The 222,030-nt window shown below is 64.0% G+C and carries 221 protein-coding genes, 1 tRNA gene and 2 pseudogenes (1 of these 224 only partly in view); 85 read left to right on the top strand and 139 right to left on the bottom strand.

Features of this window, described 5'->3' with window-relative positions; genetic code table 11:
* Positions 1-150: 150 nt before the first annotated feature.
* The 13 genes from ACVJ5M_RS10410 to ACVJ5M_RS10350 form a co-directional block, all read right to left on the bottom strand.
* Entirely contained in the window at positions 151-681 is a 531-nt protein-coding gene (locus ACVJ5M_RS10410; RefSeq protein ID WP_028150077.1) for a DUF1269 domain-containing protein, read from the bottom strand.
* 261 nt (positions 682-942) lie between these two features.
* Positions 943-1,932 (bottom strand): dihydroxyacetone kinase subunit DhaK, encoded by a 990-nt coding sequence (gene dhaK, locus ACVJ5M_RS10405; RefSeq protein WP_063981221.1) that lies wholly within the window; start codon positions 1,930-1,932, stop codon positions 943-945.
* Positions 1,933-1,971: 39 nt separating this feature from the next.
* Positions 1,972-2,397, bottom strand: a complete 426-nt coding sequence (locus ACVJ5M_RS10400; RefSeq protein ID WP_063981220.1) for a hypothetical protein — start codon at positions 2,395-2,397, stop codon at positions 1,972-1,974.
* Positions 2,394-3,992 (bottom strand): phosphoenolpyruvate--protein phosphotransferase, encoded by a 1,599-nt coding sequence (gene ptsP, locus ACVJ5M_RS10395; protein ID WP_063981219.1) that lies wholly within the window; start codon positions 3,990-3,992, stop codon positions 2,394-2,396. The genes ACVJ5M_RS10400 and ptsP overlap by 4 nt, the downstream gene beginning before the upstream one ends.
* 5 nt (positions 3,993-3,997) lie before the next feature.
* Positions 3,998-4,312: an HPr family phosphocarrier protein gene (locus ACVJ5M_RS10390; RefSeq protein WP_063981218.1), complete on the bottom strand. Its 315-nt coding sequence runs from the start codon at positions 4,310-4,312 to the stop codon at positions 3,998-4,000.
* Positions 4,305-4,706 carry a dihydroxyacetone kinase phosphoryl donor subunit DhaM gene (gene dhaM, locus ACVJ5M_RS10385; protein WP_028150082.1) on the bottom strand — a complete coding sequence of 134 codons (402 nt, stop codon included), beginning with the start codon at positions 4,704-4,706 and terminating at the stop codon, positions 4,305-4,307. Before dhaM ends, ACVJ5M_RS10390 begins: the two co-directional genes overlap by 8 nt.
* Positions 4,703-5,317 (bottom strand): dihydroxyacetone kinase subunit DhaL, encoded by a 615-nt coding sequence (gene dhaL / locus ACVJ5M_RS10380; RefSeq protein WP_063981217.1) that lies wholly within the window; start codon positions 5,315-5,317, stop codon positions 4,703-4,705. The genes dhaM and dhaL overlap by 4 nt, the downstream gene beginning before the upstream one ends.
* Entirely contained in the window at positions 5,314-6,321 is a 1,008-nt protein-coding gene (locus tag ACVJ5M_RS10375) for an ABC transporter ATP-binding protein (protein ID WP_063981216.1), read from the bottom strand. Before ACVJ5M_RS10375 ends, dhaL begins: the two co-directional genes overlap by 4 nt.
* The gene (locus ACVJ5M_RS10370) at positions 6,314-7,411 is read right to left on the bottom strand and encodes an ABC transporter ATP-binding protein (protein ID WP_354099869.1); all 1,098 of its coding nucleotides are present in this window, start codon (positions 7,409-7,411) and stop codon (positions 6,314-6,316) included. Before ACVJ5M_RS10370 ends, ACVJ5M_RS10375 begins: the two co-directional genes overlap by 8 nt.
* A gap of 6 nt (positions 7,412-7,417) precedes the next feature.
* Positions 7,418-7,630 carry a hypothetical protein gene (locus ACVJ5M_RS10365; protein ID WP_063981214.1) on the bottom strand — a complete coding sequence of 71 codons (213 nt, stop codon included), beginning with the start codon at positions 7,628-7,630 and terminating at the stop codon, positions 7,418-7,420.
* The gene (locus tag ACVJ5M_RS10360) at positions 7,627-8,580 is read right to left on the bottom strand and encodes a carbohydrate ABC transporter permease (RefSeq protein WP_028150087.1); all 954 of its coding nucleotides are present in this window, start codon (positions 8,578-8,580) and stop codon (positions 7,627-7,629) included. Before ACVJ5M_RS10360 ends, ACVJ5M_RS10365 begins: the two co-directional genes overlap by 4 nt.
* Positions 8,577-9,536, bottom strand: coding sequence for a carbohydrate ABC transporter permease (locus ACVJ5M_RS10355; protein ID WP_014492573.1), 960 nt, complete (start codon positions 9,534-9,536; stop codon positions 8,577-8,579). The genes ACVJ5M_RS10360 and ACVJ5M_RS10355 overlap by 4 nt, the downstream gene beginning before the upstream one ends.
* 103 nt (positions 9,537-9,639) lie before the next feature.
* A complete protein-coding gene (locus ACVJ5M_RS10350) occupies positions 9,640-10,986 on the bottom strand; it encodes an ABC transporter substrate-binding protein (protein WP_063981213.1) in 1,347 nt (448 codons plus the stop codon).
* Positions 10,987-11,235: 249 nt separating this feature from the next.
* Between ACVJ5M_RS10350 and ACVJ5M_RS10345 the strand changes: the two genes are divergently transcribed.
* Positions 11,236-11,412 carry a hypothetical protein gene (locus tag ACVJ5M_RS10345; protein WP_354096131.1) on the top strand — a complete coding sequence of 59 codons (177 nt, stop codon included), beginning with the start codon at positions 11,236-11,238 and terminating at the stop codon, positions 11,410-11,412.
* On the opposite strand, the gene ACVJ5M_RS10340 is transcribed toward ACVJ5M_RS10345, so the two are convergent.
* Positions 11,409-13,979: an ATP-binding protein gene (locus ACVJ5M_RS10340; RefSeq protein WP_283017541.1), complete on the bottom strand. Its 2,571-nt coding sequence runs from the start codon at positions 13,977-13,979 to the stop codon at positions 11,409-11,411. The genes ACVJ5M_RS10345 and ACVJ5M_RS10340 overlap by 4 nt on opposite strands.
* 780 nt (positions 13,980-14,759) lie before the next feature.
* On the opposite strand from ACVJ5M_RS10340, the gene ACVJ5M_RS10335 reads away from it, so the two are divergent.
* Entirely contained in the window at positions 14,760-15,182 is a 423-nt protein-coding gene (locus ACVJ5M_RS10335; RefSeq protein ID WP_084795334.1) for a hypothetical protein, read from the top strand.
* A gap of 701 nt (positions 15,183-15,883) precedes the next feature.
* Here ACVJ5M_RS10335 and ACVJ5M_RS10330 read toward each other — a convergent pair.
* Entirely contained in the window at positions 15,884-16,099 is a 216-nt protein-coding gene (locus ACVJ5M_RS10330) for a hypothetical protein (protein WP_063981210.1), read from the bottom strand.
* A 191-nt stretch (positions 16,100-16,290) separates the two neighbouring features.
* Between ACVJ5M_RS10330 and ACVJ5M_RS10325 the strand changes: the two genes are divergently transcribed.
* The gene (locus ACVJ5M_RS10325) at positions 16,291-16,578 is read left to right on the top strand and encodes a PilZ domain-containing protein (protein ID WP_084794970.1); all 288 of its coding nucleotides are present in this window, start codon (positions 16,291-16,293) and stop codon (positions 16,576-16,578) included.
* 551 nt (positions 16,579-17,129) lie between these two features.
* Here ACVJ5M_RS10325 and ACVJ5M_RS10320 read toward each other — a convergent pair.
* Positions 17,130-17,507 carry a hypothetical protein gene (locus tag ACVJ5M_RS10320; RefSeq protein WP_063981209.1) on the bottom strand — a complete coding sequence of 126 codons (378 nt, stop codon included), beginning with the start codon at positions 17,505-17,507 and terminating at the stop codon, positions 17,130-17,132.
* Between the two features lie 374 nt (positions 17,508-17,881).
* Here ACVJ5M_RS10320 and ACVJ5M_RS10315 point away from each other — a divergent pair.
* Positions 17,882-19,685, top strand: a pseudogene (locus ACVJ5M_RS10315) (flavin-containing monooxygenase).
* A 222-nt stretch (positions 19,686-19,907) separates the two neighbouring features.
* Here ACVJ5M_RS10315 and ACVJ5M_RS10310 read toward each other — a convergent pair.
* The 5 genes from ACVJ5M_RS10310 to mnmA all read right to left on the bottom strand — a co-directional run bounded on the left by ACVJ5M_RS10310 (position 19,908) and on the right by mnmA (position 23,179).
* The gene (locus tag ACVJ5M_RS10310) at positions 19,908-20,225 is read right to left on the bottom strand and encodes a hypothetical protein (protein ID WP_063981207.1); all 318 of its coding nucleotides are present in this window, start codon (positions 20,223-20,225) and stop codon (positions 19,908-19,910) included.
* Between the two features lie 238 nt (positions 20,226-20,463).
* Positions 20,464-20,540 (bottom strand) — tRNA-Met (locus ACVJ5M_RS10305).
* A 244-nt stretch (positions 20,541-20,784) separates the two neighbouring features.
* Positions 20,785-21,150 carry a hypothetical protein gene (locus ACVJ5M_RS10300; RefSeq protein ID WP_063981206.1) on the bottom strand — a complete coding sequence of 122 codons (366 nt, stop codon included), beginning with the start codon at positions 21,148-21,150 and terminating at the stop codon, positions 20,785-20,787.
* 187 nt (positions 21,151-21,337) lie between these two features.
* The gene (locus ACVJ5M_RS10295; protein WP_063981205.1) at positions 21,338-21,976 is read right to left on the bottom strand and encodes a class I SAM-dependent methyltransferase; all 639 of its coding nucleotides are present in this window, start codon (positions 21,974-21,976) and stop codon (positions 21,338-21,340) included.
* 21 nt (positions 21,977-21,997) lie between these two features.
* On the bottom strand, positions 21,998-23,179 hold the full coding sequence (gene mnmA / locus ACVJ5M_RS10290) for a tRNA 2-thiouridine(34) synthase MnmA (protein ID WP_063981204.1): 1,182 nt from the start codon (positions 23,177-23,179) through the stop codon (positions 21,998-22,000).
* Between the two features lie 357 nt (positions 23,180-23,536).
* Between mnmA and ACVJ5M_RS10285 the strand changes: the two genes are divergently transcribed.
* The 9 genes from ACVJ5M_RS10285 to ACVJ5M_RS10245 all read left to right on the top strand — a co-directional run bounded on the left by ACVJ5M_RS10285 (position 23,537) and on the right by ACVJ5M_RS10245 (position 33,320).
* Positions 23,537-25,099, top strand: a complete 1,563-nt coding sequence (locus ACVJ5M_RS10285; RefSeq protein WP_063981203.1) for a flagellar hook-length control protein FliK — start codon at positions 23,537-23,539, stop codon at positions 25,097-25,099.
* A 13-nt stretch (positions 25,100-25,112) separates the two neighbouring features.
* Complete coding sequence (locus ACVJ5M_RS10280) at positions 25,113-25,820, top strand: flagellar hook assembly protein FlgD (RefSeq protein ID WP_063981202.1); 708 nt, start codon at positions 25,113-25,115, stop codon at positions 25,818-25,820.
* A gap of 372 nt (positions 25,821-26,192) precedes the next feature.
* Positions 26,193-26,468, top strand: coding sequence for a CtrA inhibitor SciP (sciP, locus tag ACVJ5M_RS10275; RefSeq protein WP_002714638.1), 276 nt, complete (start codon positions 26,193-26,195; stop codon positions 26,466-26,468).
* Between the two features lie 188 nt (positions 26,469-26,656).
* Positions 26,657-28,267 carry a flagellar basal-body MS-ring/collar protein FliF gene (gene fliF / locus ACVJ5M_RS10270; RefSeq protein WP_166080900.1) on the top strand — a complete coding sequence of 537 codons (1,611 nt, stop codon included), beginning with the start codon at positions 26,657-26,659 and terminating at the stop codon, positions 28,265-28,267.
* 17 nt (positions 28,268-28,284) lie between these two features.
* Positions 28,285-29,376, top strand: coding sequence for a flagellar motor switch protein FliG (gene fliG / locus ACVJ5M_RS10265; RefSeq protein ID WP_028153248.1), 1,092 nt, complete (start codon positions 28,285-28,287; stop codon positions 29,374-29,376).
* Positions 29,376-29,999: a FliH/SctL family protein gene (locus ACVJ5M_RS10260; protein ID WP_063981200.1), complete on the top strand. Its 624-nt coding sequence runs from the start codon at positions 29,376-29,378 to the stop codon at positions 29,997-29,999. The genes fliG and ACVJ5M_RS10260 overlap by 1 nt, the downstream gene beginning before the upstream one ends.
* A 3-nt stretch (positions 30,000-30,002) precedes the next feature.
* The gene (gene fliN / locus ACVJ5M_RS10255) at positions 30,003-30,353 is read left to right on the top strand and encodes a flagellar motor switch protein FliN (protein WP_018318401.1); all 351 of its coding nucleotides are present in this window, start codon (positions 30,003-30,005) and stop codon (positions 30,351-30,353) included.
* Between the two features lie 51 nt (positions 30,354-30,404).
* A complete protein-coding gene (gene flbD / locus ACVJ5M_RS10250; RefSeq protein ID WP_456679281.1) occupies positions 30,405-31,790 on the top strand; it encodes a sigma-54-dependent transcriptional regulator FlbD in 1,386 nt (461 codons plus the stop codon).
* Positions 31,791-32,171: 381 nt separating this feature from the next.
* Positions 32,172-33,320, top strand: a complete 1,149-nt coding sequence (locus ACVJ5M_RS10245) for a M20 family metallopeptidase (protein WP_063981199.1) — start codon at positions 32,172-32,174, stop codon at positions 33,318-33,320.
* Positions 33,321-33,489: 169 nt separating this feature from the next.
* Here ACVJ5M_RS10245 and ACVJ5M_RS10240 read toward each other — a convergent pair whose 3' ends face one another.
* The 20 genes and pseudogenes from ACVJ5M_RS10240 to ACVJ5M_RS10145 all read right to left on the bottom strand — a co-directional run bounded on the left by ACVJ5M_RS10240 (position 33,490) and on the right by ACVJ5M_RS10145 (position 52,266).
* Positions 33,490-33,645 carry a hypothetical protein gene (locus ACVJ5M_RS10240; RefSeq protein WP_028160973.1) on the bottom strand — a complete coding sequence of 52 codons (156 nt, stop codon included), beginning with the start codon at positions 33,643-33,645 and terminating at the stop codon, positions 33,490-33,492.
* 97 nt (positions 33,646-33,742) lie between these two features.
* Positions 33,743-34,324 carry a flavin reductase family protein gene (locus ACVJ5M_RS10235; RefSeq protein ID WP_063981198.1) on the bottom strand — a complete coding sequence of 194 codons (582 nt, stop codon included), beginning with the start codon at positions 34,322-34,324 and terminating at the stop codon, positions 33,743-33,745.
* A 32-nt stretch (positions 34,325-34,356) separates the two neighbouring features.
* Positions 34,357-35,193 (bottom strand): ATP-binding cassette domain-containing protein, encoded by an 837-nt coding sequence (locus ACVJ5M_RS10230; RefSeq protein ID WP_063981197.1) that lies wholly within the window; start codon positions 35,191-35,193, stop codon positions 34,357-34,359.
* Between the two features lie 7 nt (positions 35,194-35,200).
* On the bottom strand, positions 35,201-36,007 hold the full coding sequence (gene ssuC / locus ACVJ5M_RS10225) for an aliphatic sulfonate ABC transporter permease SsuC (RefSeq protein ID WP_063981196.1): 807 nt from the start codon (positions 36,005-36,007) through the stop codon (positions 35,201-35,203).
* Positions 36,004-37,170 (bottom strand): FMNH2-dependent alkanesulfonate monooxygenase, encoded by a 1,167-nt coding sequence (ssuD, locus tag ACVJ5M_RS10220; RefSeq protein WP_063986101.1) that lies wholly within the window; start codon positions 37,168-37,170, stop codon positions 36,004-36,006. The genes ssuC and ssuD overlap by 4 nt, the downstream gene beginning before the upstream one ends.
* Positions 37,171-37,178: 8 nt before the next feature.
* Positions 37,179-38,141, bottom strand: coding sequence for a sulfonate ABC transporter substrate-binding protein (locus ACVJ5M_RS10215; RefSeq protein WP_063981195.1), 963 nt, complete (start codon positions 38,139-38,141; stop codon positions 37,179-37,181).
* 38 nt (positions 38,142-38,179) lie between these two features.
* A complete protein-coding gene (locus ACVJ5M_RS10210; RefSeq protein WP_063981194.1) occupies positions 38,180-39,130 on the bottom strand; it encodes a sulfonate ABC transporter substrate-binding protein in 951 nt (316 codons plus the stop codon).
* A 377-nt stretch (positions 39,131-39,507) separates the two neighbouring features.
* On the bottom strand, positions 39,508-39,951 hold the full coding sequence (locus ACVJ5M_RS10205) for a hypothetical protein (protein WP_283017543.1): 444 nt from the start codon (positions 39,949-39,951) through the stop codon (positions 39,508-39,510).
* Positions 39,952-40,032: 81 nt separating this feature from the next.
* Positions 40,033-41,199: a cytochrome P450 gene (locus ACVJ5M_RS10200; protein WP_063981193.1), complete on the bottom strand. Its 1,167-nt coding sequence runs from the start codon at positions 41,197-41,199 to the stop codon at positions 40,033-40,035.
* A 220-nt stretch (positions 41,200-41,419) separates the two neighbouring features.
* On the bottom strand, positions 41,420-42,349 hold the full coding sequence (locus tag ACVJ5M_RS10195) for a hypothetical protein (protein ID WP_354099865.1): 930 nt from the start codon (positions 42,347-42,349) through the stop codon (positions 41,420-41,422).
* The gene (locus tag ACVJ5M_RS10190; RefSeq protein WP_354099864.1) at positions 42,309-42,659 is read right to left on the bottom strand and encodes a hypothetical protein; all 351 of its coding nucleotides are present in this window, start codon (positions 42,657-42,659) and stop codon (positions 42,309-42,311) included. Before ACVJ5M_RS10190 ends, ACVJ5M_RS10195 begins: the two co-directional genes overlap by 41 nt.
* A gap of 337 nt (positions 42,660-42,996) precedes the next feature.
* Positions 42,997-43,872, bottom strand: coding sequence for a L,D-transpeptidase (locus ACVJ5M_RS10185; protein ID WP_063981191.1), 876 nt, complete (start codon positions 43,870-43,872; stop codon positions 42,997-42,999).
* A 346-nt stretch (positions 43,873-44,218) separates the two neighbouring features.
* Positions 44,219-45,142 (bottom strand): dienelactone hydrolase family protein, encoded by a 924-nt coding sequence (locus ACVJ5M_RS10180; protein WP_354098294.1) that lies wholly within the window; start codon positions 45,140-45,142, stop codon positions 44,219-44,221.
* 149 nt (positions 45,143-45,291) lie between these two features.
* Positions 45,292-46,081 (bottom strand): annotated as a pseudogene (locus ACVJ5M_RS10175) (helix-turn-helix transcriptional regulator).
* Positions 46,082-46,350: 269 nt separating this feature from the next.
* Complete coding sequence (locus ACVJ5M_RS10170) at positions 46,351-47,556, bottom strand: LLM class flavin-dependent oxidoreductase (protein ID WP_354099863.1); 1,206 nt, start codon at positions 47,554-47,556, stop codon at positions 46,351-46,353.
* Positions 47,557-47,661: 105 nt separating this feature from the next.
* On the bottom strand, positions 47,662-48,909 hold the full coding sequence (locus ACVJ5M_RS10165; protein ID WP_283017545.1) for an acyltransferase family protein: 1,248 nt from the start codon (positions 48,907-48,909) through the stop codon (positions 47,662-47,664).
* A gap of 86 nt (positions 48,910-48,995) precedes the next feature.
* On the bottom strand, positions 48,996-50,135 hold the full coding sequence (locus ACVJ5M_RS10160) for an AraC family transcriptional regulator (protein WP_187387925.1): 1,140 nt from the start codon (positions 50,133-50,135) through the stop codon (positions 48,996-48,998).
* Between the two features lie 165 nt (positions 50,136-50,300).
* Entirely contained in the window at positions 50,301-50,963 is a 663-nt protein-coding gene (locus ACVJ5M_RS10155; RefSeq protein ID WP_354099861.1) for an SLC13 family permease, read from the bottom strand.
* A gap of 69 nt (positions 50,964-51,032) precedes the next feature.
* Positions 51,033-51,281 carry a hypothetical protein gene (locus ACVJ5M_RS10150; RefSeq protein WP_063981185.1) on the bottom strand — a complete coding sequence of 83 codons (249 nt, stop codon included), beginning with the start codon at positions 51,279-51,281 and terminating at the stop codon, positions 51,033-51,035.
* A 121-nt stretch (positions 51,282-51,402) separates the two neighbouring features.
* Positions 51,403-52,266 carry a transglutaminase family protein gene (locus tag ACVJ5M_RS10145; protein ID WP_063981184.1) on the bottom strand — a complete coding sequence of 288 codons (864 nt, stop codon included), beginning with the start codon at positions 52,264-52,266 and terminating at the stop codon, positions 51,403-51,405.
* Between the two features lie 329 nt (positions 52,267-52,595).
* On the opposite strand from ACVJ5M_RS10145, the gene napE reads away from it, so the two are divergent.
* The 6 genes from napE to ACVJ5M_RS10115 all read left to right on the top strand — a co-directional run bounded on the left by napE (position 52,596) and on the right by ACVJ5M_RS10115 (position 57,975).
* Entirely contained in the window at positions 52,596-52,781 is a 186-nt protein-coding gene (gene napE, locus ACVJ5M_RS10140) for a periplasmic nitrate reductase, NapE protein (protein WP_027532529.1), read from the top strand.
* A gap of 26 nt (positions 52,782-52,807) precedes the next feature.
* The gene (locus tag ACVJ5M_RS10135; RefSeq protein ID WP_063981182.1) at positions 52,808-53,122 is read left to right on the top strand and encodes a chaperone NapD; all 315 of its coding nucleotides are present in this window, start codon (positions 52,808-52,810) and stop codon (positions 53,120-53,122) included.
* A 17-nt stretch (positions 53,123-53,139) separates the two neighbouring features.
* Entirely contained in the window at positions 53,140-55,653 is a 2,514-nt protein-coding gene (napA, locus tag ACVJ5M_RS10130) for a nitrate reductase catalytic subunit NapA (RefSeq protein ID WP_063981181.1), read from the top strand.
* Positions 55,650-56,120, top strand: a complete 471-nt coding sequence (locus ACVJ5M_RS10125) for a nitrate reductase cytochrome c-type subunit (protein ID WP_028151035.1) — start codon at positions 55,650-55,652, stop codon at positions 56,118-56,120. The genes napA and ACVJ5M_RS10125 overlap by 4 nt, the downstream gene beginning before the upstream one ends.
* The gene (locus ACVJ5M_RS10120; RefSeq protein ID WP_063981180.1) at positions 56,117-56,770 is read left to right on the top strand and encodes a NapC/NirT family cytochrome c; all 654 of its coding nucleotides are present in this window, start codon (positions 56,117-56,119) and stop codon (positions 56,768-56,770) included. The genes ACVJ5M_RS10125 and ACVJ5M_RS10120 overlap by 4 nt, the downstream gene beginning before the upstream one ends.
* An 89-nt stretch (positions 56,771-56,859) precedes the next feature.
* A complete protein-coding gene (locus ACVJ5M_RS10115; RefSeq protein ID WP_063981179.1) occupies positions 56,860-57,975 on the top strand; it encodes an ATP-dependent DNA helicase in 1,116 nt (371 codons plus the stop codon).
* 239 nt (positions 57,976-58,214) lie between these two features.
* Here ACVJ5M_RS10115 and ACVJ5M_RS10110 read toward each other — a convergent pair whose 3' ends face one another.
* A complete protein-coding gene (locus ACVJ5M_RS10110) occupies positions 58,215-59,900 on the bottom strand; it encodes a caspase family protein (protein WP_283017547.1) in 1,686 nt (561 codons plus the stop codon).
* Between the two features lie 244 nt (positions 59,901-60,144).
* Between ACVJ5M_RS10110 and msrA the strand changes: the two genes are divergently transcribed.
* From msrA to ACVJ5M_RS10090, 4 genes are all read left to right on the top strand, one after another.
* Positions 60,145-60,849 (top strand): peptide-methionine (S)-S-oxide reductase MsrA, encoded by a 705-nt coding sequence (msrA, locus tag ACVJ5M_RS10105; protein WP_063981177.1) that lies wholly within the window; start codon positions 60,145-60,147, stop codon positions 60,847-60,849.
* A 45-nt stretch (positions 60,850-60,894) separates the two neighbouring features.
* On the top strand, positions 60,895-61,314 hold the full coding sequence (msrB, locus tag ACVJ5M_RS10100; RefSeq protein ID WP_063981176.1) for a peptide-methionine (R)-S-oxide reductase MsrB: 420 nt from the start codon (positions 60,895-60,897) through the stop codon (positions 61,312-61,314).
* A 107-nt stretch (positions 61,315-61,421) separates the two neighbouring features.
* Positions 61,422-61,586, top strand: coding sequence for a DUF3309 family protein (locus ACVJ5M_RS10095; protein ID WP_014492503.1), 165 nt, complete (start codon positions 61,422-61,424; stop codon positions 61,584-61,586).
* 213 nt (positions 61,587-61,799) lie between these two features.
* A complete protein-coding gene (locus ACVJ5M_RS10090; protein WP_063981175.1) occupies positions 61,800-62,093 on the top strand; it encodes a hypothetical protein in 294 nt (97 codons plus the stop codon).
* Between the two features lie 132 nt (positions 62,094-62,225).
* Here the strand turns inward: ACVJ5M_RS10090 and ACVJ5M_RS10085 are convergent, their stop codons facing one another.
* Both ACVJ5M_RS10085 and ACVJ5M_RS10080 read right to left on the bottom strand, forming a co-directional pair.
* The gene (locus ACVJ5M_RS10085) at positions 62,226-62,768 is read right to left on the bottom strand and encodes a DUF4112 domain-containing protein (RefSeq protein ID WP_084794968.1); all 543 of its coding nucleotides are present in this window, start codon (positions 62,766-62,768) and stop codon (positions 62,226-62,228) included.
* A gap of 67 nt (positions 62,769-62,835) precedes the next feature.
* Positions 62,836-63,255 (bottom strand): DUF5413 family protein, encoded by a 420-nt coding sequence (locus ACVJ5M_RS10080; protein WP_063981174.1) that lies wholly within the window; start codon positions 63,253-63,255, stop codon positions 62,836-62,838.
* Positions 63,256-63,425: 170 nt separating this feature from the next.
* Here ACVJ5M_RS10080 and ACVJ5M_RS10075 point away from each other — a divergent pair, with 170 nt between their 5' ends.
* From ACVJ5M_RS10075 to ACVJ5M_RS10065, 3 genes are all read left to right on the top strand, one after another.
* Entirely contained in the window at positions 63,426-63,650 is a 225-nt protein-coding gene (locus tag ACVJ5M_RS10075; protein ID WP_371498100.1) for a cysteine rich repeat-containing protein, read from the top strand.
* Positions 63,651-63,687: 37 nt separating this feature from the next.
* Positions 63,688-63,909, top strand: coding sequence for a hypothetical protein (locus ACVJ5M_RS10070; protein ID WP_283017548.1), 222 nt, complete (start codon positions 63,688-63,690; stop codon positions 63,907-63,909).
* Positions 63,910-64,165: 256 nt separating this feature from the next.
* Positions 64,166-64,432 (top strand): hypothetical protein, encoded by a 267-nt coding sequence (locus ACVJ5M_RS10065; RefSeq protein WP_028151045.1) that lies wholly within the window; start codon positions 64,166-64,168, stop codon positions 64,430-64,432.
* Between the two features lie 186 nt (positions 64,433-64,618).
* Here ACVJ5M_RS10065 and ACVJ5M_RS10060 read toward each other — a convergent pair whose 3' ends face one another.
* Positions 64,619-66,244 carry a hypothetical protein gene (locus tag ACVJ5M_RS10060; protein WP_283017549.1) on the bottom strand — a complete coding sequence of 542 codons (1,626 nt, stop codon included), beginning with the start codon at positions 66,242-66,244 and terminating at the stop codon, positions 64,619-64,621.
* 36 nt (positions 66,245-66,280) lie between these two features.
* The gene (locus ACVJ5M_RS10055; protein WP_354099860.1) at positions 66,281-67,573 is read right to left on the bottom strand and encodes an adenylosuccinate synthase; all 1,293 of its coding nucleotides are present in this window, start codon (positions 67,571-67,573) and stop codon (positions 66,281-66,283) included.
* Between the two features lie 366 nt (positions 67,574-67,939).
* On the opposite strand from ACVJ5M_RS10055, the gene ACVJ5M_RS10050 reads away from it, so the two are divergent.
* On the top strand, positions 67,940-68,872 hold the full coding sequence (locus tag ACVJ5M_RS10050) for a DMT family transporter (protein ID WP_063981169.1): 933 nt from the start codon (positions 67,940-67,942) through the stop codon (positions 68,870-68,872).
* Positions 68,873-69,050: 178 nt separating this feature from the next.
* Here the strand turns inward: ACVJ5M_RS10050 and ACVJ5M_RS10045 are convergent, their stop codons facing one another.
* Positions 69,051-69,440, bottom strand: coding sequence for a DUF1330 domain-containing protein (locus ACVJ5M_RS10045; RefSeq protein WP_187388043.1), 390 nt, complete (start codon positions 69,438-69,440; stop codon positions 69,051-69,053).
* A 105-nt stretch (positions 69,441-69,545) separates the two neighbouring features.
* Between ACVJ5M_RS10045 and ACVJ5M_RS10040 the strand changes: the two genes are divergently transcribed.
* Positions 69,546-70,481, top strand: a complete 936-nt coding sequence (locus ACVJ5M_RS10040) for a DMT family transporter (RefSeq protein WP_063981168.1) — start codon at positions 69,546-69,548, stop codon at positions 70,479-70,481.
* 90 nt (positions 70,482-70,571) lie between these two features.
* A complete protein-coding gene (locus ACVJ5M_RS10035; protein ID WP_063981167.1) occupies positions 70,572-71,549 on the top strand; it encodes a Bug family tripartite tricarboxylate transporter substrate binding protein in 978 nt (325 codons plus the stop codon).
* 215 nt (positions 71,550-71,764) lie between these two features.
* On the opposite strand, the gene ACVJ5M_RS10030 is transcribed toward ACVJ5M_RS10035, so the two are convergent.
* Positions 71,765-73,450 carry a methyl-accepting chemotaxis protein gene (locus ACVJ5M_RS10030; RefSeq protein WP_063981166.1) on the bottom strand — a complete coding sequence of 562 codons (1,686 nt, stop codon included), beginning with the start codon at positions 73,448-73,450 and terminating at the stop codon, positions 71,765-71,767.
* Between the two features lie 261 nt (positions 73,451-73,711).
* Between ACVJ5M_RS10030 and ACVJ5M_RS10025 the strand changes: the two genes are divergently transcribed.
* The 4 genes from ACVJ5M_RS10025 (at position 73,712) to ACVJ5M_RS10010 (ending at position 78,204) form a co-directional block, all read left to right on the top strand.
* The gene (locus ACVJ5M_RS10025) at positions 73,712-74,755 is read left to right on the top strand and encodes a C-terminal binding protein (RefSeq protein WP_028151051.1); all 1,044 of its coding nucleotides are present in this window, start codon (positions 73,712-73,714) and stop codon (positions 74,753-74,755) included.
* An 87-nt stretch (positions 74,756-74,842) separates the two neighbouring features.
* Positions 74,843-76,186, top strand: coding sequence for an ABC transporter substrate-binding protein (locus ACVJ5M_RS10020; protein ID WP_063981165.1), 1,344 nt, complete (start codon positions 74,843-74,845; stop codon positions 76,184-76,186).
* Positions 76,187-76,355: 169 nt separating this feature from the next.
* Positions 76,356-77,312: a carbohydrate ABC transporter permease gene (locus ACVJ5M_RS10015; RefSeq protein WP_063981164.1), complete on the top strand. Its 957-nt coding sequence runs from the start codon at positions 76,356-76,358 to the stop codon at positions 77,310-77,312.
* Entirely contained in the window at positions 77,305-78,204 is a 900-nt protein-coding gene (locus ACVJ5M_RS10010) for a carbohydrate ABC transporter permease (RefSeq protein WP_063981163.1), read from the top strand. Before ACVJ5M_RS10015 ends, ACVJ5M_RS10010 begins: the two co-directional genes overlap by 8 nt.
* Positions 78,205-78,210: 6 nt before the next feature.
* On the opposite strand, the gene ACVJ5M_RS10005 is transcribed toward ACVJ5M_RS10010, so the two are convergent.
* On the bottom strand, positions 78,211-79,104 hold the full coding sequence (locus ACVJ5M_RS10005; RefSeq protein ID WP_063986097.1) for a LysR family transcriptional regulator: 894 nt from the start codon (positions 79,102-79,104) through the stop codon (positions 78,211-78,213).
* Positions 79,105-79,245: 141 nt separating this feature from the next.
* Between ACVJ5M_RS10005 and ACVJ5M_RS10000 the strand changes: the two genes are divergently transcribed.
* The 4 genes from ACVJ5M_RS10000 to ACVJ5M_RS09985 all read left to right on the top strand — a co-directional run bounded on the left by ACVJ5M_RS10000 (position 79,246) and on the right by ACVJ5M_RS09985 (position 83,191).
* Entirely contained in the window at positions 79,246-80,217 is a 972-nt protein-coding gene (locus ACVJ5M_RS10000) for an MBL fold metallo-hydrolase (protein WP_063981162.1), read from the top strand.
* A 52-nt stretch (positions 80,218-80,269) separates the two neighbouring features.
* Entirely contained in the window at positions 80,270-81,277 is a 1,008-nt protein-coding gene (locus tag ACVJ5M_RS09995; RefSeq protein WP_283017551.1) for an alpha/beta fold hydrolase, read from the top strand.
* Positions 81,278-81,296: 19 nt separating this feature from the next.
* A complete protein-coding gene (locus ACVJ5M_RS09990) occupies positions 81,297-81,755 on the top strand; it encodes a DUF6130 family protein (protein ID WP_063981160.1) in 459 nt (152 codons plus the stop codon).
* A gap of 80 nt (positions 81,756-81,835) precedes the next feature.
* On the top strand, positions 81,836-83,191 hold the full coding sequence (locus tag ACVJ5M_RS09985) for an esterase-like activity of phytase family protein (protein ID WP_283017552.1): 1,356 nt from the start codon (positions 81,836-81,838) through the stop codon (positions 83,189-83,191).
* Between the two features lie 251 nt (positions 83,192-83,442).
* Here ACVJ5M_RS09985 and ACVJ5M_RS09980 read toward each other — a convergent pair whose 3' ends face one another.
* The 6 genes from ACVJ5M_RS09980 to ACVJ5M_RS09955 all read right to left on the bottom strand — a co-directional run bounded on the left by ACVJ5M_RS09980 (position 83,443) and on the right by ACVJ5M_RS09955 (position 88,937).
* Positions 83,443-84,270: a TonB family protein gene (locus ACVJ5M_RS09980; protein WP_063981158.1), complete on the bottom strand. Its 828-nt coding sequence runs from the start codon at positions 84,268-84,270 to the stop codon at positions 83,443-83,445.
* Positions 84,270-84,716 (bottom strand): TonB system transport protein ExbD, encoded by a 447-nt coding sequence (gene exbD, locus ACVJ5M_RS09975; protein WP_063981157.1) that lies wholly within the window; start codon positions 84,714-84,716, stop codon positions 84,270-84,272. Before exbD ends, ACVJ5M_RS09980 begins: the two co-directional genes overlap by 1 nt.
* Before the next feature lie 3 nt (positions 84,717-84,719).
* A complete protein-coding gene (gene exbB / locus ACVJ5M_RS09970; protein WP_063981156.1) occupies positions 84,720-85,496 on the bottom strand; it encodes a tonB-system energizer ExbB in 777 nt (258 codons plus the stop codon).
* Positions 85,497-85,523: 27 nt separating this feature from the next.
* Positions 85,524-86,039 carry a heme utilization cystosolic carrier protein HutX gene (gene hutX / locus ACVJ5M_RS09965; RefSeq protein WP_063981155.1) on the bottom strand — a complete coding sequence of 172 codons (516 nt, stop codon included), beginning with the start codon at positions 86,037-86,039 and terminating at the stop codon, positions 85,524-85,526.
* A gap of 30 nt (positions 86,040-86,069) precedes the next feature.
* Complete coding sequence (locus ACVJ5M_RS09960; RefSeq protein ID WP_063981154.1) at positions 86,070-86,405, bottom strand: antibiotic biosynthesis monooxygenase family protein; 336 nt, start codon at positions 86,403-86,405, stop codon at positions 86,070-86,072.
* A 135-nt stretch (positions 86,406-86,540) separates the two neighbouring features.
* Complete coding sequence (locus tag ACVJ5M_RS09955) at positions 86,541-88,937, bottom strand: TonB-dependent hemoglobin/transferrin/lactoferrin family receptor (protein WP_354098299.1); 2,397 nt, start codon at positions 88,935-88,937, stop codon at positions 86,541-86,543.
* A 249-nt stretch (positions 88,938-89,186) separates the two neighbouring features.
* On the opposite strand from ACVJ5M_RS09955, the gene ACVJ5M_RS09950 reads away from it, so the two are divergent.
* From ACVJ5M_RS09950 to ACVJ5M_RS09935, 4 genes are read left to right on the top strand one after another with little or no spacing between them, the layout of a single operon-like run.
* On the top strand, positions 89,187-89,393 hold the full coding sequence (locus ACVJ5M_RS09950) for a hemin uptake protein HemP (protein ID WP_063981151.1): 207 nt from the start codon (positions 89,187-89,189) through the stop codon (positions 89,391-89,393).
* A gap of 6 nt (positions 89,394-89,399) precedes the next feature.
* Positions 89,400-90,350, top strand: a complete 951-nt coding sequence (locus tag ACVJ5M_RS09945; protein WP_063981150.1) for a heme/hemin ABC transporter substrate-binding protein — start codon at positions 89,400-89,402, stop codon at positions 90,348-90,350.
* Positions 90,347-91,441, top strand: a complete 1,095-nt coding sequence (locus ACVJ5M_RS09940) for a FecCD family ABC transporter permease (protein ID WP_063981149.1) — start codon at positions 90,347-90,349, stop codon at positions 91,439-91,441. The genes ACVJ5M_RS09945 and ACVJ5M_RS09940 overlap by 4 nt, the downstream gene beginning before the upstream one ends.
* On the top strand, positions 91,438-92,253 hold the full coding sequence (locus ACVJ5M_RS09935; protein WP_063981148.1) for a heme ABC transporter ATP-binding protein: 816 nt from the start codon (positions 91,438-91,440) through the stop codon (positions 92,251-92,253). Before ACVJ5M_RS09940 ends, ACVJ5M_RS09935 begins: the two co-directional genes overlap by 4 nt.
* Positions 92,254-92,327: 74 nt before the next feature.
* On the opposite strand, the gene ACVJ5M_RS09930 is transcribed toward ACVJ5M_RS09935, so the two are convergent.
* Both ACVJ5M_RS09930 and ACVJ5M_RS09925 read right to left on the bottom strand, forming a co-directional pair.
* Complete coding sequence (locus tag ACVJ5M_RS09930; RefSeq protein WP_354099858.1) at positions 92,328-94,004, bottom strand: mucoidy inhibitor MuiA family protein; 1,677 nt, start codon at positions 94,002-94,004, stop codon at positions 92,328-92,330.
* 185 nt (positions 94,005-94,189) lie between these two features.
* Positions 94,190-94,810: a response regulator transcription factor gene (locus tag ACVJ5M_RS09925; RefSeq protein WP_063986095.1), complete on the bottom strand. Its 621-nt coding sequence runs from the start codon at positions 94,808-94,810 to the stop codon at positions 94,190-94,192.
* Positions 94,811-95,012: 202 nt separating this feature from the next.
* Between ACVJ5M_RS09925 and ACVJ5M_RS09920 the strand changes: the two genes are divergently transcribed.
* Positions 95,013-96,050 (top strand): AraC family transcriptional regulator, encoded by a 1,038-nt coding sequence (locus tag ACVJ5M_RS09920; protein ID WP_063981146.1) that lies wholly within the window; start codon positions 95,013-95,015, stop codon positions 96,048-96,050.
* A gap of 2 nt (positions 96,051-96,052) precedes the next feature.
* On the opposite strand, the gene ACVJ5M_RS09915 is transcribed toward ACVJ5M_RS09920, so the two are convergent.
* Positions 96,053-97,264: an NnrS family protein gene (locus ACVJ5M_RS09915; protein WP_063981145.1), complete on the bottom strand. Its 1,212-nt coding sequence runs from the start codon at positions 97,262-97,264 to the stop codon at positions 96,053-96,055.
* A 140-nt stretch (positions 97,265-97,404) separates the two neighbouring features.
* On the opposite strand from ACVJ5M_RS09915, the gene ACVJ5M_RS09910 reads away from it, so the two are divergent.
* Positions 97,405-98,115 (top strand): Crp/Fnr family transcriptional regulator, encoded by a 711-nt coding sequence (locus ACVJ5M_RS09910; RefSeq protein ID WP_039153608.1) that lies wholly within the window; start codon positions 97,405-97,407, stop codon positions 98,113-98,115.
* 86 nt (positions 98,116-98,201) lie between these two features.
* Here the strand turns inward: ACVJ5M_RS09910 and ACVJ5M_RS09905 are convergent, their stop codons facing one another.
* Both ACVJ5M_RS09905 and hemN read right to left on the bottom strand, forming a co-directional pair.
* Positions 98,202-98,399, bottom strand: a complete 198-nt coding sequence (locus ACVJ5M_RS09905) for a DUF1858 domain-containing protein (RefSeq protein ID WP_014492467.1) — start codon at positions 98,397-98,399, stop codon at positions 98,202-98,204.
* A gap of 341 nt (positions 98,400-98,740) precedes the next feature.
* On the bottom strand, positions 98,741-100,093 hold the full coding sequence (gene hemN, locus ACVJ5M_RS09900; RefSeq protein ID WP_063981144.1) for an oxygen-independent coproporphyrinogen III oxidase: 1,353 nt from the start codon (positions 100,091-100,093) through the stop codon (positions 98,741-98,743).
* A 159-nt stretch (positions 100,094-100,252) separates the two neighbouring features.
* Between hemN and ACVJ5M_RS09895 the strand changes: the two genes are divergently transcribed.
* The 3 genes from ACVJ5M_RS09895 to ACVJ5M_RS09885 all read left to right on the top strand — a co-directional run bounded on the left by ACVJ5M_RS09895 (position 100,253) and on the right by ACVJ5M_RS09885 (position 102,725).
* On the top strand, positions 100,253-100,459 hold the full coding sequence (locus ACVJ5M_RS09895) for a hypothetical protein (protein WP_063981143.1): 207 nt from the start codon (positions 100,253-100,255) through the stop codon (positions 100,457-100,459).
* Positions 100,460-100,696: 237 nt separating this feature from the next.
* The gene (gene nirK / locus ACVJ5M_RS09890; protein ID WP_063986094.1) at positions 100,697-101,794 is read left to right on the top strand and encodes a copper-containing nitrite reductase; all 1,098 of its coding nucleotides are present in this window, start codon (positions 100,697-100,699) and stop codon (positions 101,792-101,794) included.
* Between the two features lie 52 nt (positions 101,795-101,846).
* Positions 101,847-102,725: an SUMF1/EgtB/PvdO family nonheme iron enzyme gene (locus tag ACVJ5M_RS09885; RefSeq protein ID WP_063981142.1), complete on the top strand. Its 879-nt coding sequence runs from the start codon at positions 101,847-101,849 to the stop codon at positions 102,723-102,725.
* A gap of 98 nt (positions 102,726-102,823) precedes the next feature.
* Here ACVJ5M_RS09885 and ACVJ5M_RS09880 read toward each other — a convergent pair whose 3' ends face one another.
* The 3 genes from ACVJ5M_RS09880 to ACVJ5M_RS09870 are packed head-to-tail and all read right to left on the bottom strand — an operon-like array spanning position 102,824 to position 104,856.
* On the bottom strand, positions 102,824-103,459 hold the full coding sequence (locus tag ACVJ5M_RS09880) for a GNAT family N-acetyltransferase (protein ID WP_063981141.1): 636 nt from the start codon (positions 103,457-103,459) through the stop codon (positions 102,824-102,826).
* Positions 103,460-103,481: 22 nt separating this feature from the next.
* Positions 103,482-104,132 (bottom strand): 3-oxoacid CoA-transferase subunit B, encoded by a 651-nt coding sequence (locus ACVJ5M_RS09875; protein WP_011089829.1) that lies wholly within the window; start codon positions 104,130-104,132, stop codon positions 103,482-103,484.
* A gap of 16 nt (positions 104,133-104,148) precedes the next feature.
* Positions 104,149-104,856 (bottom strand): CoA transferase subunit A, encoded by a 708-nt coding sequence (locus ACVJ5M_RS09870; protein ID WP_028151658.1) that lies wholly within the window; start codon positions 104,854-104,856, stop codon positions 104,149-104,151.
* A 271-nt stretch (positions 104,857-105,127) separates the two neighbouring features.
* On the opposite strand from ACVJ5M_RS09870, the gene ACVJ5M_RS09865 reads away from it, so the two are divergent.
* From ACVJ5M_RS09865 to ACVJ5M_RS09845, 5 genes are all read left to right on the top strand, one after another.
* On the top strand, positions 105,128-107,017 hold the full coding sequence (locus ACVJ5M_RS09865) for an AsmA family protein (RefSeq protein WP_283018935.1): 1,890 nt from the start codon (positions 105,128-105,130) through the stop codon (positions 107,015-107,017).
* Between the two features lie 208 nt (positions 107,018-107,225).
* Positions 107,226-108,611 (top strand): ABC transporter substrate-binding protein, encoded by a 1,386-nt coding sequence (locus ACVJ5M_RS09860; protein WP_063981139.1) that lies wholly within the window; start codon positions 107,226-107,228, stop codon positions 108,609-108,611.
* 97 nt (positions 108,612-108,708) lie between these two features.
* The gene (locus ACVJ5M_RS09855; protein WP_063981138.1) at positions 108,709-109,581 is read left to right on the top strand and encodes a carbohydrate ABC transporter permease; all 873 of its coding nucleotides are present in this window, start codon (positions 108,709-108,711) and stop codon (positions 109,579-109,581) included.
* The gene (locus ACVJ5M_RS09850) at positions 109,578-110,444 is read left to right on the top strand and encodes a carbohydrate ABC transporter permease (protein WP_063981137.1); all 867 of its coding nucleotides are present in this window, start codon (positions 109,578-109,580) and stop codon (positions 110,442-110,444) included. Before ACVJ5M_RS09855 ends, ACVJ5M_RS09850 begins: the two co-directional genes overlap by 4 nt.
* 211 nt (positions 110,445-110,655) lie before the next feature.
* Positions 110,656-111,648: a hypothetical protein gene (locus ACVJ5M_RS09845; RefSeq protein WP_354099857.1), complete on the top strand. Its 993-nt coding sequence runs from the start codon at positions 110,656-110,658 to the stop codon at positions 111,646-111,648.
* On the opposite strand, the gene ACVJ5M_RS09840 is transcribed toward ACVJ5M_RS09845, so the two are convergent.
* The 6 genes from ACVJ5M_RS09840 to ACVJ5M_RS09815 all read right to left on the bottom strand — a co-directional run bounded on the left by ACVJ5M_RS09840 (position 111,649) and on the right by ACVJ5M_RS09815 (position 119,396).
* Entirely contained in the window at positions 111,649-112,146 is a 498-nt protein-coding gene (locus ACVJ5M_RS09840) for a DUF6622 family protein (RefSeq protein WP_063981135.1), read from the bottom strand. It lies immediately after the preceding gene.
* Between the two features lie 13 nt (positions 112,147-112,159).
* Positions 112,160-112,972 carry an ABC transporter permease gene (locus ACVJ5M_RS09835; RefSeq protein WP_063981134.1) on the bottom strand — a complete coding sequence of 271 codons (813 nt, stop codon included), beginning with the start codon at positions 112,970-112,972 and terminating at the stop codon, positions 112,160-112,162.
* A gap of 4 nt (positions 112,973-112,976) precedes the next feature.
* A complete protein-coding gene (locus ACVJ5M_RS09830) occupies positions 112,977-113,891 on the bottom strand; it encodes an ABC transporter permease (protein ID WP_063981133.1) in 915 nt (304 codons plus the stop codon).
* The gene (locus ACVJ5M_RS09825) at positions 113,888-115,045 is read right to left on the bottom strand and encodes an ABC transporter ATP-binding protein (protein ID WP_063981132.1); all 1,158 of its coding nucleotides are present in this window, start codon (positions 115,043-115,045) and stop codon (positions 113,888-113,890) included. The genes ACVJ5M_RS09830 and ACVJ5M_RS09825 overlap by 4 nt, the downstream gene beginning before the upstream one ends.
* 75 nt (positions 115,046-115,120) lie before the next feature.
* On the bottom strand, positions 115,121-116,581 hold the full coding sequence (locus tag ACVJ5M_RS09820) for a glycerol-3-phosphate dehydrogenase (protein WP_063981131.1): 1,461 nt from the start codon (positions 116,579-116,581) through the stop codon (positions 115,121-115,123).
* Positions 116,582-116,717: 136 nt separating this feature from the next.
* Positions 116,718-119,396: a sensor domain-containing protein gene (locus ACVJ5M_RS09815; protein ID WP_063981130.1), complete on the bottom strand. Its 2,679-nt coding sequence runs from the start codon at positions 119,394-119,396 to the stop codon at positions 116,718-116,720.
* A gap of 202 nt (positions 119,397-119,598) precedes the next feature.
* Between ACVJ5M_RS09815 and ACVJ5M_RS09810 the strand changes: the two genes are divergently transcribed.
* Positions 119,599-120,702, top strand: coding sequence for an NAD(P)/FAD-dependent oxidoreductase (locus tag ACVJ5M_RS09810; RefSeq protein ID WP_063981129.1), 1,104 nt, complete (start codon positions 119,599-119,601; stop codon positions 120,700-120,702).
* A gap of 141 nt (positions 120,703-120,843) precedes the next feature.
* Here the strand turns inward: ACVJ5M_RS09810 and ACVJ5M_RS09805 are convergent, their stop codons facing one another.
* Positions 120,844-121,026, bottom strand: coding sequence for a YdcH family protein (locus ACVJ5M_RS09805; RefSeq protein WP_008131172.1), 183 nt, complete (start codon positions 121,024-121,026; stop codon positions 120,844-120,846).
* Between the two features lie 329 nt (positions 121,027-121,355).
* Here ACVJ5M_RS09805 and ACVJ5M_RS09800 point away from each other — a divergent pair, with 329 nt between their 5' ends.
* The 3 genes from ACVJ5M_RS09800 to ACVJ5M_RS09790 all read left to right on the top strand — a co-directional run bounded on the left by ACVJ5M_RS09800 (position 121,356) and on the right by ACVJ5M_RS09790 (position 122,182).
* Positions 121,356-121,562: a YdcH family protein gene (locus tag ACVJ5M_RS09800; RefSeq protein ID WP_063986093.1), complete on the top strand. Its 207-nt coding sequence runs from the start codon at positions 121,356-121,358 to the stop codon at positions 121,560-121,562.
* A 128-nt stretch (positions 121,563-121,690) separates the two neighbouring features.
* Entirely contained in the window at positions 121,691-121,909 is a 219-nt protein-coding gene (locus ACVJ5M_RS09795) for a hypothetical protein (RefSeq protein ID WP_014492449.1), read from the top strand.
* Positions 121,910-121,930: 21 nt separating this feature from the next.
* The gene (locus ACVJ5M_RS09790; RefSeq protein WP_063981128.1) at positions 121,931-122,182 is read left to right on the top strand and encodes a hypothetical protein; all 252 of its coding nucleotides are present in this window, start codon (positions 121,931-121,933) and stop codon (positions 122,180-122,182) included.
* 62 nt (positions 122,183-122,244) lie between these two features.
* Here ACVJ5M_RS09790 and ACVJ5M_RS09785 read toward each other — a convergent pair whose 3' ends face one another.
* Entirely contained in the window at positions 122,245-122,958 is a 714-nt protein-coding gene (locus ACVJ5M_RS09785; RefSeq protein ID WP_084794966.1) for a GGDEF domain-containing protein, read from the bottom strand.
* Positions 122,959-123,099: 141 nt separating this feature from the next.
* Here ACVJ5M_RS09785 and purE point away from each other — a divergent pair, with 141 nt between their 5' ends.
* Together purE and ACVJ5M_RS09775 are read left to right on the top strand one after the other, a co-directional pair.
* Positions 123,100-123,588 (top strand): 5-(carboxyamino)imidazole ribonucleotide mutase, encoded by a 489-nt coding sequence (purE, locus tag ACVJ5M_RS09780; protein WP_063981126.1) that lies wholly within the window; start codon positions 123,100-123,102, stop codon positions 123,586-123,588.
* Positions 123,585-124,691 carry a 5-(carboxyamino)imidazole ribonucleotide synthase gene (locus tag ACVJ5M_RS09775; RefSeq protein ID WP_063981125.1) on the top strand — a complete coding sequence of 369 codons (1,107 nt, stop codon included), beginning with the start codon at positions 123,585-123,587 and terminating at the stop codon, positions 124,689-124,691. Before purE ends, ACVJ5M_RS09775 begins: the two co-directional genes overlap by 4 nt.
* A gap of 36 nt (positions 124,692-124,727) precedes the next feature.
* Here ACVJ5M_RS09775 and aqpZ read toward each other — a convergent pair whose 3' ends face one another.
* The gene (gene aqpZ / locus ACVJ5M_RS09770) at positions 124,728-125,450 is read right to left on the bottom strand and encodes an aquaporin Z (RefSeq protein WP_063981124.1); all 723 of its coding nucleotides are present in this window, start codon (positions 125,448-125,450) and stop codon (positions 124,728-124,730) included.
* A gap of 264 nt (positions 125,451-125,714) precedes the next feature.
* On the opposite strand from aqpZ, the gene rpsU reads away from it, so the two are divergent.
* Complete coding sequence (rpsU, locus tag ACVJ5M_RS09765) at positions 125,715-126,014, top strand: 30S ribosomal protein S21 (RefSeq protein WP_063981123.1); 300 nt, start codon at positions 125,715-125,717, stop codon at positions 126,012-126,014.
* A 144-nt stretch (positions 126,015-126,158) separates the two neighbouring features.
* Entirely contained in the window at positions 126,159-126,812 is a 654-nt protein-coding gene (locus ACVJ5M_RS09760; RefSeq protein ID WP_166080021.1) for a tetratricopeptide repeat protein, read from the top strand.
* 86 nt (positions 126,813-126,898) lie between these two features.
* Here ACVJ5M_RS09760 and ACVJ5M_RS09755 read toward each other — a convergent pair whose 3' ends face one another.
* The 11 genes from ACVJ5M_RS09755 to ACVJ5M_RS09705 all read right to left on the bottom strand — a co-directional run bounded on the left by ACVJ5M_RS09755 (position 126,899) and on the right by ACVJ5M_RS09705 (position 138,865).
* Entirely contained in the window at positions 126,899-127,858 is a 960-nt protein-coding gene (locus tag ACVJ5M_RS09755; RefSeq protein WP_063981121.1) for a hypothetical protein, read from the bottom strand.
* Positions 127,859-127,951: 93 nt separating this feature from the next.
* Entirely contained in the window at positions 127,952-128,236 is a 285-nt protein-coding gene (locus ACVJ5M_RS09750; RefSeq protein WP_063981120.1) for a cupin domain-containing protein, read from the bottom strand.
* Positions 128,237-128,249: 13 nt separating this feature from the next.
* Positions 128,250-129,347, bottom strand: a complete 1,098-nt coding sequence (locus tag ACVJ5M_RS09745; protein ID WP_063981119.1) for a calcium:proton antiporter — start codon at positions 129,345-129,347, stop codon at positions 128,250-128,252.
* A gap of 60 nt (positions 129,348-129,407) precedes the next feature.
* Positions 129,408-130,208 carry an alpha/beta hydrolase gene (locus ACVJ5M_RS09740; protein ID WP_135216416.1) on the bottom strand — a complete coding sequence of 267 codons (801 nt, stop codon included), beginning with the start codon at positions 130,206-130,208 and terminating at the stop codon, positions 129,408-129,410.
* A 21-nt stretch (positions 130,209-130,229) separates the two neighbouring features.
* Entirely contained in the window at positions 130,230-130,400 is a 171-nt protein-coding gene (locus ACVJ5M_RS09735) for a hypothetical protein (RefSeq protein WP_206779637.1), read from the bottom strand.
* Positions 130,401-130,420: 20 nt separating this feature from the next.
* Positions 130,421-131,818 carry an NAD(P)(+) transhydrogenase (Re/Si-specific) subunit beta gene (locus tag ACVJ5M_RS09730; protein ID WP_063981117.1) on the bottom strand — a complete coding sequence of 466 codons (1,398 nt, stop codon included), beginning with the start codon at positions 131,816-131,818 and terminating at the stop codon, positions 130,421-130,423.
* Positions 131,819-131,857: 39 nt separating this feature from the next.
* Positions 131,858-132,175, bottom strand: coding sequence for a proton-translocating transhydrogenase family protein (locus tag ACVJ5M_RS09725; RefSeq protein ID WP_063981116.1), 318 nt, complete (start codon positions 132,173-132,175; stop codon positions 131,858-131,860).
* Positions 132,176-132,185: 10 nt separating this feature from the next.
* Positions 132,186-133,313 (bottom strand): Re/Si-specific NAD(P)(+) transhydrogenase subunit alpha, encoded by a 1,128-nt coding sequence (locus ACVJ5M_RS09720; RefSeq protein ID WP_063981115.1) that lies wholly within the window; start codon positions 133,311-133,313, stop codon positions 132,186-132,188.
* 138 nt (positions 133,314-133,451) lie between these two features.
* Positions 133,452-133,604 carry an aa3-type cytochrome c oxidase subunit IV gene (locus tag ACVJ5M_RS09715; RefSeq protein WP_008136857.1) on the bottom strand — a complete coding sequence of 51 codons (153 nt, stop codon included), beginning with the start codon at positions 133,602-133,604 and terminating at the stop codon, positions 133,452-133,454.
* Positions 133,605-133,744: 140 nt separating this feature from the next.
* On the bottom strand, positions 133,745-136,732 hold the full coding sequence (locus tag ACVJ5M_RS09710) for a patatin-like phospholipase domain-containing protein (protein WP_063981114.1): 2,988 nt from the start codon (positions 136,730-136,732) through the stop codon (positions 133,745-133,747).
* 225 nt (positions 136,733-136,957) lie between these two features.
* Entirely contained in the window at positions 136,958-138,865 is a 1,908-nt protein-coding gene (locus ACVJ5M_RS09705; protein WP_063981113.1) for a M3 family oligoendopeptidase, read from the bottom strand.
* A gap of 127 nt (positions 138,866-138,992) precedes the next feature.
* Between ACVJ5M_RS09705 and ACVJ5M_RS09700 the strand changes: the two genes are divergently transcribed.
* The 3 genes from ACVJ5M_RS09700 (at position 138,993) to ACVJ5M_RS09690 (ending at position 144,941) form a co-directional block, all read left to right on the top strand.
* Positions 138,993-140,489, top strand: coding sequence for a sigma-54-dependent transcriptional regulator (locus ACVJ5M_RS09700; RefSeq protein ID WP_063981112.1), 1,497 nt, complete (start codon positions 138,993-138,995; stop codon positions 140,487-140,489).
* Between the two features lie 366 nt (positions 140,490-140,855).
* Positions 140,856-143,048: a L,D-transpeptidase family protein gene (locus ACVJ5M_RS09695; RefSeq protein ID WP_063981111.1), complete on the top strand. Its 2,193-nt coding sequence runs from the start codon at positions 140,856-140,858 to the stop codon at positions 143,046-143,048.
* A gap of 285 nt (positions 143,049-143,333) precedes the next feature.
* Positions 143,334-144,941, top strand: coding sequence for a DUF882 domain-containing protein (locus tag ACVJ5M_RS09690; protein WP_283017559.1), 1,608 nt, complete (start codon positions 143,334-143,336; stop codon positions 144,939-144,941).
* A 945-nt stretch (positions 144,942-145,886) separates the two neighbouring features.
* Here ACVJ5M_RS09690 and ACVJ5M_RS09685 read toward each other — a convergent pair.
* From ACVJ5M_RS09685 to ACVJ5M_RS09675, 3 genes are all read right to left on the bottom strand, one after another.
* A complete protein-coding gene (locus tag ACVJ5M_RS09685) occupies positions 145,887-146,312 on the bottom strand; it encodes a DUF1801 domain-containing protein (RefSeq protein WP_354098303.1) in 426 nt (141 codons plus the stop codon).
* A 152-nt stretch (positions 146,313-146,464) separates the two neighbouring features.
* Positions 146,465-146,737 (bottom strand): DUF2312 domain-containing protein, encoded by a 273-nt coding sequence (locus tag ACVJ5M_RS09680; protein ID WP_014492426.1) that lies wholly within the window; start codon positions 146,735-146,737, stop codon positions 146,465-146,467.
* 197 nt (positions 146,738-146,934) lie between these two features.
* A complete protein-coding gene (locus ACVJ5M_RS09675; protein WP_063981108.1) occupies positions 146,935-147,237 on the bottom strand; it encodes a DUF1244 domain-containing protein in 303 nt (100 codons plus the stop codon).
* A gap of 180 nt (positions 147,238-147,417) precedes the next feature.
* Here ACVJ5M_RS09675 and ACVJ5M_RS09670 point away from each other — a divergent pair, with 180 nt between their 5' ends.
* Together ACVJ5M_RS09670 and pyk are read left to right on the top strand one after the other, a co-directional pair.
* Complete coding sequence (locus ACVJ5M_RS09670; RefSeq protein WP_063981107.1) at positions 147,418-148,017, top strand: DUF1036 domain-containing protein; 600 nt, start codon at positions 147,418-147,420, stop codon at positions 148,015-148,017.
* Positions 148,014-149,450: a pyruvate kinase gene (gene pyk, locus ACVJ5M_RS09665; RefSeq protein WP_063981106.1), complete on the top strand. Its 1,437-nt coding sequence runs from the start codon at positions 148,014-148,016 to the stop codon at positions 149,448-149,450. Before ACVJ5M_RS09670 ends, pyk begins: the two co-directional genes overlap by 4 nt.
* 151 nt (positions 149,451-149,601) lie before the next feature.
* On the opposite strand, the gene ACVJ5M_RS09660 is transcribed toward pyk, so the two are convergent.
* Both ACVJ5M_RS09660 and ACVJ5M_RS09655 read right to left on the bottom strand, forming a co-directional pair.
* Positions 149,602-150,282, bottom strand: coding sequence for a TetR family transcriptional regulator (locus tag ACVJ5M_RS09660; protein ID WP_063981105.1), 681 nt, complete (start codon positions 150,280-150,282; stop codon positions 149,602-149,604).
* Positions 150,283-150,732: 450 nt separating this feature from the next.
* Positions 150,733-150,897 (bottom strand): Flp family type IVb pilin, encoded by a 165-nt coding sequence (locus ACVJ5M_RS09655; protein WP_014492421.1) that lies wholly within the window; start codon positions 150,895-150,897, stop codon positions 150,733-150,735.
* A gap of 399 nt (positions 150,898-151,296) precedes the next feature.
* Between ACVJ5M_RS09655 and ACVJ5M_RS09650 the strand changes: the two genes are divergently transcribed.
* On the top strand, positions 151,297-152,784 hold the full coding sequence (locus ACVJ5M_RS09650) for a hypothetical protein (RefSeq protein ID WP_063981104.1): 1,488 nt from the start codon (positions 151,297-151,299) through the stop codon (positions 152,782-152,784).
* Between the two features lie 238 nt (positions 152,785-153,022).
* On the top strand, positions 153,023-153,301 hold the full coding sequence (locus ACVJ5M_RS09645) for a hypothetical protein (protein WP_187387924.1): 279 nt from the start codon (positions 153,023-153,025) through the stop codon (positions 153,299-153,301).
* Between the two features lie 254 nt (positions 153,302-153,555).
* Here ACVJ5M_RS09645 and ACVJ5M_RS09640 read toward each other — a convergent pair whose 3' ends face one another.
* Positions 153,556-154,005, bottom strand: a complete 450-nt coding sequence (locus ACVJ5M_RS09640) for a MaoC/PaaZ C-terminal domain-containing protein (RefSeq protein ID WP_063981102.1) — start codon at positions 154,003-154,005, stop codon at positions 153,556-153,558.
* Positions 154,006-154,372: 367 nt separating this feature from the next.
* Between ACVJ5M_RS09640 and ACVJ5M_RS09635 the strand changes: the two genes are divergently transcribed.
* Positions 154,373-156,859 (top strand): arylsulfatase, encoded by a 2,487-nt coding sequence (locus ACVJ5M_RS09635; protein ID WP_354099855.1) that lies wholly within the window; start codon positions 154,373-154,375, stop codon positions 156,857-156,859.
* Positions 156,860-157,114: 255 nt separating this feature from the next.
* Positions 157,115-158,908 carry an adenylate/guanylate cyclase domain-containing protein gene (locus tag ACVJ5M_RS09630; RefSeq protein WP_346283384.1) on the top strand — a complete coding sequence of 598 codons (1,794 nt, stop codon included), beginning with the start codon at positions 157,115-157,117 and terminating at the stop codon, positions 158,906-158,908.
* 186 nt (positions 158,909-159,094) lie between these two features.
* Here the strand turns inward: ACVJ5M_RS09630 and ACVJ5M_RS09625 are convergent, their stop codons facing one another.
* On the bottom strand, positions 159,095-160,012 hold the full coding sequence (locus ACVJ5M_RS09625; RefSeq protein WP_354099854.1) for an alpha/beta fold hydrolase: 918 nt from the start codon (positions 160,010-160,012) through the stop codon (positions 159,095-159,097).
* A gap of 232 nt (positions 160,013-160,244) precedes the next feature.
* On the opposite strand from ACVJ5M_RS09625, the gene ACVJ5M_RS09620 reads away from it, so the two are divergent.
* The 3 genes from ACVJ5M_RS09620 (at position 160,245) to ACVJ5M_RS09610 (ending at position 162,819) form a co-directional block, all read left to right on the top strand.
* On the top strand, positions 160,245-160,859 hold the full coding sequence (locus ACVJ5M_RS09620) for a TetR/AcrR family transcriptional regulator (protein ID WP_187388042.1): 615 nt from the start codon (positions 160,245-160,247) through the stop codon (positions 160,857-160,859).
* Positions 160,860-160,945: 86 nt separating this feature from the next.
* The gene (locus ACVJ5M_RS09615; RefSeq protein ID WP_063981099.1) at positions 160,946-161,806 is read left to right on the top strand and encodes a DMT family transporter; all 861 of its coding nucleotides are present in this window, start codon (positions 160,946-160,948) and stop codon (positions 161,804-161,806) included.
* Between the two features lie 143 nt (positions 161,807-161,949).
* Positions 161,950-162,819, top strand: coding sequence for an alpha/beta fold hydrolase (locus ACVJ5M_RS09610; protein WP_199877122.1), 870 nt, complete (start codon positions 161,950-161,952; stop codon positions 162,817-162,819).
* A gap of 486 nt (positions 162,820-163,305) precedes the next feature.
* Here the strand turns inward: ACVJ5M_RS09610 and ftsH are convergent, their stop codons facing one another.
* The 10 genes from ftsH to tolQ all read right to left on the bottom strand — a co-directional run bounded on the left by ftsH (position 163,306) and on the right by tolQ (position 175,763).
* Positions 163,306-165,228 carry an ATP-dependent zinc metalloprotease FtsH gene (ftsH, locus tag ACVJ5M_RS09605; protein ID WP_063981098.1) on the bottom strand — a complete coding sequence of 641 codons (1,923 nt, stop codon included), beginning with the start codon at positions 165,226-165,228 and terminating at the stop codon, positions 163,306-163,308.
* Between the two features lie 259 nt (positions 165,229-165,487).
* Positions 165,488-166,582: a tRNA lysidine(34) synthetase TilS gene (tilS, locus tag ACVJ5M_RS09600; protein WP_063981097.1), complete on the bottom strand. Its 1,095-nt coding sequence runs from the start codon at positions 166,580-166,582 to the stop codon at positions 165,488-165,490.
* A 72-nt stretch (positions 166,583-166,654) separates the two neighbouring features.
* Positions 166,655-167,695 (bottom strand): tol-pal system protein YbgF, encoded by a 1,041-nt coding sequence (ybgF, locus tag ACVJ5M_RS09595; RefSeq protein ID WP_166344448.1) that lies wholly within the window; start codon positions 167,693-167,695, stop codon positions 166,655-166,657.
* Positions 167,696-167,879: 184 nt separating this feature from the next.
* Positions 167,880-168,368, bottom strand: coding sequence for a peptidoglycan-associated lipoprotein Pal (gene pal, locus ACVJ5M_RS09590; RefSeq protein ID WP_028152222.1), 489 nt, complete (start codon positions 168,366-168,368; stop codon positions 167,880-167,882).
* A gap of 293 nt (positions 168,369-168,661) precedes the next feature.
* Entirely contained in the window at positions 168,662-169,387 is a 726-nt protein-coding gene (locus tag ACVJ5M_RS09585; protein ID WP_063981096.1) for an N-acyl amino acid synthase FeeM domain-containing protein, read from the bottom strand.
* A gap of 196 nt (positions 169,388-169,583) precedes the next feature.
* Positions 169,584-171,917, bottom strand: a complete 2,334-nt coding sequence (locus tag ACVJ5M_RS09580) for a putative bifunctional diguanylate cyclase/phosphodiesterase (RefSeq protein WP_063981095.1) — start codon at positions 171,915-171,917, stop codon at positions 169,584-169,586.
* Positions 171,918-172,207: 290 nt separating this feature from the next.
* Entirely contained in the window at positions 172,208-173,551 is a 1,344-nt protein-coding gene (tolB, locus tag ACVJ5M_RS09575) for a Tol-Pal system beta propeller repeat protein TolB (protein WP_049807612.1), read from the bottom strand.
* 41 nt (positions 173,552-173,592) lie between these two features.
* Entirely contained in the window at positions 173,593-174,549 is a 957-nt protein-coding gene (locus ACVJ5M_RS09570) for a protein TolA (protein WP_084794964.1), read from the bottom strand.
* 4 nt (positions 174,550-174,553) lie between these two features.
* Positions 174,554-175,003, bottom strand: a complete 450-nt coding sequence (gene tolR / locus ACVJ5M_RS09565; protein ID WP_028152217.1) for a protein TolR — start codon at positions 175,001-175,003, stop codon at positions 174,554-174,556.
* Between the two features lie 43 nt (positions 175,004-175,046).
* Entirely contained in the window at positions 175,047-175,763 is a 717-nt protein-coding gene (gene tolQ / locus ACVJ5M_RS09560) for a protein TolQ (protein WP_014492404.1), read from the bottom strand.
* Between the two features lie 745 nt (positions 175,764-176,508).
* On the opposite strand from tolQ, the gene ggt reads away from it, so the two are divergent.
* The gene (gene ggt / locus ACVJ5M_RS09555; protein ID WP_063981094.1) at positions 176,509-178,215 is read left to right on the top strand and encodes a gamma-glutamyltransferase; all 1,707 of its coding nucleotides are present in this window, start codon (positions 176,509-176,511) and stop codon (positions 178,213-178,215) included.
* Positions 178,216-178,429: 214 nt separating this feature from the next.
* On the opposite strand, the gene ACVJ5M_RS09550 is transcribed toward ggt, so the two are convergent.
* From ACVJ5M_RS09550 to ACVJ5M_RS09505, 10 genes are all read right to left on the bottom strand, one after another.
* The gene (locus ACVJ5M_RS09550; protein ID WP_354099853.1) at positions 178,430-179,140 is read right to left on the bottom strand and encodes an SDR family NAD(P)-dependent oxidoreductase; all 711 of its coding nucleotides are present in this window, start codon (positions 179,138-179,140) and stop codon (positions 178,430-178,432) included.
* 25 nt (positions 179,141-179,165) lie between these two features.
* Complete coding sequence (locus tag ACVJ5M_RS09545) at positions 179,166-179,933, bottom strand: serine O-acetyltransferase (RefSeq protein ID WP_354099852.1); 768 nt, start codon at positions 179,931-179,933, stop codon at positions 179,166-179,168.
* A 63-nt stretch (positions 179,934-179,996) separates the two neighbouring features.
* A complete protein-coding gene (locus ACVJ5M_RS09540; RefSeq protein WP_187387923.1) occupies positions 179,997-180,134 on the bottom strand; it encodes a hypothetical protein in 138 nt (45 codons plus the stop codon).
* Positions 180,131-180,388 (bottom strand): hypothetical protein, encoded by a 258-nt coding sequence (locus tag ACVJ5M_RS09535; RefSeq protein ID WP_063981091.1) that lies wholly within the window; start codon positions 180,386-180,388, stop codon positions 180,131-180,133. The genes ACVJ5M_RS09540 and ACVJ5M_RS09535 overlap by 4 nt, the downstream gene beginning before the upstream one ends.
* 67 nt (positions 180,389-180,455) lie before the next feature.
* Positions 180,456-180,623 carry a hypothetical protein gene (locus ACVJ5M_RS09530; RefSeq protein ID WP_144030761.1) on the bottom strand — a complete coding sequence of 56 codons (168 nt, stop codon included), beginning with the start codon at positions 180,621-180,623 and terminating at the stop codon, positions 180,456-180,458.
* Positions 180,624-180,822: 199 nt separating this feature from the next.
* Complete coding sequence (locus ACVJ5M_RS09525; protein WP_028152211.1) at positions 180,823-181,308, bottom strand: DUF2852 domain-containing protein; 486 nt, start codon at positions 181,306-181,308, stop codon at positions 180,823-180,825.
* Between the two features lie 120 nt (positions 181,309-181,428).
* Entirely contained in the window at positions 181,429-182,169 is a 741-nt protein-coding gene (locus tag ACVJ5M_RS09520; RefSeq protein WP_063981090.1) for a TetR/AcrR family transcriptional regulator, read from the bottom strand.
* Between the two features lie 172 nt (positions 182,170-182,341).
* Complete coding sequence (locus tag ACVJ5M_RS09515) at positions 182,342-182,704, bottom strand: YciI family protein (RefSeq protein ID WP_063981089.1); 363 nt, start codon at positions 182,702-182,704, stop codon at positions 182,342-182,344.
* Between the two features lie 65 nt (positions 182,705-182,769).
* The gene (locus ACVJ5M_RS09510) at positions 182,770-183,174 is read right to left on the bottom strand and encodes a YciI family protein (RefSeq protein WP_028152208.1); all 405 of its coding nucleotides are present in this window, start codon (positions 183,172-183,174) and stop codon (positions 182,770-182,772) included.
* 166 nt (positions 183,175-183,340) lie between these two features.
* Positions 183,341-183,706: a nuclear transport factor 2 family protein gene (locus ACVJ5M_RS09505; RefSeq protein ID WP_063981088.1), complete on the bottom strand. Its 366-nt coding sequence runs from the start codon at positions 183,704-183,706 to the stop codon at positions 183,341-183,343.
* A gap of 319 nt (positions 183,707-184,025) precedes the next feature.
* On the opposite strand from ACVJ5M_RS09505, the gene ACVJ5M_RS09500 reads away from it, so the two are divergent.
* Complete coding sequence (locus ACVJ5M_RS09500; protein ID WP_063981087.1) at positions 184,026-185,693, top strand: methyl-accepting chemotaxis protein; 1,668 nt, start codon at positions 184,026-184,028, stop codon at positions 185,691-185,693.
* A 102-nt stretch (positions 185,694-185,795) separates the two neighbouring features.
* On the opposite strand, the gene ACVJ5M_RS09495 is transcribed toward ACVJ5M_RS09500, so the two are convergent.
* Positions 185,796-186,173 carry a cupin domain-containing protein gene (locus ACVJ5M_RS09495; protein WP_063981086.1) on the bottom strand — a complete coding sequence of 126 codons (378 nt, stop codon included), beginning with the start codon at positions 186,171-186,173 and terminating at the stop codon, positions 185,796-185,798.
* Positions 186,174-186,263: 90 nt separating this feature from the next.
* On the opposite strand from ACVJ5M_RS09495, the gene ACVJ5M_RS09490 reads away from it, so the two are divergent.
* From ACVJ5M_RS09490 to ACVJ5M_RS09475, 4 genes are all read left to right on the top strand, one after another.
* Positions 186,264-187,052 carry an SDR family NAD(P)-dependent oxidoreductase gene (locus ACVJ5M_RS09490; RefSeq protein WP_063981085.1) on the top strand — a complete coding sequence of 263 codons (789 nt, stop codon included), beginning with the start codon at positions 186,264-186,266 and terminating at the stop codon, positions 187,050-187,052.
* A gap of 130 nt (positions 187,053-187,182) precedes the next feature.
* Entirely contained in the window at positions 187,183-187,611 is a 429-nt protein-coding gene (locus tag ACVJ5M_RS09485) for a hypothetical protein (RefSeq protein ID WP_371498094.1), read from the top strand.
* A gap of 288 nt (positions 187,612-187,899) precedes the next feature.
* Positions 187,900-188,244 carry a hypothetical protein gene (locus ACVJ5M_RS09480; protein ID WP_063986089.1) on the top strand — a complete coding sequence of 115 codons (345 nt, stop codon included), beginning with the start codon at positions 187,900-187,902 and terminating at the stop codon, positions 188,242-188,244.
* Positions 188,245-188,672: 428 nt separating this feature from the next.
* A complete protein-coding gene (locus ACVJ5M_RS09475) occupies positions 188,673-189,035 on the top strand; it encodes a hypothetical protein (RefSeq protein ID WP_063981083.1) in 363 nt (120 codons plus the stop codon).
* Between the two features lie 106 nt (positions 189,036-189,141).
* Here ACVJ5M_RS09475 and ACVJ5M_RS09470 read toward each other — a convergent pair whose 3' ends face one another.
* From ACVJ5M_RS09470 to ACVJ5M_RS09455, 4 genes are all read right to left on the bottom strand, one after another.
* The gene (locus ACVJ5M_RS09470) at positions 189,142-189,555 is read right to left on the bottom strand and encodes a VOC family protein (protein WP_063981082.1); all 414 of its coding nucleotides are present in this window, start codon (positions 189,553-189,555) and stop codon (positions 189,142-189,144) included.
* A gap of 105 nt (positions 189,556-189,660) precedes the next feature.
* Positions 189,661-190,197 (bottom strand): SRPBCC family protein, encoded by a 537-nt coding sequence (locus ACVJ5M_RS09465; RefSeq protein ID WP_063981081.1) that lies wholly within the window; start codon positions 190,195-190,197, stop codon positions 189,661-189,663.
* A 78-nt stretch (positions 190,198-190,275) separates the two neighbouring features.
* Positions 190,276-191,577: an RNA polymerase sigma factor gene (locus ACVJ5M_RS09460; RefSeq protein ID WP_063981080.1), complete on the bottom strand. Its 1,302-nt coding sequence runs from the start codon at positions 191,575-191,577 to the stop codon at positions 190,276-190,278.
* Positions 191,574-191,942 (bottom strand): YciI family protein, encoded by a 369-nt coding sequence (locus ACVJ5M_RS09455; protein ID WP_354099851.1) that lies wholly within the window; start codon positions 191,940-191,942, stop codon positions 191,574-191,576. The genes ACVJ5M_RS09460 and ACVJ5M_RS09455 overlap by 4 nt, the downstream gene beginning before the upstream one ends.
* 141 nt (positions 191,943-192,083) lie before the next feature.
* On the opposite strand from ACVJ5M_RS09455, the gene ACVJ5M_RS09450 reads away from it, so the two are divergent.
* Positions 192,084-193,049 carry a 2-hydroxyacid dehydrogenase gene (locus ACVJ5M_RS09450; protein ID WP_063981078.1) on the top strand — a complete coding sequence of 322 codons (966 nt, stop codon included), beginning with the start codon at positions 192,084-192,086 and terminating at the stop codon, positions 193,047-193,049.
* Positions 193,050-193,236: 187 nt separating this feature from the next.
* Here the strand turns inward: ACVJ5M_RS09450 and ACVJ5M_RS09445 are convergent, their stop codons facing one another.
* Positions 193,237-193,881 carry a TetR/AcrR family transcriptional regulator gene (locus ACVJ5M_RS09445; RefSeq protein ID WP_028151469.1) on the bottom strand — a complete coding sequence of 215 codons (645 nt, stop codon included), beginning with the start codon at positions 193,879-193,881 and terminating at the stop codon, positions 193,237-193,239.
* A gap of 106 nt (positions 193,882-193,987) precedes the next feature.
* Here ACVJ5M_RS09445 and ACVJ5M_RS09440 point away from each other — a divergent pair, with 106 nt between their 5' ends.
* A complete protein-coding gene (locus tag ACVJ5M_RS09440; RefSeq protein ID WP_063981077.1) occupies positions 193,988-194,632 on the top strand; it encodes a glutathione binding-like protein in 645 nt (214 codons plus the stop codon).
* A gap of 71 nt (positions 194,633-194,703) precedes the next feature.
* Here ACVJ5M_RS09440 and ACVJ5M_RS09435 read toward each other — a convergent pair whose 3' ends face one another.
* From ACVJ5M_RS09435 to ACVJ5M_RS09420, 4 genes are all read right to left on the bottom strand, one after another.
* Entirely contained in the window at positions 194,704-195,471 is a 768-nt protein-coding gene (locus ACVJ5M_RS09435; protein ID WP_063981076.1) for a substrate-binding periplasmic protein, read from the bottom strand.
* 36 nt (positions 195,472-195,507) lie between these two features.
* Entirely contained in the window at positions 195,508-195,849 is a 342-nt protein-coding gene (locus ACVJ5M_RS09430; RefSeq protein ID WP_135214749.1) for a c-type cytochrome, read from the bottom strand.
* An 89-nt stretch (positions 195,850-195,938) separates the two neighbouring features.
* The gene (locus tag ACVJ5M_RS09425) at positions 195,939-197,657 is read right to left on the bottom strand and encodes a pyrroloquinoline quinone-dependent dehydrogenase (RefSeq protein ID WP_063981075.1); all 1,719 of its coding nucleotides are present in this window, start codon (positions 197,655-197,657) and stop codon (positions 195,939-195,941) included.
* Between the two features lie 376 nt (positions 197,658-198,033).
* On the bottom strand, positions 198,034-198,165 hold the full coding sequence (locus ACVJ5M_RS09420) for a hypothetical protein (protein WP_256376460.1): 132 nt from the start codon (positions 198,163-198,165) through the stop codon (positions 198,034-198,036).
* A gap of 96 nt (positions 198,166-198,261) precedes the next feature.
* Here ACVJ5M_RS09420 and ACVJ5M_RS09415 point away from each other — a divergent pair, with 96 nt between their 5' ends.
* Complete coding sequence (locus ACVJ5M_RS09415; protein ID WP_063981073.1) at positions 198,262-199,674, top strand: DUF4403 family protein; 1,413 nt, start codon at positions 198,262-198,264, stop codon at positions 199,672-199,674.
* Between the two features lie 23 nt (positions 199,675-199,697).
* On the top strand, positions 199,698-200,867 hold the full coding sequence (locus tag ACVJ5M_RS09410; RefSeq protein ID WP_063981072.1) for an alpha/beta fold hydrolase: 1,170 nt from the start codon (positions 199,698-199,700) through the stop codon (positions 200,865-200,867).
* A 27-nt stretch (positions 200,868-200,894) separates the two neighbouring features.
* Here the strand turns inward: ACVJ5M_RS09410 and ACVJ5M_RS09405 are convergent, their stop codons facing one another.
* The 6 genes from ACVJ5M_RS09405 to ACVJ5M_RS09380 form a co-directional block, all read right to left on the bottom strand.
* Positions 200,895-202,544, bottom strand: coding sequence for a hydantoinase B/oxoprolinase family protein (locus ACVJ5M_RS09405; RefSeq protein WP_354099850.1), 1,650 nt, complete (start codon positions 202,542-202,544; stop codon positions 200,895-200,897).
* A 2-nt stretch (positions 202,545-202,546) separates the two neighbouring features.
* The gene (locus ACVJ5M_RS09400; protein WP_063981070.1) at positions 202,547-204,631 is read right to left on the bottom strand and encodes a hydantoinase/oxoprolinase family protein; all 2,085 of its coding nucleotides are present in this window, start codon (positions 204,629-204,631) and stop codon (positions 202,547-202,549) included.
* A 133-nt stretch (positions 204,632-204,764) separates the two neighbouring features.
* Complete coding sequence (locus tag ACVJ5M_RS09395) at positions 204,765-205,586, bottom strand: NAD-dependent protein deacetylase (RefSeq protein ID WP_028151461.1); 822 nt, start codon at positions 205,584-205,586, stop codon at positions 204,765-204,767.
* 185 nt (positions 205,587-205,771) lie between these two features.
* Positions 205,772-206,143, bottom strand: a complete 372-nt coding sequence (locus ACVJ5M_RS09390; RefSeq protein WP_187387922.1) for a signal transduction histidine kinase — start codon at positions 206,141-206,143, stop codon at positions 205,772-205,774.
* A 68-nt stretch (positions 206,144-206,211) separates the two neighbouring features.
* Positions 206,212-206,616: a hypothetical protein gene (locus ACVJ5M_RS09385; protein WP_063981068.1), complete on the bottom strand. Its 405-nt coding sequence runs from the start codon at positions 206,614-206,616 to the stop codon at positions 206,212-206,214.
* Between the two features lie 10 nt (positions 206,617-206,626).
* A complete protein-coding gene (locus tag ACVJ5M_RS09380; protein ID WP_084794963.1) occupies positions 206,627-206,857 on the bottom strand; it encodes a hypothetical protein in 231 nt (76 codons plus the stop codon).
* A gap of 427 nt (positions 206,858-207,284) precedes the next feature.
* On the opposite strand from ACVJ5M_RS09380, the gene ACVJ5M_RS09375 reads away from it, so the two are divergent.
* Positions 207,285-207,545 carry a DUF1488 family protein gene (locus ACVJ5M_RS09375; protein WP_063981067.1) on the top strand — a complete coding sequence of 87 codons (261 nt, stop codon included), beginning with the start codon at positions 207,285-207,287 and terminating at the stop codon, positions 207,543-207,545.
* 52 nt (positions 207,546-207,597) lie between these two features.
* Here ACVJ5M_RS09375 and ACVJ5M_RS09370 read toward each other — a convergent pair whose 3' ends face one another.
* Positions 207,598-208,434 carry an SDR family oxidoreductase gene (locus ACVJ5M_RS09370; protein ID WP_063986088.1) on the bottom strand — a complete coding sequence of 279 codons (837 nt, stop codon included), beginning with the start codon at positions 208,432-208,434 and terminating at the stop codon, positions 207,598-207,600.
* A gap of 74 nt (positions 208,435-208,508) precedes the next feature.
* Entirely contained in the window at positions 208,509-209,828 is a 1,320-nt protein-coding gene (locus ACVJ5M_RS09365; protein WP_063981066.1) for a solute carrier family 23 protein, read from the bottom strand.
* A 163-nt stretch (positions 209,829-209,991) separates the two neighbouring features.
* On the opposite strand from ACVJ5M_RS09365, the gene ACVJ5M_RS09360 reads away from it, so the two are divergent.
* Positions 209,992-211,326, top strand: a complete 1,335-nt coding sequence (locus tag ACVJ5M_RS09360; protein WP_071909716.1) for a dicarboxylate/amino acid:cation symporter — start codon at positions 209,992-209,994, stop codon at positions 211,324-211,326.
* Between the two features lie 54 nt (positions 211,327-211,380).
* Here ACVJ5M_RS09360 and ACVJ5M_RS09355 read toward each other — a convergent pair whose 3' ends face one another.
* A complete protein-coding gene (locus tag ACVJ5M_RS09355; RefSeq protein ID WP_063981064.1) occupies positions 211,381-212,976 on the bottom strand; it encodes an ABC-F family ATP-binding cassette domain-containing protein in 1,596 nt (531 codons plus the stop codon).
* A gap of 23 nt (positions 212,977-212,999) precedes the next feature.
* Between ACVJ5M_RS09355 and ACVJ5M_RS09350 the strand changes: the two genes are divergently transcribed.
* Complete coding sequence (locus tag ACVJ5M_RS09350; protein ID WP_187387921.1) at positions 213,000-213,167, top strand: hypothetical protein; 168 nt, start codon at positions 213,000-213,002, stop codon at positions 213,165-213,167.
* Between the two features lie 39 nt (positions 213,168-213,206).
* Positions 213,207-214,052 carry a tetratricopeptide repeat protein gene (locus ACVJ5M_RS09345; RefSeq protein WP_084794962.1) on the top strand — a complete coding sequence of 282 codons (846 nt, stop codon included), beginning with the start codon at positions 213,207-213,209 and terminating at the stop codon, positions 214,050-214,052.
* Here ACVJ5M_RS09345 and ACVJ5M_RS09340 read toward each other — a convergent pair.
* The 10 genes from ACVJ5M_RS09340 to ACVJ5M_RS09295 all read right to left on the bottom strand — a co-directional run.
* Positions 214,042-214,761, bottom strand: coding sequence for a hypothetical protein (locus ACVJ5M_RS09340; RefSeq protein WP_063981063.1), 720 nt, complete (start codon positions 214,759-214,761; stop codon positions 214,042-214,044). The genes ACVJ5M_RS09345 and ACVJ5M_RS09340 overlap by 11 nt on opposite strands.
* A gap of 135 nt (positions 214,762-214,896) precedes the next feature.
* A complete protein-coding gene (locus tag ACVJ5M_RS09335) occupies positions 214,897-215,244 on the bottom strand; it encodes a RidA family protein (protein WP_063981062.1) in 348 nt (115 codons plus the stop codon).
* Positions 215,245-215,256: 12 nt separating this feature from the next.
* Positions 215,257-216,378, bottom strand: coding sequence for an NAD(P)/FAD-dependent oxidoreductase (locus ACVJ5M_RS09330; protein WP_283017566.1), 1,122 nt, complete (start codon positions 216,376-216,378; stop codon positions 215,257-215,259).
* A complete protein-coding gene (locus tag ACVJ5M_RS09325; protein ID WP_063981060.1) occupies positions 216,375-217,793 on the bottom strand; it encodes an FAD/NAD(P)-dependent oxidoreductase in 1,419 nt (472 codons plus the stop codon). Before ACVJ5M_RS09325 ends, ACVJ5M_RS09330 begins: the two co-directional genes overlap by 4 nt.
* Complete coding sequence (locus tag ACVJ5M_RS09320; protein WP_063981059.1) at positions 217,790-218,086, bottom strand: (2Fe-2S)-binding protein; 297 nt, start codon at positions 218,084-218,086, stop codon at positions 217,790-217,792. Before ACVJ5M_RS09320 ends, ACVJ5M_RS09325 begins: the two co-directional genes overlap by 4 nt.
* Positions 218,087-218,115: 29 nt before the next feature.
* The gene (locus ACVJ5M_RS09315; protein ID WP_063981058.1) at positions 218,116-219,252 is read right to left on the bottom strand and encodes an NAD(P)/FAD-dependent oxidoreductase; all 1,137 of its coding nucleotides are present in this window, start codon (positions 219,250-219,252) and stop codon (positions 218,116-218,118) included.
* A gap of 9 nt (positions 219,253-219,261) precedes the next feature.
* On the bottom strand, positions 219,262-220,068 hold the full coding sequence (locus ACVJ5M_RS09310) for an ABC transporter permease (RefSeq protein ID WP_063981057.1): 807 nt from the start codon (positions 220,066-220,068) through the stop codon (positions 219,262-219,264).
* On the bottom strand, positions 220,065-220,940 hold the full coding sequence (locus tag ACVJ5M_RS09305; RefSeq protein ID WP_063981056.1) for an ABC transporter permease: 876 nt from the start codon (positions 220,938-220,940) through the stop codon (positions 220,065-220,067). The genes ACVJ5M_RS09310 and ACVJ5M_RS09305 overlap by 4 nt, the downstream gene beginning before the upstream one ends.
* Positions 220,937-221,977 carry an ABC transporter ATP-binding protein gene (locus ACVJ5M_RS09300; protein ID WP_063981055.1) on the bottom strand — a complete coding sequence of 347 codons (1,041 nt, stop codon included), beginning with the start codon at positions 221,975-221,977 and terminating at the stop codon, positions 220,937-220,939. Before ACVJ5M_RS09300 ends, ACVJ5M_RS09305 begins: the two co-directional genes overlap by 4 nt.
* A gap of 23 nt (positions 221,978-222,000) precedes the next feature.
* Positions 222,001-222,030: the 3' portion of an ABC transporter substrate-binding protein gene (locus ACVJ5M_RS09295; RefSeq protein ID WP_063981054.1), read on the bottom strand. 1,008 nt of this gene lie beyond the right edge of the window; 30 of the gene's 1,038 nt are visible here — the last part of the coding sequence; its start codon lies beyond the right edge, outside the window; its stop codon occupies positions 222,001-222,003.

The following is a 222,030-nucleotide window of genomic DNA, read 5'->3' as shown; positions in this document are numbered from 1 at the left end:
TACGGCGCGGTCGCGCGGTCCCGGCACTTGCCTCTGGCCCTCACAAAGGACCCGGAACTGCACCAATGACCGCACCCGGCGCGGCGTCACTGGGCCAGAGAGGGCTGCGGTAATGCCGGGAGCGGTCGTCGGCAGGCGGTCGCCATCGTTTCAAGCGCCCGGCAAATCAGGAGGCGAAGCCGCCGGTACCGCCGCTTTGACCTCCGCCAGCGCCGCTTGCAAGGCGGCTTCCTTAGTGTGGTCGAGAGAAGTCTTTAGCACCGTGCCGCCTTCGCCTTTTAGCCTCTCAAGAACCTTGTCTGCCGTGACTTTGCGCACCAGTACGAAGAGCGCTGCGGTTCCGGGTTGAACGGCGGCAGCGGTCTCTTTCATCCATTTGTCGTTGATGCCGACATCCGTTAAATATCCGCTGAGTGTGCCGGACGCGACGCCAAGGGCAGCACCAGCAAGCGGCATCAAAAAGATCAGGCCAATCAGCGTGCCCCAAAAGGCGCCAGTAGCCGCACCAGCAGCCGTGGTATTGATCAGTTGATTTAGTTTGATGTTTCCGTTGCTGTCTTTCACCGCGATCACGGCATCGCCGAGTTCGATCAAATACTCCTTCTGCATGGCCAGCAATTTTTGACGAACTTCCTCCGCCTTCGCCTCGGTTGGAAATGCAATTACGACAAGGTCGCTCATCTGTTCTGCTCCTCTACTCGAACGATTGCTGCCCATGCGAGAGAGGATGCGCCCGGTCGCGCGGGACAGGCAAGCCGCTACGGATAGCGGATGACGGGGCTCCGGGCACAAAGGGAGGCGGCGGGCACACCCGGCACGGGCGGCCCGGCTCGCGAGAACCGACAAGATGAGGCGTCAGGGTGCGAGTCAGGAGACCGCTAACGCCTCTCCCCACACGACGCAGATCTGCGATATCAGCAAAAAATGAGCCGCGCGCGGAAATCAGACGCCCCAACGCAGAGCTGCGGTCTGCACCGGGGCATCCCATAATGTCGTGGCTTTGCGATCGAGCACCGATACGGTGATCGAGACACCGGCCATGTCGAGGGATGTGACGTAGGAACCGGTCAGGAAGCGCGTCACCGTGATCCCCGCGCGATCCAGAGTCCGCTTTGCGACATTGACCATCAGATAGAGTTCGATCAGAGGCGTCGCACCAAATCCGTTAACGAGAAGCAGCACTTCGCTGCCCTTGCTCGGCGCAAGATCCTTCAGGATCGCGTCGAGCACCTCGGCGGCGATCGCATCGGCGGAAGCCAACGGTACCCTGCGCCGGCCAGGCTCGCCATGAATGCCGACGCCCATTTCCATTTCATCGTCGGCCAACGTGAAATTTGGCCGTCCGGCGGCCGGCACAGTGCATGGCAATAGAGCTACCCCCATCGAGCGCGTACGCCGGTTGACTTCATCGCCGAGCGCCTTGAGCGCGGCAAGCGGCATTCCGGTCTCGGCAGCGGCGCCGACCATTTTTTCCACGATCAACGTTCCAGCGACACCGCGACGACCGGTCGTGTAGGTCGACTTTTCGACCGCCACGTCGTCGTTCGTCACCACGCTTGCGACTTCTCGGCCGGCCATCTCGGCTGCCATGGTGAAATTCATCACATCGCCTTCGTAGTTTTTGACGATGAACAGCACACCTGCGCCGGTGTCGACGGCCTCCGCAGCCTCGATCATCTGATCTGGCGTCGGCGAGGTGAAGACCTGGCCAGGACAAGCCGCGTCGAGCATGCCCAGGCCGACAAAGCCCGCATGCAGCGGCTCATGTCCCGAGCCGCCTCCCGAAATCAGCGCAACCTTGCCCGGTTTCAACGTGCGACGGCGCACAAATTTGCGCTCGGCGCCGAGAAGCAGGATATCGGCGTGCGCTGCGGCGAGGCCGTCAAGACTTTCTTCGAGTACAGTATCGGCGCTGTTGATCAGCTTTTTCATGAGCGTTCTCCCAGTCCGGTCTAAAGTTCGATTCAATGGCTAACCGACGCTTTCCGCAAAGCGCGCGAGCTGCGCGGCTAAATCCACGATGAGCTGCTCGAGCGCACGATTCTTCTTGTCGTCACCAAGTTCAGGAACGGTCACGGTAATGACACGCGTGCGCGCTTCGCGGTGGGGTGCGCGCAGTCTTCCGGGGTGCGCGCGGCCATACGCATCGAGAAATGCCGCACGCTCGGCGCTGGACGGATGGCAGACGTCGAAGATGACCGCGACATGCTTCGCCGGGATCGGCACCAGATAAGCCGGATTCGTGATTTGACTCACGAACGAACGATTCTTGCCCAGCGCCGCCGCAAGCTTCAGGCGCGTCCCCGAGGGCCGATTGTCGAGTACCTTTCGCAGGATTATTTTGTATTCTGCGACATTCTTGTCACCGGGCGTGTCCTTGCCGACATCGTCCCTCATGAACTCACCTTTGCGATTGCGGCCTTGAGCCGTGCGACGGCAATCGGCGACACAGAGAGAGTTGTCAATCCGGTCGCGAGCAGCGCCGCCGTGAGGTGAGTGTTGGCCGCGGCGTCGCCACAGAGCGAAACCTCGACGCCTCGCTTTAGCCCGGCCTCGACGGTCGCGGCTATCAGTGCCAGCACAGCCGGATTGCTGGTATCATTGAGGTCAGCGACTGCGCCGATGTCGCGCGCCGCCGCCATGGTGTACTGGGTTAGATCGTTCGAACCGATGGAATAGAATGCAGCGCCAAAATCCGCTGCACAGAGCGCCGCCGCTGGAACCTCGACCATAATGCCGAGCGGCGGTCGAGCGCAGGCAACTCCTTTCGCTTGGAGGGCTGTGAACTCCGCGTCAAGTATTTCGTTCGCGCGGTCCAATTCCGACGGGACCGCAACCATGGGCAACATCACTTTCAGCGTGCCATGGACAGCCGCACGGCAGAGCGCGCGGAGCTGCATGCGAAACACCTCCGGCCGCGCGAGCGAGAGGCGGATACCGCGGAGGCCGAGAAACGGATTGCTCTCACCTTCGACCGTCAAACCGGGAACCTGCTTGTCTCCGCCTGCATCCAAGGTCCGGATCGTCACCGGCTTATCTTGGGCCCAGACGAGAATGTCTCGATAGACCCTGTATTGCGTTTCCTCGTCCGGCAGGCCGTGGGCTGCCTCGAACAGGAATTCCGTGCGTACAAGGCCGATGCCGTCGCAAATTGCGGAATCAAGGTTTGCAAGGTCTTCAGGCCCGGCGACATTGAGCAGAACCGCTATCCGCCGACCATTGGCGACGAAGGCAGGCGCAAGGCTGGTCTCCTCGGCGACAGCCAGTTCGGCCTTCGCAGCCGCCATACGCAGCTCAAAGAGACGGATGGTCTCCGGCTCCGGATCGAAGATGACCCTTCCGGCGTCGCCGTCCACCAGCGCCAAGACGGGTGGCTGTCCATGCCACGACAACGGACCTAACCCAACGACCATCGGCGCCCCGCGCGCTCGCGCCAACATGGCGACATGCGAGGAAGGTGAGCCACTGGCCAGCGCGATCGCGCCGCCTTGCGACCAGTCAGTCGCAAGAAAGGTCGAAGGCGTGATATCTTCAGCCGCAACAATCGAACCGCCCGCGATTCCGGCGACAACATCCACACCGCCCAGATGCGCAAGCACGCGATCGCGGATGTCAACGATATCAACGGCCCGGGCACGGAAATATTCATCTTCAGCCGCGCGATAGCCGGCGATCTCTAGGTCGAGTGCCCGGCGCCAGGCATGGTCGGCAGCGATCCCGATCGCGATAAGTTCATATGCCGTATCTGTGAGTGCATCGTCTTCCAACATGGCGGCCTGGAACTCCAGAATGTCTGCCGCCTCACTCTGAATCGTCTTGATCTGCTCGGCCAGTTGCGCCCTCGCCCCCCCAATCGCCGCCCGCAGCGCTGCAGCCTCCTGCTCCGGATCCTCGCTCGCCATTCGCCCGGCCACGGCCGCAGTCAGCACGGCGACCGGCCCGAACGCGAGGCCCGGCGATGCGGCACGGCCGATAAGTTGGATCTCTGCCACTGCCGTTAAGCCTCACCAAAACCGTCATGCACAAGCGCAAGCATGGCAGCAAGCGCCACCTCTCCGTCCGGTCCGGCGACCCGGAAATGCAGCGTCGCCCCCTGCGGAGCTTTTACACGCATCACCTTCACCGGACTCTTGGCATCCGTCCAAGGCCCGTCTCCAGAGAGGGCGAGTTCGATCTTTGCGGCAAACCTCTTCGCACACTGCGTGAGCTTGACCGACGGCCGCGCATGAAGTCCGACCTTGTTGACGAGAACCGCCGAGGCGGTCAGCGGCACCGACGTCTCAGCTGCCCGGCTGGCGTGGGCATCATGCATAGAATTCCTCCGCGCTACGCTTGACGGCTGCGAGCGATGAGCCACCCGAGGATTCCGTCGCTGCAATCACCGCTCCTTCGACCACCGGAGCATTGCAGACGACGACGCGCGCCCTTCGATCTTCAGCCAACATTTCCACCGCCATCTCGGAATTTGTCTCCGCTCCACCGAGATCAACGAGCACAGCCACACCTGCTGCGGACCACGCCGCCTCGATCGCCTCCAGGATTCCAGCAACATTCGTGCCGAGCCCTCCATCGACATCGCCGCCGGTCCAGGCGAGCGGCACCGCATTGCCCACCATCTGGCGCACCATATCTGCCGCGCCTTCCGCTATCTTGGGCGAATGTGAAACGATAACGATTCCGACATTGCCGCCATTTGGATTGTTCATGACCTTGCCTCGAATTCCAATACTTTGACTGCAGCCCCGATCAACAGGGACGTTGAGCGCGAACCGGGGTCCATGTGACCAATGGAGCGTTCGCCGAGAAAAGAAGCCCTGCCGCGAATAGCGAGCATCGGCGTCGTGCGATCGGCCGCCTGCACCGCTTCTAACGCAATCGCCCGCGCATCGCCGCCTGCAGCCAATACCGCTTGCACGGGCACCAGGACATCCAGCAAGGTTTTCTGTCCTGCCTCCGAGCGTCCGCGCGCCTTTACGGCATTGATTGCCATATCCGTAGCCGCGACAAACTCCGCGCGTGTTGGCTGCTCTGGAAGCGCCTTGCCCAACTCCATGAAGAAGGTGCCAACCAGCGGCCCAGAAGCTCCGCCAACCTTCATGACCAGCGTCATTCCGATCGACTTCAGCATTTCTGGCAGAGACTTGTCCGCAAGGCCGGGCAACGTCGCGAGCACAGCCTCGAAGCCGCGTTTCATGTTCAGCCCATGATCGCCGTCACCGATCGCCTGGTCGAGGCTGGTCAGTTCGTCGGCGTGCTGGATCACCGATTCCGCAAGCGCCCGCACCAGATTCTCCCTAGAGGTCCGATCGAGACTCATGCCGCGACCCTCCCGCCGGCCGCATCGAAGAACAGCGGCCTGTTAAGGCGTAGCGACACGACGTCGCCGACGTCTAACCTCGCCTCAGGGTCCGCCAACGTCACGACAGGTTGGCCGCCGAGATCGAGATGGACATGGCTCTGGTCGCCGAGATGTTCGACCCGCGTGACGGTGGCCGACACGTCCCCGCCGCTGCGTGCGATCGCCAGGTGCTCGGTACGAGCGCCAATCGTCTTAACGCCGGGCGGAACGCCGGCAAACAGAGTTGCCGGCAGCAGGTTGATCATCGGCTGGCCGAGCCGGGCAGCGACATAGGCGTTGACCGGGTTCTCGTAAATCTCGCGCGGCGTGCCGATCTGCATCAGCCGCCCGGCCTCCATCACGCCGATGCGCGATGCCATGGTCATAGCCTCGGTTTGATCGTGGGTGACGTAGAGGATCGTCGCGCCGAGATCGATCTGGATGCGCTTAAGCTCCAGGCGCATTTCACCGCGCAGCTTGGCATCGAGCGAAGAAAGCGGCTCGTCCATCAGGTAGATCGAGGGCGAGCGCACCAGAGCGCGGCCAATCGCAACGCGCTGCATCTGCCCGCCCGACAACTGGGTCGCCTTGCTGTGGAGCTTGGCCTCGATATGGAGAAGACGCGCAACCTGTTCGACCTTTGCGCGAATTTCGGCCTCCGGCAGGCGCCGAGTCGGCGCGCGTAGCGCAAAGGCCATGTTCTCGAACACGGTCAGATGCGGGTACAACGAATATTGCTGGAATACGAAGGCGACGTCACGATCCGCCGGCGCATCACTGGTCACATCGCGTCCGTCGATGCGGACCGAGCCGCTGTCGGGCGCCTCTAATCCGGCAACGAGACGCAGCGTCGTTGTCTTGCCGGCGCCGGTCGGCCCCAGCAACGCAACAAATTCGCCATCTCCAATGGTGAGGGACAGATCGACGACGGCTTGCGTCTTGCCAAACGCCTTGGAGACCGCCCCGATCTCGACTTCAGCCATGCTTGCCTCCCTCGTGCAATGCGGTGCGTATTGCCCGTCCCGACCCCTGGTCGAAGAGCGACAACGTATCGGGCCGAAAATCGAGCCCGACATTCATCCCAATCCGAAAGGGCATGCTGGCGGGCGAGCGGGCCTTGAGAGCGCCGTAAGGCGTCGTCACCGTCACGATCTGCGTCGTGCCGAGATATTCCGACCCATAGATCTCGCCCCGCACCATGCCGCTATTGGAAAAACGCACATGCTCGGGTCTGACGCCCAGGACAAGGTCGCTCTCCACCAGAGCCTCGCGTGCGGTGGGTATCGCAACGTCGCGATCCCCGAGCCGGATCGCCTGCGCCCCGGCTTGCAGGCTGCCGCGAAACGGCAGGAAATTCATCGCTGGAGAACCGATGAAGTCCGCGACGAAGAGCGAAACAGGCCGGTCATAAATGTCGCGCGGACTCGCAATCTGCTCGACCACGCCGTTGTTCATCACCGCAATCAGGTCCGCCATTGCCATGGCCTCCAGTTGATCATGCGTGACGTAAACGGTGGTCGCGCCAAGCCGGTCATGCAGCGCGCGCAATTCCTGGATCATCGCCTCGCGCATCTCGGTATCGAGCGCTCCGAGCGGCTCGTCCATCAGGAAGCACTTCGGCTTGCGGACGATCGCCCGCCCAAGCGCGACGCGCTGACGGTCGCCGCCGGTGAGGGTCGAAACCGACCGATCAAGGAGGTGGGAGATACGCAGGATCCGAGCGGCCTCCACCACGCGCCGGTCGCACTCCGCGGCTCCGATGCCCTCGCATTTAAGCGGAAAGCCGATATTGCGCCGGACATTCATGTGCGGATAGAGCGCAAATAGCTGGAAGACGAAGGCGATATCTCGCGCGGAGGCACGGTTCATCGTCACGTCCTCACCGTCGAGCCTGATCGTGCCGGATGTCGGCAATTCCAGTCCTGCAATCATCCGCAGCGTTGTCGTTTTGCCGCAGCCGGACGGCCCAAGCAGACAAAGGAACTGGCCGTCATCCACCGTAAAGCTCGCGCCCTTGACTGCGTGAAACTCTCCAAAGGATTTGTTGAGCGCTTCAACCCTGATCTGTGCCATCGAGCGCTACTCCCGGACCTTCGAGACGATCGTGAACATCACCGTCCCAAAGAGAGTGACCGCGAAAGACCAGGAATAAAGCGTCAGAAAAAACGGCTGCATCAGCATGACCACGCCTGCGGCAATGATCGCCGTCGCGATGGCCTCCAGCGGACCGCGCCGCAACATTCTGCTCGTCAGGTTAACGTTCGGCGTTGACGTGTTCACATCAAGGTTCATTTGCGAACGGCCCCAAAGGTAATCCCGCGCAGAAGATGCTTGCGAAGCAGCACCGTGAACACGACGATCGGCACAAGAAAGATCGTCGTGCCGGCGGCTACGGCCGGCCAATCCTGGCCGCCTTCGCCAATGATGATCGGAATGAATGGGGGCGCGGTCTGAGCGTTGCCAGAGGTCAGAAGCACAGCAAAGGCGTATTCGTTCCACGCAAAAATAAGGCAGAAAATCGCCGTCGCCGCGATCCCCGTCGTCGCCTGCGGTAGAACCACCTTCACGAACGCCTGAAAGCGCGTATAGCCATCGATCATTGCCGCTTCTTCGTATTCACGCGGGATTTCGTCGATGAAGCCCTTGAGTAGCCAGACAGCGAGCGAGACGTTCACCGAAGTGTAGAGCAGGATCATCCCGAGACGGGTATCCGATAGCCCGACGGTCCGGTACATCAGGTAGATCGGGATCGCGACCGCGATTGGCGGCATCATTCTGGTCGACAGAATGAAGAACAGGAGGTCGTCCTTGAGAGGCACGCGGAAGCGCGAAAAACCATAAGCCGAGAGCGTACCGAGCGCGACGGCAAGCACCGTCGAGCCAAAGGCGATGATCAGCGAGTTGATGAAGCGCGGCACGTAGTTCGACGGCCCGGCGACAACCATGTTGCGGCTGCGCGCGATGTTGTCACAAAGCCCCTGCGGCGGCCCCAGCGTCTGGATAAACTCCTGAGTCTGACGCGAGCGTGTTGTGAAGACATTGCAATAGCCTTCAAGGGAGGGCTTGAAGAGGACCTTCGGCGGATAGGAGATCGCATCGTCAGGCGACTTGAACGAGGTGAGCACGATCCATATCAGCGGAACCATCGTTATGATGGCATAGAGTATGACGAGCAGACCGGCAAAGCGGCGAGTGCCGGTCGACGGTTCGACGACTGAGTGGGCTGCATTTGAGGCGCTCATCTGCTTTTCACCCGGTTCAGCGCCTTGACGTAGATGTTGGCAAGGCCAAACACTGTCACGAACAGAATGATCGCGAAGGCCGAGGAATAGCCGGTTCGCCAACTCTCAAAGGCCGCGCGCTTCAGTGTGATCGAAGCGACTTCCGTGGTCGAGCCCGGCCCTCCTCCGGTCAGGAGGTTGACCATGTCGAACATCTTGAAATTCTCGATCCCGCGAAAGAGCACCGCGAGCATGATGAACGGCAGAGCCATCGGCAGCGTGATCGACCAGAACTGCCGCCAATTCGACGCGCGGTCGACCTCCGCTGCCTCATAAATGTAATCCGGGATCGACCGCAGCCCCGCCAGGCAAATCAGCATCACGTAAGGCGTCCACATCCAGGCGTCGACGATGACGATGGCCCACGGGCTGAGGGTCACGTCTCCCAGCATCTGGAACGACGAAGCGCCGCGCCCCGTGAAGAAGGCGACCACGTAGTTGAACAGCCCGATCTGCGGCTGATAGAGGAAGGTCCAGAAATTGCCGACAACCGCTGGTGAGAGCATCATCGGCAACAGAATGATCGTGGTCCACAGGCCATGGCCACGGAATTTCTTGTCGATCAGGAACGCAAGGCCGAATCCGAGCACAGTCTCGATCAGCACGGTCCAAACCACGAAATGCGCCGTGACCTGCATTGCCGCCCAGATATCCGGATCGGTCAGGATCGACTGGTACCAATCGGTCCCCAGCCATAGCGTCGGCGCGTTCGGCCGATTGGCGCGGTAGTTGGTAAATGACAGGTAGATCGTCCATACCAGCGGGAAGATATTGATCGCCAGCAGCAGCACGATCGTCGGCGTGATGAAGAGCCATGCGAGCGCCTGGTCCGAAAGGCCGCGGATACGACGTATCACGCCTGGTCGGATCGGGACGGCCCGGTAGGTGATCTGCGACGAAGTGCTCAAATCGTTCATGGCCCTGGTCAATCCTGGCGTCGCGATTGTCGACTATGCGACGCCTGCGGGTTCTACCGAAGAGAGCCTGGAGCGCGCTCGGCGTGCGCTCCAGGCGTTTGCCCTAGAACTTCTTGCCTTCTTCCTTGAAGATCGCCTTCCAGTCCTTGACCAGGCCATCGAGCGCTTCCTGCGCGGTGCCCTTGTCCGCCACCACGTAGTCATGCACGCGCTTCTGTTCGGCTTGCAGGAGTTGGGCATAGGAAGGCTCGGCCCAGAAGTCGACGACCATTCCCATCGACTTCAAAAACTCGCCGGCAAACGGCGCGCTGTTCGGGAAGCCCGGATCGTTCAACACTGACTTGGCGCAGGAATAGCCGCCTAGCGCCCACCACTTCTTCTGCACATCTCCACCGGAGAACCATTTGATATATTGCAGCGCCTCGGCCTGGTTCTTGGAATAAGAAACGACCGAGATGCCCTGCCCGCCGAGCTGCGTCGCCCGAGTCGCGGGGCCGGCGGGATTGCTGAAGAAGCCGATCTTGTCCCCACCGACGTTCGGATCTTTGTAGAGGCCCGGGAAGAAGGCGAAGAAGTTCATCTGAAGCGCGACTTGCCCCGACTTGAACGCATCAAGCCCTTCGGACATGTAGGAGTTGGATGCGCCGGGGGGCGTGCAGCACTTGTAGAGCTCCTTGTAGGCCTCGAGCCCCTTCACGGCGCCAGGCGAGTTGACGAACCCGTCCATTGAATACGGCTTCTTCGGATCCTGATACTGGAAGCCGTAATCATAGAGGTAGTTCGACACGCCCATGGTGATGCCTTCCGAGCCCCGCTCGGTATAGATCGAAGCGCCATAGACCTTCTTGCCGTCGATCTCGCGGCCCTGGAAGAATTTTGCGATGTCGCGCAGTTCATCGAGCGTCTTCGGCACGGCGAGATCGCGGCCGTACTTGGCCTTGAAATCCGCCTGGATCTCAGGCCGCGCAAACCAGTCTTTGCGATAGGTCCAGCCCACCGCGTCACCCATGGCGGGCAGCGCCCAATAGTTCGGGCTGTTCTTCGGCCACTCGGAATAGCCGACCACTGTCGCCGGCATGTAGTCGTCCATGCTGATTCCTTCCTTTGTGAAGAAATCGTTGAGCTTGACGTACTGACCGTTCTCGGCGGCGCCCCCGATCCATTGCGAATCCCCGATGATGAGATCGCACAGCGAGCCATGCGAATTGAGCTCGTTCAGGAAGCGGTCGGCATAGTTGGTCCACGGCACGAACTCGAACTTCATGCCGACGCCGGTCTTGGCGGTGAAATCCTTCGACAGTTCGACCAGGGCGTTGGCAGGATCCCACGCGGCCCAGCACAGCGTGATGGTCTTGGCCTGCGCATGCGCAGGAGTAGTCCCCACTCCGACACCGAGCGCGGATGCGAGAACTCCGAACGTAGTAAGAAGCGCCTTTACTGTCTGTTTCATAACGCTTTCCCTCCCAGTGGGGCCGGCCATCGACATGGCGCGACTCTCCAACCCGCTCGAATGCTTCGAGCAGAGCGATACAGTCCTTCACGGGCTGAACGACTAAACGGACGTTTCCTCGCGCCTGCCTGGATTCTTAGGGATTCAGCCAAGCTCGATTTGTTTAGTGAAACACTATATACTAAACATTGCAAGCACGCTCTTAAGTCGCTCGGTCATGGTGCCCCTCGCGAAATTGAGGCAGCAACCATGCGCTCAACCGGTACTGGCTATGCGATCTGCGCCACCTTGAGTTACGTCAGGGACTTTGCGTTCGAGCACGGCTGCCTCGACCTGATCCGCAAGAACCGTAAGATGGCTGGCTCTAGAGACGAATACGCATTGTCGCTATGGACGGCGATGCCGTCTGGCTTCGTGCCTGCCTAAACATCTTCTTTCTGAAGAAGAGAATGCAGACGTTGAGCGAGTTCGGCCACGCCAAAGGGCTTGTGAATAATCGGGAACTCGTCTGTCGCCCCGTGACGCGCGAGCACGTCTCCCACGTAGCCCGACGTAAGTAATATCTTGATCCTGCTGTTCCGCCGCTTTGCTTCGCGAGCAAGCTCGACGCCATTGGGACCATTCGGCATGACAACATCGCTGAACAGAAGATCGAACCCCTGATCGCTGTCGAGAATTCGGATGGCTTCGGTACCGTTGTGAGCAAGGCGAATCCGATAGCCAAAGCTCGTCAGCATTGCAGACACGACTTCCAACAGATCTTCATTGTCCTCGACCAAAAGAATTCGCTCGGAGCCTCCCGGCATAGCCCGGGTCTGTTCAGTTTCCACCTCGTCGCGAGCCTCCTGATTGGCTCTCGGCAGGTACAGTGAGATCGTGGTGCCGGCGTTAGGGGCACTTTCGACTGAAATATAGCCACCGGATTGCCGGACAAAGCCATACACCATGCTGAGACCGAGGCCAGTGCCCTTGCCAACTTCCTTGGTAGTGAAGAAGGGCTCGAAAATCCGGTCTCGCACCTCGGGAGACATCCCCTGCCCCGTATCCGAGACGGACAGCCTCACATATGATCCGGCCGGACATCCAGCGACGGCTTCCCGATCCAGAACGACGTTCCGCGCCTCGATCTCGAGCACTCCGCCGCCCGGCATCGCATCGCGGCCGTTCAGCGCTAGATTGAGAAGGGCAGTCTCCAGCAGGGATGGATCCACCTGACAGAGCCACAATCGCTCGTCGATCTTCAGCCTGACCTCGCATTCTGCGCCGACCGCCTGACGGACGAGCCCCTGGAAGTTGGAGATCAGCTCGTTGGCATTGATCAGTTTAGGGTTGAGCTTTTGCCGTCGAGAGAAAGCGAGGAGCTGTGCGGTGAGCTTCGCCCCCCGGTCGGCGGCACGCCGCGCAGTCGCGGCGAAGCGCCGGATCTTGCCGTCATTTGCCGCGCGCTCGATGAGATCAAGGTTTCCCGAAACGACGGCAAGCAGGTTGTTGAAGTCATGGGCAACACCGCCCGTGAGCTGTCCGACGGACTCCATCTTCTGACTCTGATGAAGCTGCTCCTCGATGCGCTGGCGCGCCTCCACGGCATGCTTTTGCTCGGTGACGTCTCGAAAGAAGATCGCGATCCCTTCGCCAGAAGGAAACGCGTTGATCGCATACCAAGCGGCACGACGAGGACAGTGCGCTTCGAACGAAACCGGACGGCGGTCCGACATGACTTCCCGAAGCTGCTCGACGATTCCCGTATCGGCGGCATCCAGAAGCGACGCCTGCAGGTGCATTCCAATCAGATCACGCCCCTGAGCGATCTGAGACCAGGCCCTCTGGTTGAAGAAGCTGATCCGCCAATCGTGGTCGACGATCACGACGCTGTCGGTTGTGCTTTCGAAGAGCATCGTAAGCCGGGCCGCGGCGTCCTCGGCCTTCTCTTTTGCATCGGACAATTCCTGCTCGCGGCGATCCAGCGCATCGGCCATGGTGTTGAAGGCGCCGGCTACGCCCGCGATTTCAGAACTGCCGCGGATATTCACACGGCGAGCATAGTCGCCGAGACGCCATCGGTTCGCGGCGTCAACTAATAGTCCGAGCGGCCGATGGATGAATTGCCGGGCGCCGAGCAGCGTCAGGCCCAGCACCATCATGGCGCTGAGGGCGATGAGGAAGATGTCGTGTCGGGTCCGGCTCTGGATCTCGGCAAAGGCGTTCGCCTTGTCGAGGCCGAAGCTGACGCGAAGTCCCCCAGAATCGGGCCCGAGAGTCGAGAAACCCACGATCCTCTCGACGCCGTCGACATCAACCAGGTCGGCTGCGAGACCGTCGCCATACTGCCTCTCATCACCAACGCGAACCAATTTCTTACCGACAAATCGGTCATTGTCCGGATAGCGGGCAAGGTAGGTGCCGTTGCGATCGGTGATGGCCAGCGCGTCTCCCGCCGGAACACCCGCGCGCGCGATGTAGTCCGCTAACCAGTCCAGGCCGAGAGGCGCAATGATGACGCCCCCTGGCTGACCATCATCTCCGTAGAAAGGCAGCGCGAACTGAATGAGTTTCCGATCGACGGACAGACCGATCGAGAATTGTCCCACCGTAAACGCGCCCGTCTTCAACGCGTCCGCAAAGTAGGGACGCCCGGAGACATTCACCGGCTTGCGATCTGTGTTTGTATCGCAGAAGGGCTGGCCACTCAGATCGGTCGCGACGAAAGTGAGGAAAGCCGGAAACCGGGACCTCATCCCTGCCATCGCCGCATTGCACCCCTGGCTATCTTTCGCCTTTATCGCAGGGAGTTCGGACAGCGCAATCAGGACCTGCCGAATGCCCTGAACGATCTGTTGCTGCTGTTCGGCGGCGAGCTTAGCGAGACCGAGCGCCTGATTCTGTACGTCCACTTGGCGCGCGCGTCGAAGGTTAACTTCGTTGTACGCCTGAATCGAGATAGCGGGCAATAACGCGACTGCGACAAGCGCCAACAGGCGCGACAAGATGGTCATTCTCTGCCGTATTCAAATCGTCCCGGAGCTTGCTGTGCATTTCAATCCCAATGGCCATACGCTTATAGGCGTTCGTTATTCCAATCACGATCGTGAGAACCACGAGTGACCGCTCGTTGAACATGCGCGGCGGCGCGAGCTTTCATCCGCACCCGCTTTCAAATGACACATGTTGCATGTTCGCCCCTGCAATCCCGCCCTACTCGTGAGCGCCATGACATCGCGCGGTGGTACAGCCACAATCGACAATCTTGGTACTGTTTTTTTGAGCGGGCATCGCGCATCTATCTGCCGAGACCAACGGCAACTCGGATGTAACTTCGACCTGTGGAACGACGGTTCGAATGCGTCGGGCGCGATCGCGCCGCGGCGTCGGAGTATTGCGTCGGTAAGACCAAACCTACTTTGCTTAAAGGACCGCCTTGCTCATGATCGCTCATGAAATGCCAGGCGATCACAGATCCGATCTGGACCGCGCCAGCGAACCGGCAAGCGCCGGTACTTCATCGCCCAACCATCCTGGAAAAGCTGGCGGTGATGGAGTTATGGTCCAACGAATCGGCGGATGTGTTTCGGTAACGGAAGGAGCCACCTGGATCGGTTCCGTTACAAGCGCCTTTATCTTGTCGAAGTCTGCCTTTGACCCTCCAGGCACGATTAACCTTGGCGGTTAGGCTTACCGAGCAAGCATCTCCGCGAGAAGCTTGACGGCCGATCTATGAGCCGTTGGCCAGAACCGATAGATTGTAAGGATTGAGTCGTTGCGTTCGAGTGGCGCGCGTGAGTTTTCAGCTTTCCATATTGAAGATTTTGGCAGGGCAGCCAGACGGCCGGGGAAACCTTGAGCTTATCAAGCTGCATCTCGCGGTTTTCTATACGAGCGGCCCTGAATGGACGTTGCGTATGAAGCGTCTCGCTGAACTTGCGCCGGATCTTGATGCGTTCAGCCAAGGCCTCATCACTCGCGAACGCGGCGCTTGGACTATCACGAACCAAGGACGCGACTTCCTTGCCAAACTCGAGGGGGCTGCCTTGGGTGCAACGCCGGCCATACGGCCCCCCGACCCAGCCGAGCCGGTTGAGGTCGAGCAAGCCTCGCCAATAGCTCCTCCAGCGGCGGCTTCTCTGCCGAAAGTACTGGAGCGATCGCACGGGCGCCCCCAAGGCAAACACCGCAAGAACCATCGCAAACGATCGGCTTAAGTCGGCGGAATCTTAGATCGGTTCGGTCTAAGACGGATCGACCTCCTCAGCCCTACGGTTGGTCAGTGGGGCGAGAAGGCGCGCGATGGCCTCGTAATGGCGATGTACTGCCTCGAATACTCCCCGCTCTCCGAAGATGACCGTCTGCGGGCGCGTCAGCCGTCGTAACGAGAAGGGCAGCGGTCGAAAGAAGCAGCGAGTGACGGGTCGTGATTGTTGGATGCGGTACGTTTCTCATCGCTTAACTCCAAATCGGGGCAACACTTTTGCGCGGTCGACCCACAAAACCGCTTCCGACTTTTGATCAATCGTTATCGTTGTGCCTCGCTATCCGACCAACACGTAATTGCGCGAGTGTTGTTCGGATACCTTTGTGGGCGAACCTAAGAACCAAATCACCAGATCGGCGTTATCCCGGCACTATGGAGCCGTTTCGCGGAGGTCTAATGATGGACCCGAATCGAGCAGCTTTACTCCTATCTGCTATCGCTCTGGCCATCGCCATTGGATCGGCAATCACGTCAGAGCACCTCGATACTCGTACGGCCAGCAACGACGCACCTCCCGGAACGGTAGGCCTCGCTAGACCGCACCCGCCGCTGGACCGTGCGCCAGGTGAACCGATACAAACGGTAGGCGGGCCGCCTGGCGCGAGTATTCGGCAGCGTCCCTGACCGAACACTGGCCACCCAGCGAGAGCGCTACCGAAGCTCCTTGATGTTGCCGGTGCTGTCGACGATGAGCGACCGCTCCGTACCCTCCTTGATTGCTCGGTAGGTCTTGATCTTGCCGCTCGGGACCTCCTGAATCTGCGAATAGCCCGCGGCACGTAACTTGGCCTCAATCTCCCCCTGCGTCAGGGCGAGCACAGGCGAGGACGCCCCGACCGTTACAACAATGGCAATGACTGATCGCATCGTTCGCCTCCTGGCTCCGCCAGAGGATGCGATGGCTCCTACCGTTTTTGGCGGCGCGCACTGTCTCACTGAAGTTCGCCAATTTTCGCTAGCGATTAGTCGAGCTACAAAGCGCGAATCGCTAACTCTTGTTAATCATTGGGGCACACGCTCTACGTCAGATATTTCATACTTCTATTTTTTTGCCGCGCATGGCCTTTGGTCGAAGAAAATCGGACCGTGTTCAATTTGCCCATCAGCACGCCGTCAACTTGATGGCTGTGGTTGGCACTTGGAGCCGAGTCTGCGTTCTCAAAGACATTTCGGCAACGGGGGCAAAGCTAGAGGTTGAGGGCTCGACTGACGTCCTAACCTCGCGAGAGTTCTTCCTAGTTCTATCGTCAACGGGCCTCGCATTTCGCGGCTGTCAGTTGGTCTGGTTGGATGGACCAGCCGCTGGCGTGCATTTCATCCACGATAAGAGGAAGTCTGCGTCGTGAGCGCCATGCTGCAAAACATGGAGCTGATCGTCCAGCGCAGCTTGCCTACTCTTGACGTAGAGTCCCTTGAATGTTGTGAGGCAAAAGAAGCACTTTTCCGAAGCAAAGATGGCTTTATGCTCTATCTAACAGATGGAGCCCCACCGCCTCTTGGTAGGGAGCGACTGGTCCCATTGAGTCTTCGTCAGGCACTCCTCTGGCTCAACGAAAACCAACTCTCTGAGGCTGGGTCTTTCTGGGCATAGCGGAGAGCAGCTTAGCTGCAATACCGGCAAAACCAAGTTTGCGTCTGGGCCCAACCCGCTTAAGCAGCTCCGGAGTTGCGGATGGAGCATCCCCGCGCGAGACCGCAATCGCATTGAGGCCACTCCGGATCCTGCCTTCAAATCACTTCCGCCGATGCTGTTGGCTTACGTTCTCAACCAGGCCCTGATCACGATCCGCCACCGGGTGCTGTTCTGGGAGCGTCGCGGACGGGTTGAGGCACGCTTATTGCTCCCTGCCCTCACGCGACACGCATCAACTCGGCGTCACGCCAATGCTCGACCCGCCTACTTGATCGTCGCGTGCACTGTGATGACCGATGTGCCAGAAGCCTTCGGCCCCTTGCCCGTTGCTTTGATGGCAAAGGTGTCACTTCCTTTGTATCTGGCCCTCGTCCTGTACTCGTAAGTCGCAACGTTGAGCTTCTTCAGTTTGCCGTGTGCTGGCTTTTGCGAGATTTCCGAGCTACTTGCCGCGCCGCGCAACGTGATCGGGAAGATGCAACTGTCCCCAGACGCGACGCTGATGTCGCCGGTCGAGTTCTCGCCCCAATCCGCCAATTCCATTGATCTGGAACATTCCGAAGCCGCCAGGACGATAGAAACATAAGTTGGGCTGGAAGCTCCCGCGACAAGCGCCAGAGTGGCAAGGCTAGACAATCGCATCGCTGATCTCCCGGATCATGCCGCACCTTAGCGCGAATCGGTGAGCAGTAGTTTCGTTGATTTCAGTGGGGGACTGGCATCGGGTTGCAGTCCGCCGGATCATGGCGGTCGTGAGCTGTCCGGGGTAGAGCGGACATGCTCTGCCCCTCCGTTACAGGAGCCTGCGGGCCAAATTCCGGACGCATGCACCGCAGCAAATAGAGCTCTTAGTCTACCCCATCGCCGGTGGGCGAAGCGGCGTTGTTGCAGGCGAGCGCTGAGAGGCGCTGAAGCCGACCGGGAACCCTGCCGCGCGAGTCTGGATTCCCGCGATGGTTGGGGTAAGGTTACGCTGCCTGCGTAGAAAAATTGCAAACAACACCCGGGAGGAATTGATGCTCGACACCACACTTAGTGCGCGCGTCCAGGTTTTCCTCGACAAGTTTGAAGCTGCGCTTGCGGCAGGCGATCTCGACGCCGCCGTAGGAATGTTCGCTCCGGAATGCTACTGGCGCGACCTCGTTGCCTTCACCTGGAACATCAAGACCATGGAAGGCCGCGATCAGGTCCGCGACATGCTCGCGCATTGCCTCGCGCATTTGAAGCCGCGCAACTGGAAAATCGCCGAGGGTGAAACGCCAACCGAGGCCGGCGGCGTGACCGAATCTTGGATCACGTTCGGGACCGAGGTCGCGCGCGGATATGGACTCATCCGCCTGCAGAACGGTCAGATCTGGACGCTCTTGACAACCATGGCCGAACTGAAGGCCCATGAGGAAAAGGCTGGCTTCAGCCGACCGCTCGGCGCCAGGCATGGCGGTCAATCCCGGCGCCAAGACCTGGAAGGAACTGCGTGACGAGGAAGTCGAGCAACTCGGCTTCAAGACCCAGCCCTACGTGCTTGTTATCGGCGGCGGACAGGGCGGCATTGCGCTCGGGGCGCGGCTGCGCCAGCTCGGTGTGCCGACGATCATCGTCGAAAAGAACGCACGCGCCGGCGATTCCTGGCGCAACCGCTACAAGTCGCTCTGCCTGCACGACCCCGTCTGGTACGATCACTTGCCCTACATCGATTTCCCCAAGAACTGGCCTGTGTTCTCGCCCAAGGACAAAATCGGCGATTGGCTGGAAATGTACACCAAGGTCATGGAGCTGAACTACTGGTCGAACACCACGGCCAAACGCGCCAGTTGGGACGACACCAAGAAGGAATGGACCGTCATCGTCGAACGCGATGGCAAGGAGATTACTCTGCGGCCCAGGCAACTTGTGTTCGCGACCGGCATGTCGGCCAAGCCGAACATGCCGAAAATCAAAGGCATGGAAACGTTCAAGGGCGAGCAACACCATTCCTCACGCCATCCCGGCTCCGGCGGCTACAAAGGCAAGAACAAGAAGGTGACGGTGATCGGCTCGAACAATTCGGCCCATGACATCTGCGCTGCGCTGTACGAGGCCGGCGTCGACGTAACGATGGTGCAGCGTTCAACGACGCACATTGTGCGCTCGGATTCGCTGATGGAGAGTATCGGCGATCTTTATTCCGAACGCGCCGTCCGCGGCGGAATGACGACGGCAAAGGCCGATCTGATCTTCGCTTCACTGCCCTACCGGATCTTGAATCAGTTTCAAAAGCCGGTCTACGACAAGATCCGTCAGGACGACGCCGCTTTCTATGCCGGGCTGGAGAAGGCCGGCTTCAGGCTCGACTTCGGTGACGACGATTCCGGGCTATTCATGAAATATCTGCGCCGCGGCTCGGGCTATTACATCGACGTCGGCGCCTCACAGCTTATCATTGACGGCAAAATCAAGCTGTTCGCTGGACAGGTCGAGGAAATCACGCCCAACGGCGTCAGGCTCGACAACGGCAAGGAATTGCCAGCAGACGTGATCGTCTATGCCACCGGCTATAGCTCGATGAACGGCTTTGTCGCCGATCTCGTGAGTCCGGAAATGGCCGACAAAGTCGGCAAGGTCTGGGGCCTCGGTTCGAATACGACAAAGGACCCCGGCCCATGGGAAGGTGAGCAGCGCAACATGTGGAAGCCGACGCAGCAGGAAGGCCTATGGTTCCACGGCGGCAATCTGCATCAGTCGCGACATTACTCGCAATTCCTTTCCCTGCAGTTGAAGGCGCGCTACGAGAACATCCCGACGCCGGTCTACGGCCTGCAGACTGTCCATCACAAGGCCTGAAATTGCCGAGCGCACAGCGGGGCTCGCGGATTGCGAGCCCCATGCCATTTCCGGGTCTCCACACTCACCAGCGCAATGGCCGCCTTGTCAGCGCGCAGCAGAAAGCGCTCGGGAATGGTTAGGCCAAGTGCCTTCGCACTCTCCGGGCGTCATCGAAGCTGGTGACAGGGAGGTCACCGGTTCTGAGAGAATTCCCCCCGCCAGTGGAATTGGACCTTCTATTTAGACACGGTTGAGAGCGCAGTTCTCAGTGGTTTGCGGGCTGAATTGAGCGCGCCGAAAGTTATTGCGGAGTACGTGCGTACTTATCTCGAAGAGCGAAAGCGCCTCGCAATCACATCGAATGGAAAAAGGCAGCGCCTCGAACAACCGCTTAGACAGTTGAATCGAGAAATCGAACGACTGGTGGATGCGATCGCAAAAGGGCACGGCGATCGATCCATTCTCGGTCCGCGATCGACCGCCCTCGGCGCCGAACGCGAGCGAATATCTGAAGAGTTGCGGAGTGAACCGCCGGCCGCAAAAGAGGTCGCGCTGCATCCAACTATTCTCAAGCGATATGAAGAACAGCTAGGTCGGCTCGAGGAGGCGCTAACGAAGGGTATCAGTTCGGGCGACGGAGAGGCCGCCGAAGCCATCAGAGACCTGATCGACACTGTCACCATGTTCCGAGATCCATCACGCATCGGTGGCGTAACGGTGGAGATATCAGGCCGGTTAAACGCCCTGTTGGGGGAAAAAGCTTTCCCAAACCAAGTCAAAGGGGTGTGGGGAAAGATGGTAGCGGGAGAGGGACTCGAACCCCCGACCCCAGGATTATGATTCCCGTGCTCTAACCAGCTGAGCTACCCCGCCACAGGGTCGCGAGCGGCGGAACGGCCGATCTCGCGAACGCGCGGCATATAAGGAAGGGGGCGGCGGGCTGTCAATCCGCCTTCGCTAAAGCTTTTGGCGGGACAAGGCCGTTTGTGCCGAATTTGGCACCAGAATCTGCAATTTTTCGGCACCGGACTCGTGGAGAGTCCCCCTCACCCGGATCGCATCTTCGATGCGCTCCGGCCTCTCCCCGCAAGCGGGGAGAGGCGAAGGAAGAATCAGCCTATTTCGGCCTGACCGTCGGGTCGCCGCCAGGACTACCGGGGGGTGGGATGACCGGCATGGCGCCGTCCGTAGAAGGGGCCGGGGCGTGCATGTCAGGGTCCACGCCCGAGGGCGGGCAGAGCACGCCGTCGGATTTGGCCAGTTTGTCGCCGAGCGGTTCCCGGGATTGGCCGGTGGTGGTGGTGCCGTCGGGCGCGGTGGCGCGGTTCGGGCGGTCCTGCGGCATGCAATTGGCGGCGTGCTGGGCCGATGGCGGCGCGGTCGCTTGCGGCGGCGTTGCAGGTCGCGGCGGGGCCTGCGCGATCGCGCTGCCTGAGGCGGCGATCAGGAGGCTGGCCAGGATGATGTTTGATGTCGTGCGCATGGGAGGGAAACGTCTCCGGCCATGCGGAGGTTCCGGCCGACGCACGGCGAATTGAAGCGCTGGAAATTGGCTGGCGGTTTCCCTGCGGCCGATCCTTCGAGGCGCCCGCCGCTGGCGGGCTCCTCGGGATGAGGTCGCGTTTTGCGGAGACAGTGCCGACTGACAGCACGATCCCCGCAAATCACGCTCACGATTTGACGTAGCGGATCAGCGAAAAGTGCCCCATCGGCGGCATCGGACGGCGCTCGGCGAGCGTGACGCCGCGGTGCCTGGCGGCCCAGTTGACGAGGCGGTCCCACGGGAATTCCGGCCGCCAGCCGAGGCGGCGGGCGATGGGGGCGAAGGCGAGCTCGAACAATTTGCGCGGGCCGCTCTCGGCGCCGATGTGATTGACGAGGATCAGTTCGCCGCCAGGCTTGAGCACGCGCACGAACTCGTCGAGCGTGCCTTCGGGATCGGGCACGGCGGTGATGACATATTGCGCCACAACCGCATCGAAGAAGTTTTCGGGGAAGGCGAGGTTCTTGGCGTCCATCACCGAGAGCACTTCGACATTGCTGAGCCGCAGTGCACGCACGCGCGCCTGCGCCTTGCGCAGCATCGGCTCGGAGATGTCGACGCCGCAGATCTTCGTGGTGCGCGAATAGTCGGAGAGCGAAAGCCCTGTGCCGACGCCGACGTCGAGGATGCGGCCGCCGATGCGGTCGGCCTCCGCGATGGTCGACTGCCGTCCGGCGTCAAAGACCTTGCCGAACACGAGATCGTAGACCGGCGCCCAGCGGCCATAGGCCTTCTCGACCCCGGCCCGCGAGATGTCTGCTGCCATGCCCCCTGCCCCGGAAATTTTCTAGCCGCGTACCGCTTCCACCAGCGGCCTCGCAGTGCTCGTTGCGACTTTCGCGGCGGCGCTCTGGATGAAGCCGCCACCGAGCACGCGCGCCTGGCCCGAAGGCGCGTCGTAGAACACGCAGGCCTGGCCGGGCGAGACGCCCTCCTCGCCGGCGACGAGCTCGACTTCGTAATGGCCGTTGCCGCCGCGCAGCCAGGCCGGCTGCGGGCTGCGGGTCGAGCGGACGCGCACGAACATCTCGAGGCCGGCGCCGATGGCGCGGTCGATGTCGCCGTCGCCGATCCAGTTGACGTCGCGCAGCACGATGCGGTGCATCTTCAGCGCATCGCGCGGGCCGACGACGACGCGGCGGCCCGGAGCATCCAGCCGCACCACGAACAGCGGTGCGTGAGCCGCGATGCCGAGGCCGCGGCGCTGGCCGACGGTGAAATTGGCGATGCCGTTGTGCCGGCCGAGCACGCGGCCGTCGAGATCGACGATGTCGCCGGGGTCCATCGCGTTCGGACGCAGGCGGGTGATGATGTCGGTATAGCGGCCGGTCGGCACGAAGCAGATGTCCTGGCTGTCGTGCTTGTCGGCAACCGCGAGACCGAAGCGGCGCGCGAGCTCGCGCGTCTCGGGCTTGGTCATGTCGCCGAGCGGGAAGCGCAGGAAGTCGAGCTGCTCCTGCGTGGTCGCGAACAGGAAGTAGCTCTGGTCGCGATCGCTGTCGGCCGCGCAGACCAGCGCGCGCGAGCCGTCGTCGCGGCGGCGCGAGGCGACGTAATGGCCGGTGGCGAGCGCCTGCGCGCCGAGCTCGCGCGCGGTCTTCAGGAGGTCGCGGAACTTGACCGAGCGGTTGCACTCGATGCACGGCACCGGCGTCTCGCCGAGCGCGTAAGAGTCGGCGAAATTGTCGATGACGGACTCGCGAAAGCGATCCTCGTAGTCGAGCACGTAATGGGGAATGCCGAGCTTGGCGGCGACGTCGCGGGCGTCGTGGATGTCCTGGCCGGCGCAGCAGGCGCCCTTGCGATGGGTCGCCGCGCCATGGTCGTAGAGCTGCAGCGTGATGCCGACGACGTCATAGCCCTCGGCCTTGAGCAGCGCAGCCGTCGTCGAGGAATCGACGCCGCCCGACATGGCAACGACGACCCTGGTGTCCTCAGGACGGCCTTCGAGATCCAGACTGTTCAGCATGGGCCTTAAAGCGTTGTGACGGCGGCGTTCGCGATCCGCGATGACTTGGACATTCTTCGGCTTCCGGCGGGACATCGACGCTCCCCGGGAACTTTGGTTCCCCCGGGGGCACGACTGCCCGGTCGAAAGCGGCTGAGAGCAGCTCTTTAATATAGGCCGCATTCCGGTGAAGCAATCACGCGGGCGGCCGCTTAGGGCAATTCTTGCCGGGGAGGCAGAAATGGCGGGGCTCTTGCGTTCCTCGCGGCGGCGGCGAAAATCACCCAATTAATTGATTTTGCTAGATAAAATAGATCTCCAGGAAGCTGGCCCGCTCCTTGCTACCTCTATGCCGAAGATGTTTCCAAGAGGTTTTCCGTGGTCGGTCGGGCGTCAGACGTAGCAGCCAGCGTGCAAGTCCAGAGCGCGCAGCAAAAGCCTGCCCGGTCGCAGAGCTCCAAGGACACGTGTAGCAACGACTCCTTCGGCTCGCTGGTCGACAGCAACACCCAGGCGATCAGCAACAACGCGCCGCCGCAGGACACCGCGCCGCGCCGGACCGAGTCGTCGTCCGCCCCAGACAAGGGCCCGCGCGATACCGCCGCGACCGACCAGCCCTCGCAGAGCAAGGCGAACGACGACACCGACACATCGGCCCCCACCGCGAACGACGCGACGGCCGATCCGGCCAAGCCGACCAAGGACAAGTCCGAGACCTCCGACGCGAAATCGTCGGAGAAATCCGACGGCACCAAGGGCGACAAGACCGACGGCACCGTTGCCGCCACCGTCGATGCCGCCGTGCAGCCCGACGCGACGCAGGTCGCCGTGCCCGATCCGAACGCCATCCTGGTGGCCCCGCCCGTGGTGCCGGTCGATCCGAACGCGGCCGCGAGCCAGGCCGGCGATGCCGCCGCCTCGCCGCTGACGATTGCGGCAGCCGGCATCGCCGCCAGCGCCTCCACCGCGGCGCAGATCGCAGGCGGCAAGACCGACACTGCCACGGCGAGCGACAAGAGCGCCAAGACCGCGGGTGCCAAGGTCGATACCGACACGACGACAACGCTGGGCGATGCCGCCACCGGCACGACCGACGGCACCGCGACCGATGCCAAGACCAATGGCGGCTTGGTCGCCGCAGTGGACCAGGGCACGCCGAAGCCTTCGTTCAAGGCCGTCGCGACCGCGCAACGCGAAAGCGACGTCTCCAATATCGGCCAGGACGCGGGCAAGGCGAACGCCACGCAAACCGCGGCGACGACCGCGCATGGGCAAGCCGCCAAGCCGCAGGCCGAGGCGAACCCGGCCGACGCGAAGACCGGCGCCTCCGACCGCTCCGACGCAACGCCGGCGACGGCAACCACACACGCGCATGCCGGCACGCAGGCCGCAGTGCCCACGACCGACACCAGCGCGCAGGCCGCCTCCACCATCCAGGCGCCGCTGACCAACACGACGTCGGCCGCCACCGCATCGACCGCGACGCTCACCGCGACCGCGGCAAATTCCACGCCCGTGCCGATCAGCGGCGTGCCGGTCGAGATCGCCGCGGCCGCGCGCGCCGGCAAGACGCGGTTCGACATCAGCCTCGATCCGATCGACCTCGGCCGCATCGACGTCCGCATCAATGTCGACCGCAACGGCCAGGTCACCTCGCATCTCACCGTCGAGAAGCCGGAGACGTTGCAGATGCTGCGGCAGGACGCGCCGCAATTGCAGCGCGCGCTCGACGATGCCGGCCTCAAGACCGGCAGCAACGGGCTGTCCTTCAGCCTGCGCGACCAGAATTCATCGGGCCAGAATTCCGGCCAGAACAACGACAATGGCGGCAATGCCCGCCGGCTGATCATCAGCGAAGACGACACCGTTGCTGCGGCGCCCGTCGGGCGCGGCTACGGCCGCATGCTCGGATCGAGCAGCGGCGTCGACATCAGAGTGTGAGGAGTATTCGAACATGACCACCACGAATGCCGCCACCGCCCCGACGCCCGTCTCCGGGACCACCGACGTCCCGAAGTCGTCCTCGTCGAACTCGCTGAGCTCGAGCACGGGATCGACGCTGGCCGGCAACTTCCAGACCTTCCTGACGCTGCTGACGACGCAGCTGCAGAACCAGAACCCGCTCGATCCGCTCGACACCAACCAGTTTACCCAGCAGCTGGTGCAGTTCGCCGGCGTCGAGCAGCAGCTCAAGACGAATGACTCGCTGTCCCAGCTCGTCACCCTGCAGCAGACCACGCAGGCGACCCAGGCGCTGGGCTTCGTCGGCAAGACCGCGCTGGTCGACGGCTCGACCGCGACCATGACGAAGTCGTCGGCGACCTGGCATCTCAACGTACCCAGCGACTCGACCGTCGACATCACCGTTGCCAATTCCACCGGCCAGACCGTGTTCACCGGCAAATATACCGCCGCCGCCGGCACCGACATTCCCTTCACCTGGAACGGAATGGGCAATGACGGCACGCAATGGCCGGACGGCAAGTACACGATCACGGCGACGGGTAAGGATGTCGCGAACAACAACGTCGGCATCGCCGCGCAGGTGCAGGGCGTGGTGTCGTCCGTCGACCTGACCCAGTCGCCGCCGCTGCTCACCATCGACGGTGCCAGCTACACCCTGAGCCAGGTGAAGAGCATCATCGCCACCAGCAGCAACTAAAGGCGCGCGCCTCGCCGCGCACGAGATGTGATCCCCGCGAACTCAGGGGATCCATCACCACAGGACGTCGTTTTCGCGTGAGACCGTAACCCCGAGTCGTCGTCAAATTACTCCCTGGGGTTATGGGTCCCGGGCTCGCGCTACGCGCGCCCCGGGACGACAGTTGGGGCTTCGCTGGCTCCATTCGTTAGTAAAGTATTTACGAAGACCCCGCTCGGACGGCTCGGATCATGGTGTCCAGCCCTCCGGGCCGGCTGTGTTCCAGCCATTTTCAACGAGAATTGTATTGAAGCCTTAGGCTTAGCGGATTTTTAAGCCCGCACGCGTAGGGTTACGGCGTGAGTTCAGTGGTTGAGAGTTTGTGAGTACGCCATGACAGAACCCCATCGCCCGAGGGTAAAATACGTCATCGGGCCGGACGGCAGTCCGCTGACGATCGCAGATCTGCCCGCACCCGGCACCAAACGCTGGGTCATCCGCCGCAAGGCCGAAGTCGTCGCCGCTGTGCGTGGCGGACTTCTCTCCCTCGAGGAGGCCTGCAGCCGTTATACCCTGACGGTCGACGAATTCCTCTCCTGGCAGTTTTCCATCGACCAGCACGGTCTGGCGGGTCTTCGCACCACCCGCATCCAGCAATATCGCCAGTAAGCGATCCGGAAATCTGCAGCTTTTGACGAAAATCGGCCTCGCACCGCGAGGCCGATTTTTTTCATGTTTCCTTTTGGCGCGACTTTTGTCCCAGCTCTTAACCTTCGTTAACCATATCGAAACCATCACCTAGGCAATAATTGCCCAGTCGACCGCTCGGTTGCGGGTCGAAGCTTCGGGGCGGTTGCTTGCAAGGTCTTGCGGACTTTTTGAAGGGTATCGGCGCCGCCCGGTTCGGGGCGATGATCGCGGTCACCGCCGCGCTCATCGGCTTCTTCGCGTTCGTCATCATGCGCGTGACCACGCCGCAGATGACGACGCTGTTCACCGACCTCTCGGTCGAGGATTCTTCGGGCATTATCAAGGATTTGGAGCGACAGGGCATCCAGTTCGAGCTGCGCAATGAAGGCAGCATCATCATGGTGCCCAAGGACAAGGTCACCCGCCTGCGGATGAAGCTCGCCGAGGGCGGCCTGCCCAAGGGCGGCGGCGTCGGCTACGAAGTGTTCGACAAGTCGGATGCGCTCGGCACCACCTCTTTCGTCCAGAACATCAACCATCTCCGCGCACTCGAAGGCGAGCTCGCCCGCACCATCCGCGCCATCGACCGCATCCAGGCCGCCCGCGTCCACCTCGTGCTGCCCGAGCGCCCGCTGTTCTCGCGCGAGGCGCCGGAGCCGTCGGCCTCGATCGTGGTTCGGGTCCGCGGCTCGCTCGAGGCCCAGCAGATCCGCGCCATCCGTCACCTCGTCGCCTCCGCCGTCAACGGGCTGAAGCCGCAGCGCGTCTCGATCGTTGACGAGGCCGGCTCGTTGCTCGCCGACGGCGCCGCGACCGATCCGGAGCAGGCGGTCGGCGACGAGCGCCGCACCGCCTTCGAGAAGCGGATCCGCAAGCAGGTCGAGGACATCGTCTCCTCCGTGGTCGGCTCCGGCCGCGCCCGCGTCCAGCTCTCCGCCGATTTCGACTTCAACAAGATCACCCAGACCTCGGACAAGTTCGATCCCGAGGGCCGCGTGCTGCGCTCGAGCCAGACCCGGGAAGAGAGCAGTCTCACCGCCGACAACAATGGCCAGGTCACCGTCAACAACGAGCTGCCCGGCAGCCAGCAGAACAGCGGTCCGACGGCGAAGGACCAGAGCAAGAAGACCGAAGAGACCAACAATTACGAGATCTCCCGCACCACCAAGACCGAGGTGACCGAGGCCGGCCGGGTCAACCGCATCTCGGTCGCCGTGCTGGTCGACGGCATCTATTCCAAGAACGACAAGGGCGAGCTCGCCTACACGGACCGCACCAAGGAACAGCTCGACCGCATCGCCACCCTGGTGCGCTCGGCGATCGGCTTCGACCAGAAGCGCGGCGACCAGGTCGAGGTCGTCAACCTGCGCTTTGCCGACGCCCCCTCCACCGCCCCGATCGCCGAGCCCTCCGGCTTCCTTGGCATGCTCCAGTTCACCAAGGACGACGTCATGTACTTCGTCGAGCTCGGCGTGATGATGCTGCTCGGCCTGGTCGTGCTGTTCCTGGTGATCCGCCCGCTGGTCAAGCGCATCCTCGCCTCCGAGGAGGTCGCCGCCGCGATCTCCGGCGCCCTCGCCGGCCCCGCCGCTTCGGAGGAGGCCGCGCCTGCCGGGCAGGCGCTGCTGCCGGGCGGCGCCGCGAGCGCGATCGATGTCGCCACCATTCAGGGCCAGGTCCATGCCCAGTCCGTCCATCGCGTCGGCGAGCTCGCCGAGCGCAACCCCAACGAAACCGTCGCCATCATCCGCCAATGGCTGACCGAACCCGCGAAATAATCGAGAAGTGAACTGACATGGCCGGCAACCTGCAAAACGCCAACTCCAACGACATCACCAGCGTGATCTCGACGCTCGGTGCCCGCCAGGGCAGCCGCGCGGGCGGCAAGACCGAAGCGGTGACGGGTCCCAAGCGCGCCGCGATCCTGATGCTGGCGCTGGGCGAGCAATATGGCGGCAAGATCTGGTCGATGCTCGACGACGACGAGGTCCGCCAGCTCTCGCTGGAAATGTCGACGCTCGGCACCGTCGAGGTCGACACGGTCGAGGACATGCTGCTCGAATTCGTCTCGCGCATGTCGGCTTCCGGCGCGCTGATGGGCAATTTCGACGCCACCGAGCGGCTGCTGCAGCAGTACCTGCCACCGGAGCGCGTCAACGGCATCATGGACGAGATCCGCGGCCCCGCCGGCCGCAACATGTGGGAAAAGCTCTCCAACGTGCAGGAAGAGGTCCTCGCCAACTACCTCAAGAACGAATATCCGCAGACCATCGCGGTCGTGCTGTCGAAGCTGAAGCCGGAACACGCCGCGCGCGTGCTCGGCATCTTCCCCGAGGAGCTCGCGCTCGACGTCGTCAACCGCATGCTGAAGATGGAGGCGGTGCAGAAGGAGGTGATCGAGAGCGTGGAGAAGACGCTGCGCACCGAATTCATGTCCAACCTGTCGCAGACCCGCCGCCGCGACGCCCATGAGGTGATGGCGGAAATCTTCAACAATTTCGACCGCCAGACGGAAACCCGCTTCATCACCTCGCTCGAAGAGGACAACCGCGAATCGGCGGAGCGCATCAAGGCGCTGATGTTCACCTTCGACGACCTCGTGAAGCTGGATTCCGGCTCGGCCCAGACCCTGATGCGCAATGTCGACAAGGACAAGCTCGGCGTCGCGCTCAAGAGCGCCAACGAGGACGTCCGCAACTTCTTCTTCGGCAACATGTCCTCGCGCGCGGCCAAGATGCTCCAGGACGACATGGCGGCGATGGGCCCGGTCCGCCTGCGCGACGTCGACGAGGCCCAGGCGCTGCTGGTCAACCTCGCAAAAGACCTCGCCGCCAAGGGTGAGATCATGCTGACCAAGAACCGCGCCGACGACGAGCTGGTGTACTGATGGGCGCCCCGGCAAAATTTCTGTTCGACACCGACTTCGCAGCGCCGGAGCGGTCTCCGCGCGAGAAGGCTGCGACCGCCGCCGAGATCGCCCAGAAGATCGCGGAAGCCGAGGCGCGCGCCTATCAGGACGGCTTTGCCGCCGGCCAGCGCGAAGCCAAGGCCGAGAGCGACCGCCGCGTCGCGCTCGCCATGGAAGAGATCAACATCGGTGTCCGCGGCGTCGCCGCCGGCATCGGCAACATCGAGACCAAGATGGAGACCGAGGCGGTCGACGTGGCGGTGGCGGTGGCGCGCAAGCTGTGCGCCGATCTGGTCGCTGCCGAACCGCTCGGCGAGATCATGGCGCTGGTCAAGGACTGCTTCTCGCACCTGGTCGCGACGCCGCATCTCGTCGTGCGCATCAACGACGCGCTCTACGACAGCGCGCGCGAGAAGATGGAGCGGCTCGCCAAGCAGAGCGGCTTCGAGGGCCGGCTGGTGATCCTGGCCGAACCCGATATCGCCACCGGCGACTGCCGGATCGAATGGGCCGACGGCGGCGTCGTGCTGGAGCGCGGCGCCATCGTGGCCAAGATCGACGAAATGGTCGGACGCTATATCGCGTCCCGCAGGGGGAGCTAAGCCATGAGCGACACCGACGGACAGGTCCCGCTGCCCGATCTCAACGGCCCGATGCCGCCGACCGGTACGGACGTCGGCTACAACGAGGACGAATATGCGGCGCGCGCCGCCGCCGACCTCGAAGCCGTGTTCGACGTGCCGGTGCAGGTCTCGGCCGTGCTCGGCCGCTCCAAGATGGACGTCAGCGAGCTGTTGAAGCTCGGGCCCGGCACCGTGCTCGAGCTCGACCGCCGCGTCGGCGAGGCCATCGACATCTACGTCAACAACAAGCTGGTCGCCCGCGGTGAAGTCGTCCTGGTCGAGGACAAGCTCGGCGTGACCATGACCGAAATCATCAAGACCGAACGCAGCTAGTAGCGCAAGGAATGACGCGCGGCAGCGCGACCAGACGGACAGGAGACTGACATGCGGCTTCTCATCGTTGGCACATTGAAGGGCCAGCTCACCACCGCCACCAAGATCGCGATGGAGAACGGCGCCACCGTGACCCACGCCGAGGATCACGAGCAGGCGATGCGCGTGCTGCGCGACGGCAAGGGCGCTGACCTCCTGCTGGTCGACGTCGCCCTCGACATCCGTGACCTCGTGATGCGGCTCGAGGCCGAGCACATCCACGCGCCGATCGTCGCCTGCGGCATCACCAACGACGCCCGCGCCGCGGTCGCCGCGATCCACGCCGGCGCCAAGGAATACATCCCGCTGCCGCCGGATCCAGAGCTGATCGCCGCGGTGCTGGCCGCCGTCGCCAACGATTCCCGCGAGCTGGTCTATCGCGACGAGGCGATGGCCAAGGTGATCAAGCTCGCCCAGCAGATCGCGGGCTCCGACGCCTCGGTGATGGTCACCGGCGAATCCGGCACCGGCAAGGAAGTGCTGGCCCGCTACGTCCACACCCGCTCGGCCCGCGCCAAGCGGCCGTTCATCTCGATCAACTGCGCCGCGATCCCCGAGCATCTGCTGGAATCCGAACTGTTCGGCCACGAGAAGGGTGCCTTCACCGGCGCGATCGCGCGCCGCATCGGCAAGTTCGAGGAAGCGACCGGCGGCACGCTGCTGCTCGACGAAATCTCGGAGATGGACGTCCGCCTGCAATCGAAGCTGCTGCGCGCGATCCAGGAGCGCGTGATCGACCGCGTCGGCGGCACCAAGCCGGTGCCGGTGGACATCCGCATCATCGCGACCTCGAACCGCAACCTGGCGGAAGCCGTGCGCGAAGGCACGTTCCGCGAGGATCTGCTGTTCCGCCTCAACGTCGTCAATCTGAAGATCCCGCCGCTGCGCGAGCGTCCCCTCGACATCCTCGAGCTCGCCCAGCATTTCGTGAAGAAATATGCCGAAGCCAACGGCGTGCCGGTGCGCCCGATCTCCGCGGACGCGCGCCGCGTGCTCTCCACCAACCGCTGGCAGGGCAACGTCCGCGAGCTCGAAAACACCATGCACCGCTCGGTGCTGATGGCGCAGGGCGACGAGATCGGCCCCGACGCGATCCTCACACCCGACGGCGACCGCCTCGACCTCGCCAAGACCGCCCCGGCCGTGGCGCATGCGACCATGGCCGCCGAGCAGGTGACGAGGGCGCTGGTGGGGCGCACCGTCGCCGACGTCGAGCGCGACCTGATCCTGGAGACGCTGAAGCACTGCCTCGGCAACCGGACCCATGCCGCCAACATCCTCGGCATCTCGATCCGCACGCTGCGCAACAAGCTCAACGAATATTCCGACGGCGGCATCCCGATCACGCCGGCGGGAACGCCGGGCGAATATCCGCGGATGCCGATGGTGGGGGCGTAGGTCTCCACGCTGGTTGAGAACGAAGATGCCCGGGCCAGCCCCGGGCATTTTCATTTGCGACGTACGCTAACTCCGTCATCCTGAGGTGCGAGGCATGGGACGCAACGCGTCCCATGGGGAGCCTCGAAGGATGCACGGCCACAGCCGGGCCGTCGTCCTTCGAGGCCCGCTTCGCGGGCACCTCAGGATGACGGTAAGAGATCTCGTAGCCCGGATGGAGCGAAGCGCAATCCGGGGTTAGCTCCGCGATCGGGATTCCCGGATTTCGCTTCGCTCCATCCGGGTTACGGGACCTATCACATGGCCGCACCGCATCCGGCGACTAGGTCGCGCCTACGCGAGGCCCTATAAGCACAGCCCTAGAACCACGCGAGGATACACATGTCGGAAGCTCAAATCACGGACTGGCTGGCGTCGCAGCGGCAGGCGATGATCGATCTGCTGCGCGATGTCGTGAACATCGATTCCGGATCCTACGACAAGGAAGGCGTCGATGCGGTCGGTGCGCGGTTCGAGCGGCATTTTGCCGAGCACGGCATTCCGTTCCGGCGCGAGAGCAACGCCACCTTCGGCGATGCGATCCATGCCGATGTCGCCAAACCCGGCAGCAACGAGAAGCCGGTGCTGTTGATGGGCCACCGCGACACCGTGTTCGGCAAGGGCGAGGCCGGGCGGCGTCCGTTCACGATCGAGGGCAAACGCGCCTATGGACCCGGCGTTGCCGACATGAAGTCCGGCGTCGTGATGAACATCTTTGTGGCGACCGCCTTCCACAAGTTCGGCGGCAGCCCGCATCCGATCAAGGTACTGATCACCTCGGACGAGGAGATCGGCTCGCCCTCTTCGCGCCCGGTGATCGAGCGCGAGGGACGCGCCGCACGCGCCGTGTTCAATTCCGAACCGGGGCGGCCGACCGGCAACATCGTCACCGGCCGCAAGGGCGGCATCTTCATGCACTTTGCCATCACCGGCAAAGCCGCGCATTCCGGTGCCAATTTCGCCGCGGGCATCAGTGCGATCGGCGAGCTCGCGCACAAGATCGTCCATATCCACGCGCTGACTGATCTCGACAAGGGCATCACGCTGAATGTCGGTCTCGTCTCGGGCGGGCAGTCCGTGAACACCACGGCGCCCTCAGCCGAGGGCCAGATCGACCTGCGCTACGTCGATCCGGCGGATCGTGCGAGGATCATGGCGGCGATCGAGACCATCATCGCGACGTCCTACGTTCCGGGTACCAGCGCGACGCTCACGGTGAAGGGCGAGTTCGTGCCGGTGGTGCAGAGCGCGGAGTCGAAGGCGCTGTTCGAATGCTATCAAGCGGCCGCAAAGCAGGTCGGCCTCGCCACGCTCCAGGGCGAGTTTTCAGGCGGCTGCGCCGATTCCGGCTTCACCGCCGCAGTCGGCACGCCGACCATCTGCGGCCTCGGGCCGGTCGGCGGGCTCGCGCACACGCCGGAGGAATATCTCGAGCTCGACAGCATCGTGCCGCGCGCCCAGGCGCTGGCGCTGGCGATTTTGCGGGGGTGAGCGAAGCTGTCGTAGGGTGGGCAAAGCGAAGCGTGCCCACCAATTCGGTCGTCGCGGATAGATGGTGGGCACGGCGCAAGAGCGCCTTTGCCCACCCTACGAGACTCGTCATTCGTGGTTGCACGTGGATGGCCGGGTCAAGCCCGGCAATGACGAGTCGAGAGAGCCGTCACGAATAACTCGGCGCGTCCGGCTTGCGGAAGATGTGGATGGGGTCGCCCGGCACGATCGGCTGGCCGCTGAACATCGCATAGGCGTAGAGCGCGAGGTAGCCGATCGCGAGCGCGCCGATGGCGTAGAAGGCCCAGGTGGCGACGCGCTTCATTGTTCCGCTCCATGGCCGTCCCGGACGGGGCGGCTCAGGGCGCTTCTAGAGCGATGACGGGGAAAAGGCCAGCCTGCGGCCCACCCTAGCGCAGCGATCAAACGCCGCGCAGGCCGCGGGCGGGAACGCTGACCTCGGCGAGCCTCGCCGCGTCTTCGTCCTGGTCGACCGCCACGTACTGGCCGTGCCAATAGGCCAGTGCAGCATTGCGGGTCGAATTCCTGACGCTGCTGACGCGGCCGATGACGATGCCATGCGAGTGGCGCTCGACGATCTCCTCGACCTCGCAATCGACCGCGGACAATGCACCGACCAGCAGCGGAACGCCCGAGACCGCGGTGACCCACTGGCTGCCCGCAAAGCGATCGGCCCCCTTCAGCCCGCCCTTGCCGGCAAAACGCTCGGCGACGTCCAGCTGGTCAGCCGCGAGGATGTTGACGCCGAAGGCGCCGTAGCGGCGGATCAGCGGGAAGGACGAGGCATCGCGGTTGATGCTGACCAGCAGCGTCGGCGGATCGACCGCCAGCGAGGTCACCGAGGTCACCGTCATGCCGGTAATGTCCTTGCCCCGCCCGGCGGTGATGACGCTGACGCCGCCGGTGAGGTGGCGCATGGCGCCGCGGAAATCGGCGGACGAGACGGCAGTTTCAGTCATGAGATCGCGAGGCACTACATTCATGGCATGGTCCCCGAAGCGGGGTTCCCCTGTATCTAGGTACGATCGTCCGCCGACAAAAGATGGCTCAGGATCGAGCCTTCGAGGCTTGCGAGCTCGGCGGAGCCGCGTTCGCGCGGCCGGGCGGTGTTAACCGTAACATCGTGGGCAATCCGGCCCTCGTCGATCACCAGGACCCGGTCGGCCAGCGCGACGGCCTCGGCGACGTCGTGGGTCACCAGGATCGCGGTAAAGCCCTGGTCGCGCCAGACCCGCTCCAGCAGCCGCTGCATCGAGATGCGGGTCAGCGCGTCCAGCGCGCCGAGCGGCTCGTCGAAGGCGAGCACACGCGGATGGGAGACCAGCGCACGGGCGAGCGCAACGCGCTGCTTCTGGCCGCCCGACAGCACCGACGGCCACTGATCACGCTTGTCGGTCAGCCCAACCTCGGTCAGCGCCTTCTCGGCGCGCGCATGCGCATCACTGGATGAGCGATTACGGCCGAGACCGACCTCGACATTGGAGAGCACCCTCGCCCAGGGCAGCAGCCGCGGCTCCTGGAACATCACGCGGATGTCCTCGGGCTGGACATCCTGGCCGAAGCTGATGCTGCCGGCCTCGAACTTTTCCAGGCCGGCGATCAGCCGCAAGAGCGTGCTCTTGCCGCAACCGCTCTTGCCGACGATGGCGACGAACTGGCCGGCGGGAATGTGCAGGTCGATGCCGCGCAGCACCTCGTTGTCGCCGTAGGATTTGCGCAAGCCACGGATGCTGAGCGGCAGGCCTGTCGTCTGCGCCGGGCGCTCCTCGCGCACGACGCGTGCCTGCGGCACGAAATTGGCGCGGCTGGCGAGCTCGGTTTCGGGAAGGGCCGTACGAAGAGCTGTCTGCATGTCACTCTCAGCGTTTCTGGAAGGCGGGGTGCCAGGAGAGCGTCAGGCGCTCCAGCACACGGGAGGCGCTGTCGGCGAGCTTGCCGAGCAGAGCGTAAATCAGGATCGAGAGCACGACGACGTCGATCAGCATGAACTCGCGCGCCTGCATCGCCATGTAACCGAGGCCCGAGGAGGCCGCGATGGTCTCGGCGACGATCAGGGTGAGCCACATGATGCCGAGCGCAAAGCGGATGCCGACGAAGATCGAAGGCAGCGCGCCCGGGAAGATCACCCGGCGGAACAGCTCGCTGTCGGTCATGCCGTAGATGCGGCCCATCTCGATCAGCTGCGGATCGACGGTGCGGATGCCGTGCAGCGTGTTGAGGTAGATCGGGAAGAACACCCCGAGTGCTACCAGGAACAGCTTTGCGCTCTCGTCGATGCCGAACCACAGAATGACCAGCGGGATCAGCGCCAGATGCGGCACGTTGCGCACCATCTGCAACGTGGTGTCGGTGAGCTTGGCCGAGAGCTGCGACAGGCCGTTGGCGAGACCGAACGCGAAACCGATGCCGCCACCGATCAGGAAGCCGATCGAGGCACGCCAGAACGACACCCAGATGTTGCGGACGAGCTCGCCGGAGAGCAGCAGCTTCCAGCCCGCGAGCACGACGTCGCTCGGCGCCGGCAGCACGCGCACCGGCACGAAGCCGGTGACGCTCGCGACCTGCCAGACCGCGATGATGGCGAGCGGCACGATCCACTGGATCAGGCCGTCAACCCGCGGCAGGCGGAAGCTGCGCGGAAGTGAAACGCTGTCAATCAGGCTCATGACTCGGACACTCGCTGCTGCGGACGGTAATCGCTGCCGACCGTTTCGCCAAAAGGACCGCCATTGAAGTGCAGTTTGGTCACGTTGCTCGGCTGCTCCAGCGAGAGCAGCGGGAATACTAGCTCGGCAAAGCGATACGCCTCCTCCAGATGCGGGTAGCCCGACATGATGAAGGTATCGATGCCGATGTCCTGATACTCCCTGATGCGGGCCGCCACCGTCTGGGCGTCGCCGACCAGCGCCGTGCCGGCGCCACCGCGCACGAGACCGACACCGGCCCACAGGTTCGGGGCGATCTCGAGCTTGTCGCGCTTGCCGCCATGGAGCTGCGCCATGCGCTGCTGGCCGACGGAGTCCATGCGGGCAAAGTTCTTCTGCGCCAGCGCGATGGTGTCGTCGCTGACATGCCTGATCAGCTCGTTCGCGGCGCGCCAGGCCTCTTCGTTGGTCTCGCGAACGATCACGTGAAGACGAATGCCGAAGGAGAGCTTGCGGCCGCGCGCAGCTGCGACCTCCCTCACCTTCGCGATCTTCTCGGCAACCAGAGCCGGCGGCTCACCCCAGGTGAGATATTTGTCGACGGCGTCGACGGCGACGTCGATGCCGGCATCGGACGAACCGCCGAAATAGAGCGGCGGCCGCGGCGACTGCACCGGCGGAAACAGCAGCTTGCCACCCTCGACATGGATGTGCTTGCCCTCGACATTGACGGTCCTGCCGGCGAGCAGGTCGCTATAGACACTGAGGAACTCGCGGGTGACCTCGTAGCGCTCGTCATGGCCGAGGAAAATGCCGTCGCCCTTGTTCTCGACGGGATCGCCGCCGGTCACGACATTGACAAGGAGCCGGCCATTGGTGACGCGGTCGAGCGTCGCGGTCATGCGCGCCGCCACGCTCGGCGATTGCAGGCCGGGGCGGACAGCCACGAGGTAGCGCAGCCGCTCGGTGAACGGCGCAACCGAGGAGGCCACGATCCAGGAATCCTCGCAAGATCGCCCGGTCGGCAACAGCACGCCGTAATAACCGAGCTGGTCGGCGGCCTGCGCGATCTGGCGCAGATAGTTGAAGTTGACCTCACGGCCGCCGATGCCGGTGCCGAGATAGCGGCCGTCGCCGTGGGTCGGCAGGAACCAGAGGATGTTGGTGTTGGACTGCTTACTCATGTGCTTGCTCACGATCCTGGTTTCCGGGCCACGTCGGAAATCTTGATGGATTTGGGGATCAGGTTGAGCGCGAAGAACGCATCCGCAACCTGCTGCTGATCGGCGATGACGGCATCGGTGATCGGCCTGATGCCGTAGGCCTGCCGCTTCAGCGCCACCTCGACCACCGGGACAGACAGGCCGATCGCCGGCGCGAGCTGCTCGGCAACCGCGTGGATGTCGCCCTCGGCCCAATCGTCGACCGAACTCAGCTCAGCAAGCACGGCGTCGACGATCTTCGGGTTGGTGTCGAAGAATTTCTTCGAGGCGAAATAGAACTGGTAGTTGGCGACGATGCCGGTGCCGTCGGCGAGCGTGCGCGCGCCGGTGGCGGCTTCCGCGGCGGCCTGGAACGGATCCCAGATCACCCAGGCATCGACCGCGCCGCGCTCGAAGGCGGCGCGCGCATCGGCCGGCGCCAGGAACACCGGCTCGATCTCGGAATATTTGACGCCCGCCTTCTCCAGCGCCTTGACCAGGAGATAGTGGACGTTGGAGCCCTTGTTGAGCGCGACCTTCTTGCCCTTGAGATCGGCGACCGATTTCAGCGGGCTGTCCTTCGGCACCAGGATCGCCTCGCCCTTCGGCGCCGGCGGCTCGTAGGCGACATACTGGATCGGCGCGCCCGCGGCCTGCGCGAAGATCGGCGGGGCCTCACCGGTGTTGCCGAAATCAATCGCGCCGACATTGAGCGCTTCGAGCAGCGGCGGGCCGGACGGGAATTCGGTCCACACCACCTTGTAGCCGTCGGCGGCGAGCTTCGGCTCCAGCGTGCCCTTGCTCTTGAGCAGCACCAGCTTGCCGTATTTCTGGTAGCCGATGCGGACCACCTTGGCTTGGCTGTCCTGGCCGTAGGAGGTGCCGACCGCGGCGGCGACGATGCCGATCGACAGCACGATGGCGGCGATCAGACGTTGAACGATGCGCCTCATGTTCAGACCTTTTGATATGGGGAGATTGGTCGGCACGATCAGGTCGCCGCGCTGCGCCAGACGATGTCGCGAACGACGATCGGCTTCGGGATCAGGCCGAGCTTGTAGAAGCGGTCGGCGACGCCCTGCTGGGTCACGACGATGTCGTCGGTGACGGGGCCGACCACGAAGTTCGCCCGGTCGGCCGCGACGGTCTGGATGTCCAAGGGGACGCCGGTGACTGCGGCGAGCGATTTGGCGACCTCACCGCGGTGCTGTTCGGCCCATTTGCCGGTCGCGGTCGTCACATCGACGATCTGTTGCAGGATGGAGCCGTGGTTCTTCGCGAACTCACGGTTGGCGATGTAGAAGGAATTGGTCTTGGTGACTTCGCGTGCATTGATCAGGATGCGGCCGCCCTGCTTGGTCTCACCGATCGCGAAATAGGGATCCCATATCGCCCAGGCCTCGATGCTGCCATTGGCGAAGGCGGGACCGGCATCGGGCGGCGTCAGATAGACCGGGGTGATGTCGGCATAGGTGAGACCGGCCTTCTCCAGCGTCTGCACCACGACATTGTGGGCGCTGGACCCCTTGGTGAAACCGATACGCTTGCCCTTCAGATTGGCGATCGAGCGGATCGGCGAATCCTTCGGCACCAGGATGCCCTGGCCGTTGGTGATGGGCTGGCCCGCGGCATAGACGATCGCCGCTCCGGCGGCCTGGGCGAACACCGGCGGGGAATCGCCGACCGAACCGAAGTCGACACTACCGACGTTCATCGCCTCCATCATCGGCGGGCCCGAGGAGAACTCGACCCATTTCACGTCGATGCCTTGCGGATTGAAATGCTTTTCCAAGGAAGCCTGCTGGCGCGTGATAACCAGCACGCCGGTCTTCTGGTAGCCGATACGAATTTCCTTCACCGCGCCCTGCGCGTTCGCTCGGGAGGCAAATGCAGCGGCGGCCGCAGTTCCAACGGAGAGCTTGAGAAAGTCACGACGTTGCATTCCACACTCCCGGCCGCCTGCGGCCGTCATTCCCTTGCGTTGCAGGAATGATGGTGCGGGTCAGCGGAGGTGTCGAGACGCCAGGGAAAATAGCGATGCGAGCACTGCGCGTGTGGCGAAGCGCATGATTAATCTTTCAAGCGGGCGCGCTCATGCAGAGGGATTCTTTTCCGCACGCGAATGTGAGAGCCGCGGGAATCTGGTCGACGCTCCCAGCACCAGAACATGAAATGTCGAAAACAACCCCATGCGCAGTAGCCGACAATAGTCCGATCAATGACTTACGTATTATCCGAAATTCGTTTGACACGTCGGGCAAAACAGGAGCATGATGGCATCATGGCAGTGTGTGGATCGGGGCCTCCGACAAGGCGCGGTCAGTGGTCGCGCACCCAGGGATCGGACGAGAAATAGCAATTCTCGAGCACCATGCGATCCCTGGCGCGGAAACTGACGCGACATCGACGCCACACCATTGTCTGATGTTTGCCGTCGTCTGACGTATCGACGTCGGAGATCCACACGTTCGGCCGTCGCCAGCGGTAACGTCCGTCCCGATCCCAACCGTCGCAACCGCCGCGGCCGCATGCGATGTGGACACTGGTCATCGTCCCATCTGGCCTGAAGCACCAGGTCCGCGAACCCCACTCCTTGCCGGGCGGCGTCTGGGCGTAAGGCACAAGCGAGGTCTGCGTCCAGCAGCCGGAAATGGAGGACGGTCCGGCGGCGCGCGCCGGTACGACGACCAGCAACGCGATCAGCGCCGATGCGGCAGCCAGAGACGATTCAAGCCACGGCTTGGGCCAGAACTGGATGGACATGACGCCATATGTGTCGCCGGGGAACGATGCGGTTCAATCGTCCGACGACACGAGTTCGCCGTCACGGCGACCGTCGTCTGGTCAGTGCACCCACCTCACCGGCAGGTTCTGCAGGCCGCGAAACGCCCAGCCGCCGATCCGCACTGGCTCATGGTCGGCAAGTTCGAGACGACTCGCCCTCGCGAACACCGTCGGCAGCGCGACGTCGGCAATCATCGCACGCGAGGCCCAGGCGCCGGCGCAGAAATGCGGGCCGGCGCCGAAGGCGACGCTCTTGGAGGTGTCGCGCCGCACGTCGAACTGGTCGGCGCGCTCAAAATGCTTCTCGTCGCGATTGGCGGAGCCGAACATCAGGAACACGCGCTCATCCAGCTCGAAAGAGACGTCACGGATGCTCCACGGTTTTGCGATGCGCCGCGGCGACATGCCGATCGGCGAAATCCAGCGGGCATATTCCTCGAACGCCTCGAGCCAGGTCACCTCACCCTTGCGCACGAGATCGAGTTGCTCAGGATGGCTCAGCAGCGCCCACACCGTGCCGGCGATCGCCTTGCGCGGCTCGTTCTGGCCGCCAGAGATCGCGAGTTTTACATTTGCGCGCACGCTCTCCATCGGCATGCCCGCAGCGAGGAGTACGCCGAGGATACTTTGATCGGGATGCTTGCGCATCAAAGGCAGAATGTCGTCGATCGCAGCATCAATCCCTGATGTCGCGGCATGACAGCGCGCCTCGACCGCGGGATCGCCGCCATAGTTCGCGATGCCCTCGATCATGCCTTGCGACCACGAATCCATGTCCTGGAAGCCGATATTGGTGAGGCCGGTGATCGACTTCAGGCATTCGCCGGAAAACGGCAGCGCGAAGTCGCGCATGAAATCGATCCGCCCCGGCTCGATCGCACCGATGATGCGGTCGGCATGGGCCTGGAACAGCGCGGTCCAGTGTGCCTTCACCGTCCTCGGCGACACCGTCGGAAACATCGCGCGCCGCTCGATTTGATGCGCCTCGCCGTCCTTGCGCATCATGTTGTGGCCCATCAGCCGGTTCATCAGGCCGGCGGGCTGGTGCGAGGAGAACACGTCGATCTGCTTCTCGGAGATCGAGATGTCGTCGCGGCTCGCAAGCAGCGTCGAGCCGAGCTGCGGCACGAAGGCGATCGGCGCTTCCTTGCGCATTTTTGCGAGCATCGGATAGGGGTCGGCCCAGAATGCGGCAGGGTCGATGTCGATGCGCGGCGCGGTGCTCAAGCGTTGCTCCCTTGTAATTTCCTCGATCCCTCAAGTTACCGTTTTCGGAGGCGTCTGTCTGTCCCCAGCGATTGGGACAAGCCGGCAAAGATTCAGCCAAGCATCGGGAAAGAATCGGGCCGCCGTAAGGACGGTCTGTATGGCCTGCGCGTACAGCTTCTCACGGCCGGGGATCGAGCCGCCATCCGCGAAGCCCACGCAAAGCATCTACCGATCGCGTCTAAGGGCCAGGGACGGACGCTGCCTGATCAAGCGAAAATCCACGATTTCGCAGAATCGTTTGGATCGTCTTGTCGTGCTGATTCAGCTTTGCGGCGGCAAGCACCTCCGCTGCAAACGCCTTTGGCGCGCTGGTCTTGGACGGGTGGTCCAACAAAGACCACCATGCCTTCATAAGAATCGGATCGATCACATCCCCAGTTAGTCGATTGCGCATTTCCCAGAACGCACCGCCCCAAATCTCGCCGGTAGTCCAGGGATCATCTTTCAAAGCCTTTGTCGTCTTGAACTTCAGCCTGTTGTCGAGGCAACGGAGATATGGCTGACCCGGGCGGATGATCTCAGCGGAAATTTCACCTACCCGTGGGTTGTTCAAGAAGCTTGCTGGAAAGTAGTCGGCAAGACCCGACTCGATCCCGGCGAAGTTTCCCGTCCATGGATTGTTGGTTTTGGACGTTAGAGCGTGATGGCTATATTCTCGCAAGGCCACAAAAACATCGCGGGCGATCCTGGAGTCAATTTCGAGCGTGTTGTTTTGGTACCGGGCATACTGCCCGGGCACCGCACCAATCTTGATCTTCGCCTGAACCAAGTCGGGCGGCGAACCAATCTTGTCGAGGTAAGCAATGTATGCCTCGAGTTTTCCCTGTAGCTCGGTTTGAATGTCGGCCGTCAGATCAGTTGTAGCCTCAAAGGCAAATCGTCCCGGCGATGGTAGCGACGGACCTTTGCCCGGCTGCCGACGATCAAGATATTCTCGAAGAGAGATTGCCTGGTCCTTCTCAACGACCAAGCCTGCTCCGAGCAAGAATTCCAAGTTCTTGGCCGCGGCTTCCGTGTCGCCGGTCTTGATCATTTCAAGAATGCGCGTGGACTCCGCCTTGCTTGTCTCAAGCTTTAGCTGGGTCCTCCCGTTGAAAAAGGTGACCAAGAGGGTTTCCCAATGCAGCCAGAGCGGCGGCGCAAATCGCGACAAAGAGAGGATTGAACCATTTAGAGCTGACTTGCTCGCCTTCCCGAAGCGAAAGCTCCCGCTCCTTTAGAGCAAGCTCGCGCACCCGCATCTCACGTTCGTCGCGCCATTTTTCCTTGTCGAGTTCAAGCCGAAGGGCCTCAGTACTCGGCTCGTTCTTGGCTGCCTGTGCAAGGCTTTTGGAATTCGCAAGGGCAAGGACAAGCGCCGCGATTGGCAAAGCCGCCACCGCACCGGCTAGTTGCGTGACAAACTCGCGACGTCTCATGTCGGGACTCGCTCCTCTCAGGAGTTGACAATGCGCGCGTAGATCTGTCTGCGAAATGCCTCACATTCCGAGGGCCGTAAGCGAGGCATTTGAAACCTAAGTCTTCCAATTCAAATGCCGGCCTTACCCGTCACCCCTCGATAGGGCGGGGATGATACGATGCTATCCCAAGTTATCGAAGCGATAAACCGCTCGCTTTAGTCGATTCGCGATTCCCCGACGGCGGACATCGGCAAGCGCATGAGCGAACGTTCGTTAAGTGCCCGCAACTGACTTAAACGCGACGACTTGAATTGCCTCCTTGTCCTCGGTTGCAGACCGAGGACCGAGGACTGACTTACCGAGCTTCGGCGATCTTCGGTCCGGATGACAACATCTGCGCGTTAGCCGCCAGGGGCCGCTTCGACGGCGATGCCGGGTCCGGCAGCCGGAAAGCGGCGTCGGCCGGCGCTCCCTGGGAGGGCCTGCGGGCTGCGGTTGCCGGAAGCACGATCACTTTCGCTCCGATCTTCACCCGCTCGTAAAGGTCCGCGACGTCGTCATTGGTCAGCCGGATACAGCCGGACGAAACCTTCTTCCCGATCGTATCGGGATTGTTGGTGCCGTGAATGCGATATTCGGTCTCGCCGAGATACATCGCCCGGGCGCCGAGCGGATTGCCCGGACCGCCCGCCATGAACCGCGGCAGATAAGGCTGACGCGAGACCATTTCCACAGGCGGATGCCAATCCGGCCATTCTGCTTTGCGGGCCACAGTCTGCTCACCGGACCATGTGAAACCTTCGCGGCCAACACCGATGCCGTAGCGCATCGCCTGCCTGTCGTTCAGAACGAAATAGAGGAATGTGTTTCCGGTATCGATGATCACGGTGCCCGGCGCCTGACGGCTGGCGTAGTCAACCACCTGCCGGACAAGTGCTCCGGGAACGCCAGCGTCGGCTTTGGGTGGTTCGACCAGAGGGGCCGGGATCGGAGCCGGAACCGGAATCGCAGCCGGAGCTGGCGCTGATGCACGAACTGGAGTCGACACGTAAACCGGAGTTGACGACGCCTGGGCCTGTTGTGCTGACGGTTTTCGTATCGGTTGCACGTCCGCCGGGCTAGACAGCAAGCTATACCCCACGACGGCGACGGCCACGGCGCCAATTGCGACTCTCGCGGCCATGGGTATTGCGAGGGCCTCTGCCTTCTTACGTTTGGCCCGCTTACTCATGTCTTTCCCCAGGTCACCATGCCTGGAAGAGGTACCCGGCAAGATTTAAGAAACTTCGAAGCGATGTCGCTCAGAGGGGAACCGTTGGCGATGGTTAACGCCCAACTCTTGTTCGGCGACGTGAAAATTGGGCGTACCGCTTGATATTGAGGTTGCGATGCGGACGACGCGCTTCTCATCGCGGAACGAGTCGGGGTCTGAATCGCCGGGCGGAGCGAACGCGCTCCGCTCCTTCATTGACGGCGGCTTCGGGCCACGAGCGGAAGTCGTTCAGGCGGACTTCCCGCATCTATCCGCCGCCATTCGGCCGTCGTCGCATACCTACAGGCTGTGCGACTCCGCGCGGTCAGTTTTCCGCTTTCTTGGCCTCGTTCAACGCACTAATGATTGCCTTGATGGTGCCTTCCGCAGCCGCGGCATTGTATCCGACATGGTAGCCATGGAAAACGTGGATTGGCTCGTGATCTTCGAAGCTGTGGTTCGCCCCCTTCCACAGCACCGTCTTCACGGGAATCGACCGCTTGCTCTCGGCCATCTGGCCGCAGAGGATGGGGCTGGTCGCCTCGTCCTTCTCTGCTAGGAAGAGATGGACCGGGGCGTAGAACTCGACGTTCTTCATCAAATAACAGGACGGCTGCATCGCGAAGCCGCCCGCGAACATGTGCTCGTGCAGGTCGCCGATCGCCCGGTTCATGATGATCAAGGTCGTGGTCGCACCGTTGCTGCGGCCAAGGACGTAGACCCGCTTGGGATCGGCGATCTTCTGTCCGATTAGCCAGTCCAGCGCCGCATACGCATCGTCAGCCCGGCGCCGCGCCCAAGTCAACTGGCTGGGATCCGAGCAGACGCCGTCGGGTCCCAATCCCCGGCTGCCGAAGCTGTCGAGCAGGAGAACACCATAGCCTGCTCCGACCAATCTGCCGCCGTAGTCACGCCCCCATTTCCTCTCGACCCGGCCGAACCCGTCGCAGCCGTGCAGCATGATCACGAAGGGGTCTGGTCCCTTGGCGCCCTGCGGCCGTATAATGTCCGTCGACAGTTCGCCCTCGGCCTTTACCTTACCCTTTTCCTCGACGGTGCCATCCATGAAGTTTTTCGACCTGCCGTCGATGTATTCGTTGCCGGGAATCCAAGGCAGGGACTGCGCTGAAGTATGCCAAGGTATCTTGACCATCTCAGCACGCGCAGATGAGAACGACAAAACAGCGACTATTGAGAGTATGATTTGCCTCATTGGAAATTGCACCTTTGCCCCCTTGATTCTGGTCAACACCATATCCGACTTGGGAAAGCGTAAGTATCCTTGAAGAGGATTCGCGCCGCGGATGTCGGCCTTGGGTCAAAAGGCGACGACCCCGGAGGGCCGGCTGCGCGTCGGCTTTGCTCTCGGAAGCAGATATCGCGGATCTAGAGTCCCCTTTAGTTCAGGTGGCCCGGCCCCGAGAGCAAGCCCAGCACGATCGCAAACAACTCGTTCTGCGAGGAGATGCCGAGCCGCTCATAGGCGCGCTTGCGGTAGGTCAGGGTCGAATGCAGGCTGATGCCCAGCGCTTGCGAGATCGCCTCGGAGCTGAAACCGAGCAGGATGCGGCGGCAGACGTCCTGCTCGCGCGGCGTCAGTGCGGAGAGGGGCGCGCGCGTTGCGAACAACGCGGCGAGGTTCTGGTCGGGCGTCGCGGTGGCCGCCTGCTGGAAATGACGCGCAACGCTGGCGCCGATCGCAGGCGCAATAACCTGGAGCCGCGCACGCTCGACGTCGCCAAAGCAGCCCTGGGCGGTGATGCGGTAGAAATTGACATAAAAGCAGGTGTCGCCGACCCAGATCGCCGTCGCATATTTGTCGACGATATCAGAGTCGTTGAAGAAGATTTTCCGGTAGCGCGCGCCATACATGCGCGGCGCGAACGACGGCAGCATGATCGGCGCGCTGCCCCTCGCCTTCGAACAGCGCATCACGATTGGGATCGGATTCGTGGAACTGACCGGCATAGGCCGCGCCGAGATCGCTGCCGATCGGGATGTTGCCGGCGTCGAGCAGACAGCTCGCCGCGCCGGTGCGTGTCAGCGCGAACACCATGCAATGGCCGACGCCGGCCTGCCGGCGCAACGTGTCGATCAGGACATTCGGGAAATCAGGTCGGCCGATGGCGAGCACCGCCGGCGCGATGTCGTTCGCCGCTGGAGTTGAGGCCATGCCGTGGGGCCGCATTGGTTCCTCCGCAAAAGTTCTTTTGGCGGACGATATCAGCAGCCGGGTTTGACCGAAAGTCGGAGACGGCGGCTTATGCCGCTTCTGGGTCCCGGCTCTGCGCAGCAACGCTACGCGTTGCAGCGCGTCCGGGACACGAGAGTCTTGCTGGCCGATGCGGAAAAGGTCTCGTGCCCCGGACGCAGCGCAGCGTGACATAAGCGCGTTTACGCGCGTCTTCGACGCGCTATGGCGCTGCTAAGCCGGGGCCCATGCCGGATGCAGCGCCCCTACCCCGCGGCGGCCTTCGCCGGCGCGACGTTGATCGCGAGCTTGCCGTAGCGATCCGTAAACGCCTCGGTGTCGATCTCTTCCAGCTTGATCTCGCCGCTCATGACGCCCTGCTTCCACGCCGCCTGGGCCGGATCGTTCTGGAACTCCGGCATCACCTCGCGGCCGAACAGCTCGAGCGATTCGCAGATGTGCTCGTGGCTGTTCTTGCCGGCCTGGTTGAGCAGGATGACCTGGTCGATATGCGACGACTGGAAGCGCTTCAGCTTCCTGCGGATGGTCTCGGGCGAGCCGATCAGGCCGCCGCGCAGCGCCGCCTCCTGCGCTTCCGGATAGTCGCGCTTCCACTTGTTGTACTCGTCCCACATGTTGACGGTGTAGGGCGCGGGACGCTGGCGGTTCTGCGAGGCGCCGTAGAACTGCAGCGCGAACTGGAAGAAGGTGGCGCCGTCGGCGCGCGCACGCGCCTCCTCATCCGTCTTGGCGCACATGAAGAACGAGACCAGCGCCATGTTCGGGTTGATCTCGTAGTCGGCGAGCTTGTGCAATCGCTTGGTCATCGCGTTGTAATAGGCGTGCACCCAGGCGTGCGCCGCGTCGGCGCTGACGAACTGGAAGCCCAGCGCGCCAAAGCCGTGGCGGCCGGCGCGCTCGATGGTCGGCAGCTGCGAGCAGGCCATCCACAGCGGCGGGTGCGGCTTCTGCACCGGCTTCGGCACGACATTGCGCAAGGGAATGTCGAAATACTTGCCGTGGTGCTCGCTCCCCGCATCCTTGAACATCGGGAAGATCGCCTGCACCGCCTCCTCAAAGACCTCCTTCTTGGTCTCCATGTCGCGGCCGAACGGCGTCAGCTCGGTGATCGAGGCACTTTCGCCCATGCCGAATTCGCAGCGGCCGTTGGAGAGCAGGTCGAGCACCGCGACGCGCTCGGCGACGCGCGCCGGGTGGTTCGTCGTGAGCTGGAGGATGCCGTGGCCGAGCCTGATGTTCTTGGTGCGCTGGCTCGCGGCGGCGAGGAATGATTCCGGCGAGGGCGAGTGCGAGTACTCTTCGAGGAAGTGATGCTCGACGACCCAGGCGTGGTCGTAACCGAGCTTGTCGGCAAGTTCCATCTGCGAGAGCGCGTTCTGGTAGAGCTTCAGCTCGTCGCCGGCCACCCAGGGCCGTGGCAGCTGCAGCTCATAGAAGATGCCGAACTTCATGACGCCTCTCCCGCTTATTCTTGTTGCACTCATCTTAGTGAGCGGGGAGGCGCTGTCTATGGAGCCGCAATTCCGCCGTGCGGGAGAATGACCCGACACTTCGCGTTATGGCACGGCGGGGCCTGTGACCGCGGCGGCAGGCGCCGCTTCGCGCCGTGCGCGGCGGCCATTCAGGAGCGCACCGATGAAGGTGAAGCGCACCAGCAGATGATAGCTCGCCAACATCGGGAGAATCGCGACGACGAGAATGATGGCGAACTTGACCGGCCCGGGCCAGTCGAGCTGCGACAGCGCGACCTGCAGCGCCATCACGATCGGCGTGTGGATCAGATAGAGCCAGTAGGAGGCATCGGCGAGGTAGCGCCGGGTCGGGCTGAGGCCGGACATGAAGCGGAGCGCGAGGCCGAGGACAGCGAAGGTCGAGATCCATATCGCCGGCGCATATAGGATGGCGGAGACAAGCCTGAGCGTGGCGAAACTAACCGGCAATTTCGGCGCACCCGGCACGGACATCATCACCCCGACAAGCACGAAACTGATCAGAATGAGGCCGAGCGCCGGCAAGAGATTCCACAGCCAGCGTCGCTCCAAAATCCGCAGTAGATCGGTCTGCCGATGCAGCAACCAACCGAAGCCGAAGGCAGTGCCGAAGCCGACCCACGCCTGGAGGTTCGTGACGAGCGATTGATCCGGCGTCCTCACGCCCATCACATTGATCCATCTTTGATCGAGGCAGAAAGCGATGCCGATCGGGATCGCCAGAACCAGGGGCGCCAGCGGATTTTGCATAATCTGCGCAAAGAGGCGGTCGACAACCGTTCGCAGCGTGCCTGATACATCGAGCCAGACAATTGCGCCGCGCAGCAGGAGCATGGCGACATATAGCTCCAGCAGCACATAGAGAAACCAGAGATGGGTCAGCGGGAAATTCGGCAGCACCGGCGGCCAGCGAGGTGCGCCGGGGATCGGGCCGCCGTTCGGAAAGCCCGCGGCCCATATGACCACCAGGGCCATCGGCGTAAACACGATCGGCCAGCCGACCACTAGCGGCAGTCCGATCCTCTGCAACCTGTCCGTGACGAAGCCCCAGATTCCCCGGCGATGAAAGCTCATGCGAGCGAAGAAACCCGCCATCAGGAAGAAGGTCGTCATCCGGAAGACGTGGATGACGAAGAACAGCAGGCCCAGGGCCAGGCTTTGATGGGTATCCTGTATGATCCAGATCCTGGTCGGGGCCGGCACGAACGACAGGGTTGCGTGCAGGACGATGCCGAGCAGCAGGGCAAAACCCCTGACCGCGTCGAGCGCGTGCAACCGTTCCGATGCGGGGGCGATGGCGGTCGATCGGGACATGGACGGACTCGGCTTGCTGGTGAAAGGCTTGTTTCCGGCAATCTGCCCGATCATGTCAGGGCTCTCTTGCCCAATCCCATAATCGGCTAGCCGATTTCTCGGCGCGGCTGGCCGATTTTGAAATGGCGGTCGGCATCCGGCGCCGTTTGCGGCCGGATCAGCGCCTCGCGCCGGAATTCGGTCGGAGTTACGCCGGTTTCGGCCTTGAAGGCGCGATTGAAAGGCCCGATCGACTGGAAGCCTGCATCCATGGCGATGGTCAGCACCGGCACCTCCCGTTGCGTCACATCGGACAGCGCCAGCTTGGCATCCTCGATGCGATAGTGATTGAGGAACGCGTTGAAGTTGCGATAACCCAGCCCTTCGTTGATGGCCTGGCGAAGTCGGTGCTCGGGAACATCGAGCCGCGCCGCGAGCGCGCCGATCGCAAGACCTTCCTGCCGGTAGATTCGCTCCACGGTCATCAGATGGTCGAGGCGCCGCAACAGAACGGGATCGGCCGTGCCCCGCCCTGTGGGTGCACGATCGGTCACCGGTCGCCCGGCCGTGTCGCCGGGTCTGATCGCCGCCGCGGCATCATTGACGGTGACAATCGCCCGCAGGTCCAAAACGCCGAGGCCGGCGAGCATCGCCAACACGAACAGGCTGATCGCGGTCGGAAGACTGCCGGGCTCGCCGGGAACCGCGACGGGGACCGCGGCGACGCCCGCTCCGGCCACGACCCCGATGAACACGACATTGATCGCGAGCACAGCCAGCCGCAGCCGGCGCCGCCGCGCGACCAGATCGACACGCCAAGTCTTGACCGTCTGGACCGCGGCCGCGAGCGCCAGCAGCACGGCCACGGCCGACAGGACTTTGCTGCCACCCCTGGCCAAGTTGGGCCAGGTCGTCCAGCCAAGCGACACCGCAAATCCGACGGCCAAGATGGTCAGCCACAGGACGCCATGCCGTCGCCGGAGCACGAAATCGTCGTCGAACGACGCGCGCGCCCACAACCAGAAGACGGCGGGCAGCGAGGACAGGATCGGCAACGTCCACCACAATGACGATTTGGGAAAGACCGGCGCGGTGACGATCGCATAGAACGCACCGCCGGCGGCCATGGCCGTGCCCAGCAAGGCCAGCTGATTGGTGGCACGACGCTGCAGCACCATGAGAACGATCATCAGGAACACGCCGCTCGCCGCGCCGCGAAGCCCGAGATCGATGGCCGTGAGCCCCATCGCGTTCACAATCCGCGTTTCCCCGTTCGAGATCAGACTCTCGCACCGCCCTTGCGCGGGCACAATCCAAAATTGCGGCGGTGGTCCCGGCCCGCCAATCTCCCCGCGGTGACCGACGAGATCGCGAAGCAAATCACGTTTAGCAAATTCAGGACGTTGCCCGGTTCAGAGCGGCAACAGCCAGGGCACGAGCAAGGTGCAGACGATCAAGACGACCCGGGAAAACGGTACGCCGATGCGCACAAAGTCACCGAACGTGTAATGTCCGAGGGCGACCACCAACGTCTTAACCGGCGACGACACAGGCGTCATGAAAGCAGTCGAAGCAGCCAGGCCCACCGTCATTGCAAACGGATACGGCGAGGCATGCATTTCCTTCGCGACAGCGATAGCGACGGGGGCCATCAATACTGCCGTCGCGGTATTCGAGATAAACATCCCAAGCAGCGCCGTCATGGCAAAGAGCGTGGCGAGCATGACGTGATGGCCGGCACCGCTGGTGATGGCTCTTAGCCCATCAGCCGCAAGTTCAACCCCGCCGGTTCTCTCCAGGGCGACTGAAAACGGCAACATTCCAACAATGAGGACAATGGTCTTCCAGTCGACCGAACGGTAAGCGCTGGTAATGTCGATACAGCCCAGTGCGCTCATCAGCATGCATTCGATCAGGGCGGCCTGCACATTCGGGATCAGGCCGCTGACCATCAAACGACGGGCGCCAGGCAAATCACCGCCTGCGGCGCCTTGCCCGGCACCTGGAGAACCTGCTTGGACTCGGCGGGGCAGGCTGATGGTGACCAAATCTGCGGCTGCGTTCCACGGCCACAATGCTTGCTCCGGCCGAGCCGCGAAGGTCCGGGGCTTCAATGGTCATGCCGGCGAGAGACGATTGTTCCGTCACGCGCAGCCGTTATTCGCGGTCCGCGAGTTTGTACTCATCGATCCAGACCGAGAGGTTCGGGTTGCCGGCGTTAGCACAATGTTCGGATCGCTGAAATCTGCCAATGCTTCGCTCATGGTGAGGACACCGGTGAAGGGGAGCGCAAGGAGCATGATCAGTGCGACCACATCCAGGCGCGGCCTGTTGATCGCGAACATCAGGATCGCAGCCCCGAGAAGGACCAAGACAATCGTCGGATCAAACATGGATGCCTGCCATGGAAGTCGCCGACTTCAATTCAAATGATGATGACAAGACGGGCGAGGGATCAGGGACACACCGACTGGCCGCCAACCCGCGCTTGCCGTGATCGACCGTGGACTACGATCATGGCGATGCTGGAATTGATATGACTTGCACCGAGACGTTCATCCGGCTGAATGCATCCGCCGGACCATCCCACGTCCCGGAAAGCGGAGAGGCCCTTTCCTGTTCGCGCGTCACGGCGACGGGTATGTGTTCACTGCCGACGATCTTGTTGTTGGTGGGATCATAGCCGCGCCACCCGGCTCCGGGGATATAGATCTCGGTCCAGGCGTGCGTGGCGCCGTGTTGTCCCTCGGCCATCTGGATGTAGCCGGTGACAAAGCGCGCACCAAATCCCCAGTAGCGGGCAGCTTCCATCATGAACACCGCATAGTCGCGACAGGTCCCGCTGCCGAGCCGCAGCGTTTCGTTGGGTGATTGAACCCCGAGAGCCTCGCGGGAAACGTATTTGAACGATCGGTAGATGTGAGTATTCAAATTGTTCAGAAGGTCCAGCGTGCCGATCAACTGACCGGGTTTGTAGAGATCGCGCAACCATTCGAGCAGGGCGGTGGCGTCGTAGAGATAGCTCGGGAGACGATACACCGTCAGCTCAAGCTGCTCCTCCGGGGGATATTGGAAGGGAAATGAACTGGCGAATGGCGCAATCCGCCATTCAATGGGGTCGTCGTGGTAAAGGTCGACGTCGACCTCGCTTGCGATCCTGAGCGTGTCGGATAATTCCAAAAAGGTCACGACTGCGATGGCATTGTCGTAATTGTCGCGCAACCAGCGAACTTCCGCGTTCGGCTCGATATCGATCGACCCTCTCACGATGTGGACGTCATGTCCCTCGCGAGGCCGCATCATGGCTCGATGAGTGCCGAAGGTGACCGGCTGATTGTAAAAATATTCGGTCTTATGAATGATTCGGATTCGCCTCATATGTAGCTCCCGCCACGTAGCAGCGATGGATGTTGCGGCGCCCGCTACCACTGGTAGTAGGTCGCGGGCATTTCCGAGGCAAGAGAAGATGTATGCGGCCTGACCCCCGAGCCGCAAAGCATCTTCGCTTTTGGGTAACGATCGTTGCCGCTTGCTTCTCTCGCGCGCACGGAGCGCCGCGGCTCGGTCCGTTGGCCGCGCCGCGACATCCGGTCAAGTCGACGGGTTGATCCAGATCAACGCGGCAGCGGCCCTGCTGCATCTAAAGTGCAGTAAGGCAACGGCCCGGATGCCGTCCCGATTCCAGCACCATTTCAGAGAGACCGAATATGTCGGCCCCTGACGACACGACTTCGCGCGTGCGCCGTAAGCGCATGGAGATTTTCGCTTTCCTGTTCCTGACCGCGGTCGTGATGCCCGTCCTCGCGGTCGGAACGGTCGGCTCATACGGGCTCGGCGTCTGGATCTACCAGATGTTCGCCGGCCCTCCCGGCCCGCCACCCTCCCCGCATTGACCTCCGAACAGCGAAAGACAGGCATCATGGCCCAATCCACACTCAACCGCCGCGCATTGATCACCGGCCGGGTGCTCACCGCCGACCGCGTCGTCGCGCCGCCAGGTTGCGAGATCGCCAGCATCATCGTGCAGGCCCGCCCCGAGCGCCTGGACGAACTGGAAGCCGAGATCGCAGCACTTCCCGGCTGCGAAATTCACGGACGAGACCCGCGCGGAAAACTCGTCGTCGTGACCGAAGCGCCGGATGCCGGCAGCCTCGGCACCCTGCTCAACACCATCCAGTCGCTGCCCAACGTCTATTCCGCGGCGCTGGTCTTCCACGCCATCGAAACCGCCTAACGGCCGGGAGAGCCATCATGACATCGCCAAAGCTCGACCGCCGCCAGATGCTGAAGCTCGAGGCCGCCGCGATTGCGGCTGCCGCAGCAGGCATGCCGGCACCGGCGCTCGCCGCCAATCTCGTCTCCGAGCGCGACAACAGCGAATTGAAATGGGACAAGGCCGCCTGCCGCTTCTGCGGCACCGGCTGCTCCGTGATGGTCGCGACCAAGGACAACCGCGTCGTCGCCACCCATGGCGACATCAAGGCCGAGGTCAATCGCGGCCTCAATTGCGTCAAGGGCTATTTCCTTTCCAAGATCATGTACGGCCACGACCGGCTGACGCAGCCGATGCTGCGCAAGACCGGCGGCAAGTACGACAAGAACGGCGAGTTCACGCCAATCAGCTGGACCGAAGCCTTCGACATCATGGAGGTGAAGTGGAAGGAAACGCTGAAGAAGCGCGGGCCCAACGGTCTCGCCATGTTCGGCTCCGGCCAGTGGACGATCTGGGAAGGTTACGCCGCCTCGAAGCTCTACAAGGCCGGCTTCCGCACCAACAACATCGACCCCAACGCGCGGCACTGCATGGCCTCTGCCGTCGCCGGCATGATGCGCACCTTCGGCATCGACGAGCCGGCCGGCTGCTATGACGACATCGAGGCGACCGACGCCTTCGTGCTGTGGGGCTCCAACATGGCGGAGATGCATCCCATTTTGTGGACGCGCCTCGCCGACCGCCGGCTGTCCGCGCCGCATGTCCGCGTCGCCGTGCTGTCCACCTTTGAGCACCGCTCGTTCGACCTCGCCGACATCGGCATGGTGTTCAAGCCGCAGACCGATCTCTACATCCTCAACGCCATCGCCAACCACATCATCAAGACCGGACGCGTCAACAAGGATTTCGTCGCTGCGCATACGATCTTCCGGCGCGGGCAGACCGACATTGGCTATGGATTGCGGCCCGAGCATCCGCTGCAGAAAAAAGCAACCGGTGCGGCCAAGGCCAACGACTCCACCGACATGAGCTATGACGAATTCGTAAAATTCGTCTCGGACTACACGCTGGAGAAAGCTGCCGAGATGTCCGGCGTGCCGATGAACCGGCTCGAAGCGCTCGCCGAGCTCTATGCCGATCCCAAGACAAAGGTGGTCTCGTTCTGGACCATGGGCTTCAACCAGCACACCCGCGGTGTCTGGTGCAACAACCTCGTCTACAACATCCATCTCCTGACCGGAAAGATCTCCTCGCCCGGCAACAGCCCGTTCTCGCTCACCGGCCAGCCTTCGGCCTGCGGCACCGCGCGCGAGGTCGGCACCTTCTCGCACCGCCTGCCCGCCGACATGGTCGTCACCAACAAGGAGCATCGCGACAAGGCCGAGCATCTCTGGCTGCTGCCGGAAGGCACCATTCCCGACAAGAACGGCGCCCACGCCGTGCTGCAGAGCCGGATGCTGAAGGACGGCCTGATCAACGCCTATTGGGTGCAGGTCAACAACAACCTCCAGGCCGGTCCCAACGCCAACGAGGAGACCTATCCGGGCTTCCGCAACCCCGACAATTTCATCGTGGTCTCGGACGCCTATCCGTCGGTGACGGCGCTGGCCGCCGACCTGATCCTGCCGACCGCAATGTGGGTGGAGAAGGAAGGCGCCTACGGCAATGCCGAGCGGCGCACGCAGTTCTGGCACCAGCTCGTCAACGCGCCCGGCGAGGCCAAGTCCGATCTCTGGCAGCTGATGGAGTTCTCCAAGCGCTTCAAGATCGAGGAAGTCTGGCCGGAGGAGTTGATCGCCAAGAAGCCGGAGGTTCGCGGCAAGACGCTGTTCGACGTGCTCTACAAGAATGGCCAGGTCGACAAGTTTCCGACCTCGGAGATAGAGGAAGGCTACGCCAACACGGAATCCAAGGCGTTCGGCTTCTACGTGCAGAAGGGGCTCTTTGAAGAGTACGCCTCGTTCGGCCGCGGCCACGGTCACGACCTCGCGCCGTTCGAGGCCTATCACCGCGAGCGCGGCCTGCGCTGGCCCGTCGTCAACGGCCAGGAAACCAAATGGCGTTTCCGCGAGGGCAGCGATCCCTACGTCAAGCAGGGCACCGACGTGCAGTTCTACGGCTATCCCGACGGCAGGGCGCGCATCTTCGCCCTGCCCTACGAGCCGCCGGCGGAATCACCCGACAACGAATATCCGTTCTGGCTCTCGACTGGCCGCGTGCTGGAGCACTGGCATTCCGGCACCATGACGCGCCGCGTGCCCGAGCTCTACAAGGCGTTCCCCGAGGCCGTCTGCTTCATGCATCCCGACGATGCGTCGGAAGCAAAACTCCGGCGCGGCGACGAGGTGAAGGTGGAATCCCGCCGCGGTTTCATCCGCGCCCGCGTCGAGACGCGCGGCCGCGACCGGCCGCCGCGTGGCCTCGTGTTCGTGCCGTGGTTCGACGAATCCAAGATGATCAACAAGGTGACGCTGGACGCCACCGATCCGATCTCGCTGCAGACCGACTACAAGAAATGCGCCGTGCGCATCGAGCGGGTGAACCTGTCATGATGAAACGATTTGGCATAGCCCTGCTCGCGGTCGCGATCGCCGCGGGCGCGAGCTCTCTCACCGCGCAGACGGTGACGTCAGGCCTGCGGGGCCCGGCCCCCCTCAATGACGAGGGCGCGGCGCCACCGATGCTGCCGAACCGCAATACGTCCGAGAGAGAGGTGCGCAACTACCCGGAGCAGCCGCCGGTGATCCCGCACACCATCGACGGCTACCAGATCGACCTCAACGGCAACAAATGCCTGTCCTGCCATGCGCGGGCACGCATCGCGGAATCGCAGGCGCCGATGGTTTCGATCACGCATTTCATGGACCGCGACGGCCAGTTCCTGGCCTCGATCTCGCCGCGGCGCTTCTTCTGCACGGAATGCCACGTGCCGCAGAACACCGCGACGCCGCCGGTGAGCAACGATTTCATCGACATCGACACGCTGCTCTCGCGCGCCAGCCCCGGTGGCCGCCGATGACGACGGCTGCTGACGAGCCCAAGGGAAAGGTGGAAGCCAAGCGTAGCTTTATCCTGCGCTGCTGGGACTTCGCGCGCGAGCTCTGGCAGGTGCTGATCCGGCCGAGCTCGGTGTTCGGGCTCGGCGTGCTGGTGCTCGCGGGCTTTGCGGCGGGCGTGATCTTCTGGGGCGGTTTCAACACCGCGCTGGAGCTGACCAACACCGAAAAATTCTGCACCGGCTGTCACGAGATGCGCGAAAACGTCTTCGCCGAGCTGAAGTCGACCATCCACTTCACCAACCGCTCCGGCGTGCGCGCGACCTGCCCGGACTGCCACGTCCCGCACAACTGGACCGACAAGATCGCGCGCAAGATGCAGGCCTCCAAGGAGGTCTGGGGCAAGATCTTCGGCACGATCGACACCCGCGAGAAATTCTTGGACCACCGGCTCGAGCTCGCCGCACACGAATGGGCGCGTTTCAAGGCCAACGATTCCCTGGAGTGCCGCAACTGCCACAGCGCCGATTCCATGGACATCACGAAACAGTCGCCACGGGCCTCGGTGGCGCACCAGCGCTTCCTGTTCACGAAGGAAAAGACCTGCATCGACTGCCACAAGGGCATCGCCCACCACCTGCCCGACATGCGCGGCGTTCCCGGCTGGCAATAGGGGCGGCTGGGCCGCTTGAACCCTTGGGCCGAATGGTTAGTTTCGAGGGATGGCGAATCGCCTCGATTCTGCCCTTCCTCAAGACAGACATGGCCACTTTCACCCCGCATCAGGATGCCGCGCTCAAAGCCGTTGCCGACTGGCTCAAGGCAAAACCCGGCCGCAACGGCACGCCGCCGGTGTTCCGCCTGTTTGGCTTTGCCGGCACCGGCAAGACCACGCTGGCTCGGCACATCGCCGAAGGCGTCGACGGCGAGGTGAAGTTCGCCGCCTTCACCGGCAAGGCCGCGCTGGTCATGCGCAACAAGGGTTGCGACGAGGCCTCCACCATCCACTCGCTGATCTACCGCGCCCGCGAATCCGGCGAGGAGCAGCCGAGCTTCGAGCTGTGGGACGACGCGCCGGCCTCCAAGGCCAAGCTGATCGTGATCGACGAATGCTCGATGGTCGATGCCGAGTTGGGCCGCGACCTGATGTCGTTCGATTGCCCGCTGCTGGTGCTCGGCGATCCCGCGCAGCTGCCGCCGATCCAGGGTGGCGGCTTCTTCACCAACACCGAGCCCGACGCGATGCTGACCGAAGTGCATCGCCAGGCCCAGGACGATCCGATCGTGCGGATGTCGATGGATGTCCGCGAGGGCCGCGAGCTCGATATCGGCCGTTACGGCGAGAGCGAGGTGGTGTCGCGGAAAGAGCTCGATCCGGACCGCGTCATGGGCGCCGACCAGGTGCTTGTCGGCCGCAACAACACGCGCCGCGCCTACAACATGCGGGTGCGCCAGCGCCAGAACATCGAGGATGTCTTCCCGGTCGCCGGCGACAAGCTGGTGTGCCTGCGCAACAACCGCAAGAAGGGCCTGTTCAACGGCGGCCTGTGGCGCGTGAAATCACGCAACACCTCGCGCTCGAAATCCCGCATCCTCAGCATGCGGCTGTCGCCGGATGAAGACTTCGGTCACAAGGTGACAAAGGTCTCGGTGCGCGCCGATTGCTTCGAGGGCGGCGTCGAGGCGATCGCCTGGGAGCAGCGCAAGCCGTATGACGAGTTCGACTACGGCTACGTGCTGACCGTGCACAAATCGCAGGGCTCGCAATGGGACGACGTCGTGCTGTTCGACGAGAGCTTCGCGTTCCAGGATAGCCGGGCGCGGTGGCTGTACACGGGGATTACGCGGGCGGCGAAGCGGTTGAGTATCGTTGTGTGACGCTGCCGTAGGGTGGGCAAAGGCGCAACGCGCCGTGCCCACCATCTCTCCACACATTCAATAAGAATGGTGGACACGCTTCCGCCTTCGCTCTTCGAGCTACGGCGGACAAGTCGCTTTGCCCACCCTACGGCACTGTTGTAGCCCGGATGGAGCGAAGCGTAATCCGGGGGTCGGGTCCGCGCTCGCGATTCCCGGATTTCGCTGCGCTCCATCCGGGCTACGGTCTCTGCAACCCCTCACTTCCCCGCCACGAAATAAAAATCCTCGCGTCCCGGCGGCGAGCCGTATGAAAACGGCTGCTGCTCGTGCTTGGTGGCGGACCAGACGTCATCGCGGACGATGTCGAACAGTTTCCGGATCTCGACCTTCGGCACCTTGATCTCGCGGGCGAGCGCGGTGGCGAAGGGGCTGTCGGCGCCGCCATCGCCGTCCAGCGCAGTCTCGCCGTGCTTGGCGGCGTAGACCACCATGAAGCCGGCGCCGGGCTCGATGTTGGAAAAGCCCTTGTCCACCAGCTTGAGCGACAGCGTGCGCTGCATGGCCGGCGCAAAGGGATTGTCGCGGCAGGCATCCAGCATCACCAGACGCACTTTTCTCGCGGCGCCCACCGCTGCGATCACCTGCTCCAGCGCGACCGCCTGGGTCTCGGCGTCCCTGTCGGCGGCAAGTTTGGCGTCCACAGGGACGAGATAGTTCACGCCGCCGATCTCGAAACCGTGGCCGGCGTAATAGACCACCGCCCAATCCGCATTCTCCGCCTCAGTGGCAAACGTCTGCAGCGCTTCGAAGAACTTGTCGCGGGAGAGGTCGCTGACGGAGATCACGGTCTGGAAGCCGACATCGCGCAGCACGTTTGCAATCATTTTCGCGTCGCGCGGCGGATTGGGCAGGGCGTGGACGTTCTTGTAGGCGCCGTTGCCGATCACGAGCGCCACGCGGCGCCCGGTGGACCCGGCCGGCGCCTGCGGCGTCAGTGCGGCCAAGCGCGCCTGCGCGATGGCGCGGGCGCGCGCGACGTCGGGCTCGTCGAACCTCGTCAGCGAATAGGCCGCCGCGCGGTAGTCGGCGCGGGCCTGGGCGAGATCTTTCCTGCGCTCGTAGATCTGGCCGCGGCCGGAATGGGCGCGCACACTGTTCGGATTGAGCTGGATGACCGTGTTGTAGTCCTTCAGCGCGGCGTCGAGGTCGCCCTTCATCACGTTGACCTCGGCGCGATTGTTGATCGCGAAGGTATTCCTGGGCTGCTTCTGGATCAGGCCGTCGCAGTCGGCGAACGCCTGGTCGTACTTGCCCATCATGCCGTAGGTGATGCAGCGGTTGCCGGCGATCTGCGGCGCGGCCGGGTCGATCTTCTCGGCTGCCGCAAAGTCGGCAATCGCGCCGTCGAAATCCTTGTTCAGCGTGCGCATGCGGGCCCGATTGGTCCAGCCGAGCAGGAACGTGGGCGTGTATTTGATTGACAGGTTGAAGTCGTCGAGCGCGCTTTGCAGCGCGCCCCGGCGCAGATGGATGGTGCCGCGATTGTTGTAGGCATAGCCGAAATTCGCGCGCTTCTGGATGGCGAGATTGTAGTCGACCATGGCGAGATCGTCCTCGCCCTTGCGCTCATGGGAGAGCCCGCGCAGGTTGATGGCGCCGACATTGTCCGGATCGAGATCGATGGCGGACGACAGCGCCTCGATGGCGCGGTCATAGTCGCGCTTGTTGATCAGCGCATTGCCACGCACGACGAGCGCGAGCGACTTGTCCTTGCCGCCGAGCTTATCGGCCTTCAACAGATTGTCGCAGGCCGTCGCGCGGGCCTGGGCCTCCGCCTGGCGGTCGCGACAGGTGGCGAGGTCCTCGCCGGCTTGCGGCTCGGCCGCGGCGATCGCGGCATTTGAGATCAGGATGGCGAGGGTCAGGGGAATGACACGCAGCATGTTGTCAGGTCAGCTCCAGCCACCACATGATTGAGTCGAGCGCGATCGCGCGCGTTCATCTAGCCCGGAGTTCCCGGCCTCGCCAAGCCGCGCCGTCTGAGGCTATTTTTCACAGACTCGTGTCCGTTTCCCCGTAACAATCGCCGTCTGCGCCCGTATCTCAGATGTCCGAAAACGCGGCCAAACAGGCTGTTCGCCCGTCCCCGGCCGCCCTACACTGTCAGACCTTCCGAAGAGGATCGCCATGCGCCGCACCGCCCTCGCCTCGCTGCTCGCCGCCACCACCGCACTGACGCTGGCCTTCGCCGTGCCGTCCAGGGCCGCGGAGGATGCCGTCGTGATCCCCGCGCCCACCGTGGATGCGTCGCCCGCAACCGGGATCCAGACCGCCGTCATCGCGGGCGGCTGCTTCTGGGGCGTCCAGGGCGTCTTCCAGCACACCGCCGGCGTCGTCAATGCAGTCTCCGGCTATGCCGGCGGCACCAAGGCGACCGCCGATTACCAGACGGTCTCGAGCGGCCGGACCGGCCATGCCGAGTCGGTCGAGATCAAGTTCGACCCGAAGAAGATCTCCTACGGCAAGATCCTCCAGATCTACTTCTCGGTGGCGCACGACCCGACCCAGCTCAACCGGCAGGGCCCCGACTCCGGCACGCAATATCGCTCGGCGATCTTCACCACCTCCGATGAGCAGAAGAAGGTGGCGGACGCCTATATCGCCCAGCTCAACGGCGCCAAAGTATTCAGCAAGCCGATCGTGACCAAGGTCGGCGCGCTGGAAGCGTTCTACCCGGCGGAGGCCTATCACCAGGACTATCTGACGCTGCACCCGAACCAGCCCTACATCGCCTACAACGACATTCCGAAGGTCGAGAACCTGAAAAAGCTGTTCGCGGATAACTACATTGAAAAGCCGACGCTGGTGAGCGCCAGCAAGGCCACCAACTGATCGCAAGATCACCGAAAACAAGTTCACCAAACAAACGGGAGACCCATGCCCGACACCAAGACGAAAACCACCGACGACAAGGTCATCAAGAGCGAAGAGCAGTGGCGGAGCGAATTGTCGCCGATGCAGTACGCGGTGCTGCGCGAGAAGGCGACCGAGCGTCCCTTCTCCGGCGAATATGAGCACGACCACCGCGCCGGCACCTATGTCTGCGCCGGCTGCGGCAATGTGCTGTTCGAGTCCGATGCCAAGTTCGATTCCGGCTGCGGGTGGCCGAGCTTCACCCAGCCCGCGGTCGAGAGCCATGTCGACGAGGAGCACGATGCCAGCCACGGCATGGTCCGCACCGAGGTGCTGTGCTCCAAGTGCAGCGGCCATCTCGGCCACGTCTTCCCCGACGGGCCCGGCCCGACCGGCCTGCGCTACTGCATCAACTCGGCCGCGCTGAAGCTCGAGCCCAAATAACATTGCGCGCCGCCCGGTTCCGTCATGGAACCCGGCGGCGCGATGTGCTTTTCTCTTCCGGCGGTGCGGCCGATGCGCGCAATCCGGCAGCCGCCAGGGAGGATGCCATGACGCTTGGGACCATCCTGATCATCCTGGTGATCATCTATCTGCTGGGCGGCATGTCCGGCCGGTTCGGTGGTTACGGCTATGGCATGGGCCATTCCGGCATGGGGATCGGCGGCGTCGTGCTGGTGGTCCTGGTCGTGCTGCTGCTGCTTGGCAAACTGTAAACCATCTAACATATTGAAATTATTTGGTTTACGGCGCTCGCGGAGCTGCCATGCGCGGATTCATCATCTCCCATCGCGGGGGTCGCATTTCTGTCAAAACAGCCTATATTAGAGGGCGAAATGACATGTGCGGCGGGCCCACTCGATGGTGGCCCCTGCCTTTCAAAACCCCACGCGCTTAAAGCCCCAGACAAGATCACGAGGTCTTTGACCATGCGTCCACTGCGTCCGTTCAACTTCAACACTTCTGCCGAGCTCTTCCCCGCCGCGATCCGCAAGAAGAAGCGTGCAGGCTTCACCTATCGCCGGTTCGGCACCGCGGCCGAAGCCGTGCAGTTCGCGATGGAGCAGTTGCCGACGGATTCGCTGAACGGCGCCTATCTCCAGGTCGAGGAAGCGCGCTTCGACCAGAACGGCATCCGCTCGCTCTACGAGAGCGAAGCCTTCCCGCTGCCGCGCCGCCCCCGGCCGGCGCCAGCCCCCGAGACCGACGCCGACGCGGCGTAAGTTTTCGCTCAACCCGATTTGCGCTGAAAGCGCGATGGCCGAAAGGCCGTCGCGCTTTTTGCGTTTGGAGCGGTGCTCTCTCTCCTCCCTCTCCCCGTTCTTACGGGGAGAAGCGACGCAAGAAGCGCCCCATTAAATCCGCGGCTGCTTGTCGAGCCAGCGGCGCAGCAGGCGGACGTTGCGCATGTTGGCGCGGAACATGACGTCGAAGGCATCGCCCGCGAACGGCACCATGCCGACCACGCCGTCGACCGCGACATTCCCGAGCATGCGCGCGGTGAGATACCACGGCGCGCCCAGCGCGCGGGCCTCGCGCACCAGCCACAGCGAGATCGCGGTGGTGATGATGTCGCCGACGATCGGGATCAGCCCGATCAGGCCGTCGATGCCATAGCGGATATTCGTGCCGGGCAGGATGAAGGCGACATCGAGCAGCTTTGCGATCGCCTCGATCCGCGCCACCCGCTGCTCCCGCGTCAGATTGCCGAACGGGTTTCCCTGGCCGAATTCGAAGCGAAACTCGCGAAACCCCTGCTCCAGTGTTTCGGGACGGATCTCGTGGCCGTCCTGGTCGATGATCGGCCCGCGCGCTTCGGTGTCCGAAAAACTCCCGCGCGCGCGGGACCCGGAACGGGGTCTGTGCGGAGCAAGAATGTCGTCATCGGACATGGTCATGGCCTTTGGAGAACGCACTGGCGTGGCGGAAGTTGCCGCGCCGCGCCCGAACGTCGCGCGTTCAGGTCTAAGCCGCAGCCGGCTGCGGCTCCTCGACATATCTATGCACGAGCCAGGATGAAAGCACCGCCGGCACGAATCCGACGAGGCCGTACAGGATGAATTGCACCGTGCCCGAATCCGGCCCGCGCGAGCTGTAGGTCAGCGACGCCAGCACGAAGGCGAACAGGCCGACCAGGAGCATCCGCAGCACCGGGCCGATCCGGCGGACATGGATCAGGATGTCGTCGACCGCACCGATCATCAGCGAGGGCAGGAAGCCGAACAGATAGCTGTATTGCAGCGATTTGAAGAACACCGCGAACAGCTTTCCGACCTCGCCGAGATTGGTCTGGGCCCAATAACCGGACTGATAGGTCGTCGTCAGCAGCAGCAGGAACCCGCCGACGAACGGACCGACCAGCGCAAACACCAGATAGCGTTTCATCAAGTATCCTCATCCTTCGCCGCTGTTATAGCAGCGACGCGGGAACCTTGAATAGCGGGGCGCCGGCCCGTCCTGACGGGAACAAGCGGCAAGGCGACGAGTTCAGACAGGACTGAAATTCATACCTGCAGTCAGATTGGAGTTTGTCGATGTCCCCGAAATCCGTCCTTATGGCGACGCTGGCCCTGACAGCCCTGAGCGGCATGTCGATCACGCCTGCTCTCGCGCAGGGCCACATGGGTACGCCGCAGGAGCAGAACGCCTGCTCGCGTGACGCCTCGCGGTTCTGCCGGAAGGACCTCGGCAATGACGGCGCTGTGCAGGCGTGCCTGCAGGCCAACCGGGCCAAGCTGTCGAAGTCCTGCAGCAAGGTGTTTCAGAGCCACGGCATGTAAGGCCGGGAACGATCCCCGGCGCACGGAGAGTGAAGCCATGTTGCGCGAGGAACAGCTCTCGATCCTGCGGGACATCAGCCAGTCGGTCGCCTTTGCCGACGACCGGCACGGCAAGATCGGCGAGTTGATCGCCGACGGCTACGTGATGAAGGACGGCGATCTGTTCGAGCTCACTGCGAAAGGCGTCACGGCCGTCGAGGAACACCCCGCAGCGAGCGATGCGGAAGAAGCGAACGCGTCGTCCGATCGGTTGATCTGATCTCGCGCCGCATGCTGCGTGACGGACACGCAACAATTGCGAATTCATTCGAGCGGACCATTGCGGCCGTGTGACAATCGCGCATACTCGAATCGGGCGGCGCAGCACTTTTCGATTCGAACACCACGAGAGATCGAGCGACCACATGCGGGACCAAAGTTCCCGGCGTGAAGGCTGTGACATGCGGCAGATCAAGCCGCGTGCGGCGCCCCAAAACCAAGTGGTTCAAACCACGGAACTCGGGGACGCATTCGTCATGACACGCTACACGACCATCGTTTCGCTCTTCGCTTTCGCAACCACCGCCATCGTACTCCAGACATCGCCCGGCCTCGCCTTCTCGTCCGAAGCACAGCAGATGTGCACAGGTGATGCGATGCGGCTGTGCTCCAGTGAGATTCCCGACATCTCGCGCGTCAGGGCCTGCATGGTGCAGAAGAAGGCGCAGGTCAGCCCTGGCTGCCGCGCCGTGATGGACCGCGAGCACGCGGCCGCGCGCAAGCGGGAGGCGGCGGCGCAGTAGCGCCGGTTCAATCCCGATCGGATCGTTTGAGAGTTCGATTCACCTCTCTCGTCTGGAGAGGTGAAGATCGGTCACGCGCCGGCCCTAGAGCCTTTCCCGTTCCTATGGAATCGGAACGGGGCTCTAGATTCTTGTTTTGACGCGTTTTCTTGACGCGAACCGGTATCCACTTCGCTCGAAAACGCTCTAGTCGCCCCACTGCGCGAACGCATCGTTGAAGGCGCGCTCGCCGGGTGCGCCCTTCTCGATGGCGATGATGGCGCGGCGCTGGTTGGCGTAGACCAGCGGCACGTCGAACCATGAGCGCTCCTTCAGGAGCTGGACGTTGCGGGCGCGGTCGGCGTCGACATTGGAGAGGCCGACCAGGAAGAAGCCGTCGGTGACCTTGACCGCGAGGCCCGCGAGCGGCGTGCCGCGCGCCTGTTCGTTCGACTTCATCAGGATGCCCGGCACGTTGGAGATGCTGCCGCCCGGAAAGTCCGGCGGCAGGATGAAGGTCAATTCCGCGGTGTGGCTCGCCGGCAGCGACGAGTCGGTGTTGCGGCGGAACGACATCGTCATCTTGAACTTGCGGTCGGGGATCTCGATGTCGGCGCGCACGGCGACGTCGGCCTTCTGGTTGCCCGAGGCCTTGATCGGCTCGAGCCGCCACACCACCGAGCCGACATATTGCTTGCCCTTCGGGTCGGACGGATCCTCGTCATAGAGCACGACCTTCTGCGCCACCGGCGCGACCGGCTGGTCGCTGGCCGAAGGCTGGCCGACGCGATCCGGAATCTTGGGCTTGCTCTGCGGCTGGGCCGGATCCTTCGGCGCCTCCACCACCTGGGTCGGCGAGGACTTGAACAGGCCGCTCACGGTCTGGATCAGGGGCTTGCCCCAGAGGATCCCGGCGCCGACCAGGATCAGCACGATGCCGACGGCGATCGCGCTCTTGAACGGGAAGGCGGAGCCGGTGCGGGCGCGCTTTTTGGCTTCGCGCTCGGGCGCGACGCGCGGGCGCGACGATGGCGGCTGCGGCGTGTAGCGCTCGGCCTCCTCGATCGACTCGTCGTATGAATAGGGCGCGTCCTGCTCGCCGGCGCGATTTTCCAGGCTCGGCTCCAGCCGGTCGAACTCCGGCGAGGGCGAGGGCACATTGGCGTAGGTGCGACGCGCGGCGCGGTTGGCCTGCGCGGCAGCGCTGCCGAGATCGTTCACGTCGGCGGTGATGTCGCGAAAACCGCGTACGCCCGGTGCCGGCGGCTGAGGCGGTGGCGGCCCGATGTCGGGCGGACGGCGCCCGGGCGGGCGATCGCGTCCGGCCGGGGGAGCAGCCGGCGGCTCCGGCATCGGCGGCGCTGCCGGGGGACCCGGCTGGCGCGGCGCGTCGAAACGCGGGGCCCGCGGCGCACGCGGGGCGTCGCCCTGGTCATCGACATTGAAGGACGGTCGGTCGGCACGCGGCGGCGGCGGAGCCGGACGGGTGCGCGGAGCGGCCGGCTGAGACGGCGGCGGGTTGCCCTCGGCGGCGCGGGTGCTGGCCCGGCGGAAGGCGTCCCCGCTGCCGCCGCTGCGGGCGCCGCCACCGGGACCGGGGCGCGAGGCCTCCCGGGCGCGCTGGGCGGCCTCCGATTCGACCTTGCGGACGGCCTCTTCCAGCGACAGCCGTTCGCGGGTGATCTCGGATTCGGAGAGCGGCGGCTGCACGCTGCGGAGCTGCGCGATCAGGGCCGTGCGCGCACGCTCATAGAGCGCGCGACGGCTTTCGCCGGGAGCGTTGGGGTCCAGGGCGGAAATAGCGCGGGCGATCAGCGGATAGTAATCAGCCATTTCAACTCAACTAGCGCACGTCCCGGTAAGATATCGTTAAGCCTCAAACGGATTTTGCACCAGAATAGTATCCTCGCGTTCCGGGCTGGTGGAAAGCAGTGCGACCGGGCACCCCACCAATTCCTCGATCCGGCGGACATATTTGATGGCCTGGGCCGGCAGGTCCGCCCAGGAACGGGCATTGGCGGTCGGCTCCTTCCAGCCCTCGATGGTCTCGTAGATCGGCTCGACCCGGGCCTGGGCGCCCTCGCCGGCCGGGAAGTGGTCGATCTCCTTGCCGTCCAGTCTGTAGCCGGTGCAGACCTCGATCGTGTCGAAGCCGTCGAGGATGTCGAGCTTGGTCAGCGCCAGGCCGTTGATGCCGCAGGTCCGGACCGCCTGGCGGACCAGCACGGCGTCGAACCAGCCGCAGCGGCGCGGACGGCCGGTGTTGGTGCCGAACTCGCGGCCACGCTCGCCGATCTTGCGGCCGATCTCGTTGTCCTGCTCGGTCGGGAACGGGCCCTGGCCGACGCGGGTCGTATAGGCCTTGCACAGGCCGAGCACATAGCCGACCGCACCGGGGCCTAGGCCCGAGCCGGTCGCGGCCTGCGCCGCCACCGTGTTGGACGAGGTGACGTAGGGATAGGTGCCGTGGTCGACGTCGAGCAGCGCGCCCTGTGCGCCCTCGAACAGCATGCGCTTGCCTTCGCGCCGCTTGATGTCGAGCAGCCGCCACACCGTCTCGGCATAAGGCAGCAGTTGAGGCGCCAGCGCGGTCAATTCCTTCAGGATCACCTTGCCGTCGAACTCCGGCAGGTTGAAGCCGCGGCGCAGCGCATTGTGATGCGCCAGCAGCCGGTCGATCTTGTGCGGGAGGGTGTCGAGATCGGCGAGGTCCATCAGGCGGATGGCGCGGCGGCCGACCTTGTCTTCATAGGCCGGTCCGATGCCGCGGCGGGTGGTGCCGATCGCGGTTGCCGCATTGGCGGATTCGCGGTGCGCGTCGAGCTCACGGTGCAGCGGCAGGATCAGGGTGACGTTCTCGGCGACGCGCAGATTGTCCGGAGAGATCGCGACGCCCTGCGAGCGCAGCTTGGTGACCTCGTCGAGGAAGGCCTGCGGATCGAACACCACGCCGTTGCCGATCACCGACAGCTTCTGGTCGCGCAGCACGCCGGAGGGTAGCAGCGCGAGCTTGTAGGTCTTGCCGTTGATGACCAGCGTGTGGCCGGCGTTATGACCGCCCTGGAAGCGGACGACGATGTCCGCCTGCTCCGACAACCAGTCGACGATCTTGCCCTTCCCTTCGTCGCCCCACTGGGCTCCGACGACGACAACGTTGGCCATTCGCGGGTAATCCTCTGAAGATTTTAGATGCGCCAGCCCAGCTGACGGCCGGAGCCGTTCGCACGCGAGGCAGCCAACCGGATAAAGGAAGCAGCCTCTCTAGGCAAGCAAGAACGGGGCTTTTTCGGGGCTCAAGACGCACTTTAACCCTTTGATATCCCCGTAAAATCCAGAAGCCTTCCATGGCCATTTCGTAAGCTTCGGCCAAAGCGCGAGGCTGATCCGCCGCTGCATGGTCGCGATGCGTCCGCCCCCCGTTGATGCCACTTCGATTTCCGTGTCTTTGGGCATGCCGGGCTATCAGCCGGCCCGAGCTTGCCGGGCCGGTGCCTCGGCGTACTCCACGCGGGGGCCATAACAACCACAATGTCCGCCACCGGCCAGACCACGAGCACCGAATCATCCAGTCACGGCTGGATCGCCAACCAGCCATATCTCCTGCTCAGCATCACCGCGATGTGCTGGGCCGGCAACGCCATTGTCGGGCGGCTGGCCGCCGGCCACATCCCGCCGGTGACGCTGTCGTTCCTGCGCTGGACCTTCGCCTTCCTGCTGGTGCTGCCGTTCGCCTGGAAACATCTCGCCCAGGACTGGCCCGCGATCCGCAGCAGGCTCGGCCTGATGATCGTGCTGTCGATCACCGGCATCGGCGCCTTCAACACGCTGCAATATTGGGCGCTGGAACATACCCAGGCGCTCAACACGCTGCTGCTGCAGTCGGCCGCGCCGCTGGTCGTGGCGCTGTGGTCGCTGGCGATCCTCGGCGTCCGCCTCACCGCGGCACAGGCGTTCGGCGTGGCTCTCTCGATGTGCGGCGTGCTGACGATCCTGCTGCATGGCGATTTCACCACGTTGTCGAACATCGCGTTCAACAAGGGCGACCTCATCTTCATTGTCGCGCTGATCATCTTCGCGCTGTATTCGGTGCTGACCCTGAAGCGGCCGCCGATGCACGGCCTGTCATTCCTCGCCTTCACCTTCGGCGCCGGCGCCGCCTGCCTGATTCCGTTGGAGATCTGGGAGCTGTCAGCGCGTCCGGTGATGAAGCTCGACGGGCCGAACCTGCTGACGCTGTTCTATGTCGCGGTGTTCCCCTCGACGCTCGCCTATCTCTGCTTCAATCGCGGCGTGCGCCTGATCGGCGCCAACCGCGCCGCGCCGTTCTTTCACGTCGTGCCGGTGTTCGGCTCGATCATGGCGATGGCGTTCCTCGGCGAACACCCGCAGGCGTTCCATTTCATCGGCTTTGCGCTGGTGCTGGCCGGCGTATTCGTGGCGTCAAGGAAGCAGGCGACGTAGCTTCTTCCTTCTCCCCTTGTGGGAGAAGGTGGCGCGAAGCGCCGGATGAGGGGTTGCTTCCGCAGACTCAAATCGAGAGGCGGACTCGCGGAGAGAGACCCCTCACCCGTCTCGCCGCTACGCGGCGAGCCACCCTCTCCCACAAGGGGAGAGGAGAAGAGCGTGCCGCGCGACAGCGCTACTTCGTCCTGAACTTGCTGTACGCTTCGTTCGTCGCGATGATCACGTGCTCGGCGCAGCCGTTGACGCGATGCGGGTCGGCCTGCGTCTCGTAAGCCTCCGACGTCATCATGTCGATGAAAGCCGCAACCGTTGGGTAATAGACCAGCGCAACGAAATCCCAGTCGTCGCCATCTTGCGGGCCGAGCGCGACCGCCTTGGCTTCGCCGGTCCACAGCAGCGTGCCGCCGCGTGCCCTGATCATGGGCACCGTGATCGCGCTGTAACGAAGATATGCGTCCCAGCCCGAACCGTCGCCATCGCGCGAGTGCGCGTGAAAACGCATCAGGTTCAGCATCACCACCGGTGCATTTGCATCGAGCCGCTCCAGGCCCTCGATGTTCAACATATTAACCGCCAATGACACCTCCTCAAGCCATGCCTGCATTGTAGCCTTGCGGCCGCGAGACTTGTGTCACAACAAGAATCCGGCGCAAGGTCGCATCCAACGCCAATGACGATTGTTTCGCCCGCGCCAAAGGCCTCGAATCCGGCCAGTTGGCTCAACAACCAGCCTTACCTGCTGCTCAGCCTGAGCTCGCTGTTCTGGGCCGGCAACATCGTGCTCGCGCGCCATGTCGGCGCGCATGTGCCGCCGCTGACGGTGACCACCATCCGCTGGTTCGGCGTGTTCCTGATCCTGCTGCCGTTCTCATGGCCGCATCTGAAGCGCGACTGGCCGAATTTGCGCAAGAGCCTGCCGCTGATGCTGTTCCTGTCGCTGGTCGGCTTTGCCTTCAACAACGCGATCTCGTACTGGGCGATGCAATACACGGAGGCGCTGAACGCGCTGCTGATCCAGTCGGCCGGACCGCTGTTCGTGGCGCTGTGGTCGCTGGTGCTGTTCGGCGTGCGGCTGACGGGCGCGCAGCTCGCCGGCATCGCGATCTCGCTTCTCGGCGTGTTGATCATCATCCTGCGCGGCGATCTCGCCGCGCTCGCGAGCATCAGCTTCAACAGGGGCGACATCATGTTCGCCTCTTCGCTCGTGGCGTTCGGGCTCTACTCCGCCTTCATCCCGCGACGGCCGAAGATCCACCAGCTCTCGTTTCTCTCCTTCACCACCTTTTGCGGCGCGACGATGTTGCTGCCCGCCGCGATCTGGGAAGCCCTAAGCGGCCGTGTCCTGCAACTCGACGGGGTGACGCTGGCGACGCTGGGTTACATCCTGATCTTTCCCTCGACGCTGGCCTATCTCTTCTTCAACCGCGGCGTGGCGCTGATCGGCCCCAACCGCGCCGCGCCGTTCTTCCATCTGGTCCCGGTGTTCGGCTCGGCGATGGCGATCGTCCTGCTCGGCGAAAAACTCCAGCCGTTTCATTTGATCGGCTATACGCTCGTGCTCGCCGGCGTCGTGTTCGCCTCTCGCCAGGGTTCTGCGGTGAAATAATTCCGCGAGGTGGGCAGCAAACTCCCGTCTTCCGATTTTTGCGAAGAGAAGCTAGGTTCCCCGCCAACGAAAAAGAGGGAACGTCCAGACATGCTGTCATCACTGATCCGCGCTCTGCGCACAGCCGGCGCAGCCGCACTTTGTCTCGCCGCCGCATCCGCCGCGCAGGCCGACAATTATCCGAGCCGCAACATCACGCTGGTGCTGCCGTTCGCGGCCGGCAGCGGCACCGACACCACTACGCGGCTGATCTCGCAGCATTTGTCGCAGGCACTCGGCGTCGGCATCGTGATCGAGAACAAGGCGGGCGCCAACGGCATGATCGCCGCGACCTATGTGGCGCGCGCCGCCCCCGACGGCTACACGCTGCTGGTGACGACCAACACCACGCATTCGGCCAATCCCTACCTGCTCAAGAGCCTGACCTACGATCCCGTCAAGGATTTCACCCCGATCGCGCGGACCGGCGACCTGCCCTTCATGCTGGTGATTCACCCGGAGGTGCCGGCCAAGACCGTCGGCGAGCTCGTCGCCTACGGCAAGGCCAATCCGGGCAAGCTGAGCTACGCGTCGGGCTCGTCCTCGGCGATCGTGTCGGGTGCGACCTTTGCGCACAATGCCGGGCTCGACCTCCTGCACGTGCCCTACAAGAGCTCGCCGCCGGCGCTCAACGACGTCATGGGCGGCCGCGTCTCGATGATGTTCGTCGACATCCTGACCGGCCTGCCGCACGTCAACGGCAACGCGCTGCGCGCGCTCGCCGTCACCACCAAGGACCGCTCGCCGCTGGTGCCGAACCTGCCCTCGATGCAGGAGGCCGGCGTGCCGGATTTCGACATCTCGTCGTGGCAGGGCTATTTCGGCCCCGCCGGCATGCCCAAGGAGATCGTGACCAGACTTAACGCCGAGATCAGGAAGATCGTCGAGAAGCCGGAGATCAAGGCCCAGCTCGCCACGCTCGGCATGGACGCCTTCTCCGGCACGCCGGAGCAGCTCGGCACGTTCGTGAACGAGCAGCTGGTGCTGTGGGAGAAGCTGATCACGAACGCGAAGATCGAGAAGCAGTAGGGGGTCTAGGAAGGTGTCATCGCCCGCCTTGTGCGCAATTGCGCACTGGGGCGGGCGATCCAGTATTCCGAGACGTTGGTGATTGACCCGATGGGCCGCGGCGTACTGGATGCCCCGCCTTCGCGGGGCATGACAGCCGAAAAGTTGAAAATGAAAAAAGGTGGGCACGGCGCTTGCGCGCCTTTGCCCACCCTACGAATTCCGTGCGTTCGGCCTTACGCCGCACGGACCTTGGCGAGGAAGCCGTCGACCGCGCTGCGCAGCGCGCCGGACTGGCTGTCCAGCTCGCGGGCGTTGGTGAGTACGTCGGTCGCGGCAGTGCCGGTCGCTTCCGCGGCCGAGGTGACGCTGCCGATATTGGCGTTGATCTCGTTCGAGCCGGCCGCGACCGACTGGATGTTGCGGGCGATCTCGCGGGTCGCTTCGCCCTGCTGCTCGATCGAGGCAGAAATGCCGGCGGTGATCTCGCTCATTTCGGCGATGGTCTGGGTGATGCCGGAGATCGCCGTGACCGCGTCGCTGGTCGAGGTCTGCATCGCCGCGACCTGGGCGGAGATTTCCTCGGTCGCCTTCGCGGTCTGGTTCGCCAGCGCCTTGACCTCGGAGGCCACGACCGCGAAGCCCCGGCCGGACTCGCCGGCGCGCGCCGCTTCGATGGTGGCGTTGAGCGCGAGCAGGTTGGTCTGCGCCGCGATCGAGTGGATCAGCTTGACGACCTCGCCGATCTTCTCGGCGCCGGTCGAGAGCACCTGTACGGTGGCGTTGGTGCGCTCGGCATCGCTGACGGCCCGGCTCGCGACTTCGGTCGAACGCGTGACCTGGCGGGAGATCTCCGCAACCGAGCTCGACAATTCTTCGGCGGCCGCGGCAACCGTGCCGACATTGCCGGAGGCTTTTTGCGAGGCGGCGCCGACCGTCGCCGCACGCGACGAGGCGTCGCTGGCCGTCGCGGTCATCGACTGCGCGGTGCTCTGCATGCCGGCGGCGGCCGAGGAGACCGAGCGGACGATGCCGTTGACGCTGCGCTCGAAATCGCTGGCGATGCCCTCCATCGCGCTGCGACGTTCCGCCGCGGCACGCTCCTTGGCATCGGCCTCGGTCTTCTCGAGGCCGCGGATGCGGACCGCGTTGTCCTTGAAGATCTGGACGGTCGAAGCCATCGCGCCGACCTCGTCGCCGCGACCAACCCCGGGAATCTCACCCTCGAGCTTGCCGTCGGCGAGATCCTTCATGCGGGCGCCGAGCAGCTCCAGCGGACGGCTGATGCCGCGGCTGATCAGCCAGGCAACGCCGCCGGCGACGATGACGATGCCGAGCATGGCAAGACCTAGCAGCCAGTAGACCGGGCCCATCTTGGCGTCGATGTCGCTGAGATAGGCGCCGGTGCCGAGATACATGTCGAAACCGGGCACCGCGACGGCGTAACCGATCTTGCTGATCGGCGTCTCCTGGCCGGGCTTCACGTAATCATAATAGAGCAGGATCGAGCCGTTGGCCTTGACGCCGTCCATCAGCTCGACGGAGAGCTTGCGGCCGTTGGTCACGACATCCATGCGGTTGCTACCGATCTGCTTCGGATCGGGCGCGAGCTGGGTGATGCCGTCATAGGACGTGCCGAACAGGTAGCCCGAGCCGTTGTCGTAGGTCATCGCGTTGCCGTAGCGGCGAAGGTCGGCCATCGCCGCATCCTTCGTCAGCTCGCCGGCATCGACGCGTTTCTTCAGCGCCGCGGCGTAGTTGCGACCGAGGTCGACGATCGATTTGGCCTGGTCGATGCGCGCATTGACCATCTCGCGCTTCATCAGATAGCCGGCGAGAACACCGGAGACGCAAAGGCCCAACAGGGTGACGCCGACAAGGATACCGAGCTTCGGGGCGATCTTCAGATTGCTCAACTTCACGGGACAGCTCCGGCAATAATGGGATACGGGCGCGCAAGGGAATCGATAAATTTGATTCAACTTTTAGTGTGTGACCTCTTATCAACCTGTTACGGGCGGCTCCGTAGAAGCCCGGACGGAAGGCCGAAACAGTCGAATAAATCGCCGCAGCGGCAACCGACGATTGTACGCGACCGCTCCGATTTCGCGTAAAAGACGCAAAGGCCCGCCCACAAGGTGCGGGTCACAACAAGAACCGACAGACCAAATCGGGAGCAGGAAATGCCGAAATACAGGGTGGTGACGCCGAAGGGCGCGAGCTTCACGGTCGCAGGCAGCGACTATTCCTTCGAGCGAGAGGCGCTCGATCCGATCGATGCCGAGATCGTCGAAGCCCCCGCCAATGAGGCCGAGTTCATCGCCGCCGCGAAAAACGCCGATGCCATCTACGCCAAGGGCATCCCCATCACCAAGTCGATCATCGACGCACTTGATAGCTGCAAGGTGATCACGCTCGGCTCGGTCGGCGTCGACAGCGTCGACGTGAAGGCCGCGACCGCCCGCGGCATTCCCGTTACCAACATTCCCGATACCTTCATCGAGGAGGTCGCCGACCACGCCATGATGCTGCTGCTCGCCGGCTTCCGCCGCCTGGTCGAGCAGGACAGGATGGTACGCGACGGGCGCTGGGCCGAAGGCCGGCCAGCGCTGCTGAAGATCCCGCGGCTGATGGGCCAGACGCTCGGCTTCATCTCGTTCGGCCGCGTCGCGCGTGCAGTTGCGAAGCGCGCCGCCCCGTTCGGCCTGCGCATGATGGCCTACGATCCCTTCATCCAGGAAACGCTGATGTACGACCATGGCGTGATCCCGGCGACGCTGAACGAGGTGCTGTCGCAATCCGACTTCGTCTCGATGCACGCCCCTGCAAGGCCCGAGGTGCATCACATGCTGACCGAGAAGCACTTCCGGCAGATGAAGAAGGGATCGGTTTTCATCAATACCGGCCGCGGCGCCACCGTCGACGAGGAAAGCCTGATCAAGGCGCTCCAGGAGGGCTGGATTGCCCACGCCGCCCTCGACGTGCTGGAGAAGGAGCCCCCCTCGCACAACAATCCCATCCTCAGCATGGAGAACGTGACGCTGACCGCCCATGTCGCCTCGGCCTCGGCACGGTTCGACGAGGCGCGCAAGCGCCGCGTGGGCTACGAATTGTCACTGGTGCTTCAGGGCATGTGGCCGGTAAGCTGCGTCAATCCGTCGGTGCTGCAGAACACCGCGCTCCGCCGCTGGCAGCCCGTCAGCATGGATCGCGGACCGAACAGCTAGGCGGCCGGCCGCAAAACGCGCCGGGAATCGGAACGGCCCTTCACCGGCGATCAACGCCGGGAAGGGAGACATCATAGGGAGGAACTGATGAGGAACGACATCACCCGTCGTGATGCCTTGGCTCTGGGCCTGTCCGCTACGGCGCTCGCGGCAACCGGTGTTGCAGCGCACGCTCAATCCGCGATCAAGGCCGCGGACGTCCCCGCACCGAAATTGCCGATCGAAAAAGGCGCAACCCTGCGCATGCTGCGGCCGGTGCGCTTCGTCCAGGCCGACGAAGACGTGTTCCGCGCCAATGCGGCAAAATTCACCAAGGAGACCGGGGTCGAGGTCAAGGTCGACTTCGTCGGCTGGGAGGACATCAACCAGCAGACCGCGGTGACCTCGAATTCCGGCGCCGGCCCCGACATCATCATCGGCTTCTCCGACGCGCCGCACATCTATGTCGACAAGCTGATCGAGCTGACCGACGTCGCCGACTATCTCGGCAAGAAGTATGGCGGCTGGCAGAACCTTGCGAAGGCCTACGGCAAAAAGGCCAAGAGCGATACCTGGATCGGGCTCCCGTTCGGGGCCACCGCCGGTCCCCTGATCTATCGCAAGTCCATCCTCAAATCCGTCGGGTTCGACAAGGCGCCGGAGGACCATGCCGGACTCCTCGACCTCTGCAAGAAGCTGCAGAAAGCCGGCAAGCCCGCGGGCTTTGCGCTGGGCAATGCCGTCGGCGACGGCAACGGCTTTGCGGACTGGATGATGTGGTCGCACAATGCCTCGCTGCTGGATGAGGAAGGCAATGTCACCATCAACAGCAAGGAGACCATCGCGGCGCTGAATTTCGTGAAGGAGCTCTACCCGACCTTCATCGCCGGTACGCCGTCCTGGAACGACGTCAGCAACAATCGCGCCTATTCCTCGCAGGAAATCGGGCTGACGGCGAACGGCGTCTCGCTGTATTTTTCGCTGAAGAACGATCCGGCGACCGCGGCGATCGCCGAGGATTCCGAACATCAGCTGCTGCCGAAGGGCCTTGCACCGATCTCGCCGATGTCGGGACTGACGCTGAACGCCATGGTGTTCAAGCACAGCCAGTATCCGAACGCGGCGAAGGCCTTCCTGCAGTTCATGCTGGAGAAGGACCAGTACGAGCCGTGGCTCAACGCCAACAGCGGTTACTGGTCGCAACCGCTTGCGGCCTACGCCGATGCGGCGGTGTGGAAGGGCGATCCCAAGGTCGCGATCTTCAGGGACACCATGAACAGCACGTATTACGCCGGCTTCAAGGGTCCGATTTCGACCGCCACCGGTGCTGTTCGCGCGGACTATGTGACGGTGCAGATGTTCGCCTCGGTCGCGACCGGTGCGGCGACGCCCGAAGCCGCGGCTGCGGAAGCGGAACAGCGCTGCAAGCGGTACTTCCGCAGACAGAGGTAGCGGCCGACGACAACGCGGCCGTCATTGCGAGGAGCGACGCGACGAAGCAATCCGGACTGCAACTGCGGAGACAGACTGGATTGCTTCTGCCTTCGCCAAAGCTACGGCGGACAAGTCGCTTCGCTCGCAATGGCGGTGTGGTAACAGCCTAGAACAGGACAACGACCCGATGTCCGTGACCACCCTCTCCTCCCCCGTACTGGCGCACCGGCAGCAATCCTGGCTGGTGCGGCTGTTCGACTACAAGCCGTTCCTGATCGTGATGTGCCTGGCGCCCGCGATCGGGCTCCTCGCGGTGTTTCTGACCTATCCGCTCGGTCTCGGCATCTGGCTCGCCTTCACCGACACCACGATCGGCCGACGTGGCGTCTTCGTGGGCCTTGAGAATTTCCAGTATCTGCTCACCGATCCCCTCTGGTGGGGCGCGGTGTTCTACAGCGTGTTCTATACGGCGGTCGCGACCTTCGGAAAGTTCGCGCTCGGCTTCTGGCTCGCGCTGCTGCTCAACAACCATTTTCCGTTCAAGAGCCTGCTCCGCGCCATCGTGCTGCTGCCCTGGATCGTGCCGACGGTGCTCTCGGCGCTGGCGTTCTGGTGGATCTACGATCCGCAATTCTCGATCATCTCCTACCTGCTGGTGGACGTGCTGCATTGGCGCACCACCAATATCGACTTCCTCGGCGCGCCCTGGCCGGCGCGCTTCTCGCTGATCGCCGCCAATATCTGGCGCGGCATTCCCTTCGTCGCGATCTCGCTGCTGGCGGGCCTGCAGACCATCTCGCCTTCGCTCTACGAGGCCGCGATGCTCGACGGCGCCAGCGCCTGGCAGCGCTTCCGCTACATCACCTTCCCGATGATGATGCCGATCCTCGCCATCGTCATGACCTTCTCGATCATCTTCACCTTCACCGACTTCCAGCTCGTCTATGCCATCACCCGCGGCGGGCCGGTCAATTCGACCCATCTGCTGGCGACACTGGCCTTCCAGCGCGGCATTGCCGGCGGCGAGCTCGGCGAAGGTGCCGCGATCGCGGTGTCGATGATCCCGTTCCTGGTGTTCGCGACGCTGTTCTCATATTTCGGCCTGGCGCGCCGCAAATGGCAGCAGGGAGAGAGCAATGACTGATACCGTCGCCCAACCTGCCGTGGCCGACGCGAAGGCGGCGCCCGATACCATGGCCTGGGATTCCGGGCTGCGGCGGCTGATGATGATCTACCTGCCGCTCGGCTGCTTCGTGCTGATCCTGCTGTTTCCGTTCTACTGGATGGCGATCACGTCGTTCAAGCCGAACGCCGAGCTGATGAACTTCAAGGATCACAACCCGTTCTGGATCACCTCGCCGACGCTGGCTCACGTCAAGCACCTGCTGTTCGACACCGCCTATCCGCGCTGGCTGTGGACAACGATGATTGTGGCGATCGGGTCGACCACGCTGTCGCTGATCGCGAGCACGCTCGCCGCCTATGCCATCGAGCGGCTGCGCTTCCGCGGCAGCCCCTATGTCGGCCTCGGCATCTATCTCGCCTATCTCGTTCCGCCCTCGATCCTGTTCATCCCGCTCGCCACCGTCGTGGTGCAGTTCGGCCTGTTCGACTCACCGCTGGCGCTGATCCTGGTCTATCCGACCTTCCTGGTGCCGTTCTGCACCTGGCTCCTGATCGGTTATTTCAAGTCGATCCCCTACGAGCTCGAGGAATGCGCGCTGGTCGACGGCGCCACGCGCCTGCAGATCCTGCGGCGGATCACGCTGCCGCTGGCGGTGCCCGGGCTGATCTCGGCCGGCATCTTCTCCTTCACGCTGTCCTGGAACGAGTTCATCTACGCGCTCGCCTTCATCCAGAGCGGCGCCAACAAGACCGTGCCGGTCGCGATCCTGACCGAGCTCGTCACCGGCGACGTCTACCAGTGGGGCGCGCTGATGGCCGGCTCGCTGCTCGGCTCGCTGCCGGTTGCGATCTTCTATTCGCTGTTCGTGGATTATTACGTCTCCTCGTTGACCGGCGCGGTGAAGGAGTAACACGAGCTAAGCGAGCCGCTCCTTAAGGCGCGGCGTGGCCCAGTCGAGAAAAGATCTGAGCTTGAGTGGCTCGGGCTTGCGCTCCGCGTAGACGATATGCACCGGCCATGGCGCCTGTTCGAATGGTTCCAGCATCAAAGCGAGCTTTCCGGCGCGCCGTGCGGCTTCCATCTTGTACGACATGACGCGGGTGATGCCGGCACCCGCGATCGCGGCTTCGACCGCAGCCTCGGAGTCGCTCAAAGTCAATCTCGACCGGATCGGCACCGCTACTTCGCGGCCGTCGATGACGAACTTCCAGTTCCGCTGAGCCGCGAGGCTGTCGATACTGATACAGTCATGAGCAGCCAGATCGGCAGGCACCTTCGGTTGGCCGTGCTTGGCAACATAACTGGGACTCGCACAGAGCACGAACCGGACCGAGCCGACTCGGGTCGCGATCAGGTTGCTGTCCGGGAGGTTGCCGATGCGGACCGAAATGTCGATATTCTCCTCGGCCGTGTTGACAATGCGGTCGGTCAGGACGAGCCGTAGCGCGATGTCTGGAAAGGCATCCATGAATTCGAGCGCGATCGGCAACAGGTGCATGTGTCCGAGCCCCCAGGGCGACGTGACCGCGAGATCTCCTTTCGGAATCCTGTACTCGCCGGAGACCTCGCGCTCCGCGTCGTCTACCTGCCCGATAATGCGCTTGCAGGCTTCGATGTAGGATCGTCCGACATCGGTCAGCTTCATCTGGCGCGAGGATCGCTGAAATAGTTGGGCCTTCAACCGCGCCTCCAGCTCGGCGACCGTGCGGCTGACTGTCGCGACCGGCGTGTTGAGGCGCCGCGAAGCGGCTGAAAAGCTTCCTGTCTCAGTGACCGCGACGATCACCGACATTGCCTCCAACCGGTCCATCGGATACGCTTTCCATATCTTGAGAAGGTGCTTCTCAAGCATACCGTCTGCTCCCTACAGCGACAATCGGCTACGCGGTGGATATGCGCAAAGCCGCCGTGCGTTTTGAATGCCGTCGCCCGGCCGTCAATCGAGGACGCTATGGAGTTAGAGACCAGAGCCCTGCTGTCGCGCCGCAATTTCTGTCTCTGCTGCCTGAGCGGCGCGACGATTGCCGCTACTAACGGTTGGCTTTCGCCGCGGCAGGCCTACGCTGAAGCGCGAGGCCTTGTCAGCCTGATCAAGGACAGTGCGGCGACATCGCCGATCACCACGCACAAACTCCGAGGCAACATAGCCGTGCTCGAAGGCTCCGGCGGAAATGTCGCGGTCCTGACCGGTCCCGACGGCAAGGTTTTAGTCGATGCCGGCATCCGCGTCTCGCGTCCCCAGCTCACCAAAGCGATGGCCGATCTCGGCGCCGATCCCGTCACCCATCTCGTCAACACCCACTGGCATTTCGATCACGCCGATGGCAACGAATGGCTCCATTCCGCTGGCGCCAGGATCATCGCGCAGGAGAACACGCGAAAGTACCTCCTCGAAGTTCAGCGCGTAGAGGACTGGGACTACAATTTCCTTCCGCTCGGCGCGGGCGGAATCCCCAGTGAAGTCTTTGCCGGCAACCACAAGCTCAGGCTCAATGGAAGCTCGATCGACCTGAAATATTACGGGCCCGCGCATACCGATAGCGACATCTCCATCACTTTTGCAGAAGCCAACGTCGTTCATGTCGGCGATACCTTCTGGAACGGCATCTATCCGTTCATCGACTACTCGACCGGCGGCAGCATCAACGGGATGATCGCGGCTTCCGAAGCCAATCTCGCAGCGACCGGACAGGATACGATCGTGATCTCCGGTCACGGCAAGCCGGTCGGCAACAGAGCCGAACTCCAGGCGTTTCGCGACATGCTGATCACAATCCGAGACAACGTCGCCCGTCTCAAGAGCCAGGGACGAACGCGGGACGAAGCCGTGGCCGCCAAACCGACCGCGGCCTTCGATGCGATATGGGGGCAGTTCGTGATCGATCCCGGCTTCTTCACCCGGCTGGTCTACGAAGGCGTTTGAAGCGGCGGACGAAGGACGTCTGCGAGCTATCGATTCTTGACAGGAGATCGACATGAAAAGTGCAGACGTCCCGCCGCCACAGAGCCACATTGATCGTCGTCGCCTGGTCGCCGGACTATCCGGAATGGCCGTTGCCACCGCTTCACCGGATGCATCGGCGAAACCGCAGCGCGACAGCCGCGGCGCCACCGGTTCTTATCCGGTCGTCTACTATCGAACCAAATCCGTCGACGGGATCAAGATCTTCTACCGCGAAGCGGGGCCCAAGGATGCACCGGTGGTGCTGCTGCTGCACGGCTTTCCGACCTCCTCGCACATGTTTCGCAACCTGATCCCGGCTTTGGCGGACCGCTATCACGTGATCGCTCCCGACTATCCCGGCTACGGCCAGAGCGACATGCCGCCGCGCACGTCGTTCAAATACACCTTCGATCGCTTCGGCGAACTCGTTGACGGCCTGCTCGGCCAACTTGGTGTCACCCGCTATGCGATGTACGTGATGGATTACGGCGCCCCGGTCGGCTGGCGGCTGGCGCTCAAGCATCCCGAGCGCGTCAGCGGCCTGATCGTGCAGAACGGCAACGCCTATGACGAAGGGCTGAAGGAGTTCTGGAATCCGATCAAGCAATACTGGGCCGACGGGTCCGATACCAGCCGACAGGCATTGATGAAGCTGGTCACGCTGGAAACGACGAGATTCCAGTACACCGACGGCATGTCGGACGTAAGTCGGATTTCACCCGACAATTGGGTACAAGATCAGGCGCTGCTCGACCGGCCCGGCAACAGCGATATCCAGATGGACCTGTTCTACGATTACCGGACCAATCTGCCGCTGTATCCCGCGGTGCAAGCCTACTTCCGCAAGCACAAGCCGCCGACGCTGATCGTCTGGGGCAAGAACGATTTCATCTTCCCGGCCGACGGCGCCCATCCCTACAAGCGCGACCTGCCGCAAGTAGAGTTTCACCTGATCAACACCGGTCATTTCGCGCTCGAGGACAGATTCGACGAGATGGTTCCGCTGATCCGCGACTTCCTCGGCCGCAAGATCGCCTGATAACCTGGAAGGAACGAACATGAACGCGGCCCTCGACGTCGTGGCCGCTCTGGCGGTCTCCACAATGTTTGCGGCAGCCGCCGTCGCCCAAAGCGCCCGCGACGTGCGCGGGCCCTCTCCGCTGGTTGCCATCGACAAGCAGGCGCCCGCCCGCCTGATCGTCGATCCACCGCTGGCCGAACAACTGGCGCAGGGCCTCGTCTTCATCCAGTACACCACGGAAAATCTCCGGATCGTACCGGTGTTCGGCAAGGGCGCGCTCGACGTGTCGCCGCGCATCGGTCACATCCACATCACGGTCGATGATGCGCCCTGGCATTTTGTCGATGCCAGTGGCGAGACCGTGATCGTGGTCGGACTGCCTCCGGGCCCGCACAAGGTACTGTTCGAGTTGGCCGATCCCACGCACCGCGTGATCGATAGCAAGACCGTCAGCTTCGAGATTCCGGCGCCCTCTCCGACACCGCCGAAACAATAGCTGCTGCGGCGTTTCGCCCGGTTTCACAAAACTGCAACATGCGATCCGCATAAGGCGTCGTCCACTAACAGGAGACGCACATGCGCGCGACTTTTCTCAGCACCGTCGCAACGATCATTCTCACCGCGAGCACCGCGCTTGCACAGAACGAGGGCGAATTCCCGGCGAAGCTCGCCGGCCACGTGGTGATGCCGGCCGCGACCTTCATCGACGCGCCGGCCGACGCGCCTGCCGATCTCAAGACCTCGGGCAAATACACCACCGGCAAGCGCGTCGACGCGCTCGGCACCGTGATGGGCAAGTCCTATGAGCGTGCGACCGGCGTGTCGCTGCCGTTCAAGGGCCAGCCGCTGCAGGGCCATTCCGGCATCAAGCACATGCCCGACGGCAGCTACTGGGTCATCACCGACAACGGCATGGGCGCGCGCGCCAACTCGCCGGATTCGATGCTGTACCTGAACCGCTACAAGATGGATTGGGCGAGCGGCAAGATCGAGCGCCAGGAAACCATCTTCCTGCACGATCCCGACAAGAAGGTGCCGTTCCGCATCGTGCATGAGGATACGCAGAAGCGCTATCTCACCGGCTCCGATTTCGACACCGAGGGTTTCCAGATCATCGGCGACACCTTCTGGATCGGCGACGAGTTCGGCCCCTATATCCTGAAGGCCGACAAATCAGGCAAGATCCTCGGCGTGTTCGAGACGGTTACCGACGGCAAGCCGGTGCGCTCGCCGGACAACTGGGCCGTGGCGACACCCGGCGCACCCGGCGCGACCTACACCAACGTCAACCTCCGTCGCTCCAAGGGCTATGAGGGCTTTGCGTCCTCGAAGGACGGCAAGTTCCTCTACGGCCTACTCGAGGGCCCGATCTGGGACGCCGACAAGAAGGACTGGGAGAAGGTCGACGGCAAGGAAGCCTGCCGCATCCTCGAATTCGACGTCGCTGCCGAAAAATTCACCGGCCGCTACTGGCAGTATGTGTTCGAGCAGAACGGCAACGCCATCGGCGACTTCAACATGATCGACCCGACCGGCGGCCTGATCATCGAGCGCGACAACGGCGAAGGCACCGCCGACAAGGCCTGCCCGCAAGGCACCCGCGGCGAGAACTGCTTCCCCGACATCGCCAAGTTCAAGCGCGTCTACAAGATCGAGCTGACCGACGCCAATGTCGGCAAGCCCGTGCGCAAGATCGGCTATATCGACCTGATGAAGATCCAGGACCCCGACAAGAAGGCCCGCAAGCCGCTCAATGACGGCGTCTACACCTTCCCGTTCTTCACCATCGAGAACGTCGATCGCGTCGACGAGACCCACATCATCGTCGGCAACGACAACAATCTGCCGTTCTCGTCCAGCCGCGATCCCAACAAGGCCGACGACGACGAGTTCATGCTGCTCGAGGTCGCGGATTTCCTGAAGGCGAAGTAAGCCGACGCTCTCTCCTCTCCCTCTCCCCCGTTCTTACGGGGAGAGGGAAGGAACCGACAGTGGCGCCTCACCCTCCGTCATTGCGAGCGCAGCGAAGCAATCCAGAGTCTCTCCGCAGAGGCAGTCTGGATTGCTTCGCTGCGCTCGCAATGACGAGGATAGAACTCCATTCCCACACTCTCGATGAGTGCGCGGAGACCGCCCCTCACCCCACCCTCTCCCCGCACGCGGGGCGAGGTAGAAAGAGCGGGCTACCGCACGATAAAGTCCACCGGAACGGTAAAGCTCATCGAGCTGTTCTTGATCTCCGCCGGGATCGGCGGGAACGGCGAGGCCTGGTGGATCATCGACGTGGCCTTGGCATCGAACGCGGCAACGCCGGACGAAGCGATGCGGCTGGACGTGACCTGGCCGTTACGGCCGATCGTGAAACTCACCCGGACCAGCCCGCGCTGACCGTTGCCGCCGGACGGATAGGAGTGAAGGCGCATCAGGTGCGCACGGACGCGCTGATTGTAGGTCGCAACCAGCGATGCGACCGCGCCCGCGCTCATGGCGGACGCTGCAGGCGCCTCCCGCTCGGCGCGCGGCGGCGCGCTGTTGCGAGGCGCGGGCGTCGCGTTCGACGGCTTCTTTGCCTCCGGACGAACTACTTTCGGCTTTTCGGGCGCCGGCTTTTCCTGCGGCACGATTTTCGCGGGCTCCGGCTTGGCCGGTGTCGGCTCGAGCTTCTGCTCCGGCGGCGCCACCACGTCGGGCTTCTCCTGCGGCGGTGTCGGCGCGATGGTCTCCTCGACCGCCTGCCGCTGCATCGGCTCCGGCGGTGAGGCATCGGCCTCCTTCATCACCGGCCCCGGCACCACGTCATCCGGCGTCGCCTGAGGCGCCGACGTGATCGGCGCCATATCGATCATGACCGCAGGCAGGGTGACGCCCTGCTCCGGTTGCGACCGCACCCAATTCATCGCGATCACCGCAGCGATGACATGCAACGCCACGATCACCGCGGCCGAAACGCCCCAACGCGCCGTTTCGCGCTCGCCGAGCGGTTCATGCAGGGCAAAAGCGCTCGCCGACATCAGCTGCGTCCGTCGAGGCCGACCAGGGCGACCTTGAGATAGCCGCCATTGCGCAAGGTGTTCATCACCTCCATCAGGTCGCCATAAGAGACAGCCTTGTCGGCGCGGAGATAGATGCGCTCGTCCTTGCGGCCCTTGGTGGCGGCATCGAGCGCCGTGACGAGGCCTTCGCGTGCCATTGTCTCCTCGCCGACGGCGACGGTGAGATCCGGCTTCACCGTCACGAAGGTGGGCTTGTCCGGCCGCGGCGCCGGCTCGGCGGCGGTGGCCGGCAGCTCGACGCCGATGTCAACGGTGGCGAGCGGGGCCGCCACCATGAAGATGATCAGCAGCACCAGCATCACGTCGATGAACGGCGTGACGTTGATCTCATGGGTGACGTCGAGATCGCCGGGGTCGCCGCGCCTCAGCGGCGATCCCCCGCGTGCGCCGAGCTTCGCGGCCATGGCCTACTCCGCCGCCCGCGCCAGGCGGAACTCTCTGTGGTCGCGCTGGCGGCTGACCAGCAGCATGAGCTGCGCCGAAGCGTCGCCGAGCAACGCCCGGTAATTTGCGATGCCGCGGACAAGCTGATTGTAGATCACCACGGCCGGGATCGCGGCGACGAGTCCGAGCGCAGTCGCAAGCAGCGCCTCGGCGATGCCGGGCGCGACCACCGCAAGGCTCGTGGTGTGGCTCTCGGAGATGCCGATGAAGGAATTCATGATGCCCCAGACCGTGCCGAACAGGCCGACGAACGGCGCGGTGGCGCCGATGGTCGCGAGCACGCCGGTGCCGCGCGCGATCTGCCTGGACATCGCGGCCTCGACCCGTTCCAACCGCAGCGCGACGCGCTCCTGGAGGCCGTCATCGACAATGCCGCCGGAGAGCTCCGCCTCCTTGGCGCAGGACTGGATGAGCTGGGCGACCGCATCATGCGCGTCGCCGGTCCGCTCCGCCGCCTCGGCCAGCTTCATCCTGCCCTCGAGCGCACGCGTCCGCTGCACGGCGAGCGCGCTCTTGCGGCGCAGCTCGATGGTCTTAGCGAGCCACACCGTCCACGTCACCAGCGAGGCGATGGCGAGCCCGACCATCACCGTCTTCACGATGATGTCGGCACCGAGGAACATGCCCCAGGGCGACAGATTGCGCGGCAACAGCGCTTCGTCGATCGCGAAGGCCGGGGCCGGCGCAAGCACCAGCCCAATTGTTAGGATCACATGCCGAAGCCCAAAATTGCTCTGCATCCTGATCTCCCGACAGACAGAAGGAAATTATGCCACGCCTTGCGCCGCGACCCGGTCCGCCAGCTGCCGGAATCGCACGAGCTGGTCCGCCCGCAGCGCCCGGGTCTCGTCGCGGCCGACGAAGACCTTGAACATGATGCCGCCGTCGGCATTGACGAACGCAACGAAGGCCGAGGTCTTGCCCATGAAGGGGCGTTCGACGAAGGCCAAGGCCGCGCAGCGCTCGTGGCGGAGATGGCCGTGCAATCCCTTCGGCTGCATCAGGTTGAAATAGCCGCGGCCGACCTCGCCCGCCGGGACCGCGCCCGTGAACTCGAAGATCGCGTCATCCGTGTGCACGATGAGCGTGACCTCGCCCCACGCGGCGATGTCCTGCATGGCGGCGGCGAAATGCTCGCCGCCACCAACGCGCACCATGGACGACGGCAGCGCCTCGATCACCGCCCGCGGAGTGACCTTGCGCTCGCGCGCAACGTCCTCGATCACCGCACCGGGATTGTCAGCCATGTACGCCTTGAGATCGGCGAGATCGGTGCTCAGCATGTCCGGCTCCCTTTCCTGATCCGCCGCGATCTAGGCGGCCGCGTTCGTCTTGCGCTCGGTCATGATGACCTCGAACCCTTCGAACTTGGGATGGCCGAGATAGAGGCTTTCGCCGGTCTTGTTGTCGGCGCGCGCGTGGGCGCGGCGGAATTCGTCCGACCGCGTCCAGGCCTCGAACGCCGCCTTGTCGACCCAGACCGTGTGCGAAGAATACAGCGTGTGGTCCTCGAGCGCCGGCCCCTTCAGCAGGTGGAATTCAACGAAGCCGGCCATGCTGCCGAGATAGGATTCGCGGGTGCGCCAGACGGTCTCGAAAGCAGCCTCCGAGCCGAGCTTCACCTGGAAACGATTCATGGCGATGAACATCAGATTTTCTCCTGTCAGTCTTGTTGATCGGCGAATGCCGAGCGGATGTTTCAGAACGTGCCGAAGCCACGCTGGGACATCAGCGTGGCTCTGGCGGTGAATACGGCGTCCCGTTTGCTGTCGTCGGCGTACTCCTTAGATGCCGCCGAAGTGGTACTTCAGGCCTCCCTTGACCACGAGCCCGGGGCCGGCGCTCGCCCATTTCACGTCGTTTTGCGTATCGCCCGTACTGCCGACCGGAATGGCGTAGGGCCGGTAGTACTGGTTGAGAAGATTTTCGACCGAGAAGTTGAGCGTGAGATCGGGCCGCGGCTGATACTGGGCGTAGAGGTTGACGAGATCGTACGACGTCGCCGGCGTATAGGTCGGCGGGATGTCGGTGTTCGCAATCACCGACGTCCACATCACCGAGAGGATCAGGGTCCGGTCCAGCAACCGCACGCCGGCGGTCGTCGTGACCTTCTGCGGCGGAACGCTGTACAGGCCAAATCCCGTCTGGAGGTTTTTGCCGTTCTGGTAACTGCCGGAGAGGCCGAAGAACCAGGTGTTCGCGTCGTACATCGCCTCGGCCTCGAAACCCTGGATGCGGGCGGACGCGACGTTCTGATATTGCAGGAACGGAAGCACGGTGATGGAGGGCGCCGGCGGCGGGCCGGTGGGGACCACCAGCGGATTTCCATAGGCGACCTGATCGATGAAGTCGGAGATGTCGTTGCGGAACACGTTGATCTTGCCGCGCAGCGTATCGCCCGCCGTGAACAGATCGTTCTTCTTGATGTTGAAGCCGATCTCCTTGTTCTTGCCGACCTCGGGCCGCAGATTCGGATTCGGGACGAAGCAGAAGGTCGAATCCGCTCCCGGACCCGGCGTGCCCGACGGACAGCGGAAGAACGAGTCGTTGACCGTCGCGCCCGAATGCGGACCGCTGACCAGCGTTTCCGTGATCGACGGCGCGCGATAACCTTCGGCGTAGCTGACATAGGGCGTCACGACCGCCGTGGGAACGAGCCCGACGGTGATCTTCGGCGACAAACGGTCGCCGCCGGACGACGAGGATGCCGAGGAGAGCTGATAATTGTCGTAACGAAGCGCGCCGATCACCTCGAGCATGGAGGTGTAATTGGCCTTCCACTGCACGAAACCGCCGGAGACCGTACGCTGACCGCCGGGCGTCGTCACTTCCGACGTGCCGGTCCTGTCCTGCGTCGACACCTTGTCCTGGAACGCGTCCAGTCCGTAGGTCACCGCGTGACGCCAGCTGCCGGTATCGAAGCGCGTGGTGTTGTACACGTCGACGCCGACCGTATCGAGCAGATATCCACGGTTGCTGCCGATACAGCCGGACACGGCATTGCCGGGCACGCCGCTGCAGAAGACCGACGGCGTCGTGCTGGTATGCGCGGTCTTGACCTGGTCGTTCTCGGTGCGATTCCAGTAGACCTTCGCATCCCAGTCGAACCACTGGTCATCCGGCTGCGAATATTTCCAGCCGAGCGTCGTGGTGTAGTTCTTGACGTCGGACCTGTAGATCGACGTGCCGCTCAGGTTGTTGGCGCCGTTCGCATTGGTCGAGTTGGGATCGCCGGCACGGCGTGGCGGCTGACCCACGCTGTAGATGTCCTCCTGGAAGATGGTGCCGAGCTTGATCTCGTGCCCATCGGCCGGGCGCACCGTCAGCTTGGCGATGCCGCTGGTGAGCCGGTTGCCGGTGTTGGCGACCTCGAAGCCGGTGCCGTCTTTGTAGCTCTCCTGCGTCGAATAGGTGCCGCCCGCGAACACGTCCACATTTGGATTGACGTGAACACCGCCGAAGGCCGAACCGAGCGCTCGCCCGTAATTGCTGCCAAGAATGGTCTTGACGTCAACACCCCAACGTTCGCCGGCACGCACGACGTCCTCGATATCCTTGGTGCGGAACGACGCCACGCCGCCGATCGCACCGGAACCGTAGATGTTGGCGGTCGGACCACGAACGATGTCGATGCCGCTGATCAGTTCGGGGTTGAGGAAGAACGAGCCGTTGGCGAAATGGCCCGTGCGCTGATAATTCTGCCGCGCGCCGTCGACGACGACGGCGACGCGGCCGAAATCCTGCAAGCCGCGGATATTGATCGAGGTCGACGGCTCGTCGCCGCGGTTCTGAACCCATACGCCCGGCACATTATAGATGAGATCGCCGACCGTGCTGGCCTGGCGGCTTTCGATCTGCGCCGAAGTCACGACGCTGACCGGTGCGAGCGCGTCGACCGCGCGCTCGTCGGTCTTGGAGGCGGCAGCCGTGATGGTGTCGAGCGCCTGAACACCGACGATCGCCTGCGCGCGTGCATCCCACACGCTGGTGCTGGCCTGCTGCTGCTGAACAGCTTGCGGCTTGGCCGGGTTGCGCTTGGCCTGCTTGGGCTTCGCCGGCTTGGATGATTGCGCGGTTTGATCCGCGGTCTGCGCAAAGCTGCTCACCGGCGACACCGCCGCAATTGAAACCACCGACGCGCCCAAAATCAGCGCGCGCGAATACCTAGCCCCGTCAGCCATACACCCAACCCAATCATGATATGTCTTGTTTGGCTGGCGTGCGCTCGCGCGGCGAGCGACTGGCTGGCTATTCTCTGGTGCAGGCCCCCCGGCCCGCATTGTTCCATTTGGTTACGTGGCAACACCCTGACGGTCAATGTCATCGGGTTGCAGTTTATATCGATTGTAAATTGCCGCCGTTGGAATGCGCCTGATGCCGCTTATACAAACAAGACGCATCTGAAATTTCGAAAGCGCATCACACCTACCATGTCAGCAACGTCCGGAGACAATAGCGGCGATGCGGCAGGGCCGACACAAAGCCCTTCTGCAACAACGAGAAGTTTGACCATACGCGGGAGCCGGATCGACAGCCGCGAGCTGTTTGCGGCGGAGCGCGAGATCATCATCGCGCATGGCGAGGACGCCTATCGCCTTCGCCTGACCTCGCAGAACAAGCTGATCCTGACGAAGTAACCTGCAATGACATTTTGTCGCACCCTCGCAAACCTCCTGCTCACCGGCACCATCGCGCTCGCCTCGACCGCGCACGCCGCCGGTATCACGGTGCATGATGCGCGCAATCGCGATGTCGCCGTTGCCGACTTCGCCCGCACGGTCTCGATCGGCGGCGCCATTACCGAGATCCTCTATGCGCTCGGGCTGGAGAGCCGCCTGGTCGGCGTCGACACCACGAGCCTCTATCCGGCAGCGGCGCTGCACGACAAACCCAATGTCGGCTACATGCGCCAGATTTCGGCCGAGGGCGTGCTGGGCCTCAACCCGACCCTGATCCTGGCGATCCAGGGATCGGGCCCGCGCGAGACCATGGACCTCCTGGAGACGGCGAAGGTGCCGCTGGTGCTGGTGCCCGAGACCTTCTCGGAGGAAGGCCTGATCGAGAAGATCAAGCTGGTCGGCCATGCCATGGGCGTCGATGCGCGCGCCGAATGCCTGAGCACCGCAGTGGCTACGGATCTTGCGCAGCTGCGCGCACTGCGTGCCAAGGTCACGAAGCCGGTCCGCGTGATGTTCGTGATGTCGCTCCTGAACGGACGGGCGATGGTCGCCGGTCACAAGACCGCCGCCGACGAGATCATCCAGCTTGCAGGCGCCACCAACGCGGTCGAGGATTACGACGGCTACAAGAACATCGGCGACGAGGCGATCGTCGCGGCAAAACCCGACGTCGTGCTGTCGATCGAGCGCGGCAAGGATTCACTGCAGGCCGACGCGGTCTACGCCCATCCCGGCTTCGCCTTGACGCCGGTCGCGGCCAACAAGAGCTTCATCACGATGGACGGGCTCTATCTGCTCGGCTTCGGCCCGCGCACGGCCGCGGCGGCCCGTGATCTCTCCGTCAAGCTCTATCCGGCATTGGCCGAGGGCGGCGCCTTCACGTCGGCTCTGTCGGCGGCGAATTGCCGGCAATGAGCGTGGCGATCGGGACGGACTCGCGGAGCCCGCGACGTGCGGGCGCAGGACGGCGATTTACGTCGATTGCCATTCCCCTGCTCCTGGTGATCCTCGCGGCCACCGCCATCGTCGCGCTGACCGTGGGCGCGGCCGGCATTCCCCTCTCCCGGCTGCCTGCTGCGCTCGGTCTCGCAGGCAACACCACCGCCGACGCCGTGACGACGCGCGACCAGCTCGTGTTGTGGTCGATCCGCATTCCCCGGATCGCGGCGACCGCGATGGTCGGCGGCCTGCTCGCCGCGGCGGGCGCCATCATGCAAGGACTGTTTCGCAACCCGCTCGCCGATCCCGCGCTGGTCGGCGTCTCCAGCGGCGGTGCGCTGGCGGCCGCAAGCGCAATCGTCTTCACCGATTCGCGCTTCGGCGAGACGCTGCGCTTCCTTCAGACCGAGCTGTTGCCGCTCGCGGCCTTTGCGGGCTCGCTGGCCACGACCGCGATCCTTTACGGCATCTCCAGCCGCGCGGGGCGGACCTCGATCGCGATCTTCCTGCTCGCCGGCGTCGCCATCACTGCCATCACCAATGCCGGCATCGGGCTTCTGGTGTTCATCGCCGACGACCGCCAGCTTCGCGACATCACATTCTGGCTGCTGGGCTCGATGAGCGGCGCGACCTGGACCAAGGCCGCCGTGCTCGCGCCGATCCTCATCATCGGGCTCGGCGCCTGCGCGTATATTGCCCGCGGCCTCGATCTGCTGGTGCTCGGCGAGGCCGACGCGTTTCACGGCGGCGTCGACGTCGAGCGTCTCAAGCGGATCTCGATCGTCATGGTCTCCGCCATGACAGGGGTCGCGGTGTCGATCAGTGGCGTCATCGGCTTCGTCGGCATCGTCGTGCCGCATCTGCTCCGTCTCGTTATTGGACCTGCGCATCGCCTGCTGCTGCCGGCCTCGGTGCTGCTTGGCGCGATCCTGATGGTCGGCGCCGACACGCTGGCGCGCACGATCGTGGCGCCCGCGGAGATGCCGATCGGCATCTTGACGGCAGCGGTCGGCGCGCCTGTCTTCCTCGGCATCCTGCTGCGCCAGCGCGGGCTCGCCTCGCTATGAGCGCCGTGATCGAGGCGCGACGCTTAAGCAAGCGCGCCGGCCGCGCCACGCTGCTCGATGGTGTCGGCCTATCGGTTGAAGCCGGCGAGATGGTCGCGATCATCGGCCCGAACGGCGCCGGCAAGTCGACGCTGCTGCGGCTGCTCTCCGGCGATCTCCGCCCGAGCGAGGGCGAGGTGCACCTGAAGCAGCGCGACATAAGCAGTTATACGCCGCGCGAGCTTGCCGCGCGCCGCGCGATGCTGTCCCAGCACATCAACGTCACCTTCCCCTTCACGGTCGAGGAGATCGTGCTGATGGGCGCGGGCGACCGCAGCCTGCGCGATGCCGTGTCGCTCGTCGACGCCGCGCTGGACGAGGTTGGCCTCGCACATTTCCGCGAACGGCAATTGCCGACGCTATCGGGCGGCGAGCAGCAGCGCACCCATTTCGCCCGCGTGCTGGTGCAGCTCGCCTGCGGCGAGGCCGAGCATGGGCCGGGGCTCCTGCTGCTGGACGAGCCGACATCGAGCCTCGACCTGCGCCACCAGATCGACCTCGTCGAAGCCGCGCGCCGCCGCGCGGCAGGCGGCACCGCTGTCATCGCGATCCTGCACGACCTCAACCTCGCGATCCGCTTCGCCGACCGGCTCATCGTCCTGAACGGCGGCAAGCTCGCTGCCGACGGCCCGCGCGCGGAAATCGTCACGCGCGAGACCATTCGCGACATCTTCGAAATCGACGCCGTCGTTCATCAGGCCGACGACGGCGTGCCCTACGTGCTGCCGCAATCGATGCGGGCGGCGGCGCGAGCCGAACTGCCGCCGCGGTGAAGATGCACTCCCTCGCCCCGCTTGCGGAGAGAGGTAACGAAGACGGCGCCGCGCCTCGGTTCAGACCGGGCGCATTACCCCGCCGGCACGATCACTATGCCCTTGTCCTTGGGCCAGCGGACGCGCCAGGCGAACTTGATCTCCTTGATCTCGCCGGGTTTTGCGTCGAACGCCCATTCCAGCACGCCGCGCCTTTCGCGCAGATTGGTGGTCGTGGGCGGCGTGGTCGAGGACAGCATCTCGACGCCAATATCCTCGTTCTCGCTGACCGGAAGCTGATCCTCGATCGCGATGCGGATCGGGAAGTCGTGCCCGTTGCGAACGACGGTGCGGAACGAACGCGTGTCGGTCTTGGAGGACGCGATCACCCCGGCCGTGCCTTCGTTCTGCCTGATGACGGTGCGCTCGATCTTGATCTTGTCGTCGGCACCGAAGCCGAGCCGGATCGCGTCGTTCCGCGCGGCGGTCGAGAATTTGCTGCGACCGACGAACGTGCCGTCGCGGAAGATCGCGACCTTGCCGGGCAGCAGATTGGTATCCTCGGCAAGCTTGAATGACGCCTCGAGGTAAGCGGTGGGATCCGCGACCGGGGCGGCACGGATGGCGAGGTCGGGCGTCACCGTCATGGAGGAGATGAGCAGGCTCTTGGCGCCCTCATTGGCACCGAGGCTGACGCGGCCGCTGATCTGATACACGGCCTGAAAATCGCCGATCTCGGCGTTGGCCTGCTGCTCGTCCGCGCGCTCACGCAGCTCGGGCTCCGCAGCTTTCGCCATCGCCGGAGATTGCGCCTGCCGCGTCATCGGCTGCGCGGGCACCGCCATGTCCGACGCCGTGCCCATTGCCAGCGGCTTCGGCAGTTGCGGATACCTCACAACCAGCGAATTCAGCTCCGGTGCGCTACCGCCGCGGCTGACGCGAACGGTGGAAACACCGAGGTTGACGTTCGACCAGTCTTCGCCGGTCGACTGCGTCACCTCGGCGCGGCGAACCAGCTCGAGCTGCGGCTTGCGGTCCTTGGCACCGGTGTCGAGCCGGGCATCATACAGCGGCAGCCAGCGCGCATTGCGGACTGCATAAGTCACCCGCAACGTCGCCTTCGTCGCGGCGGCGGCGGCAACATCGATGCGAACCTCAAGCTTGCTCGGCGGCTTGGCCGAACGCTCCGCTTCAAGTTGCGCGAGCTGCCGATCGATCTCGCGCTGCTTTCGCGTGGCGTCGCGGATCGCGGTATCGGCGGTCGCGATCTCCTCGGCGACCGCGGTAAAGGCCGCGCGCCATTCGGTGATCGGCCGAGCCTCGCCCTTCTCGCCAAGGCCGGCGGGAGAAGCCTCCGCAAAGTGCTGCGCGAATTTGCGCCGGGCGTTGGCCGCGTCGATATCGCCTTGCACATCGGCGCGCTGATCCTTCAACGCCTCGATGCGCTTATCGAGCTCGGGCAGATTGGCGGGTTGTGCCGCGCGCGGCGGCCGCGCGTCGATGGTCCCGATGGTCAGTTTTGCGCCCGCCTCGCCCTCGACACGGAGGGAGGACGGATCGAGCGAGAGCGGAAAGTCCTTGGCGACCAGCGTGCTGTCGCCGGAGGCGAGGTCCAGCGCGATGACACGGGTGACGGTGGCGCCATCCGGATAGACGCTGACGGTGTCGATGGCCGATGTGGCGTCCACATCGGCGGCCCATGATGGCGACGCCGTCGCCATGGTCACCAGAACCAGGCTCGTCGTTGCCAGACATCTTGCGGTGATGCGCATAAAGTCCCTCCTGCCGTATCGCCGCGCCGCCAGCCGGACGCGTGCGATCAAATGCCTCGCCAACATGGTTGGACGCGGCAGGGAAGGAACTGGTTCGATTGGGGTTTCCGTGGGGCGCCGCCGCGGCCGCACCAAGGCCGCGGAACGTGTCGTCGTCCCGTGGCGAAGCCGTTAAACTTAGGTCCTTAAACCGGGGTGGGCGAACCCTGGCCGAAGATGCGGCGGAGCAGATCGGTCACGTTGCGGGCGCCGGCCTTCTTCAGGATGCCTGCGCGGTAGCCTTCGACCGTCCGCGCACTCAGATGTATGCGCCGGGCGATCTCCTTGTTGGTCAGGCCGGCAGCAAGGTGCTCGAGCACATCGACTTCGCGCCCGGTCAGGGGCTCGCAGCCGGGCAGCCAGCGTTGCCGGTTTGAACCCGGCTGCGCGAACTCGTCGATGGCAGCATCGATCCGGTCGACGATGTCGCGGGTGCGGAACGGCTTCTCGATGAAGTCGGCCGCGCCGCTCTTGATCGCGTCGACCGCCATGGCGATGCTGCCGTTCGCGGAGGTCACCAGAACCGGCGCCATGCAGTTCTCCTCGCGCAGGCGCTTGAGCACGTCGAGGGCGGAACGATCCGGCGGCATCTCCAGCAACACGCAGGCCGGCATCCGGGCCTTGGCTTCCGACAGCAGCGACGCGCCGTCGGCAAAGCAGATCACGTCATAGGCGCTCTGTTGAAGCGCCATTGAAAGTTGTTCGCGGGAGGCCGCGTCAGTTTCAATGACGAATACCTCACCCTTGGAAAGCATGTTTCCCGGCATCATCCCGATCCAGCAATGTCTTGGTCAAATGGCCCGAGACGGCAGCGGGGCTTCGTCGCGCCGCGTCGTCATACGCACGGCATTCACGCCCGTGCTTCGGTTTCCCTTATGTATGTTCCATCCTGTTCCCGGATTTGACGGATCGGGACAGAAACTTTACATTTCGGGACATCTGCGGGAATGGCTGACTGGAACGGGTCGCATGACCGACCTCATGCGCAGCGCAGGCTTGAGCTACTACCCGGATGTCGCCCGGTCGGTCGGGCTCGACCCGAAACAGATGATGCGCAAGGTCAGGCTGCCACTGGCCGTGCTCGACAAGCCCGATACCCCCATTGCCGTGACCAGCCTGCGCCGGCTGCTCGAATTGTCGGCAGAGGCATCGGGTGCCGAAGATTTCGGCTTGCGGCTCGCCGAGCGCGGCGGGCTGACCAATTTCGGCGCGGTCGGCCTGATCGTGCGTGAACAGGCGACCGTCAGTGAGGCCATCGAAGCGTTCTCGCGCTTCATCCACGTTCATCACGACGGCATGAAGCTTGAGGTCACGCGCGATAAGCAGACCGTGACGGTCACACTGCATTTGCGCGGCCGGCAGCCGACCGCGCCGCGCCAGTCGATCGACATGGCGCTCGGCAGCGTCCACCGCATCATCCAGTCGCTGTTCAGCAGCGACTGGCGGCCGCTCGAGGTGCATCTGCATTATCCGCCGCCACACGACCGCAAGCGCTACCGCGACTTCTTCGGTTGCCGCGTCACCTTCAATGCCGATGACGATGCGATCCTGTTGTCGGCGCATGACATGGAGCGGCGAATTCCGAGCGCGCATCCGCTGATCGCGAGCTATCTGCGCAAGCGGATCGAGGCGATCGAGACGCGGCCGGCAAGCTGGGAGGAGAAGGTCGACGAGGTGGTACGCATCCTGCTCGCAAGCGGCGACTGCACGGTCGAGCGCGTGGCCGAGCATCTCGCCTGCACCCGCCGCACCATCCATCGGCACCTCGCCGCATCGGGCACCAGCTTCTCGGCGATCCTCGACGCGCAGCGCGCCGATCTCGTGACCCAGCTGATCGACGACCCCGGCCGGCCGCTGGCCGATATCGCCACCCAGCTCGGCTTCTCCGCGCAGAGCGCGATGGCGCGCTGGTTCCGTGGCCGCTTCGGCTGCAACATCACCGCATGGCGCAAGGGCGTGCGGCCGCTGGCCAAGCGCGCCGGCGTTCCCTCGGCGTCCGCGGCCTAGGCTCAGCGTGCCGGAGCGGGCACGCCCATGATGGCAAGGGCGCGCCGGGGGCTGCCGGCGAGCAGCGGGCCGAACGCAATCGCAAAGCCGAGGAACGCGACGATCCAGCCGCAGGCGGCGATGTGCAGCAGGACATCGCCATGCGCAGGCAGCACCACCGCAGCGACCCGCGCCAGCGCCGCGACGATGATCGCAGCGTAAATCCCCTGCGTCGCGGGCGAGGCCGTCAACGCCTGTCCGGTATGCCCGAGGCTCGCGCGGGTCATCACCGCGAGCGTCATGGTTCCGGCCGCACCAGCCATCCAGGCGTGAATGCCCGCGCTCGGCGGCAGCGCGCCGAAGACAGCCAGGGCATGCAGCAGGAAGCCCAGCGGCACGAAGACATAACCGACATGCAGGATCAGCAGCAGCCGCTCGCGCGTGGTGCGATCGCCGGCCCAGCGTGCAAGCCGGACCAGGTGCAGCACGCCGACCAGCGCCATCACCGCGCCGGTGACCGTGTTCAGCGGCGCCACGATCCATGCGATCAGCGCGAACGCGCTCAATCCGATCATCGCGCCGTCGAAGCGCCCGAACGGCACCGGCAGGCGGCCGGGATTGAACTTGACCAGCCAGTTGCGGGTGAAGCTCGGGATGATGCGGCCGCCGATCAGCGAGATCAGCAGCACGACCACGCCGATGCCGACGCGGATGCTGACATCGGCCGCGCCCTCGAAGTGCGCTTCGAGATGGAAGGCGACGTTACCGGCGAGCAGCACCAGCACGAGCACCACCACCGGCAGATTGCGCCAATTGCCGCCCGCGATGATTTCGCGCGTGGCCGCAGCGACGACCAATGCCAGGAAGGCGGCATCGACGACGAGCGCGAACGCCCAACCGATATCGGCGGACAGGGTCACTGCAAAACGTCCGGCCAGCCACACGGTCAGCAGCGCGCCCAGCGACGTCCCCTGGATCGGCAGCCGCCCGGTCCAGTTCGGGATCGCCGTGAACAGGAATCCCGTGATCACCGCCGGCAGGAAGCCGTAGAGCATTTCGTGGACGTGCCAGTCGCGCGGCGCGAACGCAGAGCTCACCGACAATTCGCCGTAGAACATCGGCAGCCAGGCCAGGATAGAAAGCCCCGCCTGGATCGCGGCGAGCAGGAAAAACGGCCGAAAGCTGTTCGCAAACAGCGGCCAGCCCTCAAAGTTACGGGATCGGGCGCCAGCCATGGGGGCAACTCCTGTGAATTCGGACGGTCACCTGGATCGTCATTTGGAAAAATACTGCCGTCCGGCCGGCCCGTTTTGCGCTATCGCAAACTGCCTGACGAATACAGGTGCCATCACACTCCGAGCGCCAAGGAGGCAGAATGGCCAAGGTCGACACATCGCTGGTTGCGCATTTGCCGCTGTTTTCAGGCGTCAAGCCGGAGGACCTCGAGGAAATCCTGCGCGAGGCCCGCTCGGCGCGGTACCCCAGGAACACCGCCATTTTCGAACAGGGCGCCGACGCGCAATCCTTCTTCCTGCTGCTGCACGGCCACGTCCGCGCGGCCAAGACCACCCCGACCGGCGAGCAGATCGTGGTGCGCTATGTCGCCCCCGGCGAGACCTTCGGGCTCGCGATGGCGATTGGAGCCGCGCACTATCCGGCGACCGCGATGGCGGTCGACGACAGCGTGGTGCTGATCTGGCCGAATTCGGCCTGGCCGCGGCTGATCGAGCGGTTTCCGGCAATCGCCGCCAACACGCTGCAAACCGTCGGCGCACGACTGCAGGAGAGCCATACCCGCATCCTGGAAATGTCGACCCAGCAGGTCGAGCAGCGCGTCGCGCATGCGCTGCTGCGGCTCGCAAAACAGTCCGGCAAGAAGCTCGACCACGGCATCGAGATCGACTTCCCGATTAGCCGCCAGGACATCGCGCAGATGACCGGCACCACGCTGCATACCGTCAGCCGCATCCTCAGCGGCTGGGAGAGCCAGGGCCTCGTCGAGAGCGGCCGCCAGCGCATCATCCTGCGCGATCCGCACAAGATCGTCGTGCTGGCGGAGCGTACGGCGGACGGCAATTCTGCGTAAGATAGGGGTGAGGGCGCTTCCGCTTACGGCGCAAGCCTGCCCTCACCCGGGAGTCCGCGCGCGACCCGCGCGAACTCCGACTCGCCTCACGCCGGTACGCATTCGCACAGCGCAGCGAGGAATTTGTCGCGATCGATGCCATGCTCGCGGCAGGCGTCTTCCACGGTATGGAAGGTCGCGATCGGACAGCCGACGCAGGCCATCCTGAAGGCGAGGAACACGCGGATCGTGTGCGGTGCCGCTCGCATGATGTCATCGACCAGATCGTCGGATCGGAAGGGCATGGACAACTCCGTTCCGAAGTGACGATAGCCGGGTGGGTCCGAGCTTCTTTGTTGAAGCGCAAGCTGGTGGTTGCTTCTCCCTCTCCCCGCAAGCGGCAGGGCTATCGCATATGAGAAAAAACGTGGCGGGAAGCTCGCCCGCAGCCATCCTTCGAGACGCCCGCCTCCGGCGGGCCCTCAGGATGAGGACGGAGTACGTGGTCACTATTTCGACAGGCAAAGCCGCCGCTCAGCCTCATCCTGAGGAGACCGCGGAGCGGTCGTCTCGAAGGACGAGGCGCTCGCTCAGACCCCGCCAAGCTCATATGCAAAAGTCCCTGCCGTAGGCGGCGCGAGGTGAACTACACCGCCCTGCTGTGCAACTGCTTGCCCGGATCCAGATGCGCATCGAACGCCGCTGCAACACTGCGCACCAGGAAGCGCGAGTCGCTTGCGACCGCGAGACGGTCGCCGTCGAGCCTGACGATGCCGTCCGAGATCAGCGGCTTTAGGCGCGCGGCCGATTGCAGCATCGCTTCGGGCTCCGCACCATGTCGCGCACAGATGTCGCCGAGATCGGCGCTGAACTCGCACATGATGCGCTCGATGATGTCGGCGCGGAGCCGGTCGTCGTCGGTGAGCCCGTAGCCCTTCGCGGTGGCGAGGCGGCCGGCGGCCACGCTCTGCGCGTAGGCGCCGATCTGCACCTGGTTCTGCACATAGCCCTGCGGCAGATGCCCGATCGCGCTCGCGCCGAAACCGAGCAGGACTTCGCCCTTGTCGGTGGTGTAGCCCTGGAAATTGCGCCGCAGCGTCCGTTCCTCGAAGGCCACGGCCATGGCGTCGTCGGGTCGCGCGAAATGATCGAGCCCGATCTGCACGTAGCCGGCCTCCTTCAACGCATTGGCGATCGCGCAGGCCTGGTCATGACGTGCGAGGCCGTCGGGCAGTACGGCCTCGTTGATCATGCGCTGGTGCTTCTTGAAATCAGGCACATGCGCATAGCCGAACACCGAGAAACGATCGGGCCCGAGCTCGAGGCTGCGCCGAACGGTGTCCAGGCAGGACGCCACGGTCTGGTGCGGCAGCCCATAGATGAGGTCGAAGTTGATCCCGTTGATGCCGGCGCGATGCAGCCTATCGACGACGGAAGCCGTCTGCTCATAGCTCTGCACGCGATTGATCGCGCGCTGCACGACCGGATCGAAGCTCTGCACGCCCAGGCTGGCGCGGTTGACGCCGGAGAGCCGCATGGCCTCCACCATCTCTGATGTCAGCGTGCGCGGGTCGATCTCGACCGCGATCTCGGCCGAGGGCAGCACGAAGAACGAATGGCGCATCGCCGCCATCAACTCGGCAAAAGCCTCCGGCGCCATGATGGTCGGCGTGCCGCCACCGAAATGGATGTGCTCGACCTTGATGCGGCGACCGATGGTCTCAGACACCTGCGCGATCTCGCTGCGCAGCGTCCGCTGATAGGCTGCAATGAGCCCGTCGCGGCGAACGATCTGGGTATGGCAGCCGCAATACCAGCACATCTCGCGGCAGAACGGCACGTGCAGATAGAGTGACGCGCTGGCGCCTGCCGGGAGCCCGGCGAGCCATTCGGCATAAGCATCCGGGCCGACCGCCGGCGAGAAATGCGGTGCGGTCGGATAGCTCGTGTAGCGCGGCAATCTCTCTTCGCCGTAGCTCGCTGCGAGATCTGTCCTCATGTCTTACCCATTCGTAAATCGATGCCGCGCGGTGGCGCGGCAAATCCCGGATGGCATTGGATGACCCGTTTTCGGGCGGACCACCTTGCGCTCGCTCAAAGTCCGAGCGCCGGATCGGGGCCATGATGACGTTCAATCATGACTCACTGGAGATAGGCCATGGCGTCGCTCGCGCTCGATCTCGTTCTCTGGCTCACCGGCGCTCGCGGTCATATCCCGCGCTTCGACGATTTTCGTCCCGCCCCCGCGGCACCCGCCGTCGGCGCAGGTTATCTCGTGCGGGTGCTGGCGATCACGGCCGCCATCTTTGCAGCGCTGTCGCTCGCGGTCTGGGGCACGGTCTGGATTGCGATCCAGCTTCTCTGATCGACAACCATAGATTCACAATCGCGCATAGTTGAACATGCGAACGATTTGCCGCTTGCGCGACTGATATCACGCGACGCCGCGTGCTTCGCACGGCCGATACGCGCTTCGGCAAACCTCCTAAGGATTTTACCGGAGGCGAATTCGGCAAAAGCTTGTCGCAGCGCAAACACTCTTGCCGTAACAGGCGCAGACTGCATCCGTCATCAAAACCCTTTCAGATGAAGGATGCTTCCGATGTTCACCCGCAGAGCCGCATTGATCAGCGCCGCCGCGACCGCCCTGATGCTCGCGACACCCACGTTCGCCGCCGGCGATCTCAAGCTGCCGCGGCAGAAGGTCGAGCTGGTCGCCCCGCCCTTCGTGCACGCGCACGAGCAGGCCACGACGCAGGGGCCCAAGATCGTCGAGTTCAAGCTCAACATCGAGGAGAAGAAGGTCGTCATCGACGACAAGGGCACCACGTTCCAGGCCATGACCTTCAACGGCTCGATGCCGGGCCCGCTGATGGTCGTGCATGAAGGCGACTACGTCGAGGTAACGCTGGTCAATCCCGCGACCAACACCATGCCGCACAACATCGACTTCCACTCCGCGACCGGCGCGCTCGGCGGCGCCGAGCTCACGCTGGTCAATCCCGGCGAGCAGGTCGTGCTGCGCTGGAAGGCAACGCGGACGGGCGTGTTCGTCTATCACTGCGCCCCGGGCGGCCCGATGATCCCCTGGCATGTCGTCTCCGGCATGAACGGCGCGGTGATGGTGCTGCCGCGCGACGGACTGAACGACGGCAAGGGCCATGCGCTGAAATACGACAAGGTCTACTATGTCGGCGAGCAGGACATGTATGTACCGCGCGACGAGAAGGGCAACTTCAAGTCCTACGATTCGCCGGGCGAGGCCTTCACCGAGACCGAAGAGGTGATGAAGAAGCTGATCCCCTCCCATGTCGTGTTCAACGGCAAGGTCGGCGCGCTCACCGGCAAGAACGCGCTGACGGCCAAGGTCGGCGAGAACGTGCTGATCGTGCATTCGCAGGCCAATCGCGACAGCCGTCCGCACCTGATCGGCGGCCATGGCGACTATGTCTGGGAGACCGGAAAATTCTCCAACGCGCCGGAGACGGGCCTCGAGACCTGGTTCATCCGCGGCGGCTCGGCGGGAGCTGCGCTCTACAAGTTCCTGCAGCCCGGCATCTACGCCTATGTCACGCATAATCTGATCGAGGCAGCCGACCTCGGCGCCACCGCGCACTTCAAGGTCGAAGGCAAGTGGAACGACGATCTGATGACCCAGGTGAAGGCGCCCGCGGAGATACCGGCTCCCAACACCAACTAGACGCGACAGGGGGCCGGTCATCGCCGGCCCCTTCCTTCTTCGGGGGACGACCATGCTGATCGCATTCAAGCTGAAACTGCTGCTCGCCTGCGCCGCAGGGCTCGCAGGGCCGATCGCCGTGGCGCCGCTGGTCTCGGACATGGCGGTCCATGGCACGGCGACGGAGCCTGCGATCGTCAGGGTCGCGCCGGGTAATCTCTCCTATCGCGAGGCCGGCGATTTCACCCGCGCGGGGCTGCAGGCCGAAGTGCCGCTGCGCGCGATGCGCTTCAACCGGCCGCTGCACATCATGCGGCACCAGGTCTCGTCATCCGACTATCAGCTTTGCGTGCAGGATAGCGCGTGCCGCGCGCTCGATCGTGGCGTCGCGATTGCGTCCGATCGTCCCGCGGTCCAGGTGAGCTGGCACGATGCGCAGGCCTATGCGGGCTGGCTGTCGCGCAAGACCGGCCACACCTATCGCCTGCCGAGCGACGCGGAATGGGCCTTTGCGGCCGGCTCCCGGTTCAGGGACGACGGCGCGCCTGTGGACGCAGACGATCCTTCAAAGCTCTGGCTCAGCCGTTACGAGCGTGAATCCGAGCGCGACCTCTCCGACACGACGGCCTATCCGTTCGGCAAGTTCGGCACCAACGAGCACGGTATCGAAGATCTCGCCGGCAATGTCTGGGAATGGACCTCGACCTGCTTCGTGCGCTCGCGGATCGACGCAGCCGGCAAGGCCGGCCGCCCCACCGTGAATTGCGGCGTGCGCGTCGCCGAGGGTGCGCACCGCGCCTACGTCACCGACTTCATCCGCGACGCTCGCGCCGGCGGCTGCGCACAGGGCGTGCCGCCCGCCAATCTCGGCTTCCGCCTGGTGCGCGAGGAGCCGTCATGGGTCGCAAGCGTGTCGGCGCGGTGGGGCAAGGTGTGGGCGGCAAGGTCGTAGGTATCGCCGAGTAGCCCGGATGGAGCGCAGCGCAATCCGGGATCGGACCATCCACGAGCACCCCGGATTTCGCTACGCTCCATCCGGGCTACGGCGCATCACATCGTTCGCGCAAACATGCGAAATCCGGGCGCGCCGATGATCGCCTCGAACGCGGGATCGCGCTTCTCTTCTGCGAAGACAAATCCTGCCCTGGCGTAGGCGCGTTCAGCCGGCTGATTGCCGATCAGGAACGATATCGTCGCGCGGGCAAATCCGGCCGCTCGTCCCTTATCCAGTGCGAGCGCAAGCAACGCCTGCACGAGGCCGCGACCGCCATAGGCGGGATCGGTCGCGACGTGCTCGATCATCCAATCACCCTCGCCGCCCTGAACCCAGCAGGCGCGCGTGTAGGTGCCGCGGCGACGGATGGCTTCCAGCTCCGGCGCGGCAAGCCCGGTCGCGGCACCGACCTCCTCGATGGCACGCCAGGCCGCAGGCCCCGTGCCGGCCGCCGGCAGTGCGCACAACGCGGCAGCAGGCTTGCCATCGATCTCGGCGATCAGGAATTGCGAGACATGCCACATCGACACCGCATGTGCGGTCGCGATGCGCGCGATGAAATCGCGGCACTGTGCCTGGGGCCAGCCGAGCGCGACGTCGAACCAACCGCGCGGCCGATAGCCGCGCTGCGACGACAGGATGGTTTGTGCGATGAAATCGGCGTCTTCGGGACGCGCAGACCGTATCGTCATGCGCGCCCCCGTTGCGACGACCTTACGTATTCTTCAGCGCGACGCGGAATTCGGCTTCGGTCTTGGCCTTGACCTCGTCGAGCGAGACGCCGTCGGCGAGCTCGATCAGCGCCATGCCGCCGTCGCCGTGCTTGTCGATGGTGAAGACCGCGAGATCGGTGACGACCATGTCGACCACGCGCTCGCCGGTCAGCGGCAGGTTGCACTTCTTCAGCAGCTTCGAGCCGTCCTTGGCCGAATGCTCCATCACGACGACGACGCGCTTGACGCCGGCGACGAGATCCATAGCGCCGCCCATGCCCTTGACCATCTTGCCGGGGATCATCCAGTTGGCGAGATCGCCGTTCTGGGCCACCTGCATGGCGCCGAGGATCGACAGGTCCATGTGGCCGCCGCGGATCATCCCGAAAGAATCCGCGCTCGAGAAATACGAGGTCGACGGCAGCTCGCTCACGGTCTGCTTGCCGGCATTGATGAGGTCGGCATCCACCTCGTCCTCATAGGGGAACGGGCCCATGCCGAGCATGCCGTTCTCGCTCTGGAGGCTGACATCGACGCCATCGGGGATGAAGTTCGAGACCAGCGTCGGGATGCCGATGCCGAGATTGACGTAGTAGCCGTCGCGCAGTTCCTTCGCGGCGCGCGCAGCCATCTGTTCACGGGTCCAGGCCATGTGAGTCTCCTGACGCTTAAGCGGCGGTGCGCGGGCGGGTGTTACGGAATTCGATGCGCTTCTTGGCCGTACCGACCTCGACGATGCGCTTCACGAAGATGCCGGGCGTGTGGATGTGGTCGGGATTGAGTTCACCGGCCGGAACCAGATGCTCGACCTCGGCCACCGTGATCTTGGCGGCGGTCGCCATCATCGGATTAAAGTTGCGCGCGGTCTTGCGGTAGATGAGGTTGCCGGCGGTGTCGCCCTTCCAGGCGTGCACGATGGCGAGGTCGGCGAACAGGCCACGCTCCATCAGGTATTTCTCGCCGTCGAACTCCTTCACTTCCTTGCCTTCGGCGATCAGCGTGCCGACGCCGGTCTTGGTGTAGAAGGCCGGGATACCGGCGCCGCCGGCGCGGATGCGCTCGGCCAGCGTGCCCTGCGGATTGAATTCGAGTTCCAGCTCGCCGGCCAGGAATTGCTGGGCGAACAGCTTGTTCTCGCCGACATAGGACGAGATCATCTTCTTGATCTGGCGGGTTTCGAGCAGGCGGCTGAGGCCGATACCGTCGACGCCGGCATTGTTGGAGACGACCGTCAGGCCCTTGACGCCGGACTCGCGGATTGCGTCCGACAGCTCCTCGGCGATGCCGCAGAGGCCGAAGCCGCCCGACATGATCATCATGTTGTCTTTCAGAACGCCTTCGAGAGCCGACTTGGCGTCGGGATAGACCTTGTTCATGCAAATAACCTTCGGGTGAACCTTCGGCTGGCAGGCGTCGCGCCTCATTGGCGGCGATTATTAGGCGAAATCGTCCAAAGCCGTCAATGATACGGGGTTCTCCGTTCCGTCCTCCGGTGATAGAAGCTGCCCACGCCGTGGGCAGACCCGTCCGCGGCCTTGAAAGCGACAAGAAAACCCATCAAGTTGCGGGGGTTGGGCGTGGGCACGCAGGTTTCCGGTCCGCCCTTCTGGCTCCCGCGACCAACCCGATCAGGACATGCCATTGACCATGGCCCAAGGAATGAAGCGCCTCGGGACGCCGATCGCGGCGCTGCTCGGCCTCGCGCTGATCGCCCTGATCGCGACCTCCTGGCTCATCAACCGCGACGCGCTGCGCAAGGCGGTGGAAACGCAGATCCGCGACGTCACCGGGCTCGAGCTCAGCGTGGCAGGCAGCATCGACATTTCGCTGCTGCCGGCGAGCTACATTTCGTTCCATGACGTCGGCCTGAAGGGCGGCGGCACCAGCGATCCCGCGCTCCATGTCGACGTGCTCACCGCCAATCTCCGGCTGCTGCCGCTGCTGCTGCAGCGGTTCGAGATCGCCGACCTGACCCTGCTGCGGCCGCGCATCCATGTCAGCCTGAAGCAGGACGGCGAAAGCAACTGGACGCCCTTCATCCAGACCATTGCGCGCACCATGAAGCCGGGCGCCGAGAACCAGGTGTCGTTCTCCGAGATCAGGATCCAGGACGGTGTGCTCAATTACGAGGACGCCACCACCCACGCCGCCGAGAAGTTCGAGGACATCGACCTGTCGCTGGCCTGGCCCTCGATCTCGCGGTCCTTCGCCGCGACCGGACAGTTCGACTGGCGCGGCGAGCGCGTCGACGGCTCGATCAGCTTCGCCGATTTCGTCGCCGCCCTCTCCGGCGACCGCTCCGGGCTGAAGGCGCGGATCGCCAGCGCCCCGCTCAAGCTTGCCTTCGACGGCAGCGTCGCCAACCGCACCAGCCCGATGATGGAAGGCACGCTCACCATCGACAGCCCGTCCTTGCGCAACGCGCTGCGCTGGACCGGTCAGCCGCAGCCCGGCAGCGGCGGCTTCGGCCGCTTCGCGCTGAAGGCGCGCGCCAATGTCGTCGGCGCCTCGATCGCGCTCACCAACGTCAATGTCGAGCTCGACGGCAACACCGCCGAGGGCGTGATGACTTACGCCAATAACGGCCGGCAGACGCTGCAAGCGACGCTTGCCGCCGACGCGCTCGACTTCACACCTTATATCTCGACCTTCCGCCTGCTCGCCAGCGGCGCCCGCGACTGGAACAGGCAGCTGTTCGATCTCAACGGGCTTTCGACCACCGACCTCGACATGCGCCTGTCGGCAGCCAGGCTGACAGTCGGGTCGTCGAAGCTCGGCCGCACCGCGATCGGCGCCAATCTGCGCAACGGCACGCTGGCGCTCTCGGTCGGCGAAGCCCAGGTCTATGGCGGCATCGCCAAGGGCTCGTTCGGGATCGCGCGCTCCGACACCGTCGCCGACGTCAAGGCGCAATTCCAGTTCACCGATGTCGATCTTCAGGCCTGCGCTTCCGAATTGTTCGGCCTCAACAAGCTGTCCGGCCGCGGCAACATCAACGTCTCGCTGCTGGCCTCCGGCTCCAGCCCGTTCGGCCTCGTGCAGTCGCTCGACGGCACTGCCACCGTGACCGGGCACGACGGTGCGATCTCGGGCTTCAACGCCGAGCAGCTCCTGAAGCGGCTGGAGCGGCGGCCGCTGTCGGGCGGCGGCAATTTCCGCAACGGCTCGACCCCTTATGACACTCTCACCATCGCGGTGAAATTCTCCGATGGGGTCGCCACCGCCGAGGACATCCGCATCGAGGGGCCGGCTGCGAAGATCACGCTGACGGGCACTGCCTCGGTGCCGACGCGCGAATACGACATGAAGGGCGTGGCGAGCCTCAATACGACGTCCGGCTTTCAGTTGCCCTTCATGGTGCAGGGTCCCTGGGATGATCCGCTGATCTTCCCCGACCCTGAAAGCCTGATCCGCCAGTCGCCTGCGGCGTCCCCCTTCCTGGACCTCCTGAAGCGGCGGATCACCGGCGAGAAGCACCCTGCGCCGACAGATTCGCCGACGGCCGATAACGCCAAGGACAACGCGAAGTCCAACTGAGGACGGCGATCGTCCGGCGCTGCCGGACCATCGCGAATTGATCCGGCCGAATTGATGCGGCGATTGGATCGATGCGCGGATTAAGCATCTCCGCTGGCCCGACACCCCACGACCTATGTCTGACAAGATGCCGCTAGATCGGCTGACGGCCATGCGCTAGTGTTTTATACGACCGGTTAAAAACACCGGCCGTTTGAGGGAGAAAAACGTGAGATCCAAGGTTATTGGCGCAGTTTCATTGGCGGTCGCTGCGGTTGGGCTTTTTGCGGCCACTGCACCCGCCTTTGCGCAGCAGAAAACGATCACGGTCTGGTGGGGCAAGGGCTTCTATCGGTCCGAAGACGACGCACTGATCGAGACGATCAAGAAGTTCGAAGCCAAGACCGGCATCAAGGTCGAATTGTCGCAGTACGCGATCCAGGACATGATTCCGAAGACGGTGGCCGCGCTCGATGCCGGCACTGTGCCCGATGTCGCCTATTCCGATTCCTACGACGTGCAGGCGCAGGGCAAGTGGGCCTATGAGGGCAAGCTCGAGGACCTCACGGACGTCATGGAGCCGATCAAGGGCCGGTTCGTGCAGAACACGCTGGACGCGTCGATCCTCTATAACGACGTCACCAAGAAGAAGGCCTATTACGGCTTCCCGCTGAAGCAGCAGAGCATGCATGTCGAGATCTGGAACGACATGCTGGAGAAGGCCGGCTTCAAGCTCGCCGACATCCCGACCGACTGGGCGGGCTACTGGACGTTCTGGTGCGACAAGGTGCAGCCGGGTATCCGTAAAGCCACCGGCCAGCGCATCTACGGCGTCGGCCAGCCGATGGGCGTTGAATCCACCGACGCCTTCCAGTCGTTCTACACCTTCATGGACGCCTACCACGTCAAGCTGGTCGACGACGACGGCAAGCTCCTGGTCGACGATCCCAAGGTGCGCGAGAATCTGATCAGCGCGCTGAAGGATTACACCGACACCTATATCAAGGGCTGCACGCCGCCCTCCTCCACAACCTGGAAGGACCCCGACAACAACGTCGCCTTCCACAACAAGACCATCGTGATGACCCACAACTTCACGATCTCGATCGCGGCGAAGTGGTTCGAGGACTCGCAGAATCAGGCGCTCACGCAGGAGCAACGCGACGCCGGCAAGAAGGCCTATGAGCAGGACATCGTCACGGCGTCCTTCCCGAAGGCGCCCGACGGTTCGACCATCCGCTACCGCTCCGACGTCAAGACCGGGCTGGTGTTCACCGCGGCCAAGAACAAGGCCGAGGCCAAGCAGTTCATCAGCTTCCTGCTCCAGGAAGAGAATGTTCGTCCCTATATCGAGGGCGCGCTCGGCCGCTGGTTCCCGGTGACGAAGGAAAGCCAGGCCAGCCCGTTCTGGCAGGCCGACAAGCATCGCAAGGCGGTCTACGCCCAGTTCACCGGCGGTACCGCCGCGTTCGACTTCACCAAGAACTGGAAGTTCACGATCCTCAACAACGAGAACGTCTGGGCCAAGGCGATGAACCGGGTCGTCAGCGAAAAGGTCCCGGTCGACAAGGCCGTCGACGAGCTGATCGCCCGCATCAAGCAGGTTGCAGGCTAAATCCTCTTTCTTCCTCTCCCCGCTGGCGCGGGGAGAGGCGAAACGCTAATACCGGCCGCCTCGTGCGGCCGGAAGTCCTTTCAAAGAGTCCTGAAGAATGGCGATTACGCTCTCTGGCGATCAGTCGATGCCCGCTCCGCCCTTGTCGTCGCGGCTGACCCCGGCGCAGGTCTGGGGCATCGTGCTGCTCGCGCCCTATCTGCTCGTTTTCCTCGCCTTCGTCGTCTATCCCGTCTGCTACGGGCTGTGGCTGGCGCGGGCCCCGTCGAATTATGTCGCGCTGTTTCACGATCCGATCTTCGCGCGCGCCGCGGTCAACACGCTGATCTTCCTGGTCATCGGCATCAACATCAAGATGCTGATCGCGTTGTTCCTGTCCGGCTTCTTCGCGCAGCAGCGCACCTGGATCAAATGGCTCTCGGTGATCTTCATCCTGCCCTGGGCGGTACCGTCGATCCCGACCATCCTGTCGGTGCGCTTCATGTTCAATCCCGAATGGGGCGTGGTCAACCACCTCATCTTCTCCCTCACCGGCGATGACGGCCCGAACTGGCTGAACGACCCGACCGTGGCGCTGAGCATGGCCATCGGCGTGCACATCTGGAAATCACTGCCGTTCTGGACGCTGATCCTGATCACCGGACGCCTTGCGATCGCGCACGATCTGTTCGAGGCCGCCGAGGTCGATGGTGCGAGCTGGTGGCAGAAATTCCGCTACATCACCTGGCCGTCGATGCAGACGCTCTACATCACCTGCACACTGCTCTCGATGATCTGGACGCTCGGCGATTTCAACAGCGTCTATCTGCTCACCGGCGGTGGCCCGGCTGACCTCACGCACGTGCTGGCGACGCTCGGTATCCGCTATCTCCGGCTCGACCAGCTCTCGCTCGCGATGGCCTCCATCGTCTGCGCGATGCCGTTCGTCCTGCCGCTCGTGTACTTTATGATGAAACGGTTGTCGCGATGAAGCTTCCCGGCGTAAGCGAATTTTCCTGGCGCGACGTCGCGGTCGAAGCGCGGCTGCTGCTGATCGGTATTCCCGTCTTCCTGTGGACGATGATTCCGATCTACCACATGTTCCTGTTCGCGATCTCCCCGAAGGAGGACGCGTTCTCGGGCAAGCTGTGGCCGGATCATCCGACGCTCCACAACTTCGAGATCGTGTTCAAGCAGCAGCACTACTTCCTGCGCGACTTCTACATCCAGTTCTGGAACTCGACGGTGATCGCGGTCTCCGTCGGCGTGATGACGCTGTTCATCGCCACCGCCGCGGCGTTCGCGATCTCGCGATTGAAGGTGCCGGGCGGCCGCACCGTGTTGAACCTCGCGCTCTTCACCTATTTCATCCCCGCGGCGTTCCTCGCCGTGCCGATGTACCGCACCATGGGCAATTACGGCCTGCTCAACAATCACTGGTCGCTGATCCTGGCCATGGTGACGATTGCTAGCCCCTACGCGATCTGGGTGCTCAAGCAGGCCTCCGACAAGCTGCCTGTCGAGCTGGACGAGGCCGCGGTGATGGACGGCGCCACGACGCTCCAGATCTTCCGCCTGGTCTACCTGCCGCTGATGATGCCCTCGCTGGTCGCGATCGGCACCTATGCGGTGCTGCTCGCCTGGAACGAATATCTCTACGCGTTCCTGCTTCTGTCCAACGACCGCGAGATCACCCTCCCCGTCGCGCTCGGCAACTTCCTCGCTGCCGACGATTCGCCCTGGGAGCTGTTGATGACCACCGGCTTCATTTACGCGCTGCCGCCGGCCGCGGTCTATTACGCCTTCCGCCGCTACATGGTGGGCGGGCTCACGGCAGGCGCGGTGAAGTCCTGACAATCGAGAGCCTCGTTCCGATGCAATCGGAACGGGGCTCTCGATTCTTGTTTTGACGCGTTTTCTTTACGCCAACCGGTATCCACTTCGCTCGAAATCGCTCCCGGACGCATCGCGTCGCCGCAAGCAGGGCGTTCGAGCGACGACGTGGACAATTGCGGGTTGTCCACGCCTGCTCTAACCTCGCAGCCCTGTCACGGGGCACGTCACCATGCGAGGCAACGACGCGATCCATCTCGGCCTGATGCTGCTGGCGTTCGCAGCGTCCTATTTGGTGCCGTTCGAGCTGCTGCTGCTGGCCTATGTCGTGCTCGGCCCGGCGCACTACTTCACCGAGATCTCGTGGCTGCACGATCGCAGCTATTATCTGCCCCATCGCGGGATCGCGGCGATGCTCGCGATCGTCGCCGTGGTCGCGGTGCTGATCGACAACGCCTCGTGGTTCGACCTTGCGATGTGGGGCGCGCTGGTCGTCTGCGCCATGCTGGCGGCCACCACCTCCGCGATCGAGAGCATGCTGCTGTTCATGGTGGCGATCGCCCTGTCCGCGATCATGTATTCGAGCGGATCGTCGCTTGCGGTCATCGGCATCCTGATTCCGACCCTGATCCACGTCTCGCTGTTCACACTGATCTTCATGGTGCTCGGCGCACACCGATCCGGCAGCCGCACGCAAGCTGCGCTGGTGGCCGTCTACCTCGTCGCAATCGCCACGATCCTGCTGCTGCCGCCGACTGCCGGAGTCCGGATCGCGAGCTTTGCCCGGGTCGGCCAGGATTATTTCGGCAATGTCGGCCCTGCCCTCGGCCGGCTGTTCGGCGTGCCCGGCCTCGTCCTCGACACCAGGCTGACGAGCCTGCTCGCTTTCGTTTACACCTACCACTACCTCAACTGGTTCATCAAAGCCGACGTCATCCGCTGGACTGAGGTGCCCAAGGCGCGGCTGGCGGCGATGGCCGCCGCAAGCGCCGCCTCCACCGCGCTGTACTTCTACGACTACGCTTTCGGCTTCACCTTCCTGCTGGCGCTGAGCCTGATTCACATCCTGCTCGAGTTTCCGCTCGACAGCCTCGCGCTGCGGCAGCTCGGCGCCGCGATGCAGGGCGCGGTGCGCGCGCGATATGCGGGGCCCATCGCGGCCTCCGCGACGCGGTCGCGTTCTACGGGCACCAAGGCCGCGAAACGCGCAACCCGGTCACGCTGATCATCTCTCCGCGCTCTTGCGTCGATACGCGACCAGCAGGGCGATCGTCGAGCCGATGAAGTAGCCGGCTGTCGCGCCCGAGATGGCGCGGCCGACGACGATCGCCAGCGCGCGGTCGCCCGCATCGATCGCCGAGATCACGCCGACCGCATATTGCGAGGCGAAGACAATCAGGTTGCGGACCAGACCAAATGGACTGCCCGGACGGATGATCTGCCCGGTCGCGTGATCGACGTCGAACGGGCGCGGCGTCAGCACGCCGAGCGGCAGCAGCACCAGCGCGGCCGCGATCCATGCGACCAGCGGCCAAACGCTGTCTTGGTGGCCGAAGCCGAGCCGCGAAATCCCCCAGACGATGAACACGACCGGCACGATCAGCGCGCGCCAGATCGGCGTCGTGCGCGGCTGCATCGCCTGAACGCCCTGCCACACCAGATAGGCGAGCAGCATCCAGACCCAGACCGGCGTGTGGATCAGGATCTGGTAGGCGAATGTCATGATTGCTCCTCGCCTACAGCGGCGCCGCGCTCTCGCCCTGCGAACTCGAGAGTTTCGAGGCAAGCGAGGCGATGACGATGACCACCGCGATCAGGGCGATCACCAGCGTGCAGATCGCGTTGATCTCGGGCTTCACGCCAAGCCGCACCTCCGAATAGATCCGGATCGGCAGCGTCGCCGAGCCGGGGCCGGTGGTGAAACTCGCGATCACGAGATCATCGAGCGACAGCGTGAAGGCCAGCATCCAGCCCGCCACGATCGCGGGCGCGATCAGCGGCAGCGTCACGGCGACGAACGCGCGAACCGGGTTGCAGCCTAGGTCCATCGCCGCCTCCTCCAGCGAACGGTCGAGCGAGCCGAGGCGGGACTGCACGACCACCGCGACGAAGCACATCGTCAGCGTGGTGTGGGCGATCGTCACCGTCCAGAAGCCGCGCTCGGCGTTGAGCGCGACGAACAGCAGCAATAGCGACAATCCGGTGATCACCTCCGGCATTACCAGCGGCGCGTAGAGCATGCCCGAGAACAGCGTGCGGCCGCGAAAGCGCTCGCCGCGCGACAGCGCAACGGCTGCGAGCGTGCCGAGCAACGTGGCGATGGTCGCGGAGGAGACCGCGACCCGCAGGCTCATCCAGGCCGCCTCGATCATGGCGCGGTCGTTGAAGAACTCGTGGTACCAGCGCAGCGACCAGCCGCCCCACACCGTCACCAGCCGCGAGGCATTGAAGGAGTAGATGACGAGGATGAGGATCGGCAGATAGAGGAATGCCAGGCCGAATGCGAGCGAGGCGATGTTGAAGCGGGACAGGCGGGAGACCTTGCGCATCGCTTCAGCGCCCCTGTTCCAGCTGCCGCTTCTGCAGCCGTTCGTACAGCAGCAGCGGCACCAGCAGCACAACGAGCAGCACGATGGCTGCCGCGGAGGCGACAGGCCAATCCTTGTTGGTGAAGAATTCGAGCCAAAGGGTCTGGCCGATCATCAGCGAATTGGAGCCGGCCAGAAGGTCCGGGATCACGAATTCGCCCACGATGGGGATGAAGCACAGCAGCACGCCCGCCCCGACGCCGGGTAGCGACAGCGGAAAGGTCACGAGCCAGAACACCTGCCAGGGCGGCGCGCCGAGATCAGAGGCCGCCTCCTCCAGCACCGGCTCCATTTTCGCGAGCGTGGCGTAGAGCGGCAGGATCATGAACGGCAGATAGGAATAGACGATGCCGATATACATCGCACTGTCGGTCGAGAGCCACACCACCGGCTGGCTGACCAGATGCAGCGCCAGCAGGATCTGGTTCAGCAGGCCGTCATGCTGGAGGATGTTGATCCAGGCGTAAATGCGGATCAGGAACGAGGTCCAGAACGGCACGATCACCAGCACCATCGCCACCGCCTGCCAGCGCTTCGGCAACCGCGCCATGCCATAGGCGATGGGATAGCCGATCACGAGCAATAGCGCAGTCGCGGTGACGGCGACGGTGAGGCTGCGCACATAGGCGAACACGTAGATGTCGTCTGAGGCGAGCAGCTTGAAATTGTCGATCGACAGCGCGGCGAACGCTGCCTTGAGCGCCTCCCATCCCGCCATCAGGTCGAACACCGGCTCGTAGGGCGGCTGCGCGATCGCCGTCTGCGACAGGCTGATCTTGAGCACGAAGCCGAACGGCACCAGGAAGAACAGCAGCATCCAGACATAGGGCGCGATCGCGGCAAAGCGCGCGGGCCTTGCGAAGATGCGGCGCGAGCTCATGATTGCAGCACCACGCAGTCGTCGGGCGTGAACCAGGCGACGACACGCTGGTTCAGGCTGTAGGCGTCGACGTCGAGGCGCGCGCTGTTGGGGACCGACGCCTGCAAGATTCCGCCGGCATCGAGCTTCACCTTGAAGGTGGTGGTGCCGCCGAGATAGCAGATGTCGGCGACCACGCCGTCCAGGCTGTTGATCGCCGTCTCACGACCGGCCTCGCTCACCGGCCCGCGGCGCGAGAGCTTGACCTTCTCGGGGCGGATCGCGACCGACAATTTTCCCGCGCCGACGCCTTCGCGCGGCTCGGCCACCACCAGCGCACCCGCATCGCGCGTGCCGATGATCAGACGATGGCCGTCGCGCAATTTGGACTCGCCGTCGAACAGATTGATGTCGCCGACGAACTCCGCGATCCATCGCGAGCGCGGCGCCTCGTAAAGCTCGCGGGGGCTCGCGACCTGGGCGAGCTTCCCGGCCCTCATCACGCCGATCCGGCTCGCCATCGTCATGGCTTCCTCCTGATCGTGGGTGACGATGATGAAGGTCATGCCGAGCCGGCGCTGCAGCTCCATCAGCTCGCCCTGCGTGCTCTCGCGCAGCTTCTTGTCCAGCGCCGCGAGGGGCTCGTCGAGCAGCAGAAGCTGCGGCCGGCGCGCCAATGCACGCGCCAGCGCCACGCGCTGACGCTGACCGCCGGAGAGCTGGTCGGGCTTGCGCTTCTCCAGCCCCTCGAGCTTCACCAGCGCAATCATTTCCGCCACGCGCGTGGCGATGTCGGCACGCGCCATGCCGGCCCGCTTCAGGCCGAAGGCGATGTTGTCGCGCACGGAGAGATGCGGAAACAGCGCGTAGTTCTGGAACATCATGTTGATCGGGCGTTCATGCGGCAGCGCCTGCGCGATGTCCCGGCCGCCGAGCAGGATGCGTCCCTCGTCCGGCGCCTCGAACCCGGCGAGCATGCGCAGCAGCGTGGTCTTGCCGCAGCCGCTGGGCCCGAGCAGCGCAAAGAACTCGCCGGCCTTGATCTCGAGCGACACGCCGTCCACGGCCCGGAACGTCCCGAACGTCTTGGCGACGCCCTCAATGCGCAGCAGCGGCTGCCCCGCCGCGGGAAGCGCATCCGCGCCGGCGTCTATCTTGGGCAATTCGTCCGTCATGGTCCCTGCCAACCCCGATTCCGCCGCACGCTAGCGGCCGATCGTCCCTATCTCAACCGGTTCGGAGCGCGTCGTTCACATCACATTCGCCATGAACATGGCCAGCGCGTCACGGTCCGCCGCGGGCATCGTCAGGCCGAGCTTGGAACGCCGCCACAGAATATCCTCGGGAAAGCGGGCCCATTCCCGGGTCATCAGATAGCGCACTTCGGCACCGGTCAGTTCGGGGCCGAAGGCGGGTCCAAGTTCGTCGCGCGTCTTCGCTTCGCCCAGCACGGCCGGCAAGCGCGAGCCATAGGCCGCGACCAGACGCTGAGCCTGCGTCTCCGACAGAAAGCGCCAGCGGTCGCGGGCGAGGTCGACTTCGGTGTCGAAACGATCCCAGGCAAAGTCTCCGCCGGGCAACGCGGCGCCGGCGGTCCAGGGCGGCGACATCGGATAGAACGGCGTCAGCCTCGTCACCGCGCGCTCGGCGCGCAGGCGCGAGGTGGTGACGTCGCCGCCGAACATCGTGATCAGCGGCGCCTTGCGCCGGCGCGCGTGGAACAGCGTCGTCCCGTCGCGCCGCCGCACGGACGCCAGCGTCAGGTTGACGCCGGAGACCGCGCGCACCACGTCGGTGGGCGCGACGCGCTCGCGGAAATAGCGGCTGGCGGCCTCGCAGAGATAGCTGACGTCAGCCCCAGGCATCGCCACGATCGCGGGATCACCGGTGAAATCACGAGTGACCGTGCCGATCAGCGTGAAATCGCGCTCAAGGGGGCTCGCGAAGATCAGCCGCCCATCGCTGTTTTGGAAGACGTAGACGTTATCGGACTCGAACAGCCGCGGCACGATGATCTGGCTCATCTGCATGGCCGCCATGGCAGGCTGCGGCTGGCGCAGCACGGTCTCTGCGACGATCGACGTCCAGCCGCCGGTGGCATTGGCCAGCGCCCGGGCCGTGACCACGCGGCGATGGCCACGATCGACCACCGCGAGGCGCCATGTGTCGGTTCGATCGGCGCGGACACAGCGCGTCCCGGTCCGGATCGCAGCGCCGCGTTCGGCGGCGTCCAGCGCCGTCAGCACCACCAGGCGGGAATCATCGACGACGCAGTCCGAATATTCGAAAGCCGTTCCGAACGGGCGCTTCAGCGCGTTGCCGACCGGATGATGCGTGATGTCGAGGGTGGTCGCGGCAGGCAGGCCGCTCCGACCGGTGAGGCCGTCATAGAGGTATAAGCCGGCACGCAGCAGCCAGGGTGGACGCTCCTCGGAATGGGCCGGGATCACGAAGCGCATCGGCCGGACCAGATGCGGCGCGATGGCAAGCCACGTCCGGCGCTCGGCCAACGCCCGGCGCACCCGCCGAAAACCGCGGCGTTCCAGCACCGACAGATCGCCATGGATCAGCCGTGGCGTCGCGGATGACGCCGCGCCGCCGAGATCGCCCTGCTCCAGCAGAATGACCCGCAGGCCGCGGCCGGCCGCATCGCGGGCGAGGCTGACACCGTTCAGGCCACCGCCGATGATCGCAAGGTCGTAATCCGCCATGAAGCCGTCGAATGGGAGCTAGCGCCCGCCATCACTAGAGCCATTTCCATTCCGATGAAATCGGAACGAGGCTTTGGATTCTTGTTTTGACGCGTTTTCTTTGCGCGAACCGGTATCCGCTTGGCTCGATAACGCTCTAGCCGGTCTTCAGCGCAAGCTCCATGGTCTCGGCGCGGCCGACGAGGCCGGCATATTTGCCGATCGGCAGCGGCTTGCCGAGCAGGTAGCCCTGCACGCCGTCGCAGCCCTCCTTGGCAAGAAAGACGAGCTGATCGAGGGTCTCGACGCCCTCGGCGATGATCGACATTTCGAGGCCGTGGCCGAGATCGATCACGGCGCGGACGATAGCCGCCGATTGCGGGTTGCGGCCGAGATTCATGATGAAGGCGCGGTCGATCTTGATCTTGTCGAACGGGAACGCCTGGAGATAGCTCAGCGAAGAGTAACCGCTGCCGAAATCATCCATGGAGATGCGCACACCGAGCGCCTTCAGCCGGCGCAGCAGTGCAAGACCCCGATCAAAGTCCTCGATCAGCACGCCTTCGGTGATTTCCAGCTCGAGCCGGCCGGGTGCCAGGCCCGTCTCGATCAGGATTGAATGGACCAGCCCGACCACGTCGCCGTGCATGAACTGCGCCGGCGACAAATTGACCGCGACCTGGAGCGGCTTCGGCCAGGACGCCGCCTCGCGGCAGGCCTCGCGCAGGATCCACTCGCCCATCTCGACGATCAGGCCGCTCTCCTCCGCGATCGGGATGAACTCGGCCGGCGAGACCTGGCCGCGCACCGGATGCTGCCAGCGCGCCAGCGCTTCGAAGCCGATAATCTCGCTCTCGGCGACGCTGTGGCGCGCGATGCCCTGCGGCTGGAACGCGAGCGACAATTCGCCGTTCTTGATCGCTTTCGACAGGTCCTGGTGCAGCACGCGGCGGTCGCGGATCTGCTGGTCCATCTCCGGCTGGTAAAGGCCGATCGTGCCGCGCGACTTCTGCTTGGCGCGGAACAGCGCCGCGCCGGCATTGGCCAGCAGCGATGCGCCGTCGGCACCATTATGCGGGAAGATCGACATGCCGGTGGTGACGCCGGCGCGGACCGCCCGGCCGTCGATCTGAAATTCCTGGGCAACGGCCTCGCCGAGTTGCTGCGCCAGCGCAAGGCCCGCCTCCGGCTGCTTGCCGTCGATGATGAGGCCGAACTCGTCGCCGGACAGGCGCGCCACCACGCCGCCGCGCGCGGAATCCTGAAGCCGCTGGGCCACCTCGATCAACAGCTTGTCGCCGAGCGCATGACCGAAGACGTCGTTGACCTCCTTGAGGCCGTCGAGGTCGAGGCAGAGCACGGCGAACTCCTCGCTGGTGCCTTCGCAGGCCTCGATCATCTGGGTCAGCGCCTGGAGGAAGGCGGCGCGGTTCGGCAGATCGGTCAGGCCGTCGTGATAGGCCATGTGCGCCATGCGCGACTCGGTCTGCCGGCGGTCGGTGACGTCTTCGTGGGTCTTGATCAGATATTGCGGCTCGCCGGCATCGCTGAGCACGGTCGCCCGCCGGGTCAGGAACAGCCGCAGGCCGTCCTTGGTGGAGATCGGGTGCTCCTCGGTAATCATCCCGCGCTTCTTGATCGCGGCCTCGTCGCGCGCGATGATCAGCTTGGCTTCCTTGGGATTGAAGATGTCGGAGGCGGTCAGGCCCGTGGCCTCCTCGCGCCGGCGGTTGAGGATGGTCTCCGCGCTGCGATTGGCGAGCAGGTAGCGGCCGTCCTTGACCTGCTCCACGATCAGCGCCACCGGAATGTTGTCGACCACGAGCTCCAGGAACTTCTTCGTGCTCTCCAGCTCCTGCGACAGCGAGCGGCGGTCGGTGATATCCTCGAACACGAGCATCAGGAATTCGGGCTTGTTGCTCTCGTCGCGGACCACGATCCGGATCGAGGCAACCATGCGCCGTTCACCGGCGCGGTCGACCTCGAATTCATTGCGGAACTGGCCGTCCGGCGAATTCAGTGCCGCCTTGTCGGCCGCCTCGATGCTGGCCGTCGAGATGGGCGCGAACAGCTCCCGCGCATTCTTGCCGACGGCGTGGTCGCGCGAGAACCCCCAGAACCGTTCATAGGCGCTGTTGGCGAAGATGTAGCGACCGTCCTCGATGTTCTTCGCGGCGACGCAGGCCGGCACGTGGTCCAGCACGGTTTCCAGGAATTGCTTGGTGGAGGCGAGCTGCCGTGACAGCTTGCGCTGATCGCTGACGTCCAGATGCGTCGCGACCGAGCCGCCGTTCGGCAACACGAAATATTTCACTAGGATGGCGCGGCCATCAGGCAGTTCGGTGATCAGGCCGTTGGGGCTCGCCGCCTTCTCGTAGAACTCATCGTCGGAGACACCGCCGAGGACGTCGCGCTTGCGCCTGAGTTCGAGGATGTCGTAGCCGGTCATCCCGGTCCACAGATCCGAGCGCGCCAGGCCGTAGATCTCGAGATAGCGGTCGTTGCAGAACATGATGCGTCGTTGCGCATCCGTCATCACCACGCCCTGGTTGAGATTGTTCATGGCGGAGGAGACGAAGGCGTTGCGCCGCAGCTGCAAGCGCTTGGTGCGGCGCAGCGAGGAATGGATCCACAGCGCGATGGCGGCCAGGAACGCACAGACGACGATGCCGCCGATCAGCGCTTCCCAGACCAAATTGGGATCGAGCTTGCCTGGTGGCGCGAAGCTGTCCGAGAGCGCAAAGGCGCGCGCAGGCGCGACCGCGCTGCCCAGGCACACGACGGCCTGCACAGCAATCGGAAGCGTGCTGCCCACGTGCCAGTTCTTCTCAGCCATCAGCCACCCGCGCTTTCAACGTCGGATTGTCTGGCTTCACGGGTTTGGATCGGGTAAACGCCTGTACGCGCAACAGAAAAATGTGACGCCAAATACGGCAATTGCCCTGACATGATAAATGCTTCCTTAATGGAAAACGGCCCGGTGCCGTGGTTCTCAGGCCTGATGCCACCGATGCTTTCAATGGATACACTGCACAACCATGGATAGGGTCGACTGCGTCGTCATCGGAGCCGGCGTGGTCGGGCTCGCGGTGGCTCGAAAGCTTGCCCAGGCCGGGCGCGAGGTGATCGTGCTCGAGGAAGCCGAGGCCATCGGCACCATCACCTCCTCGCGCAACAGCGAGGTGATCCATGCCGGGATCTATTACCGCGCCGGCAGCTGGATGGCGCGCATGTGCGTCAGCGGCAAGCATGAGCTGTACCGCTACTGCGGCGAGCGCGGCATCCCGCACAAGAACTGCGGCAAGCTGATCGTCGCGACCAGCGCCAAGGAGACCGAGAAGCTGCAATCGATCAAGGCGCATGCCGAGGCCAATGGCGTGCTCGACATGCAGCTGCTCACGGGCGAAGCCGCACGCGCGCTGGAGCCGGCGCTCGCCTGCGATGCCGCGCTGCTCTCGCCATCGACCGGCATCATCGACAGCCACGCCTACATGCTCTCGCTGCGCGGCGAGGCCGAGGCGGCCGGCGCGGCCTTTGCGTTTCACACCCCGCTGATCCGCGCCAAGGCAGCCGGCGATGTGATCGAGATCGAGGCCGGCGGCGAAGCGCCGATGACGCTGCAATGCGGCCTGCTCGTCAACGCCGCCGGGCTCTCGGCGACAACGGTCGCACGCCATATCGACGGCATGCCGATCGACCGGATTCCGCCGGCCTATCTCGCCAAGGGAAACTATTTCAGCTGCAACGCCAGAGCACCATTCTCGCACCTGATCTATCCGGTGCCCGAGCCAGGCGGGCTCGGCGTGCATCTGACGCTGGACATGGCCGGGCAGGCACGCTTCGGCCCCGACGTGGAGTGGATCGAGACGATCAATTACGAGGTCGATCCGTCACGCGCCGAACGCTTCTATCCGGCGATCCGGAGATACTGGCCGACGCTGCCCGACGGCGCGCTGATGCCGAGCTATTCAGGCATTCGCCCGAAGATCGTGCCGCCGGCGGTGGCCACGCAGGATTTTCTGATGCAGGGCCCGCGCGATCACGGCGTCGAAGGCCTGATCAACCTGTTCGGCATCGAATCGCCGGGACTGACGTCGTCGCTCGCGATCGCGGATCACGTCGCTGAGCTCGCAGGCATCTAGGGGATTTTCCATCGGAGCGGAAAGGCTCCAAGCGCCGCGCAAATAACTTTGCACGCTGCGCACCTTCATGCAGGGATGAGCGCAACAGCTCTCACCCCTGCATGAAAGGGTAAGTTCAACTCTACACTGTTACAGGGGTTACTAGTGGAGCGTGTCGCCGGTGTGCTTCAAACGCTCGATCTGGTCCTTGACCATCAACTTCCGTCGCTTCAACTCAACAATTTGCAGGTCGTCTGTTGAAAGGTGCACGAGAGCTTCGTGCAATTCGTTTTCGAGCGTTTTGTGCTTCCGTTCCAATTCAACCAGATGTGCCTGAATTGTCATTCGAAACCTCCTCGGTAGGGGGAAACCTTGGATTCGATCCGGACAAACAAGTGTACATCACCGATTCGTTCTGTCGATATGTATCCGTCGTCGCAGCGTCATTTTTGAAAATTCATATGTAACGAATCGTGAGTAAGGAACCACGCTGGAAAAATCCATGATATCAACGTGCTTGCGCAACGCCGCAACGAATCGTCGAAATATCTTGCGAGAGTTCGGTGAGCGGCGGCCCGAGATCGCTTGCGATCACGGCGCGCAAGGACGATAATTTCCACAGGGCATCCACAGCCTTGAATCTCACGCCCATCGGGTTTTCGGCCACCGCGAACATGACCAATGAAGACGAGCGTGAGCTCGAAGCCGAGCTCACCCGGTTGCAGCAAGAACACCGAGATCTCGACGCCGCGATCGATGCGATGCATCAATCGCCTGCCCCCGACCTGTTGCGGTTACAACGGTTGAAGAAGCGCAAGCTGTTGTTGCGCGACCGTATCGCGTTCATCGAAGACCAGATCACGCCGGACATCATCGCCTGAACCGCGAGGCCCTTTTTCGTGGCAGCACGCCGCATCCGAATCCGCTTGAATCGAAAAGAACAAAATAGGAACATTTGGACATCCCAACGCCCCAGGAAACGCCCAGGAAACCCCCGAGGACAACGCAGATGTCGGCAACCGCCCTTCTCGACAACAGCCATTATGAACAGGCCTGCGACCAGGCGATCGCGATGTGCGACGGCAATCTGCGTAGCACCATCAAGGCGCTGATCATGGCCAACGAATATCTGGAAGCAGAGCTGGAAGAATTACAGGCGGCGATTTCAGCCGGCTGCATTCCCGAGACCGCACGCAGCAAGGTGCGGAGCAACAGCAGCGCCGCCTGAGTTCAACATCGGAGCAACGCCATGTCGGATGTGACCTACTACGTTGCAATGCCCTTCCTGATCGATGCCGACGGATCGCCTGTCGCGGGCGCCGCGGAGGAATGCCAGAGCTCGGCGGCCGCGTTGCGGCGCGCCGAGATCCTGGCGCACGGTGCCGGCCATATCGGCGCGGTTGCGTTCAGCCGCAGCGGCGATCCCATGACCGGCGAATTCGGCGACGCCACGCTGCTGCGTAAATTCGGCAACGTGCCGGAAGATCTGGCCACGCTGTAAGGGTTGTTGCTTGAGCATGATCTCCGCGCAACGCGGTCCGCATTTGTCGCGAAGATCGTGCCCTAGTTGCTGACCAGCCTGATCAGCGGCTCGTGCCGCCGGTGCGCCTTGCGCACATACATGGCGGCATCAGCCTCCTCCAGCGCGCGGCCTGCATCGGACTGCGCCCCCAGCAGCGCGACACCTGCGGAGGCGCCCGCGGTCACGCGCTGACCGCGAAAGGCAAACGACAATTCGTCGATCGCCTGCTCGAAGGCCGCTGCCTTCGCCTTGGCGTCGGTCTCGCTGAGATTCCAGAGCAGCAACGCAAACTCGTCGCCACCAAGCCGGCCGACCACGTCCGAGGCGCGGACCTGCCGCGTCAGGGTGGCCGCAATCGCCTTGAGCACCTCGTCTCCGGCGGCATGGCCGAAGGAATCGTTGATGGGCTTCAGGCGATCGACGTCGAGGACGATCAGCGCGCCGCTGGCGCGGTAGCGCTTCATGTAGGCGATGGCGCGCGCGAGCTCGCGCTCGAAGCCGCGCCGGTTCGGAATCTCGAGCAGGAAATCGGTGTCGGCCGCAGCTTCCAGTTCCGCGACCCGGCGTTCCGCCTCCTTGAGCTTGCCCCGCAAGCCGCGGATGGTCGCCCTGAGGTCGTCGGCGGCCGACGCTCCGCGCCGCGCCGGCTTGGCCGAGCGCTTCGCCAGTCGCCTGGGGGCGGCTTTGGAGCGGCTGGCGCTGGTCTTTCGGCCCTTTTTGGCCTTCGCAGCGCTCGCCCTTTTTGGTTTCTTCATGGGCATCCTGCTCAATGAAGGCTTGCGGGGATTCACCAAGACAGGATAGTGCATTCCCTTCTCCTTGCCACCGCCTTGCGAGCCACCGGCCGGAACCGTTAATCTGGCCTATCTTTCTGTTTTCCGAGCACAATTGACGTCATGACCGCGCCGATCGCCATCATCATGGGAAGCCAGTCGGACTGGGATACGATGCGGCATGCCGCCGACACGCTCGCAGCGCTCGGCGTTGCCGCCGATACCCGCATCGTTTCGGCACACCGCACCCCCGACCGGCTGTTTGCATTCGCCAAGGGCGCCAAGGCGGCGGGCTACAAGGTCATTATCGCCGGCGCGGGCGGCGCTGCGCATCTGCCCGGCATGGCGGCGGCGCTGACGGAACTGCCCGTGTTCGGCGTTCCCGTCGAATCCAGGACGCTCAAGGGCATCGATTCGCTCTATTCGATCGTGCAGATGCCCGCGGGCATCCCGGTCGGCACCCTCGCCATCGGCAAGGCCGGCGCGATCAACGCGGCGCTGCTTGCGGCTTCAGTGCTCGCATTGTCCGATCCGGCCCTGGCCGACCGTCTCGCCGCCTGGCGCAAGGCACAGACCGAGGCGGTTGCGGAGCGCCCGGAGGACAAGGCGTGACTGACGCAAAGCAGGTGAAGCTGAAGCCCGGCGACACCATCGGAATCCTCGGCGGCGGACAATTGGGGCGGATGCTCGCCATGGCTGCGGCGCGGCTCGGCCTGCGCTGCCAGGTATTCTCGCCCGATCCGGACTCGCCCGCCTTCGACGTCGTGCTGAACGCGACCTGCGCCGAATATGCCGACGTCGAAGCGCTCGAGCTGTTCGCCAACGACGTCGACGTCATCACCTACGAATTCGAGAACGTGCCGTCTGCCGCCGCGATGGTGCTGGACGCGCGCCGCCCGGTGCTGCCCAACCGCAAGATCCTCGAGACCACCCAGGACCGGCTCGCCGAGAAGGATTTCGTGACGCGGCTCGGCATCGGCACCGCAGCCTATGCCGACGTCACCTCGGTCTCCTCGCTGCGCGAGGCGATCGTCCGGATCGGCCTCCCTGCGGTGCTGAAAACCCGCCGCTTCGGCTACGACGGCAAGGGCCAGGCCATCATCCGCGAGGGCGACGACATCGCCAAGGTGTGGACCAGCCTCGCCACCAAATCGGCGATCCTCGAAGCCTTCATCCCGTACGAGCGCGAAATCTCCGTGATTGCGGCGCGCTCGGCGACCGGCCAGGTCGAGTGCTTCGACGTCACCGAGAACGAGCACCGCGACCACATTCTGAAGATATCCCGCGCCCCCGCACAGATTCCGGATGCGCTCGCGGAAGAAGCGCGCAGCATCGCCGGCAAGATCGCCGGGGCGCTCGATTATGTCGGCGTGCTCGCGGTCGAGATGTTCGTGCTCGCCAACGGCACCGGGCCGAAGGTGCTGGTCAACGAGATCGCTCCGCGCGTGCACAATTCCGGACACTGGACGCTCGACGGCGCCTCAGTCTCGCAGTTCGAGCAGCACATCCGCGCCATTGCCGGCTGGCCGCTCGGCAAGGCCGTGCGCCACGGCGAAATCGTCACCATGACCAATCTGATCGGCGACGAGATCAACGATTACGAGAAGTGGCTGAGCGTGCCGGGCGTGACCGTGCACATCTACGGCAAGGGCGCGCCGCGCCCCGGCCGCAAGATGGGCCACGTCACCGAAGTCAGGCCGACGAAGGGCAAGTAGCGGGACCGCGGCGCGTGCCGCGATCCCGCCTTTCGATCAGGCCGTCTTCACGCCCGCGACGACGCCAGAGGGCTCCTCGCTGAGCCAGCGATAGAGCACCCCGCCCAGCGCGCCGCCGATCAGCGGAGCGACCCAGAACAGCCAGAGCTGCGACAGCGCCCAGCCGCCGACGAACAGTGCGGGCCCGGTGCTGCGCGCCGGGTTCACCGACGTGTTGGTGACGGGGATGCTGACGAGATGGATCATCACCAGCGCGAGCCCGATCGCGAGCGGAGCGAAGCCCGCGGGCGCGCGGCCATGGGTGGCGCCCATGATGACGAACAGGAACATCATGGTCATCACCACCTCGGTGACGAAGCAGGCGATCAGGCTGTACTGGCCGGGCGAATGCGCGTCGTAGCCGTTCGACGCAAAACCCTTGCTGACGTCGAATCCGGGAGCACCGCTGGCGATTATGTAAAGCAGCTGGGCGGCGACGATCGCGCCGCAGACCTGTGCGATCACGTAAGGCAGGATCTGTCCCGCCGGGAAGCGTCCTCCGGCGGCAAGCCCGACGGTGACGGCCGGGTTGAGGTGGCAGCCCGAGATGTGCCCGATTGCATAGGCCATGGTGACGACGCTTAAGCCGAACGCCAGGGACACGCCGACCAGGCCGATTCCGACCTGCGGAAAGCCGGCGGCGATCACCGCGCTGCCGCAGCCTGCGAATGTGAGCCAGAATGTGCCGATCGCCTCGGCAGCGTATTTCTTCATATCCATGTGACGTCTCCCCTAATTCCAGGAATTTCCGGAGCAAAGCTCCGGGAACTGCCCCACCCTTGGCGCCGAATCACCCAAATCGGGGCCGTACGGAGGTATTTTCGCCTTATTTAATGGCTGAACTTGGCCCGAAAATCTGCTTGGCAGGTGGACATCGCGGGTTTTGTCTGATACATCCGCGCCCTCAAGGTTAAGGGCTTGTGCGTTTCGCCATCCCCTTTGACTTACCAGAATTCAAATCCGATCCACTGAAGAGGATGCCGCGTGCAGGTTCTCGTTCGCGATAACAATGTCGATCAAGCCCTCAAGGCGCTGAAGAAGAAGATGCAGCGTGAGGGAATTTTCCGCGAGATGAAGCTCCGCGGTCATTACGAGAAGCCCTCCGAGAAGAAGGCCCGTGAAAAGGCCGAGGCCGTGCGCCGCGCGCGCAAGCTGGCCCGCAAGAAGCTGCAGCGCGAAGGCCTGCTGCCGATGAAGCCGAAGCCGGTGTTCGGCGCCGGTCCCGGTGGTGATCGTGGCGGCCGTAGCAGCGGCCCGGGTGCGGGTCCGCGCGGACCGCGCTGATTCCGCCTGACTTGCAAGACTTCAGTTTTCCAAGACTTCAGTTTTCGATGACGCGGGCCCTTGGCCCGCGTTATTGTTTTGTGAGCGGTGCCTTCTCTGGGACGGGGGCACTACCGATGCGGCACCAGCGCGAGCGAACCGTAGATGGCCTCCCCTTTCCCCGAACGCCGCTTGGCGCGGCTACGCCAGATCTGGCGACAGCCGTTCGCGCTCGGCTTGATGGGGATCGTGCTGTGCGGCTGCTCCTTCGATCTCGGCTCCATGATGCCCGAGAAGGAGAAGCCGCAGGAGGCGCCCAAGGCGGCTGCGACGGCCGCCGACAGCGCGGTCAGCGCCGGCAATGTCAGCGAGGCCCAGGCTCACACCGCAAAAGGCCAGACCCTGGCAAAGGCGGGGGAGACGGCTGGCGCGCTGGACGAGTTCAACCGGGCCGTCGCGCTCGATCCCTATAACGCGCAGGCACTTTATGGTCGCGCCCTGATCTATCAGGGCAACAACGAGCATAATTTCGCCATCGCCGATTTCAGCGCCGCCAACGGGCTCAATCCGCAAAAGGTCGAGCCGTTGCTCGGCCGCGCCATCAGCTATCTCGCCCTCGGCAAGGTCAAGGAAGCGGCGGCCGATCTCGATGAGGCCTCTGAGGTCGATCCGCACAACGCGCAGGTGTGGACCACGCGCGGACAGGCCTATGAGCGGCTGGGTGACAAGGCCAAGGCGGCCACATCCTACAACAAGGCGGTCGCGCTACGTCCACGCGACGATACCGCCCGCAGCGGTCTCGCCCGCGTCGGCGGCTGACAGCGCGGCTAGAGCTGCTCGTTTTGACGCGTTTTCTTCACGCGAAGCGGTGTCCACGTCGCTCGAAGACGCTCTCAGCCACCGCCTTAATCGGGGGTGGCGCTCTTCGGCAGGACGGAGTGGAACATCGACTTCATGCCCGACAGCATCTCGTCGGCGACATTGGTCTTCTTCGGCCGCGGCATGGTCGCGCCGGCATCGGCACGCAGGTCGAGTGGCGGCGCGATCACCGGCACCGGAATGTCGGCCGGCGGCGTCATCCGGTTCGGATCGTCGTTGCCGATCGAGGCGGTGTAGGGCGGATTGACCGGCGACGCGCCGCCATTGCCATAGGCTTCGGACGAAGGCGTCGACACCGTGATCGGCGGCGGCAGCGGACGGAGCGCGGACGGCTCAGCAGGAATGACGCGCGGGGCTTCCGGGGTGCGGGAGGCTTCCCGAACCGCAGGCTCCGGCGATCTCTCGACCGACTTGGTTTCAGCCGGCCGGGCTTCGGAAGGCTTGCTCTCGGAAGACTTGGTTTCGGAAGATCTGGCCTCGGCGGCCTTGCCCTCAGGCGACTTGCGCAGGCGCTCGATCGCGGCGCGCGCGAGATCGTTGGCGTCGGGCGTCGCAGCCGGGGACGCCGGTGCCGAATTGGCCTCGACCACCGGGGTGGTGGCGGGAGCCGTGACAGCCGGAGCGGACTTGGCGGCCGCCTTCTCACGCGCCGGGTTGCGGCCGCGCGGGCCGGCCTCGGCGGGAGCAACGTCCGCGGCCTTGGTCTCGGCCGGGTGTTCGCCGGATTTGTCGGCCGGCTTCTCGGCCGCCGCCTTGTCGGTCACGCTCTTCTCGGAGACGCCTTTGGCCTTGACGCCGGGCGCCGGGAGGTTGGCCACATCGGAGGGCTTGCCGCTCTTGCCGGCATCGGCAGGCGCTACCACGGCCGCGGGGGCATCGGCCGCCGGCTTGGCGTTGATGTAGTGGTTAACGATGTACGCCCCGATGATCGTCGCGAGCACCGAGGGGAGAATATCCATCGAGATTTTAGCGAGGTATTTCAGCATTTCTCGGCCACTCCCCGCGCGATCAGATGCGGGAACTTTGGGGCATTGTAAGGGATCAACTGCGACGGATCGATGGCAAAGGGTTCGCCCGCCTTACGGCTTCAGCTCGATCTCAAGGAACACGATCTCGGTTGAGGTTTCGTTAAGTACGTCGTGTTGGACGCCGGCCTTGCGAAAGTAAGATTTTCCGGCCGCGAGCTGCGCCTTGGAACGCTCGCCGCCGGGCGCCACGATGGTCATCTCGCCGGCGACGACGGGAACAATGACATAGTCCATGCCGTGGGTGTGATGCCCGGTCGCGCTGCCCGGGTCGAGCCGCCACTCGGTCACCCGGACCTGCTCGTTGTCGATCTGAACCTCGGATTTGGCGGCAAGCATCGGGAATTTCCTTCTACGGCACGAAAACCATGAACACGTAGACGGCAAATACCACCATATGGACCAGCCCGAACAGGACATTGGTCCTGCCGGTGCCGAAGGTCAGCATGCTCAACAAGAATGTCAGGAACAGGAGTGCGGTGTTCGCCGGGTTCAGGCCCAGCACGAGCGGCTGGTCGAGCAGGTAGGTGGCGATCCCGACCGCCGGAATGGTCAGGCCGATGGTTGCGAGCGAGGACCCGAGCGCCAGGTTGATGCTCTTCTGGAGGTCGTTCTTGCGCGCCGCCGCAATCGCCGAGACACCCTCCGGCATCAGGATCAGGAGGGCGACGAGGAGGCCCGCGAACGCCGGCGGGGCGCCGATCTGAACGGCGACCGCGTCCACCACCAGCGAGAACTTCTTGGCGAGGAGGACGACCGCCAGCAGCGAGATCAGCAGCAGCACGATGCTGAGCACCAGCATTCTGCCCGACAAATGCGCCTCCCCGCCCTCGCCGTCCGCCCTCTCGTGGACGAAGTAGTCCTTGTGCAGGACGGTCTGGGTGTAGAGGAACACGCCGTAGAGCACGATCGTTGCGAGATCGACGAAGCCGAGCTGGAGCGTCGAATAGATCGGGCCCGGCGTCGTCAGCGTGTAGTTGGGCATGATCAGGGTGATGGTTGCCATCGCAATCAGCACGCTGAGATAGACGTTGGCGCCCGAGACCTGAAAGCCCTGCTCGCGATAGCGCATGCCGCCGATGAAGACGCAGAGGCCGACCAGGCCGTTGCAGACGATCATCACGACCGCGAACACGGTGTCGCGGGCGAGCTCCGGGGCCGGCTTGTCGCCCAGCATGATCGTGGTGATCAGTGCGACCTCGATGATGGTCACCGCCAGCGTCAGCAGCAGCGTGCCATAGGGCTCGCCGATGCGCTCGGCGATCACCTCGGAATGATGAACGGCCGCGAAGACGGTGCCGAACAGGATCACCAGGAGCACGATCGCGAACAGGGCTCCGCCCGCCGTCAGCGTAAAGCTGTAGCCGGTCGCGGTCACGATCAGGAACAGCAGCACCGCCAGAGCGGGGAAGATCCAGGACGACCGCGGCATCGGTCCGTGTGCGCTCATGCGGGCGATTCCTTCCAATGGGAGACCGATTATGCGCGAGAAGATCGCATCCGTCAGCCCTCAGGACCCATTGATGAAGTTTCGTGCGATCTCGATGGCGCCAAAGCTGCCGAGATCGTCGTGCCCGCCGCCGGGAATGCGGACGAACTGCTTCGGCTCGCGGGCCAGCGCAAACAATTTCTCGCCGAATGCGATCGGGATGGTCTGGTCCTGCGCGCCATGCATGATCAGGAGCGGAGCCGTGACGCGTGCGATGCGCTCATCCGAGTGGAAGGGGTCGCGGATCAGGAGGCGAACCGGAGCGAACCAGAAATGCGCGGCGGCGACGTCGGCGATCGACGAATAGGGCGCCTCGAGGATCAGCTTCCCGACCGGATGTTCGGAGGCGACGGCGACCGCAACGCCGGTCCCGAGCGAGAAGCCCCAGGCGACGAGGCGCCGGGCGTCATAGCGCGCCACCGCGAACGCGTACGCGGCCGCGCCATCGCGCAGCAGGCCATCTTCGCCCGGTGCGCCGCTGGAGCCCGAATAGCCGCGATAGGACAGCGCGACGAGACCGGTGCCGTCAGCCGTGATCGCCTTGAAGTGGCCGGCAAGGCCGGCCAGAGAATCGCCGTTGCCGTGGAAGAACAGCACCACGGCACGGCCAGGCTTTGGCGGCACGTGCCAGACGATGACCTTCTCGCCGTCAGACGTCGTCAGGACATGCTCTTCGGCGTCTGGAAGTCCCGCGGCGGCAGGCGCCGTGCGCTCGGCCGTCGGAATCGGAAACAGCATGGCGCGCTGTTTGGCAAACAACAGGACGAGACCGGCGAGGTAGCCGGCCGCGAGGATGGTGGCGGTCCATTTCAGGAATGTCATCGCGGCCCGCCATTCCGGAGTTCAGGATTTGCGGCGGCTCGTGAGCAGTTTGAGAACGTCCGGCCGGATGCTCAAGGGAATCTCGCGGCAGCCGCACGCCGCCGCATGGGCAACGTGCCACGCGACACGCTGCTCGCGCGTCGCCTTCGGTGGCATGCGATGGGACCGGTGCCACTCCTTGTTCAGGGCCACGGTCCGCTCGCCTTCCCGCCCTACATCGCCTTGACGATGTTCTCGGTGACCTTCTTGGCGTCGCCGAGCAGCATCATGGTGTTGTCGCGATAGAACAGCGGATTGTCGATACCGGCATAGCCCGAGGCGAGCGAGCGCTTGATGAACATGACGGTGCCGGCCTTCCAGACCTGGAGGACGGGCATGCCGTAGATCGGCGAGGTCTTGTCCTCTTCGGCCGCCGGGTTGGTGACGTCGTTGGCGCCAATCACGAAGGCGATGTCGGCCTGCGCGAATTCGGAGTTGATGTCCTCGAGCTCGAACACCTCGTCGTAGGGGACGTTGGCCTCGGCGAGCAGCACGTTCATGTGGCCGGGCATGCGGCCCGCGACCGGATGAATGGCGTACTTCACCTCGACGCCTTCCTTCTTCAGGATGTCGCCCATTTCGCGCAGCGCGTGCTGGGCCTGCGCCACCGCCATGCCGTAGCCGGGCACGATGATGACCTTCTGCGCATTCTTCATGATGAAGGCGGCGTCGTCGGCCGAGCCGAGCTTGGCGGGCTTCTGCTCGCCGCCGCCAGCGCCGGCCGCGGCGGTCTCGCCGCCAAAGCCACCGAGGATGACCGAGATGAAGGACCGGTTCATCGCGTGGCACATGATGTAGGACAGGATCGCACCCGACGAGCCGACCAGCGCGCCGGTGATGATCAGCGCGGAATTGCCCAGCGTGAAGCCGATGCCGGCCGCAGCCCAGCCGGAATAGGAGTTCAGCATCGAGATCACGACCGGCATGTCGGCGCCGCCGATCGGGATGATCATGAGCACGCCGAGCGCCAGCGCGATGATGACGATCAGCCAGAAGTCGAGCGCGCTGCCCGACATCACCAACCCGACGATGAAGACGACGAGCGCGATCGCGAGCGCGATGTTGATGACGTGGCGGAACGGCAGGATGATCGGCGCGCCGCTCATGCGCGCGGACAGCTTCAGGAACGCGATCACCGAGCCGGTGAAGGTCAGCGCGCCGATGGCGACGCCGAGCGACATCTCGACCAGGCTCTGCGGATGGATGTTGCCGGGCGTGCCGATGTCGAAGGCTTCCGGCGCGTAGAACGCGCCGGCGGCGACCAGCACCGCGGCCATGCCGACCAGCGAGTGGAAGGCGGCGACCAGTTCCGGCATCGAGGTCATCGGCACGCGGCGGGCGATCACCGCGCCGATGCCGCCGCCGATCGCGATACCGACGATGACGAGCACCCAGGCGAGGCCGTCTGCCGGCGGATGGTTGGCGAGCGTGGTGGCGACCGCGATCGCCATGCCGATCATGCCGAACAGATTGCCCTGGCGCGACGAAGCCGGGCTCGACAGCCCGCGCAGCGACAGGATGAACAGCACTCCCGCCACGAGATACAAAAATGCAGAGAGGTTGGCGCTCATCTCAGGTCCCCATTGATCCCTTCAGCCCGAGGTGGCCGCTTACTTCGACTTCTTCTTGTACATCGCCAGCATCCGCTGGGTGACAAGGAAGCCGCCGAAGATGTTGATGCAGGCGAAGATCAGAGCGACGAAGCCGAAGGCGCGTGCCCAGCCCGAGCCGCTCGAGACATTGGCGACGCCGCCGGCGAGGAGCGCGCCGACCACGATCACCGAGGAGATTGCGTTGGTCACGCTCATCAGCGGCGTGTGCAGCGCCGGCGTCACCGACCACACCACGAAATAACCGACGAAGACGGCAAGGACGAAAATCGACAGCCGGAAGACGAAGGGGTCGACGACCTGTGCAACATGCTCCATGGCGGCTCTCCTAAGCTTTCGGCTGGAAGTTCGGGTGAATCACGGCGCCGTCCTTGGTGAGCGCCGTCGCCTTCACGAGTTCGTCGTCCCAATTGACGGCAAGAGCCTTGCTGCCCTTGTCGACCAGGGTCTCGATGAAATTGAACAGGTTGCGCGCGTAGAGGCTGGAGGCGGACGCCGCGACGCGGCCGGCAACGTTGGTGTAGCCGACGATCTTGATGCCATCGACATCGGCGACCTCGCCCGGCCTCGCGCCTTCGACATTGCCGCCGCGCTCGACGGCGAGATCGACCAGCACCGAACCCGGCTTCATCGACTTGACCATGTCGGCCGAAACGAGCTTCGGCGCCGGCCGGCCCGGAATCAGCGCCGTCGTGATCACGATGTCCTGCTTCTTGATGTGTTCGGCGGTGAGCGCGGCCTGCTTGGCCTGGTATTCCTTGGACATTTCCTTGGCGTAGCCGCCGGCGGTCTGCGCGTTCTTGAACTCCTCGTCCTCGACGGCGAGGAATTTTGCGCCGAGCGATTCCACCTGCTCTTTCGTCGCGGGCCGCACGTCGGTCGCGGTGACGATGGCGCCGAGACGGCGCGCGGTCGCGATCGCCTGGAGGCCGGCAACGCCGACGCCCATCACGAACACCTTTGCGGCGGGCACGGTGCCGGCGGCAGTCATCATCATCGGGAAGGCGCGGCCGAAGGCCTCGGCCCCCTCGATCACGGCGCGGTAGCCGGCAAGGTTCGCCTGAGACGACAGCACGTCCATCACCTGCGCACGGGTGATGCGCGGCATCAGTTCCATCGCGAAGGCGGAGACGCCGGAATCGGCGATCGTCTTCAGCGCGGCCTCGTTGCCGTAGGGGTCCATGATGGCGATGACGAGCGCACCGCGCTTGTACTGCGCGAGCTCGGAGGCTTCGGGACGCTTCACCTTGATGATGATGTCGGCGTCCTTCAGCGCATCGGCGCTGACGGTGGCGCCCACGGCGGTGAATTCGGAATCCGGCAGGCCCGATTTGAGGCCGGCGCCCGGCTCGACGGCGATCTCGGCGCCCAACGCCTTGAACTTCTTCACCGTATCAGGCGAAGCGGCGACACGCGGCTCCGACGGATCGATTTCCTTGGCAACGGCGATCTTCATAGGCCCTCCGGCGACGCGGGACAGCGCGCGCGCAAACTTAAGCGTTACTCCCGCAGCGTTCGATACCGGTTTTGGGACCGGCTTGGATGCAAATTTTGTAGGCGGCAGCTGCTGCTGACGTGTGCAGCTGCCGATAGGTCAGGTCAGGAAGATCGCCATCAGGATCACGATGAGCGCGACCGAGGCCGTGCCGTACTTCACCAGCTTGATGAAGCCCTCATAGGTCTGCTCGTGGGCAACGTAGTCGTTGCCGTCGGCGGTGGTGTACGCCACTTCGCTATGGTCAGCCATGTATTGTCCCCAGTCGAAAGTCGAATTCTTGGGCTGGGATACCGCAAACCTTCGGGCAGGGCAACGGCACCGATGGCCGGTTTTCGGGCAAATCAGGTGATTTGGAATTCCGATTGCCGGGAATCCGGCTGTCGCGCTGCTCAGCCCTGATCGATCATCGTGGCGGTGACGCTCGCGGTTTGCCGCCGAGGTACCGGAAGACCGAGCGCCTCGCGGACCGCGTCGATCGCCGGCTCGCCCGCTTCAGTGAATCGGGCCATATGCGGATCGACGCCGGACCCGACCGCGACCGGATTGTCACCGGACAGGAAACCGTGCGCCATGTGGAAGCCCAGCGCGCGGTAGACCTCGAACTGCTCCTCCGAGAAGAACTGGTCACCCGTGGTCTCGTGCGGGAAGCGGTCGTTTCGCCGCGCGTAGTCCCGGATGTAGTCGTTCTCGTCGCCATTGAGCGACGATTTGACGTAAACGAGATAACCCTGCTCGTCGCCTCCGTAGTCGATGGTGCCGATCGCGACGTGGACGTGGTCTCGCGCAATGTCGTCGCGCTCGTCGGCCGCGCCGGGATCACCCGCCTTGTCGGCATTGCGCGCCATCAGCGCACGCGTGCGCTCGCGAATCGGCGTCCATGGCAGGTCGATGCGGACGCCGAGATCGATGCGGGCGTAACGCTGTAACGTCATCAGGGAACCGAAATTCATCGGCGCATCGGCTTCCGCATCGACCGCGATGATCACCTTGCAGCGGCGGCGCAACAGCTCGTAGACGCCGAGATTCTCGATATGACCGCCGTCCGTCAGATAGACGCTGTCGCTGTTCTCGTACAGGCGCCCCGAGATCTCCGACCAGAAATAGATCGGCGTGGAGCGGCGCTGCGGCCGGACACGCTCATCGACGTAACGCGGGTTCTTCAGCCAATAGCCGAGCCGGACGTTGAGGAGCGCAAGCGTGGGCGTCAGCGCCTTGATCGAGCTCGAACCCATGTTCGAGGAGGCCGCGGCTCCGGAAATCGCCATTGCGGTGGCGAGATCGAGACTTTGCTCGTCGTCCTGCACCAGATCGGTGGGCGCATAGCCCGTCGCCTCGCTGCCGACGTTCAGGGCGGAGAACACGAAGAAGTCCGCGTTGCGTCCGCGCCGGTTGGCAAAGTCGGAGCCCTGAATATTCAGCGCCGTATTGATGAGCTGATAGGGCGCGTGCAGCTTCGGCGCAGCCGGCTGCCCTGGAATCCGGGCCGTCGCGGCCGGAGCGGCGTAGAGATCCGTCAGCTTCATGCGATCGAGCGCCTTGAAATCGCGCCCCTGGTCGAGACTGGCTTCGGCGGGCGCGACGCGCCCGTCGGCCGAACGCGTCGGATCGAACAGGAAGGCCTTGCTCAGGCGATCGCGATAGAGCCGGTGCAACGAGTTCGCATTCGGCGTCAGGCAGAACGAGATGGCGAACAGCAGGGCGCCGGCGAACGTGTAGAGGATCACCATGTGCAGGCTGTAGGAGTAGGCGAGCTCCGAAGCATTGCCCTGGAACAGGCTGGGAAAACGAACCTGAACCACCTGCCCCGCTTTCTGAGCCAGGAACAGGAGCCAGGCGGGCGTGTGCCAGATCGGCGTCAACTGCTCGGCATCTGCCACGACCTGCGGTGCGGCTTTCGGCGTGATTTCCGCCGACAAGGTCCCCTTGCTGACATCGAACTGAATCCTGCCTGCGAGGCTTCCGGACGGCGCGTTCGATTTGGCATTGACCAGGCACTCTCGCTGGGAGGTTGCGCCCATAACGGACGGGCACCTCTCGAACAGATCGTTGGCGATGCCCCAATAGGATAGATAGAGGTATGCGACCCAGATGACGAGCGGAAGCGCAAGGCCCGCGATCCATAGCGCGACCTTGGCCACGACCGCGAGCACAAGCGAACCCCATTGCGAGGATGCGCTGTTGCCCTTCAGCAATTCCACGAATTGCTGCCTGAACGCGGTGACGAAGACACCGATTGGCGCAGCCACTGCCGCGAGCGACTTGATCCAGGTGATCGCAACCGCAGCAGCCGGTCCACCGATTGCGCTGCTCTCGGCGACATCGAACATCTGCTCCAGCATGAAGGGTTGAAACTCGAAGAAGGCGATCACCGCCAGCAGCACCAGGAAGGTCGCGCCCATGCTCGGCCAGTGCGAACGGAACTCCTGCCGCTTGCCGGGGCTCGCGAGCGACTGCTTGAGCGCCCATCCGAAAAACAGGACGCCCCCGATGATTGCGATCGACAGGCTCAACGCAAAATGCTGGACCTTGAGAAACCGGGCGAAGTCGCACGCGACGCCCAGCAACAATGCGATCCCGCCAATATAGGCGAACACGACGCTGGGACCGCTGCCGCGGACGGAGCGGGAGGTGAAATAGGCGAGCCCGCTGCAAGCGAACATCACGAGCGCGACGACCAGGCCGAATGTGCTGAAACCGTAACGATCGATGTCGCTGAAATCATGCAGCTCGCACAACGACCTGTTGTTGAGACTGATGCCGAAGATGTTCGCATCCGTCAGGCAGCTCCGCAGCGGCGTTGACCAGATGGTGATGGCGGCAAGCAGCAGCACGATGGGCAACGTCAACCCGATATTGGCGACCAGTCCCCGCACGACGATCGCAACTCCGGTCAGGAGATCGCGGGCACCGGCGGGGATCAGATAGTTGGAATAGTTGCGCAGGTGTCCGACCGACGGCGTATCGCTGATCTCGGCGGACGTGACGGTTCCGCCGGCGGGTCTCTCGCCGAACACAAAGCGCCGTGCGGTCGTCATGGTGGCGCTGAGCGAGGTGCCGATATAGCCGCCGCCCGACACCGTGGAGAGATAGTCGATCCGGCCGATCAGGTTGTGGTGGTTCAGTGCCTGGAGCACGCCGAGGCAAACGGCCGACGAGCGAATGCCACCGCCGGACAACGCAAGTCCGACGACGTCGAGCAACTGGCAGGGTTGCAGGCCGTCGGCGTCGAGGCGCCGTTCCGGCTCGCGGCGGGTGTTGATCGCCTCGATCTCATCGCAAACGATCTGATGGTGCTTCTCGCACCAGGGCGTTTCCTGATCGACGGCGGCAGCATTTCTCGCCATCGGAACCGGCGTGGCGGGCCCTTGATGGAGCATGGGTGCCTCCCCAGGGAGAAACCGATCAATCCACAATCAATAGTAGAAAATCATTTCCGAGTATCTGTTGAGTTAGTCTTGCGGGCCGCGCGAACGTTCAATCGCACGTAGCAAATCGCCGGCCTCCGCCGCGAAGGTCGCCCACGCCCACGGATGGAACTGGGGGCCGCAAAAAAACCTGCGGCACCCGCATTCCGTGCGCCCGGAAGGAACTCGCGCTTCGCCTCAGCCCATCGCCTCGAGCTCGTCGATCATCCCGGCGATGACCGAGAGACCGCCGTCCCAGAATTTGGGATCCTTGGCATCGAGCCCGAACGGCCGCAGCAGCTCGGAATAATGCTTGGTGCCGCCGGCGGCGAGCATGTCGAGGTAGCGCTCGGCAAAGCCCTCGGCCGCATTCTCGTAGACGGCGTAGAGCGAGTTCACGAGACAATCACCGAAGGCATAGGCGTAGACGTAGAACGGCGAGTGGATGAAGTGCGGGATGTACATCCAGTAGTTCTCGTAGCCCGCCTTGATCTCGATCGCCGGCCCGAGGCTCTCGCCCTGCACCGACAGCCAGATCTCACCGAGCCGCGTCGCGGTGAGCTCGCCGTTCTTGCGCTCGGTGTGGACCGCGCGCTCGAACGAATAGAACGCGATCTGCCGCACCACCGTGTTGATCATGTCCTCGACCTTGCCGGCGAGCAGCGCCTGGCGCTGCCGGGCGCTCTTGGTCTGCGCCAGCAACCGCCGGAAGGTCAGCATCTCGCCGAACACGCTCGCGGTCTCGGCCAGCGTCAGCGGCGTCGGCGCCATCAGCGCGCCGTTCTTCGCGGCCAGCACCTGGTGCACGCCATGGCCGAGCTCATGCGCGAGCGTCATCACGTCGCGCGGCTTGCCCTGGTAGTTCATCAGCACGTAAGGATGCGCCGACGGCGTGGTCGGATGTGAGAACGCGCCCGGCGCCTTGCCGGGGCGAACCGGCGCGTCGATCCAGCGATCGGTGAAGAAGCGCTCGGCGATCTCGGCCATTTTGGGCGAGAAGCCGCGATAGGCCGTCAGCACCATGTTGCGCGCATCGGGCCAGCCGATGACGTCGGTCGCGGCGAACGGCAGCGGCGCGTTGCGGTCCCAATAAGCCAGCCGCTTCTTGCCGAACCACTTCGCCTTCAACGCATAATAGCGATGCGACAGCTTTGGATAGGCCGCGCGCACCGAGGCGACCAGCGCGTCCACCACCTCGCGCTCGACGCGATTGCTCAGATGCCGAGAATCCGCGACGTCCTTGAACCCACGCCAATTGTCGGAGATGTCCTTGTCCTTGGCGAGCGTGTTGGTGATCAGCGCAAAGGTGCGCTCATTGGCCTTGAAGGTCTTTGTCAACGCTTCGGCCGCAGCCTTGCGCTTTGTGCCGTCACGGTCCTGCAGGAAATTGAGCGTCGGCTCGATCGCGAGCTCTTTGGCGCCGACCTTGAAGCGCAGGCCGGAGATGGTCTGGTCGAACAGCCGGTTGAAGGCGGAATAGCCGGTCTGCGACTTCTCGAGGAAGAGCTGCTCGAGCTTGTCGTCGAGCTGGTACGGCTTCTCCTTGCGCAGATCCTCGATCCAAGGACGGTAATACGCGAGCTCGGCGGCCTGCATCGCGCGGTTCAAAATATCGTCATCGACGCGGTTGAGCTCGAGCGCGAAGAACAAGAGATGCGTGGACGCCGCCGTTAGCCGCTCGGAGACATCGCCGTAAAACTTTGAAATCGTGGGATCAACGCTGTCGCCGGCATGGACGAGACCGGCATAGGAGCCGAGACGGCCGGCGAGATCGTCGATCGCCTCATAGCGTCGCACCGCCTCGGCGAGCCATTTTCCGCCATCTTCGTTTGCTGTCCCTGTAGCGAGCTTGCCCTTGTAGTCGGTCTCGAACGCGACGCAATCGGCGTCCATCCTTTCGAGATCGCGCGCCACTTCCGGCGCATCGATCCCGGAATAGAGGTCGGCGAGGTTCCACTCCGGAAGCCTGCCGGTCTTGCCCGCAGGCTTTGCGGGCAAAGATTTGGAGGACTTTGCCTTGGCGGCGGATTTCCTGGTGCTTGGCTTGCGGAGAGCGGGCTTGCTGGAGGCAGATTTCTTGAGAGCAGATTTGGAGCGCGAATTCATTGTGTGGGAAACCTGTGTTCAACAAGCGCGACGGCGGGCGGGGGCATCAAGGTTTAAGAGTGCGTTAATCGGCTTCGGCCAGAGTGACCCGATTCGAGACAGATAGTAGTAGCGTGCGGGGAACACCATGGCTGCCTGTATTTTGATCGCCGACGACGACGCAGTAGCCCGCCGGCTGGTCGAGAACATGGTGCAGAAATGCGGCTATGAGACGGTCGTCGTGGACTCCGGCGACGCCGCGATCGCCGCCCTCACCGCCCCCGATGCACCGGCGATCGACGCCGTCATCCTCGATCTCGTGATGCCCGGCCTCGACGGCATGGGCGTGCTGGCGAAAATCCGCGAGGCCGGCCTCGGCGTCCCCGTCATCGTGCAGACCGCCCATGGCGGCATCGACAACGTGATCTCGGCGATGCGCGCGGGCGCGGCCGATTTCGTCGTCAAGCCGGTTGGCTTGGAGCGGCTCCAGGTCTCTCTGCGCAACGCACTCAATGCCTCCGCGCTCAAGGGCGAGTTGCAGCGTATCCGTCACAGCCGCGAGGGCCGGCTGACTTTCTCCGACATCATCACCCGCGCCGAGGCGATGGCGGCCGTGATGCGTGCCGCGCAGAAGGCCGCGGGCTCGTCGATCCCAGTGCTGATCGAGGGCGAGTCCGGCGTCGGCAAGGAGATGTTCGCACGCGCCATCCATGGCAGCGGCGAGCGCAAGGCTAAGCCGTTCGTCGCGGTCAATTGCGGTGCGATCCCCGACAATTTGGTCGAGTCGATCCTGTTCGGTCACGAGAAGGGCGCCTTCACCGGCGCCACCGAACGGCACACCGGCAAGTTCGTCGAGGCTCATGGCGGCACGCTGTTCCTGGACGAGGTCAGCGAGCTGCCGCTCACCGCGCAGGTCAAGCTGCTGCGCGCACTTCAGGAAGGCGCGGTCGAAGCGGTCGGCGGACGCAAGCCGTTGAAGGTCGACGTCCGGATCATCTCCGCGACCAACCGCAGGCTGCTGGAGCGGGTGAAGCAGGGCCATTTCCGCGAAGATCTGTTCTATCGCCTCCACGTGCTGCCGCTGACGATCCCCTCGCTGCGGGCGCGGCGTGAGGACATCCCGTATCTGCTCCGGCATTTCCTGGCGCGCTTTGCCGCCGAGGAGAATCGCCTCATCACCGGCATCAGCGGCGAGGCCGTCGCGCACCTCGCCCAGCTCGACTGGCCCGGCAACATCCGCCAGCTCGAAAACGCGGTCTACCGCGCGGTGGTGATGAGCGAGGGCGACCAGCTCGACCTTGCCGACTTCCCCCTGCTCACCTCGCAGCCGCATCTCGAGACCGACATCCCGACCGCGCCGCTGATGCTCGAGCCGATCGCGGCGCCCTCGGTGGTGTCGGGTGGTGAAATACCGATCGCGCCGCTGCCGCTGGCGGGCACCCTTTCCATGCTGACCCCCACCGGCGACGTCCGCCCGCTGGAGGACATGGAGAGCGAGATCATCCGTTTCGCGATCTCGCATTATCGGGGGCAGATGTCCGAGGTCGCCCGCCGCCTCAAAATCGGCCGGTCCACGCTCTACCGCAAGCTCGACGAAGCCGGGGTTCCCGGACATGGCGGCAAAAGCGGTGAGGAGACGCCCTGAGCCTCATGCGAACGGAGGTTCGCCTGGCGTTGCGATGACGCCGCAAGCCCTTCGCATTACGGCAAAATCCGGCTGCGACGTGAACCGTGACTTGGAAGTGACAGACACATGGAAAAGCGTCTGCCAAAGCCGCACAATCCGTTGCAAACGGGCTTTCTTGAAGTCAGTTTGTCGTGAGTTGTCCCGGGTAGCGCTGGCCGCCCAAACGGGGCCTGTATATCGTCTGCGTAGGATTCGTTCGTCCGCGTATGAATCGTTGCGTGCAGGCGTGCAACTTTCGAGCGGCCGGCGCAGTTTAGCCCGAAGCTCATTAGGCGATAATGAAGCTGTTCCACGAGGGACAGTTCACCCGAGGGGTGCGACACAATGCGTGACTGTTTGAACCACCGTGCGGGCTTTGACCGCGTCTTGATGACGGTCGCGGCGACCTTCCTCACGGTATCGGCCAGCTCGGCCCTGGCGCAGGATCAGGCGCGCAGCAGCGCCGCCGAACTCGCGATCGAAGCCGCGATCCCGCGCCCCGAGCCCGCCAACGTCCCGCCCCCGACCGCATCCGACATCAAGCTCGACACCACCGCGACGGTTCAGGATTCCGCAAAGGAGCCGGCCAAGGAACCGGTGAAGGCCGAAGCCGCACCGGCTCCCGACAAGGTCGAGACCAAACCTTCCGACGTCGCCACCACGCCTGCAGCTGAGGCGCCGAAGAACGAAACCGCCAAGACCGAGCCTGCCAAATCCGAACCGGCAAAGGCCGACACCGCGACGGCAACGCCGGCCGCGCCTGCGGCCCCCGCTGCGGCTCCGGCCGCCGAGCCGGTGAAGGCCGCGAGCAACGTTCCCGCCGCCGACCAGCCGGTCGCCGACAAGCTCAAGGACATCATCGGCGCCAAGACCTCGCGCCATTTCGACCGCAAGAACGAGCGCGCCGCGATCGAGAAGTTTTACGGTGCACGCGACTTCGCGCCGGTCTGGACCCAGGCCGGCAGCCTGACCGCCGCGGCCAAGGGCGTGATCGCGCGGCTGAAGGATGCGGCCTCCGATGGTCTCAATCCCGCCGACTATCCGGTGCCGGATTTCGCCGCCGCCACGACGCCCGATGCGCTCGCCGATGCCGAGCTGAAGCTCACCGCCAGCATGTTCGACTATGCGCGCCAGGCCCAGAGCGGCCGCATGCACTGGTCGCAGGTCAGCGGCGACATCCTCTATCCCGAGCATCCGGTCGATTCGAGCGAGGTGCTCGCCAAGGTCACGACCGCAGCCGACGCCTCCGCAGCGCTCGACAGCTACAACCCGCCGCAGAAGCTCTACAAGGAGCTGAAGGCCAAGCTCGCCGAGCTGCGCGGCCAGGGCAGCGGCCCGGTGATCGAGATCGGCGACGGTCCGGCGCTGAAATACACCCCGGCCGGCAAGAAGCAGGCTGAAATCGTCGTCGAAGATCCGCGCGTGCCGCAGCTCCGCGCCAAGCTCGGCCTCCCCGAGAACGCCGGCGACACCCGCTATGACGCCACCGTCGCCGAAGCCGTGCGCAAATTCCAGAATAGCGCCGAGATGAAGGTAACAGGCATCCTCGACGACAAGACCGTCAAGGCGATCAACACGCCGAAGCGCGACAAGCAGATCGACGTTGTGCTGGTGAACATGGAGCGCTGGCGCTGGCTGCCGCGCGACCTCGGCGTCCCCTCGCTGGGCGATGCCTATGTCATCCTCAATATTCCTGACTACACACTGAAGGTGATGCAGCGTGGCCAGCAGGTCTGGACCACTCGCGTCGTCACCGGCAAGCCGGGCACGCATGCGACCCCGCTGCTCACCGAGACGATGAAGTACATCACGGTCAATCCGACCTGGAACGTGCCGCCGTCGATCGTCTACAACGAATACCTGCCGGCGCTTCAGCAGGACCCGACCGTGCTCCAGCGCATGGGCCTCAAGCTCGAGCAGAACCGCGACGGCTCCGTGCACATCTCGCAGCCGCCCGGTGAAGCCAACGCGCTCGGCCGCATCCGCTTCAACTTCCCGAACAAGTTCCTGGTCTATCAGCACGACACGCCGGACAAGAACCTGTTCGCCAGGGACGATCGCGCCTTCAGCCATGGCTGCATGCGCGTGCAGAACCCGGATCAGTACGCCTCCGTTCTGCTCAACATCGCCATGCCGAACGAGAAGTACACGCCGGAGCGCGTGCGCAGCATGTACGGCAAGAGCGAGATCGACCTGAAATTCCCGACGCCGATCCCGGTCAACATCACCTACCAGACCGCGTTCGTGGACGATGGCGGCAAGCTGCAAATCCGCAAGGACGTCTATGGCCGTGATGCGACCATGATCAACATCCTGAAGAACGGCCGCGGCAAGGACCTCGAGAACGTCGTTGCTCACTCCCAGCCGAGCTATTCACGCCCGGCGACGACGCTGCCCTCGGGCGTGGCGATTGCCAACAATGGCGGCGGCTTCGGCTCGTCGGGTCCGAACTTCTTCGAGCGGCTGTTCGGGGCGCCGACCCCGCCGCCGGCTCCGGTCGGCCGCCGGCCGCAGCAGCAGCGGGTGTTTACCCGCTGAGGCCTCCCCGATCGGTCTTTGTCGGAAATTCTCTAGTAAGATCAGCGACCTCATCCCCCTGGATGGGGTCGCTTAACGTTAACCATTCTCCACCCGAACTCCGGCAGCGGGCGTTTTTTTGCCACACTGAACCGCTTAGGTTCGTATTCTGACTTGGTTTGGGGTCGAGAAGGTCAACCTCGAATTAACCTTCTCGCTTTAAGAAAGCGTTCATCCTCTTTCGCGCGCTAACGGGGTTGCCGGGAGAGTCCATTTTGAACGCTCGTCGACTGGGTGGGCTCATTCGTGCTGACAGGTTTCGCACGCAAATTCGCAGTGCTGTCGTTGTCCCATGCGGGAGTGAAGGCCGGATCCCGGATCGGCCTCGCTTCCGCACTGCTGCTTGCTGCCGCGGGCTCGGTCCATGACGCCGCCGCGCTGAACGAGACCAAGACGCTCTCGTTCCACCACACCCATTCCGGCGAAGACCTCACCGTCACCTTCAAGCGCGATGGCCGCTTCGACGAGGCCGCGCTGAAGCAGCTCAACCACTTCCTGCGCGACTGGCGGACCCAGGACGAGACGGTCATGGACCGTCGCCTGTTCGACATCCTCTGGGAAGTCTATCGCGACGTCGACGGCAAGCAGCCGATCCAAATCATTTCCTCCTACCGCTCCCCCGCCACCAACGCGATGCTCCGCCGCCGCTCCTCCGGCGTGGCGCGCTTCAGCCAGCACATGCTGGGGCATGCGATGGACTTCCACATTCCGGGCGTGCCGCTGGAGCAGATCCGCTTCGCCGGCCTGCGCCTGCAGCGCGGCGGCGTCGGCTTCTATCCGACCTCCGGCTCGCCCTTCGTCCATCTGGATACCGGCAGCATCCGGCACTGGCCGCGCATGACGCATGACCAGCTCGCCCGCGTGTTCCCGGATGGCCGCACGGTCCACGTTCCGACCGACGGCACGCCGCTGAAGGGCTATGAGCTGGCCAAGGCCGACATCGAGCGCCGCGGCACCGGCGACGATTCCGGCAGCAAGCCGAGTTTCTTTGCCGCTCTGTTCAAGAGCAAGTCGGCTCCCGCCGCCACGAGCAGCGACGAGGATGACGAGGGCGCGCCCGCCCCGGCCGCGAAGTCTGTTGCGCCGACCGTGGTTGCCGCCGCGGCCAAGCCGGCCGATCCGGTGCCGACACCGCGCGCCAAGCCGCAGATCGCCGCTGCGATCCAGCTCGCTTCGGCCGATGCGCAGCTCGTTGCACCGCCCAAGCCGAAGCCCGCGCCCGTGGCTGACAAGCCTGCGGCCGGCAAGCCGGAGACCCCGGCCGACATCATCAATGCCCGCGGCTTCTGGGATGCCCCTGCGACCCCGCAGCAGGCGACGCCAGCTCAAGTGGCGGCGTTGAAGGCCCGCCAGGCGCTCGCCGCCGCCACCGAGCCGCAAGCAACCGCGTCCGTCTCCAGCGCGGCCTATCAGGCGCTGGCCTATGCGCCGGCGTCCGCCTCCCCGGTCGACCGCGCCAACGTCGTCGCCGCCTCCGCGCTGGTCCCGCGCACAGGCCGCCCCGTTGCCACGACGCGCGGCCTTGCGCCCGCGACCGAGATCAACACGGTGGTCGGCAAGAGCATCGACGGCAGGATCGCAACCGCGACCCGCCTCTCCGCCGCCAGGGGCGAAAGCATCTGGCTCAAGATCGTGATGCTGTCGCCGAGCGCCAGCCGCGCGATGTCGGTGACGTTGATGGGCGAGCTGGATACCGTTGCCCTGCGCGGCTATTTCGTCAAACCGCAGGCCGTGATCGCGATGGGCTTTGCCGACGATCCGATGCAGGGCCTGTCCTGCGATAGCTTTACGGGCAGTGCGACCGCGAAGCTCGAGACGACGTCGTTCGTCATGCGCACCGCGGCGCTGCGCTGAGATCTTTCCCCTCACGCCGTTCGGTAGTCCCGCAAGCCGGGATGAAGCGCAGCGCAATCCTGGGGCACGACAGCGCCACACGCTCAAGTGTCGTCCCGGCCTGGTGCGCATCCGCACTAAGGGAGATTCCCCCACTTCCAACGGGTAATCCACCCGGTATCGCTACGCATTCCAAACGCGCATTGTGGCAATGCGCCCAGAACGGACGCGATGACAAAGTCCGAGGACGCGATTGCGTTTGCCTTGGTGTTCCGCGTTTCCGCAGCGGCGCCGCATCTCAAGGGAAGTCGCCACAGCGAAGTAGGAGCATGCGATGTCAGTTCCATGCAAGTCTGAGCTCAGCCTTCTGAACCACGACGAGCGCGAAGTCATATTGAGCACGCACCATCCCGTGGTCGGAGAGATGGAGCGCGATGGACTTGAGAGCCTTCGCGCCCGACTTCGGGATCTGCGCGACAGGGAGCGTACATTGTCGCGGCATCGACGCCGCGAAACAAAGGGAACAGCCGACCCGCGCGGCAAGAGTTTCTCCGGCACGGCAGAGCATGCAAACCGGCGCCAATCGGTTTTCGCTGCCGCCATCAAGCGCGTCAAGAACGAGCTGAGGCGCATCCGGAAGTTTGAAGCACGACGGGAGCTCGGGGAAGCGGCGCGACGGGCGTTAGCACTCCGTCGGGCGCGTCAGTTTTCTCGCCCGCAGACGACCCCAACTTCGCATGACGGCATGCGGTCCATCCCAAGCCGTCGCCGGCTCAAGAAACTCCCACCGGAAAAAATCGGAAGAGTCTCGCAGGCCAACAAGCGGGCGCAGGCCCGACGAGACGCCAAACGCGGACGCGGCAATTGAGACCGAGACCGACAATCTTGCGGATCGAGGCTGCGTGCCGGACCGGCGCAATGGCGTCCTCGCCACTTCCAAGACTACAGTGTCGAAGCCTGCAGCTTCTATCTCGCTTTCCTGACCCGCCGATCCAGATCATATGTCAACGCCAGCGAGAGGCAGACGGTGAGCTCCTGCTTCGGCAGCGCGCCGGATAGGGGCAACAGCAAAGCCCTGGTCTGCCGATATTCGAACTCATCGGGAAAGCGCTCGCGAAAGGTATCGATCAACGTCGTCTTGCAGTTGAACAGGATGGCGGCGCGCTCGGAGTCCTTCAGGCGGCCGAGCCGGATCGTGCTGCCGCTGCCGGTCTCATCGGTCAGGTAAGCCGGCTCGCCCCATTTCAGCGTTTCGGTGAGCTTGCCGACATCGTGATGTGCCGCAGCGGTCGCGAAGATCAGCTCACGTACCTGGAGCAACCGCTTGCCGATCGGCGCCGGAAGAGCGCCGAAGGCACGGCTCACCTCGCGCGGCAGCGGCGGCGCAGTCACAGCGGTCTCCGTTCACAAACGAAGTGCAACACGCCACGCTTGTAGCCCGGATGGAGCGAAAGCGTAATCCGGGGAATGCTTCCATACTGCGAGAACCCGGATTTCGCTGCGCTCCATCCGGGCTACGGCAGCAGTGCTAGAGGCGCATCGCCTCAGAGCATTCCCAGCGCCTGCATGTAGGTCTCGAGGATGGTCTCGGCCTCGGCGCGCTCGTTCGGGTCCTGCTTGCGCATGCGCACGATGGTGCGCAGCGCCTTGACGTCGTAGCCATTGCCCTTGCTCTCGGCATAGACGTCGCGGATGTCGTCGGAGATCGCCTTCTTCTCTTCCTCCAGCCGCTCGATGCGCTCGATGATGGATTTGAGCTGGTCCTTGGCAAATTTCGTCGCGGGCTCGTCGTCGCGGACGGCGGCGGAGGTGGCCATCTTGGTACTCCCAATGGAACTGGCAAAACGAGGTGACGCCGGCATCCTCACCGCGCGTGCTGGTTGACCCTTAGGGTTCGCGGCTCTCGCGTTCAAGCAAGCATCGCGCTCGTCCACAGCGCGCCCACACCTTCCTGCGGCGAGGCCAAGAAAGAGTTGTGTGGTGCGACTCACCGCCGGACTGCCGGCGAGGCCGTTCAGTGCCCGGGGTGAACCTTCTTCATCGCCTCGAGCTGCTCGGGCGCGGCCGTGCCCTGGTATTTCGACTTCCAGGTCTCGTAGGGCATGCCGTAGACGGCCTCGCGGCTCTCGTCCTTGCTTAAGCTCACGCCCTGCGCGTCGGCAGCGTCCTTGAGCCAGTTCGACAGGCAGTTGCGGCAGAAGCCGGCCAGATTCATCAGATCGATGTTCTGGACGTCGGTCCGCGTCTTCAGATGATCGACCAGGCGCCGGAAAGCGGCCGCCTCGAGCTCCGTTCTGGTTTTGTCGTCGATTGCCATGGCTGGATCCCTTCGGCCTGAATTGGTTCTGCCCCCGATGGGGGTCACCCTTACGGGATCAGGTGGGCCCTTGTCACAGATTTTGCCATATCACGGCGCAAACGGCGCCAGAGCCAACCCGAAGGCCGGTTCCCCGGCCCTACGCCAAATCGTCAATCATCTGGTATACGTTCCGCGACAATGATCGCCGAATCTCCCCGCGCCCCCCTTCGCCTGCTCGCCCGGTTGGTCCCGGTGCTGGTGGGTGGCCTGCTGTGCCTGTGGGCCAGCCCGGCCTCCGCCGACTTCCGGCTTTGCAACAACACCTCGAGCCGGGTCGGCATTGCGCTCGGCTACAAGGACGCCGAGGGCTGGACCACCGAGGGCTGGTGGAACATCTCGTCCCGCTCCTGCGAGACCCTGCTGCGGGGAACGCTGGTCGCGCGCTACTATTACATCTACGCGATCGACTACGACCGCGGCGGCGAATGGTCGGGCCAGGCCTTCATGTGCTCGCGCGACAAGGAATTCACCATCCGCGGCACCGAGGATTGCCTCGCGCGCGGCTACGACCGGACCGGCTATTTCGAGGTCGATACCGGCGAGCAGCGGGCTTGGACAGTGCAGCTGACCGACGCCAACGAGCAGCCGTCACAGCAGCAGCGCGTGCCCGGCCTGCCGGGCCCTGTCGGCCCGGGTGGCGGCGTTCCGGGTTTGCCCAATAGTCCGCCCGGTGGTACGCCCCCCGCCGCGCCTGGCCTTCCGCCAGCTCCCTCGCCACCGTCTGGAAATAAGCCATGAGGCGTCTTCGCCGTATCAAGATTCTCGCGACCCTGGGACCTGCCTCTTCGGACCTCGCGATGATCCGCCGCCTGTTCGAGGCCGGCGCCGATCTGTTCCGCATCAACATGAGCCACACCCCGCATGACAAGATGCGGGAGCTGGTCGCGACGATCCGCAACGTCGAGAGCAGTTATGGCCGGCCGATCGGCATCCTGGTCGATCTCCAGGGCCCGAAGCTCAGGCTCGGCGCCTTCGCGGAAGGCGCAGTCCAGCTCCAGAACGGCCAGATCTTCACGCTCGATTCCGACAAGACGCCGGGCGATGCCACGCGCGTCAATCTCCCGCATCCGGAGATCCTGGCTGCACTCAGGCCCGGCCATTCGCTGCTGCTCGACGACGGCAAGGTGCGCCTGATCGCGGAGGAGACCTCGAAAGAGCACGCGGTGACGCGTGTCGTGGTCGGCGGCCGGATGTCCGACCGCAAGGGCGTCAGCCTGCCCGACACCGATTTGCCGGTCTCCGCGATGACGCCGAAGGACCGCGCTGACCTCGAGGCCGCGCTGGTGACCGGCGTCGACTGGATCGCGCTGTCCTTCGTGCAGCGCGCCGACGACGTGATCGAGGCCAAGAAGATGATCCGCGGCCGCGCCGCTGTCATGGCCAAGATCGAGAAGCCGCAGGCGATCGACCGCCTCGCCGACATCATCGAGGCCTCCGACGCGCTGATGGTGGCGCGCGGCGATCTCGGCGTCGAGCTGCCGCTGGAACGCGTGCCGAGCCTGCAGAAGCAGATGACGCGCATGGCGCGCCGCGCCGGCAAGCCGGTGGTGATCGCGACCCAGATGCTGGAATCGATGATCCAGTCGCCGGTGCCGACCCGCGCCGAGGTCTCGGACGTCGCCACCGCCGTCTATGAAGGCGCCGACGCCATCATGCTGTCGGCGGAATCGGCGGCCGGCAAATTCCCGGTCGAGGCGGTCTCGACCATGAACCGCATCGGCGAAGAGGTCGAGCGCGACCCGATTTATCGTTCCGTGCTCACCGCGCAGCGCCCCGCGCCGGAATCCACCGCCGGCGACGCCATCGCGGACGCCGCCCGCCAGATCGCCGAGACGCTCGATCTGCCGGCGCTGATCTGCTGGACCAGCTCGGGCTCGACTGCAGTGCGCGTCGCGCGCGAGCGGCCGAAGCCGCCGATCGTGGCGATCACGCCCAACATCGCGGCCGGACGCCGGCTGGCGGTGGTCTGGGGCGTGCATTGTGTGGTGGCGGAAGACGCGCGCGACCAGGACGACATGGTGAGCCGCGCCGGCCAGATCGCCTTCCGCGACGGTTTTGTCCGCGCCGGCCAGCGCGTGATCATCGTCGCTGGCGTGCCGCTCGGCATCCCCGGCACCACCAACATGGTGCGCATCGCCTCGGTCGGCCCCGAGGGCGGCGCGGATATCTAGTCCGCGGGAGCCCGGCAAACAAAAAAAGACGAAAACAACCCCATGCACAGTAGCCGGCGTTGCCGGCGAAGGTGCTCGGGTTTTGTGGAAAGGCGCGCTCGGGCAATGACCTGAGCGGAATCGGGTCTCGGCCCCGGTCGCGACCTGCTCTTCAGGCCCCGACCAGCGCTTTCGCGGTCGGCAGCAGCGTCTGCTGCACCACCAGACCGCGGGCGCGGGCGTCCATCACGCCGACGGCGCGCAGGGCCAGCAGCGTCACGGTCTGCACCGCATCGCGCATCCTGGCGGGATCGTCGAGATTGTCGGGCGCGAGCGGCCCGACCAGGGCCTCATGCAGCGCCCCCAACAGCGCGGTGGCCGCCAGCGCGGTATCCTGCGCCGGCAAATGGCCGGCCCGCACGGCGGCGTCGATCCGCGCGGCCATCTCGCCGGCGATCTCGCGGCGGCTGGCGAGGCGGGACGCGCTGACATCGACGTCGACCGGCTCGGCCAGGATGCCCCAGGCCAACCTGCGCTGCGACAGCGTGTGGACCGCCACGGTGGTGACGGCCGCCGCCAGCGCCGAGGATGGGCCGGGCGCGGCATCGGCCGCCCGGCGGATCGCCGCGAGCTCGTCGCGCGACACCTCGGCAATCAATTCGGAGATCAGCTCGGACTTGGACGGGAAGTAGCGGTAGACCGTTCCGGCCGCGACACTGGCCCGGACCGCAACCGGCGCGATCTGCACCGCCGCCATCCCGCCTTCCGCCGCAGCTTCCCGCGCTGCAGCAAGAATCGCACTGCGCCTGGCCGCAAGGCGCTTCACCACTTGATGCGTTCGCCGATAAACCATGGCGCGCTTCCTGTCCCACACGCCAGCCGCACGCCCCGCGCGGCCGAACGCGTCGTCCCTGCAATAGATGCAAATCGTCCCGCAAGGACTGAACAACTATTCAAAGTGAATGACAAGATGCAAATGCGTAGAACGTCACGCCGGACGGACGGGAGCGCCAAGCCTGCTGACGCCGGCTGGAGGGCTTTGAAGAAGAACGTGCGGGGAAGCTTGCCTGCGGGCCCATCCTTCGAGACGCCCGCCTACGGCGGGCCCTCGGGATGAGGTCGCATTTCGCGGCAAGATATCAGACCCTCTTGGTGAGGAGCTCGCCAAAGCGGGCATCTCCGGACGATGCTCCGCATCGCCGGGCGAACCATGCAGGCCGAGCAGCCTCCGGCTCACTCCACCCCGCAAAAGAAAAGAGCCCCGTCCGGGACGGGGCTCTCGAAACTCTCAGATCGTCCGGTCTTACTTGAGGCTGGACGAGATCGAACCGAACTTGGTGTTCAGCGAGCTGCCGAGGTTGTTGACGACGGTGATGATCGCCAGCGCGATGCCGGCAGCGATCAGGCCGTATTCAATGGCGGTGGCGCCGGATTCGTCCTTCACGAAACGCGAAACGAGGTTCTTCATAGACTGCTCCCAAAGAGTACACGAGGCTTACAAATGGTCTGGTCTTCTCGGCTTCCCAGCGCCGCCCGACCATGGAACCGAACCTAGAGGCAAAGAATTGCGCCGCAGTTAATTCGACTGCGGAAACACGAAGCGGATTGCACGTATTCGACGATGGTAAAGGAGAATTGAAAACAATCCGTTAAATCGTAGCTATCCGCGGCGACGCCGCTGCGGCGCGATTTACCCGAAGTTATGACCGCGCATGGTCCAATGCCGCCCGCTCGGCCTGAAGCACGACGAGATGAATCGTTCATCGCGCTTCAGGTTATTGTTTGAGCATGATCTTCTCGGAAAACCGCTACACACTTTTCCGGATCATGCTCCGACCGACAAGAACAAGCAGGACGACGAGGCGGCATGTCCCTTTCCTTTGCCAACAGCATTGCGATGCAGAGCCGCGCGCGCGCACTGCTGCCGCTCTGCGTCGGTGCCGGCACCTATCTGTTCTTCCTCTTCGTCGGCGACACGCTGCTTCAGGACTCCGACTCGTTCTGGCAGATCAGGATCGGGCAATGGATCCTCGATCACGGTGCCCTGCCCTACACCGACTTCTATTCTTTCACGCGCCCAGGGGAATCCTGGATCTCGACGTCGTGGCTGTCACAGGTGCTGTTCGCCTTCTCCTACGCGCAATGGGGCTGGGCCGGACCCGTGATCCTCACCGCGACCGGGATGGCGCTCACCGCTGCGGTCTTCGTCTATCTCCTTGACGCGCAGATCGAGGCGCCGCGCGCGGTGCTGTTCGCGATGCTGGCGCTGCTGCTGTCGATCCATCACGTGCTGGCGCGTCCGCATATTCTGGCGCTGCCCGTCATGGTGGCGTGGGTCGGCCTGCTGATGGCGGCTGCCGACCGCCGAAGCGCGCCGTCCTGGACCTGGCTGCCGCTGATGGCGCTTTGGGCGAATTTGCATGGCGGCTTCGTGCTGGGCCTCGCGCTGATCGGCCCGATCTCGCTCGAAGCGGTCGAGCATGCCGAGAAGGGACAGCGGCTGAAGCTGTTCATGCGCTGGGTGCTGTTCGGCGTCGGCGCGCTGATCGCTGCCTGCTGCACGCCTTACGGCTGGCGGACGCTGATGGGCGCGACCAACATCCTCAGCCTCGGCGAATTGCTGTCACTGATCTTCGAATGGATGCCGGCGAACTTTGCCACCTTCACCGGGTTCGAAGGCGCACTGCTCGGCCTGATCGCGCTCGGCTATTATCGCGGCCTCGTGCTGTCGGCGCCGCGGATCTTCCTGATCCTGTTCCTGACCTGGACCGCGCTGACCCATGTCAGGAATATCGAGGCCTTCGCCTTCCTGGTGCCGCTGGTGCTGGCAAAGCCGCTCGGCGAGATGTTCCCGCGCCCGCCAGCGGACACCGCCGACGCAGACCGCTGGCCGGCCCGCTATGTCACCGCGCTCGGCGCGCTCATGATCGTGGCCGCGAGCTGGACCTCGACCTCGCTCTACATGGGACACCATCGCTTCACGTTCACGATGACGCAGACGCCGGTTGCGGCGGTCGACCTGCTCGAAAAACTCGGGGTGCAGCGCATCTTCAACGCCTATCAGTTCGGCGGCTATCTGATCTCGCGCGACGTCCCTGTGTACGTCGACGGCCGCGCCGAGCTCTATGGCGAAAAGTTCGTCATGGACTTCTTCAAGGCGACGGAAGGCAAGAAGCCCGAGCTGCTGCCGCGCCTGCTCGACCAGTACAAGATCGACGCGACGCTCCTGGTCGCCGATGCGCCGGGCCCGCAAATCCTCGATCAGCTCAAGGGCTGGAAGCGGATCTATACGGATGACATCGCGGTGATCCATGTGCGGGACAATGCGGACGGAGCGGCGCCGCCGTCGAAGTGAGGAAGCGACTTCCGGCGCGTCCTCTCAGATCCGACGTTCGCTTAAAGATGTGAAGCGGACCTAGGCACGCATTCCGGCCATTTCGCCGTTTGCCCCAAGGCGGTCGTCAAGCGGCAATGTCAGTTGCTGTTAATTCGACTTATGCGCCCGGAGTCAGCGTAGCAGCGATGACAAGGGCTCGCGCGGTTTTCGTATGGGCTTGAACCATCTGCCTCGTGTTAACGACCAAGAGCCAATCATGTTCGACGATCTGATGACCCTCCTGGTTATTCTGTCCTTCGGCTTTCCCGCCATGCCATGGTTTTTGGGTGCGCGATGGGGGTCGAGAGGAGTTTGGCTCAGTACAGGATTTGCCGTAGTCATCCTGTTATGTTTTTTTCCAATATTGTTCTGGGTTGCATGCGGTGCCTGTGGGCAGGGCGCGATAGCCATCTTTATGCTGGGGCCGATCTGGATTGCTTCGGCATTGCTTACGGTCACTTCGGCGGCGTTCGCTTACTACAAATTCGCGCGCTAATTTCCGCAAGACCGCGAAGGCGCTAGGGGGTAACGATACCGCCCACGCTGGGCATCGCAGATGAAGTGATTGAGTATGGCATCAGCGATGTCAGCTTGTGGCCCATCAGCGAAGTGGCGACACCTTTCATTGAGGCCCGCTTGGTGGGTAGAGCGGACTGACTTTGCTCACTCTGCGTTCTTCGCATTTTGACCCATAGCGGGCGTGAACATTTTGTGTTGGCAAGCGCCGCCAAGACGGACGATGGCTCCTTGCTATGGACCCGCTCGTCTCGCAACGAGAATATTGGCTATACACTGCAAGACGATTTCGTTTTGTTGATTGCGCACTCTGATTTGGTTGCGCACGATGCCTCGATCAGGTTTCGACTTAGACTCCCGCTTCTCCAGAACAATCATCTCAAGATCGAGTTCATCTCCTGGGCGTACCGGGTTCGGCAGCCTTAACTCATCCCAACCCATTCCGGCGAGGACATGGAGCCGAGGCTGGAGCTTCGGCGTGAGCGAGATGAAGATCGAAAACGTATGGGCGCTCGATGCGGTTAGTCCCCCAAAAATTGAACGTGCTGCTGCCTCCTCATCGAGGTGACGGGGCGCTGGATCATATTGCTTGGCGAACTGGACGATCTCTTCCTTCGAGACCAGATAAGGACCAGCCTTGCTAGTCATACCAATTTCGGCATCTTCAAAATACAGCTGGGTCATGGCTTCGTCCTCTGCGGATGAAGTAAATCAGGCACGGCTCAACGCGGCGGGATTATAACCCTTTTCAAGCATCAATTTCTGTTCTTGTCCGGCTAACCCACACGTCGTTCAGGCCAGTCGCACCAATTTCCAAGGCAGCCTTTCCCGGATGAGCAAACACCAAAGGTCATCATCCGAAAATCAGCTTATGGCCCATCAGCGAAATGGCGACACCTTTCATTGAGGTCCGCTTGGTGGAGTAGAGCGGACTGACTTTGCTCACTCTGCGTTCTTCGCATTTTGACCCATAGCGGTCTTCCATTGATCTAGATCAACGCGAGGTACATCCGGGAAGTTTGGTTCAATCGTCGAACAAGAGAGGACGCTTATGAGCGATCATCCAGAAGACGGTCCCCCGAACGAATCCTCCTCAAACGCATTCGAAAAAAATAGGCGCGGCAATGACGGCATGCAACGACGCGACCTTTTGTTGGGTGGTTCGTCGCTCGCTGCGATGACGGCTTTGGCGGCGACGGCGCCAGCGACCGCTCAAGTGCAACAGGCTGCACCGGCACCCGCAGCAGCACCCACATCGACGGGGCCGAAGCTTGGCGAGATCCTGCCGTTTCCGCAGCCGCCGCGTCCTGTCATCACCGAGCCGGATTGGCGCAAGGTGCCGCAGCCGAAGCCAGTCTCGATCCGGCCGCCGAAGGGCGCCCCCAACATCCTGGTCATTCTTCAAGACCAGACTTCCTATGCGGACCCATCGACCTTCGGCGGACCGATCAACTTCCCGACCATGGATCGTCTCGCCAAAGAGGGGCTGACCTACACGAACTTTCACGTCAACAGTCTGTGTTCGCCGAGCCGCACCGCGCTATTGACCGGACGCAATCAACATCAAAATAGCCAAGCCGCTGTAGTTGACGGTGCGACCTCATATCCCGGCGACACCGGCATGCGGCCAAAGAGCGTTGCGCCTATCGCTGAAATTCTTCGACAGTGGGGCTATTGCACGTCGATGTTCGGCAAAAGCCACGAGACGCCGCCGTGGGAAACCAGCATGAGCGGCCCGTTCGACCGCTGGCCAGCGCGACAGGGCTTTGAAAAATTCTATGGCTTCATCGGCGGCGAGAAGAACTTGTTCCGGCCCTACCTCGTGGATGGCACTACCGAACTCGGCGTGCCGCGCGACCCAAACTATCATTTCAACGTCGATATCACGGACAAGGCGATAGGCTGGATACGTGGTACGCGCTCGCTGACCCCGGATCGTCCGTTCTTTATGTATTACGCCACGGGCGGCGCGCATCCGCCTCACACGCCGCCGAAAGAATGGCTCGATGTCTACAAGGGGAAATTTGATCAGGGGTGGGACAAGCTACGCGGGGAAATTCTTGCGCGTCAGATAAAGATGGGCCTGATGCCTCCGGGCACCAAGATTGCTGAAAACCCTCCTGAAATTCCAAAATGGGACGCCCTTTCGGACGACGCGAAGAAGGTGCTGTCGCGGCAAATGGAAGTCTATGCAGGCTATGCCGAGCATACCGACCGCGAGATCGGGCGTTTGATCGACGCCATCGGGGATCTCGGCGAACTCGACAACACCATCGTGATCTATATCGCCGGCGACAATGGCGGCACCGCGATCGGTGGTCTAAACGGAACCTTCAACGAATGGTCCAACCTCAACGACGCACCCGAAGACATCCCGTATCTCAAGACCCGAATGGACGAGTATGGCGGACCGAACTCCTACCCTAACTATTCGGTGGCTTGGGCAATGGCCGGCTCCACGCCGGCAACCTGGTGCATCAATGCCTGTCAGGGCGGCGGCCAGAATCAGGGCATGGTCATTCGCTGGCCCGGCGGCATCAAATCGAAAGGGGAAATCCGCAGGCAGTATACCCACCTGATCGACGTCGGCCCCACCATCCTTGAAGCCGTCGGCATCCCCGAGCCAAAGATAGTCAACGGCGTCGAGCAGATTCCGATGGCCGGCACCAGCATGATCTACTCGTTCGACGATGCGGCGGCAAAGGATCGCCACACCGTCCAGTACAACGAGTGCAGCGGCAATCGCAGCATCTACAAGGACGGCTGGATGGCCTGCGTGATGCACCGCGCGCCATGGGAGAGCAGCCCCCGCGTCGATGACTACGCCAAGGACAAATGGGAGCTTTACAATGTGGCCGTGGACTTCGGACAGGCTACCGACCTCGCCGCGCAAAATCCCGCGAAGCTGAAAGAACTGCAGGACCTATTCCATCAGGAGGCGATCAAGTTCGGCGTTTATCCGATGGATGACCGCTCCTTCGCACGGCTGAATGCGACCAATGCCGGACGGCCCGACATTATGGCCGGCCGTACCGAGGTGACCTACTACGCCGGGATGACCGGCATGGCTGAAAATGTCTTCATCGACACGCTCAGCCGTTCCTATGTTGTCACCGCCGACCTGGTCATTCCCAAAGGCGGCGCCAACGGCGTCGTGGTCTCGCAGGGTGGCCTGTTCGGCGGCTGGAGTCTTTACGTCAAGGACGGAAGACCCAAGCTCGCCTACAACTGGCTGGCGCGGGAGAAATACTTCATCGAAGGCAAGGAGGCTCTACCGGAAGGCAAGGTCACGCTGGTCTATGATTTCACCTATGACGGCGGCGGCCTGCACAAGGGCGGCACCGGCGTGCTGTCGATCAACGGCAGGAAAGTCGGCGAAGGCCGCATCAATAAGACGCAGGGCGCGGTGTGGTCGCTGGCCGGTGAGACCGCCGACATCGGCGTGGATGCCTACTCCCCAGTGTGCGATGACTACGATCCTTGGGAAAACGCCTTCACCGGCACCATCAACACCGTGAAGATCAAACACAAGGCTTGAGCGCAAGACTTGGCCCTTCCCCGTTACGCGAGGAGGGCTCTCTTTGTGTCCCGCGCCAACACCAGTCCGCTCCTGGCCCATCAGCAAAGTGGCGACACCTTTCATTGAGGTCCGCTTGGTGGGGTGGAGCGAACTGACTTTGCCCGCTCTGCGTTCTTCGCATTTTGACCCTGACCTGACATTGACCCTAGCCCAAAAGGAACACCCTGTGCTTTGATACGTGGGACGGAATCTACCGATCTCGCGGGGGCCGTTTTGGCCAACAATTGCGTGGAACGGAGGCTTGCGGCGATTCTGGCGGCGGATGTTGCCGGATACAGCCGCATGATGGGTATGGACGAAGAAGACGTGCTGGCTCGCCTCAAGGCCGCCAGAAAGTCTCTTTTCGATCCCTCCATCGCCGCGCATCGCGGACGGATCGTCAAGACGACCGGCGACGGCATGCTGGTCGAGTTCGCCAGCGCCGTCGATGCAGCGCGATGCGCCATCGAGGTGCAGCGCGGCATGGTTGAGCGAAATGCCGCGGTGCCGCAGGCCAAGCGGATCGAATTTCGCGTCGGCATCCACGTCGGCGACATCATAATCGACGAAAATGATATCTTCGGGGACGGCGTCAATATCGCCGCCCGCCTTGAAGGCATCGCGGAACCCGGCGGCATCTGCATCTCCGAGGACACGCAACGTCAAATCCGCGGCAAGGTCGATATCGCCTTCGAGGACATGGGTCCGCAGAATCTGAAGAACATTGTTGAGCCGATGCGCGCGTGGCGATTGAGGATAAACGCGGACGGTTCTGCGGCAATCTCGAAAAGGTCGCCGGTCGAGACCACCCAGGCTCTGGCGCTGCCCGACAAGCCGTCCATCGCCGTGCTGCCGTTCCAGAACATGTCAGGCGATCCCGAACAGGAATACTTCGCGGACGGAATAGCGGAGGACATCATCACCGCGCTGTCCCGTTTCAAGGCGCTGTTCGTCATCGCCCGCAATTCGAGCTTCACATACAAGGGACGCGCTGTCGACATCAAGCAAGTGGGGCGCGAGCTTGGCGTGCGCTATGTGCTGGAAGGAAGCGTTCGCAAGGCGGCAAACCGGGTGCGCATCACGGGACAGCTCGTCGATACCCCTACGGGAGGACATCTCTGGGCAGACCGGTTTGACGGTGGACTCACCGACATCTTCGACCTGCAGGACCAGGTCACCGAGAGCATAGTCGGAGCGATCGCGCCGGCGGTTGAAAAAGCCGAGATCGAGCGCGCCAAACGCAAGCCTACCGAGAGTCTTGATGCCTATGATCACTACTTACGCGGTTTGGCCAGCTCTTATCAGTTTGCTAACCGGCAAGCGAACGAAGAGGCGTTACGCCTATTCAACAGGGCGATCAAGCTCGACCCAGGTTTTGCGTCAGCTTACGGTCGTGCCGCCCTTTGCTACACCTTTGCCAAGACCAATGGCTGGATTTCAGTCACACCGAGCGAGACTGCCAAAGTAGAAAAGCTCGTTCAGAGAGCGGTTGAGCTAGGAAAAGACGACGTGATCGCCCTCGCGGCGAGCGGATATGTATCAGCGTTTGTTTTACTCGATCTCGGGGGAGGCGCCGCCTTGATCGATCGCGCGCTCGTGTTCAATTCCAATTGGGCCGAGGCATGGTTTTGGAGTGGCTGGGTGAAGAACTGGCTAGGCGAGCCGGAAACGGCAATCGAGCGCTTCGCCCGTGCCATCCGCCTCAACCCGCTTGATCCGTTTATGAGCGGGGTACGAACTGGGACCTCGCATGCCCATTTCTTCCTGGGCCACTATGGCGACGCGGCATCGTGGGCTGCAATGGCGTTGCAGGACAATCCGGACTTTCAACCTGCGTTACGTATGGACGCCGCAAGCAAGGCAATGGCCGGACGACTGGAGCAGGCACAAAAGGCGGTGGCTCGGCTGCGGCAATTGAATCCTTCGGTGCGTGTCTCCAATCTCAAAAGCGTGCTCGGCCCCTATCGGCGTGCCGAAGATCTCGCTCGATACGAAGAAGGGTTGCGGCGAGCCGGGCTGCCCGAATGACCTCTACGGCCACGGTGCGGCAAGAGAGTGAGAGCCGCAACTTCCGCTCTCGGCCCATCAGCGAAATGGCGACACCTTTCATTGAGGTCCGCTTGGTGGAGTAGAGCGGACTGACTTTGCCCGCTCTGCGTTCTTCGCATTTTGGCCCGTAGCGGACATTCCCATCGGGACGATGGGAGACCGAAATCACGCCGTTGCTGCCAGATCGTTGGCAACGACTGCCAATATTTCGGCGGCGTGTGAACTCGCGATAAAGTGCCCGCCATCAGCGACTTCGTGCCATACCGCTCCAGGCATCCGCTCACCCAGCGGTTTGTTTACTGCGTAAGGCACAAACGTATCGGCGCTGCCTTGCCACAGATGAACCGGCCTATGGATCGCCGTGACGTCGAATGGCCACTGTTGATAGAGCATCTGCGCATCGGCCACGAGACCGTCAACGCCTTGCCGGAAACACTCGCGTCCAGACTCCACGATGGCACTCAGCACATCGTCATCAGCAAGCGCCGCGAGGTCAGCGGGGCAGCTCGCCTTCAGCAATGCCTTCTTGTACTGCTCCGGAAACCGCGTCGCAGCGAGATCGATCAGGTCATACATCAGCTGGAAACCCGGCCGGAAATGCAGTGCAAGGAACCCGCCTATGGCGTCGGTCGAGGACAGATCCTTCGCTGCCCAATTCGTACCGAATGCGCCGTAGGATCCGGGAGCGATGCTGGTCACGTGTACCAGCTTCGCGGGATCAAGGTACGCCGCTGCCGCGAGCGCCCAAGGACCACCCTCAGACCAGCCTGTGACCGCAAAGCGATCGGTCTCAAAAGCGTTGGCAATCGCTTCCAGGTCTGCGGCCCAGCCTGCGAAGGTGCGACCGTGTTGAGGATCTGATTTGCCTTGGCCTGGACGGTCCACGCACACAAATCTCAAACCAACTTTGAGCGCGTGAGACGCAAAAACCTTGGCTTCGAGCCGGCTCGATGGTCCGCCATGATTGTGAAGTACGAGCGGACCGTTCGGATCGCCGACCTGAAGGTAAGCCAGTGATCGACCGCCGATCTGGACTGCACCTTCGCTAGGACACGCAGCGTTGCTTGAATTTCTCAAATGCATGCCCTCCGTCGGGCCTCGATGACTCGTCGATCTCGCGGAGCCTTTGTCTCAGCCAACCAACTCTTTTTGGAATTTCTCGATCGTAGGCTGCAACAACGGCCGCCATGGTCACACGGCTGTCGGATGTCTGCAACTGGCCCATAGCAGCCATTTCCGCGTTCAAAGCTGACATCGGCTTTCGCCCCGAAACGGGCACTTGCGATTTAAAGACCAATCGGTCTATATGTCGATGATGAGCCGCCCAACCCCAGTGCAGTCGCCCCGTGGCCGCCCCCGAAGCTTCGACGTGGATGCCGCGGTCGAACGCGCGATGGGGGTGTTCTGGTCGCGCGGCTATCACGCCACGGCGCTGCCGGACCTGCTTCGGGCCACGAAACTCTCGCGTGGCAGCCTTTACGCCGCGTTCGGCGACAAGCACTCGCTCTTCCTGCGCGCACTCGATCGCTACATTGCCGATGCCGTGACGCGGATGGATGTCGAACTCGCCCCCCGCAGGGAGCCGGTCGACGCCCTGCGGGCCTATCTTGCCGGCTATGTCGATCGCACCAGCGGTGCCAACGGCCGGCGCGGCTGCCTGCTGGTGGCCACGGCCATGGAGCTGGCCGGCCAGGATGCCGCGATTGGTCGTCGCGTAGCGGGCTTCTTCAGGGCCATGGAGGCCCGCCTGGCCGATGCCCTGTCCCGCGCGAAGGTGGCGGGCAAGCTGGCCGACGGTGTCGATCCCGCGAGTGCCGCCAAAATTCTGGTCTGTTTCGTCGAGGGCCTGCGCGTGGTCGGCAAGACGGCGCCGGCGCGGGCCACATCGCAAGCCACCGCTGACGCTTTGCTCGACCGGTTCGTCAGGTAGCAACCCAATCAGGTCAACTACCCCCGGACGCCTCCGCACCTGGCGCGTCAATATATGGACCGATCGGTCGTGAAAGGAAGGATGCCATGTCTGCCATCCAGATCGTCTGCGCGGTAGCCGTTCCCCTGCTCTGGGGTTATCAGTTCGTGGCCATCAAGGTGGGCGTCGCGGAGTTTCCGCCGCTGTTCTTCCTCGCGCTGCGCTTCCTGGCCATCGCGCTGCTGCTCGTTCCGTTCGTGAAGAGGCCCACGCGCGCGCAGCTCGGCCCTGTCGCAGCCATTTCGATCTTCCTGGGCGGTCTGAACTTCGGGCTGTTCTATGTCGGCCTCGGGCTCGGCTCGGGAAGCATGTCGGCCGTCGCGTATCAACTCGCCACGCCCTTCACCGTCCTGCTGGCCTGGCCGTTGCTCGCCGAGCGGCCGTCTCTCTCCACGACCGCCGGAGTGCTGCTCGCATTCGCCGGCGTTGTCGTGCTGGCAGCGGAGCCTGGCCTGTCGGCCAACGGGCTTCCGCTGCTGCTAGTGGTCGGGGCGGCCTTCGCATTCGCGGTGTCCAACGTCCTGACGAAACGCTACGGCCCTTTCGATCCCCTGATGTTGATGGGGTGGTCGTCGCTGTTCACAGTGCCGCAGGTCATGTTGATGTCGCTGCTGCTCGAATACGGACAACTGGCGAGCCTCGTCACGGCGGATGGACGCGGCTGGCTGGCGCTCGCCTACACGATTTTCATCGGCGGAATTGTCGGGTTCGGCCTCTGGTTCTGGCTGATCGCCCGCTGCTCCATGGGCCGCGTCGCGCCCTTCGGCCTGCTGCTTCCGGTGTTCGCCTTGACGTCGAGCGTGCTGTTCCTTGGCGAGCGCATGACCCCGAAGTTGATCGCCGGCGGGCTGCTCGCGATCGCAGGCGTGGCGATGACACAGGTCAGACCGAGCGCGCGACCCAGTTGAGCCCGGATGTTGCGTTGTGGGATCGATGTCGTCTGCCCGGCAATGGAGATCACGAGGCTTCACGTCTCGGTGGTGGACCGTGTTGCGACGTGACGCGCCCAACTTGTCGTGCGCAAATATCCGATCGAACAGGAGGGCGTATCATGATGTTTCGCAATCTTCTCGCCGCGCTTCTCGTCACGATCGCGATCAGCGCGGCACATGCGGCACCGCAATGGCTGAACCTGCCGCCGACGCCGACACTGCCCAGGGCGACGCAGAGCGGCTTCGCGCCCGTCAACGGCATCAAGGTCTGGTACGCAATTTTCGGCCGCGGCGAGCCTGTCATCCTGCTGCATGGCGGCCTCGCCAACGCCAACTATTGGGGCCGCCAGGTCCGCGCGCTGCAACGGCACTATCAGGTCATCGTCATGGACAGCCGCGGGCATGGGCGCAGCAGCCGCAATCAGGAGCCCTATGGCTACGATCTGATGGCCTCGGACGTGGTCGCCCTGCTCGATCACCTGAAGATCAGGAAAGCTGCGATCGTCGGCTGGAGCGACGGCGCGATCATCGGCCTCGACATCGCGATGAAGCACCCGGAACGGGTGAGCAAGCTGTTCGCCTTCGCGGCGAATTCGGATCCGTCAGGCGTTGCGGACATTGCGTCGAGCGACGTCTTCAACGCCTACATCGCGAGAGCTGGCGAGGAGTACAAGCGCCTGTCGCCGACCCCGACCGAGTACAAGGGCTTCGTCGCGGAGATTACCAAAATGTGGGAGAGCCAGCCGAAATGGACGGCGTCGGATCTCGCGACGATCAAGGTCCCGACCTGGATCGTGGACGGCGACCACGACGAGGCGATCAAGCGCGAGAACACCGAATTCATGGCGGCGAACATTCCGGGCGCCGGACTGCTGATCCAGCCGGAGGTCAGTCACTTCTCGTTCCTGCAGGATCCCGAGCAGTTCAGCGACGACGTGCTGCATTTTCTGGAACGTGGCGGTGAGTGGCCCGGAGCGGCAGCGAAGTGAGATATCGTAGGGTGGGCAAAGCGAAGCGTGCCCACCGCGTCTATCGCAATTGCCGAGAGATGGTGGGCACGGCGCTACGCGCCTTTGCCCACCCTACGCGACCGGTGCAGAGCCATTACGAGCCCAACTGCATCCACGCCGTCATTGCGAGGAGCGAAGCGACGAAGCAATCCAGACTGCTGCCATGGAAACATTCTGGATTGCTTCGCTACGCTCGCAATGACGGAGTTTGCGGGCCGACGACACGCACCTCTCTCGTGTCCCGGACGCGCTGCTGCGTGCAACGCTGCTGCGCTGAGCCGGGATCCAGAAGGCCACACGGCAAGATGCGGAGACATGGGCCCCGGCTCCGCAGCGCACCGCCGAAGGGGCGGTGCGCTGCGTCCGGGGCACGAGACCGCAGTCTGAAGCGCAACTGCATCAACATCGGCCAACAAAAAACGCGGCGTTTCCGCCGCGTTTTTCAATTCGATCTGCGCCTCTCGATTACGCCTGCGGCTGAGGCTCCAGGCCGGGATCCGGATCGGGCCGCGGCCGCGACTTGCCGGCCGGGGGCACGGCGGAGGCGCGCGGCGTAGCCGGCTCGAGCACGGACTCGCGGTTCGGCTTCTTGCCCTTGAGCAGGTCGATGATCTCGTCGCCGGAGAGCGTCTCGAACTCGAGCAGGCCCTTGGCGAGAGCTTCGAGGTCGGCACGCTTCTCGGTGAGAATGCGGGTCGCTTCGTTGTAGCCCTCTTCCACGAAACGCCGGATCTCGGTGTCGATCTTCTGGACCGTCGCCTCCGATGCGTTCTGGGTGCGCGAGACCGACATGCCCAGGAACACCTCGTCCTGGTTTTCGCCATAGGACACGGTGCCGAGCGCCTCCGAGAGGCCCCAGCGCGTAACCATCATGCGGGCCAGACGCGTCGCCTGCTCGATGTCGGAGGATGCACCCGAGGTCACCTTCTCACGGCCGAAGATCAGCTCTTCGGCGACGCGGCCACCCATCATGATGGCGAGGCGCGAGGTCATCTGCTCCAGCGACATCGACAGCTTGTCGCGCTCAGGCAGCTGCATCACCATGCCCAGCGCGCGGCCGCGCGGAATGATGGTCGCCTTGTGGATCGGATCGGTCGCGACGACGTTGAGGCCGACGATGGCGTGGCCGCCCTCGTGATAGGCCGTCAGCAGCTTCTCTTCCTCGGTCATGACGAGCGACTTGCGCTCGGCGCCCATCATCACCTTGTCCTTGGCCTCTTCGAACTCGGCCTGGGTCACCATCCGCTTGTTGCGGCGGGCGGCGGTCAGGGCGGCTTCGTTGACGAGGTTCATCAGGTCGGCGCCGGAAAAACCGGGCGTGCCGCGCGCGATGGTCTTGAGGTTGATATCCGGCGCCAGCGGCACCTTGCGGACGTGAACCTTGAGGATCTGCTCGCGGCCGACGACGTCGGGATTGGGCACCACGACCTGACGGTCGAAGCGGCCCGGACGCAGCAGCGCGGGATCGAGCACGTCGGGACGGTTCGTCGCCGCGATCAGGATCACGCCCTCGTTGGCCTCGAAGCCGTCCATCTCGACCAGCAACTGGTTCAGCGTCTGCTCGCGCTCGTCATTGCCGCCGCCGAGACCGGCGCCACGGTGACGGCCGACCGCGTCGATTTCGTCGATGAAGATGATGCAGGGCGCGTTCTTCTTGGCCTGCTCGAACATGTCGCGGACACGGGAGGCGCCGACGCCGACGAACATTTCGACGAAGTCGGAACCCGAGATGGTGAAGAACGGCACGTTGGCTTCGCCCGCGACCGCACGCGCGATCAGGGTCTTACCGGTGCCGGGAGGGCCCACCAGCAGCACGCCGCGCGGAATACGGCCGCCGAGGCGCTGGAATTTGCCGGGGTCGCGGAGGAATTCGACGATCTCCTGCAGGTCCTGCTTGGCTTCGTCGACGCCGGCGACGTCCTCGAAGGTGACGCGGCCATGGGCCTCGGTCAGCATCTTGGCGCGCGACTTGCCGAAGCCCATCGCCTTGCCGGCGCCGCCCTGCATCTGCCGCGACAGGAAGATCCACACGCCGATCAGCGCGATGAAGGGCAGCCAGGAGACCAGCAGCGAGACGAACCACGGCACGTTGTCGCCGGGCGGCTTCGCGGTGATCTGGACCTTGCTGTCATAGAGGCGCTTCACCAGCGTCGGATCGTTCGGCGCATAGGTCTGGAAGCTTGAGCCATTGGTGAAGGTGCCGTGGATATCCGGCCCCTGGATCACGACATCGCGCACATTGCCGCGGTCAACTTCGCTCAAGAGCTGGGAGAAGGCGATGTCCTGCGATGAGGCGCGCTGACCCGGATTCTGGAAGAGCGTGAACAACGCCAACAGCAGCAAGACAATGATGACCCAGAGGGCGAAATTGCGCAGATTGGCGTTCATCGATCTTCCTTCATGGTCGCGCGGATCGCGGCCTGATCCTTGGGCGGTAGCAGTTACTTTGTCAGTGCGAGGAAATCCCCAAGGAATCCTCTTGGTTAGACGGATACAATTTAGGTGCCGCCCCGGTCGCTGCCAAGGGAACGAGATGGGACTATTTATCCCATCTTAGAGCGATTCCCGCTGAAATAATGGCGATCTGCCCGGGGTTTTTCCTGCCTGGTTAAGGTGTCCTGACGGCGCGCGGCGGAAACGGCCGGTGTCATGATCCGCCCTGATCCGCCCTCGTCCGTCCCTTGGACCGCCGGGCCGGCGCCGGTGCGATGTGGATACGCCCCCCGGCAAGGCTGATCAAGGCTCCCGCAAGGGTCTGCTTCAGGAACGGCCGGCCATTTGCGGCTGCGCGGGGGCTTTCAGCCAAACTTGCAGCCATGGCCTGATCGAGCGCGGCCAGGAGAGTCTCGACCTTGCCGAGTTCCGCCGGCCCCTCATGACCGAGGGCATTGACGGCCCGCAGCAGGAGCCGCAGCCGGACCTCCTCCGGCAGATTGGCGAATGCCGAGGCCTCGAAGCTGCGACCGCCCGCCTGCGGCGCATCGCCGCGCGCCCGAAGCTGAAGGAAGCGTTCGGCGCCATCGACCAGCACGTCGACCGCCGCATTGGCGCGCGCCAGCCTGCCTGCGAGCCGCGCCAGGCTCCGGCTGTCGCCCCCCTCGGCCGCGAGTTGCGGCAGCAGCGCGCGCAGCCGCGGCCGGGTGAAGGCGGTGTCGCGATTGGTGGGATCATCGGCAAATCCGATCTTCGCCCGCCTCAAGGTCGCGATCAGCTGCGACTTCGGGACATCGAGCAGCGGACGCACCAGCACGACGCCGTCGCGCTCCGTGAGGCGCGTCATTGCCGACAGCCCGGCAAGCCCGCTGCCGCGGACAAGGCGCATCAACAGGGTCTCGGCCTGATCGTCGCGGGTGTGGGCGGTCAGCACATGGCTCGCGCCGGCGTTTCGCGCGGCCTGTGCAAGCAGGCGGTAGCGGGCTTCGCGTGCAGCGGCAGGCAGTCCCGTGTTCGGCTTCGCGCCACGCCAGCGCAGGGTCCGGTGTGCCAGCCCGAGTTCGGCCGCAAGCCGCTTGACCTCGCGCGCCTCGCGCGCCGCCTCCGGGCGCAGGCCGTGATCGACGGTGACGACGGTCAATTGCGGACCGCGTGCCAAGCCGCGCTTCCAGCGCGCGGCGAGCCACATCAGCGCGACCGAGTCAGGTCCGCCGGAGACCGCGAGCACCAGCGCCGGCGCACTTCTGAGCTCGGCGAAGAGTTGCTTCGCCGCGCGCGCCGAGATCGGTGAGTTGTCGTCGTCCGACATGACGCTGCCCAGGCAATCACCAGACTATTTAGCGCGGCGCCATCCGCATTGTCAGGGCGCAAACACCACGCGTCAGCACTTCACCCGCTTCTGCTCGCGATCGACGGCGGATTTGACGCCGGCGGAGGCGCGCGGATATTTGCGGCCGACCTCGCCGAAGGCGGCGCAGGCGGCCTCTTTCTCCTTCAGCGCGGCCAGCGACTGGCCGAGCCGCAGCAGGGCATCCGGCGCCTTGGCGGATTTGTCGTATTTGGTGGTGACGGCGAGGAAGGCTTCCGCGGAGTCGCGATATTGCTGGCGCTGGAAATAGCTTTCGCCGAGCCAGTATTGCGCGTCGCCGAGCAGCGGATCGCTCGGATGTTTCTGCGCGAAATTCTTCATGGTCTGCTCGGCGAGCGCATAGTCCTTGCGCTGCATGTAGCCGATGCCGAGGTCGAACTCGTCGCGCGGCGTTGCCGAGGGCGGCAGGGTCGTCAGGCCGGTGCCGCCCGATGGCGCTGGATAGCCCGATTGTGCCGGCGGATAGCCGGGCTGGGCTGCCGGCGGCACGCCTTGCTGGTAGCGCGGGCTGGTGTTGGCGAGATCGAGCGGCTCGCCGGCAGCGCGCCCGCCGGGCGCGCCGCCAGGGGCGCCTGCCGGCATCGGCTGCTGCCCGCCACCAAGCGCGCGCGGCGCGCCGGGCGCATTCGGGTTCTGGTTCGGATCGAAGGAATCACCGCGGCGGCGCACGCCCGGCGCACCGGGCGCCGGCTGCTCCTGAACGATCGGCGCGGGAGCAGCGATCTGCGGCTGCTCGTAATTCGGCTGAGCCTGTTGCTGCTGGCGATAGGCCGGCGCGGACTGCGCAGGCGGTACGGCTGCGACCGAGGGCTGGACCGGCACCTGTCCGGGCGCGGCTTGCGCGCCGCCCTCGAGCGCCCGCAGCCGCTCTTCGAGCTGGCGGTTGCGATATTGCAGCTCCTCGTTCTGGCCGGTGAGCTGGCGCAGCTGGTTCTCCAACCGCTCGATCCGCATCTCGGGGTCATCGTCCGACTGCGCCAGTGCAGGCGAGCACAAAGAGAACAGCGCGGCGATCGCCACGGTGCCGGTAAAGACCTTGGATCTGGATGACATCTTGCCCTGACGACGAAAACGAAATCTGCGACGGAACATGCGACGCGCCACACATTGAAAGGCAGTACGCCAAAAATGTGACTGGCACCACGGGGTTTCGGTCACAGATGGCTGAAACAAAACCGGCGCCCGAGAGGGCGCCGGCATAATCGGTTCCTGAAGATGAACGGCGCCTGACTGATCGTCAGGAGCTCGCGTTCAGCACGGTGACGGCGCGACGGTTCTGCGACCAGCAGGAAATATCGTTACAGACGGCGACCGGCCGCTCCTTGCCGTAGGAGATCGTGCGCATGCGGTTCGGATCGATGCCGCGCGAGGCGAGGAACGAACGCACCGACTGGGCGCGGCGGGCGCCGAGTGCGATGTTGTATTCGCGGGTGCCGCGCTCGTCGGCATGCCCCTCGATGGTGAAGCTGTACTGCCGATAGTTCTGGAGCCACTGCGCCTGCTTCTCCAGGGTCACGATCGCCTGCGGCGTCAGATCGGTCTGGTCGCTCTCGAAGAACACGCGGTCGCCCACGTTAACGACGAAATCCTGCTGGCTGCCAGGCGTCGCAGCATTGGCCATCGCATCCGTCGCTGCGTTCTTGTTCGCGCATGCGCCCATCGACAGCGCGATCGCAACCACCGCAGCCAGCTTCAATCCCTGGAGGATACGCATAGGGTATTTCATTCCGGAGCCTCCACGCTCACGTTCGTCCACTGCTGTCCGGTCTACAGGGGGTTGGTTAAGCGAACGTTCCGTCAACCTTGATGGAACCTTGCTTCAGCCGGTCAAATGCCCCCAAACCGCGAAAAGCAACCGTCATGGTTAATGGGTTCTAAATGTGGCGCGAGGGTGAAGCAACCTGCAGCAACCGGCAAAAGTGCAGGCTTTTGCTGGAATTTTGGGCTCGGACGATGATGGGGATGAACGGAGCCCCGGCCGAAAGGCGCGCGGCGGCTCGAGGCGGTGACGGCAGGCAATCAGACGTGAGCGGCTTCCGGCACCAGTGACGACCGCTGCGGGATCTCGCGCTGCCCGCCGCGCCCAAACAGCATCCGCCGCTCGAACGCGGTGGAGCGCATGATCGGATAGCGCTCGAACACCTTCTTCCGGAAGGTCGGGAAATCCGCCGCCATCAGTCCGAAGGGCTTGGTGAGACCCGGCACCAGGCGGGGCTCGGCGATCGTCTCGTGCAGGAACACCCGCCGGTAGAAGGCCTGATGCTCGGGACGCACGATGGCGAGGCCGAGATCGGCATTGAAGTGCTCGCACGCCATGTAGGCGAGCCGGGTCGTCAGATAGGGCAATTCCGGAACCCGCTTCACCTGGTCGGGATCGGCGACAAAGCGGGTCGGGTCGATCATGACCTCGCCGCGATCGAGCCGCGGCAGCAGGATGTCGGGGAAGACGTCGGCCGAGGTGGACTCGCGCCATTCCGAAGTCAGCACGCTGATGCGCACGGAGCTGCAGAGCTGGCCACGGAGATAGACGCCGAAGGTCCACGCGTTCGGCAGCTCGTCGTAGCGGTCGGTGACGCGGGCTTCCGCGGATTCCCTGACGGCACCCTCGCGCAGATAGGCGCGGTAGCGGAGGTTGTAGATTTGCTCCTTCTCCGCGTCCGTCGCCGCGAGATGATAGTCGACGTCGGTCAGAAGCTCCGCTCCCCGTCCAACAGCCGAAATGACAGATCTGGCTGAGGACTGCATTCGAACTCCTTACCCACCACCAACAACACCACGCGAACCTGGGCCATTTGCCGCTGAACAACTTGCGCGCGCGTGACGATTTATTAACACCTCCTTAACGACGATGCAAAGCAATCGACGCGATAGGGTTAACCCCCGTAGCACTACGGTCGGTTCAGCAACTGTCTGAAACGACGTGCAATTTCTGGATGTGGAATCAGGCGAAGGAGCGTGAGCTGACAACCTGGAGCAGGCCCTCGCCGCGCCGTCCATGCGAGGCGTTGAGGAGCTGGCGCATCCGCACGGCGGGCACCGGACGGCTGAACAGATAGCCTTGCGCCTCGGAGACGGTGCCGTCTGCGCTGATCAGCTCGAGCTGCTCGTTGGTCTCGATGCCCTCGACCACCACGGCCATGCCGAGGTCGGCCGACAGCCGCGCCACGCCACGCAGCAGCGTCAGCGGCCGGTCGGTGTCGATGCCCTCGAGGAAGGAGCGGTCGATCTTCACCTTCTGCATCGGGAAATTGTGCAGATAGCTGAGGCTGGAATAGCCGGTGCCGAAATCGTCGAGCGAGATGCGCACGCCGAGCGCATGCAGTTGCGACAGCGTGTCGTGGGTGAGCTGGGTGTTACGAAGCAGCGAGGACTCCGTGATCTCGATCTCCAGCCGATGGGCCGGCAGCCCCGAGACCTCGAGCGCGTAGCGGATTTCGCTGAGCACGTCGCGCTGGTGGAATTGCTGCGGCGAGAAGTTGACGGCGACGCTGACGCCGTCGGGCCACTTCATGCATTCCATGCAGGCGCGGCGCAGGATCCAGCGGCCGAGATCGACGATCAGCCCCATGTCCTCGGCGACCGGGATGATGTCGACCGGCGAGACCGTGCCGCGTACCGGATGATTCCAGCGCAGCAGCGCCTCGCAGGTGGTGATCTTGCCGGACTTCAGATTGACCAGCGGCTGGTAGAACAGCTCGAATTCCTCGTTGGCCAGCGCCTTGCGCAGGTCGAGCTCGAGAATGCGGCGGGCCTCGACGGTGGCCGCCATCTCGTCGCGGAAGAAGCAGAAGGTGCCGCGGCCGTCGGCCTTGGCGCGATAGAGCGCCATGTCGGCGTTCTTGAGCAGCGTGTCGGCCCTGACGTCGCCGTCCGGCGAGGTCAGCGCGATGCCGACGCTGGCGCCGATCTCAACCAGGTGATTGTCGATGCGATAACGCTCGCTCAGGCGTTCGACGATGCGGCGGGCGAGGCTCGCGGCATCCTCGGCCGAGCTGATGTTCTGCTGGAACACGACGAACTCGTCGCCGCCAAAGCGGGCGACGAAATCCTCGGGACGCAGCATCTCGCGCAGGCGGTTGGCAACCGCGCACAGGAGCTGGTCGCCGCAGGGATGGCCGAGCGTGTCGTTGACCTGCTTGAACTGGTCGAGATCGACGAACAGCAGCGCGGAGAGACGCTCGGCGTCGTGCGAGATCGCCAGCAGCCGTTCGATCTCGTCGCGGAACGAGACCCGGTTGGGCAGCGCCGTGAGCTCGTCATAGCGGGCGAGATGGGTGATCCGGGCTTCCGCGTTGGTACGCTCGGTGATGTCTTCCAGCAGCAGCACCGTGCCGCCGCCAGTCATCGGCTGGAACGTCCAGGCGAGCGCGCGGCCGCGCGAGGAATCCGGGTCGGTGGTGACGATCTCGCAGATCCGCGCATGCTCGATCTCGGCCAGGATCTGCTTGCCGCTCTCCGCCGAGATGGAGCCGGCGGCGATACAGGCCGATACGATGTCGGCAGCGGTGGCGCCACGCTTGACCAGATCTTCGGGCAACGCCATCAGCTCGCCGAAGCGATGGTTCATCACCGCAAGGCGGCCGTCGGCGCGAAACATGCACAGGCCATGCGGCATGTTGTTGAGCGCGGTGTCGAACTGGCTTGCCAGCGCGGACTCACGAAAGCTCGAGGTCAGCGCCTTGACGAAGATCGCATGCAGGCTGAGATTGATGTTCTTCAGCCCGACGAAGAAGAACACGAGCAGGACGGCGAGCCCGATGTGGTAGAAGCCGCCATGCAGCAGCAGCGCGAGCGACATCGGTGCGCAGGCGAGCGCGACGTGCCACTGGATCACCCGGGGCTGGCCGTAATTGCGGGCGGCGCCGCCCGCGGTGTAGCCGATGCCGATGGCGACACAGAGCATGTCGGCAATCGGATCGTCATTGTTGTAGATGACGACGAAGGACCACAGGCCGAGCACCGCCGCATAGCTGAGCGCGCCGAGCCAGTAGCGCGGCTCCAGGTGCTTGGCTTCCTCGAACGACAGTGGGTGCGTGCGGTTTTCGTATCCGCGCATCTGGAACGCGCGCGCGGTGCCGATCGCGATCAGCAGAAATGCGAGCGGCCACAGCCAGGCATCGCCTGTCTTCAGCGCAGTCATGACCGCGGCCACGGCCGCGGAGGCCGAGCCCAGGAAGATCGCCCAGAAATTCTGCACCATAGAGTTGATGAGAGCGGCGTAGAGTATCGGCTCCAGCTCGTCTCGATCGCTCTGCTTCTGGTCGGCCAGCTGCATCGGCTTGTTACGCGTCCTGTTTGGCGCGTACTTTTACCCAGACCTGATGAAGCCTTTCTGAGGGAACATCGTTAAAGTCGAGTTGTTTTTCGGCAATAGCGAACATGTTTCCGCTGAAATATCAAGCAACTAGGCAAGCGTTGCCGGGCACAAGGTGAAGGAAAGCTTGCGTCCTGCACCAAACCCCGAAAAAATCGGCATGTTTTTTCGAAAACATCGCGCGTCTGAACGCGCAATGTCTTAGCCCCGATGTTTCACGCGAACCTGTATCCGCTTCGCTCGCAAGCGCTCTAGCCGGGTGTCGAGGACAGCAGCGGCGACCATGCCGGGTCGGAGGCGAAGCCCGGCGTCGGCACCTTGAGCTCGTTGCGGCCGGAGATGTCGACGGAGAACAGCGACGGCCCGCCGCTGCCGCCGGGATCGCGGAAGAACATCAGCACGCGGCCGTTCGGCGAGAAGGTCGGCCCTTCGTTGTGATAGCCCGAGGTGAGCAGACGCTCGCCGGAGCCGTCCGGCTTCATGACGCCGATCGAGAACTGCCCGCCGCCCTGCCTGGTGAAGGCGATGTAATCGCCACGCGGCGACCACACCGGCGTCGAATAGGTGGCGTTGGTGTCGTCCTTGGAGAAGGAGATGCGCTGCGCCTGTCCGCCGCCCGCGGCCATCACATAGATCTGCGACCTGCCGCCGCGATCGGATTCGAAGCAGATGCGGGTGCCGTCGGGTGAGTAGGACGGAGAGGTGTCGATCGCCGGCGTGTCGGTGAGGCGCGTGGTCGAGCGCGAGCGCAGATCCATCACGAACAGGTTCGAATTGCCGCCCTGCTGCAGGCTCATGATGACGCGCTGGCCGTCCGGCGAGAAGCGCGGCGCGAAGGTCATGCCGGGGAAATTGCCGACGATCTCGCGCTGGCCGGTCTCGATGTTGAAGAGATAGACCTTCGGATCGCCCTGGCCGAACTCCATGTAGGTGATCTCTTGCGAGTTCGGCGAGAAGCGCGGCGTCAGCACGAGGTCGGAGCCGCGGGTCAGATAGCGCACATTGGCACCGTCCTGGTCCATCATCGCGAGCCGCTTGACGCGACGCTCCTTTGGACCGGTCTCGTCTACGAACACCACGCGGCTGTCGAAATAGCCCTTTTCGCCGGTCATCTGCTCATAGATCTGGTCGGAGATGATGTGGGCGATACGGCGCCAATATTCCGGCGAGGTGAAATATTGCTGGCCCGCAAGCTGCTGGCCCGTGATGACGTCCCACAGGCGGAATTCCGCCTTGAGCCTTCCGTCCTGCCCCCGCGTCATGCGGCCGGTGACGAGGGCCTGGGCGTTGATGGTCTTCCAGTTCTGGAATTGCGGCGCGACGTCGATGTTGCTGATGCGCTCGATGAAAGCGGCCTGGTCGATCGGTGCGAACAGGCCCGACCGCTTCAGATTGTTGGTGATGACCTGGGTGACGCCGTTGCTGACGTCGCCGTCGGCGGGCGAGCCCGGCACGAAGTTGGAGATCGCGATCGGGATCGGCCGAAACTCCGTTGGATTGAGTTCGAGCCGCTTTTGGCCCTGGGCCAGGGCATGTCCGCCCCCGAGCGTCGCGAGCGCCGATCCTGTCAGCGTCATGAAGCGGCGGCGGTTCATCGATAGGACGTCATTCATCGCAAAATTCTTTTGTTCGGATGTCACAACATATCTTTCAGGCCGAAGCGCATTGGAATGGTCTTCCAGGTGTCATACTGCTGCTTCGGCAGGAACGAATAGACCTGACACTGCACGATGGCGCGCTTGGCGCTCTCCGCCACCGCCTGAGCAATCGACCGAGACGGGCCGCGAACCGCGACGATAACCGGCTCGGACGCAAGCGAGCCGTCGATTTTCATCGGGATATCGATGTCAGCCTCGTATTGCTCGGCGTCTTGCCCGTTATAGGTGGGCGTGAAGCAGCGCCGGACCGCATTCGTGAACGCGCCTCCCCACGTCGCAACGTTGTTGGCAGCAGTCCCGGTCGTCGATCCCAGCGCAGCCGATGCATTCAGCGCCGCGCCGGAGAGCTCGTGCCGGGTCGCCGCGCGCTTGTCGAGGTCGCGCTGGATCTGCGCGGGATCGAAGCTGCGCTCCTTGGGCTTCGGTTGCTGCTGCGGCTGCACCGCCGCGACCTTCTGCTCGACGGGCTTCGGCGGAGGCTTCTTGGTCTCCAGTTTCTTCTGGAGCTCGGCGATCGGATCTTCCTTCGCCGGATCAGGCTTCTTTTCCTGCGGCTTCGGCTCTTCTTTGGGCTTGGCCTCGGCGACGGGCTTGGGCGGCTCGGGCTTCTTCTCGACCGGCTTCTCGACGGGTTTCGGCGGCGGCTCGGGCGTCGAGTTGGTCTTGATCAGCTCTTTCTTCTCGGTGACCTTGCCGACCGCTTCTTCCTCGGGCTTGGCCTCGGCGATCTTCTCGACCTTGGGCTTCGGCTCTTCCTTCTTGCCGGTCTTCTGCCCCGACATCATCTGCGCAAGCTGATCGGTGGAGATGATGTCGATCGGAAGCGACTCTTCCGCGACAAAGGCCTTGCTGCTAAAGGTGACCAGTCCCCATCCAAGCACGAGGACGTGGAGGGCAATCGACGCAACGAGTGTCTTGTCGACGTTCACCTTCACCGGTTTACCCCTGATCCGCCTCGGTCACGAGCGCCAGCTTCTTGAAGCCCGCGCCGGACAACAGGCCCATGACCTTGGCCACCGTTCCGTAATCCGCCTTCTTGTCCGCGCGAAGATAGATGCGCTCCTCGAGCCCGCCGCGCGCGTCCGTGATCGCCTTCAGCTTCGGGATCAACTCGTTGATCGCGATCTCGGCGTCGTTGATGAAGACCTTGCCCTTGATGTCGACCGACATCTGGATTGGCTTCTGGTCGTTGTTTTCGAGGCTCTTGGCCTGGGTCTGCGGCAGGTCGAGCGGCACACCGACCGTCAACATCGGAGCCGACACCATGAAGATGATGAGCAGCACCAACATCACGTCCACCATCGGCGTGACGTTGATCTCGGCCACGACGGGCTTGCGCCGGCCACGACGCCCGCCGCCTCCGGACGAACTAGCTACGTTCATCGCCATGATCGAGTGCCCAAATTGCCCCTCACACTATACATGCCGTCCGTCAGCCCCGCTCGTCGATCTGACGCGACAGAATGGCGGAAAATTCATCGGCGAAACCTTCGAGCCGCTGGGCCTGCCGGTTCACCTCGGAAGTGAACTTATTGTAGAAAATAGTGGCAGGAATGGCGGCGATAAGGCCGACGGCGGTCGCAAACAGCGCTTCGGCGATGCCCGGCGCGACCACCGCCAGGGAGGTATTTTTCGACGCCGCGATCGACTGGAAGCTCGACATGATGCCCCAGACCGTGCCGAACAGGCCGACAAAGGGGCCGGCGGAGCCGACGGTGGCGAGCACCAGCAGCCGGCGTTCCAGCCGCTCGACCTCGCGCGCGATCGAGACGTTCATCACCTTGTCGATGCGCATCTGAAGGCCCGCGACCGAGCGGGCGTGGCTCTCGAACGAGCGCTTCCACTCGCGCATGGCGGCGACGAAGCAGGCCGCCATGGAATGCGTCGGCTTGGCCGAGAGCGTGCGATAAAGCTCCTCGATCGACTCGCCGGACCAGAAGGCCTGCTCGAACCGGTCCATCGAGCGGCGGGTGCGCGCGTAAAGAAAGATCTTGTCGATCGCGATGGCCCAGACCCAGACCGAGCAGGCGAGAAGCCCCAGCATCACCGCTTTCACGATCCAGTGAGCCTGCCAGAACAGCGCAATCAGCGACACGTCCGCGGAAGCGGCAACCGGAAGGGCTGACTGAGCCACGTCGGCCGGATTCATAAGCAGTATCCTCTCAAGGCGATCATTTCCCTGACCTCTCCGGCCAGCAAATGGCTGCCGGTTCCCCAACAGCCGCGCTAGCACCGGCGCGGCCGGCAAGCCCGCTCAAAGCCTTGTCTTTCTGGGGTACAGGGGCTCGTCCAAAGCCGGCCGCCTGCATTCCCTGCCAAGATGTCAAAACTATGGGCCTCGAGCACGGCTCCGGGCACGACTGTCCGCAATTACAGAGCCCGCCGATGGTTAACGTGCGGTTACCACGGCCGAATTTGGCTGCCGGAAAGGTAGGCAGCGCAGGCGGTTGGCCGCTTTGCCGCGGGACATGGCGGCGACGGATCGGAGCCGGGTCCACTGGCGAGGTCGGTTCCCTCCCCCCTTGCGGGGAGGGCTAGGGAGAGGGGTACCACACGGGGGCTCCCACCGTGATGAAATCGGACGCACGCAACGAGCACTTTTCCTGGGTTACCCCTCTGCCCCCCCTCCCCCCAAGGGGGAGGGAGCGCAGTCGGACTCGTGGCGCTATGACACCGGGCACAACGGACGCCCCTTCTGGAACCTCCTCCCCTGCCCAGCCCGAAATCGCAGGGAGCTTAGCGTGCGCCACAGCTACACCACGACCACATGCTCCATCTCGCATCTCACGGCGGGCACGAGCTGATAGGCTGCGCTCGCGGACAACAACGTGCCGGCATCACCGGCCCAGCCTGAGGAGCGTCCAGTGCCGAAACCACAAACCAATGTGCGGTGGATGGCCGCCGCGATCATATCGGTCAGCCTCGTCACGTTCGGCGCCGCGCGCGCGGCGTCGGTCGCACCGGTCGCCGCGCAAAACGGCATGGTGGTGTCCGCGCAGCATCTGGCGACCCAGGTGGGCGTCGATGTGCTGAAGCGCGGCGGCAATGCCGTCGATGCCGCTGTGGCCGTCGGTTATGCCTTGGCCGTCGTCTATCCGGCCGCCGGCAATCTCGGTGGTGGCGGCTTCATGACGATCCAGCTCGCCGACGGCCGCAAGACCTTCCTCGATTTCCGCGAGACCGCGCCCAAGGCGGCGACGGCCAATATGTATCTCGACAAGGATGGCAACGTCATCAAGGGCATCTCGACCAAGGGACATCTGGCTGTGGGTGTGCCAGGCTCCGTCTCGGGCATGGAATATGCGCGCGAAAAATACGGCACCATGAAGCGCGCCGACCTGCTCGCTCCCGCGATCCAGTTCGCCGAACAGGGATTTGTACTCGACCAGGGCGACATCGACCTGCTGCGCACGGCAACCGACGATTTCAAGGACGATCCAGCATCGAGCGCGATCTTCCTCAACAACGGCCAGCCGTTCGGCGTGGGCGATCGACTGCTGCAATCCGAACTGGCGAAAACCCTGCGCGAGATCAGCAGCAAGGGCACCGACGGCTTCTACAAGGGCTGGGTCGGCAGCGCCATCGTGGCATCGAGCCAGGCCGGCAAGGGCCTCCTGACGCAGGACGACCTCGACGGCTACAAGACGCGCGAGCTCGCGCCTGTCGAATGCGACTATCGCGGCTATCACGTGATTTCCGCGCCGCCACCGAGCTCGGGCGGCGTCGTCATCTGCGAGATCCTGAATATCCTGGAGGGCTATCCTCTGAAGGAGCTGGGCTACCATTCCGCGCAGGCCGTGCACGTGCAGATCGAGGCCATGCGGCATGCCTACGTGGACCGCAACAGCTATCTCGGCGATCCGGATTTCGTGAAGAATCCGCTCGACCGCCTGCTCGACAAGAATTACGCGACCAAGATCCGCGCCGTGATCGATCCGAACAAGGCCGCAATCTCCAAGGACATCAAGCCGGGCGTCGCGCCGCACGAGGGCAGCAACACCACGCACTATTCAATCGCGGACAAGGACGGCAACGCGGTATCGGTGACGTACACGCTGAACGATTGGTTCGGCGCCAAGGTGACGGCGGCCAAGACCGGCGTGCTGCTGAACGACGAGATGGACGACTTCACGGCCAAGGTCGGGGTGCCGAACCTGTATGGCCTGGTGCAGGGTGAGGCCAACGCGATTGCTCCCGGCAAGCGTCCACTGTCCTCGATGAGCCCGACCATCGTCACCAAGGACGGCAAGACCGTCATGGTGGTAGGCACGCCCGGCGGCAGCCGCATCATCACCGCCGTGTTGCAGACCATGATCAATGCGATCGACTACGGCATGAACGCGCAGGAGGCCGTCGACATGCCACGCATCCACCAGCAATGGCTGCCTGATATGACCAACGTGGAGAACTATGCGCTGTCGCCGGACACGCAGAAGATTCTAGAAGGGATGGGGCACAAATTCGGGCCGCCGCAACCGGCGAACCATTTGGCGGTCATCATCGTGGGCGCGCCGTCACTGAACGGCGAGCAAGTCGGCAATAATCGTTACTACGGTGCGAACGATCCACGCCGCAACAGTGGGCTGGCGGCGGGGTATTGATCTACGCCACCCTTACGACTGTCATACCCCGCGACCCGGCTACGCCAAGGCTTCGCCGGGGCTGCGGTCCAGGGGCGCCGAAGCTTTAGCGTAGGCGTCAAGCGGGGTATCCAGTACACTGCGGCTCCTCCGCATCTCAATGCTGTCTCTGGAATACTGGATTGCCCGCCTTCGCGGGCAATGACGGCGGTAGAAATGGTCGAGGGCCGCCCCTCTACCACTTCTCCTTCGAGGTCCGCACGTCGAGCTCGAACGACCAGGCGCGCTCGGGCTGGCGATAGAGGAAGGCGAAGGCATCGACGATGCCATCGATGTCGATCAGGCTGTCCTCGCGGCCGGCCGCATCCGGGAATCGTGAAAAGATCTTGTCGCCGGCGATCGCGCCGTCGACCACGACATGGCCGACATGGATGCCGTCGCTCGCGTATTCCTTGGCCATCGCCTGCGCCAGCGTGCGCAGGCCGGCCTTGGACGAGTTGAAGGCGCCGTAGCCGGAGCGTCCGCGCAGCGAGGCACTGGCGCCCGTGAACAGCAGCGCGCCGGTCTTCTTCGGCACCATCCGCCGCACCGCCTCGCGGCCGAACAGGAAGCCGCCGAAGCAGACCACGCGCCAGGCATTCTCGAAATAGTCGGCGTCCATCTCGATGATCTTGCCGGGCGTGTTGTTGCCGGCGTTGTAGATGGCGAGGTCGAGGTTGTCGCCGGCGGCATCGAACAGCGCGACGATGTCCCCCTCCCTGGTCGCATCGGCAACGAAGGGCACGGCTGCGCCGCCCGCCTTCGTGATGTCGTCTACAACGGCCTGCAAGGCAGACAGCGTCCGGCCCGCGACGATCGCCTTGAGCCCATCGGCCGCAAAACGCTTGCAAAGCCGGGCCCCGACCCCGCGGTCCGGTCCAACGCCGATCACGATTGCCGTCTTCATTGCAACTCTCCGAAGGTTGATAGGGTCAGGCCGCCGAGGCGGGCTCGGGGCAATTGGTCAATCGCGCGGGATTGCCGATCGCGGTGCAGCCGGCGGGCACGTCACCGGTCACAACAGCACCGGCGCCGATCTTGGCGAATTCACCGATATTGATGTCACCGAGAATGGTCGCGCCGCCACCGATGTAGACGCCGCGGCCGATACGCGGCGAGCGCGTCGGCAATTCACCGCGACGGCCGATGCTGACGCTCTGGAGGATGGTGACCTCGTCACCGATCACCACATTCGCACCAATCACGATGCCGGTGGCGTGGTCGAGATAGACGGACGATCCAATGGATGCGGCCGGATGAATGCTGATCTGCAGCAGGTTGGACGCCTCGTTCTGAAACAGCAGCGCCGCGTCGCGATGGTCATGACGCCAGAGCCAGTTCGAGACGCGCCAGGCTTGCAGCGCGACGTAGCCCTTGTAATGCAGCAGCGGCGGCAGCAGGTCGGTGATGGCGGGATCGCGCAATGCGATGGCCTGCAAATCCCGGCTGGCGGTTTCGATCAGCTCTGGCTCGCCTTGAAAGGCGTCGCGGGAACAGGACGTGAAGCGCGTGCTCCCGGTGGAGCCGCTGCCGAGCCGCTGCCCGATCAAATCGGCCAAAGCGGCGGCAAAATCATCGTGAGCGAGAATGGCACTCGCAAGGGCCTTGCCGAACACGGGGTCTGCATCAGCCGCGCGCTGCGCCTCGCTGCGGATCTGTCGCCAGAGGCCGTCGCTCGCCGTGATCGCAGCTTCCGCCATTGTCGCCTCCGGTCCGCCCACTCTTGTGAAGGCGAATATAGGCGGTCCGGGTCGGGGCGCCAGTCACGCCGCCGGGACGCGCTTGCTTTCGCCCTCAAGACCGGGCCGGGCCCGCTTGCGCAGGCTGAGCGCGTAGAGCCAGCCGCCCGCCGCGATGAGCACCGGCAGGACGAAGAGCGCGACATCGCGGAGCAGGATCATGGGGCGATGCTCCCCTTTGCAAACGAGACCGCGCGGCTGAGTGCGAACGAGGCGAACCAATAGAGATAAAGGCTGAGAAAGAACCGCCAGGATTCGCCGAGCTGCCACTGCGGATAGAGCTGGACTTCCGTCTGCCATCCATTGAGGAACGCGATCGCCACCGGCACGGTGTTTCCGAACCGGTCGAACAGCGCCGAGGCGCGCTCAAGGAGCGCGATGCTATGGCTGATCTTTTTGCGTTCGGCGTTGGTCATGGTCGTACCCGTCAGCGCGCGGGAGATGCGCCGTCAGGGCTTGGTCGGGCGTGGTGCGGATCGGGTTCTACCGATCCTGCACATGTACGTGATCAACGCCGCAGAACGCACGCCCGCCGGCGCAGAGGCGAAAATGGCAATCGGGATCGGACGCGCAGCTGCCATAGACCAAGCCGATGTAGCCCAGCACCGCCAGGGCGGTCACGGCAAGCAGCAGGCGGGTGTAGAGGTCCATGATGCGTGTCGTCCAGCAGCGCGGCGGATTGAGGTGGCACGCGCAAGTCTTGGTGTCGGATCCTCGGCGGTTGGTTCGGGTCCCCAAAAACCAAACCACCCGCCTGCGGGTTGCGCAGGCGGCCGGCTCGGGGCCATCAGGACTTTGGGGCATGCGCCTGAAGGCTTTGAGAGGCAGACCCCGGATCAGCCTATTTAGATCAGCCCTGCGGCTGGTCGGTCGGCGGCGGGGTCGGGCGCGTCTTGTGCTGCGCCATGAACTGGTCGAACTCTTCCTTGTCCTTGGCGTGACGCAGACGGTCGAGGAAGTTCCTGAACTCGACCTGCTCTTCCTCGAGCCGCTGCAGCGTCTCGGTGCGGTATTCGTCGAAGGCACGGTTGCCGCTCGAGGGCGGGCCGAAGCCGAAGCCGAAACCACGGCGCTCCATGCGGCCGCGCATGCGGTCCATCTTGTACTGCATCCGCTCCATCTTGTTCTGCCAGCGATCCTGGTGGCTCCAGCAACCCATTTTTCTGCTCCCGAGTGTGAAAAAGAGAAGGGCAAGTCCGATCGGCCACCAGATGATGAAGCCGAGGATGGTCACGGCGATCCAGCCGGGATGCCAGGGCGTATCGAGCATGTGGGGGCGCTCATAGCGTTCGTCAGAGGAACCGCGCCATCGATTGACATCAGCGGTGTAGGCCATTTCCATCTCCATCACGGCACCAGCGCCGTTGTGAATGTAAATAACATTTACATAGCTAGACCATCCCGCGATTTTGTCAAGCCGGCCGCCTGACAGGGTCGCCGAATTATTTGCGCAATTTTATTTCGGCTTGCCCCAGGGGCCGCCGGGCGGCAGGCCAGAACCGGAGGATGCCTCCGGTGGCACCGGCGGCGGCTCGGCGCTTCGTGCCGGCGGACGGCGGTCGGTCGGGAAGCCGAGGCCGCGCAGATAGATCAGCACCTCGGCTTCGAGCAGGTCATCCGGCGACATCGGCAGTTTTCGCCGCGCGGCGTCGCCACGCGAGAACAGCGAGGCCACGCCGTGGGCCATCGACCAGATGTGCAGCGCCATCATCATGGCCGGTGGCCGCGGCGTGCCGGGCGGCGCCAGCGCCGCAAGCCGTTCGGCGGCGGCGCGAATGATGTTGAAGGCGCGTTCACTGGCGGCCTGCAGGGCCGGATTTGAATCGACCGGCACGCCTGATTCGAACATCGCATTGTAGAAGGCAGGCTCCTCGCGGGCAAAGGCGAGATAGGCCTTGCCGACGCGCTCGAACGCCGTGACCGTATCCGGGCGCCCGTCGTCCCAGGCCGCGGTCAGGCGCTGCTCGAACTGCTCGAAGCCGCGCTGCGCGATCGAGGACAGCAACTCCTCGCGGTCGCGGAAATGCCGGTAAGGCGCCGCCGCGCTGACGCCGGCCATGCGCGCGGCATCGGCAAAGGTGAAGCCGGCCGCGCCCTTCTCGGCGATCAGCCCGAGGGCAGCCTGCAACAGGGCTTCCTTCAGATTGCCGTGGTGATAGCCGCGCTCGGTGCGGCCCTGGTCCTTACGCCAGCTCATGTGAACAGCTTTTACATGAGCCGGGCGTGAAGTCACTAGCGCAGGCCGGATTTGATTAACCGGCCAACTCGTCATTCCGGGGGCGGCTCGACCCGGGGCTGCTCGACGAGCCGAACCCGGAATCTCGAGATTTCCGGGTTCGCGCGTGTGCGCACCCCCGGAATGACACGGCCTAGCCGCCGGGGATCGGCAGCACCGGCATGATCTCGACGCGTTCGCCGGGGAAGATCGCGAAGTGCGGGTGGTTCTCGAACATCTTGGCTGCGGCCTCATGGGACGCAGCGCGGACCACGGTGAAGGCGCCCATCTCGTTGGCGATGTCGGCGACGCCCTTGCCGTCGACCTTCTTGGTCTTGCCGAGAGGGCCGCCCATGGCCTGGATCGCGCCCTGATGCTTCTCGACCCAGCCTTTCCAGGCCGCCATGCCCTCCTGCTCCTTCGCCTTCCGCGCGGTCTCGGACATCGCGTTCCATGCGGCCCATTGCGGGCTGGTCTTGCTGCCGAGGAAAACGGCGAGATAGGTATCGGTGCTCATTGGTACTCTCCTTTGTTGATGGATGATGGATTGACGAGCCGCGAGTTGATCCGCGGCCGTCTCGGCTACGTCTTCAGATCGTCGAAGCCGGCGGCGGCTGCCTGCACCTCCGGCGGAAAGTCGGCCATCTCCTGCACCTGCCGGATCTCGATGACTTCATTGGCGGAAGCCGGGCACTTCTTCGCCCAGGCGATCGCCTCCTCGCGCGAGGCAACCTCGATCATCCAGTAGCCGCCAAGGACTTCCTTGGCTTCGGCGAAGGGACCGTCGGTCACGATGGGCTCGCCGGTCGCGAACGAGACGCGCGCGCCCATCGACGGCGGGTGAAGGCCGTCGAGCGTGATCAGCACGCCGGCATCCTTCAGCGCCTCGTTGTAGCGCATCATCGCGGCGACGCGTTCGGGATCGAGTTGCACGTCCGGCGGCGCGGTCTCGTAGCCGAGCGGAATCATCAGCATCATGAATCGCATGAGCAGTCCTTGCTTGCTTTGTCGTTTCGGGTTTGCGCGGCGCGGCGCCACCCCCGGAAGGACGGGAGCGGCGGCCCGGGCCGCCCACCCTTACTTCTAAGACGAACCAACCTTTACGGAACCGACAAGGTGATGAAAATTATTCCGGAGGTCATTGCGCCGGCCGCTAGCGCGGCTGCGGCAGAAAACGCCCATCCTTCCGGGCCGCGCCGAAATAGACGTCGATGCGGCTGACCTTGCCACCGGCAAAGGCGAAGAACTCCGTGTTGCGAAAGCTCCTGCCATCTTTCGCCAGACAGAGATAGGTGACGAAGGCCTCGTCGCCCCGGACGAAAATCCGCTCGATGTCGTGTCGCGCGATCCAGCCGGTGTCCCGCCAGCAGCGCTCGAAATAGGCCGCCTTGTCGATGTCGTCGTCGAACGGACTGGTGAAGCGGAAATCATCGGCCAATGCGTCGGCGACCCGTTGCCGGTCGTTGCCGAGATAGGCTGCGAAGAGGTCTCGAATCAGGCGCTCGCGGTCGTCAGGCATTGATGGTCTCCGCAGAGAAGATCCTCTTGAAGACGATGCACGAACGCGTGCCCCGACATTGCGTGCCGAATTTCAACAGAGACCATGCGAAAATATCGCGAGGCGGGTCCGTACGATTACGGACCGACTATGTCCACCGCCGTGCTTATAGGACGAGAATCTTCGCGCGTAGAACAACATGGCCGGCGCACGCGGAACTACGGAGACCGCGCAGCTTGCTGCAAGGGTTTACAGTTGATCAACGCGTGCATGCAACTTTTTCGGGAAGGCCAATTGCAGCTGGGCCGACGCATAGTTGAACCATTCCGGGGACCTTCAAGTGTTCAATTTCAACAGCAAGGCCAGGATCCAGCACGCGCTCGCAGAAGTCGACGCCCTCGATCGCTCGCAGGCCGTCATCGAATTCGATCTCGACGGCACCATCCTCGATGCCAACGAGAACCTTCTGAAAATGAGCGGCTATTCGCTCGCCGAGATCAAGGGCAAGCATCACAGCATCTTCGTCAGCCCGGCCGAACGCGAGAGCGCCCGCTACCGCGACTTCTGGGCCAGCCTGAACCGCGGCGAATTCCAGACCACGCAATACAAGCGCTTCGGCAAGAACGGCAAGGAAGTCTGGGTTCATGCCTCCTACGCCCCGCTGCTGGACAAGAACGGCAAGGTGGTCAGCTTCATCAAGTTCGCCACCGACATCACGGCGTACAAGATCAAGACCATGGAAGACTCCGGCAAGATCGCCGCGATCAACCGCGCGCAGGCCGTGATCGAGTTCAACATGGACGGCACCATCGTCACCGCCAACGAGAACTTCCTGGGCGCGATGGGCTATTCGCTCGACGAGATCAGGGGCAAGCATCACAGCATGTTCGTGACGCCCGAGGACCGCGCGAGCTCGGCCTATACCGCGTTCTGGGCCAGGCTGAACCGCGGCGAGTTCGAGGCGGCCGAGTACAAGCGGCTCGGCAAGGGGGCTAAGGAGATCTGGATTCTCGCGACCTACAACCCGATCCTCGACGAGACCGGCAAGCCGTTCAAAGTGGTGAAGTTCGCAACCGACATCACCGCGCAGAAGATGAAGGCCGCCGACAATGACGGCCAGCTCGCCGCGATCCAGAAGTCGCAGGCGGTGATCGAGTTCAACATGGACGGCACGATCCGAACCGCCAACGAGAATTTTCTCAAGGCGGTGGGCTATTCGCTGGCCGAGATCAAGGGCCGGCACCATTCCATGTTCGTCGAGCCGAACGAGAAGAATTCGGCGGCCTACCGCCATTTCTGGGAGACGCTCAACCGCGGCGAATACCAGGCCGCCGAATACAAGCGGATCGCCAAGGGCGGCCGCGAGATCTGGATCCAGGCGTCCTACAATCCGATTCTGGATCTCAACGGAAAACCCTACAAGGTGGTGAAATACGCCACCGACATCACCGCGCAGGCGATCGGCCGCAAGAAGGCCGACAATGCGCGCGGGCTGATCGAGGCGGTCGCGGCCGGCAGCGAGCAGATGAGCGCCTCGATCCGCGAGATCTCCGAGACCATGGCGAAATCGCGCGAGACCTCCAAGGTCGCGACCACCAGGGTCGAGTCCGCGGACGGTCAGGCCCAGAAGTTGACTGCAGCGGCCCAGGCCATGAGCGGCATCGTCGAGATGATTTCGGGCATCACCAGTCAGATCAACCTGCTTGCGCTCAACGCCACGATCGAATCGGCGCGGGCAGGCGAAGCGGGCCGCGGCTTTGCCGTGGTCGCCTCCGAGGTGAAGAACCTCGCCAGCCAGGCCAAGCAGGCCACCGACACGATTACCTCCGAAATCGACGCGCTGAACACCATCTCGGGCGACGTTGCGAGCTCGCTCACCGCGATCAAGGCCGCGATCGCCGGCGTCAACGAGTTCATCGCCTCCACCGCGGCCGCAGTCGAGGAGCAGAGCATCGTGACCTCCGACATGTCGTCGAACATGCAGCGCGCATCCGCGGAACTGGCGTAAGCTCTCGCTTTATCACGATCCCCGTCATCCTTCGAGGGCCGCTGAAGAAGCGGCCACCTCAGGGGTGACGGAGAGAGAGAGAGAGAGACCGACGCTCTTATCCTACCGCTCCCAGCGTCGCGTCGCTTCACTCGCCCCTTCCGGCAGCATCTCGAAGACCGGCGAGGCCAACACCGCATGCACATGCAGCATGGTCGCTCCCGAATTACGGAAACCGTGCTTGCGGCCGGCGGGAACCAGCAGCACCTGTCCGGCCGTCACCGTGATCCGCCGGGCTTCGATCCACATCTCCGCCTCGCCCGCCCGCACGGTCAGCACCTCCTCGACCGTGTGGCTGTGCGTCGGCGCGCCGGCGCCGGGATCGACCCATTGCTCGAAGATGCAGAGCGCGGTCGCGCCGTTGCGCGCGGATGTGACCATGCGGGTCTTCACACCTGGCCGCCATTCCTCGAGCGGGATCGTGCTGGGATCGATGAGCATGGCCTGGAGCCCTTCTTGCCGGGACGAAAGCGAAGTAAAAGGAGCCGGCGCTCGTGCGCGCCCCCTTTCGAACACAGGACAGATTAGCAAATGCCGCAGGCCCCACAAAACGTCGCCCTCGTCACCGGAGCCGCGCGAGGCATCGGGCTGGCGACGGCCAAGAAATTCCTGGCCGAAGGGTGGCGCGTCGCGCTGCTCGATATCGAGGGGGAGCTGCAGGCGGGCGCGACGGCGGCCCTGAAGAATCCCGATAACACACTGGCAATCACCTGCGACGTGTCCGACGCAACCGCCGTAGGAGCTGCAATGGCGGCGGTCATGAGCCGCTTCGGTCGGCTCGATGCTCTCGTCAACAACGCCGGCGTCGCCGTGTTCGCGCCAGTGCTGGAGACCAGCGACGCCGACTGGAACAGGATCATGGCGGTCAATCTCACCGGCCCGTTCCTGTGCACCAAGGCGGCCGCGCCGCTGATGCGCGAGCAAGGCGGCGGCGCCATCGTCAACGTCACCTCGATCTCGGCGGTGCGCGCCTCGACCCTGCGTTCGGCCTATGGCACCAGCAAGGCGGGCCTTGCGCACCTGACCAAGCAGCTCGCGGTCGAGCTCGCCTCGCTCAACATCCGCGTCAACGCAGTCGCGCCGGGGCCGGTCGACACCGCGATGGCGAAGCAGGTGCACAGCAGGGAGATCCGCGCCGACTATCACGACGCCATTCCGCTCAACCGCTACGGCCTGGAGGAGGAACTCGCCGAAGCGATCTATTTCCTGTGCTCGGAACGATCGAGCTACATCACCGGCCAAATTTTGGCCGTCGATGGCGGCTTCGATGCGGCTGGCATCGGCCTGCCGACGCTGCGCGGCGAACGGCGGAACGGGTGAACGTCGTAGGGTGGGCAAAGGCGCGCAAGCGCCGCGCCCACCTTCCCTCCAGATTTGCGATGCCATTGGTGGGCACGCTACGCTTTGCCCACCCTACGGGATCGAGTTAGTGGAGTGCTCCATGCGACGCATGTTCTTTGTGGGTGCCTGGATGCTCGCATCTGCGCTCTTTACCACTACCCCCGCCATGGCCGAAATCCGCATCATCCAGTCGCCGGGCGGACAGGTCGGGCCGTTCCTCGACCTGTTCGAGCAGGTGCGCGAGAGCGGCGAGCGCGTGGTGATCGACGGTCCGTGCCTGTCCGCCTGCACGCTGGTGCTCAGCATCGTGCCGGGCGAGCGCATCTGCGTCACCAAACGCGCGGTACTCGGCTTCCACGCGGCGCGTTCGGTCGACCGGCGCGGGCGTTTTTATGCCGAGCCCGAAGCCTCCGACGCGGTGCTGCAGGCCTATCCCGGCCCGGTGCGCGACTGGATCAGCCGGCACGGTGGCCTCTCGTCCAGATTGCTTTTGCTGAAGGGCCGCGACCTTGCGGCGATCTATCCGCGCTGCCGCTGAGCAACAGGCGGCCGCCAGCGATGTGACCGGTTGCATCCGCCGCTGTCCGGCGATTAGGCAGTTTTGCAAAATTCCGACGATCCGGACACGAAATCCGCTCAACCGCTTGGCAATGCCTGCCCAATTTACGCGGTTTGCGGCCTTTCCCGACCGTCTATGATGGTCCCCGTCCAGATTGAGGCCGCTCGGGTCACGATGGCTGCAGGGCCGTCATAATCTCAGCAATGGTCACAGACTAGGATGGTTCCGCTTTTTCAAGATTACACATTTTCAAACCGGTCGCAGGCCGTGCAGCCCATCGATTTTCACTACCGCCTGTCGGACCAAGGACGCATTGTCCTTGGCCAGTTGAGCTCCCAGGAAACCGTCGAATTCGAATTGCTGTCGCGGCGCCACCGCGAGGGTCTGATGGACCTGCCGTCCGAGCTGCGGCTGCTCGAGCTCTATGTGAAATATATCGGCTCGGGCGCAGAGGCTGCGCTCGCGCCGTCGGAGCTCGCATGGCAGGCGAGCGAGCCACTGCAGCGGCGGAGACCGCCGCGTGCGCGAACGGCGCGGCCGCGCAACTACATCCTCTCGATGATCGTGATCGCGAGCGTCAGCTTCACGCTCATCGCGTTGCTGGTGAGCTAGCAGGCAAGCGCGACGGCGAAATTGCGCCGGTCACGCATTTCGTCGGGCCTAGTAGAGCCTCTGGATGGTCTGCGCCAATTCCAAGGTCGCGCAGATGAGCATGCCCCAAAGTGCAAAATTGATTTGTAGCGCCGCTGCCATCGGTCGCTCCCTTCCCAAGTTACGCCCACCCCAGTTTGTAGAATTTATGAAGAAATTATTAGCGATTCTGTCGTGGAGTTTACAGCCTAATATTTCGCCAGTTGTTGTGCGATGCGATCCGCATGATTTCACGAAGCGGCCTCACTGCTCTCGCAATGTGATGCGACAGCACGATTCCATATTGGGCCATGGCGGCCACGTCGTTTCCCTTAGGTTCCATTTAACCGGCGCGACGCAAGGCTCCGCATGCGGAGTTTGCGTGTCGCGTACCGCACCAAGGGTCCGGCATGCTGCGTCACGGCTTCGTCTTGCTCACTTTTTGCGCAGCGCTCCTCGGATGCGCGGCGGCGCCGGCGCAGGAGCGCCGACCGATCGCATGGGACGGCCTCGGCCGGGATCCGAACCAGGCCCCTCACCGCTCCTCTGTCACAAAGCGGCGCGCCGCGAACCCGGCGCCTGCGCAGGACAATCCCAATCAGGAGCGGGAAAGAGTGCTCGGCACGTTGCGCCCGTTCTCCGAGGCGTGGTGGGTGGTCCATGACGAAATCGAGGCGGAGAACGACAGGCAGCTTGGCACGAAACTCGTGATCTGCCCTCGCTGCGTTGAATCGCCGCCGCCAAGCGATGACGCGACCGGATCGCTCCGGTGAACGAGCACGCGGCGATCAGCCGTGTGACATGACGACGGCATGAGTGACCCACTCCCGTAACAACGGGAGTGGGATCGCGGCTTGGCGTGTCAGGCCGACGCGCCCGTCACATGCCCTCGGCCGGGCAGTTCACCATCCAGGGAATGCCGAACTTGTCGACGCACATGCCAAAGCCCTTGGCCCAGAACGTCTTGCTGAAGGGCATGGTGACGGTGCCGCCGTCGGCGAGCGCGTTGAACTTGCGCTCACCATCCGCGGGGTCCGTGACCGTGAGCGAGATCGAAAAGCCCTGGGCTTTCTGAAAATGCTCGGGTGGCGCGTCGGAGGCCATCAGCACGCTGCCGTCGGGCAACGACATCCGCGCATGCATGATCATCTTCTCGCGGCCGGGCGCGGCGGGCATGTCCGGCGGCGCTTCCGATGAGCGCATCATGGCGTCGATCTTGCCGCCCAAAACCTTGGCGTAGAAGTTGAACGCCGCTTCGCAGGTGTCCTGATAGAACAGATAGGCATTGATCATCGTTTCTCTCCTCTTCGTTTTCTTGGCGATTCCTTGGCAGTTCCTCGCAGTTTCTTGGCGATTTCCTGGCTGCTCCTTGGCTGCTCCTTGGGGCAGCTAGCCTCGTTACTTCTCGGTGAGCTTCTTCAGGCTGGCGAGGCCGGCCTCGAAGTCCTTGCCGATCATGTTGTCCATGTTGATGAACACCTGCATCACCTTGGACATGAACGGCGCCGGACCGTACATCGCCCATGTGACCAATGTGGCATCGCCTTGCGGCACAAAGGTGAACTCGGCGGTATTGTGGCCTTCGAACGGGCGCTCGAAATCGAGCTTGATCCGAAGCTTCGACGGCGTGCTCGCCTCGAGGATCTCCATATGCCCGGCGCCGACATTATTGTTGCCATCCCAGGCATAGGTCGCGCCCTTGCCTGACGCGGTTCTGCCGAAGGTCCGCTTCATGCCGGGGTCGCGATCCTCATAGGGCGACCAGCTCATCCAGAAATGGAAATCGGCAACGTGCGGATAAATCGCATCGGCCGGCGCCTTCACGGCGAGCGAGCGCTCGACACGGAACGTATCGGGTTTTGTCAATGCGAAGACGAGGACCGCGGCTATGCCGACGGCGAGGACGACGGCGATGATGGCAATGGCTTTCAGCATGAGTGGCTCCCTGGATATGGAATTAAGACGAAGGGGAACGGCGGGAGCCGACAATCGGCGGGACGAAATTTTTGGCCGTCACTTTGCCTTTGCGCCCTGCCTGGCGCCGCCATTGGCGCCCTTCGGCTGGCTGTCCCGGATCAGGCGATCAATGTGCATGCGGATATGGGCGGCTTCCGCCGAAGTATTGGCGAGTGCGATGGCGTGGTCGAAGGCGATGCGGGCTTCGTCGTTACGGCCGAGCTGCATCAGGAAGGCACCACGCACGCCGTGGAAATGAAAGTAGTTGGTGAGTTTCGGCGCCAGCGGCTCGATCAGCTCGAGCGCCGCTTGCGGCCCGCGCACCTTGGAGACCGCAACCGCCCGGTTGAGCGTCACCACCGGCGAAGGCTGCATCAGTTCGAGCGCGCCGTAGAGCAGGTCGATCTGCGTCCAGTCGGTTTCCTCGGGCGTCGACGCGCGCGCATGCAGCGCGGCGATCGCGGCCTGGACCTGATAGGGACCACTGCGGCGATGGCGCATCGCCTTGTCGATCAGCGCCAGGCCTTCCGCGATCATGTTGCCGTTCCACAGCGTACGATCCTGGTCGTCGAGCAGGATCACCGCGCCGTCCGCGGCAAAGCGCGCGGCGCTGCGCGCATGCTGCAACAGCAGCAGCGCTGCGAGCCCCATGATCTCCGGCTCGCTCTGGAACAGCCGCAGCAGCAACCGCGCCAGCCGGATCGCTTCCTCGCACAGCGGCTTTCGGATCTCCACAGTGTCGCCGCTGGCCGAATAGCCTTCGTTGAAGATCAGGTAGATCATTGCGGCAACGCCGGCGAGCCGCTCGGAGCGTTCGACCGCGCCAGGCGTTTCGAACGGCGCCCCGGCCTCGGCGACCTTCGCCTTGGCACGGGTGATGCGCTGCTCCATCGCCGCTTCCGAGACCAGGAAGGCGCGCGCGATCTGCTTCACGGTGAGGCCGGAGACGATGCGCAGCGCCAGCGCGATCTGCTGGGTCGCCGGCAGCTGCGGATGGCAGCAGATGAACATCAGCCGCAAAATGTCGTCGCGGTAGTGCGAGCCGTCGAGCCGCTCGGCGAGCGCGCCCTCGGCGTCGTCGAGATCGGAGATGGCCTGGTCGTCCTCGGGCAGCGGCTGCTGTTTGCGGGCGCGACGGACCTCGTCGATGGCGACGTTGCGGCCGACCATGATCAGCCAGGCCGCAGGATCGCGCGGCGGCCCGTTCTGCGGCCAGGTCTTGAGCGCGCGCAGGCAGGCGTTCTGGAAGGCCTCTTCGGCGGTGTCGAGATCGCGGAAATAGCGCAGCAGCGCGCCGACCGCCTGGGGTCGCGCCGAGGTCAGCGCGGTCTCGATCCAGGCGGTGTCGGCCTCGCTCACGTCGAAATTCCTCCGGGCCGGAATACGCCGACGGGGCGCACCTCATAGGCGCCGCCGGGATTGGCCGCCACGAGGTCGCGCGCGACGTCGAGGGCTTCGTCGAGGTTCTTGCAATCCACGATGTAGAAGCCGAGCAATTGCTCCTTGGTCTCCGCATAGGGGCCGTCGAGCACCAGCGGCGGGTCTTCCTTGCGCAGCGTCGCCGCGGCCGTGGTCGGCAGCAACCGCGCCACCGGACCGAGCCGGCCCTGCTGTGTGAGCTTGTCCTGCACCACGGCGAGCTTCTTCATCACGGCCTCGTCCTGGTCCTTGCTCCAGGAGCCGACGAAGTCCTCGTCGTGATAGCAGAGGATCGCATAAAGCATGGGCAGCACCTTCCTGAACGCTTGTTTTTAAGACGATCCAATATGCCCCGCCCCGACAGGGCTGCGGAAAAAATTTGCGAGAAAAATCCGTCGGATCGTGCCAAGGAGGGTTTTCAAAACGGAACCGACGAGGCACTTCGAATGAGCATGGGCACACTGGCCGTCCTGATCAACAGCACGCAGCAGAACTGGCTGCCTGAGCGCTGGAAGGCCCGGTTCGACGCGGTCTGCGGCGGTCGCCGTGTGGTTCTGCTGCCGGATTCCGATCTCAATCCGGCCGAGGTGCACTATGCCGCGGTATGGAAGCCGGTGCCGGGCGACCTCGGCTCTTTTCCGAACCTGCGTGCGATCTTCAACCTGGGCGCGGGCGTCGACGCGCTGATGGCCGACAAGAGCCTGCCCGACGTGCCGCTGGTGCGCGTCGCCGTGCCTGATCTCACCAATCGCATGACCGAATATGTCGTGCTGCACGTGCTGATGCACCACCGCCAGGAGCTGTACTTGCGAGACTCGCAGCGCGCAAAACGCTGGGAGCCGCAATATCAGTGGCCGGCGAGCGCCGTCACCGTCGGCGTGATGGGGCTTGGCACGCTGGGGGCGGATGCCGCCGACGTGCTGCGCCGGCTCGGCTTCCGCGTTACCGGCTGGAGCCGCAGCCCGCGCACGATCGAGGGCGTCGAATGCTTCCATGGCGCCGCACAGATCGATGCGTTCCTGCGCAAGACCGACATCCTGGTCTCACTGTTGCCGCTGACGCCGGATACGCACGGCATCCTCAACCGCGACGTCTTCACCAAGCTCAACCGCAACAGCCCGCTCGGCGCGCCCGTGCTGATCAATGCGGGTCGCGGCGGCTTGCAGAACGAGGCCGACATCCTGGCCTGCCTCGACGACGGCACGCTTGGCGCGGCCTCGCTCGACGTTTTCGTGCAGGAGCCGCAGCCTGCCGACAGCCGGTTCTGGACCCACCCCAAGGTGCTGCTGACCCCGCACAACGCGGCCGACACCGACGCGGATGCAATCTCGGCCTATGTCGCCGAGCAAATCGCAAAGTTCGAGGCCGGCGGGGCGCTGGAGAACGTGGTGGACCGGGCACGGGGATATTAGACGCTTCGGCAGACTGAGAGAGGCACGCACGCGCCCCACTCTCGCTGTCGTCCCCGCGTACGCGGGGACCCATACCGCGTGATTTATCGTTGCGGATGGTCGCAGTACCGAACGACCAGTCGTCGCCAAACCACTCCCTGTGGTTATGGGTCCCGGGCTCGCGCTGCGCGCGCCCCGGGACGACGGCCTAACTTTTGGCCCCCACCATCACGTCAATCGCACCCTTCACGATCGCCTCGAGCTCTTTGCGCGACACGCGGGCGCGGGAGCGGATGGCGATCGAATGCACGGTTGCGGAGGCGAGCTGCGCCAGCACGGCCGGGTCGGCGCTCGCGGGCAGCTCGCCCTTCTCCTTGGCGCGGCGGAAGCAACTGGCAAAGGCCTTGTCGAGCTCGGTCAGTCCATCCAGAACCATGGCACGGATCTCGGGATCGCCGACGGCTTCGGACGCCGCGGTCACCACCGTGAAGCAGCCGCGCGGACCGGTCTCGCCGGAGAGATAGATGTTCAGCGCGGACGCGAAGATGCGCTCGAGCCGCTGGCGCACCGGCATCTCCTGGCGAAAGATCTCGACCATCGAGGCGCGCGCGTCCTCGCGGTAGCGCTGGTAACTCTTGATGTAGAGCTCGCGCTTGTCGCCGAAGGCGCCGTAGAGGCTCGGCCGGTTCATGCCGGTCGCTTCGCTGAGATCGTCCAGTGACGTCGCCGCAAAACCCTGCCGGCGGAACAGGTCGAGCGCCTTGCCGAGCGCGACGTCGGGCTCGTAGGCGCGCGGACGGCCACGCCGCTTCGGTTCATTGGCGGCAGCTGGCGGCTTCGATTTTTGTACCATTTCGCAAATTAATCCTTGACCGCCGCGATATTATACAAGATGGTACAAAAATCAATCTGGCCAGGTTGAGCGACACCCAAAGAGGAATTGCCCAAGGAGGCCCAAGATGGATCTTTATTTCTCGCCGCTCGCCTGTTCGATGGCGACCCGCGTCGCGCTGTATGAAGCCGGCGCCGAAGCGAATTATCTCGAAGTCGATCCGCCGACCAAGACAGTGCTGAACGACGGCACCGACTTCCGCACGGTCAACCCGATCGGGCTCGTGCCAACGCTGCGCACCGACGAGGGCGTGGTGCTGACCGAGAACGCCGCGATCCTGCAATATGTCGCGGATCGGTTCCCGCAATCCGGCCTCGGTGCGGCCCAGGGTATCGATCGCACCCGGCTGCATCAATGGCTCTGCTTCATCGGCACCGAGCTGCACAAGGGCCTGTTCATCCCCCTGCTCGACCGCAAGGCGCCGCAGGAAACCAAGGCCTATGCGCTGGAGAAGAACCTGTCGCGGCTCGACTATCTCGAGAACTACCTGAAGGGGCGCGACTTCCTGCTCGACCATTTCAGCGTGGCGGATGCCTATCTCGTCACGGTCATCAACTGGACCATGGCGACCCCGCCGATCGAGCTCGCCAAATGGCCGAACGTGAAGGCGTACCACGACCGCCTGCGCCAGCGGCCGTCGGTCGCGAAGGCGATCGCCGAAGAGTTCGAGCTGTACAAGGCCGAGCAGGCGCGGAAGAAAGCGGCGGCCTAAGCCAAAGCGAGATATTCATAACGACGTCGTCCTGGCCAAACCGGGACGGCGTCGTTCGTTCGGCAATTCAGCTACCTCGGCGCTTGCAGCACGATCCCATAGCGACCGTAGATCCGATCGATCGTGCCGTCGTTGCGCAGCCGTTCCAGCGCTCCGTCGATCGCCTCGCGCAACGCATCATCCGGGCGGACCATGCCGACGGCGACATTCCAGTTGAGATCGGCCACGCCCTCGTCGCGATCCAGAATCCGGAGTGCCTTGTCAGGATGCGTCAGATTGAAGTAGCCCGCCGCGGTGGGCGTGACCGCAGCCGCATCGATCTCCTTGTTTGATACGGCGTCGAGGCTGTCGGTCTCGAAGCCGAAGATCGATATGGGCACGTGCCGCTGACCGATGATCATGGCGGCGACAGAGCCGACCTGCACCCCCACCTTGGTATGCTCGCCGAGGCTCTTGAACGATGTGAGCGCGCTGGATGACGGCACCGCGAGCGCGACGCCCGTGCGATAGTACGGTTTCGAGATCCTCAAGCGGGTCTCGCCTTGCGCTTCGCGATCGGCGATGACATCCAGAAGAATGTCACAATTGGCGCTGCGCATTTGGTACTGCGTGATGATCCAGTCGAGCCGTAGCGAGACACCGAGCTCGCGTGCCAGCACCTGTCCCAACTCGACCTGAAAGCCGGATGGATCGCCGCCCTTGCGCGCAAAAGGAAGCGAGTTGGGATGCGCGCAGAGTCCGAGCGCGCCACTCGCGCGGATCGCCTCCAGGGTTCGCGCCTGCGCCGGTCCGGACAGCCCGATGGCGGCACCGACGATAATCAGGACAATTGCCTTCATGCCGCGTCTCATCTGGATGGATCAGGTCCCGGCGGGTCAGCCCTCGCGCGGCTTCAAGGCGCGGATATATTTGACGATCTGGTCGATCTGCGCGTCACTGAAGCTCTCGCCGAATGCCGGCATCGCACCTTGCTTGCCGATCTTGATACGGTTGTGCAGAAATTCGTCGTCTCGTTGCGAATTCATCAGTTGCGGTCCCCTGCCAGCAGCTCGGCCGCCGTCGGAGTGGCAAAAGCCGCAGGTGCCTGCGAACAACTGCTCGACGTCCAGTGACCCGTTGTCCGGCGCCGGCGTGGCAGATTGAGCTCGAGCCACCACAACGCACAGCAACGAAGCGCCCAGCACCGCCGGAAGCGACTTCAAATGCAGTTTCAACACGTCCGCTCCATTCCTGAATCACGCCCGCCGCTGCAATCGACCGAGGAGCGGGTTTGCCACCCGCTCCTCGGCAGATCGTTTGAGACAGACTATTTCAAGCTGAAGACGACGAGGGCGCCGTCGTCACGTGGCATGCTCTTGTAGACGCCGCCGAAGTTTGGCGCATATTCGTCCGCCAGCATGCCGCCGAAGCCGGCCGCCACGGCGATATATTGCTTGCCGCCGACGGAGTAGCTGACGATACCGCCCTGGTGGCCGGTGCCGTTGTTGTGCTTCCACAACTCGGCCCCGGTTTCGGCATCGTAGGCGTGAAGGATGCCACGGGAGTCGGGTACGAACACAAGATTACCCCCGGTCGACAAAACGCTCCCAAGCGGCGGCTCGGGAAAGCGAACCTCCCATTTTTTCGCGCCCGTTATCGGGTCGCGCGCGTCGAGATGTCCGTAGATCTCGCCGCTCGGAGGCGGCACCATCTTGAAGTCGGCGCCGATGTTGAGCTGGACCTGGGGCGCGGTGACCGGCGTCGTCTTCTGAATATCCAGCGTCATGCACCATTCCTGGCCGATCTTGTAATAAAGACCGGTCTTCGGGTTGTACGAGCCGGCATTCCAGCTGATGCCGCCGCCAATGAAGGGACACAGCGGTACTTCAGTGACTTTCCCGACAGGGAAATCGCGACGGCCGATCAGCGCGCCCGTCTTGGGATCGATATCCTTGACGAAGTTGATGTTCTCAACCAGCCGCCAGACGTTCTTCACGCCAAGATTACGGTCGTAGACGAAGACGAAGCCGCCCTTGTTCGGATGAACCACGTATTTCTGGCCATCGCGCTCAAGCATCACGAACTCGCCGACGGCGCTGTCGAAGTCCCAGGCGTCGTGAGGCAGTTCCTGATGGTAGGATTTCAGCTTTCCGGTATCGATATCGAGAGCGATGACCGAACTCGTATAGAGATTGTCGCCGGGACGCGCACCTTGCGTCTTGTAATCAGCGCCCGACCAATCGTAGAGCGGCGCCGGGTTCGCGGTGCCCCACAGGACGGAGTTGGTCTCGGAGTCGTAGGTGCCCGGCATCCAGCCGCCGCCACCGCCCGTGCGCCAGGAATCGTTGCCCCAGGTCTTCATGGCCTCGTCGGTGCCCGCGACCGTCAGAAACTCCCACTTCTTCTTGCCGGTGGTGGCATCGACGGCGAAGATCGGGCCGCGACCTGGCCATTCACCCCCCTGCGAGCCGATGATGACGCTTCCCTTCGCGTAAAGCGGCGCGCCGGTGAAGCCGACCGTGAGCTTCTGCGAGTCGATCAGCCTGGTTTCCCAGAGAACCTTTCCCGACTTCGCATCGAGCCCGAACAAACGACCATCCATCGTACCGACGAAGACCTTGCCTTCACCAAGGGCTACACCGCGGTTGTAGGGCGAGTGGGTCTGTCGGCTGATGAGCGCCTCATCGAGTTCCGGAAAGAACGACCAGATGACCTCGCCGGTCGCGCCGTTCAGCGCAAAGACCCGGCTGTACGAACCCGAATAATAGAGCACGCCGTCGGCCACGAGCGGCATTGACTGCAGGCCGCGCGTCGATCGTCCGGGAATGTGCGTCCAGGCTACGCCCAGATTGCCGATGTTGCTCGCATTGATCTGCGCGAGCGGGCTGTAGTGATGGGATTTGTATGAACCATGATAGGTGAGCCAATCGTTCTGACCGGCGTTCTCGATCCGGGCAGTATCCACGGATTGGGCCAACGCCGCCGACGCCGCAAGTGTCGCGCCGACAACAAGAGGTAGACCAGAATTACACCAACGCTTCTTCATCCGTTCCTCCCGCTTTTGTGTTTTGTTGAACTCGTGTCTCGCAGACGCTGCGAGGGATGTTTGCAGCTCGCTAAGTGTCGGTTCTTCTCCATCGCATATGAGCTGCCAACAGCTCTCGATCTCTCTCGGCGGACATCGCCAAAAGGAGCTACGTTTCCTGGACTGGTTGCTGTTGCACTCCTGCTCGCTCTCACAGAGTACGCCGGATGAGGGAGGGCGCAAAGATGGAATGCGCGAGCGGCGCGAATTTAACGCGCAGCACGAATTCGAAACGTCAGCTGCGCTGACCGTTTCGTCTTGGCCGCAGATCTCGGACTCAAAAATCGCAGCGCCCACGGAGAAGCTTCATCGCGTGATCATTTGGACGGGGGCGGCGTCAATCTCTTTTGAGCAATTCAAGAACGGCCATCATGCCGGAGCGATATACAAAGCCTTGCTCAAAGCGCGACGCCGCGCCATACAAGTGCCGCGATACGCGACCATTGAATACAAGCAATAATTGATCCACCGACCGCCCTCTCCTACCGCGATTTTGCTCTGAAGACCGAATGGCCCCGCGGCCGGCGGCCTGGGCGCGAAGCAGGGCCAAGCTGGAATAAGAAGAATGCCCGTTTCTTTGCGAATTGTTCGTTCGACGAAACGTGCCGGGCTTGTTGCGCTCGCCCTCACCGCACTCGCGCAAGTCGCGCACGCCGCCGACAAGCCGCCGCTCGCTCCCGATCCGCCGGCGCCGCTCGCCGCGACCTCGCGAGTGTCCGCAACCATCGAGTTCGGTCTTCCCGCGCTCGCCAAGGCGATCGAGCAGGATATCCCCAAGCGGCTTGCCACCATCGACGAGCGCGTCAACTGCGTGCACCGCCGCGTACTGATGTTCCGTGTCAACGCCAATTGCGACGTGTTTGGCTTCGTCAATCGCACCAGCGGCGTCTCGCTCTATGGCCGCGGCGACCGAGTCTATGGTGCAGTCTCGATCTACGGCGCGGCCGAAGGCCAGGGCGCCAACCGCTTCACCGCGCGCATCCGCGGCCAGACCGAAGCGCGCGCGACGATCGAGGCCGAGGCACGGCCCGCGCTGCGCAAGGACTGGTCGCTCGACCTGAATTTCAGCGACTCCTTCCACTGGAGCGAAGCACCTTATTTGCATGTGCTCGGCCGCGAGGTCGATCTTGCGCCCTACGTCGAGCCGCGCATCCGCACGCAGCTCGCGCGCGTGCGATCACGTGCCCTGGCCGCAGCAAGGAAACTCAATCTGCGCGACAAGGCGGCCGCTGCCTGGACGCATGCGTTCGAACCGATGAAGCTCGCCGACGAGCCGCCGGTGTGGCTGCAAGTGACGCCGCAAGCTGCCGCATTTGCCGGCGTGCGGGCCAACGACAAGGTGTTGTCCGGCTCGCTCGAACTCTCCGGCAGCGCCGTGACGTCGATTGGGCAGCAGGGTACGAGCGTCACCCCGACATCGCTGCCGCCGCTTGGCACCGACGTGACCACGCCGGGAACGTTCGACGTCATCCTTCCGGTCCGGCTCGGCTATGACGCGATCAAGGACAAGATCAGCCAGGCGATCGCCGCGCTGCCGGCGCAAGACAGCGCGTTGCGCGAGGTTCAGGTCTATCCGTCGGCGGGCAAGCTTGTGATCGGCCTGCGTCTTGCGAAGACGTCGGACAGCGACCCCAATGCAGGCCAATGGAGCTATCTCTCCGGCGCACTGAAGGTGGACGATACCAGCAAGAGCGTCGCGCTTGCCGATCTCGATCTCGCCGCGCAGGACGGAGAGGCAAACCCCGGCTTGCAGTCGATCGTCGCGCAATTGAAGCAGGCCGTGAACATTGACTATGGCGTCTCCTACCAGAACCTGCTGATGGCGGCGAACCAGCGGCTGACGCGTCCGCTCAAGGACGGCTTCCGTATGGAAGGCAAGCTCTCCTCGGTGCAGTTCGACAAGGCCTTGCTGCTTGCCGACGGGATCACACTCGCGTTGCGCGCGAGCGGCGAGCTGAAAATCCTGTACGGGATGTGATCGTGCGCTGGAGCGGATCGCAAATGCTTGTCGCCGCCCGCGCTCTGATGGCCGCACTCGTCATGTTCGCCGCCGGCATCGTGACTGCCCACGCGCAATCGGCATTTTACGACGCACCGGCATCGCTTGCGGACGGACCGCCTGGCAGTCTGGTGCGGCAAGAGCCAATGGATGGCGCGCCGCTCGGCGCATCGGCCTTTCGCGTGCTCTATCGCTCGACCGGATTGAAGGGCGAGCCCATTCTCGTCTCGGGCGTCGTCATCGTGCCGCAAGGACCGCCGCCACCGGGCGGCCGCTCGATCGTCGCCTGGGCGCATCCGACCTCGGGCATCGTGCCGCGCTGCGCGCCGTCGCTCGCGATCTTCCTGTTCCAGCAGATCCAGGGACTGCGCTCGATGGTGGCGCGTGGCTACATCGTCGCGGCGACCGACTATCCCGGGCTCGGCACGCCGGGTCCGCATCCTTATCTCGTCGGCGAGAGCGAGGGCCGCGCCGTGCTCGACATCGTGCGCGTCGCGCGCGATCTGCCGGGCGCCGGCGGGGCCAAGAATTTTGCCTTGTGGGGACACTCGCAGGGCGGACAGGCTGTGCTGTTTGCCGGGCAGCTGGCGCCGACCTATGCGCCCGATCTCCATCTGCTCGGCGTTGCCGCTGCGGCGCCCGCGACGGATCTCGCCACGCTGATGAGCGACGACATCAACTCAGTCGGCGGCAAGAACATCACAGCGATGACGCTGTGGTCATGGCATCGCGTCTACGACGCCGCGCTCGACGGTGTCGTCGATCCGCGCGCACTTCCGGCGATCGACCGGCTGGCGCGCGAATGCATCGAAGGTCCCTTCGATATCTTCATCCGGCAGCGGACCGAGCGGCCGCTCCAGAAATATTTTCTGACCGTGCCGGATCCGACCAAGCGCGAGCCCTGGCGCTCGCTGCTGGAGAAGAACAGCGCCGCCACGTTGCCCGCCGGCATGCCAGTGTTCCTCGCTCAAGGGACTGTCGACCAGATCATCCGGCCCGCGGTGACGCGCGCCTATATGGGCCGGCTGTGCAAGGCGGGCAGCCCCGTGAAAATGGTCACCCTTCCCAACATCGGACACGGCCGCGCCGCGCAGGCGAGCACGATGGCCGCTGTGAACTGGATGACCGACCGCTTTACCGGGAAGCCGGCGCCGAACGACTGCGGCGGGTAATCGCCGCAGTCGTTGCCGGAGCGTTAGCTACCCATAAACGGCAACAGCGTTGTCAGCCGACACGAGACCGCTCTCAACGTCATCCTTGATCGCTGCACGATCGCGCTCCTTGGGGTCGCCGATACCGGCGCCGCCCGGGGTCATCACCAGCAGCCGGTCATCCGGTGGAATGGTCTGAAAGCCCTTGCCACGCATCTTCTGGCCGGACTTCAATCCGACATAGCCGGCCTCGCCGTTCTTGCCGCCGTCGCGACCGCGCGGCGGATGATCGATGCGATCGAATGCAGCGAGGATGTCGAAGGGCGCATCGATGCCGCTGCCGACCTCGATGATCTGGCCGAGGCCGCCGCGGGTGCGCCCTGCCCCGCCGGAATCCGGGCGCAGCTCCTTGCGCCAGAAGATCAGCGGCGTCTGCGTCTCCGCGATCTCGACCGGCGTGCCGCGCACACCACTCGGATAGGCGGTGGCCGACAGCCCGTCCTTCGCAAAGCGCGCGCCGGTACCGCCATTCGAAGTCACCGCCATCGAGAACCCGTAATTGCCGCCGGCACCTGAGCGGGTCTGTCCGCGGACGTTGAGATTCCACAGGCAGGAGGTGCCTTCCGCCGGCACGCGCTCCGGAATGATCTGGCGCAGGCAGCCGAACACCACGTCCGGCAGCATCTGTCCGACGATATGACGCGACGCCACGGGCGCCGGCTTCGGCGCATTCAGGATCGCGCCCGCGGGAGCCGACACCGTCAGCGGCGAGAGCGAGCCGGCATTGTTCGGGATCTGCGAGGCGACGACGCAGCCGAGGCCGAACACGGTGTAGGCCGTGGTGTAGGACAGGGGCACGTTGATGCCGAACTTCGAAGCGGCCGAGGTGCCGTCGAAATCGACATGGATGCCCGTCTCGGAGATCGTCAGCGTCGCGGCGAGCGTCACCGGCGCATCGTAACCATCCACGACCATGCTGTTGCGCCAGCTGCCCTTCGGCAGCTTTGCGATCTCGGCCAGCACGGCCTCACGCGAGCGATCGCAGATATAGTCGCCGAGCTCGTCGAGCGTGTCGATCTCGAACTCGGTCATCATCTCGACCAGACGTTCGCAGCCGACGTCGTTGCACCCGGCCAGGGAATAGGTGTCGCCCTCGGTATCGATCGGGAGCCGCGTGTTGGTGCGGATCATCGCCATCAGCGTCTCGTTGACGACGCCCTGGTCGATCAGCTTGAGCGTGGGGATGTAGAGCCCCTCCATGAACACGTCGGTGGCATCAGGGCCGAAGCCGATGCCGCCGATGTCCATGAGGTGGCTGGTGCAGGAAAACAGCGCGACCGGCTTGCCGTCCTTGAAGCAGGGCGTGGTGACGACGAAGTCGTTGAGATGACCTGTGCCCATCCAGGGATCGTTGGTGATGTAGGCGTCGCCTTCCTCCATCGTCTCGATCGGGAAATGCGCAATGAAGTGCTTGACCGATTCCGCCATCGAGTTGACGTGGCCGGGCGTGCCGGTCACCGCCTGCGCCAGCATCCGTCCCCTGAGGTCGAACACGCCGGCAGAGAGGTCGCCGCATTCGCGCACGATCGGGCTGAAGGCGGTGCGGAGCAGCACCTGCGCCTGCTCCTCGACCACAGCGATCAGCCGGTGCCACATGATCTGGAGGTCGATCAGGCTCGCGCCATTTGCCTTGCTCATGGTCAGGCCGCCTTTCGTTCCATGACGATGCTGCCGGCACCGTCGATATGGGCGTCAAAACTGTTGGAGACGAAGGTGGACGTTTCGTCCTCGGCGATCACGGCGGGACCCGCAATGGTCGCGCCCGGTGCCATGTCCTCGCGGCGATAGAGCGGGATCTCGATCACTTCCCCCGCGCGTCCGTCGAAGAATTTGCGGCTGCCCGAGGCCTTGCCGGCGGGCTTGCGCGCAACGGAAGCGACGACGGAAGGATTGTGCGCATCGGTGGTCGCGAGCACCGACCAGCTCAGGACCTCGATCGCGGCGCCCGGGATCGGCCGCTCGAACATCGCCGAATAGTCGGCCTCGAACTTCTGGCGCAGGCCGGCGAGATCGGCCGATGTCAGCCGCCGGTTCGGCAGCTCGACCGAGATCTCGTGGCCCTGTCCGACATAGCGCATGAAGGCCGCGCGGCGTTCGCGCACCGGCGCACCGGCCGCGCCCGGCTCCACCAGCGCGCGCGCTTCAGTCACCATCTCCTGGAGCAGCTCCGAGACCCCCTCCGTGTCGAAATCATCAAGGCGGACATGGCGGCTGCGCACCAGCTCATAGGCAATGGGAGCAGCCAGGAAGCCGACGGCCGAGCCGACGCCGGCATTCGAGGGCACGATGACCCGCGAGACGCCGATCTTCTCGGCGACACGCGCCGCATGCAGCGGCGCGGCGCCACCGAAGGCGATCAGCGTGTGCTGGCCGACGATCTCGCCGCGCTCGACCGCATGCACGCGCGCCGCGCTCGCCATGTTCTCGCAGACGACCTCGTGCACGGCATAAGCCGCAGTTTCCGCCGACAGGCCGAGCGGCTCGCCGACGGCGCGCAACAGCGCCGCCTTCGAAAGCTCCGGGCTGAGCTTGATCGTGCCACCCGCAAAGGCATCAGGATCGATCATACCGAGCGCAACGTCCGCGTCCGTCACGGCCGGACGCTGGCCGCCGCGGCCGTAGCAGGCAGGTCCCGGCTCCGACGAGGCGCTCTCGGGACCGACGGTGACGCGCTTCATCGCATCGACATGCGCGATCGAGCCGCCGCCGGCGCCGATCTCGACCATCTCGATCACGGGGATGCGCACCGGCAGGCCGGAGCCCTTCAGGAAGCGTGCCGCGCGATCGACCTCGAACACGCGCGAGGTCTCGGGCTGGTATTTTTCGATCAGGCAGATTTTTGCGGTCGTGCCGCCCATGTCGAAGGACAGCACCTTGCTCTCGCCGAGCCGCGCTGCGATCTGCGCCGCGAAGATCGCGCCGCCGGCGGGACCGGATTCGACGAGGCGCACCGGAAAGCGCCGCGCCGTCTCGATCGAGGTGACGCCGCCGCCGGAGGTGACGAGATAGATCGCGCCGCGGAACTGCTCGACCTGCAAGGCATCCGCCATGCGGGCGAGATAGCCGTCGATCAGGGGTTGCACATAGGCGTTGGCGACCGCGGTCGACGTGCGCTCGTATTCGCGGATCTCCGGACACACCGCAGAGGACACGGTCACGGAGATGCCGGGCATCTCCTCGCTGAGGATCGCGGCCGTGCGGCGCTCGTGCTCGGGATTGGCGTAGGAGTGCAGGAAGGCGATCGCAACGCTCTCGACGTTCAGCGCGCGCAATTTTGGCGCGAGTGCACGCACTGCCGCCTCGTCCAGCGGGAGGCGAACGGCGCCGTGTGCGTCGATCCGCTCCGGCACGGTGAAGCGGAGCGACCGCGGCGCCAGCGGCCTCGGCTTGTCGATGCTGAGATCGTACTGGTCATAGCGGCTCTCGGTGCCGATATCGAGCACGTCGCGAAAGCCGTCGGTCGCAATCAGCGCGGTCTTGGCGCCGCGGCGCTCGATGATCGCATTGGTCGCGAGCGTCGTGCCGTGAATGAAGACGTCGATGTCGCTCATATGCGCGCGCGCGTCAGTGAGAATGAGACGCATGCCATCCAGCACCGCCTGCTCGGGCCGCTGCGGCGTCGTCAGCACCTTGCGCGTCTTGCGATCCTGCCCCACGTCCAGCACGATGTCGGTGAACGTGCCACCGATATCAACGGCAAGCCGCACCTCGGCTCCCTCAAGCATTCCAAATTCTCCGTGCTGATCGACAAACTGTGCGAAAACCGCAGCAATTTTCATACCAGCGACAACGCCCGGGGTGAAGCGTCCGAGCCGTTTTGCGTGGCACCTATGCGGTAGAAGGGTGCGGCCCACGCGCTCAGAGCAGGAATGCAAGCGCCGCCTCGCAGCGCTCCTCGACCTTGAGCGTGAGGAGATCGTCGGCGCGGGTGCGTCCGAGATTGACCGCGGCGATCGGGATCTGCCGGTTCGCGGCAGCCTGCACGAAGCGGAATCCGGAATAGACCATCAGCGAGGAGCCGACGATCAGCATGGCGTCGGCCTGCGCCAGATGATCCTGCGCGGTGGCGACCACATCGCGCGGGACGTTCTCGCCGAAGAACACGACGTCGGGCTTGAGGATGCCGCCGCAGGCTTCGCAGGCGGGCACCTTGAACGAGGAAAAATCCGCATGCTCGAGATCGGCGTCACCATCAGGCGCATCGGCGGCGTCGAGCGTCAGCCATTCCGCATTGGCACGGCCGAGCCTATCCTGGAATTCGTTGCGCGGGGTCTTCGCTCCGCAGCCCATGCAGCGCACCAGATCGAGCCGGCCATGCAGGTCGATCACCTGCCGGTGGCCGGCGGATTGATGCAACCGGTCGACGTTCTGGGTCAGCAGCATCTCGCAGCGCCCGCTCGCCTCGAGACGGGCGAGCGCATGATGCGCATCGTTCGGCCTCGCCTGGCCGAACCGCCGCCAGCCGATCAGGCTGCGCGCCCAATAGCGCTGACGCGTAGGCTCTTCCGACATGAAGGCCTGAAAATTGACCGGCTGGGTCCGCTTCCAGTTGCCGTGGCTGTCGCGATAATCGGGAATGCCCGAATTGGTGCTGCAGCCGGCGCCGGTCAGCACGAACAAACGTTCGTGCCGGCCGACGAAATCTTCGAGCGAACGGTTTGCCTGTGGAGGGTTTGCCATGGCGCAGATGTAGTTCACGCCGTGTCGTTTTGCCAGATCACTCCCGCGCCAGCAGCTCGAAGCCGGCGATCAGTTTTTGGCCTGCGTCAGCCCGAGCAGGTCGGCCAGAGCCTCCACGCCTCCCATCTTCATGACGGGGCACATTGGCAAACCAGTGACCGCTACCGGGCGGCGTTCCAATCGGATCAGGCGCGCCGGTGAAATGCCGGCGGCAACGGCTCGCGCACCAGTTCGCTGAGATTCAAAGTCTCCCCGCTTTCCGCGATGTCCGAGAACAACACCTCGACAAACGGATGCTGACGGTTGAACGCGGTGCCCCGCTGGTATTTGGCGCTCACGATGCGCTCAAGCGCGGCAAAGTTCCGTTTCCCAAGCGCGCTGTATTGCTTCCGGAACAAACTCTGACGTCCGCCACTGTGCTCGATCGATTCGGCCCAAACGTCCATCACCTTGCGACTGACGAACGCCTCGACTTCTCTCGTGCCTTCCTGGGCAAGAAGCCGCAGACCGTCCATGGCATGCGGCTGTTCATCGATACGGAATTTTGTCAGTGCCATCTGGATCCTCCTGTTGTTTGCGTCCATATGCTTCGCGAACCGCGCCTCTCGCTCAGCCCCTGAACATGTCAGATCTTGGCGGGATCGGCGTCGTGCCTATGCTTGTGAAGAAACCGGGCAATCTGCCCACGGAGCGCCGCCGTATCCAGCAATGTCCCAACCGATCCGGCGGTATCGAAGATCTCCCGCTGGAGCGTCGTCGGCAATGAATTCCATTGCATGATGACGGCCGCACCGAGACAGCGCAAAACGCGCTCTTCCTCCGCCGCGAGGGCTGCGCCGCGCAGTCGCTCCGTCCCCCCGGCATTGACTGCATCCACGTATTGGTCCGCGAGCATCTGCTCGTTGTCCGCGCGCGATGTGTGGCTATCCTGCAGTTGTTCGAATTTGCGCGTATCGGCTTTGCCGGGCGAATTCCTCGCCAGTTCGCCATACGCGGCCGCTTTTGCACGATACTGCAGAAATTTAAACATGCGGGCTCCTTCAACAGCGATCCTTCGCCGCCGAGAAATACGTGAGGATTTCAGCGGCATTTCCGAGAATCGCTGCCCGGCGCATTGCCACCGTGCGCTTGTCTCCCGACGGCATCTTGCGGGCAAGGTCGAGGGCGTTGATCGCCCTGGCGCTCAACTCGCAAGCCAAAGAGGCCGGGATCGATTCTGACGAGCTGCTCGCTTGAGCCGATGGCGAAGGCACGCCAAGACCGGCTACCATTGTATGAGCATCGCTGCGGCGATCAACACCACGAAGAAAACCGGTAGCAAGACCGGAGGTACGAGCCACTCGCGAAGGCTGAATCTAGGGGAATCCGACATACTGACCGCCTGTTGGTTCTGGCGGGAGCGCAATGCTCTCAGTCACCGATGACAGCCGAGGGGCGCGCGGTGATAAACTGTATCTAGTGATCCCTTCGCCGAATAGCGAGGCTTATCAAGAAACTATTTGTCGCGATCGGCATTGAATCGGATTGCTGCCCTGTTGCCAAATCTTCATTTGAGAGAGGCGCAACCGGCGCGTCTTCGTCTGGACGGAACGTCCGTGTTCCTGACGTACGCGGGTCGAGCGTCGGCCACCCGGCGAGCTCCGACTCAAACGGCGAAAAGGCCGGCGCGCGGCACCTGCAACCTGATCGGCCTGAACCATGATCGACTTTCCAAATCACAGCCGCTCGTATGATCGGACGCGGCATGCCGTGCGGTTCTGGGGACACGACAGCGCCATCGAGGCCTCGTTCTTCATCGACGAAGACGCATTGAAGCGGATTCAACCGGGCACCCGTTCCAGCGAATCGGGATTTCTGATCGCGTTCGATTCCAACCGCGACTTGATATGTGCGGCTGCGGCCAGGAAGTATGTCCGCGGCAGCCGGGGCTCCTACGACCTGCTCGCAGCAGATTTTTGAAGCGTTCGGCATGGGATGATGAGTTCGTGGTTTCGGTCGTGAATCCACGTTTCTAGCTCGCCCAGTTCTCGCGAAACTCGGGGAACAGCGTCAGGCCTCCGCAGGCGTAAATGGTCTGGCCCGTAATGTAACTGGCGTCATCCGAGGCGAGGAAGGCGAACACGGCGGCGATCTCTTCCGGGGTGCCGACCCGTCCCAGCGGAATGTGGCTGGTGACGACGCCGCGCTTGGCGGGATCACCCGTCCAGGCCGCGTTGATCGGCGTGTCGATCGCACCGGGGCCGACCGCATTGACGCGAATGCCGCGGCCGGCGAATTCCAGCGCCAGCGTGCGTGTCAGATTGGCGATGCCGCCCTTGCTGATCGAGTAAGCGAGATAGCCGGGCTTCGGAATGATCTGGTGGACGCTGGAGCAATTGATAATGCTGCCGCCTCCGCCGCGCGCGACGAAGTGCGCGAGCGCCTTCTGCGCGCAGAGCACGGCGCCGTTGAGATTGACGTCGATGATGCGGCGGTAGGTGTCGATGTCGAGCTCCTCGCTCGGCGACTCCCGCTGGAAGCCGGCATTGTTGACGAGGCAGTCGAGCCGCTTCCAGCGCGAAAGCACTGTCTCGAACATCGCGGCGACTTCCTGCTCATTGCTGACATCGGCCCTGACGACGACATGATCGAGCTTGCCGTGGCCGCGGTCAGCCGATCCTGTCCTTGCGAGCGCGAGCGTCTCCTCGGCCCTCTCGGGGTGATCGACATAGTTGATGGCGACGGTCGCGCCCTCCTGCGCGAGCCGAATGGCGATGGCGCGGCCGATGCCTTGCGAGGCACCGGTCACCAGCGCGTATTGGCCGACGAGGCGGGAGGAAAACGGGGTCGAGCGATCGGTCTGCGGCATGAACTTTCTCCGGGGATGCTTCATCATGGACGGAACCGGCGTTTTGTTCCATCCCGCTTGCGCATCGCAGGGATTCACCCGGCGCGGCGCGCGAGCGGCGAGGTCAGGATCTGGTAGAGAATGATGGCGCCGAAGGTCGCCGTGCCGATCCCGCCGATCGTAAACGCGCCGAATTTGAACGTGAGGTCGCCGGCGCCCGCGGTCAGCGCCACGGCGACGGTGATCAGGTTCGCAGGATTGGCGAAATCCACCTTGTTCTCGACCCAGATCCGTCCGGCCATCGCGGCGATCAATCCGAACAGCACGATCGAGAGGCCGCCGATGACGGGGCCGGGAATCGACAGGATCAGTGCGCCGAACTTCGGCGAGAAGCCGAGCAGGATCGAGACCGTGGCCGCGAATGCAAACAACAGTGTCGAATAGACCTTCGTCGCCGCCATGACGCCGATGTTCTCGGCATAGGTGGTGACGCCGGTGCCGCCGCCGCAGGCCGCCACGATGGTCGCGAGGCTGTCGGCGAACAGGGCGCGGCCGAGATAGCCATCGAGGCTCCGGCCCGTCATCGCGCCGACGGCCTTGATGTGACCGAGGTTCTCGGCGACGAGGATGACCGCAACCGGCGCGATCAGAAAGATTGCATCGGCCTGGAAGGTCGGCGTGGTAAAGCTTGGCATGCCCAACCACGGCGCGGCCGCGAGCTGCGCGAAGTCGATCGGCTTGCCGAAGCCGAGGCCGTTTGCGAACAGCAGGTACAGGAGATATCCGCCGATCGCACCGAGGATGATCGGCAGGCGGCGCCACAGGCCTGGAGCGGCAACGGCCACCACGCCGATGATCAGAACCGTCGCGAGCCCGATCCAGGTGTCGAACGCGTTGACGCTCACCGCCTTGACCGCCACGGGCGCGAGATTGAGGCCGATCGCGGCGACCACGGCCCCGGTGACGGCCGGCGGCATCAGGCGCTCGACCCAGCCAACGCCGGACCACATCACGATCAGCGCGATCACGCCGTAGAGCACGCCGGCGCCAACGATGCCGCCGAGCGCGACGGAGAGATTTGGATTCGGCCCCTGCCCGGCATAGCCGGTGGCGGCGATGACGACGGCGATGAACGCGAAGCTCGAGCCGAGATAGCTCGGCACGCGCCCGGCGACGATGACGAAGAAGATCAGCGTGCCGATGCCGGAGAACAGGACCGCAACATTGGGATCGAACCCCATCAGCAACGGCGCGATGATCGTCGAGCCCGACATCGCTACGCAATGCTGGAGACCGGAGACGACGGTCTGGCCCCATGACAGCCGTTCCTCCGGCATGATCACGCCCGAGGCCTTGAATTTCCAGCGCGGAAAATAGCTCTGCGGCTGCTCGTCCGAGCCCATCGTGGTTGTCATATTCCCCCCGTTGCGGTGCAGCGACCGATCTTCGTGCGATCCGACAAAAATGTGATTGTCGCTTCTGCGGCGACCATCACATGATGCGAGTCATGCAAGATTCAAAGCTTGCAAAATCCAGATCATGCAGAATCAAAAATCAATGCGTTCCGGGGCACACACTATGACACAAGTCGCGATCCAGCCAGCCGTCCATCGCCGGCATCAACCCTGGTACAAGATCCTCTACATCCAGGTCCTGATCGCGATCGCACTCGGGGTGCTCATCGGCTATTTCTATCCTGATCTCGGCAAGGAGCTGAAGCCGCTCGGCGACGGCTTCATCGCGCTGATCAAGATGATGATCGCGCCTGTGATCTTCTGCACCGTGGTGCACGGCATTTCCTCGATGGGCGACCTCAAGCGCGTCGGCCGGGTCGGGCTGAAGTCGCTGATCTATTTCGAGACGGTCTCGACCGTCGCGCTCGCCATCGGCCTGCTGGTCGGCGAGATTCTCCAGCCCGGGCACGGCTTCAACATCGATCCCGCCACGATCGACCCGAAATCGGTGGCGACCTACGTCACCAAGGCCAAGGAAGAGGGTATCGTCGCCCATCTGATGGCGATCATTCCCGACAGCTATGTGGGCGCGATCGCGCGCGGCGACCTGCTTCAGGTGCTGCTGATCTCGATCCTGTCGGGCTTCGCCATCGCCTTCCTCGGCAAGGCCGGCGAGCCGATCGCGGAGGCGATCGACAAGGCCGCGAAAATGTTCTTCGGCATCATCCGCATCATCGTGCGCGTCGCGCCGATCGGCGCGTTCGGCGCGATGGCGTTCACCGTCGGCGCCTACGGCCTCGGCTCGCTGCTCAACCTCGCGGCCCTGATCGGCACGTTCTATCTCACCAGCATCCTGTTCGTGTTGATCGTGCTGGGCTCGATCGCGCGGCTCTCCGGCTTCTCGATCCTGCGCTTCATCGCCTACATCAAGGACGAACTCTTGATCGTGCTCGGCACCTCCTCGTCGGAAACGGTGCTGCCGCAGATGATCCAGAAGATGGAGCATCTCGGCGCCTCGCGCTCGGTGGTCGGCCTCGTCATTCCGACCGGCTACAGCTTCAACCTCGACGGCACCAACATCTACATGACGCTGGCGACGCTGTTCCTGGCGCAGGCGACCAACACCCATCTGACGATCTGGCAGGAGCTCGGCATTCTCGGCATCGCCATGATCACCTCGAAGGGCGCCTCGGGCGTGACCGGCGCCGGGTTCATCACGCTTGCCGCGACGCTCTCGATCGTTCCCGACATCCCGATCCAGTCGATCGCGATCCTGGTCGGGATCGACAAGTTCATGAGCGAGTGCCGCGCGCTGACCAACCTGATCGGCAACGGTATCGCCTGCGTCGTCATCAGCATCTCCGAAGGCGAGCTCGATCGCGAGGCTCTGCACGAGACCATGGCTCATCCGCTGGAGATGGGCGAGGCGCTCGAACCGGGCGGCAGCGCGGCCTCGTAGGCCGCGCCACGCAGCCCCGCTGGGGGCAGGGCGTCGGGTTCTTGTTGTCGGGCCTTAGAGAGCAGTGTTGGCGACCAGCTCGACCCTGCGCGTGATATCGATCGCCTGCAGGAACGCCTCGTCGTGACTGACCACGAGCAGCGCGCCGTCATAGGCCCTCAAGCCTGCCTCGATGGCTTCGATGGACTCGATGTCGAGATGATTGGTCGGCTCGTCCAGGATGAGCAGGGACGGCGGCGCCGCCCCGCCTAGAACGCAGGCGAGGCCCGCACGAAACAGCTGTCCGCCACTCAGGCTCCCCACGATCTGCGCGGCGGCATCGGCGCGAAACGCGAACCGGGCCAGGGCAGCATGGCACTCGTTCGCGCTCGCTTTCGGATTGAGACGCCCGAAATTGTCCAGGATGGAGATCGCGGGATCGAGCAGGCTGACCTTCTGGTCGAACAGCGCGAAGTCCGGCCTGACCCGCACGGTGCCCGCGAACGGGCGCAACTCGCCTGTGACGAGCTTGAGCAACGTTGTCTTGCCGGAACCATTCGGCCCGACGACCCCGACGCGCTCCGGGCCGACGAGCGTGAGTGAGAGATCGCGCAGGACCGGCTGCTCCGGCTGATAGCCGGCGTTGACGCGATCGAGCCATACCACCTCCCTGCCCGCCGGCAGGCCGGTCGGGGGCAGCTTGACCGACAGCGGCTGGCGAATCTCGACGCGGCGGCGAGCCGTGTCGACAGCCTCGATCGCCTCCGCGCGCCGCCGCTCGGCGATCTGCGCGGTCTTTCCGCCGCTGTCCTCGCTGCGGTCCTTGCGTGCACCGGCGAGAATGCGCGGCATGTCGCCCTTGGCGCGCTTCTTCCTGCCGCCGCTGTCCTTGCGCGCCTTGCGTTCCGCTGCCTCCTGCGCCTTGCCGTCGATCTCGGCGAGATGCTTCTCGGCATGCGCAAGGTCGTGCCTGACGGCAGCGAGCTCGATGGCCTTCTGCTCGCGGTAACTGCTCCAATTGCCGCCGTACCGTCTTGCCCCGAGCGATGTCATCTCGACGATGGCATCCATGGTCTCGAGCAGGTCGCGGTCGTGACTGACGACGATCGCCCCGCCCCGCCAGCCTGCGAGCAGATCGACCACTGACTTACGTCCATCCCGATCGAGATTGTTGGTGGGCTCATCGAGCAGCAGGAAGTCCGGCTCGGCGAAGACCAGCGCGGCCAGACGGATCCGCGTGACCTGCCCGCCCGACAAACGATCCAGCTCCGTGTCGGTATCAGGATCGAACCCGACACGCGCGAGCGCGGACGCAAGCCGCGCTTCGAGCGTCCAGTCGACGTCGGTGACTTCGTCGGCGAATGCATCGCCCCGCTCGGCACGGCGAAGCAGCTCCAGCGCTGCGCGCGCGCCGAACAGATCGATCACCGCGGCGCCCGCAGGAAGCTGGACGTCCTGGCGGAGCATTCCCACGGTTCCGCTCACGAGAACGCGTCCCGCTTGGGGAATGTGCTCTCCGGTGATCGCAGCAAGCAGCGTTGTCTTGCCGACGCCGTTGCGGCCGACGAGACCAGCCCGTTCGGCACCAAATGTCAGGTTGAGGTCGGAAAGGAGAGGACGGCCGTCAGGCGTGGACAGCGAGAGGTTCGACAGAATAATCGATGCAGGCATGGAATTCCCCGTGAGCAAGGCGGATGGGCGTTGCGGTCGGGGTGAAATCCATGGATGCGAAACTCCTGATTGATGTCTCGCTGATAATCCCGTCGGGCGCCGAGATCAAGGTGCATTCCGTGCGACGCGTCCGGGCCGATCAGCAAAGCATCACGAAGCTGTTGATGGACGCTGCATGGGGCATGCGGTAAGGGGCAAAAAACAACGTGTCTCAACCAAGAGGCCATCTCTTGAGCGGCAAGCCGAATAGCCCCCTCGCCCAACTGCTTCAGCAAGCCTTTCTGGCGCTACGTGCAAAGCAGTTCGACATTGCAAGGCAGCTTGCGACCGAAGCCCTGAAATCAAATCGCACCGACCGGAATGCCGTGCTGATCCTCGCCCATGCCCTGCTCGGCCAGGAGCGTGCGGAGGAAGCGATTGCGCCGCTGGAGAAAGCCGCGAAGCGCAATAGCGATCCCGAAATCGAGACGCTGCTCGGCCATGTGCTGTGTGCCGCGCGGCGCAGAAGCGATGGACTGGCGCAACTGCGGCGAACCACAGCGCGCCGTCCGCCCTATCTGCCCGCGTTCCAGGAGCTGGCGGGCCAGCTTGCGAACGCCGGCGAGGTTGGCGAGGCGGTCGGGATGATCGAGCAAGCCCTCGCGCTCGCCCCGGCCAGCGTCGATCTGCAACTCGACCTTGGCCGCATGCATGTCCGGAATAACAATCGCGCCAAAGCGCGTACCGTGCTGACCGCGGCGCGCGCGATCGGGCCGGGACGCACCGATATCCTGACCGAACTTGCCTGGGCCGAGCTTCTCGACGGCGCTTATGCCGAGGCCGCCGACACCTACCGTCACGCGCTCGGGCTTCGCCCGGACGACGCTCTCTCCCGCGCCAATCTCGCGATCTGCCTGATGGAGATGGGCGAACGCGATGGCGGCGAGGCGGCGCTGCGGTCCGTGTATGGCGGACGGCCGCAGATGCTCAGCCGCGCCGCCCTCACACTCGCCGCCTCGTCGCACGGCCGCTTCTTCTTCCGCCCGAGCGCCGCGGCGAAATTCCTGGGAGCCAGGCCCGAGCGGGCTACGCCCTGAATTTCCGCCGGTACAGACCCGGCTCGCGCTTCAGCGCGGCGCGCAGGGCGTGGACCTTCTGCGCTTCATCCTCGGTGAAGGCCGAGGTCTGCCGCGTCCAATCCTCACGCTTGACCGGAATGCATTGCGCGATCGGTGTGCCCTTGGGCAGCACGCCGCGAAAGCCCGTATTGTGCCAATGCGCCGGAAAGTGGATCCAGCTGTCGCGATAGCGATCGCAATCGACGAGGCCGCTCAGCGTGATGAACGGCAGGTCGAAGCGATTGACCGGATGGGTGAAGAACAGCGAATAGCCTTCCGGCGCCTCGATGGTCCAGAGATTGTGAAACTTGATGACGAAGCGATCGGCCTCGAACAGCGGCGAGCCGGTGAGCTGGCCCTGATCGTGAAAGCTGATCGGCGAGCGCGGAAAATCGATCTCACCGCCGGGCGGGATGTCGTTGTCCCAGCTGATCTCGCCATCCTCGACCCTGATATCGCAGATTAGCGGGATCAGGAAACCGCATGTCATCGCGTCGATGAACGGCGGGCAGCGCTTGACCGTCTCGTCATCCTGCTGATTGAGGGCACTGAAGGCCGTGGTCGGCATCGCCTTGAGCCAGTCGGGAACGCCGAGATTCGCCGGCACCGGCTGCGGCAGCAGGCCTTCGAGTTCTCCGGGGCAGCGAAATTTGATCGCGAGCTTGTTGTTATTGTTCTGCGAGGACATTGGGCATTCCAGCCGAGTCCCCTACTGATAAACGGAAACTGCGGCGCGTCAAAGCGCCGCAGCTAATCCAGACCATTACATCTTCGTCATGTTCGGATCGACGGCTCTCTTCACGAGCCCGTGAGAAGAGCGCAATCAGCCCTTGAGCGCAGTGACCACCACCTCGATCAATGCACCGCCGCCGAGATCGGCAACGCCGACCGTGGCGCGCGTCGGCAGGTTGTCACCGAAGAATTCAGTCCAGACCGCGTCCATCTCCTTCTTCTTGGAAAGATCCGTGACGAAGATCGAGGTGCTGACGACGCGCGACTTGTCGGTACCGGCTTCCTTCAGATAGCCGGCGATCTTGCCGAGGATGTTGCGGGTCTGGTCGCCCATGGACACGGAAGTGTCGTCGGCGATGGTGCCACCGACGAAGACGAAGCCGTTGGCCTCGACGGCGCGGTGCATGATGGGCGTGCGGATGCTGCGGGTGATGCTCATGATGTCCTCTTCTTAGAGCGTGGAAGGATGGAAGCGGTCGATGCCGAGATCGCCGATGCGGGTCTGGGTGCCGCCATTGACGATCAGCTCGGCCATCACGGCACCCGCGCCGGGGCCGAGCTGGAAGCCGTGCAGCGAGAAGCCGAACTGGTGATAGAGGCCCTTGTGGCGGCTGCTCGGTCCGAACACGGGGATATCGTCCTTCATCTTCGCCTCGATGCCGGCCCAGGCGCGGACGATCGTCGCGCTGCGCATCACCGGGAACAGCTCGAACACGGTGCGCGCGCTGATCGCGAGGCTCTTCCAGTCCAGCACCGTCTCGTTGCGATCCTGATAGGGCGTGGCCAGATGGCCGCCGCCGATCAGCACGGTGCCGTTGGAGAATTGCTTGAAGGACAGTTTGCGCCCGCGCAGGATCACGACGGGGTCGATGAAGTGCGGCACGCGCGAGGTGATCATCAGCATCGGCGCCACGGTCTCGACCGGAACGGGCTCGCCGAGCGCGGCGGCGATGTTCCCGGCCCAGGCGCCGGCGGCATTGACGAGCACCGGCGCGGCAAAGGTCTCAGTGCCGACGTCGACGTGCCAGAGACCGTCGCTGTACCGGATATTGCTGGCGGCAACGCCTTCGCGCACGGTCGCACCTAACTGCTCGGCCTTGCGCCGGAACGCCGTCGTCGTCTGCGCCGGATTGGCGGCACCATCGCGGCGCGACACGACCCCGCCGGGGCAAGTCTCAGCCACGGCCGGCACCAGTCGCCGCAATTCAGTCGCGTCGATCAGCTCCTCATGGGTGAAGCCAAGCGCATTCAGCTCAGCGACACGCGCGCGGCAGACCGCGAGCTCCTCCTCGTTCTCCGCGACGAGAACCTGACCGTAACTCTCAAAGCTGCAATCGTCGTCGAGGAGATCGGTAATCTTCTCCCAGATCCCCATCGAGCGGATCGAGAGCGGGATTTCGGGCACGTGCCTCGCGAGCTGGCGAACGCCGCCGGCATTGACGCCGGAAGCATGGCGGCCGGCGTAGTCTTTCTCGATCAGCACCGGCTTCATGCCGGCGAGGCACAGATGCAGCGCGGTCGAGCATCCGTGGATGCCGCCGCCGACGACGATCGCATCCACGTTTTGGGTCATCCGCGCACCACCGCCTTGATGTCCGCCTCGCTCTTCGGGACGGCGGCGAGCTCGGCGAGCGTGATCGGCTTGACCGGCGCGCGCAGCCGGTAGTAGCCGATCTCCTGTGCCGTCTTGCCCCGCGCCTGCGCCATCAGCTCGGTCACGGTGAGGCCGCAGAGCCGGCCCTGGCACGGCCCCATGCCGGTGCGGCGATAGGCCTTGAGCTGGTTCGGTCCGGTCGCGCCGATGGCGACGGCATCGAGAATGTCCTTCGCGGTGACTTCCTCGCAGCGGCACACGATGGTGTCGCCCGTGGGAATGCGGAACTGGGGCGCGGGGCGGAACAGCGTGTCGAGGAAGACGCGGCCGCGCTCGGCCTTGGCGAGATCGGCGCGGAGCGTCGCCATCGGCGCAAGTTTTGTCGCAACCGCAGGCGCCAATGCCTCCACCGCCGCGCGCGCCGCGATGCGGCCACGGACCACGGCCGCATTGGCACCACCGATGCCGGCGCCGTCACCAGCGATCGCGATGCCCGCGACCGACGAATTGCCGCTCGCATCCAGCACCGGCGACCAGCACAATTGCAGATCATCCCAGCGATGCTCGATTCCGGCCGACATCGCCAGATTGACGTTGGGCACGACGCCCTGATGCAGCAGCAACAGGTCAGCAGGAATGGTCTCACGCTTGCCGCCGGCGATATAGCTCACATTCGCGAGCTGGCCATCACCGGATGCCGAGAGCTCGGTGACGCCGGAGACGACCTGCACCTTGGCCTTCACTTCGCGCATCATCGACAGGCCCTTGGTGAAATAGGGCGAGGTCAGGAAGGCGAAGGCGTGCGGCAACGCGGCGAAGTAATTGCCGCGCTCGGTGGTGTCGAGGATGCGATCGATGCGGCCGCCCAGCCGCAAGATCTGCGCGGCGAGCAGCCAGAGCAGAGGCCCCTGCCCCGCGATCACCGTGCGTCCGTCAGGCACCAGCGCCGATGATTTCAGCATCGTCTGCGCGGCGCCCGCGGTCATCACGCCCGGCAAGGTCCAGCCGGGAATCGGGAACGGCCGCTCCAGCGCGCCGGTCGCGAGGATCACGCGCTGCGCCTTGAGGAAAGCGGATGCACCGCCGATCGATACGGCGATCTCGAGGTTGCGGTCGAGGCTCCAGACGGTGGCGCGATGGATAATCTCGGCGCGGCTCGCGCGGAGCGACTGAACGAGGTCGGCACCGACCCAATAGTCGGCGCCGAGCTGGTCGCGGTCGGTCACGGGCGTGGACGAAATGGCGCGAAACACCTGGCCGCCGGGGCCGATGTTCTCGTCGAGCAGCAGCGTCGACAGGCCGGCTTCGGCGGACGTCGCAGCGGCCGCGAGGCCGGCGGGCCCGGCGCCGATCACCACGACGTCATAGGCTTCGCGCTTGGGAGCCACAGTCATTTTCCGATCTCCCGCTTGCCCTTCTGAATCTCGATCTGCATGCCCTCGGCGACGGGCACCAGGCAGCCCTGGCGGTTACCGACGCCGTCGATGGTGACGAGGCAGTCGAAGCACACGCCCATCATGCAATAGGGCAGACGCGGCGCGCCGCTCACTGCGGTGGAACGGCGCGCATCACAGCCGGAGGCCAGCAGCGCGGCAGAGACGGTGTCGCCCTGGCGCGCCGCGATGGCTGTGCCATCCACGAAGATCTGGACCTGCGGTCGCTTGTCCTGTTCGGATCGTCTAAACATGGGATGCCTCTTGGCTCCTTTAGATATCTCTAATAGCCGCTGTTGTTCGCAGCACCGGCGGCGCCGAAACGGCTGGCCGAAAACGCGCCGACCAGCTCCGGCTCGAGCGCGCCAGCTGCGACCATGCGCGCGATCTCGAAAGCGTGGTTGGAGGCGAGCGTCACGCCGGAATGGCAGCAGGCGACGAAGGCGCCGGGATGCGTCTCCGACTGGTCGTAGATCGGAAAGCCGTCCTGCGGCATGACGCGGATGCCGGCCCAGCTCCTGACCACGTTGAGCCGCGACAGATGCGGAAACATCCTTTGCGCGCGATCGGCCATCACAGCGCTGACGGAATGCTTCAGCGCGCGATCGTCGAGCTCGTCCTCCTTGCTGTCGCCAATCATCACCGTGCCCTCGTCGGTCTGGCGGATCGTGGTCAGCGGATGCGGCAGGAACGGCATGGTGCGCTCGGTCACCACGATCTGGCCGCGGGTCGGGCCCATCGGCGCGTAGAGGCCGACCATCGGCGCAAGCGTCTGGTTGGCATTGCCGGCCGCGAGCACGATCTTGGCGGCGTGCAGTTCGCCCTTCGGCGTGGTCAGGCGGAATTCGCCACCGCTCTTGCTGATCGCCGAGACCGGGCGCTCCGGAAAATAGTCGATGCCGAATGCCTTGAAGCCGGTGTGGAAGGCGCGGAAGGTCCGCAGCGAATTGACGTGGCCGTCGAGCGGACAATAGCTCCCGCCGGACACCTCCGGACCAATCAGCGGCAGCGCCTTCTTCACCTCGGAGGCGGAGAGCATCTCCATCTTGTAATCGGCAGCACCGGTCTGGTTGTGCATGCGCTTCACCAGCTCGGTGCGCTGGCCGAATTCGTCGTCGCCGAGCGTCAGATGGAAGCCACCGTTCTGTTGAAGCGAGACATCCAGGCCGGTCTGTTGCTTGAGTTCGGAAGCAAGCTGGCTCCACGCTTGTGACGCCTGCACGGTCCAGACAGTATAGGCCGGCATGCCGAGCCCTTTGCTCTGAACCCAGACCAGCGCAAAATTCGCGCGCGAGGCGCGCTTGGTGATGTCGCCTTCGTCGAGCACGGCCACGCTCTTGCCGAGCCGGCCGAGGCCCCAGGCAATGGCGGAGCCGAGCAGTCCGCCGCCGACCACAGCGACGTCGTAGTCTCCTGACATAAATTTCTCCTATCGTCCCGTATCGCCCTTGCCGGCGAGCACACGGTCGAGTCCGTAGAAGCGGTCGAGCAGAATGAGGGCTGTCATGGTGATCGCGATCACGCAGGCCGAGACCGACGTGACCAGCGGATCGATGTTGTCCTGGATATAAAGGAACATGCGCACCGGCAACGTCTCGGTGCCGGGCGCCGCGAGGAAGACGGTCATGGTGAGATCGTCGAAGGACTGGATGAAAGCGAGCGCCCAACCGCTGATGACGCCGGGCAGGATCAGCGGCAGCGTCACGCGGCGAAACAGCGTCCAGCCGTTGGCGCCGAGCGAGACTGCCGCCATCTCGACCGAGAGGTCCATGCCGGTCGCCGCCGCCAGCGTCAGCCGCAGCGCGAACGGAAACACGATGATGACATGCGCGATGATCAGCGCGGCAAAGCTGCCGCCGAGGCCGGCCGAGGTGAAGAAGCGCAGGAAGGCGATGCCGAGCACGACATGCGGGATCATCAGCGGCGACAGGAACAGCGCCGCGAGCGCATCGCGGCCGCGGAAGCGATAACGCGCGATCGCGAGCGCTGCCGGCACCGCGAACAGCAGCGCCACGAAGGATGAGAGCGCACCGAGCCCCAGGCTCACCCAGAAGGCATGGATGAACTCGGGATAGTTGGCGATCGCCCTGAACCAGCGCAGCGAAAAGCGGTTGGTCGGCAGCGACAGGAAGCCTTCGGGCGTGAAAGCAACGAGGCATACCACCAGGATCGGCGCGACCATGACGATGACGAAGATGGTGTGGAAGATCAACGCGAGCGGGCCGTTCCGGCTCATCGGAACACCTCCGCGTAGCGGCGCTCGATCAGCGCGTTGCTGCCGACGACGATCAGCACCAGCGCGACCAGCAGCAGCGTTGCGACCGCTGCACCGAGCGGCCAGTTCAGCGTGTTGAGGAATTCGTCGTAGGCCAGCGTCGCCGCGACCTTGAGCCGGCGGCCGCCGATGATCGCGGGCGTCGCGAAGGCACTGGCGGAGAGCGAAAACACGATGATCGCGCCCGACAGCACGCCCGGCATGATCTGCGGCATGATGATGCGGCGAATGATGGTCACCGGCCCCGCACCGAGCGACATCGCGGCGTTCTCGATCTGCGGATTGAGCCGCTGGAGCGCGGCCCACACCGACAGCACCATGAACGGCATCATCACATGGGCGAGCGCAACCACCATCCCTGTCTCGGTGAACATGAAGGGAATGGGCGAGCGGATCACTCCGAGCGACATCAGGAGCTTGTTGACGAGGCCGTTGTTGCCGCCGAACAGCAGCGCCCAGCCGAGCGTCCGCGCCACCACGGAGATCAAGAGCGGCCCGAGGATGATCAGCAGGAAAAAGCTCTTCCAGCGGCCGCTCATGCGGTTGAGGATGTAGGCTTCGGGTGCGCCGAGCAACGCGGTGAGCAGCGTTGTCAGGATCGCGATGCGAAACGTCCGCCAGAACATTTCGGCATAATAGGGATCGGTCGCGATCTCGTGCCAGTTTTTGAGGATGAAGACCGGCTCGATGCCCTTGTACTGACCCCAGTCGTGGAACGACAGCATCACCGTCATCGCCAGCGGAATCAGCAGCACGCCGACGAACAGCATCAAGGCGGGCGCCGTCAGCGCCCATGGCGCACGCGCGTTGCGCTCGTCAGCGGCCGTGCTCATGCGCCGGCCCTCGCGCGCACGCTCATGTCCTCGGGCCGCCAGACGAGGCGAACCGCCTCGCCCTCAGCCGGCGGCGCCGTCCCGTCATTCTGGCGGATCACGATCGCGGGCCCGCATTCGCTGTCGCACTGGAACAGCCAGTGATTGCCCTGGAAGATGCGCGTGACGATCTTTGCGCTGAGCCCCGTATCGCCAAAGCCGATCCGTTCAGGGCGAATGCTGACAGTGACGGGGCCACTGAGCCCGGCCGGCGCCGGCGCGTTCCAGGAGCCAGCCACCAGCCGCACCGGCGTCGCGGTCCGATCAATCGTCGCCGCAAAGTCGTTGGTCTTGCCGAGGAACTGCGAGACGAAGGCCGAGGACGGCTTCTCATAGGTCTCCTGCGGCGAGCCGATCTGCTCGATGCGGCCCTGGCTCATCACCACGATGCGGTCGGACAGCGACATCGCCTCGTTCTGGTCGTGGGTGACCAGGATCGTCGTGGTGCCGATGGTGCGCTGGATCTGGCGCAGCTCGATCTGCATCTCCTCGCGCAGTTTGGCGTCGAGATTCGACAGCGGCTCGTCGAGCAAGAGCACGCTCGGCTTGATCACCAGCGCGCGCGCCAGCGCCACGCGCTGCTGCTGACCGCCGGACATGCGGCGCGGATGGCGGTCCTCAAAACCGGCAAGCCCGACCATCGCGAGCGCGGCGCGGACGCGCTCGGCTCTTTCGGCGCGCGGCACGTTGCGCATCTCGAGGCCGAACGCGACGTTCTCCGCCGCCGTCATGTGCGGAAACAGCGCGTAGCTCTGGAACACGATGCCGAGCCCGCGCTTCGCGGGATGGATCGCGGTCAGGTCCTTGCCCTCCAGGCGGATCGCGCCGCGTGTGGGATCGAGGAAACCCGCGATCATCTGCAGGGTCGTGGTTTTGCCGCAGCCGGACGGGCCGAGGAAGGAGATGAACTCCCCCTTCCCCACCGACAGACTGAAGTCTTCGACCACAGTCTGCGCGCCGAACTGTTTTGCGACCCGATCGAGCTCGAGATAGGCCATGCGCTGTCTCCGCAACGATCAGATCAACGCTCGACCTCGCGATTCCAGCGCTT

It is taken from the genome of Bradyrhizobium sp. S3.7.6 (genome assembly GCF_054061875.1).
Note: the sequence above shows the minus strand (reverse complement) of the source record. Positions and strands in the feature narration are given on the sequence as shown.

Excerpts from the sequence above, each read along its gene's own strand:
- napA (WP_063981181.1), top strand. The coding sequence starts at position 53,140 with ATGACATCGCCAAAGCTCGACCGCCGCCAGATGCTGAAGCTCGAGGCC.
- ACVJ5M_RS09645 (WP_187387924.1), top strand. The coding sequence starts at position 153,023 with ATGTTCGACGATCTGATGACCCTCCTGGTTATTCTGTCCTTCGGCTTT.
- ACVJ5M_RS09875 (WP_011089829.1), bottom strand. The coding sequence starts at position 104,132 with ATGGCCTGGACCCGTGAACAGATGGCTGCGCGCGCCGCGAAGGAACTG.
- aqpZ (WP_063981124.1), bottom strand. The coding sequence starts at position 125,450 with ATGGATATGAAGAAATACGCTGCCGAGGCGATCGGCACATTCTGGCTC.
- ACVJ5M_RS09380 (WP_084794963.1), bottom strand. The coding sequence starts at position 206,857 with ATGGTAGCCGGTCTTGGCGTGCCTTCGCCATCGGCTCAAGCGAGCAGC.
- ACVJ5M_RS10400 (WP_063981220.1), bottom strand. The coding sequence starts at position 2,397 with ATGAGGGACGATGTCGGCAAGGACACGCCCGGTGACAAGAATGTCGCA.
- ACVJ5M_RS09360 (WP_071909716.1), top strand. The coding sequence starts at position 209,992 with ATGACACAAGTCGCGATCCAGCCAGCCGTCCATCGCCGGCATCAACCC.
- dhaL (WP_063981217.1), bottom strand. The coding sequence starts at position 5,317 with ATGAGTCTCGATCGGACCTCTAGGGAGAATCTGGTGCGGGCGCTTGCG.
- tilS (WP_063981097.1), bottom strand. The coding sequence starts at position 166,582 with ATGTCGGACGACGACAACTCACCGATCTCGGCGCGCGCGGCGAAGCAA.
- ACVJ5M_RS09550 (WP_354099853.1), bottom strand. The coding sequence starts at position 179,140 with ATGAAGACGGCAATCGTGATCGGCGTTGGACCGGACCGCGGGGTCGGG.
- exbD (WP_063981157.1), bottom strand. The coding sequence starts at position 84,716 with ATGGCCGCGAAGCTCGGCGCACGCGGGGGATCGCCGCTGAGGCGCGGC.
- ACVJ5M_RS10260 (WP_063981200.1), top strand. The coding sequence starts at position 29,376 with ATGGGCGCCCCGGCAAAATTTCTGTTCGACACCGACTTCGCAGCGCCG.
- ACVJ5M_RS09955 (WP_354098299.1), bottom strand. The coding sequence starts at position 88,937 with ATGGCTGACGGGGCTAGGTATTCGCGCGCGCTGATTTTGGGCGCGTCG.
- ACVJ5M_RS10075 (WP_371498100.1), top strand. The coding sequence starts at position 63,426 with ATGGCGACGCTGGCCCTGACAGCCCTGAGCGGCATGTCGATCACGCCT.
- ACVJ5M_RS10050 (WP_063981169.1), top strand. The coding sequence starts at position 67,940 with ATGTCCGCCACCGGCCAGACCACGAGCACCGAATCATCCAGTCACGGC.
- ACVJ5M_RS10145 (WP_063981184.1), bottom strand. The coding sequence starts at position 52,266 with ATGAGGCGAATCCGAATCATTCATAAGACCGAATATTTTTACAATCAG.
- ACVJ5M_RS09635 (WP_354099855.1), top strand. The coding sequence starts at position 154,373 with ATGAGCGATCATCCAGAAGACGGTCCCCCGAACGAATCCTCCTCAAAC.
- ACVJ5M_RS10355 (WP_014492573.1), bottom strand. The coding sequence starts at position 9,536 with ATGAACGATTTGAGCACTTCGTCGCAGATCACCTACCGGGCCGTCCCG.
- ACVJ5M_RS09425 (WP_063981075.1), bottom strand. The coding sequence starts at position 197,657 with ATGAAGAAGCGTTGGTGTAATTCTGGTCTACCTCTTGTTGTCGGCGCG.
- ACVJ5M_RS09855 (WP_063981138.1), top strand. The coding sequence starts at position 108,709 with ATGGCGATTACGCTCTCTGGCGATCAGTCGATGCCCGCTCCGCCCTTG.
- ACVJ5M_RS09580 (WP_063981095.1), bottom strand. The coding sequence starts at position 171,917 with ATGCAGCTGGCCGACCAGAAGCAGAGCGATCGAGACGAGCTGGAGCCG.
- fliG (WP_028153248.1), top strand. The coding sequence starts at position 28,285 with ATGGCCGGCAACCTGCAAAACGCCAACTCCAACGACATCACCAGCGTG.
- ACVJ5M_RS09670 (WP_063981107.1), top strand. The coding sequence starts at position 147,418 with ATGATCGCCGAATCTCCCCGCGCCCCCCTTCGCCTGCTCGCCCGGTTG.
- ACVJ5M_RS09730 (WP_063981117.1), bottom strand. The coding sequence starts at position 131,818 with ATGAGCGCCAACCTCTCTGCATTTTTGTATCTCGTGGCGGGAGTGCTG.
- ACVJ5M_RS09315 (WP_063981058.1), bottom strand. The coding sequence starts at position 219,252 with ATGTCAGGAGACTACGACGTCGCTGTGGTCGGCGGCGGACTGCTCGGC.
- ACVJ5M_RS09585 (WP_063981096.1), bottom strand. The coding sequence starts at position 169,387 with ATGCAGTCCTCAGCCAGATCTGTCATTTCGGCTGTTGGACGGGGAGCG.
- ACVJ5M_RS10020 (WP_063981165.1), top strand. The coding sequence starts at position 74,843 with ATGAGGAACGACATCACCCGTCGTGATGCCTTGGCTCTGGGCCTGTCC.
- ACVJ5M_RS09350 (WP_187387921.1), top strand. The coding sequence starts at position 213,000 with ATGGGCGTTGCGGTCGGGGTGAAATCCATGGATGCGAAACTCCTGATT.
- ACVJ5M_RS09405 (WP_354099850.1), bottom strand. The coding sequence starts at position 202,544 with ATGAGCAAGGCAAATGGCGCGAGCCTGATCGACCTCCAGATCATGTGG.
- dhaK (WP_063981221.1), bottom strand. The coding sequence starts at position 1,932 with ATGAAAAAGCTGATCAACAGCGCCGATACTGTACTCGAAGAAAGTCTT.
- pal (WP_028152222.1), bottom strand. The coding sequence starts at position 168,368 with ATGAAATACCCTATGCGTATCCTCCAGGGATTGAAGCTGGCTGCGGTG.
- ACVJ5M_RS09985 (WP_283017552.1), top strand. The coding sequence starts at position 81,836 with ATGCGCGCGACTTTTCTCAGCACCGTCGCAACGATCATTCTCACCGCG.
- ACVJ5M_RS09825 (WP_063981132.1), bottom strand. The coding sequence starts at position 115,045 with ATGACGGACGAATTGCCCAAGATAGACGCCGGCGCGGATGCGCTTCCC.
- ACVJ5M_RS10165 (WP_283017545.1), bottom strand. The coding sequence starts at position 48,909 with ATGTCCCGATCGACCGCCATCGCCCCCGCATCGGAACGGTTGCACGCG.
- ACVJ5M_RS10000 (WP_063981162.1), top strand. The coding sequence starts at position 79,246 with ATGGAGTTAGAGACCAGAGCCCTGCTGTCGCGCCGCAATTTCTGTCTC.
- ACVJ5M_RS09340 (WP_063981063.1), bottom strand. The coding sequence starts at position 214,761 with ATGTCCTCGCAGAACAATAACAACAAGCTCGCGATCAAATTTCGCTGC.
- ACVJ5M_RS10365 (WP_063981214.1), bottom strand. The coding sequence starts at position 7,630 with ATGAACCTTGATGTGAACACGTCAACGCCGAACGTTAACCTGACGAGC.
- ACVJ5M_RS09865 (WP_283018935.1), top strand. The coding sequence starts at position 105,128 with ATGGCCCAAGGAATGAAGCGCCTCGGGACGCCGATCGCGGCGCTGCTC.
- ACVJ5M_RS10325 (WP_084794970.1), top strand. The coding sequence starts at position 16,291 with ATGGCCTTTGGTCGAAGAAAATCGGACCGTGTTCAATTTGCCCATCAG.
- ACVJ5M_RS09820 (WP_063981131.1), bottom strand. The coding sequence starts at position 116,581 with ATGGCGGATTACGACCTTGCGATCATCGGCGGTGGCCTGAACGGTGTC.
- ACVJ5M_RS09615 (WP_063981099.1), top strand. The coding sequence starts at position 160,946 with ATGTCTGCCATCCAGATCGTCTGCGCGGTAGCCGTTCCCCTGCTCTGG.
- ACVJ5M_RS10210 (WP_063981194.1), bottom strand. The coding sequence starts at position 39,130 with ATGCAACGTCGTGACTTTCTCAAGCTCTCCGTTGGAACTGCGGCCGCC.
- ACVJ5M_RS10310 (WP_063981207.1), bottom strand. The coding sequence starts at position 20,225 with ATGCAGCGCGACCTCTTTTGCGGCCGGCGGTTCACTCCGCAACTCTTC.
- ACVJ5M_RS09675 (WP_063981108.1), bottom strand. The coding sequence starts at position 147,237 with ATGGCAATCGACGACAAAACCAGAACGGAGCTCGAGGCGGCCGCTTTC.
- ACVJ5M_RS09640 (WP_063981102.1), bottom strand. The coding sequence starts at position 154,005 with ATGACCCAGCTGTATTTTGAAGATGCCGAAATTGGTATGACTAGCAAG.
- ACVJ5M_RS09370 (WP_063986088.1), bottom strand. The coding sequence starts at position 208,434 with ATGCCGCAGACCGATCGCTCGACCCCGTTTTCCTCCCGCCTCGTCGGC.
- ACVJ5M_RS10115 (WP_063981179.1), top strand. The coding sequence starts at position 56,860 with ATGGCCACTTTCACCCCGCATCAGGATGCCGCGCTCAAAGCCGTTGCC.
- ACVJ5M_RS09395 (WP_028151461.1), bottom strand. The coding sequence starts at position 205,586 with ATGGCAAACCCTCCACAGGCAAACCGTTCGCTCGAAGATTTCGTCGGC.
- ACVJ5M_RS10150 (WP_063981185.1), bottom strand. The coding sequence starts at position 51,281 with ATGTTTGATCCGACGATTGTCTTGGTCCTTCTCGGGGCTGCGATCCTG.
- fliN (WP_018318401.1), top strand. The coding sequence starts at position 30,003 with ATGAGCGACACCGACGGACAGGTCCCGCTGCCCGATCTCAACGGCCCG.
- ACVJ5M_RS09620 (WP_187388042.1), top strand. The coding sequence starts at position 160,245 with ATGAGCCGCCCAACCCCAGTGCAGTCGCCCCGTGGCCGCCCCCGAAGC.
- ACVJ5M_RS09840 (WP_063981135.1), bottom strand. The coding sequence starts at position 112,146 with ATGACATTCGCCTACCAGATCCTGATCCACACGCCGGTCTGGGTCTGG.
- ACVJ5M_RS09795 (WP_014492449.1), top strand. The coding sequence starts at position 121,691 with ATGTCGGCAACCGCCCTTCTCGACAACAGCCATTATGAACAGGCCTGC.
- ACVJ5M_RS09495 (WP_063981086.1), bottom strand. The coding sequence starts at position 186,173 with ATGCTCATCGATCCCAGCACGATCCCGCTCGAGGAATGGCGGCCAGGT.
- hemN (WP_063981144.1), bottom strand. The coding sequence starts at position 100,093 with ATGAGGACAGATCTCGCAGCGAGCTACGGCGAAGAGAGATTGCCGCGC.
- ACVJ5M_RS09895 (WP_063981143.1), top strand. The coding sequence starts at position 100,253 with ATGGCGTCGCTCGCGCTCGATCTCGTTCTCTGGCTCACCGGCGCTCGC.
- ACVJ5M_RS09700 (WP_063981112.1), top strand. The coding sequence starts at position 138,993 with ATGGCTGCCTGTATTTTGATCGCCGACGACGACGCAGTAGCCCGCCGG.
- ACVJ5M_RS09385 (WP_063981068.1), bottom strand. The coding sequence starts at position 206,616 with ATGTTTAAATTTCTGCAGTATCGTGCAAAAGCGGCCGCGTATGGCGAA.
- ACVJ5M_RS09950 (WP_063981151.1), top strand. The coding sequence starts at position 89,187 with ATGTCAGCAACGTCCGGAGACAATAGCGGCGATGCGGCAGGGCCGACA.
- ACVJ5M_RS10230 (WP_063981197.1), bottom strand. The coding sequence starts at position 35,193 with ATGCAGACAGCTCTTCGTACGGCCCTTCCCGAAACCGAGCTCGCCAGC.
- tolB (WP_049807612.1), bottom strand. The coding sequence starts at position 173,551 with ATGAACCGCCGCCGCTTCATGACGCTGACAGGATCGGCGCTCGCGACG.
- ACVJ5M_RS09755 (WP_063981121.1), bottom strand. The coding sequence starts at position 127,858 with ATGCTGAAATACCTCGCTAAAATCTCGATGGATATTCTCCCCTCGGTG.
- ACVJ5M_RS09880 (WP_063981141.1), bottom strand. The coding sequence starts at position 103,459 with ATGACGATACGGTCTGCGCGTCCCGAAGACGCCGATTTCATCGCACAA.
- ACVJ5M_RS10190 (WP_354099864.1), bottom strand. The coding sequence starts at position 42,659 with ATGAGACGTCGCGAGTTTGTCACGCAACTAGCCGGTGCGGTGGCGGCT.
- ACVJ5M_RS09850 (WP_063981137.1), top strand. The coding sequence starts at position 109,578 with ATGAAGCTTCCCGGCGTAAGCGAATTTTCCTGGCGCGACGTCGCGGTC.
- ACVJ5M_RS09545 (WP_354099852.1), bottom strand. The coding sequence starts at position 179,933 with ATGGCGGAAGCTGCGATCACGGCGAGCGACGGCCTCTGGCGACAGATC.
- exbB (WP_063981156.1), bottom strand. The coding sequence starts at position 85,496 with ATGCAGAGCAATTTTGGGCTTCGGCATGTGATCCTAACAATTGGGCTG.
- ACVJ5M_RS09330 (WP_283017566.1), bottom strand. The coding sequence starts at position 216,378 with ATGACCCAAAACGTGGATGCGATCGTCGTCGGCGGCGGCATCCACGGA.
- flbD (WP_456679281.1), top strand. The coding sequence starts at position 30,405 with ATGCGGCTTCTCATCGTTGGCACATTGAAGGGCCAGCTCACCACCGCC.
- mnmA (WP_063981204.1), bottom strand. The coding sequence starts at position 23,179 with ATGCTGAACAGTCTGGATCTCGAAGGCCGTCCTGAGGACACCAGGGTC.
- ACVJ5M_RS09845 (WP_354099857.1), top strand. The coding sequence starts at position 110,656 with ATGCGAGGCAACGACGCGATCCATCTCGGCCTGATGCTGCTGGCGTTC.
- ACVJ5M_RS10240 (WP_028160973.1), bottom strand. The coding sequence starts at position 33,645 with ATGAAGCGCGTCGCCACCTGGGCCTTCTACGCCATCGGCGCGCTCGCG.
- ACVJ5M_RS10070 (WP_283017548.1), top strand. The coding sequence starts at position 63,688 with ATGTTGCGCGAGGAACAGCTCTCGATCCTGCGGGACATCAGCCAGTCG.
- ACVJ5M_RS09400 (WP_063981070.1), bottom strand. The coding sequence starts at position 204,631 with ATGCTTGAGGGAGCCGAGGTGCGGCTTGCCGTTGATATCGGTGGCACG.
- ACVJ5M_RS09750 (WP_063981120.1), bottom strand. The coding sequence starts at position 128,236 with ATGCTTGCCGCCAAATCCGAGGTTCAGATCGACAACGAGCAGGTCCGG.
- ggt (WP_063981094.1), top strand. The coding sequence starts at position 176,509 with ATGGCCGCCGCGATCATATCGGTCAGCCTCGTCACGTTCGGCGCCGCG.
- ACVJ5M_RS10110 (WP_283017547.1), bottom strand. The coding sequence starts at position 59,900 with ATGCTGCGTGTCATTCCCCTGACCCTCGCCATCCTGATCTCAAATGCC.
- ACVJ5M_RS10080 (WP_063981174.1), bottom strand. The coding sequence starts at position 63,255 with ATGAAACGCTATCTGGTGTTTGCGCTGGTCGGTCCGTTCGTCGGCGGG.
- ACVJ5M_RS09995 (WP_283017551.1), top strand. The coding sequence starts at position 80,270 with ATGAAAAGTGCAGACGTCCCGCCGCCACAGAGCCACATTGATCGTCGT.
- ACVJ5M_RS09805 (WP_008131172.1), bottom strand. The coding sequence starts at position 121,026 with ATGACAATTCAGGCACATCTGGTTGAATTGGAACGGAAGCACAAAACG.
- ACVJ5M_RS09540 (WP_187387923.1), bottom strand. The coding sequence starts at position 180,134 with ATGATCCTGCTCCGCGATGTCGCGCTCTTCGTCCTGCCGGTGCTCATC.
- ACVJ5M_RS09440 (WP_063981077.1), top strand. The coding sequence starts at position 193,988 with ATGGATCTTTATTTCTCGCCGCTCGCCTGTTCGATGGCGACCCGCGTC.
- ACVJ5M_RS10410 (WP_028150077.1), bottom strand. The coding sequence starts at position 681 with ATGAGCGACCTTGTCGTAATTGCATTTCCAACCGAGGCGAAGGCGGAG.
- ACVJ5M_RS09720 (WP_063981115.1), bottom strand. The coding sequence starts at position 133,313 with ATGAAGATCGCCGTTGCCAAGGAAATCGATCCGTCGGAGCCGCGTGTC.
- ACVJ5M_RS09760 (WP_166080021.1), top strand. The coding sequence starts at position 126,159 with ATGGCCTCCCCTTTCCCCGAACGCCGCTTGGCGCGGCTACGCCAGATC.
- ACVJ5M_RS09435 (WP_063981076.1), bottom strand. The coding sequence starts at position 195,471 with ATGAAGGCAATTGTCCTGATTATCGTCGGTGCCGCCATCGGGCTGTCC.
- ACVJ5M_RS09885 (WP_063981142.1), top strand. The coding sequence starts at position 101,847 with ATGCTGATCGCATTCAAGCTGAAACTGCTGCTCGCCTGCGCCGCAGGG.
- ACVJ5M_RS09905 (WP_014492467.1), bottom strand. The coding sequence starts at position 98,399 with ATGCCCTTCCGATCCGACGATCTGGTCGATGACATCATGCGAGCGGCA.
- ACVJ5M_RS10055 (WP_354099860.1), bottom strand. The coding sequence starts at position 67,573 with ATGGCCAACGTTGTCGTCGTCGGAGCCCAGTGGGGCGACGAAGGGAAG.
- purE (WP_063981126.1), top strand. The coding sequence starts at position 123,100 with ATGACCGCGCCGATCGCCATCATCATGGGAAGCCAGTCGGACTGGGAT.
- ACVJ5M_RS09925 (WP_063986095.1), bottom strand. The coding sequence starts at position 94,810 with ATGCCGGGAAACATGCTTTCCAAGGGTGAGGTATTCGTCATTGAAACT.
- ACVJ5M_RS10320 (WP_063981209.1), bottom strand. The coding sequence starts at position 17,507 with ATGCGATTGTCTAGCCTTGCCACTCTGGCGCTTGTCGCGGGAGCTTCC.
- ACVJ5M_RS09740 (WP_135216416.1), bottom strand. The coding sequence starts at position 130,208 with ATGACATTCCTGAAATGGACCGCCACCATCCTCGCGGCCGGCTACCTC.
- ACVJ5M_RS09660 (WP_063981105.1), bottom strand. The coding sequence starts at position 150,282 with ATGGTTTATCGGCGAACGCATCAAGTGGTGAAGCGCCTTGCGGCCAGG.
- tolR (WP_028152217.1), bottom strand. The coding sequence starts at position 175,003 with ATGGCGATGAACGTAGCTAGTTCGTCCGGAGGCGGCGGGCGTCGTGGC.
- dhaM (WP_028150082.1), bottom strand. The coding sequence starts at position 4,706 with ATGAACAATCCAAATGGCGGCAATGTCGGAATCGTTATCGTTTCACAT.
- ACVJ5M_RS09610 (WP_199877122.1), top strand. The coding sequence starts at position 161,950 with ATGATGTTTCGCAATCTTCTCGCCGCGCTTCTCGTCACGATCGCGATC.
- ACVJ5M_RS09790 (WP_063981128.1), top strand. The coding sequence starts at position 121,931 with ATGTCGGATGTGACCTACTACGTTGCAATGCCCTTCCTGATCGATGCC.
- ACVJ5M_RS09505 (WP_063981088.1), bottom strand. The coding sequence starts at position 183,706 with ATGCCTGACGACCGCGAGCGCCTGATTCGAGACCTCTTCGCAGCCTAT.
- ACVJ5M_RS09535 (WP_063981091.1), bottom strand. The coding sequence starts at position 180,388 with ATGACCAACGCCGAACGCAAAAAGATCAGCCATAGCATCGCGCTCCTT.
- pyk (WP_063981106.1), top strand. The coding sequence starts at position 148,014 with ATGAGGCGTCTTCGCCGTATCAAGATTCTCGCGACCCTGGGACCTGCC.
- ACVJ5M_RS09300 (WP_063981055.1), bottom strand. The coding sequence starts at position 221,977 with ATGGCCTATCTCGAGCTCGATCGGGTCGCAAAACAGTTCGGCGCGCAG.
- ACVJ5M_RS09310 (WP_063981057.1), bottom strand. The coding sequence starts at position 220,068 with ATGAGCCGGAACGGCCCGCTCGCGTTGATCTTCCACACCATCTTCGTC.
- ACVJ5M_RS09375 (WP_063981067.1), top strand. The coding sequence starts at position 207,285 with ATGATCGACTTTCCAAATCACAGCCGCTCGTATGATCGGACGCGGCAT.
- ACVJ5M_RS09525 (WP_028152211.1), bottom strand. The coding sequence starts at position 181,308 with ATGGCCTACACCGCTGATGTCAATCGATGGCGCGGTTCCTCTGACGAA.
- ACVJ5M_RS10015 (WP_063981164.1), top strand. The coding sequence starts at position 76,356 with ATGTCCGTGACCACCCTCTCCTCCCCCGTACTGGCGCACCGGCAGCAA.
- ACVJ5M_RS09705 (WP_063981113.1), bottom strand. The coding sequence starts at position 138,865 with ATGAATTCGCGCTCCAAATCTGCTCTCAAGAAATCTGCCTCCAGCAAG.
- ACVJ5M_RS09930 (WP_354099858.1), bottom strand. The coding sequence starts at position 94,004 with ATGCGCATCACCGCAAGATGTCTGGCAACGACGAGCCTGGTTCTGGTG.
- sciP (WP_002714638.1), top strand. The coding sequence starts at position 26,193 with ATGACAGAACCCCATCGCCCGAGGGTAAAATACGTCATCGGGCCGGAC.
- ACVJ5M_RS10215 (WP_063981195.1), bottom strand. The coding sequence starts at position 38,141 with ATGAGGCGCATCGTTCAACGTCTGATCGCCGCCATCGTGCTGTCGATC.
- ACVJ5M_RS09710 (WP_063981114.1), bottom strand. The coding sequence starts at position 136,732 with ATGCTCCATCAAGGGCCCGCCACGCCGGTTCCGATGGCGAGAAATGCT.
- ACVJ5M_RS10095 (WP_014492503.1), top strand. The coding sequence starts at position 61,422 with ATGACGCTTGGGACCATCCTGATCATCCTGGTGATCATCTATCTGCTG.
- ACVJ5M_RS10330 (WP_063981210.1), bottom strand. The coding sequence starts at position 16,099 with ATGCGATCAGTCATTGCCATTGTTGTAACGGTCGGGGCGTCCTCGCCT.
- napE (WP_027532529.1), top strand. The coding sequence starts at position 52,596 with ATGTCGGCCCCTGACGACACGACTTCGCGCGTGCGCCGTAAGCGCATG.
- ACVJ5M_RS10390 (WP_063981218.1), bottom strand. The coding sequence starts at position 4,312 with ATGCATGATGCCCACGCCAGCCGGGCAGCTGAGACGTCGGTGCCGCTG.
- ACVJ5M_RS09530 (WP_144030761.1), bottom strand. The coding sequence starts at position 180,623 with ATGGACCTCTACACCCGCCTGCTGCTTGCCGTGACCGCCCTGGCGGTG.
- ACVJ5M_RS09365 (WP_063981066.1), bottom strand. The coding sequence starts at position 209,828 with ATGACAACCACGATGGGCTCGGACGAGCAGCCGCAGAGCTATTTTCCG.
- ACVJ5M_RS09695 (WP_063981111.1), top strand. The coding sequence starts at position 140,856 with ATGCGTGACTGTTTGAACCACCGTGCGGGCTTTGACCGCGTCTTGATG.
- ACVJ5M_RS09725 (WP_063981116.1), bottom strand. The coding sequence starts at position 132,175 with ATGGAGCATGTTGCACAGGTCGTCGACCCCTTCGTCTTCCGGCTGTCG.
- ACVJ5M_RS09410 (WP_063981072.1), top strand. The coding sequence starts at position 199,698 with ATGCTTGTCGCCGCCCGCGCTCTGATGGCCGCACTCGTCATGTTCGCC.
- ACVJ5M_RS10370 (WP_354099869.1), bottom strand. The coding sequence starts at position 7,411 with ATGGCACAGATCAGGGTTGAAGCGCTCAACAAATCCTTTGGAGAGTTT.
- ACVJ5M_RS09335 (WP_063981062.1), bottom strand. The coding sequence starts at position 215,244 with ATGAGCATCACCCGCAGCATCCGCACGCCCATCATGCACCGCGCCGTC.
- ACVJ5M_RS10120 (WP_063981180.1), top strand. The coding sequence starts at position 56,117 with ATGACGACGGCTGCTGACGAGCCCAAGGGAAAGGTGGAAGCCAAGCGT.
- ACVJ5M_RS09515 (WP_063981089.1), bottom strand. The coding sequence starts at position 182,704 with ATGAGCACCGATACCTATCTCGCCGTTTTCCTCGGCAGCAAGACCAGC.
- ssuD (WP_063986101.1), bottom strand. The coding sequence starts at position 37,170 with ATGAGTAAGCAGTCCAACACCAACATCCTCTGGTTCCTGCCGACCCAC.
- msrB (WP_063981176.1), top strand. The coding sequence starts at position 60,895 with ATGCCCGACACCAAGACGAAAACCACCGACGACAAGGTCATCAAGAGC.
- ACVJ5M_RS09935 (WP_063981148.1), top strand. The coding sequence starts at position 91,438 with ATGAGCGCCGTGATCGAGGCGCGACGCTTAAGCAAGCGCGCCGGCCGC.
- ACVJ5M_RS10060 (WP_283017549.1), bottom strand. The coding sequence starts at position 66,244 with ATGGCTGATTACTATCCGCTGATCGCCCGCGCTATTTCCGCCCTGGAC.
- ACVJ5M_RS10375 (WP_063981216.1), bottom strand. The coding sequence starts at position 6,321 with ATGGCTGAAGTCGAGATCGGGGCGGTCTCCAAGGCGTTTGGCAAGACG.
- tolQ (WP_014492404.1), bottom strand. The coding sequence starts at position 175,763 with ATGAATCCGGCCGACGTGGCTCAGTCAGCCCTTCCGGTTGCCGCTTCC.
- ftsH (WP_063981098.1), bottom strand. The coding sequence starts at position 165,228 with ATGAACGCCAATCTGCGCAATTTCGCCCTCTGGGTCATCATTGTCTTG.
- ACVJ5M_RS09520 (WP_063981090.1), bottom strand. The coding sequence starts at position 182,169 with ATGAGCTGGCGTAAGGACCAGGGCCGCACCGAGCGCGGCTATCACCAC.
- msrA (WP_063981177.1), top strand. The coding sequence starts at position 60,145 with ATGCGCCGCACCGCCCTCGCCTCGCTGCTCGCCGCCACCACCGCACTG.
- ACVJ5M_RS09445 (WP_028151469.1), bottom strand. The coding sequence starts at position 193,881 with ATGGTACAAAAATCGAAGCCGCCAGCTGCCGCCAATGAACCGAAGCGG.
- ACVJ5M_RS09475 (WP_063981083.1), top strand. The coding sequence starts at position 188,673 with ATGCTGCGTCACGGCTTCGTCTTGCTCACTTTTTGCGCAGCGCTCCTC.
- ACVJ5M_RS09715 (WP_008136857.1), bottom strand. The coding sequence starts at position 133,604 with ATGGCTGACCATAGCGAAGTGGCGTACACCACCGCCGACGGCAACGAC.
- ACVJ5M_RS09920 (WP_063981146.1), top strand. The coding sequence starts at position 95,013 with ATGACCGACCTCATGCGCAGCGCAGGCTTGAGCTACTACCCGGATGTC.
- ACVJ5M_RS10360 (WP_028150087.1), bottom strand. The coding sequence starts at position 8,580 with ATGAGCGCCTCAAATGCAGCCCACTCAGTCGTCGAACCGTCGACCGGC.
- ACVJ5M_RS10065 (WP_028151045.1), top strand. The coding sequence starts at position 64,166 with ATGACACGCTACACGACCATCGTTTCGCTCTTCGCTTTCGCAACCACC.
- ACVJ5M_RS09470 (WP_063981082.1), bottom strand. The coding sequence starts at position 189,555 with ATGATCAATGCCTATCTGTTCTATCAGGACACCTGCGAAGCGGCGTTC.
- ACVJ5M_RS09325 (WP_063981060.1), bottom strand. The coding sequence starts at position 217,793 with ATGACTGTGGCTCCCAAGCGCGAAGCCTATGACGTCGTGGTGATCGGC.
- ACVJ5M_RS09490 (WP_063981085.1), top strand. The coding sequence starts at position 186,264 with ATGCCGCAGGCCCCACAAAACGTCGCCCTCGTCACCGGAGCCGCGCGA.
- ACVJ5M_RS09320 (WP_063981059.1), bottom strand. The coding sequence starts at position 218,086 with ATGTTTAGACGATCCGAACAGGACAAGCGACCGCAGGTCCAGATCTTC.
- ACVJ5M_RS09655 (WP_014492421.1), bottom strand. The coding sequence starts at position 150,897 with ATGAAGAACCTCGTTTCGCGTTTCGTGAAGGACGAATCCGGCGCCACC.
- ACVJ5M_RS10245 (WP_063981199.1), top strand. The coding sequence starts at position 32,172 with ATGTCGGAAGCTCAAATCACGGACTGGCTGGCGTCGCAGCGGCAGGCG.
- ACVJ5M_RS10045 (WP_187388043.1), bottom strand. The coding sequence starts at position 69,440 with ATGTTGAACATCGAGGGCCTGGAGCGGCTCGATGCAAATGCACCGGTG.
- ACVJ5M_RS09650 (WP_063981104.1), top strand. The coding sequence starts at position 151,297 with ATGTCCCTTTCCTTTGCCAACAGCATTGCGATGCAGAGCCGCGCGCGC.
- ACVJ5M_RS09990 (WP_063981160.1), top strand. The coding sequence starts at position 81,297 with ATGAACGCGGCCCTCGACGTCGTGGCCGCTCTGGCGGTCTCCACAATG.
- ACVJ5M_RS10085 (WP_084794968.1), bottom strand. The coding sequence starts at position 62,768 with ATGACCATGTCCGATGACGACATTCTTGCTCCGCACAGACCCCGTTCC.
- ACVJ5M_RS09415 (WP_063981073.1), top strand. The coding sequence starts at position 198,262 with ATGCCCGTTTCTTTGCGAATTGTTCGTTCGACGAAACGTGCCGGGCTT.
- ACVJ5M_RS09945 (WP_063981150.1), top strand. The coding sequence starts at position 89,400 with ATGACATTTTGTCGCACCCTCGCAAACCTCCTGCTCACCGGCACCATC.
- ACVJ5M_RS09455 (WP_354099851.1), bottom strand. The coding sequence starts at position 191,942 with ATGCTTTATGCGATCCTCTGCTATCACGACGAGGACTTCGTCGGCTCC.
- ACVJ5M_RS09355 (WP_063981064.1), bottom strand. The coding sequence starts at position 212,976 with ATGCCTGCATCGATTATTCTGTCGAACCTCTCGCTGTCCACGCCTGAC.
- ACVJ5M_RS09980 (WP_063981158.1), bottom strand. The coding sequence starts at position 84,270 with ATGTCGGCGAGCGCTTTTGCCCTGCATGAACCGCTCGGCGAGCGCGAA.
- ACVJ5M_RS09835 (WP_063981134.1), bottom strand. The coding sequence starts at position 112,972 with ATGCGCAAGGTCTCCCGCCTGTCCCGCTTCAACATCGCCTCGCTCGCA.
- ACVJ5M_RS09800 (WP_063986093.1), top strand. The coding sequence starts at position 121,356 with ATGACCAATGAAGACGAGCGTGAGCTCGAAGCCGAGCTCACCCGGTTG.
- ACVJ5M_RS10280 (WP_063981202.1), top strand. The coding sequence starts at position 25,113 with ATGACCACCACGAATGCCGCCACCGCCCCGACGCCCGTCTCCGGGACC.
- ACVJ5M_RS09910 (WP_039153608.1), top strand. The coding sequence starts at position 97,405 with ATGGCCAAGGTCGACACATCGCTGGTTGCGCATTTGCCGCTGTTTTCA.
- ACVJ5M_RS10300 (WP_063981206.1), bottom strand. The coding sequence starts at position 21,150 with ATGCGCACGACATCAAACATCATCCTGGCCAGCCTCCTGATCGCCGCC.
- ACVJ5M_RS10205 (WP_283017543.1), bottom strand. The coding sequence starts at position 39,951 with ATGTCCATCCAGTTCTGGCCCAAGCCGTGGCTTGAATCGTCTCTGGCT.
- ACVJ5M_RS09465 (WP_063981081.1), bottom strand. The coding sequence starts at position 190,197 with ATGCTGAAAGCCATTGCCATCATCGCCGTCGTCCTCGCCGTCGGCATA.
- ACVJ5M_RS10125 (WP_028151035.1), top strand. The coding sequence starts at position 55,650 with ATGATGAAACGATTTGGCATAGCCCTGCTCGCGGTCGCGATCGCCGCG.
- ACVJ5M_RS10345 (WP_354096131.1), top strand. The coding sequence starts at position 11,236 with ATGCGCTCAACCGGTACTGGCTATGCGATCTGCGCCACCTTGAGTTAC.
- hutX (WP_063981155.1), bottom strand. The coding sequence starts at position 86,039 with ATGCTGAGCACCGATCTCGCCGATCTCAAGGCGTACATGGCTGACAAT.
- ACVJ5M_RS10160 (WP_187387925.1), bottom strand. The coding sequence starts at position 50,135 with ATGGGGCTCACGGCCATCGATCTCGGGCTTCGCGGCGCGGCGAGCGGC.
- ACVJ5M_RS10170 (WP_354099863.1), bottom strand. The coding sequence starts at position 47,556 with ATGAAGTTCGGCATCTTCTATGAGCTGCAGCTGCCACGGCCCTGGGTG.
- ACVJ5M_RS10340 (WP_283017541.1), bottom strand. The coding sequence starts at position 13,979 with ATGACCATCTTGTCGCGCCTGTTGGCGCTTGTCGCAGTCGCGTTATTG.
- ACVJ5M_RS09305 (WP_063981056.1), bottom strand. The coding sequence starts at position 220,940 with ATGAGCACGGCCGCTGACGAGCGCAACGCGCGTGCGCCATGGGCGCTG.
- ACVJ5M_RS09625 (WP_354099854.1), bottom strand. The coding sequence starts at position 160,012 with ATGCATTTGAGAAATTCAAGCAACGCTGCGTGTCCTAGCGAAGGTGCA.
- ACVJ5M_RS10185 (WP_063981191.1), bottom strand. The coding sequence starts at position 43,872 with ATGAGTAAGCGGGCCAAACGTAAGAAGGCAGAGGCCCTCGCAATACCC.
- ybgF (WP_166344448.1), bottom strand. The coding sequence starts at position 167,695 with ATGTCATCCAGATCCAAGGTCTTTACCGGCACCGTGGCGATCGCCGCG.
- ACVJ5M_RS10350 (WP_063981213.1), bottom strand. The coding sequence starts at position 10,986 with ATGAAACAGACAGTAAAGGCGCTTCTTACTACGTTCGGAGTTCTCGCA.
- ACVJ5M_RS10235 (WP_063981198.1), bottom strand. The coding sequence starts at position 34,324 with ATGAATGTAGTGCCTCGCGATCTCATGACTGAAACTGCCGTCTCGTCC.
- ACVJ5M_RS09815 (WP_063981130.1), bottom strand. The coding sequence starts at position 119,396 with ATGGCTGAGAAGAACTGGCACGTGGGCAGCACGCTTCCGATTGCTGTG.
- ACVJ5M_RS10090 (WP_063981175.1), top strand. The coding sequence starts at position 61,800 with ATGCGTCCACTGCGTCCGTTCAACTTCAACACTTCTGCCGAGCTCTTC.
- ACVJ5M_RS10135 (WP_063981182.1), top strand. The coding sequence starts at position 52,808 with ATGGCCCAATCCACACTCAACCGCCGCGCATTGATCACCGGCCGGGTG.
- ACVJ5M_RS10005 (WP_063986097.1), bottom strand. The coding sequence starts at position 79,104 with ATGGACCGGTTGGAGGCAATGTCGGTGATCGTCGCGGTCACTGAGACA.
- ACVJ5M_RS09810 (WP_063981129.1), top strand. The coding sequence starts at position 119,599 with ATGGATAGGGTCGACTGCGTCGTCATCGGAGCCGGCGTGGTCGGGCTC.
- ssuC (WP_063981196.1), bottom strand. The coding sequence starts at position 36,007 with ATGAGCCTGATTGACAGCGTTTCACTTCCGCGCAGCTTCCGCCTGCCG.
- ACVJ5M_RS09960 (WP_063981154.1), bottom strand. The coding sequence starts at position 86,405 with ATGTTCATCGCCATGAATCGTTTCCAGGTGAAGCTCGGCTCGGAGGCT.
- ACVJ5M_RS09830 (WP_063981133.1), bottom strand. The coding sequence starts at position 113,891 with ATGAGCTCGCGCCGCATCTTCGCAAGGCCCGCGCGCTTTGCCGCGATC.
- ACVJ5M_RS09940 (WP_063981149.1), top strand. The coding sequence starts at position 90,347 with ATGAGCGTGGCGATCGGGACGGACTCGCGGAGCCCGCGACGTGCGGGC.
- ACVJ5M_RS09915 (WP_063981145.1), bottom strand. The coding sequence starts at position 97,264 with ATGGCTGGCGCCCGATCCCGTAACTTTGAGGGCTGGCCGCTGTTTGCG.
- ACVJ5M_RS09680 (WP_014492426.1), bottom strand. The coding sequence starts at position 146,737 with ATGGCCACCTCCGCCGCCGTCCGCGACGACGAGCCCGCGACGAAATTT.
- ACVJ5M_RS10040 (WP_063981168.1), top strand. The coding sequence starts at position 69,546 with ATGACGATTGTTTCGCCCGCGCCAAAGGCCTCGAATCCGGCCAGTTGG.
- ACVJ5M_RS10295 (WP_063981205.1), bottom strand. The coding sequence starts at position 21,976 with ATGGCAGCAGACATCTCGCGGGCCGGGGTCGAGAAGGCCTATGGCCGC.
- ACVJ5M_RS10035 (WP_063981167.1), top strand. The coding sequence starts at position 70,572 with ATGCTGTCATCACTGATCCGCGCTCTGCGCACAGCCGGCGCAGCCGCA.
- ACVJ5M_RS09745 (WP_063981119.1), bottom strand. The coding sequence starts at position 129,347 with ATGAGCGCACACGGACCGATGCCGCGGTCGTCCTGGATCTTCCCCGCT.
- nirK (WP_063986094.1), top strand. The coding sequence starts at position 100,697 with ATGTTCACCCGCAGAGCCGCATTGATCAGCGCCGCCGCGACCGCCCTG.
- ACVJ5M_RS09390 (WP_187387922.1), bottom strand. The coding sequence starts at position 206,143 with ATGGCACTGACAAAATTCCGTATCGATGAACAGCCGCATGCCATGGAC.
- ACVJ5M_RS09510 (WP_028152208.1), bottom strand. The coding sequence starts at position 183,174 with ATGCGATTCATGATGCTGATGATTCCGCTCGGCTACGAGACCGCGCCG.
- ACVJ5M_RS09485 (WP_371498094.1), top strand. The coding sequence starts at position 187,183 with ATGTTCTTTGTGGGTGCCTGGATGCTCGCATCTGCGCTCTTTACCACT.
- ACVJ5M_RS10025 (WP_028151051.1), top strand. The coding sequence starts at position 73,712 with ATGCCGAAATACAGGGTGGTGACGCCGAAGGGCGCGAGCTTCACGGTC.
- ACVJ5M_RS09785 (WP_084794966.1), bottom strand. The coding sequence starts at position 122,958 with ATGAAGAAACCAAAAAGGGCGAGCGCTGCGAAGGCCAAAAAGGGCCGA.
- ACVJ5M_RS09870 (WP_028151658.1), bottom strand. The coding sequence starts at position 104,856 with ATGAACAAGGTCTATCCCGACGCCAAGTCGGCTCTCGAAGGCGTTCTG.
- ACVJ5M_RS10010 (WP_063981163.1), top strand. The coding sequence starts at position 77,305 with ATGACTGATACCGTCGCCCAACCTGCCGTGGCCGACGCGAAGGCGGCG.
- ACVJ5M_RS09450 (WP_063981078.1), top strand. The coding sequence starts at position 192,084 with ATGAGCATGGGCACACTGGCCGTCCTGATCAACAGCACGCAGCAGAAC.